General features: G+C 61.2%; 183 protein-coding genes, 1 tRNA gene and 1 riboswitch (1 of these 185 cut by a window edge). Of the genes, 101 read left to right on the forward strand and 83 right to left on the reverse strand.

Translation table 11 applies throughout. The annotated features are described in order from the left end of the window. Window positions 1–70: 70 nt before the first annotated feature. The 12 genes from hisF to AC1DX3_RS13455 all read right to left on the reverse strand — a co-directional run bounded on the left by hisF (window position 71) and on the right by AC1DX3_RS13455 (window position 10,431). Window positions 71–838 carry an imidazole glycerol phosphate synthase subunit HisF gene (gene hisF / locus AC1DX3_RS13400; RefSeq protein ID WP_476989808.1) on the reverse strand — a complete coding sequence of 256 codons (768 nt, stop codon included), beginning with the start codon at window positions 836–838 and terminating at the stop codon, window positions 71–73. Beyond that, the gene (hisA, locus tag AC1DX3_RS13405) at window positions 828–1,556 is read right to left on the reverse strand and encodes a 1-(5-phosphoribosyl)-5-[(5-phosphoribosylamino)methylideneamino]imidazole-4-carboxamide isomerase (protein WP_476989809.1); all 729 of its coding nucleotides are present in this window, start codon (window positions 1,554–1,556) and stop codon (window positions 828–830) included. The genes hisF and hisA overlap by 11 nt, the downstream gene beginning before the upstream one ends. Then, window positions 1,553–2,140, reverse strand: coding sequence for an imidazole glycerol phosphate synthase subunit HisH (hisH, locus tag AC1DX3_RS13410; protein WP_476989810.1), 588 nt, complete (start codon window positions 2,138–2,140; stop codon window positions 1,553–1,555). Before hisH ends, hisA begins: the two co-directional genes overlap by 4 nt. Then, entirely contained in the window at window positions 2,137–3,621 is a 1,485-nt protein-coding gene (hisB, locus tag AC1DX3_RS13415) for an imidazoleglycerol-phosphate dehydratase HisB (RefSeq protein WP_476989811.1), read from the reverse strand. Before hisB ends, hisH begins: the two co-directional genes overlap by 4 nt. A 3-nt stretch (window positions 3,622–3,624) precedes the next feature. Next, entirely contained in the window at window positions 3,625–4,923 is a 1,299-nt protein-coding gene (hisD, locus tag AC1DX3_RS13420) for a histidinol dehydrogenase (RefSeq protein ID WP_476989812.1), read from the reverse strand. Then, on the reverse strand, window positions 4,923–5,804 hold the full coding sequence (gene hisG / locus AC1DX3_RS13425; protein ID WP_476989813.1) for an ATP phosphoribosyltransferase: 882 nt from the start codon (window positions 5,802–5,804) through the stop codon (window positions 4,923–4,925). The genes hisD and hisG overlap by 1 nt, the downstream gene beginning before the upstream one ends. A gap of 1 nt (window position 5,805) precedes the next feature. Beyond that, window positions 5,806–6,117, reverse strand: coding sequence for a YerC/YecD family TrpR-related protein (locus AC1DX3_RS13430; RefSeq protein WP_476989814.1), 312 nt, complete (start codon window positions 6,115–6,117; stop codon window positions 5,806–5,808). 60 nt (window positions 6,118–6,177) lie between these two features. Next, on the reverse strand, window positions 6,178–6,801 hold the full coding sequence (locus AC1DX3_RS13435) for a YcxB family protein (RefSeq protein WP_476989815.1): 624 nt from the start codon (window positions 6,799–6,801) through the stop codon (window positions 6,178–6,180). A gap of 31 nt (window positions 6,802–6,832) precedes the next feature. Continuing rightward, window positions 6,833–8,071: an Hsp70 family protein gene (locus AC1DX3_RS13440; protein WP_476989816.1), complete on the reverse strand. Its 1,239-nt coding sequence runs from the start codon at window positions 8,069–8,071 to the stop codon at window positions 6,833–6,835. Window positions 8,072–8,230: 159 nt separating this feature from the next. Then, window positions 8,231–8,923 (reverse strand): TPM domain-containing protein, encoded by a 693-nt coding sequence (locus tag AC1DX3_RS13445; protein WP_476989817.1) that lies wholly within the window; start codon window positions 8,921–8,923, stop codon window positions 8,231–8,233. Continuing rightward, window positions 8,923–9,756, reverse strand: coding sequence for a TPM domain-containing protein (locus tag AC1DX3_RS13450; RefSeq protein WP_476989818.1), 834 nt, complete (start codon window positions 9,754–9,756; stop codon window positions 8,923–8,925). Before AC1DX3_RS13450 ends, AC1DX3_RS13445 begins: the two co-directional genes overlap by 1 nt. A 27-nt stretch (window positions 9,757–9,783) precedes the next feature. Further along, window positions 9,784–10,431: a LemA family protein gene (locus tag AC1DX3_RS13455; RefSeq protein ID WP_476989819.1), complete on the reverse strand. Its 648-nt coding sequence runs from the start codon at window positions 10,429–10,431 to the stop codon at window positions 9,784–9,786. Window positions 10,432–10,604: 173 nt separating this feature from the next. Between AC1DX3_RS13455 and AC1DX3_RS13460 the strand changes: the two genes are divergently transcribed. Together AC1DX3_RS13460 and AC1DX3_RS13465 are read left to right on the forward strand one after the other, a co-directional pair. Further along, window positions 10,605–11,975: a tetratricopeptide repeat protein gene (locus AC1DX3_RS13460; protein ID WP_476989820.1), complete on the forward strand. Its 1,371-nt coding sequence runs from the start codon at window positions 10,605–10,607 to the stop codon at window positions 11,973–11,975. Next, a complete protein-coding gene (locus AC1DX3_RS13465; protein WP_476989821.1) occupies window positions 11,975–14,605 on the forward strand; it encodes an SEL1-like repeat protein in 2,631 nt (876 codons plus the stop codon). The genes AC1DX3_RS13460 and AC1DX3_RS13465 overlap by 1 nt, the downstream gene beginning before the upstream one ends. Here the strand turns inward: AC1DX3_RS13465 and AC1DX3_RS13470 are convergent. Next, window positions 14,586–15,062, reverse strand: coding sequence for a MarR family winged helix-turn-helix transcriptional regulator (locus tag AC1DX3_RS13470; protein WP_476989822.1), 477 nt, complete (start codon window positions 15,060–15,062; stop codon window positions 14,586–14,588). The two genes, AC1DX3_RS13465 and AC1DX3_RS13470, sit on opposite strands and share 20 nt — an antisense overlap. A 90-nt stretch (window positions 15,063–15,152) precedes the next feature. Here AC1DX3_RS13470 and AC1DX3_RS13475 point away from each other — a divergent pair, with 90 nt between their 5' ends. Beyond that, window positions 15,153–16,133, forward strand: coding sequence for a hypothetical protein (locus AC1DX3_RS13475; protein ID WP_476989823.1), 981 nt, complete (start codon window positions 15,153–15,155; stop codon window positions 16,131–16,133). Between the two features lie 38 nt (window positions 16,134–16,171). After that, on the forward strand, window positions 16,172–16,672 hold the full coding sequence (locus AC1DX3_RS13480) for a CPBP family glutamic-type intramembrane protease (protein WP_476989824.1): 501 nt from the start codon (window positions 16,172–16,174) through the stop codon (window positions 16,670–16,672). Here AC1DX3_RS13480 and AC1DX3_RS13485 read toward each other — a convergent pair. The 5 genes from AC1DX3_RS13485 to ald all read right to left on the reverse strand — a co-directional run bounded on the left by AC1DX3_RS13485 (window position 16,669) and on the right by ald (window position 22,428). After that, window positions 16,669–17,166: a GNAT family N-acetyltransferase gene (locus tag AC1DX3_RS13485; protein WP_476989825.1), complete on the reverse strand. Its 498-nt coding sequence runs from the start codon at window positions 17,164–17,166 to the stop codon at window positions 16,669–16,671. The genes AC1DX3_RS13480 and AC1DX3_RS13485 overlap by 4 nt on opposite strands. Window positions 17,167–17,511: 345 nt before the next feature. Then, entirely contained in the window at window positions 17,512–18,660 is a 1,149-nt protein-coding gene (locus AC1DX3_RS13490; protein ID WP_476989826.1) for a tetratricopeptide repeat protein, read from the reverse strand. Between the two features lies 1 nt (window position 18,661). Next, window positions 18,662–19,159: a GNAT family N-acetyltransferase gene (locus tag AC1DX3_RS13495; protein WP_476989827.1), complete on the reverse strand. Its 498-nt coding sequence runs from the start codon at window positions 19,157–19,159 to the stop codon at window positions 18,662–18,664. Between the two features lie 120 nt (window positions 19,160–19,279). Then, the gene (locus tag AC1DX3_RS13500) at window positions 19,280–21,133 is read right to left on the reverse strand and encodes an alkaline phosphatase family protein (protein ID WP_476989828.1); all 1,854 of its coding nucleotides are present in this window, start codon (window positions 21,131–21,133) and stop codon (window positions 19,280–19,282) included. Between the two features lie 197 nt (window positions 21,134–21,330). Further along, window positions 21,331–22,428 carry an alanine dehydrogenase gene (ald, locus tag AC1DX3_RS13505; protein WP_476989829.1) on the reverse strand — a complete coding sequence of 366 codons (1,098 nt, stop codon included), beginning with the start codon at window positions 22,426–22,428 and terminating at the stop codon, window positions 21,331–21,333. Window positions 22,429–22,638: 210 nt separating this feature from the next. On the opposite strand from ald, the gene AC1DX3_RS13510 reads away from it, so the two are divergent. Continuing rightward, window positions 22,639–23,103, forward strand: coding sequence for an Lrp/AsnC family transcriptional regulator (locus AC1DX3_RS13510; protein ID WP_476989830.1), 465 nt, complete (start codon window positions 22,639–22,641; stop codon window positions 23,101–23,103). 5 nt (window positions 23,104–23,108) lie between these two features. Here AC1DX3_RS13510 and AC1DX3_RS13515 read toward each other — a convergent pair whose 3' ends face one another. From AC1DX3_RS13515 to AC1DX3_RS13530, 4 genes are all read right to left on the reverse strand, one after another. Further along, window positions 23,109–23,498: a hypothetical protein gene (locus AC1DX3_RS13515; protein WP_476989831.1), complete on the reverse strand. Its 390-nt coding sequence runs from the start codon at window positions 23,496–23,498 to the stop codon at window positions 23,109–23,111. Window positions 23,499–23,537: 39 nt separating this feature from the next. Continuing rightward, window positions 23,538–24,131, reverse strand: coding sequence for a hypothetical protein (locus AC1DX3_RS13520; protein WP_476989832.1), 594 nt, complete (start codon window positions 24,129–24,131; stop codon window positions 23,538–23,540). 29 nt (window positions 24,132–24,160) lie between these two features. After that, the gene (locus tag AC1DX3_RS13525; RefSeq protein WP_476989833.1) at window positions 24,161–24,517 is read right to left on the reverse strand and encodes a hypothetical protein; all 357 of its coding nucleotides are present in this window, start codon (window positions 24,515–24,517) and stop codon (window positions 24,161–24,163) included. 226 nt (window positions 24,518–24,743) lie between these two features. Next, window positions 24,744–24,941: a DUF465 domain-containing protein gene (locus AC1DX3_RS13530; RefSeq protein WP_476989834.1), complete on the reverse strand. Its 198-nt coding sequence runs from the start codon at window positions 24,939–24,941 to the stop codon at window positions 24,744–24,746. Window positions 24,942–25,088: 147 nt separating this feature from the next. On the opposite strand from AC1DX3_RS13530, the gene AC1DX3_RS13535 reads away from it, so the two are divergent. From AC1DX3_RS13535 to AC1DX3_RS13545, 3 genes are all read left to right on the forward strand, one after another. Next, window positions 25,089–25,679, forward strand: coding sequence for a UbiX family flavin prenyltransferase (locus AC1DX3_RS13535; protein ID WP_476989835.1), 591 nt, complete (start codon window positions 25,089–25,091; stop codon window positions 25,677–25,679). Further along, window positions 25,672–26,112 carry a TIGR02444 family protein gene (locus AC1DX3_RS13540; RefSeq protein ID WP_476989836.1) on the forward strand — a complete coding sequence of 147 codons (441 nt, stop codon included), beginning with the start codon at window positions 25,672–25,674 and terminating at the stop codon, window positions 26,110–26,112. Before AC1DX3_RS13535 ends, AC1DX3_RS13540 begins: the two co-directional genes overlap by 8 nt. 92 nt (window positions 26,113–26,204) lie before the next feature. Continuing rightward, the gene (locus tag AC1DX3_RS13545) at window positions 26,205–26,621 is read left to right on the forward strand and encodes a YdcH family protein (RefSeq protein ID WP_476989837.1); all 417 of its coding nucleotides are present in this window, start codon (window positions 26,205–26,207) and stop codon (window positions 26,619–26,621) included. 12 nt (window positions 26,622–26,633) lie between these two features. Here AC1DX3_RS13545 and nagA read toward each other — a convergent pair whose 3' ends face one another. The 6 genes from nagA to AC1DX3_RS13575 are packed head-to-tail and all read right to left on the reverse strand — an operon-like array spanning window position 26,634 to window position 32,649. Beyond that, on the reverse strand, window positions 26,634–27,779 hold the full coding sequence (gene nagA / locus AC1DX3_RS13550) for an N-acetylglucosamine-6-phosphate deacetylase (RefSeq protein ID WP_476989838.1): 1,146 nt from the start codon (window positions 27,777–27,779) through the stop codon (window positions 26,634–26,636). Beyond that, on the reverse strand, window positions 27,776–28,840 hold the full coding sequence (locus AC1DX3_RS13555; protein ID WP_476989839.1) for an SIS domain-containing protein: 1,065 nt from the start codon (window positions 28,838–28,840) through the stop codon (window positions 27,776–27,778). The genes nagA and AC1DX3_RS13555 overlap by 4 nt, the downstream gene beginning before the upstream one ends. Before the next feature lie 25 nt (window positions 28,841–28,865). Then, window positions 28,866–29,606 (reverse strand): GntR family transcriptional regulator, encoded by a 741-nt coding sequence (locus AC1DX3_RS13560; protein ID WP_476989840.1) that lies wholly within the window; start codon window positions 29,604–29,606, stop codon window positions 28,866–28,868. A 44-nt stretch (window positions 29,607–29,650) separates the two neighbouring features. Beyond that, complete coding sequence (locus tag AC1DX3_RS13565; RefSeq protein WP_476989841.1) at window positions 29,651–30,412, reverse strand: copper homeostasis protein CutC; 762 nt, start codon at window positions 30,410–30,412, stop codon at window positions 29,651–29,653. Then, window positions 30,412–31,332: a glucosamine kinase nucleotide-binding domain-containing protein gene (locus AC1DX3_RS13570; RefSeq protein ID WP_476989842.1), complete on the reverse strand. Its 921-nt coding sequence runs from the start codon at window positions 31,330–31,332 to the stop codon at window positions 30,412–30,414. Before AC1DX3_RS13570 ends, AC1DX3_RS13565 begins: the two co-directional genes overlap by 1 nt. Before the next feature lie 33 nt (window positions 31,333–31,365). After that, entirely contained in the window at window positions 31,366–32,649 is a 1,284-nt protein-coding gene (locus tag AC1DX3_RS13575; RefSeq protein WP_476989843.1) for a sugar MFS transporter, read from the reverse strand. A gap of 383 nt (window positions 32,650–33,032) precedes the next feature. Between AC1DX3_RS13575 and AC1DX3_RS13580 the strand changes: the two genes are divergently transcribed. Next, on the forward strand, window positions 33,033–35,744 hold the full coding sequence (locus AC1DX3_RS13580; RefSeq protein ID WP_476989844.1) for a TonB-dependent receptor: 2,712 nt from the start codon (window positions 33,033–33,035) through the stop codon (window positions 35,742–35,744). 260 nt (window positions 35,745–36,004) lie between these two features. Here the strand turns inward: AC1DX3_RS13580 and AC1DX3_RS13585 are convergent, their stop codons facing one another. From AC1DX3_RS13585 to hppD, 5 genes are read right to left on the reverse strand one after another with little or no spacing between them, the layout of a single operon-like run. Next, the gene (locus AC1DX3_RS13585; protein WP_476989845.1) at window positions 36,005–36,361 is read right to left on the reverse strand and encodes a Rieske (2Fe-2S) protein; all 357 of its coding nucleotides are present in this window, start codon (window positions 36,359–36,361) and stop codon (window positions 36,005–36,007) included. Further along, a complete protein-coding gene (gene maiA, locus AC1DX3_RS13590; RefSeq protein ID WP_476989846.1) occupies window positions 36,358–37,008 on the reverse strand; it encodes a maleylacetoacetate isomerase in 651 nt (216 codons plus the stop codon). Before maiA ends, AC1DX3_RS13585 begins: the two co-directional genes overlap by 4 nt. Before the next feature lie 23 nt (window positions 37,009–37,031). After that, a complete protein-coding gene (gene fahA / locus AC1DX3_RS13595) occupies window positions 37,032–38,300 on the reverse strand; it encodes a fumarylacetoacetase (RefSeq protein WP_476989847.1) in 1,269 nt (422 codons plus the stop codon). Next, a complete protein-coding gene (gene hmgA, locus AC1DX3_RS13600) occupies window positions 38,297–39,583 on the reverse strand; it encodes a homogentisate 1,2-dioxygenase (protein WP_476989848.1) in 1,287 nt (428 codons plus the stop codon). Before hmgA ends, fahA begins: the two co-directional genes overlap by 4 nt. 55 nt (window positions 39,584–39,638) lie before the next feature. Beyond that, entirely contained in the window at window positions 39,639–40,673 is a 1,035-nt protein-coding gene (gene hppD / locus AC1DX3_RS13605; RefSeq protein ID WP_476989849.1) for a 4-hydroxyphenylpyruvate dioxygenase, read from the reverse strand. A 494-nt stretch (window positions 40,674–41,167) separates the two neighbouring features. Between hppD and AC1DX3_RS13610 the strand changes: the two genes are divergently transcribed. From AC1DX3_RS13610 to AC1DX3_RS13675, 14 genes are all read left to right on the forward strand, one after another. Next, the gene (locus AC1DX3_RS13610; RefSeq protein ID WP_476989850.1) at window positions 41,168–42,193 is read left to right on the forward strand and encodes an alpha/beta hydrolase; all 1,026 of its coding nucleotides are present in this window, start codon (window positions 41,168–41,170) and stop codon (window positions 42,191–42,193) included. Then, entirely contained in the window at window positions 42,193–42,738 is a 546-nt protein-coding gene (locus AC1DX3_RS13615) for a DUF3237 domain-containing protein (RefSeq protein WP_476989851.1), read from the forward strand. Before AC1DX3_RS13610 ends, AC1DX3_RS13615 begins: the two co-directional genes overlap by 1 nt. Before the next feature lie 95 nt (window positions 42,739–42,833). Next, complete coding sequence (locus AC1DX3_RS13620; protein WP_476989852.1) at window positions 42,834–44,390, forward strand: alpha-N-arabinofuranosidase; 1,557 nt, start codon at window positions 42,834–42,836, stop codon at window positions 44,388–44,390. A gap of 35 nt (window positions 44,391–44,425) precedes the next feature. Then, entirely contained in the window at window positions 44,426–46,507 is a 2,082-nt protein-coding gene (locus tag AC1DX3_RS13625; protein ID WP_476989853.1) for an alpha-L-arabinofuranosidase C-terminal domain-containing protein, read from the forward strand. A 32-nt stretch (window positions 46,508–46,539) separates the two neighbouring features. Further along, window positions 46,540–49,200, forward strand: coding sequence for a glycoside hydrolase family 3 protein (locus AC1DX3_RS13630; protein WP_476989854.1), 2,661 nt, complete (start codon window positions 46,540–46,542; stop codon window positions 49,198–49,200). Between the two features lie 2 nt (window positions 49,201–49,202). Continuing rightward, window positions 49,203–50,093 (forward strand): alpha/beta hydrolase, encoded by an 891-nt coding sequence (locus tag AC1DX3_RS13635; RefSeq protein WP_476989855.1) that lies wholly within the window; start codon window positions 49,203–49,205, stop codon window positions 50,091–50,093. Window positions 50,094–50,851: 758 nt separating this feature from the next. Beyond that, window positions 50,852–54,091 carry a TonB-dependent receptor gene (locus AC1DX3_RS13640; RefSeq protein ID WP_476989856.1) on the forward strand — a complete coding sequence of 1,080 codons (3,240 nt, stop codon included), beginning with the start codon at window positions 50,852–50,854 and terminating at the stop codon, window positions 54,089–54,091. A 76-nt stretch (window positions 54,092–54,167) separates the two neighbouring features. After that, the gene (locus tag AC1DX3_RS13645) at window positions 54,168–54,743 is read left to right on the forward strand and encodes a CC0125/CC1285 family lipoprotein (RefSeq protein ID WP_476989857.1); all 576 of its coding nucleotides are present in this window, start codon (window positions 54,168–54,170) and stop codon (window positions 54,741–54,743) included. A 70-nt stretch (window positions 54,744–54,813) separates the two neighbouring features. Next, the gene (locus AC1DX3_RS13650) at window positions 54,814–55,512 is read left to right on the forward strand and encodes a DUF6445 family protein (RefSeq protein WP_476989858.1); all 699 of its coding nucleotides are present in this window, start codon (window positions 54,814–54,816) and stop codon (window positions 55,510–55,512) included. A 92-nt stretch (window positions 55,513–55,604) separates the two neighbouring features. Further along, the gene (locus tag AC1DX3_RS13655; protein ID WP_476989859.1) at window positions 55,605–57,146 is read left to right on the forward strand and encodes a tryptophan halogenase family protein; all 1,542 of its coding nucleotides are present in this window, start codon (window positions 55,605–55,607) and stop codon (window positions 57,144–57,146) included. A gap of 4 nt (window positions 57,147–57,150) precedes the next feature. Then, the gene (locus AC1DX3_RS13660) at window positions 57,151–58,623 is read left to right on the forward strand and encodes a tryptophan 7-halogenase (RefSeq protein WP_476989860.1); all 1,473 of its coding nucleotides are present in this window, start codon (window positions 57,151–57,153) and stop codon (window positions 58,621–58,623) included. A 3-nt stretch (window positions 58,624–58,626) separates the two neighbouring features. After that, on the forward strand, window positions 58,627–60,144 hold the full coding sequence (locus AC1DX3_RS13665; protein ID WP_476989861.1) for a tryptophan halogenase family protein: 1,518 nt from the start codon (window positions 58,627–58,629) through the stop codon (window positions 60,142–60,144). Window positions 60,145–60,238: 94 nt separating this feature from the next. Continuing rightward, window positions 60,239–62,296 (forward strand): sialate O-acetylesterase, encoded by a 2,058-nt coding sequence (locus AC1DX3_RS13670; protein ID WP_476989862.1) that lies wholly within the window; start codon window positions 60,239–60,241, stop codon window positions 62,294–62,296. A 197-nt stretch (window positions 62,297–62,493) separates the two neighbouring features. Continuing rightward, the gene (locus tag AC1DX3_RS13675; RefSeq protein ID WP_476989863.1) at window positions 62,494–62,841 is read left to right on the forward strand and encodes a hypothetical protein; all 348 of its coding nucleotides are present in this window, start codon (window positions 62,494–62,496) and stop codon (window positions 62,839–62,841) included. Window positions 62,842–62,896: 55 nt separating this feature from the next. On the opposite strand, the gene AC1DX3_RS13680 is transcribed toward AC1DX3_RS13675, so the two are convergent. Beyond that, complete coding sequence (locus tag AC1DX3_RS13680; protein WP_476989864.1) at window positions 62,897–63,268, reverse strand: hypothetical protein; 372 nt, start codon at window positions 63,266–63,268, stop codon at window positions 62,897–62,899. Between the two features lie 158 nt (window positions 63,269–63,426). On the opposite strand from AC1DX3_RS13680, the gene AC1DX3_RS13685 reads away from it, so the two are divergent. Continuing rightward, window positions 63,427–64,344 (forward strand): polysaccharide deacetylase family protein, encoded by a 918-nt coding sequence (locus AC1DX3_RS13685; protein WP_476989865.1) that lies wholly within the window; start codon window positions 63,427–63,429, stop codon window positions 64,342–64,344. A gap of 150 nt (window positions 64,345–64,494) precedes the next feature. Here AC1DX3_RS13685 and AC1DX3_RS13690 read toward each other — a convergent pair whose 3' ends face one another. After that, window positions 64,495–66,288 carry a vWA domain-containing protein gene (locus tag AC1DX3_RS13690; protein WP_476989866.1) on the reverse strand — a complete coding sequence of 598 codons (1,794 nt, stop codon included), beginning with the start codon at window positions 66,286–66,288 and terminating at the stop codon, window positions 64,495–64,497. Between the two features lie 156 nt (window positions 66,289–66,444). On the opposite strand from AC1DX3_RS13690, the gene AC1DX3_RS13695 reads away from it, so the two are divergent. After that, window positions 66,445–67,935: an alpha/beta hydrolase family protein gene (locus AC1DX3_RS13695; RefSeq protein ID WP_476989867.1), complete on the forward strand. Its 1,491-nt coding sequence runs from the start codon at window positions 66,445–66,447 to the stop codon at window positions 67,933–67,935. A gap of 8 nt (window positions 67,936–67,943) precedes the next feature. On the opposite strand, the gene AC1DX3_RS13700 is transcribed toward AC1DX3_RS13695, so the two are convergent. Then, complete coding sequence (locus AC1DX3_RS13700) at window positions 67,944–69,494, reverse strand: hypothetical protein (RefSeq protein ID WP_476989868.1); 1,551 nt, start codon at window positions 69,492–69,494, stop codon at window positions 67,944–67,946. A gap of 165 nt (window positions 69,495–69,659) precedes the next feature. On the opposite strand from AC1DX3_RS13700, the gene AC1DX3_RS13705 reads away from it, so the two are divergent. Continuing rightward, window positions 69,660–70,043: a response regulator gene (locus tag AC1DX3_RS13705; protein ID WP_476989869.1), complete on the forward strand. Its 384-nt coding sequence runs from the start codon at window positions 69,660–69,662 to the stop codon at window positions 70,041–70,043. Window positions 70,044–70,152: 109 nt separating this feature from the next. Then, the gene (locus AC1DX3_RS13710) at window positions 70,153–71,640 is read left to right on the forward strand and encodes a TolB family protein (protein WP_476989870.1); all 1,488 of its coding nucleotides are present in this window, start codon (window positions 70,153–70,155) and stop codon (window positions 71,638–71,640) included. A 2-nt stretch (window positions 71,641–71,642) separates the two neighbouring features. Here the strand turns inward: AC1DX3_RS13710 and AC1DX3_RS13715 are convergent, their stop codons facing one another. The 3 genes from AC1DX3_RS13715 to AC1DX3_RS13725 form a co-directional block, all read right to left on the reverse strand. Further along, a complete protein-coding gene (locus tag AC1DX3_RS13715; protein WP_476989871.1) occupies window positions 71,643–72,866 on the reverse strand; it encodes a DUF1501 domain-containing protein in 1,224 nt (407 codons plus the stop codon). Window position 72,867: 1 nt separating this feature from the next. Then, on the reverse strand, window positions 72,868–74,256 hold the full coding sequence (locus AC1DX3_RS13720) for a DUF1800 domain-containing protein (RefSeq protein ID WP_476989872.1): 1,389 nt from the start codon (window positions 74,254–74,256) through the stop codon (window positions 72,868–72,870). A 74-nt stretch (window positions 74,257–74,330) separates the two neighbouring features. Beyond that, window positions 74,331–75,194, reverse strand: coding sequence for an isoaspartyl peptidase/L-asparaginase family protein (locus tag AC1DX3_RS13725; RefSeq protein WP_476989873.1), 864 nt, complete (start codon window positions 75,192–75,194; stop codon window positions 74,331–74,333). Window positions 75,195–75,350: 156 nt separating this feature from the next. On the opposite strand from AC1DX3_RS13725, the gene AC1DX3_RS13730 reads away from it, so the two are divergent. From AC1DX3_RS13730 to AC1DX3_RS13765, 8 genes are all read left to right on the forward strand, one after another. After that, window positions 75,351–75,908, forward strand: coding sequence for a DUF1003 domain-containing protein (locus tag AC1DX3_RS13730; RefSeq protein WP_476989874.1), 558 nt, complete (start codon window positions 75,351–75,353; stop codon window positions 75,906–75,908). A gap of 418 nt (window positions 75,909–76,326) precedes the next feature. After that, on the forward strand, window positions 76,327–77,610 hold the full coding sequence (locus tag AC1DX3_RS13735; RefSeq protein WP_476989875.1) for a glycoside hydrolase family 18 protein: 1,284 nt from the start codon (window positions 76,327–76,329) through the stop codon (window positions 77,608–77,610). A 143-nt stretch (window positions 77,611–77,753) separates the two neighbouring features. Further along, entirely contained in the window at window positions 77,754–78,215 is a 462-nt protein-coding gene (locus AC1DX3_RS13740; RefSeq protein ID WP_476989876.1) for a hemerythrin domain-containing protein, read from the forward strand. A 56-nt stretch (window positions 78,216–78,271) separates the two neighbouring features. Further along, window positions 78,272–78,940, forward strand: a complete 669-nt coding sequence (locus AC1DX3_RS13745) for a DUF6766 family protein (RefSeq protein WP_476989877.1) — start codon at window positions 78,272–78,274, stop codon at window positions 78,938–78,940. Between the two features lie 362 nt (window positions 78,941–79,302). Continuing rightward, a complete protein-coding gene (locus AC1DX3_RS13750; protein ID WP_476989878.1) occupies window positions 79,303–79,770 on the forward strand; it encodes a hemerythrin domain-containing protein in 468 nt (155 codons plus the stop codon). A 222-nt stretch (window positions 79,771–79,992) separates the two neighbouring features. Further along, on the forward strand, window positions 79,993–82,221 hold the full coding sequence (locus AC1DX3_RS13755) for a hypothetical protein (protein WP_476989879.1): 2,229 nt from the start codon (window positions 79,993–79,995) through the stop codon (window positions 82,219–82,221). Next, a complete protein-coding gene (locus AC1DX3_RS13760; RefSeq protein WP_476989880.1) occupies window positions 82,214–82,507 on the forward strand; it encodes a hypothetical protein in 294 nt (97 codons plus the stop codon). Before AC1DX3_RS13755 ends, AC1DX3_RS13760 begins: the two co-directional genes overlap by 8 nt. A 51-nt stretch (window positions 82,508–82,558) precedes the next feature. Beyond that, on the forward strand, window positions 82,559–83,326 hold the full coding sequence (locus AC1DX3_RS13765; protein ID WP_476989881.1) for a DUF421 domain-containing protein: 768 nt from the start codon (window positions 82,559–82,561) through the stop codon (window positions 83,324–83,326). Here AC1DX3_RS13765 and AC1DX3_RS13770 read toward each other — a convergent pair. From AC1DX3_RS13770 to AC1DX3_RS13800, 7 genes are all read right to left on the reverse strand, one after another. Continuing rightward, window positions 83,323–83,562, reverse strand: a complete 240-nt coding sequence (locus AC1DX3_RS13770) for a hypothetical protein (RefSeq protein ID WP_476989882.1) — start codon at window positions 83,560–83,562, stop codon at window positions 83,323–83,325. The genes AC1DX3_RS13765 and AC1DX3_RS13770 overlap by 4 nt on opposite strands. Before the next feature lie 23 nt (window positions 83,563–83,585). Further along, a complete protein-coding gene (locus AC1DX3_RS13775; RefSeq protein ID WP_476989883.1) occupies window positions 83,586–84,746 on the reverse strand; it encodes an alpha/beta fold hydrolase in 1,161 nt (386 codons plus the stop codon). A 236-nt stretch (window positions 84,747–84,982) separates the two neighbouring features. Then, a complete protein-coding gene (locus tag AC1DX3_RS13780; protein ID WP_476988968.1) occupies window positions 84,983–85,453 on the reverse strand; it encodes a terminase small subunit-like protein in 471 nt (156 codons plus the stop codon). Window positions 85,454–85,770: 317 nt separating this feature from the next. Beyond that, window positions 85,771–86,517, reverse strand: a complete 747-nt coding sequence (locus tag AC1DX3_RS13785) for a tetratricopeptide repeat protein (protein ID WP_476989884.1) — start codon at window positions 86,515–86,517, stop codon at window positions 85,771–85,773. A 69-nt stretch (window positions 86,518–86,586) separates the two neighbouring features. Further along, a complete protein-coding gene (locus AC1DX3_RS13790) occupies window positions 86,587–88,149 on the reverse strand; it encodes a DHA2 family efflux MFS transporter permease subunit (RefSeq protein ID WP_476989885.1) in 1,563 nt (520 codons plus the stop codon). A 78-nt stretch (window positions 88,150–88,227) separates the two neighbouring features. Next, entirely contained in the window at window positions 88,228–89,430 is a 1,203-nt protein-coding gene (locus AC1DX3_RS13795; protein WP_476989886.1) for an EmrA/EmrK family multidrug efflux transporter periplasmic adaptor subunit, read from the reverse strand. A gap of 39 nt (window positions 89,431–89,469) precedes the next feature. Beyond that, window positions 89,470–90,882, reverse strand: coding sequence for an efflux transporter outer membrane subunit (locus AC1DX3_RS13800; protein WP_476989887.1), 1,413 nt, complete (start codon window positions 90,880–90,882; stop codon window positions 89,470–89,472). A 162-nt stretch (window positions 90,883–91,044) separates the two neighbouring features. Here AC1DX3_RS13800 and AC1DX3_RS13805 point away from each other — a divergent pair, with 162 nt between their 5' ends. The 3 genes from AC1DX3_RS13805 (at window position 91,045) to AC1DX3_RS13815 (ending at window position 92,685) form a co-directional block, all read left to right on the forward strand. Beyond that, window positions 91,045–91,698, forward strand: a complete 654-nt coding sequence (locus tag AC1DX3_RS13805) for a TetR/AcrR family transcriptional regulator (RefSeq protein WP_476989888.1) — start codon at window positions 91,045–91,047, stop codon at window positions 91,696–91,698. Window positions 91,699–91,765: 67 nt separating this feature from the next. Then, window positions 91,766–92,125 carry a hypothetical protein gene (locus tag AC1DX3_RS13810; RefSeq protein WP_476989889.1) on the forward strand — a complete coding sequence of 120 codons (360 nt, stop codon included), beginning with the start codon at window positions 91,766–91,768 and terminating at the stop codon, window positions 92,123–92,125. A 59-nt stretch (window positions 92,126–92,184) separates the two neighbouring features. Continuing rightward, window positions 92,185–92,685: a hypothetical protein gene (locus AC1DX3_RS13815; protein WP_476989890.1), complete on the forward strand. Its 501-nt coding sequence runs from the start codon at window positions 92,185–92,187 to the stop codon at window positions 92,683–92,685. Here the strand turns inward: AC1DX3_RS13815 and AC1DX3_RS13820 are convergent. After that, a complete protein-coding gene (locus AC1DX3_RS13820) occupies window positions 92,671–94,218 on the reverse strand; it encodes an amino acid ABC transporter ATP-binding/permease protein (protein ID WP_476989891.1) in 1,548 nt (515 codons plus the stop codon). The two genes, AC1DX3_RS13815 and AC1DX3_RS13820, sit on opposite strands and share 15 nt — an antisense overlap. After that, complete coding sequence (gene cydD, locus AC1DX3_RS13825; protein WP_476989892.1) at window positions 94,215–95,873, reverse strand: thiol reductant ABC exporter subunit CydD; 1,659 nt, start codon at window positions 95,871–95,873, stop codon at window positions 94,215–94,217. The genes AC1DX3_RS13820 and cydD overlap by 4 nt, the downstream gene beginning before the upstream one ends. Window positions 95,874–96,023: 150 nt before the next feature. On the opposite strand from cydD, the gene AC1DX3_RS13830 reads away from it, so the two are divergent. The 3 genes from AC1DX3_RS13830 to cydX are packed head-to-tail and all read left to right on the forward strand — an operon-like array spanning window position 96,024 to window position 98,926. After that, window positions 96,024–97,616, forward strand: coding sequence for a cytochrome ubiquinol oxidase subunit I (locus AC1DX3_RS13830; RefSeq protein ID WP_476989893.1), 1,593 nt, complete (start codon window positions 96,024–96,026; stop codon window positions 97,614–97,616). A gap of 13 nt (window positions 97,617–97,629) precedes the next feature. Then, window positions 97,630–98,790 carry a cytochrome d ubiquinol oxidase subunit II gene (gene cydB, locus AC1DX3_RS13835; protein ID WP_476989894.1) on the forward strand — a complete coding sequence of 387 codons (1,161 nt, stop codon included), beginning with the start codon at window positions 97,630–97,632 and terminating at the stop codon, window positions 98,788–98,790. A 10-nt stretch (window positions 98,791–98,800) separates the two neighbouring features. Next, window positions 98,801–98,926, forward strand: coding sequence for a cytochrome bd-I oxidase subunit CydX (cydX, locus tag AC1DX3_RS13840; RefSeq protein ID WP_476989895.1), 126 nt, complete (start codon window positions 98,801–98,803; stop codon window positions 98,924–98,926). Between the two features lie 5 nt (window positions 98,927–98,931). On the opposite strand, the gene AC1DX3_RS13845 is transcribed toward cydX, so the two are convergent. Together AC1DX3_RS13845 and AC1DX3_RS13850 are read right to left on the reverse strand one after the other, a co-directional pair. Beyond that, the gene (locus tag AC1DX3_RS13845) at window positions 98,932–99,990 is read right to left on the reverse strand and encodes a hypothetical protein (protein ID WP_476989896.1); all 1,059 of its coding nucleotides are present in this window, start codon (window positions 99,988–99,990) and stop codon (window positions 98,932–98,934) included. A 4-nt stretch (window positions 99,991–99,994) separates the two neighbouring features. Then, complete coding sequence (locus AC1DX3_RS13850; RefSeq protein WP_476989897.1) at window positions 99,995–101,161, reverse strand: polysaccharide biosynthesis protein; 1,167 nt, start codon at window positions 101,159–101,161, stop codon at window positions 99,995–99,997. Between the two features lie 146 nt (window positions 101,162–101,307). Here AC1DX3_RS13850 and AC1DX3_RS13855 point away from each other — a divergent pair, with 146 nt between their 5' ends. The 3 genes from AC1DX3_RS13855 to moaC are packed head-to-tail and all read left to right on the forward strand — an operon-like array spanning window position 101,308 to window position 102,465. Next, on the forward strand, window positions 101,308–101,538 hold the full coding sequence (locus AC1DX3_RS13855; RefSeq protein WP_476989898.1) for a MoaD/ThiS family protein: 231 nt from the start codon (window positions 101,308–101,310) through the stop codon (window positions 101,536–101,538). Continuing rightward, the gene (locus AC1DX3_RS13860; protein ID WP_476989899.1) at window positions 101,535–101,993 is read left to right on the forward strand and encodes a molybdenum cofactor biosynthesis protein MoaE; all 459 of its coding nucleotides are present in this window, start codon (window positions 101,535–101,537) and stop codon (window positions 101,991–101,993) included. Before AC1DX3_RS13855 ends, AC1DX3_RS13860 begins: the two co-directional genes overlap by 4 nt. Continuing rightward, window positions 101,986–102,465 (forward strand): cyclic pyranopterin monophosphate synthase MoaC, encoded by a 480-nt coding sequence (gene moaC, locus AC1DX3_RS13865; protein ID WP_476989900.1) that lies wholly within the window; start codon window positions 101,986–101,988, stop codon window positions 102,463–102,465. Before AC1DX3_RS13860 ends, moaC begins: the two co-directional genes overlap by 8 nt. A 435-nt stretch (window positions 102,466–102,900) precedes the next feature. Here moaC and AC1DX3_RS13870 read toward each other — a convergent pair whose 3' ends face one another. From AC1DX3_RS13870 to AC1DX3_RS13880, 3 genes are all read right to left on the reverse strand, one after another. Then, window positions 102,901–104,736 (reverse strand): TonB-dependent receptor plug domain-containing protein, encoded by a 1,836-nt coding sequence (locus tag AC1DX3_RS13870; protein ID WP_476989901.1) that lies wholly within the window; start codon window positions 104,734–104,736, stop codon window positions 102,901–102,903. 153 nt (window positions 104,737–104,889) lie between these two features. Next, a riboswitch (cobalamin riboswitch) is annotated at window positions 104,890–105,077 on the reverse strand. Between the two features lie 34 nt (window positions 105,078–105,111). After that, on the reverse strand, window positions 105,112–106,419 hold the full coding sequence (locus tag AC1DX3_RS13875) for a TadE/TadG family type IV pilus assembly protein (RefSeq protein ID WP_476989902.1): 1,308 nt from the start codon (window positions 106,417–106,419) through the stop codon (window positions 105,112–105,114). 127 nt (window positions 106,420–106,546) lie between these two features. Continuing rightward, window positions 106,547–106,840: a BolA family protein gene (locus AC1DX3_RS13880; protein ID WP_476989903.1), complete on the reverse strand. Its 294-nt coding sequence runs from the start codon at window positions 106,838–106,840 to the stop codon at window positions 106,547–106,549. Window positions 106,841–106,908: 68 nt separating this feature from the next. On the opposite strand from AC1DX3_RS13880, the gene AC1DX3_RS13885 reads away from it, so the two are divergent. From AC1DX3_RS13885 to AC1DX3_RS13905, 5 genes are all read left to right on the forward strand, one after another. Then, window positions 106,909–107,571, forward strand: coding sequence for a J domain-containing protein (locus tag AC1DX3_RS13885; RefSeq protein ID WP_476989904.1), 663 nt, complete (start codon window positions 106,909–106,911; stop codon window positions 107,569–107,571). 100 nt (window positions 107,572–107,671) lie between these two features. Then, window positions 107,672–108,121 (forward strand): GFA family protein, encoded by a 450-nt coding sequence (locus AC1DX3_RS13890; RefSeq protein ID WP_476989905.1) that lies wholly within the window; start codon window positions 107,672–107,674, stop codon window positions 108,119–108,121. 98 nt (window positions 108,122–108,219) lie between these two features. Then, the gene (cobS, locus tag AC1DX3_RS13895; protein ID WP_476989906.1) at window positions 108,220–109,221 is read left to right on the forward strand and encodes a cobaltochelatase subunit CobS; all 1,002 of its coding nucleotides are present in this window, start codon (window positions 108,220–108,222) and stop codon (window positions 109,219–109,221) included. Between the two features lie 15 nt (window positions 109,222–109,236). Continuing rightward, window positions 109,237–111,099 (forward strand): cobaltochelatase subunit CobT, encoded by a 1,863-nt coding sequence (gene cobT / locus AC1DX3_RS13900; protein WP_476989907.1) that lies wholly within the window; start codon window positions 109,237–109,239, stop codon window positions 111,097–111,099. 128 nt (window positions 111,100–111,227) lie between these two features. Then, window positions 111,228–112,193 carry an esterase-like activity of phytase family protein gene (locus tag AC1DX3_RS13905; RefSeq protein ID WP_476989908.1) on the forward strand — a complete coding sequence of 322 codons (966 nt, stop codon included), beginning with the start codon at window positions 111,228–111,230 and terminating at the stop codon, window positions 112,191–112,193. Window positions 112,194–112,421: 228 nt separating this feature from the next. Here the strand turns inward: AC1DX3_RS13905 and rpmB are convergent, their stop codons facing one another. The 8 genes from rpmB to AC1DX3_RS13945 form a co-directional block, all read right to left on the reverse strand. Beyond that, window positions 112,422–112,715, reverse strand: coding sequence for a 50S ribosomal protein L28 (gene rpmB, locus AC1DX3_RS13910; RefSeq protein ID WP_476989909.1), 294 nt, complete (start codon window positions 112,713–112,715; stop codon window positions 112,422–112,424). 183 nt (window positions 112,716–112,898) lie between these two features. Next, a complete protein-coding gene (locus AC1DX3_RS13915) occupies window positions 112,899–113,651 on the reverse strand; it encodes a hypothetical protein (RefSeq protein ID WP_476989910.1) in 753 nt (250 codons plus the stop codon). An 18-nt stretch (window positions 113,652–113,669) separates the two neighbouring features. After that, the gene (locus tag AC1DX3_RS13920) at window positions 113,670–115,622 is read right to left on the reverse strand and encodes a CocE/NonD family hydrolase (protein ID WP_476989911.1); all 1,953 of its coding nucleotides are present in this window, start codon (window positions 115,620–115,622) and stop codon (window positions 113,670–113,672) included. A gap of 165 nt (window positions 115,623–115,787) precedes the next feature. Next, complete coding sequence (locus AC1DX3_RS13925; protein ID WP_476989912.1) at window positions 115,788–116,306, reverse strand: CarD family transcriptional regulator; 519 nt, start codon at window positions 116,304–116,306, stop codon at window positions 115,788–115,790. 528 nt (window positions 116,307–116,834) lie between these two features. Beyond that, window positions 116,835–117,095 carry a DUF1294 domain-containing protein gene (locus AC1DX3_RS13930; protein WP_476989913.1) on the reverse strand — a complete coding sequence of 87 codons (261 nt, stop codon included), beginning with the start codon at window positions 117,093–117,095 and terminating at the stop codon, window positions 116,835–116,837. A 45-nt stretch (window positions 117,096–117,140) separates the two neighbouring features. Next, window positions 117,141–117,911: a hypothetical protein gene (locus tag AC1DX3_RS13935; protein WP_476989914.1), complete on the reverse strand. Its 771-nt coding sequence runs from the start codon at window positions 117,909–117,911 to the stop codon at window positions 117,141–117,143. A 21-nt stretch (window positions 117,912–117,932) separates the two neighbouring features. Further along, the gene (gene fdxA / locus AC1DX3_RS13940; protein ID WP_476989915.1) at window positions 117,933–118,271 is read right to left on the reverse strand and encodes a ferredoxin FdxA; all 339 of its coding nucleotides are present in this window, start codon (window positions 118,269–118,271) and stop codon (window positions 117,933–117,935) included. A 114-nt stretch (window positions 118,272–118,385) separates the two neighbouring features. Next, entirely contained in the window at window positions 118,386–118,673 is a 288-nt protein-coding gene (locus AC1DX3_RS13945) for an RNA-binding S4 domain-containing protein (RefSeq protein WP_476989916.1), read from the reverse strand. 346 nt (window positions 118,674–119,019) lie between these two features. On the opposite strand from AC1DX3_RS13945, the gene AC1DX3_RS13950 reads away from it, so the two are divergent. Further along, window positions 119,020–119,490 carry a terminase small subunit-like protein gene (locus AC1DX3_RS13950; protein ID WP_476989917.1) on the forward strand — a complete coding sequence of 157 codons (471 nt, stop codon included), beginning with the start codon at window positions 119,020–119,022 and terminating at the stop codon, window positions 119,488–119,490. A 23-nt stretch (window positions 119,491–119,513) separates the two neighbouring features. On the opposite strand, the gene AC1DX3_RS13955 is transcribed toward AC1DX3_RS13950, so the two are convergent. Further along, entirely contained in the window at window positions 119,514–120,524 is a 1,011-nt protein-coding gene (locus AC1DX3_RS13955) for an SEL1-like repeat protein (protein WP_476989918.1), read from the reverse strand. Window positions 120,525–120,687: 163 nt separating this feature from the next. Then, the gene (locus tag AC1DX3_RS13960) at window positions 120,688–122,490 is read right to left on the reverse strand and encodes a hypothetical protein (RefSeq protein ID WP_476989919.1); all 1,803 of its coding nucleotides are present in this window, start codon (window positions 122,488–122,490) and stop codon (window positions 120,688–120,690) included. Window positions 122,491–122,655: 165 nt separating this feature from the next. Here AC1DX3_RS13960 and AC1DX3_RS13965 point away from each other — a divergent pair, with 165 nt between their 5' ends. Then, the gene (locus AC1DX3_RS13965) at window positions 122,656–125,133 is read left to right on the forward strand and encodes a cellulase N-terminal Ig-like domain-containing protein (protein ID WP_476989920.1); all 2,478 of its coding nucleotides are present in this window, start codon (window positions 122,656–122,658) and stop codon (window positions 125,131–125,133) included. 102 nt (window positions 125,134–125,235) lie between these two features. Beyond that, window positions 125,236–126,042: a hypothetical protein gene (locus AC1DX3_RS13970; protein ID WP_476989921.1), complete on the forward strand. Its 807-nt coding sequence runs from the start codon at window positions 125,236–125,238 to the stop codon at window positions 126,040–126,042. Between the two features lie 87 nt (window positions 126,043–126,129). Here AC1DX3_RS13970 and AC1DX3_RS13975 read toward each other — a convergent pair whose 3' ends face one another. The 4 genes from AC1DX3_RS13975 to AC1DX3_RS13990 form a co-directional block, all read right to left on the reverse strand. After that, the gene (locus AC1DX3_RS13975) at window positions 126,130–126,435 is read right to left on the reverse strand and encodes a type II toxin-antitoxin system ParD family antitoxin (protein ID WP_476989922.1); all 306 of its coding nucleotides are present in this window, start codon (window positions 126,433–126,435) and stop codon (window positions 126,130–126,132) included. A gap of 115 nt (window positions 126,436–126,550) precedes the next feature. Then, window positions 126,551–126,760: a cold-shock protein gene (locus AC1DX3_RS13980; RefSeq protein WP_476989923.1), complete on the reverse strand. Its 210-nt coding sequence runs from the start codon at window positions 126,758–126,760 to the stop codon at window positions 126,551–126,553. 195 nt (window positions 126,761–126,955) lie between these two features. Beyond that, the gene (locus AC1DX3_RS13985; RefSeq protein ID WP_476989924.1) at window positions 126,956–129,232 is read right to left on the reverse strand and encodes a hypothetical protein; all 2,277 of its coding nucleotides are present in this window, start codon (window positions 129,230–129,232) and stop codon (window positions 126,956–126,958) included. A gap of 19 nt (window positions 129,233–129,251) precedes the next feature. Next, a complete protein-coding gene (locus tag AC1DX3_RS13990) occupies window positions 129,252–132,137 on the reverse strand; it encodes a helicase-related protein (RefSeq protein WP_476989925.1) in 2,886 nt (961 codons plus the stop codon). A 539-nt stretch (window positions 132,138–132,676) separates the two neighbouring features. Here AC1DX3_RS13990 and AC1DX3_RS13995 point away from each other — a divergent pair. From AC1DX3_RS13995 to AC1DX3_RS14040, 10 genes are all read left to right on the forward strand, one after another. Continuing rightward, window positions 132,677–132,753, forward strand: a tRNA-Arg gene (locus tag AC1DX3_RS13995). Window positions 132,754–132,846: 93 nt separating this feature from the next. Next, the gene (locus AC1DX3_RS14000) at window positions 132,847–134,415 is read left to right on the forward strand and encodes a hypothetical protein (RefSeq protein ID WP_476989926.1); all 1,569 of its coding nucleotides are present in this window, start codon (window positions 132,847–132,849) and stop codon (window positions 134,413–134,415) included. Window positions 134,416–134,615: 200 nt separating this feature from the next. Next, window positions 134,616–134,855, forward strand: a complete 240-nt coding sequence (locus AC1DX3_RS14005) for a hypothetical protein (protein ID WP_476989927.1) — start codon at window positions 134,616–134,618, stop codon at window positions 134,853–134,855. Window positions 134,856–135,117: 262 nt separating this feature from the next. Then, the gene (locus AC1DX3_RS14010) at window positions 135,118–135,993 is read left to right on the forward strand and encodes a DUF4231 domain-containing protein (protein WP_476989928.1); all 876 of its coding nucleotides are present in this window, start codon (window positions 135,118–135,120) and stop codon (window positions 135,991–135,993) included. 660 nt (window positions 135,994–136,653) lie between these two features. Further along, complete coding sequence (locus AC1DX3_RS14015; RefSeq protein ID WP_476989929.1) at window positions 136,654–138,084, forward strand: toll/interleukin-1 receptor domain-containing protein; 1,431 nt, start codon at window positions 136,654–136,656, stop codon at window positions 138,082–138,084. A 7-nt stretch (window positions 138,085–138,091) separates the two neighbouring features. Beyond that, complete coding sequence (locus AC1DX3_RS14020) at window positions 138,092–139,177, forward strand: AAA family ATPase (protein WP_476989930.1); 1,086 nt, start codon at window positions 138,092–138,094, stop codon at window positions 139,175–139,177. A 1-nt stretch (window position 139,178) separates the two neighbouring features. Then, entirely contained in the window at window positions 139,179–143,477 is a 4,299-nt protein-coding gene (locus AC1DX3_RS14025; protein ID WP_476989931.1) for a peptidoglycan D,D-transpeptidase FtsI family protein, read from the forward strand. Window positions 143,478–144,025: 548 nt separating this feature from the next. After that, a complete protein-coding gene (locus tag AC1DX3_RS14030; RefSeq protein ID WP_476989932.1) occupies window positions 144,026–144,427 on the forward strand; it encodes an SRPBCC family protein in 402 nt (133 codons plus the stop codon). A gap of 256 nt (window positions 144,428–144,683) precedes the next feature. After that, on the forward strand, window positions 144,684–146,135 hold the full coding sequence (locus AC1DX3_RS14035) for a hypothetical protein (RefSeq protein ID WP_476989933.1): 1,452 nt from the start codon (window positions 144,684–144,686) through the stop codon (window positions 146,133–146,135). 461 nt (window positions 146,136–146,596) lie between these two features. Continuing rightward, window positions 146,597–157,072, forward strand: a complete 10,476-nt coding sequence (locus AC1DX3_RS14040; protein ID WP_476989934.1) for a calcium-binding protein — start codon at window positions 146,597–146,599, stop codon at window positions 157,070–157,072. Between the two features lie 157 nt (window positions 157,073–157,229). Here the strand turns inward: AC1DX3_RS14040 and pstS are convergent, their stop codons facing one another. Then, window positions 157,230–158,297: a phosphate ABC transporter substrate-binding protein PstS gene (gene pstS, locus AC1DX3_RS14045; RefSeq protein WP_476989935.1), complete on the reverse strand. Its 1,068-nt coding sequence runs from the start codon at window positions 158,295–158,297 to the stop codon at window positions 157,230–157,232. Window positions 158,298–158,770: 473 nt separating this feature from the next. Between pstS and AC1DX3_RS14050 the strand changes: the two genes are divergently transcribed. The 4 genes from AC1DX3_RS14050 to AC1DX3_RS14065 all read left to right on the forward strand — a co-directional run bounded on the left by AC1DX3_RS14050 (window position 158,771) and on the right by AC1DX3_RS14065 (window position 162,956). Then, window positions 158,771–161,512, forward strand: a complete 2,742-nt coding sequence (locus AC1DX3_RS14050) for a TonB-dependent receptor (RefSeq protein ID WP_476989936.1) — start codon at window positions 158,771–158,773, stop codon at window positions 161,510–161,512. Between the two features lie 132 nt (window positions 161,513–161,644). Beyond that, complete coding sequence (locus AC1DX3_RS14055) at window positions 161,645–162,043, forward strand: response regulator (protein WP_476989937.1); 399 nt, start codon at window positions 161,645–161,647, stop codon at window positions 162,041–162,043. Further along, window positions 162,040–162,456, forward strand: a complete 417-nt coding sequence (locus AC1DX3_RS14060; protein ID WP_476989938.1) for a response regulator transcription factor — start codon at window positions 162,040–162,042, stop codon at window positions 162,454–162,456. Before AC1DX3_RS14055 ends, AC1DX3_RS14060 begins: the two co-directional genes overlap by 4 nt. Window positions 162,457–162,542: 86 nt before the next feature. After that, entirely contained in the window at window positions 162,543–162,956 is a 414-nt protein-coding gene (locus tag AC1DX3_RS14065) for a helix-turn-helix domain-containing protein (RefSeq protein ID WP_476989939.1), read from the forward strand. Here AC1DX3_RS14065 and AC1DX3_RS14070 read toward each other — a convergent pair whose 3' ends face one another. Beyond that, the gene (locus AC1DX3_RS14070; protein ID WP_476989940.1) at window positions 162,957–165,989 is read right to left on the reverse strand and encodes a TonB-dependent receptor; all 3,033 of its coding nucleotides are present in this window, start codon (window positions 165,987–165,989) and stop codon (window positions 162,957–162,959) included. Between the two features lie 254 nt (window positions 165,990–166,243). Here AC1DX3_RS14070 and AC1DX3_RS14075 point away from each other — a divergent pair, with 254 nt between their 5' ends. Together AC1DX3_RS14075 and AC1DX3_RS14080 are read left to right on the forward strand one after the other, a co-directional pair. Continuing rightward, window positions 166,244–166,810 (forward strand): RNA polymerase sigma factor, encoded by a 567-nt coding sequence (locus AC1DX3_RS14075; RefSeq protein ID WP_476989941.1) that lies wholly within the window; start codon window positions 166,244–166,246, stop codon window positions 166,808–166,810. Beyond that, entirely contained in the window at window positions 166,807–167,715 is a 909-nt protein-coding gene (locus tag AC1DX3_RS14080) for a FecR family protein (protein WP_476989942.1), read from the forward strand. The genes AC1DX3_RS14075 and AC1DX3_RS14080 overlap by 4 nt, the downstream gene beginning before the upstream one ends. A gap of 213 nt (window positions 167,716–167,928) precedes the next feature. Here AC1DX3_RS14080 and AC1DX3_RS14085 read toward each other — a convergent pair whose 3' ends face one another. The 6 genes from AC1DX3_RS14085 to AC1DX3_RS14110 form a co-directional block, all read right to left on the reverse strand. After that, window positions 167,929–169,206: a histidine-type phosphatase gene (locus AC1DX3_RS14085; protein ID WP_476989943.1), complete on the reverse strand. Its 1,278-nt coding sequence runs from the start codon at window positions 169,204–169,206 to the stop codon at window positions 167,929–167,931. Window positions 169,207–169,308: 102 nt separating this feature from the next. After that, on the reverse strand, window positions 169,309–172,101 hold the full coding sequence (locus AC1DX3_RS14090; RefSeq protein WP_476989944.1) for a TonB-dependent receptor: 2,793 nt from the start codon (window positions 172,099–172,101) through the stop codon (window positions 169,309–169,311). Between the two features lie 161 nt (window positions 172,102–172,262). After that, window positions 172,263–175,328, reverse strand: a complete 3,066-nt coding sequence (locus AC1DX3_RS14095; RefSeq protein WP_476989945.1) for a ligand-binding sensor domain-containing protein — start codon at window positions 175,326–175,328, stop codon at window positions 172,263–172,265. Window positions 175,329–175,482: 154 nt separating this feature from the next. After that, a complete protein-coding gene (locus tag AC1DX3_RS14100; protein ID WP_476989946.1) occupies window positions 175,483–176,184 on the reverse strand; it encodes a hypothetical protein in 702 nt (233 codons plus the stop codon). Window positions 176,185–176,359: 175 nt separating this feature from the next. Beyond that, window positions 176,360–177,235, reverse strand: coding sequence for a pirin family protein (locus tag AC1DX3_RS14105; RefSeq protein ID WP_476989947.1), 876 nt, complete (start codon window positions 177,233–177,235; stop codon window positions 176,360–176,362). Between the two features lie 76 nt (window positions 177,236–177,311). Beyond that, window positions 177,312–178,238, reverse strand: coding sequence for a LysR family transcriptional regulator (locus tag AC1DX3_RS14110; RefSeq protein ID WP_476989948.1), 927 nt, complete (start codon window positions 178,236–178,238; stop codon window positions 177,312–177,314). Between the two features lie 114 nt (window positions 178,239–178,352). On the opposite strand from AC1DX3_RS14110, the gene AC1DX3_RS14115 reads away from it, so the two are divergent. Genes AC1DX3_RS14115 through AC1DX3_RS14140 form a run of 6 tightly spaced genes read left to right on the forward strand, consistent with a single transcriptional unit; the run spans window position 178,353 to window position 187,115 of the window. Then, window positions 178,353–179,759, forward strand: a complete 1,407-nt coding sequence (locus AC1DX3_RS14115; protein ID WP_476989949.1) for an MFS transporter — start codon at window positions 178,353–178,355, stop codon at window positions 179,757–179,759. A 46-nt stretch (window positions 179,760–179,805) separates the two neighbouring features. Further along, entirely contained in the window at window positions 179,806–181,242 is a 1,437-nt protein-coding gene (locus AC1DX3_RS14120) for an SWIM zinc finger family protein (protein WP_476989950.1), read from the forward strand. Beyond that, the gene (locus AC1DX3_RS14125; protein ID WP_476989951.1) at window positions 181,239–182,636 is read left to right on the forward strand and encodes a DUF5691 domain-containing protein; all 1,398 of its coding nucleotides are present in this window, start codon (window positions 181,239–181,241) and stop codon (window positions 182,634–182,636) included. Before AC1DX3_RS14120 ends, AC1DX3_RS14125 begins: the two co-directional genes overlap by 4 nt. Continuing rightward, window positions 182,629–183,711, forward strand: coding sequence for an ATP-binding protein (locus AC1DX3_RS14130; RefSeq protein WP_476989952.1), 1,083 nt, complete (start codon window positions 182,629–182,631; stop codon window positions 183,709–183,711). Before AC1DX3_RS14125 ends, AC1DX3_RS14130 begins: the two co-directional genes overlap by 8 nt. 1 nt (window position 183,712) lies before the next feature. After that, window positions 183,713–185,968, forward strand: coding sequence for a DUF5682 family protein (locus tag AC1DX3_RS14135; RefSeq protein ID WP_476989953.1), 2,256 nt, complete (start codon window positions 183,713–183,715; stop codon window positions 185,966–185,968). Then, window positions 185,961–187,115 carry a VWA domain-containing protein gene (locus AC1DX3_RS14140; protein WP_476989954.1) on the forward strand — a complete coding sequence of 385 codons (1,155 nt, stop codon included), beginning with the start codon at window positions 185,961–185,963 and terminating at the stop codon, window positions 187,113–187,115. Before AC1DX3_RS14135 ends, AC1DX3_RS14140 begins: the two co-directional genes overlap by 8 nt. Here the strand turns inward: AC1DX3_RS14140 and AC1DX3_RS14145 are convergent. Further along, on the reverse strand, window positions 187,108–187,863 hold the full coding sequence (locus AC1DX3_RS14145) for a LytR/AlgR family response regulator transcription factor (RefSeq protein ID WP_476989955.1): 756 nt from the start codon (window positions 187,861–187,863) through the stop codon (window positions 187,108–187,110). The two genes, AC1DX3_RS14140 and AC1DX3_RS14145, sit on opposite strands and share 8 nt — an antisense overlap. Then, on the reverse strand, window positions 187,860–189,068 hold the full coding sequence (locus AC1DX3_RS14150; protein ID WP_476989956.1) for a sensor histidine kinase: 1,209 nt from the start codon (window positions 189,066–189,068) through the stop codon (window positions 187,860–187,862). Before AC1DX3_RS14150 ends, AC1DX3_RS14145 begins: the two co-directional genes overlap by 4 nt. A gap of 150 nt (window positions 189,069–189,218) precedes the next feature. Between AC1DX3_RS14150 and AC1DX3_RS14155 the strand changes: the two genes are divergently transcribed. From AC1DX3_RS14155 to AC1DX3_RS14175, 5 genes are read left to right on the forward strand one after another with little or no spacing between them, the layout of a single operon-like run. Further along, window positions 189,219–190,118: a sulfurtransferase gene (locus AC1DX3_RS14155; RefSeq protein ID WP_476989957.1), complete on the forward strand. Its 900-nt coding sequence runs from the start codon at window positions 189,219–189,221 to the stop codon at window positions 190,116–190,118. Continuing rightward, window positions 190,118–190,612 carry a YeeE/YedE thiosulfate transporter family protein gene (locus tag AC1DX3_RS14160; RefSeq protein WP_476989958.1) on the forward strand — a complete coding sequence of 165 codons (495 nt, stop codon included), beginning with the start codon at window positions 190,118–190,120 and terminating at the stop codon, window positions 190,610–190,612. Before AC1DX3_RS14155 ends, AC1DX3_RS14160 begins: the two co-directional genes overlap by 1 nt. After that, the gene (locus AC1DX3_RS14165) at window positions 190,609–191,154 is read left to right on the forward strand and encodes a YeeE/YedE thiosulfate transporter family protein (RefSeq protein WP_476989959.1); all 546 of its coding nucleotides are present in this window, start codon (window positions 190,609–190,611) and stop codon (window positions 191,152–191,154) included. Before AC1DX3_RS14160 ends, AC1DX3_RS14165 begins: the two co-directional genes overlap by 4 nt. Next, window positions 191,151–191,708: a rhodanese-like domain-containing protein gene (locus AC1DX3_RS14170; RefSeq protein WP_476989960.1), complete on the forward strand. Its 558-nt coding sequence runs from the start codon at window positions 191,151–191,153 to the stop codon at window positions 191,706–191,708. Before AC1DX3_RS14165 ends, AC1DX3_RS14170 begins: the two co-directional genes overlap by 4 nt. Continuing rightward, window positions 191,702–193,099, forward strand: a complete 1,398-nt coding sequence (locus AC1DX3_RS14175; RefSeq protein ID WP_476989961.1) for an aminotransferase class V-fold PLP-dependent enzyme — start codon at window positions 191,702–191,704, stop codon at window positions 193,097–193,099. Before AC1DX3_RS14170 ends, AC1DX3_RS14175 begins: the two co-directional genes overlap by 7 nt. Here the strand turns inward: AC1DX3_RS14175 and AC1DX3_RS14180 are convergent. Next, the gene (locus AC1DX3_RS14180) at window positions 193,071–194,171 is read right to left on the reverse strand and encodes an acyltransferase family protein (RefSeq protein WP_476989962.1); all 1,101 of its coding nucleotides are present in this window, start codon (window positions 194,169–194,171) and stop codon (window positions 193,071–193,073) included. The two genes, AC1DX3_RS14175 and AC1DX3_RS14180, sit on opposite strands and share 29 nt — an antisense overlap. Before the next feature lie 138 nt (window positions 194,172–194,309). Here AC1DX3_RS14180 and pnuC point away from each other — a divergent pair, with 138 nt between their 5' ends. From pnuC to AC1DX3_RS14195, 3 genes are read left to right on the forward strand one after another with little or no spacing between them, the layout of a single operon-like run. Next, complete coding sequence (gene pnuC / locus AC1DX3_RS14185) at window positions 194,310–194,876, forward strand: nicotinamide riboside transporter PnuC (RefSeq protein WP_476989963.1); 567 nt, start codon at window positions 194,310–194,312, stop codon at window positions 194,874–194,876. Beyond that, the gene (locus tag AC1DX3_RS14190; RefSeq protein WP_476989964.1) at window positions 194,873–195,865 is read left to right on the forward strand and encodes an AAA family ATPase; all 993 of its coding nucleotides are present in this window, start codon (window positions 194,873–194,875) and stop codon (window positions 195,863–195,865) included. The genes pnuC and AC1DX3_RS14190 overlap by 4 nt, the downstream gene beginning before the upstream one ends. Beyond that, entirely contained in the window at window positions 195,862–198,105 is a 2,244-nt protein-coding gene (locus AC1DX3_RS14195) for a TonB-dependent receptor (RefSeq protein ID WP_476989965.1), read from the forward strand. Before AC1DX3_RS14190 ends, AC1DX3_RS14195 begins: the two co-directional genes overlap by 4 nt. A 22-nt stretch (window positions 198,106–198,127) precedes the next feature. On the opposite strand, the gene AC1DX3_RS14200 is transcribed toward AC1DX3_RS14195, so the two are convergent. Next, the gene (locus AC1DX3_RS14200) at window positions 198,128–199,111 is read right to left on the reverse strand and encodes a tetratricopeptide repeat protein (protein WP_476989966.1); all 984 of its coding nucleotides are present in this window, start codon (window positions 199,109–199,111) and stop codon (window positions 198,128–198,130) included. A 275-nt stretch (window positions 199,112–199,386) separates the two neighbouring features. On the opposite strand from AC1DX3_RS14200, the gene AC1DX3_RS14205 reads away from it, so the two are divergent. Together AC1DX3_RS14205 and msrA are read left to right on the forward strand one after the other, a co-directional pair. Continuing rightward, on the forward strand, window positions 199,387–199,935 hold the full coding sequence (locus AC1DX3_RS14205; protein ID WP_476989967.1) for a porin family protein: 549 nt from the start codon (window positions 199,387–199,389) through the stop codon (window positions 199,933–199,935). A gap of 128 nt (window positions 199,936–200,063) precedes the next feature. Further along, entirely contained in the window at window positions 200,064–200,570 is a 507-nt protein-coding gene (msrA, locus tag AC1DX3_RS14210) for a peptide-methionine (S)-S-oxide reductase MsrA (protein WP_476989968.1), read from the forward strand. On the opposite strand, the gene AC1DX3_RS14215 is transcribed toward msrA, so the two are convergent. After that, on the reverse strand, window positions 200,571–204,140 hold the full coding sequence (locus AC1DX3_RS14215) for an ABC transporter permease/M1 family aminopeptidase (protein ID WP_476989969.1): 3,570 nt from the start codon (window positions 204,138–204,140) through the stop codon (window positions 200,571–200,573). Between the two features lies 1 nt (window position 204,141). Next, window positions 204,142–205,047, reverse strand: coding sequence for an ABC transporter ATP-binding protein (locus AC1DX3_RS14220; RefSeq protein WP_476989970.1), 906 nt, complete (start codon window positions 205,045–205,047; stop codon window positions 204,142–204,144). Window positions 205,048–205,255: 208 nt separating this feature from the next. On the opposite strand from AC1DX3_RS14220, the gene AC1DX3_RS14225 reads away from it, so the two are divergent. From AC1DX3_RS14225 to AC1DX3_RS14295, 15 genes are all read left to right on the forward strand, one after another. Beyond that, complete coding sequence (locus tag AC1DX3_RS14225) at window positions 205,256–206,656, forward strand: FAD-binding oxidoreductase (protein ID WP_476989971.1); 1,401 nt, start codon at window positions 205,256–205,258, stop codon at window positions 206,654–206,656. Window positions 206,657–206,777: 121 nt separating this feature from the next. Continuing rightward, on the forward strand, window positions 206,778–207,932 hold the full coding sequence (locus tag AC1DX3_RS14230) for an acetyl-CoA C-acyltransferase (protein ID WP_476989972.1): 1,155 nt from the start codon (window positions 206,778–206,780) through the stop codon (window positions 207,930–207,932). Next, window positions 207,929–208,672, forward strand: a complete 744-nt coding sequence (locus AC1DX3_RS14235) for an SDR family NAD(P)-dependent oxidoreductase (RefSeq protein WP_476989973.1) — start codon at window positions 207,929–207,931, stop codon at window positions 208,670–208,672. The genes AC1DX3_RS14230 and AC1DX3_RS14235 overlap by 4 nt, the downstream gene beginning before the upstream one ends. A gap of 75 nt (window positions 208,673–208,747) precedes the next feature. Next, the gene (prpB, locus tag AC1DX3_RS14240) at window positions 208,748–209,629 is read left to right on the forward strand and encodes a methylisocitrate lyase (RefSeq protein WP_476989974.1); all 882 of its coding nucleotides are present in this window, start codon (window positions 208,748–208,750) and stop codon (window positions 209,627–209,629) included. A 211-nt stretch (window positions 209,630–209,840) separates the two neighbouring features. After that, the gene (gene prpC, locus AC1DX3_RS14245; RefSeq protein ID WP_476989975.1) at window positions 209,841–211,001 is read left to right on the forward strand and encodes a bifunctional 2-methylcitrate synthase/citrate synthase; all 1,161 of its coding nucleotides are present in this window, start codon (window positions 209,841–209,843) and stop codon (window positions 210,999–211,001) included. 1 nt (window position 211,002) lies between these two features. Beyond that, complete coding sequence (acnD, locus tag AC1DX3_RS14250) at window positions 211,003–213,603, forward strand: Fe/S-dependent 2-methylisocitrate dehydratase AcnD (protein WP_476989976.1); 2,601 nt, start codon at window positions 211,003–211,005, stop codon at window positions 213,601–213,603. Further along, the gene (gene prpF, locus AC1DX3_RS14255; RefSeq protein ID WP_476989977.1) at window positions 213,600–214,787 is read left to right on the forward strand and encodes a 2-methylaconitate cis-trans isomerase PrpF; all 1,188 of its coding nucleotides are present in this window, start codon (window positions 213,600–213,602) and stop codon (window positions 214,785–214,787) included. The genes acnD and prpF overlap by 4 nt, the downstream gene beginning before the upstream one ends. Before the next feature lie 394 nt (window positions 214,788–215,181). Then, window positions 215,182–216,006, forward strand: a complete 825-nt coding sequence (gene ku, locus AC1DX3_RS14260) for a non-homologous end joining protein Ku (RefSeq protein ID WP_476989978.1) — start codon at window positions 215,182–215,184, stop codon at window positions 216,004–216,006. Between the two features lies 1 nt (window position 216,007). Continuing rightward, a complete protein-coding gene (gene ligD, locus AC1DX3_RS14265; protein ID WP_476989979.1) occupies window positions 216,008–218,587 on the forward strand; it encodes a DNA ligase D in 2,580 nt (859 codons plus the stop codon). A 94-nt stretch (window positions 218,588–218,681) separates the two neighbouring features. Then, the gene (locus AC1DX3_RS14270; RefSeq protein ID WP_476989980.1) at window positions 218,682–220,385 is read left to right on the forward strand and encodes a HAMP domain-containing methyl-accepting chemotaxis protein; all 1,704 of its coding nucleotides are present in this window, start codon (window positions 218,682–218,684) and stop codon (window positions 220,383–220,385) included. A 9-nt stretch (window positions 220,386–220,394) separates the two neighbouring features. Then, window positions 220,395–221,318, forward strand: coding sequence for a substrate-binding domain-containing protein (locus tag AC1DX3_RS14275; RefSeq protein WP_476989981.1), 924 nt, complete (start codon window positions 220,395–220,397; stop codon window positions 221,316–221,318). Window positions 221,319–222,325: 1,007 nt separating this feature from the next. Next, window positions 222,326–223,654 carry a TROVE domain-containing protein gene (locus AC1DX3_RS14280; RefSeq protein ID WP_476989982.1) on the forward strand — a complete coding sequence of 443 codons (1,329 nt, stop codon included), beginning with the start codon at window positions 222,326–222,328 and terminating at the stop codon, window positions 223,652–223,654. After that, window positions 223,654–223,881 carry a hypothetical protein gene (locus tag AC1DX3_RS14285; protein WP_476989983.1) on the forward strand — a complete coding sequence of 76 codons (228 nt, stop codon included), beginning with the start codon at window positions 223,654–223,656 and terminating at the stop codon, window positions 223,879–223,881. Before AC1DX3_RS14280 ends, AC1DX3_RS14285 begins: the two co-directional genes overlap by 1 nt. 29 nt (window positions 223,882–223,910) lie before the next feature. Continuing rightward, window positions 223,911–225,137, forward strand: coding sequence for an RtcB family protein (locus tag AC1DX3_RS14290; RefSeq protein ID WP_476989984.1), 1,227 nt, complete (start codon window positions 223,911–223,913; stop codon window positions 225,135–225,137). 62 nt (window positions 225,138–225,199) lie between these two features. After that, window positions 225,200–225,988, forward strand: a complete 789-nt coding sequence (locus AC1DX3_RS14295; RefSeq protein ID WP_476989985.1) for a fructosamine kinase family protein — start codon at window positions 225,200–225,202, stop codon at window positions 225,986–225,988. 1 nt (window position 225,989) lies between these two features. Here the strand turns inward: AC1DX3_RS14295 and AC1DX3_RS14300 are convergent, their stop codons facing one another. Next, a complete protein-coding gene (locus tag AC1DX3_RS14300; protein WP_476989986.1) occupies window positions 225,990–226,658 on the reverse strand; it encodes a TetR/AcrR family transcriptional regulator in 669 nt (222 codons plus the stop codon). Between the two features lie 185 nt (window positions 226,659–226,843). Here AC1DX3_RS14300 and AC1DX3_RS14305 point away from each other — a divergent pair, with 185 nt between their 5' ends. Continuing rightward, on the forward strand, window positions 226,844–227,707 hold the full coding sequence (locus AC1DX3_RS14305; RefSeq protein ID WP_476989987.1) for an alpha/beta fold hydrolase: 864 nt from the start codon (window positions 226,844–226,846) through the stop codon (window positions 227,705–227,707). Then, complete coding sequence (locus AC1DX3_RS14310; RefSeq protein ID WP_476989988.1) at window positions 227,704–228,513, forward strand: SDR family oxidoreductase; 810 nt, start codon at window positions 227,704–227,706, stop codon at window positions 228,511–228,513. The genes AC1DX3_RS14305 and AC1DX3_RS14310 overlap by 4 nt, the downstream gene beginning before the upstream one ends. A gap of 209 nt (window positions 228,514–228,722) precedes the next feature. On the opposite strand, the gene AC1DX3_RS14315 is transcribed toward AC1DX3_RS14310, so the two are convergent. Further along, window positions 228,723–230,686, reverse strand: the final stretch of a protein-coding gene (locus tag AC1DX3_RS14315) for a translocation/assembly module TamB domain-containing protein (protein WP_476989989.1). The gene runs 2,344 nt beyond the window's last position; 1,964 of the gene's 4,308 nt are visible here — the last part of the coding sequence; its start codon lies beyond the right edge, outside the window; it ends in the stop codon at window positions 228,723–228,725.

Consider the following 230,686-nt stretch of genomic DNA (forward strand, 5'->3'; position numbering starts at 1 on the left):
CTTGATCCTCCCCGCTTGCCGGGGAGGGGGACCGCGCCCGGAGGGCGTGGTGGTGGGGTCTCTTGCTYTCTTAAAGTCTGACGGCAATTCCGGCCTGGCGAAGATCACGCTTCAAGTCGGGAATGGCAATGATTTTCTTGTGAAAAACGCTGGCCGCCAAGGCACCCGATACATCGGCCTGGTCGAAAACCTCGGCGAAGTGTTCGACGGCGCCGGCCCCGCCCGAGGCCACCAAAGGGATATCGATCAGGTCGCGCACCAGACGAAGTTGCTTGATATCGTAACCCTTGCGCACGCCGTCCTGGTTCATGCAGTTGAGCACGATCTCGCCGGCGCCGCGGTCACGCGCCTCGACGACCCAATCGAGCGTCCGCCGGCCGACCGTGCGAATCTTGTCCGGGTCGCCGCTGTATTGGTGGACGAAATAGTCGCCGTCGCTTTCCCGCGAGTCGATGCCGACCACGACACATTGCGAGCCGGCCATCTCGGCCAGTTCGTTGATCAGGTCCGGGCGTTCCAAAGCCGGTGAGTTGATCGACACCTTGTCGGCGCCGGAGTTCAAACACCGCACCGCTTGTTCCGCGGTGCGGATACCGCCGGCGACGCAGAACGGAATATCGAGGGCGCGGGCGATCTGCGACACCCAGGCATAGTCGACCGTGCGGCCCTCGCTGGAGGCCGTGATGTCGTAGAGCACCAGCTCGTCGGCGCCTTCGTCGCGGTAGCGCATGGCCAGGTCGACGGCGTCGCCCAGCACTTCGTGGCCGACGAACTGCACGCCCTTGACGACCTTGCCGTCCTTGACGTCGAGGCAGGGAATGATCCGTCTAGCCAACATTCAGCGCCGCCTTCAGGTCGATGAGACCCTCATAGATGGCCTTGCCGACAATAGCGCCGTGGACGCCCAAGGCCTTCAAATCATAAAGGTCTTCGATGGAACGGACGCCGCCGGACGCCTGGATTTCGAGGTCCGGACGCTTTTGCCGCAAGGCGCGCATCAGGGCCATGTTCGGTCCCATCAACATGCCGTCGCGCGACACGTCGGTGACCAGGATACGCTGGGCGGCGCCAGCCGGATAATAGTCGAGCACGGTCCACAGCGACAGACCGGAGCCTTCGACCCAGCCATGCAGGGCGACATCCCAGTCGTCACCCGATGGCAGGACATCGAGGGCGAGCGTAATGCGGTCCTTGCCGAAATCGCGCAGCCAGCCGCGCACTTCGTCGGGCGACTTTGCCGCCGCCGAGCCGACCACCACCGAGGCGACACCGCGATCGAGCAGAGCCTGGACGTCCTCGCGCGTGCGCACGCCGCCGCCGGTCTGGATCTTGGCGCGCGACGCTTCGGCCAACCGGCCTATCAGTTCATGCTGCTGCGGAGAGCCCGCCTTGGCGCCGTCGAGATCAACGATATGCACCCATTGCGCATGTTCTTGGTTGAACAAGGCCAGGCGCTTGAACGGATCGCTGTCATATTTCGTCACCAGGTCGAAGCGGCCTTGCGACAGCCGCACGCATTCGCCGTTGATCAGATCGATGGCCGGGTAAAGGATCATAGTCGTACAAAATTCTCTAAAATCTGGGCGCCCGTCGCCGACGAGCGCTCGGGGTGGAACTGGCAGCCCCAGACATTGTCCTTGCGCACCATGGCGGCGAACGGCTCGCCATAGGTGCAGGACGCCAGGGTGAAATCGTTGACGGGACAGACAAAGCTGTGAACGAAATAGGCGTAGTCACCGTCTTTGACGCCGGCGGTCAGCGGGTCGTCGCGCCGGACGTCGAGCTGGTTCCAGCCCATATGCGGCACGACCATATCCTGGCTCGCGGTCATCTTCGTGACCTGGCCGGGGATCAGGCCGAGGCAGGCGACATCGCCTTCGTCCGAGCCGTCGAACAGCAATTGCTGGCCCAGGCACACGCCCAAAAGCGGTACTTTCAGTCCGCGAATGGTGTCGAACAGGCCCAGTTCATGGATGCGGCTCATGGCGAAGCCGGCGGCGCCGACGCCAGGCAGCACGACCTTGCTGGCCGCCGCGATCTCTTCGGGAGACGACGACAACCGCGCCTCGACGTTGAGCCGCTCCAGGGCGAACAGAACCGACGCCGTATTGGCGCAGCCGATTTCGATAACCGTAATCACGCGAGCATCCCCTTGGTCGAGGGCAGGGCGTCGCCTTCGATGCGCGTCGCCTGGCGCAGCGCCCGGCCCAGCGCCTTGTAACAGGCCTCCGTTTTGTGGTGGTCGTTGCCGCCGCTGACCTCGACATGGATCGAGGCGCCCAGCGTTTCCGACAATGAGCGGAAAGCGTGCGCCGTCATCTCGGTCTGGTAATCGCCGATATGGGTCGACTGGAACTCGCCCTTGAAGACGCAGAATGGACGTCCGCCCAGGTCGACACTGACCTTGGCCTCGGTTTCGTCCATCGGCAGGACGAAGCCGAAGCGCGCCATGCCAACGCGGTCGCCGAGCGCCTGTTTCAGGGCCTGACCGAAGGCCAGCATGCAGTCCTCGACCGTGTGGTGGCCGTCGATATGCAAGTCGCCTTCGCAGGCCAGTTGCAGCGAAAAGCCGCCGTGGGTCGCCACCTGGTCCAACATGTGATCGAAGAAGCCGATGCCGGTCGCGACCTTGACCGGCTTGGCGGCGTCGAGATTGACCAGGGCCGAGATCTTGGTTTCCTTGGTGTCGCGCAGGACTTCGCCGGTGCGCGGCGGCTTGCCGTCGTCGGCGATATCGAGCGCCCGCAAGATGCGGTTATTGGTCGCCACATCCCCCAAGGCAATCAGCAGCCCCTGCGGCGTCACCTGGACCGACAGGCCGAGCTTTTTCAACGCCGTCTGGGTCTGTAGCAGGGATTTTGGCCGCAGCAGCATGAACGGCCCATCATTGAGATCGAAGCCTTCCAGTTGCGGCGATTTGGCCAGGGCTTCTCGGACGCGGACCTGTTCGGCGCGGATCAGGTCGATACGCGCCTGGACGCTTAAGGACCGCGACGGCGACAGGGCGCTTTCGGCCGCCCGCACCGACGGCGTCGGCAAGGGATGCGGCTCACAATAGCGCAGAAGACCTTGCAGGGTCTTGGTTTGGGCGATCAGGGCGCCGACGCGGGCGCCGGACATGCCGAACAAAAACGACAGGCTCTTGATGACGACGACATTGGGTTCCGACGTCGCCAGCTCGGCCATGCCCGCGGAGTCGCAGGCGTCGAAATAGCTTTCGTCGATGACCAGAATCGACGGGAAGATGTCGACCGCCAGGGTGCGTGCGGCGACCAGGTCCAAAACCTTGCCGTCCTTCTGGCTTGGATTATGGACCAGGTAGAACCCGCCACCCTTGGCGATATGCCCGCTTTCCGGCGGCTTGCGGATGGTCAGATTATAGACCGCGCACAGGTCTTCGAGATAGTGATCGGCACCGGCCCAGACGAATTCGTGGCCATGGACGCGCAGGCGCCGCATCAGGATTTCCAGGGCGTGCGAAGCGCCGCGCGTGACAATCAGCTGATGGGTTTCGACGCCGTAATAGTCGGCCATGCGCTCGCGCAACGGCTCGAGCGACGGCGGTAGCGATTCGAGCCCGGCGCCTGAAGCGTTCAGCGATGAGAAGGGGGAGTTAAACATTATCTAGACCTCCAGCCTGAAGTCCGCCGCCAAGGCGTGCGCTTCGAGGCCTTCCAACCGCGCCAATCGTGCAGCAGCTGGGGCGATGGCGGCAGCGCCGGCCTTAGTGGCGCGCTGCACGACGAAACTGGTCAGGAACGAGCGTACGGTTATGCCGTCCCAAGCCCGGGCCGCACCGTCGGTCGGCAGGACGTGGCTGGGGCCGGCGGCATAGTCGCCAAAGGTCTCGGCGGCATAGGTGCCGGCAAAGATCGTCCCGGCGGCGGTCAGTTGCGGGATAATGGCATCGACATCGCCGACCTGAATGGCCAGGTGTTCCGGACCATAGAGGTTGGAGACCTCGGCGGCCTCTTCCAGCGACGAGACGATAAACACCCGGGCTTCTTCCAGCGACGCCTTGGCGATGGCAGCGCGCGGCAGGTTTTCGACCTGAATGGCGACCTCGGCCATGACGCGTTTAGCGATGTCGGCCGACAGGGCGACCAGTATGACCTGGGCGTCGGCATCGTGCTCGGCCTGGCTGAGCAGGTCTGCGGCGACCAGTTTGACATTGGCCGCGTCGTCGACAATGCACAGCAGTTCTGAAGGGCCTGCAGGCATATCGATTGCCGGTCCGCCGGAGATTTCCGTAGCATAGCGCTTGGCTTCGGCGACATAGGCATTGCCGGGCCCGAACAGCTTGTCGGCCTTGGGCGCGCCTTCCAGCACGCCATAGGTCAGGGCGGCGATAGCGTGCGCGCCACCGACGGCCCAGATGGCGTCGAGACCGGCCGCCGCACCCGCGGCGATCATCATCGGATGCAGCGAGCCGTCCTTGGCCGGTGGCGTGACGCAGATGCGATTGGGTACGCCGGCGACCCCAGCCGGCACGGCCGTCATGATCAGGGTCGAAAACAACGGCGCGGTACCGCCCGGGACATAGAGCCCCGCCGTGCCGATCGGGCGGAAAACGCGTTGCAGGCTGAGGCCCGCCTTGGGCGTAATGATCGGGCCGTCGGACGGCAGTTCGGCCTGCTGAAAGGCGCGGACATTGTCGACCGCCAGTTCCATCGCCGCCAGATCCTCAGCTGCCAGCTTCGCGCGCGCCGCATCGACGGTGGCCGCGTTCAGGGCGATACGCACTGGCGCATGATGGTCGAGTTTGACCGCCCAATCGGACACGGCTTGAAAACCGCGTTGCGCGATATCTTCGAAGATCACCTTGACCGTGTCGAGCACGCGACCATCGCGCCGGTTCAGCGGCCGCGCCAGGGCGGTACCGCGCTTGGCCGCCGTCAGCTCTTTCCAAACAAAACTCTTCATCACTTCATCATCTTTTCGATCGGCAGGACCAGGATCGCCGAAGCGCCGGCCGCCTTCAGCTTGTCGAGCGTTTCCCAGAAGACGTTTTCCTGGCACACGGCATGGACGGCGACGACGTCTTCGCGTCCGGCCAGTTGCATGATGGTCGGCGCGTCTGCCCCTGGTATCATCTCGATAATCTCATCCAAGTGGGCGCGCGGTGCGTTCAGCATGACATATTTGGCGCCGGTCGATTCGGTGACGCCGTCGAAGCGGCGGATGACCATGTCATAGGTGTGGGCCAATTCCGGCGCCGGGGCGTGCGGCGCCTTGATCAGCACGGCTTCCGACTTCAGCACCAGGTCGGTCGCCTTCATGCCATTGGCTTCGAGGGTGGCGCCGGTCGAAACCAGGTCGCAAATGGCGTGGGCGATCTTCATCCGCGGGGCGACTTCGACGGCGCCGCGCATCTCGACGATCTCTGCCGTGACGCCGTGTTCCTTCAGGAACTTGGCCAGAATATTGGGGTAGGAGGTGGCGATGCGCTTGCCCTCTAACCACTTCGGGCCGGTGTAGTCGATATTGTCCGGCACGGCGATCTTCAGGGTGCACGAGCCGAAACCGAGGCGCATGATGATCATCTTATCGAGATCGGCGTCGGGGAAGTGTTCGGCCAGGACATTGAAGCCGACAATACCCAGCTCGGCGACGCCATCGGCCACGAAGGTCGGTATGTCGTCGTCACGCACGCGCAGCAGGTCGATCGGCTGGTTTTCGATGCGGTACAGCAGGTCGTTGGCGCCCTTCATGACGCGCAGGCCGGCGCCGGAAATCAGTTCCAGCGAGCGGTCGGCTAATCGCCCGGACTTCTGCACGGCGATACGTAAGCGGTTCTCGGTCATCTTAGTCTTTCGAATCTTTCAGGCGATCCAGCACCAGCCGGTAACCTTGATGGGGCATTTCGCGCAGGAACCGCGCGACACGGGTGACCGTCGTCGTGCTGGCGCCGGTGCGCTCGGAGATCTCGCGATAGGACAACTGACCTTCGTCAAGCAAACGCGCCACTTTGAAGCGTTCGGCAAAGGCGCGCATCTCCGACGGCGTGCACAGGTCGTTGAGGAAGGCCTTGACCTCATCGAGGTTTTGCAGGCCGAGCAAGGCCTGGGCGAGGGCGTCGCTATCCTCGGGCTTCATCTTGTGATCCGAATTGGGCATCGGCGATCCATGTGTTAATGTGTTAGCGTGCTGATACAGCAGCGCCGGTGGCGGCGCAAGTTAAAAATGCGCTTCCGGGTGTTTGGCCGCGTCCTTGCCGCCCGTCGCTTCGGTCCAGTAATGTCGCGCCGACGCGGCGAAGGCATCCGCCATTTCCGCTGTGTCGAAGGCGCGTTTCGGAATGACCATGGCCGAGTTGCGGCTGGTAAAGATAAGGACGGTTTGGCGGGTCGCCGTGATGGAATGCACCCGCGACCATGGTGTCTCACTGACCGCATCGTCGACGGTCTTGGCGATCCGCTGCGACGACAGGGCAACGCTCTGTTTACGGCGGCGCATCGAGCCCAGAATAAAGCCTGCCAACTGAACGACATAGATCAAGGGCAGGGTCAGCAGATAGACGATGATCCCGGAAAATATCAGGCAGGAGAGGACAAACACCGCGATCAAGATGCACCAGAACAGGGCATCCATTTGGAAGGGCAGTTTTTGCGCCTTGTTCATTCCGGAAAGCAGGACAGGAATCGTTCCGAGCGTCAACAAAGACAAGGCCGCAGTCATCCCCAACCAGATATAAAGCCTTTGCCGCGTGAAGAAACCGCGCCTTAGCCAGGCGCCGAAAAAGGCGTTAAAATCGCCGAAACCGATCCGATAGTCCTGGCTGCTTAAGGTCGCGTCCGTCATGGCGTCCTTGTGCGCACCTGAACATAAAACGTCAATCGCCAAATCGTTCGCGCGCCGCCAAACCCAGCCCACTGGCGACGCTGGAAAAGCGATCGCCATAGCTAATTTTCGCTTGCGGAAAGGCCGCCTGCATCGCCGCTTCGAAACCGGGTAGGGCGGTCGAACCGCCGGTCATGAACAGGGTCTGGACATCGCCAACTTCCAAACCCGCGCCTTCCGTCACCGTGTCGACGGCCGTCGCCACGACCTTGGCGACGTCACCCGAGATCGCGTTCATCAGCACGTCACGCGTCACCGGCATGTGCCAACCCGGATGGATGGCCGTAAAGTCGACCTCGGCAATATCGTTATCCGACAAGACGATCTTGGCCTTTTCAATGCGGTTGGCGATATCGTGGCCGGCCTGTTTCTCGACCACTTCTAGCAACCGCGCCGTCTTGTCGCGATCGCCCGACAGGTAATGCAGTTGCCGTACCCCCGCCATGGCCTTTTGCGTGTACATGAAGTTGATCAGGTGCCAGGTCGACAGCTGGAAATAATATTGCGTCGGCATGTCGAGGCCACTTTTCAGCTTGCCGCGGAACCCTAAGTCCCGCATGGCCGTATCGAGGCTCAACCGCGTATCGAAATCGGTGCCGCCGATATGGATGCCCGAATTGGCCAAGATCTGGCGTTGGCCGGCGCCCAAACGCAGCACCGAAAAGTCCGACGTGCCGCCGCCGATATCGACGATCAGCACGACTTCTTCGCCCGTCAGCCGCGACCCGTGGTCGCGCGCCGCCGCCAGGGGCTCATATTCGAAAGCGACGTTTTTAAAACCGACGGCTTCGGCGACACCGCGCAGTTCGGCCTCGGCACGGGCATCGGCCTCGTCGTCGCCGTCGACGAAATGCACCGGCCGGCCCATGACGACATCTTCTATGCGTTCCCCGGTCTGGCCTTCCGCCCGGCGCTTCAGCTCGGCAATATAGAGCGCGATGATAGCGCGGAAATCCTTGCGCGACGTGCCGACCTGACTGGTTTCGCGGATCAGGCTGGAGCCCAGAATCGACTTCAAGGACCGCATCAAGCGGCCTTCATAACCGTCGAGATATTGCGCGATCGCCTCACGGCCGAAGGTCACCGCGTCGGTTTCGAAATTGAAAAAGACCGCCGATGGCATGGTCAGGGCGTCGCCTTCGATGGCCGCCAGGCTCAGGCGATCCTTCACGCCGACGCAAACCGCCGAATTGGAGGTTCCGAAATCAATGCCGCAAAAGGGACGGGACATAACAGGCCTGAAGTGGGAGGGGACGGCGTCTTTACAGCGAAATGGCCTTAAATAGAAAGGCTCTTTCGCTGTGAATTTCTGCCATACGCGCAATCTACCCGAAAAGTGGTGTCCACTTTGTCGGATTGCGCTTGAACCGCCAGCCCCGCCGTTGGCCAGCTAAATTTCGATCAAAACGTCGGGCAATTCGTTGGGATTGTCGCCGTCCGGCGGGAAGTGGGCGCTCAGGGCCTCACCGCACTTGCCGATGGCCTGTTCGAAGCCGGTGGTCAAATCGCCTGACTTGATATGCTTCAACAACACGGCGACCGTGTCGTTCCACACCGACGCGTCGACCTTGCCATAGATGCCGGAGTCGGCGATGACCTCGACGAAATGCTCTTCCAGGGCGCAGAAAATCATCACACCGGTTTGCGCCTGGGTCAGGTGCAGGCCGCGGGCATAGAACTGTTCCATGGCCTTTTCGTGGGCCTTGCGATGGCGCGTCGCCTTGGGGGTCAGCCACAGTTTCAATGGCGTGAAATTGACCAGCACGAAGACGCCGGTAAACAGCACCAGTTGCAGGGCGGCATAGGCCAGGACGATTTCCCAGGTCGCCAGCTCGCCGCTGACGCCGATGGTGTTCCAGCCGATAACCTTGCCGAGGGCCGCCGCCAGCCAGTCGTGCGGCAACAAGCCCATGCCAGCGAAACCGAGCGGCAGGATGAGCGCCACTGCCGCGGCCCAGCCGACCGGCGTGCCGCTATAATCCATGGCCTTGCCCTTGATGACGCAGGTGATTTCACCCGAGGTCGAAAGCTCCGCCTGGGCAATCGCGGCATTGATGCGGCTATGATCGATGTTCAAGCTCATTACCATCCTCCCGAGGCGCCGCCGCCACCGCCGCCACCGCCGCCGCCGCTGAATCCGCCGCCACCGCCAAAACCGCCACCGCCGCCGAAGCCGCCGCCTCCGCCCCAGTCACCGCCGCGACCGCCGCCGCCAAGGACATTGCCGAGGATCAGCCAGGGCAGCCAGCCGCGGGCGAAGATCAGGATAAAGATGATGATGAAGATGATGACGGGCAGCGGCAGGCCGCCGCGCGAGCTTTGTTGTTCGGTTTGCTGGGCCGCGGCCTGGGCCTTTTGGATGGCGACGCCGCGATCGAGCGACAATTGCTCGATGATGGCAGCAACCCCGGCTTCGGCGCCGGCGTCGTAATCACCCGACTTGAATTGCGGCAAGATCTGGCGGCGGATGATGATCGACGACATGGCGTCCGTCATCACCGGTTCCAGGCCGTAACCGACCTCGATGCGCACCTTGCGCTCATTGGGCGCGATCAGCAGGACGACGCCATTGTCCTTGTAGGTCTGGCCGTTCGAGGCCTTGATCTGGCCGCTCTGGCCAATTTTCCAGGCGCGCAGCAGGCGATTGGCATAGTCCTCGATCTCGTCGCCCTGCAGGCTGTCGACGGTCACGACGACGATCTGGTCGGTCGTGGTGTCTTCGAGGCCTTTCAGCTTGAGATCGAGGTCCTTTTCCGTCGCGTCGGACAGGACATTGGCCTGATCGACGACACGGGTGCCGTTCTGATCAGGGAATTTCAGATCGATGGCGAAGGCGCTTGTCCCCGTCACCGTTAAGACGAGCGCAAACAAGGCCACCATGAAGGGCCGCGTTAGCCGTAGAGCGACAGCAGACATCTTCAGATGACCTTGTTTTTTAAACGCTTAGTTCGAAGCCGGAGCCGGTGCGGTCGCAGGCGCTGTCGTAGCAGGCGCCGGTGTCGAAAAATCGACATTCGGATTGGACTGCTGCTCGGCGGTCGCCGTGAAATATTGCATCGGCTTGTGACCGCTCTGGAACGTGCTGGCCCAGATCATCGACGGGAAGGTGACCAGGGACAGGTTATATTCCTTGGCGGCGACATTATAATCCTGACGCGCGATGGTGACACGGTTTTGCGTGCCTTCCAGTTGCGATTGCAGGGTCAAAAAGCCTTCGTTCGACTTCAGGTTCGGATATTGCTCCTGAATCACCATCAAACGCCCCAAAGCGCCCGACAGGCCATTCTGCGCCTGCTGATATTCCTGGAACTTGGCCTGATCGGTGATCGTCGAGGCATCGACAGTGACCTTGGTGGCCGAGGCGCGCGCATTGATGACGTCGGTCAGGATACCGCGTTCATTGGCGGCAGCGCCCTTGACCGTGGCGACCAGTTGCGGAACCAGTTCGGCGCGGCGGGCATATTCATTCTGCACCTGCGCCCACTTTTCCTGAGCATTGGCTTCTTTCGTCGGAATGTTGTTGAAGCCGCAGCCCGCCAGTCCGAGGGCCAGGCCCGCGACCGTGATAAGACCTATTACGCGCTTGAACATATGTGGAGCTCCCTTGTGCCCGGATGCAGTTGGGGCGTCCATCGCCCCCTGCATCTCACCAATGTAAGCCTTCTTAAACCATTTTAAAGGGGGCAGGAAGGCCGCATTTTCCGCGACAAATGCGCGCTACTCGGCTATTTTCGTTGTCTGGATGGGGATTATCGGGGGAATCGATGAAATTACGACTTTTGACCGGCCTGTGCGCGGCGGCGCTTTTGACCATGGCGCCGGTGGGCGTGTTCGCCCAGGATAAGGCTTCGCCGGCTGATTCGCAGGCGCAACCGGCCGCGGTAACAGCTGACGACAAGGCCCTCATTGCCGACCTGACAAAAAAGGCCGAGGCCGGCGACGTCAAGGCCATGACCGACCTGGGGTATCGCTATTACAAGGGCGACGGTGTCGAGCAGGATGATGACCTCGCCGCCAAATGGTTGAAAAAAGCTGCCGATACCGGGGACGCCGATGCCGAAGCCTATTTTGGCAACACCTTTCTCGACGGCGACGATTCAGACCTCGACATGGCCATGGCCTGGTATCGAAAATCGGCCGCCCAGAACAGCGCCAATGGTCAAAACAGCGTCGGTTGGATGTACGAAAATGGCTACAGTGTCGCGCGCGATTATGCCGAGGCCGCCAAGTGGTACCGCCTGGCCGCCGACCAACACTATGTACCGGGGATCAATCACCTGGCCGACCTCTACTATGCCGGGACCGGCGTCACCAAAGACTATGCCGCCGCGCTTAAACTTTATGAGGAAGGCGCCGAACTCGGCAATGGCTATAGCTGGTCGTCGGTGGGCGATATTTACGACCATGGCTATGGTGTCGCCAAGGATCCCGTCAAGGCTCTGGCCAGCTATCGCAAGGGCGCGGAACTCGGCGATTGCACCGGCCTTTACGGCATGGGCAGCAGCTATGAAGACGGCACGAACGGTGTCGCGGCCGACAATGACCAGGCTTTTGCCTGGTACAAGAACGGGGCCGACAAGGCCTGTGTCCTCGGCCAGCTGGCCCTCGGCCGCTTTTACGGCCAGGGAGTGGGCCGCGATGTCGATGCCGGCGAAGCCTTCAAATATTACGCCCTGGCCGCCATGCAGGGCGATCGTCTGGGCCAACTAAAGCTGGGCAGCAGCTATTATTACGGCGACTTCCTGCCAGACGACGACGAGCAGGCGCTGAAATGGTACACCAAGGCCGCCGCCCAGGGCCAGATGCGCGCCCAATACTATCTCGGCTACTTCGCCATGAAGGGCATCACCATGAAGGCCGATTACGCCCAGGCCTTGTCGTGGTTCCATAAATCCGCCGCCCAAGGTGACGCCTGGGCGCAGTATCAGCTGGGCGTCATGTATGAGAACGCCATGGGCACGCCCCAGGACCGCGCCACGGCGCTGGGCTGGTATATGCTGGGGGCCGCCCAGGACGACGACGATTGCAAAAAGGCGGTCGAGCGCCTGAAAAAGACGGTGGGTTTCGGCGATGTCGGCAAGGCCCAGGCCATGGTCAAGGCCTTCAACGCCACCGAAGAACCGGACGACAAGTGATGAAGCGCGTCCTTTTGGCCGGCGCCGCCCTCTGTCTTGCCTGCGCAGGAGCGGCTTCGGCGGCCCTGCCGACCTTCGCCGAAATGCAGGCCTATCGCGCCAAACCGCTTGCCGAGTTGCAGACCCTGGCCGATGCCGGCGATCTGCTGGCCGGTGATGCCCTCGGTCTCGCCTATGCCGAGGGCAGGGGCGTAACGCGCGATTACGCCAAGGCCATAGCCTTGTTCGAAAAATCGGTTGCCGCCGGTGATGCCGAAGGCATGACCGACCTGGCCAACCTCTATCTTAACGGTCACGGCGTGCCGGCCGATCCGGCGCGATTTGTCGCCCTGAACCAGAAGGCGGCCGATCTGGGCTATGCCGATGGCTTTTCCAATCTCGGCGATGCCTACGAGTTCGGCCGCGGTGTGCCCATAGATCATGCCAGGGCAAAAGTCCTTTACGAGCAGGCTGTCGCACTCAACAATAACGCCTATGCCCTAATGGAGCTGGGTTCAATCTATTACGACGGTGATGGCGAGGCCAAAGACCTGGCCAAGGCGTTAAGCTATTACAACCAGGCCGCCGACCAACATCTGGGCCGTGCGGCTGCCTTTCTGGGCTACATGTACAACCACGGCGAAGGGGTCGCAAAGGACGCGGGCAAGGCGGTAATCTGGTATCAAAAGGCCGCCGACGACGGCGAGCCCGCAGGTCTTGTCAGCCTGGCCGTCCTGTATATATCGGGCAAGGATGTGCCGAAGGACACGGTCCGGGCGATCGACCTGTTGCACCAGGCGAGCGACCAGGGTTCACCCATTGCCGACCGTTATCTTGGCGATATTTACAGCCGCGGCGAAATTGTCACGAAAGACGTCAAGGCGGCGCAGGGCTGGTACCGCAGGGCGGCGGAAGCCGGCGACCCCCTGGCGATGAATGCGCTTGGCAACGCCCTGCTTGAGAATGGTGGAGACGCCGCTGAAGCCCAGGCCTGGTACCAGAAGGAGGCCGATGCCGGCAATCTCGACGGTTATGTCCGGCTGGGTGACATGTATTTCTCCGGTCTGGGCGTCAAGGCCGACACGGCGAAGGCGTTCGCCTTCTACAAGAAGGGCGCCGATCTTGGCGACACCCAGAGCATGGCGAATGTCGGCGCCTTGTATCTGCGCGGCGAAGGCGTTGCTCAGGACTATGCCGCTGCGCTGGATTGGTTACAAAAATCGAGCAAGGCCGGGGTCGCCGAAGGCAATATCCTGTTGGCCCGCATGTATGACGACGGCCTGGGTGTCACCGCGGATCCGGCGAAGGCGTTCGAACTCTACAGGCTCGCGGCCGAAAGCGGCAATGCCCCCAGTCAGTATCTCCTCGGAACGCGCTACGCCCTGGGGCAAGGCATTGCGGCGGACCCGGCACAGGCCGCCACGTGGTACCGCAAGGCGGCGGAGCAGGACAACGCCTATGCGCGATTTGCCTTGGGCCGCGCCTTGATGGAGGGCGCTGGCGTCGGCAAGGATAGCGGTTCAGGTCTGGCATGGATACGCAAGTCCGCCGATTCCGGCTATGTCGCCGCGCAAAACGCCTTGGGCGATATCTATAGAACCGGGGAGGGCGCTCCGGCCGATCCGGCCCAGGCCATGAGCTGGTATCGCAAGGCCGCCGACCAGGGCGACGCCGCCGGCGCACGCAATGTGGGCTATCTCTATCTGTTCGGCGAGGGACCGGCGCAAGACTACGCTCAGGCGCGCACCTGGCTGGAAAAAGCGTCCCAGGGCGGTGACAGCGTTGCCCGCTACTATCTCGGCCTGATGGCCTATGAAGGCGATGGCGAAGCCGTCGACAATGCCAAGGCCCTGGCCCTGTTTCTGCCCGGCGCCGAAGGCGGTGGCGTGTGGTCGCAATATTATGCCGGCCAGATCTACCTGAATGGCAAGGGCGTTCCGGAAGACGACAAGGCGGCCTTCGTGTGGACGCAAAAGTCGGCCGCCCAGGGCAATAGCGACGCCCGCAACCAACTGGGTTACATGTACGAACACGGTCTTGGCACGGACAAGGACGCCGCCAAGGCAATCGAAACCTATACGCTTGCGGCGAAGGATGGACATGTCTCGGCCGAGATGAACCTCGGCTACATGTACTATATCGGCGACGGCGTCGATCAGGACGACAAGGCGGCCTTCACCTGGTACAACAAGGCTGCCGATCAGGGCGATCCCGACGCCGCCGTCACCGTCGCCTTGTTTTACCTGGACGGCCAGGGTGTCGGCGCCGATGCCGCCGAAGGCGTCAGGCGCCTGCAAAAATGCGTCGACGCCGGCGACGCGACGGCGGCCTACCAATTGGGCAAGGTCTATCTCAACGGCCGCGGTGTCGCTATCGACTATGACCGCGCACTTATCTGGTTTGCCAAGGCGGCGAAGGCGGGCGATCCCACCTCGCAGTACCAGTCTGGCGTCATGAGCGAAAACGGCCTGGGGACGCGTGAAGACCCGGTGGCGGCCTTGACCTGGTATCTGATCGCGGCTCCGGCCAATGACGACGCCAAAACGGCGGGAGACAGGTTAAGCCGTCAACTCTCGCCCGCCGACGCCCGCAAGGCGCAGGACGCCGCCAAGGCGTTCAAGCCGACGAAAACTACTTCGCCTTCAGCTTGACCGTTTCCGCCTTGAGCACCGCGATCGTGTCGGTCAGGTAACGCGCGACGACATCCAGCTCTTCGGGCGTATAGTGGCCGGCCATGGCCGTCATGGCAGCGCTCAAGGATCCGAAGATCGGGCCCAGCAACTTGCCCAGCTTTTCCTGCTGCAGTGGCCGGATCAGCAAGCTGCGCCGGTCGTTCGGATTGGGCTCGCGCCGGGCATAGCCGGCCTTTTCCAGACGATCGACAATGCCGGTGATGGCGCCGGTCGTCAGTCCAGTCGCCTGGGCCAGTTGCCCCGGCGTCGCTAATCCCAACTCAGCAAGGACGTCCAATGTCTTGCGCTCGGCCGCACTCATGCCCAGCTGACGCGCCACCACCTCGTGAAAGGTGATGACGGCAGTCGCCAGATCGCGCCCCAGCCGGCCATTGGCCTGGGCGGCAATTTCCTCACTTGTATATATCTTAGACATAAGATATTTATATGTGAGGTTCTTAGAAAAAGAAAGAGCAAAGTCATGTCCGTGGACGAAAAAGTTCAAAAAAGATCGTGGTTTGGCGCCATGTTGCCGGCTCTCACACTCATGATCATGGCGCCGGCCGTCGCCGAACTGATGCCGGGCGCCACCCGCCTGAGCTCGGTTTTCGTCTTCCCCATCGAAATGTTGATCTGGGGGACGGGCGCCGTCTTCGCCCGCTATTTCGTTCGCACATATCGGCTGGGCTGGTTCAATCTGGTCCTGCTGGCCCTGGCGCTTTCCATGGCCGAGGAATTCCTCATCCAGCAGACCTCGTTCGCGTCACTCGTCGTGATGATCCAGCATCAGGAATATGGCCGCTGGGCGGGCTTCAACTATGTCTATTTCGTCTGGGCAGCCCTTTACGAGGCCATATTGGTCGTCTGCGTCCCGGTGGCCCTATGCGAAATGATCTATCCGACGCGCAAGGATAACGGCTGGCTCAATATCTGGGGCATGATCCCGTTGATCATCCTGTTCGTGCCGGCCAGTTTCGCCGCCTGGTATGGCTGGAATGAGATCGCGCGCGTCCAAGTCTTCCATCTGCCGGCCTACGTCCTGCCGCAAAAACTGATGATCATCGGTATCGTCGCCGTCCTGTCCGCCCTTGTCCTGGCCCTGGGGCCCACCCGCCGTCTACTCGCTGGCGCCGCCAGGCCGATGACGCCGCCGCATCCCGTCGTCCTGTTCGTCTTCGGCCTTTTGGCGGCAGCCGCTATTTTCGGGCTCGAAATCCTGGCCTTCGGTGCCGCCCCTCAGCTGCCGACCGTGGTGCCCGTTGGCGGCGGTCTGTTGCTGGCTCTGTTGATGCTGTGGCTGGTACCGTCCTGGATGGCCTCGCCCCAGTGGACCACCTGGCATGCCATCGCCATGACCTTCGGCGTGACCTGGGGGATGTGGGGCGTCATGTTTTATGGCTTCGGCGGCGGTATCGACCTGTACGGCAAGATCGGCCTCGACATCTTCGGCGCACTGGTCATGATCTGGATCGCGGCTTTCGCGTTGCGCAAACGGCCAATCGATTAGGACTTTTGCCCTGACGTCCGGCAGGGTAACCTGCCGTCATGCTGAAACGCCTGATATCTTCGCTTGCAACATGGCCCAGCCCCAAAGGCTGGGCCAATTGCGTATCGGTGGCGGCGCCGGCGGTTCTGGCTATTGTCGCCATGGCCTGGGGCGGGGGCTTTCTCCATTGGCAGCCGGATGTGGCCAAGGCTCTGCGCCTGCCGCTCATTCTGCTGATCCCGGCTTTCAGCGAAGAGGTCCTCTTTCGTGGGCCGATCCCCCGACAAGGAGAGACGCAGCATCCGCTTCTATGGCTCGCCGCCACAACAGCCATATTCACCCTTTGGCACGTGGTCGAAGCCCTGAGCTTCCTGCCGGGGGCGCGGCTATTCCTTCAGCCGGCCTTCCTGGCTTGCGCGGCGACGCTCGGCCTGGCGTGCGGCATCATGCGTTACCGCACAGGTTCGCTATGGCCCGCCGTGGCGCTGCATGGACTGATGGTGTGGCTATGGCAAAGCCTGTTCAGCGGTCCGGGGGTATCGGAGCTCTTGCGGTCCTAGTTCCGCAAATCCTTGTGCATCACATAGTCGGTGAAGCCGTAGGTGCCGAAGTTGAACGGAATCTCGCGATCGATCTCGAAACCCGAGCGCAGGCAGAAATCGACGGCCTTTTCGTGCTCCTTATGGACGCATACACTGAGGTGCTGCGCGGGCGCGAAATAGTCCTGGGCGGTGCGGATCAGCGCCTTGCCCAGTCCGAAGCCGCGATAATCGGACAGGACATAGAGCTTGGTGATCCACACGCGGCTCCCTTCCTGATGCGCGGAGATGAAACCGACATCGCGATGACCGACATGGACGACCCAGTACATATGGCCGCGTTCGGTCATATCGTCTTCCAGGGTGTCGAGATCGAACAAGGCGCTGACCATCGAGTCGATATGGTCGGGTGAAACGATGCTGCGATAGCATTTGGGCCAGATCTGCAAGGCGAGATCGCGGACGATCTCAAGCTCGGCCAGGCTGATCGGACGGACGTGTGGCGAGTAGGGCATAATAAACTCCGCTGTACGCGTTCGGGGTCGGATTTTAGTTTGGTCGTAGGACAAACAGAGGTGGGACGTTACTTCGAATGCGACACTGATTTATTTCAGGCATTGCTTCTGCTGGCTGCCCGATCCCATATTGCTGTTAACGCAATTTAACGAGACCTTAATTTTGTAACATGGAAAAACGTCAGTAAAAAGTCGTCCGTGTTGCGATAACGTAATTGTTTACTGACGACATATTCACGTGACATGCGCGCGTGTTAACTATTTATTGGTAATTTCGACTAAAATGGAGAGTGTAGTAAATAAAATATAAAATTTAATACTCAAAAAATAAAGACATCGTAAAAATTACGGCTTGGAATCGTTTACATCAACATCCATGCCAACTTCCGCCGCCACGGATTGAGTAAGGGCGGGAATTCCGGCCTTTTGGGCAGCCGTCATCTGATCGCTTAAAGTTTTCAGTTCATCGGGCCACGGCGTCACGTCGCGGTCGCGAAAAAGTATCCCCAGTCGCTTCCACACAAAGGCGCGCGGTACGTCTTTCGCCACGCATTGACCGGTCGTGTACAGATCGCCCATGGCGAAAAAGGCTTCCGGTGTCGCCGGGGTTGCTGCGGCGTGCAACGCTTTCAGCCCGCTCTCGGGATCCTTCGCCACGCCATGGCCGTTGCACAACATGACGCCGATCCGCGTCAGCGCCCGGCCGCCATGGGCCTCCTGATAGGCTGCGCCATAGGAGATGAAGGCCGCATTGTAATCCTGCTTCGTACCGCGGCCGTTTTCTTCCATCAGGCCGGTATAATAGTTGCCGTCGGCCGAGCCGTGCTTGGCCGCCAGGGCCGCCCATTTGTAAGCCTCGGTGTAGTCGGCCGTGACGCCGTCGCCGTCATAATAGATGCCGGCGAGCGTCGCCTCGGCCTCGGCATCGTTCTGGGCCGCGCTCTTGCGCAACCATGCCACGGCCGCGGCGGGATCGCTTTCGGTGCCGATGCCGTAGAGCGTCGCCTGGCCCAGCATGCGTTCGGACTTCGCGTCGCCGAGCGCCGCGCCTTTTTTGTACCAGGCCAGCATCTGGTCGAGATCGGTTTCGACGCCGGCGCCGGTGGCATAGGCGACGCCCATGGCGGCATTGGCCGGCGCGACATCGCCCTTGGCGGCCTGGCGAAAATAGACGACGGCCCTGGCCTGATCGGCATCGCCGCCGTCGCCATTGCTGTACATCAGGCCGGCGGCATAGGCGGCCTTGGCGTGGCCCTGGGCAGCGGCCTTTTCGAACCATGACCGCGCCTGGGTCATGTCCGGATGGGTCTTATCGTGGTAGAGGTTGTAACCCAGCTGGTATTGCGCCTCGGCGTCGCCGGCATTGGCCTTGACGCTGAGCTGCGCCCCTGGCAACTGGCTATAGTCCGCCGCCCAGAGGGGGGACGTCATGGCGGGTGACACCATAAGGGCCGCAGCCAGGATCGCTGCCGTGATCGGCCCTTTGAATGTCACCTTAGATCGCCTTTTGCATAACGTAATCGGTAAAGCCGTAAGGCCCCATCTGGACCGGAACCTCGGCCTCGACACTGAAGCCCGAGCGCAGATAGTAGTCGATCGCGGGCGTATTGTCCTTATTGACGAATAGCGCCATTTCCTGCGGCGTGTCATGGGTAAAGTGTTCCAGCGCCGTTTGAATGAGCGCCTTGCCCAGGCCCAGCCCGCGGTGATCGTCGCGAACATAGAGCTTTTTCAGCCACAAACGCTCGCCGTCCTTGTAGGCCGACGCGTAACCGACATCGAGATCGCCATAGCGCACGATCCAGAAGACATGCCCATGTTCCAGCATTTCCGCTTCCAGGGAATCGTTGGAATAGAGCACGGCCAACATGGCATCGACACGATCGGGTCCGATGATGTTGCGATAACATTTCGGCCAGATGACGAGCGCCAGTTCGCGCACGATTTCCAGTTCGTCGACGCCAATTCTGCGTATCCGGGGCTGCCGGGCCATGTTCCCACCTGTCTTTTGCGCCTGTGTTCTGCGCCTGCCATGACTATGTTGCACAATTGTTGAATTTCCAAGTGCAAATTTGTCGCGGTGAAGTGAAACGGAAGCCGCGGACAAGCCCCCTTACTTCTTCGACTTCAACCCGACCACCCGGCCCGGCATGCCGGCGGCATCGAGATAGACCTCATCGCCGACGCTTTGGCTTTCCAGCACGGTGACAAAGCCATTGTCGGCGGGCTGCGACCGTGTGACGTGTGAAGCCGATGTCGTCGCCACCGGACCGCCGTGCAGGGCCTCTGCCAGCACACGGCCGGTCAGCACACCCTTGGATGGCAGGGCGAGACCCAGGATATGGGCCAGGGTCGGCGCGATATCGGCATTGGAAATCGGCGTCGTATCGGCAAAGCCCGCCTTGAAGTCGGGGCCGATGGCCGCCATGAAGTTCCGCGTATTGGCGCGTGTAAAGCCGCCGTGGCTGCCTTGGCCCTGTTTAAGCGTACCATCGGCCACCATGATCGAACACAGCTCCGGGTTCTTCCATTTCGCCACGCACGACGGCAGGGCGAAATCCGTCAGGCTGACATAGATGGCCGGCTGCGGCGTCAGGGCCGAGCCCTGCAAGCCGACGTGGCTCATGGCCAGGGTCCCGGGAATGTCACCCAGGCTATCGGCGACGAAAATGCCGGCGACATAGTCTTCCCGTGTCAGGGCATGGACGATCTTGCGCGCCAGGTCGTGCGCCTTGGCCGGGTCGAGATAGATGAGGTAGACACCGCCACCGCCCTGCACCAGAGCATCCCAGTGCGTCGGATCTGCGCCCAGCAGCGATGTGCCGCCGGGATGCTGGCCCTGGGCGGCGTCGACCGGCTTGCCGCCATCGTCGCTCAGCTCCAGCCCGAGGGCGCGGCTGAGGTCGATCGCCATGAAGGACGGCGGCAACTGCCCGGTCGTGGTGTCGTCATAGCGGAACCTGGCGGCGTAAGAGGTCTTCGACTGGCGGCTGATCGTGGAAAAGCCGTGATCGGCGGTGACGAAGATGTCGGTATTGTCCCACACGCCCTGGGCCTTCAAGGCGGCGATGAGCTGCCCCAACTGATCCGAGGCGTCGCGCACACCGGCCAGGGAGGTCGGCCCGTTGATGCCGGGCGAAAATTTGTTGATCCCGTCGCCGGTATTGTGCTGGGTGCCGTCGGGGTCGCGCGACCAGTAGACGAGGGCGAACGGCTTACCGGCAGCGATAAAACGCGGCAATATGACCTTGGTCGTGACGTCGGTGAACCAGGTTTGCTGCAAGACATTGGACACTTTCAGGCCGGTCTTGAGGTCGGAATACATCGAGCCATTCGATTTATGGTCGTCGGGATTGAGGCTGAGCCCGGCATCGCTGATCGCCTGCAGGACGGCCGGATCGACCGCCACCATGCGGCCGGGCTTGGTCGAGCCGGTCGAGTCGTCGATGAAGATGGTGCTGTTGCCGTCCATAGCCGAGATATCCTGGATCAGGACCGGCCCCTCCTTGCCGATGGCGGCGGTCTGATAGCCATTGTCGCGTGCCAGATGCAGCAGGCTCATCTCGTTGAGATAATTGCCGCCGAGACGCTCATTGGCGTCCTTCAGGGCGGCATTGTTCTCCAATCCGGGTGTCGGCCGGCCATTGGCAGAGGGCAGGGGCTCGCCACCGAAATAGACGGCGTTCGACCACTCGCCAGTATCGCCGATGCCGTGACCGGTGGCAATGGCCGAGCCATTGACCGTGGTGACGGTCGGGAAGAGCGAATGGGAGTTCTGGAAATCTACGCCGTTTTGCTGCAAGTCGTATAACGCCGGCGCTGTGTCTTTGCTGACGATGCCGTAACGCAGGCCGTCGGCGACAAAGATAATGACATTGCGTGGCTTGGGGCGCGGCTTCAGCGTTTCGGCCTGGGCGGCGCCGGCCAACCACAGGCCGGCGATCACAACGGACAACAGCTTCTTCATGGCGCACCTTATGTCGTGAACGGAGGATTTAGGTGCCATGCCGGCTGGCCCATGTCCATGTCCCTGGGCGCAAAAAAAGACGCTTGAGGCCGGGGGGAGCCTCAAGCGTCACACGGCGCCAACATAGGGGAATGGCGCCGATATTTAATGTCTACGCGGCCGACCTATCCGTGGATCACCGGCGCTAAAAATAATATTTACGCGGCGTAGGGCAGTTCCAGCGCCTCGGCCACGGCCTTGTAGGTGATCTTGCCGCCGGCGACGTTCAGCCCAGCGCGCAGGTGCGAATCGGCAGCCAAGGCAGCCGACACACCCATCTGGGCCATCTTGACGACGAAGGGCAGGGTGGCGTTGTTGAGCGCGAGCGTCGAGGTCCGCGCCACGGCGCCCGGCATGTTGGCGACGCAGTAATGGACGATGCCGTCGACCAGGTAGATCGGATCCTGGTGCGTCGTGGCGTGCGAGGTTTCGAAACAACCGCCTTGATCGATCGCGATGTCGACCAGCACGGCGCCGGGCTTCATCGTCTTCAACTGCGCCTTCGACACCAGCTTCGGAGCAGCCGCGCCCGGGATCAGTACGGCGCCAATGACCAGATCGGCTTCCTTGATCGCTTCGGCCAACGCGGCTTTCGACGAATAGGCGGTCTTGACGCGGCCGTGGAACAGTTGGTCGATCTCGATCAGCTTGTGCGGGTTGATATCGAACAGGGTGACATCGGCCGACAGACCGACCGCCATCTGCGCCGCATTGACGCCCGAGACGCCGCCGCCGATGATGACGACCTTGGCAGGCGCCACGCCCGGCACGCCGCCCAACAGGACGCCGCGGCCGCCGAAGGCCTTGTGCAGATAGGTGGCGCCGACATGGACCGAGATGCGGCCGGCAACTTCCGACATGGGACGCAGCAGCGGCAGGCCGCCTTGCGGTTCGGTGACGGTTTCATAGGCGATACAGGTGGCGCCCGACTTCATCAGGGCCTCGGCCTGGGGCTTGTCGGCGGCGAGGTGGAGATAGGTGAATAGGGTTTGCGTCGGCTTCAGACGGGCGCATTCCGGCAATTGCGGTTCCTTGACCTTGACGATCATGTCGGCGACGTCGAAAGCCTCTTCGGCCGTCGCGACGATTTTCGCGCCGGCGGCGATATAGTCGTCGTCGGAAAAGCCGATGGCGGCGCCGGCCTGGGTCTCGACAAAGACCTCATGACCGAGGTGGGTCAGTTCGGCGACGGAGTGGGGCACCAGTCCGACGCGATACTCGTGGTTCTTGATTTCCTTGGGTACGCTGATCTTCATGGTCATCTCCGCTGGCTGCACACTTTTGATCTCCCCGAAAGCCGGAGAGGGGAAACCGCGCCCGAACGACGGACGAGGTGGTGGGTTTTTACTTTGATTTCGGCCACCGGACGCGTGGCGCAATGCCAAGCATTATGATCTCGTTTCACATGTAATTTCTCGAAAAATTGTCAGTTGATCTGGCAAGTAGAAGGATATATTCTCAAAACCATGGCAAACAGCGATAAATTTTCCGATCTTGATTCTTTCGACCGCGAATTGATCAAGGTCCTGCGGGTCAATGCCCGCGCCACTTCGGCCGATCTGGGCGAGGCTGTCGGGCTGTCGCCATCGGCCGCCCACCGCCGCGTCAAGATCCTCGAACAGAAGGGCGTGATTACCGGCTACCGCGCCGTTATCGCCGAAAACGTCCAGGGCAAACAGGGCACGGTCTTCGTCCATGTCACCCTGACCGACCAGCGCCGCGAAACCTTCGAGAAGTTCGAAAAGGCCGCCATCGCCTGCGCCGCCATCGAGGAATGCCACCTGATGTCGGGCGAGGCGGACTATCTCCTCAAGATCGTCCTGCGTGAAAGCCTCTCCTATGAAGACGTCCACCGCGATGTCTTGAGCACCATGCCCGGCGTGTCGAAACTGGCCTCGTCCTTCTCCATTCGCACCGTCAAGATGGGCTGACTCCGTTACGGCAAACAGCCGGCCGCCTTGTCCAGCAGGGCGTCATGATCCATGGCGGCAAAGATAGCCGCCGCCGCCGCATCATATTTGGCATCCGGATATTGATCATCCAGCTCTGTCGAGGCCGCGTCGGCCCACGCCGTGAGATCGCGCAGATGCTCGACTTCAGTGTCCTGCGCCGGGGTGCGATCCTTGCGCATGATCAGGTCGATCATGGCCTTGTTGTCGTTGTCGGAGTTGTGATAAAGCGCCGACCCCAGCGACGCGGCATTGGCGGCGCACCAGGCCGGTGTCGTCGCATCCGCGGCCGTGACCTGCGCCTGAGCGCTGCCCGCTGACCCGGCCAGGGCCGTGATCGCGAACAAGATTATAACCGGAATTGCCATCGTTGTCATTTTAAGGCTTTCGAATACAAGGCATCATTCCAACCGCGGTTAATAGGCCGCTTCTTCCATGAACAGGCTGTTTTCCAGAAGGCTGTGACACATCTGCGGCGTCCCGTCGGTCGTACAAACCATGACCAGCTTGCCTTTGCGGGTCAGCACGACAGCAAAGACGGCATGGACGCCCTTGGCCTCCAGTGCAGCTGCGTTGACGTCCCAGACCGCAGCGGTCACGGCGCGTTTACCCACGCCGCTGCCGGCCATCTTGACCAGGCTGCGCTGGACGATCGGGACGCCGATATCGGCTTCAGCGGCTGAGCCTGGGACGATCATGTCGGCGGTGGCCGCGTCGAGCTGTTCGGCGCTGAAGCCGGCATAGTCTTCCATGGGAAAGCGTTTAAGGCGCAGGCTTTTCGACGTCATGACACCATCAAGGGTGAATTCGAGGCCATTGTCTTCGCCATCCTTGACCTCTCCGGACCGTGACAACAGGTGGTACCAGCCATTTTCGTCGAGATAGTCGTAGCCATACGCCGCCGCATTATCCTGGATCGGCCTCATCTTGCCGCGGGCGGCTGCCGGACTGTTGTCCAGCGCGAAAGCCGCCTTAGGTTCGGTTGCCGAAGCCGCGGTGACCAAGACCATTCCGCTAATTACGATTGTTAAAAAGCGTATCATTGTTGTGCCAGGGTAACGCAGTCATTGGCCTCATTGCCGAGTGTCGGGCTATCCTCTTCGGCCGATTTTTTGGCGACCGCGTCCGGGTCGACGGCTTGGCCGACGTCGAACATCGGAATGAAATCGTCATGAAGGTGCTGGATGACGTCCCGCTTTTGCTGGATATCCTCCACGCTGAACTGCCCCTTCTGTTCGTCGCTGACCATATAGTTGAGGTTATCGATCGTATGGGCTTCCAGGGCCTTGCCGACCAGCAGGCACTGGTCGCGCTGTTGATCGGTCATGGCGGCGTGGGCACCGCTTGCGGTCATCACGGCCATAACGGCGAAGGCAGACATCAGGAAGGTTTTCATGCGGCGGCTCCGGGATCGCGGCGATCCATGAAGCCGGTCTTATCATGCCGCCTTTCGCAGCCTTAGTTACAAAGCGTGTAATACCACTTTCCTAAAACCCCGGTCGGAGCCTTCACCCTAAAACATAAAAAAACCTCCGGGAGCATCCCGCTCCCGGAGGGTCTTCGTTTCGTGCACCGCTCGAACCTGGTGCACTTACAATGCTTCTGTCAGATCACCCCCTCGCTCACTGCAAGGTTGCCTCACTGTCCTGTCGCATGAGTGTCCTGAAATGTTCGATTTCTTCCTTAAGCTTAAGCTTCTTTCTCTTCAGCTCCTTAAGGTATAGAGAGTCCACCGAGGGGCTCCGTTCTTCGCGGGCAATGATGGTTTTGAGGGATTGATGACGTTGGTCGAGTTCGCGAACTCTCGCTTCAATAGTCATATGGGAGTATCCTTCGTCTCTAAGCCGGACCCCGTGCCCGGCCCCCTAGGGAACACCCCTAAAAGGCGATTGTATAGTCACGTTACATTACAAACGTTCACGGAAACGAGAGAATTAAGGTTAAGGTAGTTCGGCGTCAAATTGCACATGGAAAAAGATAAAAACAAAACCAATCAACGTCTTATTGTGGCCATAAGCGGGGCGTCCGGAGCAATTTACGGCATCAGGATGTTGCAGGCGCTCAAGCACGCAAAAGTCGAGTCCCATCTGATCGTATCGAAAGCGGCGGCCTTGTCGCTCGGCGCCGAGACCGATATGACCTTGAACGACGTCCAGGCCCTGGCCGATATCGTTTATAAACCTGCCGATATCGGCGCCACTATTGCCTCGGGATCCTTTAAAACCATGGGTATGGCGATTGCCCCGTGTTCGATCAAGTCACTCAGTGAGATCGCCACCGGCGTCACCACCTCCTTGATCAGCCGCGCCGCCGATGTCTGCCTCAAGGAGCGCCGGCGCCTCGTGTTGATGGTACGCGAAAGCCCGCTGCACCTCGGTCACTTGCGCACTATGGCGGCGGTCACCGAAATGGGCGCGATCGTCGCTCCGCCGATGCCTGCCTTCTATACCCGGCCGGCGACCATCGACGACATCGTCAACCAAAGCGTCGCCCGCGTCCTCGACATGTTCGATATCGAGGCGGACATGAAGCGGTGGAGCGGCCTGAAAGATGGCTGAGTCCCTGTGGGACTGGTCGTTACGCGTCTATCGCGGCGACGTGCCCGGTATCCTCATCGACCTGCAGGACAGTCATGGCCAGAACGTGCCGCTGCTATTGTGGGCGGTGTGGTGCACCGGTGAAGGTATCCATCCTGACGTGCTTCAGGCTATTGCCGTCGCCCGGGCGTGGGACGATGTCATAACGCCCCTGCGCACGGCCCGCCGGCAATTAAAGACAATGGGTCACGAAACCTTGCGCACAGCCGTAAAGGCGGCCGAACTCCAGGCGGAAAAGGCCCTGATGGAGGTCCTTGAGAGGACGGTAAGAGCTAGCCCCGTTCCGGCCTTCTTGACCGCCGCTGACGCCGTGATGGCCGTGGCGAACGCCTGGGCGCCCGGCTGTCCGCCTGAAAAGCTGGCAAGGTTAACTGAAGCCCTTTCGGAGGGCTGATTTTTGCGCTATAATGCCCGCCACACGGTGGTTTTGATGACCGCCTTTTGTCCTTAAGCTTCAAACCTTTAGCCAGGAAGGAGTCGCGCTCCATGCACGACGACAGCAACATCCGGACGCTACGCGGAAACGACAATCTGCATTTGGTCAAGACGGATGGCGACAAGGGCAGGGGCGATTCGGACAAGGATATCGAGCGGCGCATCAATCAGCGTCTCGAAGGCGATCACACCTATATCGGCCTGGTGCGCGATGAAGTGGTGATCCAGCCCGACGATCTGGAACCGACCGTGCGCGAACTGCCTCTCGATGGCCGTGTCGTCATCCTGCGCAACGAACTCGCCCTGTTGAAACAGGAACACAAGGACCTCGACGAATCGATCAACGCCCTGCAAATGGCGCGTCTGCCCGATCAGATTCTGCTGGCGCGCCTGAAACGCAAGAAGCTGCACCTGCGCGACCGCATCGCGACGATCGAAGACAAGATCCGCCCGGATATCATCGCTTAAGCTGACAGTAGCCTATTCCGCCGCGACCGCATGTTCCGCCTGTGCGCCGATAAAGGTGCCGCGGATGTTCAAATCCTTGTCCAACCAGACGATATCGGCCCGCTGACCGACGCTCAATGACCCGCGCGCCGCTCCCAAACCCAGGAACCTTGCCGGCGCCGTCGCCGCCATTATCGCCGCATCCGAAATACTGACGCCGATATGTTGCACGCTGTTGCGCACGGCCGTGGCCATATCGAGGTCCGAGCCCGCCAGCGTACCGTCATCGCCGACACAGACGCCGTTTTCGACGTGAATGCGTTGACCATTGAGAATAAAGGTCTTCTGCAAGGATCCGACCGTCGGCATGGCGTCGGTGACCAGCATGAAATGATCGATCGCCTTGGCGCGCAAGGCGATGCGCAGAACGGTCCAATCGACATGGCGGCCATCGGCGATCAGGCCGCTGTAATTGGTGGCATCGTCCAGGGCGGCGCCGACCACGCCGGGCGCGCGATGGGTCATCGGCGACATGGCGTTGAACAGGTGGGTAAAGCCGGTGACGCCGGCGCGCAGGGCGGCGACCGTCGTGGCATAGTCGGCATTGGTGTGGCCGGCCGCGACGATGACGCCGGCCGCGGCCAACTCGCTTATATCTTCCGGCGTACAATTTTCCGGCGCCAGGGTCACCAGGGTCTTGCCGCGCTTCAGGCTCTTCAGCAGCGCCTTCGACTCGTCATCGAGCGTGCGGAACATGTCGGGATTGTGGATGCCCTTGCGCTGCTTGCTGATAAACGGGCCTTCGATATGGATACCCAATACGCCCGGCACGCCGGCGGTAATCGCGGCCTCGGTCGCCCGCATGGCGGCGTCGATGACCTCCAACTCGTCGCTGATCAGGGTCGGCAGGAAACCGGTGGTGCCATAGGCGCGGTGGGCGGCGCCGATGGCGGCGATACCGGCGACCGTGGTTTCGTCATTGAACAAAACACCGCCACCGCCATTGACCTGGGTGTCGATAAAGCCGGGCAGCAGGTAGCCGCCTTGAACGTCGATCTGACGTGCGGAGCCGTCGCCGTCGCCGATATCGGTGATGGTTTCGCCTTTGCAGCTCAGGCTGCCCTGAACCACGCCGCCCGGAGTTACGATCTGCGCGTTTGTGAAAGTCAGGCTACTCATACTGTCTTCGTAACCTTGTTCAGATGGGGAGGGCTGTCGGGATCGAGACCGCGCGCCACGGACAGGCTGTTGGCCAGGCGGTAGAAGCTCTGGATCTGCAGGATGGGCTCCAGCGCCGCCTCCGCCGCCAGGGCAGGCAGGTGCACCGTGCCTGCAACGCCACCCCCGGGATTGGCCAGCAGGACATGAGCACCGCGCGCCGCGAACTCACTCGCGACATCGCGCACGCCGTCACCGGCGCTGTCCGACGTCGCGAAACCGAGGATCGGAAAGCCGTCATTGACGATGGCCATGGGGCCGTGCTTGACCTCGGCCGACGAGAAGGCTTCGGCGTGCAGGGCGCAGGTTTCCTTGAGCTTCAGCGCCGCTTCCTGGGCGACCGCAAAGCCGTAGCCGCGACCGATGACGAACAGGTTGCGCGCCTCCGTCAGGGCCGGCAGGGCGGCGGACCAATCTAGCGCGAAAGCCGCACGCAACTGCTCCGGCAGCAGGTGCAGCCCGTCGGACAGGGCGCGATCGTCCGACCACGCAGCGGCAATGGCGGCCAGACCGGCCAGCGAGGCGATATAGGACTTGGTCGCCGCCACGGACTTTTCCGGGCCGGCTTTCAACGGCAACAGTTCGTCGGCCAGGGCCGCCAGGGGCGACTGCTCGTCATTGACCAGGGCGACGACATAGGCGCCGGCCTTGCGATGGGCTTCGACGGTGGCCAGCAGATCGGGCGAACGGCCGGATTGCGAAATGGCGATGCACAGGGATTCGTCGGCGACGACCTGCGCGGCGTAGATGGACGATACCGACATGGCGGCGGTCGAGGTCGGCACGCCCGTCAGGGTCTCGATGAGATATTTGCCGAAGGTCGCGGCGTGGTCGGACGAACCGCGCGCCACGGTGGTCACGGAGCGCGGCGGCTGGGCCTGCAGACGTGCCGCCAGGCGGGCAATGGCGGTGCGGTTATGGGCGAGGAAGCGATCGACCGCGGCGCCGCCTTCGCCGGCCTCGGCGAACATCAGGGTCTTGTCGGCGGTTAAAACGGGGGTCGCGAGCGTGGGGGAGGGCATAGTCGGTCCTTGAAAGGGAAAACAGTCAGCTGATATCGTTCAGTTCGGCGACGACGTCATAGGCGTCGCCGCGGTAATAGGATTGGGTGAATTCGGCGGCGCGGCCGTCCTGAAGGAAGCCGCGGCGTTCGATGAACAGGCCGGGATCGCCCGGCTTGACGCCCAGCCGTTCGGCCTGTTCCGCGCCGAACGCCACGGCGCGGAGGCGTTGCAGGGCGCGCACGGGCCGATGGCCGGTCTTTTCCAGCGCCTCATAGAGCGACGCCGATACGGCTTCGGTCGAGGGCAGGCAATAGGCCGGAATGGTCGAATATTCCAACGCCATGGTCATGCCGTCGGCATAGCGGATGCGGTGGAAGCGGTAGACCAGGGCGCCGGGCGACAGGCCCAGCGACAACGATTCCTCGGGTGTCACCGCGCCGGCGGCCTTGCTGACCCATTCCGAATGCGGCTTGCGGCCGCGCGAAATCATGTCTTCGGAAAAGGACGACAGCTTGGAGAAGCTCTTCTCGACCCGGCTGGCGACAAAGGTGCCGGCGCCGCGGCGGCGCGTCAGTAGGCCCTCGCTGACCAGGCCGTCGATCGCCTTGCGCACGGTGATGCGCGAGACGTCGAAATCCTCGGCCAGGTCGCGTTCCGGCGGAATGGCGTCCTCCTGGTGCAGTTGACGATTCTGGATGGCGTCGCGCAGCACGCGTTGCAATTGCAGGTACAACGGCGCGGGATCATCCTTGCTGAGACGGCCGATGGTTTCGGCGAAAGACATAGCGGCGGCCTTTGAGATAGGGGTACGGGACTTAAGATGGAGATTCATGGGCGCAACTCCAAGAGGTACGGATTTATAGCGGCCCGCAGAGCGGCGACCAGACGCGCATCCGTATGCTTTTCGCTGACATAGCCGAGCGTGGCGGCGCGATCGTTGCGAACCAGGGTTGCACGGCTGCACGAGGCATGAACCGAGGTCACGCCGGAGGCCAGTATGGCGGGAGCGTTGTCGGCCGTGACGCCGCCGCCGGCCAGGATCTCGATGCGTCCGGCAGCCGCCTTGACCAGGGCGGTCAGGCCGGCAATGCCGCCGGCTGCCGTCGTGCCGCCGCCCGAGGTCAGGATGGTGTCGATGCGCCGGGCGACGCAGATTTCCAATGCCTTCAACGGATCGGGCGCCAGCTCGAAGCCGCGGTGCATGGCGACACGCAGGCCGTGGGCCTTGGCATGGGCCACCAGCCCGGCCAGCGCCGTTTCATCGATAGCGCCATCGGCCGTGTTGACGCCCAGCACGACGCCTTCCAGCCCGCAACGCGCCGCCGTATAGATATCGTCGTGCATGATGGCCAGTTCGTCGGCGTCATAGCAGAAATCGCCGCCGCGCGGCCGGATCATGGCGCGCACCGGGCAGCTCATTTCGGCCGCCAGTTTCATCAATCCGGTGCTCGGCGTCAGGCCGCCGATGCTGAGGCCCTCGCACAATTCTATGCGATCGGCGCCGTTTTCAGCGGCGATGCGCAGGCCGGCCGCCGTATCGACGACGACTTCGAGCAAAACGCTGGCGGGGGTGGCATGCTGTCCGTCCATCATGCCCCCACGGCTTGGGTGGCGACATGGGGGCGCAGGCCGTTAGCGGTGCCGTGCGCCAGCATGATCGCACCTTCCAGGGCATCGTGTTCCGGCTCGGCCAGGACCGAGCGCGCCCACGAGCTCAGCCACGGCATGAAGACCGGCGCCATGCCGCCGACCAGGCAGACCTTGCGCGCACCGATTTCGTGCAGGCGGGCGATATAACGGCCCAAATCGTGAGCCGATTTCTCGACCAGGCTTACGGCGACAATGTCACCCTTGCCGGCATGGCTCATGATCATCGGCGCCAGGGCGCCGAAGTCGCGCGGCTTGGCCGTCGTCACCCAATGGACGATGTCCGCCGGTTGACCGAAACGTGCGATGAGGGCGCGCGTAAATTCGGTTTCGGGCGCGAGTCCGTCATAGCCCATCAGGGCCTCGCGAATCGCCGAACGACCGAGGTCCGCCGCCGATCCGTTGTCGCAAACCTCGAAGCCCCAGCCGCCGATCTGATAGGACTGGCCGCCAACCCAGGCATGGGCCGCACTGCCGGTGCCGGAGATCAGGATGCCGCCGTCGCGGCCGGAAAAGGCGCCGAGACAGGCCGTGTGGGCGTCGGAAGCCGCGTCGCAACGGGCGAATTTCGGGCCGGCGGCGATGGTGGCTTCGGCGTCGTCGGCGCGGGAGATGCCGGCCAGGCCCAGGCCCAGGCTGATCCGGCCATAGGCCGAACGGTCAAGCCCTGCCTGAGCCAGAACGTCATCCAGGGCAGCGATAATATTGCCCCAAACCAGGTCGAGCCCCAGCCGGACATTGCCGGAGCCGCCCTCGGCTTCGCCGAGCAGGGTGCCGCCGGCATCGCGCAAACGGACGCGGCATTTGGTGCCGCCGCCGTCGACGCCGGCGAAGAGTTGTAGGTGAGAGTCTGGGGAGGACATATGGATCATCGTCTTACAGTGTGTACGCCGGTTCTAGATATCGGCAGGGACCGGCGCGGCTGCAACGCCCTTGCGCCCGGCAACCAGGCCGAACAGCAGGATGTAGGCGTAACAGGGCACCATCAGGCACAGGAAGACGAGTTGGAAGTTATAGCTCTCCTTGAAGTGAGCGAAGAGCTGGGGAACGACCGCACCGCCGATAATACCCATGACCAGGAAAGCGGCGCCGAACTCGGTCAGCTTGCCGAGACCCCGGATGCCGAGCGGGAAGATGGCCGGCCACATCATGGCGTTGGCGAAGCCCAGGCACCACACGAAGGCAACCGAGGTGTAGCCCTTGGTAAAGAAGGCGCCGATGCTGAGGAGGATGCCGAGTACGGCCGACAGGGTCAGGTAACGTTCCTGGCTGGCGAAACGCGGAATGGCGATCAGGCCGGCGATATAGCCGACCAGCATGGTGACCATGGTAAAGCTGGTGAAGAACTTGGTCTGATCCAGCGGCAGGTCGAAGCCGCGGCCATAGGTGCCGACGGCGTCGCCGGCCATGACTTCAGCGCCGACATAGAAGAAGATGGCCAGGAAGCCGAACAGCATTTGCGGCAGGGCGGCGGTGAAGCTCTTGCCGGTGCCGGGATTGGCGTCGTCGCTGAGATTGGGCAGGGGTGATTTGTAGACGACGAAGGCAATGACGGCCAGGAAGGCGCCCATGATCATATAGGGCAGATGGATGCGTTCGGCAAAACCGTTGAGCAGTAGTTCCCGCGCCGCCGGCGTTGCCGCCGCGCTGACCTGGTCCTGCATTTCACCGATGCCGTTGAGGATCAAGGTGCCGATAACGACAGGGGCGCAGGCCCCGGCCAGTTTGTTGAAGATGCCCAGGACGGCGATGCGCTGGGCACCCGATTCGATGGGCCCCAGGATCGAAATGTATGGGTTGGACGCCGTCTGCAGCAGGGACAGGCCCGCGCCGATAAAGAACAGCGACATCAGGGTCGGCGGGAACATGCGCATCGAGGCGAATTGACCGAAGGCGGCGGCCCCGATGGCCATGGCCAGCAGACCAAGCGCCATACCAGTCTTCATACCGGTCTTACGGAGGATGAAGGCGGACGGCAAGGCCAGGAAGAAATAGGACAGGTAAAAGACCGACGGCACCAGGAAAGCTTCGAAGTCGCTCAGGGAGAAGGCCAGCTTGGAAAAGGTGATCAAGGGGCCGTTCAGCCAGGTAACAAAACCGAAGATGGCGAACAGCAGGCAGAACATCAGGACGGAGCCCCAGGGTGTCTTGGTGGGCGCAGCGGTCTCGGTGGCGGACATCGATTATTTCCCCATATAGTACCAATTTGTCTAACTGGTATGGCTGAACTGAATCCAAATTGCAATCCATGTTCACAAAAATCTACGGTCTTGCGCAAAAATCATGCAAATCCAGCGTTTCAACGCCATTGTATGACAATTTGCGCGATATTATTGTCACAAATCCTTCGCAAGTGCGTTCGAAATGAGCCCTTTGTAAAATTTGGTTGACATAGAAACAGAACCAAAGATAGCAATGGTACGGCTTCAGGTACTAGGTTGGTACTATTTTCATTTATGTGTTGTCCCAACCGGACTTGTCCAAAGCTTACATCTAAGCGGTCGTAATCAAGATTCGGGGCTTGCCTGGACCGCGGGCAGCATAAAATAGGGAAAAGACTACAATGAAGTTCAAACGCCATATCCTGATGACAAGCGCCGTGGCCACCGTGGCCATGGTTATGTCTCTGGGTGTCAGTGTCTCTGCCGTCCACGCGCAGGATGCTGCCGCCACCGATGACGCAACTACGGTCGTTGTCACCGGCATCCGCAAGTCGCTGCAGTCGGCGCTCAAGCAAAAGCGCAATTCCGACCGCGTCGAAGAAGTCATCACTGCCGAAGATATCGGCAAGTTCCCCGACAAGAACGTCGCCGACTCGCTGTCGCGCGCCACGGGCGTCAATGTCGTCACCGGTTCCGCCGGCGCCGGCGGTTTCGGTGAAAACGAACGTATCTCGATCCGCGGCACCTCGCCGGAACTGAACCTGACGCTGATGGACGGCCATAACATGGCGACCGGCGACTGGTTCGTCCTCGACCAGACCTCGGGCGGCCGCTCGTTCAACTATACCATGCTGCCGTCCGAAGTCGTCGGCACCATCGAAGTCATCAAGTCGTCCTCAGCGGATCTGCCCGAAGGCGGTATCGGCGGTACGGTCGACGTTCATGTGCGCAAGCCGCTCGACCTGCCCAAGAACACCTTCGCCGCCTCGGCCCAGGCCATGTATGCGACGCTTCCGGGCAAGACCGAACCCAATCTTTCCGGTATGTATTCGTGGAAGAGCGACGACCATACGGTCGGCTTCCTCGTCGGCGCCTTCTATGAAAAGCGTTCGTTCCGTCGCGACGGTCAGGAAATCCTCGGCTATAGCGACATCGCTAACTTCGCCAATTCCGGCAAGACGGTCAGCGTACCGTCGCTGATCGGCGCGGCCTTCTTCCAGCAGGAGCGGATCCGTGAAGGCGGTAACTTCATGCTGCAATTCAAGAAGGACGACACGTTTGAACTCGATATTTCCGGCCTCTACACCTACCTGAAGGCGGACAATTCGAACCACAACTTCATGATGTGGGGTTCGCGTCTCGGCGCCCACATGCCGCACGCTGGCTACACAACCGAAGAGTCGCCTACCGATGGCAAGACCTACCTGACTTCAGCCACGTGGGACGCTTCCGTCGCCACCGACGGCGCTCTGGTCCAGGACGACATCTTCCGTCAGGCGCACTCCAACTCCTACGACCTGAACATCGACGCGATGTGGCATCCCAATGAGAAGCTGACGATCAAGAGCCAGTTGGGCTATACCCACGGCGAAGGCGTCACCGACGACTCGGCCGCCTGGGAAACCTACTGGAACAATGTCGGCGCCAGCTTCGATCTCGGCAAGGTCACCGCGGTCTCCTATCCCGGTCTGCCCGCCGATCCGACCGTCGCCGGCTATCTCAACAACAATTACAGCTGGTCGTGGGGTGGCAAGGTATCGTCGCCCGACAAGGAACTGTACGCCAAGGTCGACGTCGACTATCAACTGGGTGAAGGCTTCTTCAAGGACGTCCTCTTCGGCGCCCGCATGACCGATCACCGCCGCGACCTGATCAACACGGCCTATGGCTGGGCCGGCAACGGCGCCAACAGCGGCACCAGCAATATCGACCTCGGTACCGTCTTTACCGGCGACGTTACCCCGTCGGATTACAGCGACGGCCTCCCGGGCAGCCTGCCGGGTTACAGCTACGCCAACGGCGAAGCCGTCTACAAGTATCTCGACACCCACAATGGCGGTCGCCAGTTCGGCTTCTATGGTCAGGGCAGCTTCGGCGTTAAGGAAAAGACCGACGCCTACTACCTGATGACCAAGATCGGCGGCGATCAATGGCGCGGTAATGTCGGCGTTCGCGCCGTCCATACCGAAAGCACGGCGATCCAGTACTCCACCACCATCGCCGATCGTCCGATCGCTTCGCTCTTCGCGCCGCCGACCTTCGACGCCAACGGGGTCCAGACCGACCCGGGCGGATACGGCGCTTATGAAACCAAGCACAGCTATTGGGATATCCTTCCCAGCCTGAACATCGTCTATAAGCCGGCAAACGACTGGGTTATCCGCGCCTCGGCCGCCAAGGTCATGACGCGTCCGGGTTACGCCCAACTGGCGGGTTACTTCTACCTCGTCGACAGCAACTACACCGGCGGCGCCGGCGGTAATCCGAACCTGGAGCCCTTCCGCGCTACCCAATATAATCTGGGCGCCGAATGGTACTATGCACCCCAGGCCCTGTTGTCGTTCGGTATCTTCGACATGAAGATCGAAAACTACATCAAGACCGCCAGCTTCCACGGCTTCTATACCGATCAGCAGAATCCGCAGGGTCACGACTTCCTGCTCAGCGGTCCGGTTAACGGCGGTGGCGGTACCGACAAGGGCTTCGAAGCCAACCTGCAACAGCCGATCGGCGATACCGGTTTCGGATTTATCGCCAACTATACCTATTCGGACGGCAAGGATGACGCCGGAGCGCCGATCGACGGCAATTCGAAGAACACCTTCAACCTGACGGGCTACTTCGAAAACGACAAGCTGTCGACGCGCCTGGCCTATAACTTCCGCTCGAAGTTCAAGTCCGGCGACGATCGCGGTACGCCGATGTGGCAGGACGACTACGGCACGCTCGACGGGTCGTTCAGCTATAACCTGACCGAACATATCGCCCTGACGCTCGATGCGCAGAACCTGCTGCACGAAAAGCTGACCTACTTCGTCGGCACCCCCTCCGTGCCGCGCGCCATCTACGACAACGGTCAGTCCTGGTACGTCGGCGCTCGCGTAAAGTATTAGTCCTGAGTGCCTAATGCGGGGCGGCTGTTTAAGCGTCGGCCGTCCCGCCACCTGTCACCCTTATTTTCCAGGTCGGACAGCGATATCCGGTGGTCAGTCCTTGTTTGTGTGTCTGGACGGCGCGTGCCCGTCACAAGCCCGACGCGTAATGCCGGTCTCCTCCATCGCTGTCGTCGTGACGTGACAGGTTTCCTGAGAGCAGGTTCGGTCTTCTCCCGAGCCTGCTCTTCTTTTTTGCCGGCGGCCGCCTTGGCCCCGCCCTACTTCGTCACGATAAAACCGTCGGCCACACCCACCGGCCACGGCGTCAAGCTGGCGCCGGCGCACGGTCCGCCGACGCAGCGGCCTGACGCGATCCGGAACAGCGCCCCGTGCCACGAACAGCTGATCAGATCGCCCTGCGGCGTCAGATAGTCGTCCAGTTCCTGGGCCAGCGGTAACCCGGCATGCGGGCAGCGATCGACATAGCCATAATAGTCGTCGTCCTTGCGCACCACAAAGCCATGGAAAAAAGCCTCGCCGATCTGCAGCACGAAGTTGCGCGCCCTGTCCGGCGCGATGAGGTCGGCGGGGCCCAGCTTGACGCCCGCCGGCGTTTCATAAATTCTTGGATTCAAGCGGCGTCCACTGTATCGGCATCCGGTTGATGACGCGGATGGGCGCGCGCGAACACCGGCAGGTCGTCACAACGTTCATTGACGGCGCGGATCAGCGGATAGGGATCGAGACTAACATTATAGCGCTGGGCCGAGAACACCTGCGGGATCAGGTAACAATCGGCAAGCGTCGGCGTGCTGCCGAAACAAAAACCGTTGCCGTGCTTGCCGATCAGGGTTTCCAGCGTGGTAAAGCCTTCGGCGATCCAGCCCGTAATCCAGCGCTTGCACTGCTGTTCGTCGGCGTGGAGCTCGTGTTTCAGTTCCCGCAGCACCCGCAGATTGTTGAGCGGATGGATATCGCAGGCGACCACCTCGGCCATGCTGCGCACCACGGCGCGATCGATGGCCGATTTGGGCAGCAATGGCGGTGTCGGGTAGCGCTCTTCGAGATATTCGATGATGGCCAGGCTTTGTGTCAGGACATGCCCGTCGATTTCCAATGCGGGCACCAGGCCTTGCGGATTCAGGGCCTTGTAACGCGGCTCATGGTGTTCGTTGCGCCGCAGGTCGTGGCTGACGGCCTGGTACTCAAGTCCCTTGAGATTAAGAGCGATACGGGTGCGATAGGCGGCACTGGAGCGCCAGTAATCGTGGAGTTTGAGCATAGTCTCATTCCTCGTTCTTTTGGCTAGTTGGCGGGCAATATGCGCCCGCGGCATTCACCGAAGCCGATGGTGACGAAACCATCCTTTTCGGCGCGTGCGGATAGAATAAGCTCATCTCCATCATCAAGAAAGGCGCGAGTTTCATCTGAGCCCACAGTCACGGGGTTTTTACCGCCCACGGACAATTCGAGCAGGCTGCCGGCGCCGTCGGGCGTCGGTCCGGAAATGGTGCCGGTGCCCAACAGGTCGCCCGGTTGCAGGTTGCAGCCGTTGGAGGCGTGGTGGGTCAGCAATTGCGCCGCTGTCCAGTACATATGCCGGGCTGCGCTGTGGCTGAGCTGTTGCGGCGACACATGGGCCGCCCGCATCTTCGCCGTTTGCAGGAAGACTTCCAGCTTGAGGTCGAGCGCGCCCTCCGCCTGATCGGCCTCGTCCCACAGATAGGGCATGGGCCGCGGATCGCCTTCGGGCCGCGGGCCTTGCGCCATACGGAACGGCGCCAGAGCCTCCGGCGTAATGATCCACGCCGATATCGTCGTCAGGAAGTTCTTGGCCAGGAAGGGCCCGAGCGGCTGATATTCCCACGCCTGGAAATCGCGCGCCGACCAGTCGTTGAGCAGGCAGAAGCCGGCAATATGTTGCGCGGCCTTGTCGATCGGGATGGCTTGGCCGAGGTCGTTGCCGGGACCGACCCAGATACCGAGTTCGAGCTCGAAATCGAGCCGCTTGCTGGGACCGAAGCTGGGCAGCTCGGCGTCCGGCGCCTTGGTCTGACCGCTGGGGCGCTTGACCGGCGTGCCCGACGGCCGGATCGACGAGGCGCGGCCGTGATAACCGATCGGCACGTGCTTGTAATTGGGCAGCAAGGGGTTGTCGGGGCGGAACAGGGCGCCGACATTTTGCGCATGATAAATGCCGGCATAGAAGTCGGTATAGTCGCCGATACTGACCGGCACGTGCATCGTGCAGTCGACCGCGGCGTGGATATAGGGCTCGGCGGCCTGACGGTATCTGATTTCAGACAGCAAACGCGACATTTGCTGCCGCAGCGATTTGCGCAGAGCCGGTGTCGCCAGGACCTGGCCCAAGTCGGCCGGGGCGGACTGGATGATGCCGGCGGCCTTCAAGGCTTCCAGTTCGATAATCGAGTCACCGATCGCCATGCCCGGCCGCGGCGCTTCATTGGGCGGGCTGAACGTGCCGAACGGCAGGTTCTGGATCGGGAAATCGCGATGACCCTGGGCGCTGGCGACCCATGAGGTCAGTTTCGGGTCGTGGGTGGCGTCGATCATGGACGGTCCTTCGGCAGTTGCGCCTTGGCGAAGGCATCCCAGACGTGGTCGTAGTCGTTTTGTAGCAACGGGCTGTTCAGGGCGGCCGGCGTCGTCTTCAGTATATGCCGGCTCTCGAACATGAAGGCCATGGTGTCGGCGATCCGGTGCGGCTTCAACTCGGCCTTGACCGCATTTTCATAGCTTGTCTTGTCGGGGCCGTGGGCGTTCATACAGTTGTGCAATGAGGCGCCGCCGGGGGCAAAGCCTTCGGCCTTGGCGTCATAGGCGCCCGTGATCAGGCCCATAAATTCGCTCATGATATTGCGATGGAACCACGGCGGCCGGAACGTATGTTCAGCCACCATCCAGCGTGGCGGGAAGATGACGAAGTCGCAGTTGGCGGTGCCGGCGTGGTCCGAAGGCGATGTTAGAACGGTAAAGATCGACGGATCGGGATGATCGAAACTGACTGTATTCAAGGTGTTGAAGCGCGTCAGGTCGTAGCGACAGGGCGCCAGATTGCCATGCCAGGCGACGACATCGAACGGCGAATGGTCGAGCTCTGTCGCCCATAGACGGCCGGCAAACTTCTGTACTAACGTCGTCTCCGCATCGCTGTCTTCGAATGCGGCCTCTGGCGCCTCGAAGTCGCGCGGGTTGGCCAAACCATTGCTGCCGATCGGCCCGAGATCGGGCAATCGAAACGGCGCACCATAGTTTTCGCAGACATAGCCGCGGCTGGGTTCATTGATCTCGACGCGAAAACGGACACCGCGCGGGATGACGGCGATGGACAGGGGTGCGACCTCAAGCACACCCATCTCGGTGACGATGCGCAATGCGCCTTGCTGGGGCACGATCAGCATCTCACCGTCGGCATTGAAAAAGGCCCGCCGCATCGAAACATTGGCGGCATAGAGATGGACGGCGATCCCCGTTTGCGCCTCGGCGTCGCCATTGCCGCAATAGGTGATCAGGCCGTCGAGAAAGTCGGTTTCAGCCTCGGGCAGGGCGGCCGGCGACCAGCGCAGGCGGTTGGGCGTCGCCGGCCCGCTGAATGGCGCGGAGGCGAAAGTCGCATGAGCGAGCGGCACGAAAGGCGCGTGATTGGCGGCGGGTCGCAAACGATACAGCCACGTCCGGCGATTGTCATCGCGTGGCGCCGTAAAGGCCGACCCCGACACCTGTTCGGCATAGAGGCCGAACGGGACGTTTTGCGGTGAATTCTGTCCGACGGGCAAGGCGCCCGGCACGGCTTCGCTGGCGAAGGAATTGCCGAAGCCGGTCATATAGTTGGACATGGGTGGGCTCGCTCTGCGGCTCGGACGGGTATCTTACTTAAAGCTTGCTTTAAAACTACGCGACCTTGATCACGCCGCGGCGTATCTGATCCAGTTCGATCGATTCGAACAAGGCCTGGAAGTTGCCGTTGCCGAAACCTTGATTGCCCTTGCGCTGGATGATCTCGAAAAAGATCGGCCCAAACGTGTTCTCGGTGAAAATCTGCAGCAAGATGCCTTCGTTTTCAACATCGCCGTCGATCAGGATGCGATTGGCCTTCAGCCGTTCCAGGTCCTCGCCGTGGCCCGGCACGCGTTTATCGACCAGGTCGTAATAGGTCAGGATGGTGTCCTGCAGCTTGACGCCGCGCGCGCGCAGCTTCTCGACCGTGCCATAGATGTCCTCGGTCGTCAGGGCGATATGCTGGATGCCTTCGCCGTTATATTGGCGCAGGAACTCCTCGATCTGGCTGGTATCGTCCTGGCTTTCATTGAGCGGAATGCGGATGGCGCCGTCGGGCGCGATCATGGCCTGACTGAACAGACCGGTCGCCTGGCCCTTGATATCGAAATATTTCTGCTCTTCGAAGCCGAAGATCCGGCGATAGAATTCCGACCAGGTACGCATCTGGCCGCGCGCCACATTATGCGTCAGGTGATCGAGAATTTCGAAACCGACGCTGTTGGCGGCCTCCGCTTCGGCGGCGCCGGCAATGACATCCCAATCGGCATAGATGTCGCGATCGACAAGATAGAGCAGCGAACCGCCGATGCCTTGCAGGACATAATCGCCGACGATCCCGCCGCCGGCCGCCAGGGCGCCGCTGTTCAGCGCCAGCTCATAGGCCTTGGCCGCGTCGGCGACCCGGAAAGCCATGCCGTTGGCCGACGGACCGTGGTCGGCGGCAAAGACGGCTGCCTGCGGCGTGCCGGCCGTATTGATCAGGAAGTTGATATGGCCCTGTCTGTAGCGGACGATATCCAGGGACGGGTGACGCGACGCGGCGACAAAGCCCATCAATTCCAATTGCTGGGCCATGGCCGCTGTATCCGGGCCGGTGAACTCGACGAACTCAAAACCGTTGAGACCTAAGGGATTGTCGTGTGACATGGCCGGTTCCTTATCGCTGCCGTTATAGTATCTATTGAAACTATTACGATTGGTAGCGATTAGCAACGGGATTTTGCAATTTCGTCTGCTTCGGGCCACACTATCTTGTGAAGCGCACCTGAGCCGTGCAGACGAGACGGACAGCTCATTCAGGAGCTAAAGAACGACGACTACCCCCTGTCGCTCGGAAGGGAATGTGACTGGGCCCAAAATGATAGCGCTCACACAGCCTCTTATATCAGACAATTGCGGTTAACTTTTTCATCGCCGTTTCGAGCGCTCAAATTCACCAATTTCTTCAAAAAAAGTAATCCTATGGATTGGAAAAACGTTTAATGTATTGATATTGTAATGTAAATTAAATATATTTCAGTTTTCATTAATTTCGCTAATGAAATTCCCCTCTATCTTTATTAACTTTCCATAGAATTCTTGCTTGATTTTTTGGCCGTATTGTCCGAGGAATAACGAATAATAATTATAGGGGAGACTTAATGCGTAGAGTGCTTTTCGGCCTCTGTGCCGTTCTTGCCATTAGTGCTGCAAACTCCACAGCGGCACAGACCGTTCGCACGGAGCAAATCACGGTCCACAGCCCGGCGCTGGAGGGCAATCTCGAAGGTAACACGCCCGACCGTAAGGTCACGGTGTATTTGCCGCCGGACTACGATTCTGATGCGCAGAAACGTTATCCCGTCGTGTACGCGCTGCACGGCTATTCGATCAATAACGAGATATGGTCGACGGAGATCAAAACACCGCAGACGATCGACGCTGCCTATTCGGCCGGTGTCAAGGGCATGATCATCGTGCTGCCCAATTCCCAGACTGTTCATAATGGTTCCATGTATTCCAGTTCCGCGACAACCGGCGACTGGGACACCTTTATCTCGAAGGATCTGGTTGCCTATATCGACAGCCACTACCGAACCTTGGCGCGACGCGAAAGCCGGGGACTGGCTGGCCATTCGATGGGCGGCTATGGCACGGTTCGCATCGGCATGAAGCATCCGGAAGTCTTCAGCGCTCTCTATGCCATGAGTCCATGTTGTCTGTCCGCGCGCGGGGCGCCTACGGCCGAAGAGGGACTGAAGCTGGAAGCCCTGAAGACCGTGGAAGAAGCGCAATCCCTGGGCTTTTTTGTTCGCGCGACCCTGGCGGTCGCGTCGGCCTGGTCGCCCAATCCCGACAAACCGCCGTTCTACCTCGACTTACCGACCAAAGGCGGCGTGGCGCAGCCCGATGTTCTGGCGCGATGGGCGGCCAATGCCCCGCTGTCGATGGTGCACCAATATATTCCGAATATGCGCCAATATTCGGCGATCGCCTTCGATGTCGGCAATCGTGACGGACTGAGGACCGACACCGAAGCGCTCAGCGCAACGCTGAAAGCCTATCACATCGATAACAGCTTCGAACTCTACGACGGCGATCACGTAAGCGGTGTCGCCGACCGGTTTCAGAACCACGTCCTGCCGTACTTCGCCGAACACCTGTCGTTCGAGCCCGAGGCACCGTGATGAAACCTGTAATCCCGGTGTTGAACCGCCTGTTGGGTGTGATTTTGATGGCCGCGGCGATGTGGTCGGCGCCGGTATTGGCGCTTGAGCCCGACCCGCTTGCTCCGCACCTGGAGTTTGCGTTCGAAGAAGTCGTTCTTCTCGGCGAGGGCGTCAACCCCGGTGCGACGCCGATGGGCGAGCGCTATATTATTCCCATTACCGGCGGGAGGTTCGATGGGCCGGGTGATGGGGCAGGGTTCAAGGGTGTCGTCAGATCCGGCGGATGGGACTGGCAATTGAAACGGGCGGATGGCTGCGTTTGGGCGCTCGCCGACTACATGCTGCAAACCGACGATGGCGCAGTGATCAATGTGCGCAATCAGGGCCCGATGTGCCCGTCGATGGGAACAACGACGTCGGCGCCCATTCTGCTGACGCCTGTCTTTGAGGCGCCGCTCGGACGGTATCAGTGGCTCAATCAATCGGCATTTGTGGCGCGGCTGGATATCATCACGGATGACAACAAGCCTGCTGTTCGTATCCGGTTTTATCGTGTGAAATAGGCGTGCGCGGCAATCTGCCCGCGCCGCCATCCGGCTGAAAAAGCCGATAATCAAGACGTCTCGCGTCGCCGGGGCTGGAGAAATTGGGAGCTATCATGAAGTCCATTATTTTAGGTGCTGTCCTGTCATTGGCGGCTGTATCCGTTTCGGTTCAGGCACAAGACCGTGTCTCGGTGACCATGGACGCCGGCAAGCCGAGCGCAACGATCGACCGTCACATATTCGGCCAGTTCGCCGAACACCTGGGTAGCGGAATTTACGGCGGCATCTGGGTCGGTAAGGACTCTTCCATTCCCAATACGCGCGGAATACGCAATGACGTGGTTGCGGCCCTGAAGGCCATCAAGGTGCCTGTGGTTCGCTGGCCCGGCGGCTGCTTTGCCGATGAATATCACTGGCGGCGCGGTATTGGGCCGAATCGCGAGGCCATGATGAACGCCAATTGGGGCGGGGTGGTCGAACCCAACACCTTCGGAACGGACGAGTTCATGGACTTCGCCGGTCAGTTGGGTGCCGATCCCTACATATCGGTCAATGTCGGTTCCGGAACGGTAGGCGAGAGCGCCGAATGGCTGGAATATATGACCGCCAGTCCGGCAGATGCCCGCGGCGCCGAACGTGCCAAGAATGGTCATGCGGCGCCCTACAAGGTGCCTTTCGTCGGTCTCGGCAATGAAAGCTGGGACTGCGGTGGCGGCATGAGTCCCGACTTCTATGTCAGCTTAATGAAGATGCACGCTCGCTTCGTGCGTAATTACAATCCCGCCCAGCCCATGCAGCGTATCGCCGTCGGTCCCAATGGCGGTGACACGGCCTACACCGAAGCGGTGATGAAGGCCTATCAGGGCCACAGCTGGGCATGGAGCATCGAAGGTTTGTCCCTGCATTCCTATACGACCGGCGGAGGCTTTCCGGTCTCTCAGAAGGCGGTCGGTTTCGGCGAAAAGGAATATGCCGTCATTTTGAAAGACACCCTGGGTATGGAAGATCTCATAACCCGGCATTCGGCGATCATGGACAAGTACGACCCGGAAAAGAAGGTTGCCCTTGTCGTCGATGAATGGGGCGCATGGTACGCCGCTACACCCGGCACCGATCCCGGTTTCCTGATGCAGCAGAATTCGCAGCGCGACGCCGTCCTCGCCGCCCTCAATATCAACATCTTCGCGCGCCACGCCGACCGGGTCCGCATGGCCAACATCGCCCAGATGATCAATGTCCTCCAGGCCATGATCCTGACGGACAAGGAGAAGATGGTCCTGACGCCAACCTATCATGTCTTCAAGATGTACCTGCCGTTCCAGGACGCCACCTTTATTCCGGTGGCCTTTGACGCCGGCGCCTACACCTTTGGCGACATAAGCCTGCCGCGGGTCGACGCTGTCGCCGCAAAGGGCACGGACGGAAAATACTATCTGTCGCTCACCAATGTCGATCCCAACAGAACCGTGGACGTCGACACCGCTTCTTTGGGCTTCAAGATCAAGGCGGTATCGGGCGACACCCTCGCTGCGCCCAGGTTCGACTCGGTCAACACGTTCGACGCCCCCAACACGGTTACGCCCAAGCCGATCTCCGTAAAACTGAGCGACGGCAAGGCCGTGGTTCACCTGGCGCCGGCCTCCGTCACGGTACTGACGATTACGCCCTAAACCGCGTCTATTTAACATCCTGCCGTGAGGTTACCATGTTCAACGAAATCAAATTATCCCGTCGTCAGGCCCTCTTGACCGCGACCATGGCCGGCGCGTTTGCCAGTGTTCCGGCGGTGGCCCAGACACAGGCACCGATCGCCTCGACCCTTCAGGTCGGCCGCGAGGGTGCGCCGCTCAATCCATTCATCTATGGCGGCTTCCTGGAGCATATCGGCGACCTGATCAATCACAGCCTGTGGAGCGAGGTTCTGGACGACCGCAAATTCTTTCACGCGGTGGATTCGACGCCCGCACCCAAAGCCGAAGGCGCGGTGTCGCGGATGCGCGCCGTCAATAAATGGGTTCCGGTCGGGCCCGACGCGGCCGTGACCATGGATCGCAAGACACCCTGGATCGGTGAGCAGTCGCCGGTGGTGACACTCGCTGGCGCCGCGCCGCGCGGCATCGCCCAGTCCGGTCTGGTCCTGACCGGCAAGAAGGATTATGTCGGCCGCGTGGTCATCGCCGCCGACGGCGCTGCCGATATGTCCGCCACTCTGATTTGGGGTGCCGGAGCCACGGACCGGCAAACGGTCAGGCTGGCCGCCGGCAAAGACTGGAGCACGGCGCCGCTGCGTTTTTCGCCCCGGGCCGATACGGCCGAGGCCCGCCTCGAAATCACCGGAACCGGTGCGGGGACTTTCCGCGTCGGCGCGGTGTCGCTCATGCCGGCAGACAATGTCAAGGGCTTCCGCGCCGACACCCTGGCCCTGATGAAAGAGATCGACTGCAAGATACTGCGTATTCCGGGTGGCAACTTCATTTCCAGCTATGATTGGAAAAATACCATCGGCGATCTGGACAAGCGCCCGCCGATTCTGGATCCGGTGTGGAATTTCGCCCAACCGAACGATGTCGGGGTGGATGAACTGCTGCAGATGTGCCGGCTGATCAATGCCGAACCGAGCTGGTCGGTCAGCACCGGCTTTGACAGCCCGCGATCGGGGGCGGAGCAGGTGGAATATATCAATGGCGCGGCCGATACCGAATGGGGTGCGAAACGTGCCGCCAACGGTCATCCGGAACCCTATCGCGTTAAATACTGGAATGTCGGCAACGAGATGTACGGCCACTGGCAGATGGGCCACATCCCGATGAACCAGTATGCCGTCAAGCACAGTCTGTTCGTCGACGCCATGCGCAAGGTCGATCCGTCGATCTATATCATCGCGCCTGGCGGTTTCGCCGACGAGATGACGACGGGGCAGGGCATCTTTATCGAAGGCCAGCCCCAGGTCGAATTCGGCTCGGATCGCGACTGGGCCTATGGCATGTTCTCCAAGGCCTGGGGCAAGTTCGATGCCCTGGCCACCCACGCCTACCCGCCGGAAAACAAGAAGTTCGACATCAAGACCGGCAAGCTGTTCGATGTCCAACGGCCCCTGGTCGAATGGGCGCGCCAGCCCGCCAACCGCGTCCTGACCATGGTGGAATGCTGGGAAGAGTATAAGCGCCGCTTCCCGGCGTTGAACGACGGCAAGGTTAAGGTATTCTTCGACGAATATGCCTACAGTTTCCGGCAGACGCTGAAGACCTGCCTCGCCATGGGCATGTGCCTGCATGAGTTTTTCCGCCACTCCGACTTTATCGACATGGCAGGCTACACCATGGCGACCGGCTGGATGGACTTTGACCGAACCCGTTCGGTGATCAGCGCCACGGGACGCATGTATCAGATGTACAACCAGCATTTCGGCACTATCCCGATCGCCGTGACCGGCAACTCACCGGTACCGGCGCCGGAATATCCGGCGGGCGGCGACCAACCGCGCGTTAATGCCGGCAGTCCGACCTATCCGCTGGACATCTCGGCAGCTCTCACCGCGGACCGCAAAGCCTTGGTGGTGGCGGTCGTCAATGCCACCGAGCGCGCTCAGACTCTGCAACTGGGTTTGGACGGATTCACGGCGCAAAAAACCGGCCGTAGCTGGAAACTGACGGGCTCAAGCCTGGACGCGCAGAACCAGGTCGGCAAACCGCCCGAAGTGGTGGTTGCCGAAGGCACATTCGCTACCTCAACCGCGCTGAAAATCGCGCCGACCAGCGTCGAGCTTTACGAATTCGCCCGCGCCTGAGGGGCCGGGCAGAAAATAAAGAGGAAACGACCATGAAACGACACACGCGAAACCATGCGCTCTGGGCGGTTTCGGCACTTGCGCTCCTGACCGCGCTCGCCGCCGCACCCGGCGCTTCCGCGCAAAATCCGCTCGACCGTGCGCCCTACCAGGACGTGACGCGGACGCCCGAGCAACGCGCCGCCGACCTGGTGTCGCGCATGACGCTCGAAGAAAAGACCTCGCAATTGATCAATGATGCGCCCGCCATTCCGCGACTGGGGGTGCGTGAATACAACTGGTGGAACGAAGGCCTGCATGGTGTCGCGGCAGCAGGTCATGCCACCGTCTTCCCCCAGGCCGTCGGTTTGGCGGCGACATGGGACGAACCGCTGGTTCATCAGGTCGCCGACACCGTCAGCGTCGAATTCCGCGCCAAATATGTCGAAAGCCGGCATCGTTTCGGCGGCTCGGACTGGTTTCGTGGCCTGACCGTGTGGTCGCCGAATATCAACATCTTCCGCGACCCGCGCTGGGGCAGGGGCCAGGAGACCTATGGCGAAGATCCGTACCTCACGTCCCGTATGGGCGTCGCCTACGTCGAGGGCCTGCAGGGGAACGATCCCGTCTATTACCGCGTCGTGGCCACGCCCAAACACTTCGCGGTCCACAGTGGCCCCGAAGCCGGGCGTCACCGCGACAATGTCGATCCGTCGCGCCGCGATCTGGAAGACACCTACCTGCCGGCCTTCCGGGCGACGATTACCGAGGGCAAGGCGGAATCGATCATGTGCGCCTATAATGCCATTGACGGGCAACCGGCCTGTGCCAACGAGGATTTGCTCGTCACCCATCTGCGCAAGGACTGGGGCTTCAAAGGTTATGTGGTGTCGGACTGCGACGCCGTGGGCGACATCTATTACAAGACCTCGCACCATTACAAGGCGACGCCAGAGGAGGGCGTCACCGCCGCCTACCAGATGGGCACGGACCTGATTTGCGGCAACGCCAACGAGGCCGACCACCTGACCGGCGCAGTCCGCCAGGGCCTGTTGCCGCAAAGCGTCATCGATACAGCCTTGGTCCGGCTGTTCACCGCGCGGTTCAAGCTGGGCCAGTTCGATCCGCCGGCCAAGGTTTTCCCGGACATCACCGCCACGGATTACGACACCCAGGCCAATCGCGACCTGTCGCAGCACGTGGCGGAATCCGCCATGGTCCTGCTAAAAAACGAAGGCAATCTGCTGCCGCTGAAGGCCGAACCCCATACCATTGCGGTGATCGGCCCCAATGCCGACTCGCCCGACTCCCTGGTCGGCAACTATAATGGCGACCCGTCGCATCCGGTGACCATCCTTAACGGTCTGCGCGCCCGCTTCCCCAATGCCGAAATCCGCTATGCCCCAGGCTCTGGCCTGATCGATCCTGTCCTGACAGCCGTACCGGACGAGGACTTGTGCCGCGACAAGGATTGCCATGAGAAAGGGGTGACGGTCAGTCAATTCACCGCCGCCGATCTGTCGGGCGCCGCTCAGTCGGTTGCCGCAACCACCAATGCCAAACAGGCCTGGAGCGGTGAGCAGCGCAGCGGTTCCGTGCGCTTCGAGGGCTATCTGACCGCGCCGGAAACGGGCGAGTACCGCTTCCGTTACGACGCCAATGGCGGTTATCGCATTTGGGTCAATGACAAATTGGCCGTCGATGCCTGGTTTGTCGACTGGCGTCCGTCCATTGCGACCGGAACGGTTCAGCTTGAGGCTGGCAGCCGTAACACCATTCGTGTCGAATCCTTCCAGCGCCAGGACGCGGGCGACGAAAAACTGCTGTGGAGCCTGCCGTCGGATACCGGCGCCAAGGACGCCGTCGCTGCTGCGAACGCCTCCGATCTTGTCGTGTTCGTCGCCGGTTTGTCGCAACGCGTCGAGGGCGAGGAGATGCGGGTCGAAACGCCGGGCTTCTCGGGCGGCGACCGCACCAGTCTTGACCTGCCGCCTGTCCAGCAAAAGGTACTGGAACAGGTAAGCGCGACCGGCAAGCCCGTCGTTCTGGTCCTGGTCAATGGCAGCGCGCTGGGCATCAATTGGGCCGACAAAAACGTTCCGGCGATCGTCGAGGCCTGGTACCCCGGCGGCCAGGGCGGCGCAGCGGTCGCCAGGCTGATCGCGGGTGACTTCAGCCCGGCGGGCCGACTGCCGATGACCTTCTATCGCTCGGTGGACCAGTTGCCGGCGTTCAACGACTACAGCATGAAGGGCCGAACCTACCGCTACTTCAAGGGCGAGGCGCTTTATCCCTTCGGCTACGGCCTGTCCTATACCCGTTTCACCTACGCTCCGGCGAAAGTGTCGGCCGCAAACGTGAAGGGTGACGAGCCGGTGACGGTCTCGGTCGACGTCACCAACAGCGGCGGCAGGGATGGCGACGAAGTCGTGCAACTCTATCTCAGCCATCCCGGCGAAAAAGACGCGCCGATACGCGCCCTGGCACGGTTCGAACGCGTTCATCTGAAGTCCGGTGAAACAAGGACGGTCACCTTCACCCTCGACAGCCGTGCGCTCAGTACGGTGAACGCGGATGGCTCGCGTTCTGTCAAACGCGGTAAAGTCAGTGTCTGGCTGGGCGGTGGACAACCCGACGGCCGGCCGGGGCTGGCCAAGGCCTCCGGCGCCGCGGCGTCCTTTACCGTGACCTCCACCCTGACCCTGGAGCCCTGATCATGGTCGCTATGAGGCGCGCACTTGGATGTATTCTGGGACTGGTCCTGACCGGAATGGCCGGCGGCGTTCTGGCGGAAACCGGCTCGGGGCCGTACCCCGCTGTCTTCGAGGAAGACGCCACCCTGCCGGACCACGTGGTCTACAGGCCGGAAAAGATGGCGGATGTAAAGGCTGGGAGCCTGGGCGTCTATGTGTTCGGCAACGGCGGATGCAGCCGTGACGGCACCAGTTCGCGCAATCACCTGTTGGAAATCGCCTCCCAGGGCTATCTGGTCATAGCTCCGGGCATGATTCCGTCGGCGCACCCGCAGGTAAACGACGCGCCGCCGGCAGGCGGGCAGTTGAAGGCGCCGACGGCGCCCGAGGCGCTGACCGAAGCGATAGACTGGGCCGTCCGCGAGAACGGCCGCGTCGGCAGTCCCTACTACCAGCGACTGGCGCCCGGCAAGATTGCGGTTTCCGGATGGAGCTGCGGCGGGCTGCAGGCGATCGCCGTCGCCAGCGACCCCCGTATTTCCACCGTCGTCATCATGAACAGCGGTGTGTTCAACGAAGGCAATCCTATTGCCGGCCTGAAGGTTGACAAGAGTATGCTGGCCAACCTGCACGGTTCCGTCATCTACGTCATGGGTGGCCCCAGCGATATCGCCTATGCCAACGGCCGCGACGACTATGCGCGAATATCGCAGATACCCGCCGCCTATATTGATATTCCGGTCGGTCATGGCGGAACCTATATGGAGCCTCACGGCGGAGTCGGCGCGGAAGTCGTGACGGCGTGGCTGAACTGGCGGCTGAAGGGCGACCTGGCAGCCGCTGCAAAATTCCAGGGCGACGACTGCGCCTATTGCGCGGACACGCGCCTTGCCTACGAACACAAAAACTTTTGACGACCCTGACCACCCTGGCGACCCTGGCGACGTCGTAAGGCCCGCTGATGGTCAGGAGCCTTCGCTCGTGAGACGTCTTTGGGTCACCATGCCGTCTTTTTTACGAGCATCCCGGTGGCTGTTTCCGTCGGGGATGACAGCGCTGTCCCGAGGATCGGAAGCCCCGAGCGTGGTGGAATAGTGGGCGCCGCACCATCGCAATAAGCCGGCCGTATGCACATACGTCGAGGAAATCTGCGCAAAATTCAGCCAAAAATCCCCCATAAACTCAGACAAATGAGCGAGGCTACGAAAGTTGCACCAAAGAAAATAGATATTATAAACACTAAAAAAACAGCGGCTTCCATTTCACGCATGAAATATTATGCCGCTTATTTTCCAGATTTCGCATTATATTAAATAAAAACAATATAATAAATTCACGGGCGGTGCGTCTATCGTGTCCGGCACGTCATGTTGCACTGCCATATATGAAAATGACTTTTCCTAATGTCACGGCGTAGTGTTTTATTTGCGCCACGTCCGCATTTTTTCCGGTTATTGTCGGACTTTAAACTTGAAAAAATGTGACCGCTATCATAACCTCGTTCCGTCACAGTGCGCGGGGCGTCGCGGACATGCTGCTGTTCAAAGAACACGGCGTCCGGCCTGGGACCAATGCCAATAAAATACCTAGTCAGATCGCTCGCGCCTTCGCGAGAGACACAAAATTTCCCCGGGGCCAACGAAGCCAAAAACGGGACAGGGAGAAGACAAACATGAGAACTTCACGAGATAGCTATGTCCAAAATCAGGGTACGGCGCGACACCGCGCCAGCTTAGGCAGGGTGCTGCTCGGCTCCTCGGCCCTGGCGGCCGCGATGCTTTGGACGCCGGCTCTGGCGCAAGACGCGGCGCCGGCGACGTCCACCGATGCCGCAGCCGCGCAAAACGGTGAAGAGACGGTCGTTGTCGTCACCGGCATCCGCAAATCGCTGGAAACGGCTTCGCAGATCAAGCGCAGGGCCGGCACCTTCGTTGATTCCATCACGGCGTCCGACGTCTCGGCGCTACCGGATGCCAGCGTGGCGGAAGCCCTGGGGCGTATTCCCGGCGTGTCCGTGTCCCGCTATTCGACCCTGCCGCAGTACAACACCGGCGGCGCCGGCGGCGCCAGCGGCGATTTCCCCTCGGCTGAAGGTTCGGGCAACCTGATTCGCGGTCTCTCCTTCGTGCGTTCCGAATTCAACGGTCGCGATCAGTTCACCGCCAACGGTGGGCGCGCGCTCGATTGGTCCTCCATTCCGCCCGAACTCGTCGGCGGTGTCGATGTGTATAAGAACTCCTCGGCGGAGCTGATCGAAGGCGGCGCTGCCGGTACCATCAACCTGCGCACGCTGGCTCCGTTCGACCGCAAGGGTGCGGTCTTTTCTGTCAGCGTGGATGGCACCTATGCCGACCTGCGCAAGAAATGGGCGCCCACCTATAGCGTCATCGCGAGCAACCGCTGGCAAACGGGTTCGGGCGAATTCGGCCTTTTGGGGGCCTATTCTCATTCCGAGCTCAAGTCGAACATCAACGATTGGCAAGTCGGCGCTCCGGTGCCCAAGGTCAATGTTGGCGCGGTAGAAGATCAGGGGCCGGACAAGTTTGTCGGCGTGCCTGTCAGCAACGTCATTGGTACCCAGACGGTCTTCCAACTGCGTCACAACGAGCAGGACCGCGAGCGGACCAGCTATTACCTGGCCGGGCAGTGGAAGAACGACGACACCAGCGTCTTGATCAAGTATATCAACGTCGAGAACGGCACCGACACGGTTGAACATACCGTTGAACACCTGCCGGATTCCGGTACGCCCAACAACACCGTGCTTAGCAACATTACCACCCGTCCGTACAGCGGCACTGTCGCGCTCTGCAATATCGGCTTTTCAGGCCCGGGTGGCTGCAGCCAGCCGATCGCCATCGGTCAGTTGATGACTGCCGGTACGATTAACGCTGCCGGAAGCGACGGCGGTGCCTATGGTTATGGTATCAATACCTTGGGCCGCGGCGTCATCGACCGGTCGAAGACCGAGGACTTGAGCCTCAATCTGAAGCACAATTTCAGCAGCCAATTGCACCTAAACTTCGACGTGCAATACACCAAGGCAACGGCCGCGCAAACCGAACTCTGGGCCGGCGGCCAAACCCATTTCATGGTCGACGAAGTCGCCGATCTCGACCATGGTTCCGTCAGGTTCCATATGGATCCGCGTGGCAACCAGATCACGGCCGTCAAGCCGGGCATGACAGCGACCGTAGCCTCGGACAATACGGCCGATCCAAGCGTCTATTGGTGGCTCTACAACGCCGATAACGAGCAAAAAGGTAGTGGCGATCTCATGGCAGTCCGCGGCGACCTCGCCTACGATTTCGCGGACAATTCTTGGTTCAAGGACGTCAAGTTCGGCGCCCGCTATTCCGAACGTAACCAGACCAATGACACCGCGAACCAGAACTGGGCGGGCGTGGCGCCGCCGTGGGCTGGCGGCGGTGCAACACCGCTCAGCACCTTGCCGGCAGGCATGACCGAGGTCGACGATTACAAGGACTTCTTCCGCGGCGGCCTCGTCCAGGGCAACAACACCGGGTTTGTCTACATCAGCCGGGATTATCTGCTGAACTACGGCAAGATGGCCAAGTTCTTCGCGGACAACTCAGGGGCGGACGGCGTGGTCCGTGGCGCGCCATGGGCGCCGCGTGTGCCGATGTTCCCGGCGGATAACCGTTCCGAGATCACAGAAAAGACGAGCAACCTCTATGTTCAGTTCGACTTCGAGCATGATCTCGCCAACGGCCAGTCGATCGAAGGTAATTTCGGCGTTCGCTATTCGAAGACCGACCTGACATCAGCGGGCAATCTTGTCCGCGTCCTTGCCGCGGAATCGGCCTGTACGCCTGGCACGGACACCAACGGCGTGGTCACCACGACCTATGCCTGCTCCCACAACAGCCCGCAGGACTTCCTGCCGGAGACGGCCGCCTACCTGTCTCAAGCTGCGCAGGCGATCAACTACTCAACCAGCGACGATCACTTCCTGCCGTCGTTTAACATCAAGTGGAACCTGAACGACGACATGTTGATCCGTTTTGGCGCCAGCCAAAACCTGACGCGAGCAAATATTGCGGATCTGCGGGCCTACACGACCTACAACGCCAATACGACGACGGTAACTTGGCCGGCTGGCCATTGCGTATCCATCGGTCTGCCGGAAAACTGTAATGACGGGTTCCAGAACGTCACCCTGAATGCGATCAGCGCGGGCGGCGGTAACCCCCGTCTGAAGCCGACGACTTCGGACAACTTCGACCTCTCCTACGAATGGTATTTCCCAAGCGGGAACGTCACCGCCGGAGCGTTTGTCAAGAAGCTGCATGACGTCATCCAAGGCGGCTCCGAAACTATCGGCAGTGTCACGCTGGATGGCAAAAACGTACCGATCACCTATAGCGGCCAGGTCAATTCCAAAACCGTGGACGTGAACGGTATCGAACTCGCCTATCAGCAGTTCTACGACTTCCTGCCGGGCATATTCTCGCACCTCGGCGCACAGGCCAACTTCACCTATATCGACGCCAGCACGACTCCGGATTTGTCGTGTACGAATAACGGTGAAGCCTGCCGCTATAACATCACCGACTTGTTCGGTCAGTCCAAGTACCTCGCCAACCTGGTCGGTATCTATCAGGATGGCCAGTTCGAGGCCCGCCTGGCCTATTCGTGGCGCAGCCGGTACCTGATCGTCAAGGGCGACTACATGACGGGTAACCCGACCTACAATCAGGCGGGCGGCTTCCTGGATGCGTCGTTTAAGTACAACATGAACGAGCACCTCCAGTTCCATACCTCGGTTGAAAACCTGCTTGATACGACCACGAAAGCGGTCATGCAGGTCGATGCGGCGGGACACACCCTGCCCCGCTTCGCCATCAAGAATGACCGCCGGATTGTGGTAGGCATTCGTTACCTGTACTAAACCGGTCTGAGTGAGGGGCGGAAGACGTTTTTTCCGCCCCTTTTTACCCGCGCGTTTTTCGTCCGTGAGGTTATCCATGAAAAAGCTTTTATGTGTCGCAGCGGCCTTTATGGCCGTCATAGCCGTCTCGAGTGCCGAGGCAAAACCCTATAAGGTCGCCGATAAGCCGGGAGACGCCGGCTATTTCAACGTGCTTGAAGACGGCGGTTTCTGGACAGTCGGCTACACGGGCGAGCCCGGGCAGTCCAGCCGTGAGATCGCCGAATATGCCCTGAAGCGCGCCGCCGATCTGACCGCCGAACAACATCAGGCCTGGTTCGCCGTGCTCACGACTACCAATCGCATGGTGCAGCTTGGCGTCGCTGACGACCTGCAGGCTCGCGCCGGCAATTTTATGGGTTCGGGCGCAGGCTCGACGACCTCGGCGCCCATCGCCGGTGCGCCGGGCACGAATTCCCAAAATAACACCGGCACGTTCGGTGGTTCCTCCGTGCCCAACGACGTTCTGGAAACGTGGCAGCCGCGCAAGGTGCGTCAGACGATCCTAGTGATCGAATTGGGCTCAGGCGATAATGCATCCTTTCCGGGACTGGATCACACGCCGGAAATTTTCCCGGCGACTTCCTCTGCACCCGCGGCACCCGAAAAATAAACGGCCGGCCGAACCAGCAGGCTATGGGTTTGGCTTAGGGCGGATGAGTAGAGTAGAGTAGGGTGGGACTATGGAAGTCGAGGTACATGAAGTCGGGCGTTCGAAAGCAAAGCTTATCGTTATTGACGACTTTCTGAGCCATGCACAGGACGCCGTGGATGCGGCTGCCGCACTGCCCGCCTTTCCATCAGAAGACAAGACGGCCTATCCGGGCAGGCGTCACCAGATCAGCCCTGGCGACAAGGCTTCATCCTGCGTCATGGACATATTGAAAACCGCGGGTCCTGTCATTCAAAGCCATTATGATGCGGACAATTTCAGAGTTCTGGAGGCCAGTTTTTCCCTGGCCACGACTCCGCCTGAGCAAATGAATCCCCGACAACGCGTTCCCCATTACGACCGTGACGACCCAAACCATCTGGCCATCCTGCTTCATCTGCATCACGTCCCCGACACCGGCACAGCCTTCTACCGCCATGTCGCAAGCAATCTCGAACAGGTAGGCCACGATACGGCCCCTGAGCTTCGCAGGCTGGTCCAGGCGGAACTTGCGGAAAATGATCCGACTCCGGCAATCTCCGCAGGGGGCTCGAACGCGCACTACGAAAAGATATTCCACGTCGAAGCGCGTTTTAACCGACTTGTCATCTACCAGGGATGTCTGCTTCACTCAGGCTACTTTTCGCCTGACTTCAATTTCAGTGGCGATCCTCGGACGGGACGGCTGACGGCCAACGTCTTTATCCAGAAGGGCAAGGAGAGCGGCTGACGGGCCGATGAAGAATGTGTTGCCGGGCATGATCGGCGAAATCGGTCTACAAGGCTTTCAGTTTGTTTGGGCAGCTAGTTTGGGATTTTGGGATGTCGCAGCCTGCGAACCATATAGAAAAAATCTGCATTTTGGGCGGCGGCACGGCGGGTTGGATGACCGCGGCAGCCCTCTCTCACAAGCTGCGAGGGCTGCCGATCCGGATCGAGCTGGTCGAATCCGATGAAATCGGCACGATCGGCGTCGGCGAAGCCACGCTGCCGCATATCCGGAAATTCAATGAAACCCTGAACATCGACGAAGCGACCTTCATGAAGGCGACCGAAGCGACCTTCAAGCTGGGTATCGAGTTCTGTGACTGGGGCCGGCCCGGCGACCGGTATATCCATCCGTTCGGCGACTACGGGAAGCCCATCAACGGCATCCCGTTCTACCAGGCATGGCTGAGATTGCGGGCCTTGGGCGAAACCGCCCGGCTGGACGAATGGTCGTACGCCATCCTGGCGGCGGAAAAGGGCCGCTTCCAGTATCCGGCAAAGGACTCACGCGCGGCCGAGTCGGGCTTCGGCTGGGCGTACCAGTTCGATTCGTCGCGATACGCCCAGTTCCTGCGGCGCTATGCCGAAGCCAACGGTGTCGTCCGCACCGAAGGCAAGGTCCGTCATACATCCTGCCATCCGGAAACGGGTTTTGTCGAACATCTGGACCTGAACGGAGACCGCAGGGTCGCGGCCGAGCTTTTTGTCGACTGCTCCGGCTTTCGCGGCGTGCTGATCGAACAGGCGCTCGAAACCGGTTACGACGACTGGAGTTGCTGGCTGCCCTGTAACCGGGCGATTGCGGTTCCCTGTGAATCCCGCGGCCCCCTGACGCCCTTCACACGCGCCACGGCGCGTCAGGCCGGCTGGCAGTGGCGTATCCCGTTGCAGCATCGTGTCGGGAACGGCCATGTCTATTGCAGCAGCTTCATCTCGGACGATGAGGCTGCCGCCCAGTTGCTTGGCAATCTTGAAGGGCCCACCCTGGCGGAACCGAGACAGCTCTATTTTACCACGGGCCGGCGCCGCAAATTCTGGAACCGGAATGTTGTCGCCATCGGCCTGGCCGCCGGCTTTCTCGAGCCCCTGGAGTCGACGTCGATACACCTGATCCAGGAGGGGATTACCGAACTGCTGCAATTGTTCCCGGATCGCGAATTTCATGTCTCGGATGCCGACGAATATAATGATCGCATGGGCCTCGCTTTCGAGCGCGTACGGGATTTCCTGCTCCTGCATTACGTCGCCAACCAGCGCGACGAGGGCGAATTGTGGCTGCATTTTCAAAACCTGGTCCTGCCCGACAGCCTCAAGGAGAAAATCGACGCCTGGATGACACGCGGCCATATTATCAAGTACGAGTTCGGCACCTTTCTGCCGCCCAGCTGGCTGGCCGTGCTGCTGGGGCAAAACCTGATACCTCGCGGCTACGACCCGCGCGTCCTGACCATCCCCGACGCGACGCTGGTCGCCGATAGTCGCCGCCTCCGTGAGGCCGTGCTGGCGGCTGTGCAGAGCACGCCGCTTCACGCCGATTTCATCAACCAGGTCGGTGCGCAATCGGACCGCGCGCCCCTGATCGCAAGCGTGCAGTAGCCCCGTGTCGACACCTCTTGACCCAACCCCGATCGTTCATATTGCCGTCTGCGGCGGCGGACTTGCCGGTTACATGACGGCCACGGCGCTGTCGCATCAGCTTCCGGCAACGCACCGCATCACCTTTATCGCCATCGAAGACACGCCATCGGCGGACATCTTTTACGGCAGCGTAACCTCGCCGTCGGCCTACGACTTCAATCTGTCGGCCGGCGTCACCGAACCCGCCCTGGTCAGGCAGAGCGGCACGGCCTTCTCGCTCGGCACGCGCTACGAAACATGGGGAGGTGAGGGGAAAACGTGGTTTCAGGGCTTTCAACTGCCCTTGCCCATTCTCAATGGCGTGCCGTTTCACCAGTACCTGACACGCCAGGGCCAGTACGACCTTGAACCCTATCTGGTGTCAGCGGCGGCGGCCAAGCGTGGCGCCTTCGCGCATCCGCCGGAAGCGCCCGCCCATCCCCTGAGCCGGGCCGAATATGGTTATAACCTCGATGTCACCGCCTATCGCAGTGTGTTTTCTTCGGCCATGGACGCGGCCCAGGTGCATGTCGTTCGTGCCGGCGTCGCCGACATTGAGCTGAGCGCCGGCGGCATAGGCGGGTTGCGCCTGTCTGACGGCCAGCGTGTTGCGGCGGATCTGTTCATCGACTGTACGGGCCCCGAGGCCACGCTGCTGAGCCGACTCGGCGCCCGGCAGGTGGGGCAGAGGCGGCTGGCCGCCGTCATGAGCAGGATACCTGGCGACACGCTGGGGCCGGCCATGCGCACCCTGACGGGCCGCCCCTTCGGCTGGCAATCCGTTACGCCGCTGCAGGGCGCGACGGCGAAGTTGACGGTGTTCACGGACGACGACGAGGACCTGGCCCTTGCGGCCCATGGCGCTACGCCCGATGTCGCCGCTTGCGCCGTGCCGGGGCGCCAGGCCCAGGCGTGGATCGGCAATTGCGTCGCCATCGGCCAGGCTGCGGCGCTTGTCGAGCCCCTAACACCCGCGCCCATCATGCGACTTCAGCGCGATATCGAGCGACTGCTTTCGCTTATCCCCCTGTCAGGCGACATGGCGATGGAACGTCAGGAGTTTAATCGCCAATTCGACAACGACCACGAACATGCGGAGCTCTTTCACCGCGCCATGTTCGCCACCACGCCGGTGGCGGGATCGTCATATTGGGAAGCGGCGCCGACCCAGCCCACCGCCAGGCTGGATCGCAAAATCACGCAGTTCCTGAGCCGTGGCGTCCTGGTGTCCTATGATCTGGAGCCCTTTACGCCCGAGGATTGGATCGTCCTGCACTATGGCATGGGCCGCCGCCCCGGGCGCAGCGATCGCCTGGCGGACCAGATACCGGAGACCGAGGTGAAGCGATACCTGGCGGACATGCAGGGCGGTATCGCCGCCATGGCGCGGACCATGCCCGGCCACCACGCCTATATGAGCGGATTGAAAAACTTCCTGGCGCGGGAAGGTGCCTGATCCATGGTCACGCCCATAAAAGAGATCGTAATTGTCGGTGGCGGATCCGCGGGGTGGATGACGGCGGCTGCGCTATCCAGTCTTCTGGCGCCCAAGGATGCGTCGATCACCTTGATCGAGTCCGACGACATCGGCATCATCGGTGTCGGTGAAGCCACAATTCCGGACATCATCAATTTCAATCGCTTGCTCGGCATCGATGAGGCCGATTTTATCCGCGAAACCAACGCGACCTTCAAACTGGGCATCGAATTTATCGACTGGGGACGCAAGGGCGACCGCTATATCCATCCGTTCAGCGGCCATGGCGTCGACATGAACGGCTTCGACTTTCATCAATACTGGCTGCATAGCCGCGCCTCAGGCAACACGCATCCCATCGATGACTACAGTCTGTGCGCCGTAGCGGCGCGGCACGGGAAATTCGTCCATCCCGATCCCAACCCGCGCTCCATAAACTCGCATATCCGCTACGCCTATCATTTCGACGCCAGCCTCTACGCCAAATACCTGCGCGCCTATGCCGAAAAGCGTGGCGTCCGCCGTATCGAAGGCAAGATCCAGACGGTAGTTCAGGCGCCCGAGACCGGCCATATCGCCGAGCTCAAGCTGGAAAACGGCCTGGCGGTAACGGGCGAGTTCTTTTTCGACTGCTCCGGTTTCAGGTCACTGCTGCTGGGCCAGACATTGGACATCCCATTTACCGACTGGAGTCACTGGCTGCCGTGCAACTCCGCCCAGGCGGTGCCCTCGCAACATGCCGGACCGCTGCTGCCTTATACCCGGGCCACGGCGAAATCGTCAGGCTGGCAATGGCGCATACCCACCCAGACCAGGACCGGCAACGGCCACATCTACTGCCGCGATTTCATCTCCGACGATGAGGCGACCTCCGTCCTGCTTGCCGGTGTGGATGGCGAATTGCTGGCATCGCCCCGGACCATCCGATTCACCGCCGGCCATCGCCAGACCTTCTGGTCGAAGAACTGTATCGCCATAGGTCTGGCGGCCGGCTTCCTCGAACCGCTGGAATCGACATCGATCTACTTGATCCAGGAGGGCATCAGCCGCTTCATTTCCCTCTTTCCGGATGCCTCCCTGCCGAACGTCTTCCGCGAGGAATACAATCGTCATATGCGGGTCGAGTTCGAACAGGTCCGCGATTTCATCATCCTGCACTATTCGGCCACCGAACGGACCGACAGCCCCTTCTGGGACTACTGCCGGACCATGTCCATTCCCGATAGCCTGAGGCACAAGATCGCCCTGTTCCGCGAAGGCGGCCGCGCCTTTCGCCACGACGACGAACTGTTCTCGCGCCCCAGTTGGGTGGCGGTCTTCCTGGGGCAGAACATCGTCCCCAGGGCCGTCGATCCCATCGTCGCTCATCTCCCGCCAGCCGAGGTTACGCAAAGCGTCGAGTCGATGCGCGTCGCCATGATCAAGGCAGCGCAAACCATGCCGACGCATGAGCAATATCTGACAAAATATCGCAAAGCCGGTTTACCTGCCCACCCGTAACCAAGATTTTATCCGCAAGCCGACAAAGTTATGATAGCGGTAACACAACAATGCGTGTCCACCGGCGCGTCTCATAAAAAACAGGGATTAATCTATGGCGTTACCTGACCAGGACGGCGTTTTTTCGCTGAAGGGACTTGTCCGAAATTTTGGCCCCATGCTGACCGCGCTGGTGCTCGCCTCGGCGGCACTCTCCATGACAGGGGGCGAGGCGCAGGCGCAAAGCACCCCGGACGCGACGACCGGGGCGGCCGCCCAGGTGCCGGCCCTGCCGTTTGTTAGCCCCATCTTCGGCGACAACATGGTCTTGCAGCGAGACAAGGCCAATGCGATCTGGGGCTGGTCCCAGCCCGGCGACACGGTCCGGGTCGATATCGGCGGACATTCCGCCCAGGCAGAGGCTGACAAGGACGGGCGATGGCAGGTGAAGCTGCGGCCGCCGACCGCAGCCGGCCCCTGGGTGATGCACATTTCCGGCCGATCGCAGACAATCGACATCAAAAATATCCTGGTCGGCGACGTCTGGATCGGCGGCGGGCAGTCCAACATGGCTCTGCCGCTGAAGTTCGCCAGGGATGGAGACGCCGAGGTCAAGACCGCCAACGAACCGGAAATCCGCTACTTCACCGTATCCGGTCACGCCGCCTATCATCATACCGATATCATTCAGGGTTCGTGGAAAGTCGTGTCCCCCGAGACCGCCGATGAGATATCCGCGGTTGGATATTACTTCGCCCGCAAGCTGCACGGCGAACTGCATGTGCCGATGGGTCTGGTCATCGACGCCGTCGGCGGTACCCCGGCCGAAAGCTGGACGAGCGCGCCATCCTTGGCGCCGCTTAAGGATTTCGATGTCGAGCTGGCCGAATTGAAGCGCCTGACCGATAGCGGCGCACCCGAATACGGCAATTTCGTCATGCACTGGTATGATCGCTACGATATCGGCCTTAAAGGGAACTGGAAGGAAGCCGACTTTAACGACACGGGCTGGAAACCGGTGACCATCCCCGGCGGCTTCGCCGAGTTGGGCGTGCCGGACGCGCCCGCCCTGGTTTGGTTCCGCCGGGAGATCACGCTGCCCGATCCGGTTCCCGCCGGACCTTCGGTGATCGCCCTGGGCTCGATCGAACGCATGGACACGGTCTATATTAACGGCGCAGACGTGGGCAGCAGTGCCTGGGTGGAAAACCCACGCCGGTATGTCATTCCGCCGGCGGTTCTGAAGCCCGGCCGCAACGTCATCGCCGTCCGGGTGCTCAAGACCAAGCCCGCCGGCGGATTTCTCAGCAAGCCGGAAGACCTGTATCTCAAGCTGGGTGACGGATCCCAAATCGCCCTTGCCGGCGCGTGGAAAGGCCAGCTCAGCATCGATGCCCGGCCGCCGCAGCCCCTGCCTTTAGCCTACGAGAACTGGCCCGTCATGCCGGGCGTGCTTTATGAAGGTATGCTGGCGCCGATCGCACCGCTCGCGGTGCGCGGCGTCATCTGGTATCAGGGCGAGCAGAACTCCGAGCGCGGCTATCAGTACCGCAAAATTCTGCCGGTCATGATCGAGGACTGGCGCAAACTGTTCCGCCAGCCGGACCTGCCGTTTTACGTGGCGGGCCTGCCGGCTTTTCAGGCGCGGCAAGCCGACCCGACGGATGACGGCTGGGCGGACCTGCGCGAATCCCAGTCCCTGACCGTGGCGGCGGTCCACGATACCTGCCTTGCCGTGACGATCGACACGGGCGAAGCCGACAATATCCATCCGAAGGACAAGCAGCCGGTCGGCGATCGCCTGGCGGCCTGCGCTCTGGCGGGTACTTACGGACGGCCGGTTGTGTCGTCCGGTCCCACCCTGGCGTCGGTTGACCGGCTTCCGGGCGCCCTGCGCCTGCATTTCGGGCATACGGATGGCGGTCTTGTGGTCAAAGGCGATACGCTGGGCGAGTTTGCGGTGGCTGGCGAGGACGGCCGGTGGGCCTGGGCCGAGGCGAAGATTGACGGCGATACGGTCGTTGTATCGTCGCCCAAGGTGGCGCATCCGCTGGTCGCGCGCTACGCCTGGCAGTCCAATCCGCTGGCGACCCTGTTCAATGGCGCCGGTTTGCCGGCCGCGCCGTTTCGTACGGACAGCTATCCTCTGGTCACCCAAAAGGCGGGCGAGTGAGTCGCGTCGCACGATAAGCCCGTAAGCCACTGTAATGTCGACGCGCTGGCCGTTGTCCGCGCCCTGTTCGAATCGCGTCCGGCGGCGGCCGGCGATCCTCGAATACGCAACAGCGGTTATTTGGTGGGGCGCTAAGAACAATTTCTTGAGATTTTGGTTATATCCTCCTGCAAAACCTTGTGACAGGGCGATGAGAAATGGCTGACGTCTATCCGCTTTATATAACCCTACGCGATCTGATGGTGCGTGCGGCGCCAAAAATGAAAATTGCCAAGGACGCGTTGGGGGAACTGACTCTCAATGTGACCGTCGATATCATGAAGGCAAAGGACGCGCCCTGGTTCGGATCGGTGAGGCTCACCGGGTCGAACGTCTCCTATTATTTGCCGCCTTTAGCCGCAAAAGAAGGGCGCGATTTACCGGTATCCGACGCGTTGAAACGCCATGCCCAAAGCAAAACCTGCTTCACGTTCAACGACATCGAACCGGAACTTTTTGCTGAGCTGGAAGCGCTGACCAAGGCTGCGGCAGCCGCGATGCCGTAAAGCGTTAGCGTTTCGCCGAATTGGAAATCACCACCAGGGCGGCCGCCCAGGCGTTTTAAGCCGGCTTTTTGGTCCCCAGGAAGACCATGACGGCAAAATAGACCATGGCCACCAGGGTCAGCACCGAGCCGATGCCGACCACAGGGACGGACCACGGCATCTTGGCGATCGAGCCGTAGATGCCGGCGGGCAGCAGGATCGTCCCCAGAAGCGCGATACCGTAGTGCACGCCGGCGGCGCGCGACGACAGATTGGGCCGGCTGTTATAAAACAGGCCCGCCAGGAACATGAGAACGCCGCCGGCCAGGTTGAGGTGCGCATGGGCCGGCGCATAGGTGAAGTCTTCGTGCATGCCCATATAAATGCCGAAGACCATGCCGATGATCAGCACGATGACGCTGGTACGCAAAAACAGATTGCCGGTCATGATAACCCCCTGTGGCAGTGTGTTGTTCGGTCAACCTACAGACGGAAACGGCGTTACGCAAGACGGCCGCTTTCCCCGGCTTGCGGCGAGGCGAAATCCGGAGCATGTTAGCGTTAACGCCCTCCAGAGGCTGGCCCGAAATTATGAGGACAACGCTTATGAAATTACCCGTGATCATGGCCCTGGCGGCCGCCCTTTTGGCGGGCGCGGCTTGCGCGCAAACACCGGGCTTCGATGTCGCCATTACCGCCGACGACCTGCCGGCCCACGGCGCGGTGCCGCCCGGCGTAACGCGCGAACAGGTGGCGGCCGACTATTTGGCGGCGCTGAAATCGCACAATGTCCCGGAGGCTTACGGCTTCATAAACGGCTTCCATGTCGCCAAAGACCCCTCGACCTATAAGGCGCTTCAAATGTGGCGCGATGCCGGCTATCCCCTGGGCAATCATGGCTTCACCCACATGAACATCAATGACGGCGGGCTCGCGGCCTTCGAAGGCGATGTCGCCGGCAATGAAGAGATGCTGGCCAAGCTCATGCCCGGCGAAAACTGGCACTATCTGCGCTTTCCCTTCCTGGCCGCCGGCACCGATCCGGCCCTGCACGCCGGTATCATGGCCTATCTGAAGGACCATGGTTACAGAATAGCCGACGTCTCGATCAGCTTCAACGACTGGGCCTATACCGACACCTATGCCCGCTGCATGGCCAAGGGCGACCAGGCGACGATCGAGCAGATGAAGGCGCAATATATGGCGGGCGTGAAGGCCTCGATCGCCGTGGCGCGCTACGGCTCGCAAAAGGTCTATGGCCGCGAGATTTCGCACGTTCTGCTGATCCACGAAGGCGCCTTCACCGCCCTGATGCTGCCCCAGGTCCTGAGCGAGTTCGAGGCCGAGGGCGCGCGCTTCGTCACACTCGACCAGGCCGAGAGCGACCCGGCCTATGCCGAAACCGACGAACATGCCGGCGACGGTATCGTCATCGAACGCACGGCCAGGGAAAAGGGCATCGACATCTGGAACGGCGCGCCTGCCCAGGTCGATATCTCGAACCTGAGCAAGCTGTGCTTGTAACGACTTCTCTATAACCCTTCTCCTCCCTTGTGAGCCCGCAGGGCGAAACGGGGGTATAGCGAGCGAAAGTATAGCTTTCGCCAGCGTTGGGCACGGCGCTTGCCCGTCTTTAGGACAAAGTCCGTGACGGAGGGGGTTGCTGTCGCAAGCCTACCGTCCGGCCTTCGCCGTTTCGGCCAGATGTGTCAACTCCAGGAATTCCTGGCGGCGGTAATCGTTCTGCGATCCGGCGAGAGCACGCGCATCGGCCAGCGAATAGGCGCCCATATATTTATCACCGCGCAGTATCTCGCCATAGGCCGCCACGGCCGCGGCAAAGGCCAGGTCACCGGTCGCCGTTTTCCGGTCGTTCATCCACGAGGCCGGCACCGCCTGTTCGATCAGGCGCGAGTTGTCCTGATCCGGCAATTTATAGCGCAATTTCAGCCACACCATCTCATTGCCATGGTCTCCGCTCGCCGCGACGTCGGCGCTCTTGTTGGCGTCGAAATGGCGGTCGGGCAGCCAGCCCTCGACACCGGCCGGGATGATTTCATACAGCGCCGTAACCTGGTGGCCGGCGCCCATATCGCCGGCATCGACGGCGTCGTTGTTGAAATCTTCCTCGGCCAGGGCGCGGTTTTCATAACCGATCAGGCGGTATTGCGAGACATATTTCGGATTGAACTCGACCTGGATCTTGACGTCCTTGGCGACCGTGAACAGGGTCGCCGACAACTCGTCGTCCAGAACCTTGCGGGCCTCGGAGGCGTTGTCGATATAGGCGTAATTGCCGTTACCGATATCGGCCAGGTGCTCCATGGTCGGTTCCTGGTAATTGCCCTCGCCGAACCCGAGCGTCGTCAGGGTGATACCGTCCTTGATATTGTCCTTGATCAGCTTTTCCAGGTCCTTGCGATCGGTGATGCCGACATTGAAGTCGCCATCGGTGCACATGATGACGCGATTGATGCCGCCCCGAACCATGTGGCTGCGCGCCATATCATAGGCGAGCGCAATACCGGCGCCGCCCGCCGTCGAGCCGCCGGCATTGAGACATTCCAGCGCCTGGTGGACATATTTGCCGTCGGAAGTCGGTTCCAGCACCACACCGGCGGCGCCGGCATAGACGACGATCGACACCTTGTCGTCCGGACGCAACTGATCGGCCAGCATGCCGAGCGCATTCTTGACCAGGGGCAGTTTGTCGGGGTCATTCATCGAGCCGGACACATCGACCAGGAAGACGAGATTGGCCGCCGGACGATCGGCGCGCGGCACGTCATAGGCGCGCAAGCCCACCCGCAGGATGCGCGAATTGGCGTTCCACGGCGTCTGGGCCATGTCGGTGGTGATCGAGAACGGCTTGGTCCTGTCCTCGGGCAAGGGATAGTTATAGCGGAAATAGTTGAGCATTTCCTCGGTGCGCACGGCGTCGGCAGGCGGGGCTTCGCCGCGGTTCAGCATGCGCCGTACATTGGTATAGGCGCCGGTGTCGACATCGACCGAAAAGGTTGAAACCGGTGCGGACGCGACGCTCATGACACCGGACACCTTGTTCTCGTCATAGGTCTCGGTATTGGGCTCGGGCGCCCGCCGTGACAGACCTAGATAACCTGCGTAGGCAGGCGGCGCTGCGGCGTTCATTTGCACCGGCGGCGCGGCATACTCGACGTGTTTTTGCTGCGGAACCGGTGGCATTGGGATGGGGGGCGGAGCGGCCATATCCGTCGGGGGTGACACGCGGGGCTTGACGAGGGGTGGGGGCGGGGGCGCGATAGGTGAAACCACGGCAGGCGCATAAACTACGCCACCGCTCACCCTGCCATTGTTGCCATCGCCACCGTCGACGCAGCGTACCGGCGACGGCTTGGGCACGGGCGTCGTGGCAACCGCCGCGAACGGCAAAGGCGCCGATGAAACGAACACCATGGCGGCCGCGCCGCTCAACAAGATTCCGCGCATAAAACCCTCCCTGTTCCCCGTGCATGTGCCGGGCATAACGGCGATACTCAACCCCGATTACGTAAAAAATATGTCACGGAACAAGGCCTTCACGTGGCAGGTTTTCCGTGTCAGATTGACGACAAATAATTCCAAAAAACGACCAGGGACGATACCATGAAACGCCTCACCTTATGCCTCTCCGTGTTAGCGCTAACCGCCTTGCCGGCCATGGCTGAGACGCCCGCGCCCATGACCGCTGAACAGGACCATCGGAACATGATGGACCAACTGCATATCACCACTTTGCGGCCCGGCCCCAGCGGTGACGAGAATGCCCCCGATCACGCCAATTACGACGAATCCAAGGCCAATCCCTATCCCGATTGGCCCGACGTTCTGACCTTGAAAAACGGGCGAAAAGTCACGACCGCGGAGCAATGGTGGCAGCAGCGCCGTCCGGAGATCGCCGCCGACTTCGAAAGCCAGGTCTATGGCCGCATCCCCGAGCATGTACCGGGCGTCACTTGGACCGTGGTCGCCAGCGAAACCGAATATATCAATTTCCGTCCGGTAGTGGCGACGCGCCTGGTCGGCCATGTCGATAATACCGCGGATCCATCGATCAATGTCGACATCCAGATGATGCTGATCCTGCCGGCCGGCGCCGCGGCCAAGCCGGTACCGGTGCTGGAAATGTTCACCTGGGGCGCGCTGAAATTTCCGGCGCCGATGCAGCCATCTCCCGACGACGTGGCCAAGATCGACGCGGCTTTGAAAGCCGAGGCGGTGGCGCGCGATCCGTCCTTGGCCGCCGTTTTCGCCTCACATCCGGCCTATGACCTGGTGACGCCGGCGCCATTTCCGCCGCCGCCCGGCAGTGGCCCGGAAGAGCGTATCCAGCAATTGCTCAGCGACGGCTGGGGCGTCGCCCTGATCAACCCCGTCAGCATCCAGGACGACAACGGCGCTGGCCTGACGCGCGGCATTATCGGCCTGGTCAATAAGGGCCAGCCGCGCAAGCCCGACGACTGGGGCGCGCTCAGGGCCTGGGGCTGGGGCGCCAGCCGCGCGCTCGACTATCTCGAAACCCAGCCCGGCGTCGACGCCAAACATGTCGGCATCGAAGGCGTGTCGCGCTATGGCAAGGCGGCCCTGGTTACCATGGCCTTCGACCCACGTTTCTACATGGTCCTGGTCGGTTCGTCGGGCGAGGGCGGGGCCAAGCCGCACCGGCGCAATTTCGGCGAAGCGGTCGAAAGCCTGACCGGCAGCGGCGAATATCACTGGATGGCCGGTAATTTCCTGGCCTATGGCGGCCCGAAGACCGCGAACGATTTGCCGGTCGACGCCCATGAACTGATTGCGCTCTGCGCCCCGCGGCTGGTCTTTATCAGCTACGGCGCCCCCGCAGCCGGCGACGCCAAGTGGCTGGACCAGCAGGGCAGCTATATGGCCACCGTCGCCGCCGGACCGGTATGGAAACTGCTGGGCGCCAAGGATCTCGGCGTGGGCGATGATTACAAAACCGCCCAAATGCCGCCGATCCTGACCGGTTTGCTGGATGGCCAACTCGCCTGGCGCCAGCACGACGGCGGCCACACCGACGCCCCCAACATGGCCAGCTTCATTCAATGGGCCGACACGAATATGGGGCGCAAACCCTGATCAAATAGTCATTCGACCTGCTTGTACATCGGATAAAATTCGACATTGCCGTATTTGGCGACGGCGGCTTGCACCTCCGGACGACTGCACGCCGTTTTCGCCACCTGTTCTTCCTGCTTGTAGAATTCGGTCGAGGGCTCTGACAGATAGCCTTGCATCCAGGTCAGGGTTTCATTGCGCGTAACCGGATTGTCGAGGCGTTCGATGAGGTTTGCCGCCATGCCGTCGGCATCGCCCGTGCACAGCAGGGCGCTGCGATAGGGACTGTAACCATCCTCCGAATGGGCCTTCATATAGGCCATGGTCTCGGCCAGCTTCGCCGTATCCCCCAACTGTTTATAGGCGCACGCGCGCACCTCGTTGGCCGCCATCTGGCCGTAGGCGCTGACATGGTTGTCGACATTCTTGACCGCGTCCAGCGCGTCCTGCGGGCGGCCGGAAGCGTAATATTCGTCGCCGAGATTGATCGCCTGGCTGACGTCGTCGCGACTGCCGGCGGCGCTGTCCCGGGCGACTTCCTGGGTCTTGACCTGATCCTCGGTACGGCCAAGCCGCTGCATGACGGTCGCTCTCGTCATGTGAATCCATTGCAACTGCTCGGCCTGATCATCATAGACCGGCTTGTCCTTGGGCGCTGCCGCTATCTTGGCCAGCGCGTCGTCGGCCAACTTCAAGGATTCGTCCAGTTGCCCGGCATCGGCCAGCCGCACGGCCAGAGCGCTGACACCTTCCAGATCACGCGGATGGGCGAGCATGAGCGCACGGGCCTCGGCAAGCGAAGCCTCCAGGCTGGCCTTGAAATCTCCGGCTTTCGGATAGGTCACCAGAAACGGCGCATACCGTTTGTCGGCTCGCAAGCGGATCACTGTAGTTGGCTCGCGAAACGCCGTCATGACCTCATGCGCCTTGTCGGTCTCGCCATCGGCGACATATATTTCGAACAGGTCGAACCAGGCTCGTTCAGGCGTCAGGTACATATTGGGTCCGCGATAGTGGGCGGTCCACAGGGCTTCCAGCAGCGCTTTGCGGGTGGCGCCCTTGTCGTCGCGAGCACGGGCTTCGCGCTCCACCTGGACGACAAAGCCGACTTCGAAATATTGCGCGCTGGTCGGAGCGACGCGAACCAGGCCGAGAAACGCATCGGTGGCAACGTCCTTGTGGCCGGTCGCGGCGGCGGCGCCCATCATCGTGCCGTAATACATCTGATCGGTGGCGTCGCCTGTCGCAGGCCCGGCAGCGACCAGGTGATCATAGGCGGCGGCCTGGTCTCCGGCCATGGATTCGGTCATGGCCAGCGTAGACAGAATGCCGTGGCGAACGCTCGCGGGCAGGTCGGCAAAGGCCGGGTCCGCGACGACGTCGTTCAAGAGCAGCCGCGCACCCGGATAATCCTGGGCCGTCAGCTTGTCGCTGATCGATTGAAGGCGTGCGGCCAGCGGCGACACGGTCACCTTCCGGTGCACGTCCTCGTTCGCTTCCTTGACAGTTGTCGAAGCGTGTACGCTCGTCGACGCCAAGGCTATGGCGACCGTTATAGCCAACGTGCTTATGATCTTCATGGTTCATCCCCCGATTGCGAAAGGACCCTAACGCGCCGCCCGCCAACTGTCACCTCATGGCAAAAAATAAAGAGATGATGTGGATTGCGGCGCGCACAACCTTTGCGTCTTTCCAGACTTGGCGACCTCATGTAGCTTTCGCCACCCTACATGACCGGAGGCGCCATGACCGATACCCCGTCCGAGCCAGCGACGATCCTGGTTGTTGACGACGATCCGTCGGTCCGGCAATTCAGCGCCGACGCCTTGACCCATCTCGGTTACCACGTCGAAATGGCCGACGGCGCCGTTTCGGCCCTTCGGACCATCGACAGTCACCCTGAAATCGCCCTCCTGTTCACCGACGTGGTCATGCCCCAGACCAACGGCCGCGCCCTGGCTCAGGCGGCGCAAATCCTCCGGCCGAAGTTGCGGGTTCTGTTCACCAGCGGCTATAGCGGCGACGTCCTGGTGCAAAACGGCGTCGGGGAACCCGGCATCGACCTGCTGGCCAAGCCGTTCACCATCGACCAGCTGGATAGCCGCGTTCGTCGTGCCCTGACCCGCTGAATCGCCAGAGGCGCCTGTTAACTTTCCGGCTTCTCCGCCGCCACCGATCTGCTAGGATCAATCCGGCAGCCCCGGCCAGTGAGATCGCGGCGCCTTCGGAGAAGACGTCATGAAATCAGCTATCCTTATCGCCGCGGCCCTTATGCTGGCCGGACCGGCCACCGCCGGCACGATCGGTCAATTCACCCAGCAGGACGACATCGGCGCCGTCAAACAGCCCGGCTCGGCCACCTTCGACGCCAAGACCGGCGTCTACCGCGTCACCGGCAATGGCGCCGACATCTGGGCCCATACGGACGACTTTCATTTCGTTAGCAAAAAAGCCTCCGGCAACCAGGCCATCGCCGCCACCCTATCCTGGGTCAGTACAGGCGGCGACCCCCACCGCAAGGCCGGCGTCATGATGCGCCAGAGCCTCGATGCCGACAGCGCCTATGCCGACCTGGTCGTCCACGGCAACGGCCATGTCGCCCTGCAATATCGCGAGGTCAAGGGCGGCGACACCCACGAGATCGAGGCGCAACTGCCCGGACCCGGCCGCTTCGCCCTCGAACGCGAAGGTGACTATGTCTTTATGTCGGTCGCCGGCCCCGATGGCGTCTTGCACCACGCCGGCGGTGGTTATCCGGTCAAGCTGGAAGGCGACTACTATCTCGGCCTGGCCGTCTGCGCCCACAGCGACACCGAAACCAAGACGATGGACTTTTCCGACGTCGCCCTGTCGGTGCCGCCACCGGTCGCCACGCCGGTCAGCAAGGTCGAAAGCACGCTGGAATGGATCGACGTCACCACCACCTATCGCGTCGTCGTCTACAACACCACCGACCATATCGAAGCGCCTAACTGGTCGCGCGACGGCACGACCCTGCTGTATAACAGCGAAGGCCATCTCTTCACCCTGCCCGTTGCGGGCGGGACGCCGGCCATGCTGGATACCGGCAGCCGGCACACGCTCAATAACGACCACGGCTATTCGCCCGACGGCACCCAGCTGGCCATCAGCGACCAGACCAGCGACGATGACGTCTCGCGCGTCTACGTCCTGCCGGCGACAGGCGGCGAACCCAGGCAGATCACGGCCCAGGGCCCGTCCTACTGGCACGGCTGGTCGCCCGACGGCAAGACCCTGGCGGTGATCGCCCGGCGTAACAACGAATTCGACGTCTACGCCATTCCCGCCGCCGGCGGCGCCGAGACGCGCCTGACCACGACGCCGGGTCTCGACGACGGCGCTGACTATTCGCCCGACGGCCAGTGGATATATTTCAACAGCGTCCGCAGCGGCAATATGAAGATCTGGCGCATGCACCCGGACGGCAGCGCCGCCGAACAACTGACCTTTGCCGACGATACCCGCGACTGGTTCCCGCATCCGTCGCCCGACGGCAAATGGATCGCCTATGTCTCCTTCGGCACCGAGGTGGCTGTCGGCGACCATCCGGCCAATCACGATGTCCGCCTGATGATCATGCCGGCGGCTGGCGGTGAAGCCCAGGTCCTGACGCGCGTCTTCGGCGGTCAGGGCACGATGAACGTGCCGTCCTGGTCGCCCGACAGCACGCGCATAGCCTTTGTCAGCTATCGCCCGATCCCATAATGTTAAACAATTAAGCCCTGCATCGGGGCGACGCCGGCTGAATCCGGGAAGACCTTATTGGCCAATACGTCCGGCGAGACATCGAACAAACCGGTCATGACGCCCTTCGCGACCGCACGCAGGTCGGTGGTCGGCGCCAGATCCCGCGCCTGATACAATTGCGTCGGCTTCAGGCCCGGCCAGTCGGCGATGATCCGGCCGCCCTTGACCGCGCCGCCTGTCAGGAAAGCCGCGGCCGCCGTGCCGTGGTCGGTGCCCATGGTGCCGTTGACGGCGGCGGTGCGGCCGAACTCGGTGATCACCAAAATGGCCGTGTCATTCCATATCGGCCCCAGCGTCGTCTCGAACGCCGCCAGCGCGCCGTCCAGCCCACCAAGCTGCCGGTCCAGCCGCGCCGGCTCGGTCGTGTGCGTGTCCCAGCCTTCGAAGGCGAGGGCGGCGATGCGCGGACCGTCGTCTTCAGCCAGCAAATGCGCCATGCCGGTCGCCATGGTGACCATCATCTGCGGGTCGCCGGGACCGTTGCCGCCGACTTTCAGGTCGATCCCGGAGGCGATCCTGTTGCTGATCAGGGCGTCATTGAAGACCTGCGCCAGGGCGGGATCGCCATCCTGGTACATGGCCAACACGCGCGCCGGCAGATCCGGGTCGTCGAGCCCGAGATTGGTCGGCGCCCAGCCGAGCACATTGGCCGGCCCGCGAATGACCAGCGGCGTCGCCGTACCGACCGACAGGCCTCGGCGCGGATCGACGCCCTGACCGGTCGGCAGGGTCTGCAAAAAGCGGTTCAGCCAGCCGGAATCGACCTTGCCCGCACTGGCATAGCCGGACTCCAGCACGTCCTGGCCGTCGAAATGCGAGCGGTCGCGATAGGGCGACGCCGCGGCATGGACGATCAGGGCGTTACCCGCCTTGTATTGGCGTGCGAAATTGGGCAGGGACGGGTGCAGGGCGAAAAACCCGCCCAGCGGCAAGGGCGCCGGATCGGCCGCGCTCAACCGGCCGCGCAGGTTCTGGAAGTCGGGATCGCCGACCGGCGGCACGGCGCTCAGCCCGTCTAGCGCCCCGCGCAGGATGATGGTGACGAAGCGCGGATCGCGTGCTCCGGCGGCCCGGGCGCGCGCGGGGATGATGGCGCTGAAGGCCCCAAGACCCGCGGCGCCTCCAAGCCACTGCAGAAAGTGGCGGCGTCCCAGCGGTGTTTGGAAAGGTGTCGAGCTGTTCATGTCAGCGCCTCAAAAATTCGGGTGACAGGAAGACCAGGCTGACGCCCTGCGGTCCCGACTCGGCATGGGCGATAGCGGCGCGCGTGCTGTCGCTGAGCCGCGGGCCCAGTAGGCGTTCGGCAAAGTCGCGCGGGTCGGTGTCTTCGGGCGCTTCGGCGGCGATATCGGAGGCGACGTTCATGCGCGCGGTCAGGCCTTCGGGTGTCGCCCAGGCGGCGAATTGGTCGGAAAAGCCGTTGGGACCGGACGGGTTCCACAGCGGCTGGCCCATCATGCTGAGCGTCTTGGACACGCGGCTCGGGGACGGGGTGAGGCCGGTGCCGCGCAAGGTGGCGATCAGCCATTCCTGCGGCGAGCGTATCTTGACCGCCTCGGGCGTCCAGGCTTCGTCGGATTCGATCAGGACGTGCGACACTTCGGCCAGGTCCCCGCCGGTGGCCCGAAAGGTGTCGGCCAGGCGGTCGACCAGGCTGGGGGGCGGCGTGTCGGCGACGAAATGGGTCGCCAGCTTGGTGGCGATAAAGTGGGCCGCGGCCGGGCGCTGGCACAGGTCGGTCAGGATGTCGGCGGCCTGGAAGAAACCGGCATTGTGGTAAGCCTTGCCCAGAATGACCTGATTGCCCGGCTGGTGGTTGCCGGGCGCGAACATGAAGTCACCATAGGGAATGTCGGGGTCGTTCTGGCGGTGATTGACGGTCCAGCCGGTCAGGGCCTTGGCGAAATTGGTGACGTCGGCCTGGCTGTAGCCGGAATTGACCCCGAGGATGTGCAATTCCATGATCTCGCGCGCCAGATTTTCGTTCAGGCCGCGGCCGCTTTTCAAGGCGGCCCGCGACTCAGGTCCGATCGAGGTGGCGTTGTCGAGGAAGTTCAACATGCACGGATGGGTCTCGACGGCGAGAACCAGGTCGGTGAAGCGGCCGAAAATATTGGGACGGATGGCCTCGCGTTCATAGGCGCCCGAGGTGATGCGCACGGCACGCGACTTCGACGTCGCAATGGCGAAGTGGTTGGTCCAGAACATGACCATGCGTTCGTTGAAGCCCACCGTCGCGTCGGCATAATTGCCGTTATAGCGGGCGTCGATTTCGGCGTTGAAGTGCTCGGACGTCGGATTCGGATTGCGCGTCTCCGCGGCCTCGGCGCCGGCGGCGGGTGGTGGAGCCTTCCTCTGCCGGCGTTCCAGCTTGACGAGGTCGAGCAGCTCTGCGAGCAGTTCGGGCGTGGAGGGCAGGGGCTCTTCACCGGTAACCGGCGGCGCGCCGCGGCGGATTTCATCGTGCAGCCGGCCGCGAATATCGCCGGTGACGGCTTGGGTGCCGGCAGCCCTGGCCCCCAGTCCGAAACGGGACAGGGCGAGCGCCGACTCAAATTCTGCTGACTGGACCATGACTGAACTTTACCGCAAAAAAGTTTTTTGCAGGTGCGAAAATACGCGGCGTTCAGGGCTGAAATATGGTTGAATTAGAACGCTTCCGAGGTGATTTCAGACTCCCCGGAAAACCACGCCCGCTTCATGCCTTGCGAACGGAACGGCACACTGACATGGCCGTGGGCGTTGACGGAAATCAGCCCGCCCTCGCCGGACATGGCGACGATCTGCTCCAGCACCTGCTGCGCCGCTTCATCGAGCGGTTGCCCGGCCATGTGGCGGAAGGCCAATTGTGACGCGGCGTTGACACGGATGAAATATTCGCCTTGTCCGGTGCACGACACCGCGGTCTGCGCGTCGGCCCACGTACCGGCGCCGATGAGCGGCGTATCGCCGACGCGGCCGGCCAGCTTGCCGAACACGCCGGCAGTCGAGGTGGCGGCGGCCAGGTTGCCGTGGCTGTCGAGGCAGACGCAGCCAACCGTGCCGTGGCTGAGCGTTCCGGGCGGATGGTTGGACTCAAAGCGGCCCGCGCGTTGAAAATAAGCGTCCTCGTCGGCGATACCGGCAAAGCCCTGCTCGTTGGCGAAAAGGGCCGCCCCTTCGCCGGCCARCATGACGTGAGGCGTGCGGTCCATCACCGCGCGCGCCACCTGGACCGGGTTCTTGAAGCCCTGCAGGGCGGCGATGGCACCGCATGCCTGGTCGGTGCCGTTCATTACACTGGCGTCGAGCTCGTACCAACCGGCGGCATTGGGCGAAGCGCCGCGTCCGGCGACATAGAGCCCGGAGTCTTCCAGCGCGGTCACCACATCGGTCACGACATCCAAAGCCGTGGCGCCGCCCTGCAACGCGGCGCGGGCGGTTTCGCACACCTGGCGCATATTGGCGATCTCGGCGGAATAGTCGCGGCCTTGCTTGGCGCCGGCGCCGCCGTGGAGGGCTAAAGCGATCATGAGTCTCTTTCCTTGTTCGCGGCGGTCTTAGACTGAAATGCTTTCAGGTGAAATCGTTTTTCCGCGCCAGGTCGAGCGCCATTTTTCTGACCGGCATTATAATATAATGTAACACTCTTCAGCGCACATTATCCGTCCAACCTCAGGAGCAACAAGATGAACGCCCAGACGAACCCGGTTCCAGACGCCAACACCAAAAAGTCGCCCGAAATCTGTGATGTCCTGCGCTTCCACCGCGCCCACGCCCACCTCCACTCCGTGTTCGGCGACGACTGGTTTGCCCTGAAGGCGGAAGCCTTTGCCCGCTTTTTCGGTACGCCGACCTTCCTGATCGGCCAAACCTGCGTCGTCACGGCCTGGATCGTCGCCAACGCCACGGGCCTGGTCAAATTCGACATCTATCCCTTTATCCTGTTGAACCTGGCCTTCAGCCTCCAGGCCGCCTATGCCGCGCCGCTCATCTTGCTGGCTCAAACACGCCAGGCCGACCGCGACAAATGCACGGCGGAGGCCGATGCCCACCATCGTGAAGACCTCGCCCACGCCAGTGACGAGCGCCAGGCGATTGCCGCCAGTCAGACAGCCATGCTGCTTGAGATGGTCGAGCAAAACACGAAGCTCACCGAGACGGTTAAGGCTTTGACAGAAAAAGTCGCCACCTTGACAACCGAGGTTCACAAGCAGCTCATGCCGCAGGGCAAGACGTCGTCGTAGAAGACATACTTAGATACGCAGACGACGATAAACTTGATCCTCCCCGCTTTGGCTGCCGCCGAGGCCCGGGGCGGAGCGTCGCGAACGTAMAGCGTTCGCAGAGACGGGACCGACGCGCCCTTGCGCGTTGGTGGTGGGGCTCCTTCTAAGACGCGCAGACGACGATAAACTTGATCCTCCCCGCTTTGGCTGCCGCCGAGGCCCGGGGCGGAGCGTCGCGAACGTACAGCGTTCGCAGAGACGGGACCGACGCGCCCTTGCGCGTTGGTGGTGGGGCCCCTTTTTTCGAACGAATCCACAGATTGAGCGTGAAATTTCCATTCTGCTCAGTGATTGCCTATGGGATAAATTGGCATTGTCCTGGCCGGATATTGGATATATCCATTGGCGAGACACAACGCATTTGAGGACACATGACATGACCGCGCGCACCGCTTTTTTGTCCGCCTTTTGTTTCGCCCTTGCCGGGCTGGGACTTCCGGCCGCCGCAATGGCCAAGCCCGTGGTCGCCGCCTACTATTTCCCTGCCGGCGAGGTCGTGGAGGCGTTGCAACGCCCCTCGACCGCCAAGCTCACCCATCTCGTCTATGCCTTCGTCACCCTATGCGGCGACAACCCGGCTTTCGATACCGAGCAGAAAAAAGCGCGGCAGGCGATCTGCGCCGGCACGGCCGACTATGGCATTACCCTGCCGGACACCGACACGACGCATGCGCAACTCGCGGCGATCGCCGAACTGAAGCAACACAATCCGGACCTGAAAGTCATCGCCTCCGTCGGCGGCTGGGGCATGCCGATGTTCCCCGACGTCGTCGCCGACCCAGCCCACCGCCAGGTCTTCACCGAGTCCGCCACGGCCTTCCTGAAGCGCTACCCGGTGTTCGACGGCCTCGACATCGACTGGGAATATCCCGGCGGCGGCGACAATGCCCGGGCGCTGCTTTCGGATGCGGCAAGACAAACCGAGGCGGCCGACCATCGCGCCCTTATCGAGGGCCTGCGCCATGCGCTCGACACGATGAAGGCTGGGGACGGTCGCGACCGGCTCCTGACCACCGCCGTTGCCGGCTATCCCCGCTCGGTGGCCGGCATCGACTGGAAAGGCGTCGCCGACGACTTCAACCTCGTCTTCGTCATGACCTACGACTTCACGCCGGAAAAGGCCTTCCAGCGCATCGGCGACTATTCCGGCGGCGGCGGCTGGCCCGGCCACCACACCAACCTGGTCGCCACCCCGTTAACCGACGGCTATGGCGCCGACGCCATGATCCGCAACCTGGAAGCCGCCGGCGTGCCCCAGGACAAGATGGTGCTGGGCGCCGGCTTCTATGCCCGCGAATGGACCAAGGCCAGCTTCGACGCCGGCCGCTTCCCGGCCAGCGCCTCGGCCGGCACGTTTGTCGGCGCCTCGTCTTGGCGGGAGGTCCAGGCCCGCGACCTGCCTGCCAAGGGCTGGACGGCCGGCTATGACGAAGCCGCCCAGGCAGCCTATATGTACGACCCGAAGACCGGCGGCTTCCTGTCGCTCGACACGCCCCGCAGCATCGCCGCCAAGGGCGCCTATGCCCGCCACGAAGGCCTGGCCGGCCTGTTCGCCTGGGAACTGAGCGAGGACGACGGCACCCTGGTCGACGCCATGGCCGCCGCCGCGAGCGGTGAGAATGGGCAGGATTTGGCGCCTGAGGGGTCTCCGGGGCATTAAGAATAGCGGTTCAGTTGATGGCGGAGGGCGGTCGCAAGAGTTGTCACGAACGTTCACCTTACATACGCTTTACGAACCGGCAACATCTTCGCATGGCGTTGTTAGGGGCATCGGAAGATCATGGCAGCCATAGGAGACTAGCCATGGACATTTACACCTATCTTATTGCCGATCACCGCAAGGTCGCGGGCCTCATCGACGACCTTCTCGCGATTAACCTGCAGCACGTTCAGCAAACCCTGTTCGAACAGATCAAGGCAGAGCTTTCGGCGCACGCCACAGCCGAAGAACAGACCTTCTACAAAGCGATCTCCGATGCATCGCATGACGTCCACGTCGAAAAGGATGTCGACCATGCCGAACACGAGCATGACGATATCCGCAATCTCCTGGATAGGCTATCTGAGGAAGCCATGGCGTCCCCCAAATGGATGTTGTTGTTTGGCGAATTGAAGCACGCCGTTGAGCATCACGTCGAGGAAGAGGAAACCGAAGTTTTCTCGGAAGCGAAAAGGGTGCTGAGTGCTGAAAAAGCTGAACAGCTCGCAGTTGAAATGGCCGCACTGAAAGAGCAGCTTTTGCCAACCGTTGCGCCGGTGGCTTAGAGCGAATTCAGCGATCGAGGGCTTGCCCGAACGAAAGAATGCGAACGGAGGATACAATGGCACGGGCCAAAAAGAGATTCGGGTTCATCCATCGCAATGGCCTGTCGATTTTTGCAATCGGCTTCTTTCTGCTGTTCTGGGCCCTTCAAGCCTGGACGGGCTGGCTAGAAAACAACGAGGAACTCAAGGAGAAGGGGGCGCATGCCCTGTCGCTTGGCGCCTATCTTCTCAGTGGCAGTTTCGCCGAGGTCACCTTCGAGAACTGGGAGAGCGAGTTTCTCCAAATGTTCCTCTATGTGATCGCCACTGTGAAGCTGCGACAAATGGGTTCGTCCGAGTCCAAGGCGATGGATCGCGCTGAAGATGTCGACGCCGAGCCAAAACCGAGCGCAAAGGCGCCGTGGCCCGTCCGCAAAGGCGGATGGGTCCTTGCCCTGTACAAGAATTCGCTGAGCATCGCGTTCCTGATACTCTTTCTTGTCAGCTTTGGCCTCCACGCTGCCGGCAGTTACCGTGACTATGTTACGGAAGAACAGTTGAAGAGCCAGCTGCCGGATGGATTTATTGGCTTCCTCGGCCAGCCGCGTTTCTGGTTCGAGTCCTTCCAGAATTGGCAAAGCGAATTCCTGGCCATTGCCTCGATTGTCATCTTGTCTATCTGGCTCCGGCAACACGGATCGCCCGAGTCAAAACCCGTCGACATGCCCCATGACGAAACCCCGTAAGCCCGCGACACTGTTGGAAGGGGTTTAACCGGCACCCGGTTTTCGAAACCTGACTGTCTGACCGGCTTACCGGCCGGAAACTTATCCATTCCTATCCATTTATTTGGCGAAGTTCTGGTCCGGGAGAGGGGGCGGGTATAGACGCATGTGGCGGGATTGCCTACCGGTCCCGGACAAGCTGGCGGTGAATTAATGCAATTCATAAGGCGACCCGAAAATCTGAAGATGGTCCCCGGCGCGATTGATCGTCGTGCTCTCGCTACCATCTTCTTATAAAATCCCCGCCTCTTGCGGCATATAGAACTTATGTCCACCGTGACCATACTCCCTGACCGGCATTCAATTGAAACAAAGGTCAGGCCATGGATATCTACAATTACCTCAAAAAGGATCACCGCAAGGTCGCGGACCTGATGGATCAGGTCGTCGCCAGCCAGAACCCGGCGGAACGTCAAGCCCTGTTCGGCCAGATCAAGACCGAACTGACGCTCCACGCCGACACGGAGGAAGCCACCTTCTACAAGGCCATCGAGGACGCCACGCGCGCCAAGGCGGTCGAGGAGCAAATGGAGCACGCCCATCACGAACACGATGAAATCCGTGAATATCTCGAAAAGCTGTCGACCACCCCGGTCGAGCAGGAAGCCTGGATCGAGACCTTCGGCGAGTTCAAGCACTCGGTCGCTCACCACGTCGAGGAAGAAGAGCAGGACGTCTTCGAAAAGGCCAAAAAATATCTCAGCAGCGAAGAGGCCACGCAACTGGCCAAGGATATGGACGCGCTGAAGAAGCAGCAGAAGGCGCAAGCGCCCGCGGAAGCCGTCGGGTAGTTCGCGCCTCCCGCACAGGCGGGTTACGACATCCAGCGCGGCAAGCTGAACCTTGCCGCGTTTCATTTGCCCGGCACTGCGTTTATTGCGATTTTATCCCGTAGTCGCTTAGCGGAATATGCCTCGTATCGGCGACCGGACCCAGACGCCCAACACTGCCGTGAAGAGGCCGCCCCACATATCAGGCACCTTTAGCCGCCCATCTTGCTTTAGGAGACCGAAATGGCAAAAGACATGAACCCCCACCCGGACAATCCGGGATTTACTTCGGAAACCGTCGCGGTCCACAGGGACTTCAGTGAAAAACTACCCGTCATCGAAACCTTCCATCTTGGCGCCTTGACGATCGAGGCCTGTCCCGGCCGCGATACCTTGTGGATCGTCGTCCGGCGTCCGGGACAGGGTGCCATCGCGCTCAGGACCAGTCCCTGGCCGGGGCCCTATAAGCTGAAACTGCTGCGCCGGAACGAAATCAGCGCGCTATGGGAAAACGAGGCCAGCGTAGGGAAATGGACTATCGAACTGGAGCTTCTGGAGGACGCCGTCCTGCGCCTGAAAGTCACCCTGGTGCCGGCCTACGATCTGCTCCTGACCTTCTGGCCGCGAGACCTTTTCGTACTCGACAACAAAGATAGTCCCCTGGGGGCGCACGGCCAGGTCGAAGCAGCGCAGCGCGGTGTCAACGGCGGTATCTGTTATTTTTGTTTTAGCGAGCCGAATTTCGGCAATGTCCTTTATGCGCAAAATTTCAGCGTGCTCAATGACTTCTTCCGGCAGACGGGGACCAAGCCGGACGGTGTCGTCGGTGGCGAGTGGCCGGAACTCGGTTACCAGCCGCCGACCGGCCCCATGGCCAACAACCCGCCCATCAAGCCGCTAAAACAAGGCCGTGAGGTCGTGGTTTCGGACGCTTTGCTAACCTTCAGCAAGGATTGCACGCAGAACGAAATCAACAGTGCCCGCAAATTTATCGAGATGGTGGCCACCATCTATCCATATCTGAACCGCCATCAGCCGCACTATCACGACTGGCTGGATCGCGCCAAACGCACGATGAAGGACCTCCGGGCCGGCGGCGACGTCACCATCGAACACTATGGCCACACCTATCTCCACCCCTATGTCGGTGCGGAGTATCCCGACAGCATGGTCCAGATGACCGTCTTGGCCAGTCTTGTCGAATACGAGAGGCAGTGGGGCATGGACAACACGCTGTCCAAGGAACTGGCCGCCGGTATTGGCCGGTTTTACGATAAGAAATTGAAATCCATCCGCCGCTACCTGCCTAATGTCGGCGATGACAAGAACGCCAATGCAGTCGACTCGTGGTACCTCTATCACCCGCTCATGAACCTGGCGCGGCTGGCTAAGGCGGGTAATTCACAGGCGGAAAAGATATTTCGCGACTCGCTCGATTTCGCCATCAGGGCCGCCCGCCATTTCAACTATGTCTGGCCCATCCAATATGATATTACCGACTTTTCGGTCATCACCGAAGCGCGCAGTCCGGACGGTCTGGGGCAAACCGACGTCGGCGGCATCTATGCCTATGTCATGGTTCAGGCGTGGGAAATGACGGGCGACCGGCAATATCTCGACGAAGCCAAGCAAGCCCTGAAGACGCTCGAAGACGAACGCTTCGAACTGGCCTATCAGACCAACCTGACCGCCTGGGGGGCGGTCGCCTGCCTGAAACTGTGGTTGCTCGACAAGACGTCCCACTATCTCGACCAGAGCCTGACCTTTATCGCCAGCTTCGTGCACAATTGCGAACTGTGGGACTCGAAAGTCGGCTTTGCCGGTAAATACACCAACTTTTTCGGCGTCACCTGCCTGCAGGACGCACCCTATATGGCGGCGTACGAATGTTTCGAAGCCTTCGCCGCCTTCGACGAATATCTCCGCCTGGGTGGCGAGGAATTGCTGCCGGCGGCGCGCCTTCTGGTCAGCGAATTCCGGCGCTACGCCCTCGATGTCACCTGGTTCTTCTACCCAGACGCCCTGCCGGAAGAGGTCGTCGCCAAGGAAAATATTCGCAACGGCCACATCGACCGCAACCTGTCCTTTCCGCTGGAAGACCTCTATGGCGACGGGCAGCCGGCCGGTCAGGTCGGCCAGGAGATCTACGGCTGCGGCGGCGCCTTCATCTTTGCCTGCCGCGCTTTCGAAGCCTGCGGTGAGGCGCCGTTCCGCCTGTTCGGCGACTATCCGCTCGAAGTGACCGCGATCGATGCCACCTCGGCCGAAGTCCGCGTCCTCGGGCCCACACCCTTCCGCGGGCGGCTGCGCGCCATCCGCAGCGACCGCCGCGACATGCCGCGGGTCCATCTGGTCGACAAGGATTCGGAAAAGACCGTCACGGCGCGCGAACGGGGCGACGATTTCCGGGATTACGATGTCGCCGCCGGCAGCCGCTATGTCATCCGTTGGGGCGGAGGCGGGGATGACTGATGTCAAGATGGACGTAAGGACCGTGTTCCACCGCCTGGCGGACGAAAGTCTTATGCGTCTGCGACAGGGCATGCTGGATCAGGCCCAGGCGGCCAGCACGCTCAGCAAGATTGTTACGGCGGCCGGACCCGAGAACCTGTTCGATGGTCCGGCCGCAGCCGCCTTGACCGCCAGGCTCAGCCAGCTCGTTTTGCAGTACCAGGACGATGCCATACGGGATCCGGCGACGCGCGCCATTTTCGACCTGCTTAACGCCGCGCTCGAAGGCCGAAAACCGGCAGGATGATCTCCATCCACGGTCCGTGACGACTTTATCCAATGTGCTGGGGAGAACGAAATGGAGCACCTGTTTTTCAACGACTGGCAACACCTCGTTCGCATCGCTATTGTCGGTGTTGTATCCTATGCTGCACTTATCCTGTGTCTGCGAGCCGCCGGTAAGCGGACGCTCTCCAGGATGAATGCCTACGACATGGTCGTGACCATGGCCCTTGGCTCAGTGCTCACCAAGGCGATGCTGACCCAGGACCAGACCATCTCCGAGAGCGTAACCGCCATTTGCCTCCTCGTGGCTTTCCAATACCTGTTGTCGGTGGCGAGTTGTCATTGGACGTGGTTCCGCAAATGGGTCGTCGCCGAACCGGCCGTCCTTTATGCCGAGGGCATGTTCCTCGGAAAGGCGATGAAGAAGGAGCGGGTGACCCACACGGAAATCGAAGCCGCCCTCCATGAAAAAGGTTTCAGTAACCTGTCCGACGTGGCGGCCGTTATTCTCGGATCGAATGGTGAACTGAACGTCCTGTCGAATGACAGGGCGTCAGGACTTCACCTTTCGCCGTGTGACGATCTGCCGTTTCGCCTGACATGCGAATATCCGGCCGACGTCGTATGCAGCGAGGGGACGGCCCAGGTGACGATGAATGGACCGGCCGGCTATGACGCCCGCCTGCGCGTCATGATCAAGGATCGCACATATCCTGCCAGTGTTGCCTTGTTGCGCGCCGAGGACGGCGATATCTTGCCACCGGCCCATCCGACCGGTGACGAATTGGTCTATCGCGTACCCGCTGACGGTCGCTTCGAGATACGGTGGCAGGCGCTCTAAGCGCCGGTTACCGGGATATCGCTGATCGGATGCTGCTTTTCTTCGTCCAGCAGCGCGTCATCGCTGTCGTTGATGGCCACGACGCCATCCTCAGGCATATCGCCGGCGTCGATATCGAATGCCGCGCCGGGCTTCAGATGAGGGTCGATCTCATGGCGTGTGGGAATATGCACGGTCACGCCGGCGCGGGTGATGTCGTGCGGCAGACCTGTTTGGGGATTATCGGATTCAGTCATGAAAGCGCTCCAAGTTTTAAGGGTCACGAAGCCTTGGCGGTCTCGCGGCGTTGAGCCGCGAACGCATCCGTGGCGAACGCGGCAATGGCTTTGTTGTAGACGTCGGCGCACTCGGCAAAGCCCATGTGGTTGGCATCGTCGACAATAACGACGCCGGCATGGCGGGCCGAAGCGGCGATGTCCTGGCTGGCCTCGGGCTTGGTCACGATATCGACCTTGCCGCCCAGTACCAGAATGGGCACGTCCAGCTTGGCGACGGCGCCGGTTGAGTTCCAGTGGAACATGGCCAGGTTGCCCTTGGCCTGGGCGCCCTGCGGATTGCGGACACTGAGCAGGGTCGTGTGTTCCAGCTGTGCATGGGTCACGCGTGGGCCAAAGCCGAGACGGTTGGCGATATGCGCCGTGCCGTCGAGATAGCTTTTCCACGCGCCGAGCCACGCGAATGGCGCCAGCCACATGGTGAGATGCATCATCGGTTCGACGATCGGTAAACGCATGGCCATGACCAGTGGGCTCAGGATCATGGTTTGCAGCGGATTGACATAGGTGGTGTTGACCAGGACGATTCCGGCGACATGGCGGCGAACGATATCGCCGTGATCGCGCGCCAGGGTCTGGGTTGTCATGCCGCCGATGCTGTGACCGACCAGAACGACCTTCTCAGCGTCTGCATAGGCCATGACGGCCGCCAGGTTATCGGCAAAGCTTTCCAGGCCGACGGCGGCATTGGGCGCTTTGGACTTGCCCATGCCCGGCAGGTCCCAGCTGATAACGCGGAAATCCCGCGACAGATCGCGCTTGGCCGCAGCCCAGATGGTACTGTCGAGGCCCCACCCGTGCGTCAGGATCACTGTCGGGGCGTCGGCCCGGCCAGTGGTTTCGACATATAACGATGCCCCGTTGACGCCGGCAATGATCTCGCCATCGCCGCGCTTGAAATGCTCCGGTGACGGACGGCTGCGGGCGAGGAAAGGCTTGATCAGGATACCGCCGCCGCCGAACGACCACAGGATAAGCCCGAGCGCCGTCCATAACTGCCAGTCATGGCGAACAAGATGGGCCACGCCGTAGACATCGCGGATATAGTCGCCTTGGTACCACGTCCACAGCAGCCACCCGGCAGCGGCGAGAATCGCCAGACCCAAAAGGGACAGCAGGGCTCTGACAATCATGATGAACGGCATGGAGGCGCTTTCTGGATATGGATCGACGGTTCGTGATCCCGATATGTGGACGTGACATGACGGCTATGAGCCATATGAAGGCCGGCACTATGCCCCTGACCCGGCCGCGAAACCGATGCGGATAGACGGCCAAAACATAAAAAATCGGGCGGGGGTTTCCGGTGGTATAGCTTCTGCGTCCGACCTTTCGACGCATAAGGACTTGGTCGCCGTTCGAATCCGGCCGCCGCTGCGCCTTAACAGATCAGGTCGTCGAGGGTCTTGTACATAAACGGCTTGCTCTTGCGCTTGGGCGGCTTGCTGACAATTTCGCTCGCTTTCTTCGGCGACAGCCACGCAATCATCCGGCACTGCACATCGATCACCAATTTGGCGGCCTCATTCAGCGCCTTGGTCTTGGCCGCCAGCTGCGGATCGCTCGCATCGACCAGGACCTTGACATCCTTTTGGTAGTCTTCGGCGATCACCTGACACGCCGCCCATCGCGCCTCGGCCTGGGCTTCCCGCGCCGCATGATACTTGTCGTGGAAGTCGGGATAGAGCTGGACCCACAGATAGATGGTGCTTTCGCTGGGCAGCGTCATGTCGGCGGCCACCATGCGCTTCAGCCCGATCGTACTGACCGCAATCAGCTGGCAAACCCGTTCGGCCAGTTTTTCCGAATAGGTGCTGCGCGGACGGCGCTCTGTCTTTGTCTCTGTGGTCATGGAAGGCCCTCCTCAGGCATAAAAAAGCCCCACCGGTCAAAGACCGTGGGGTTGATTTCGTTCGCAACACTGGATGCTGAGAAAAACCTACCAAGCTTGCCCTGCCATGTCAACGGATAAAATACGAAACATGATAATAAATTTCACGCATCGTAAATATACGGCAACATAATACCATTCAAAAATCGCCATATTGAGATTCGGAGCGTCGGTTTTCCGCCAATCCGGACACAGCCACTCCGAATCTCGCCGGCTTACCCTGCCTTGAGCGCACACCCGCGCCGCGCCGCCCAAAAAGCAGTCGCCAGCTAACTTCTTTATTGCAGATCCGGGTCGCCAGCGTGGGATACCAGCCAGGTCGCGGCATCCTTGTCGCCCTTGGCCGCGGCCTTGTCGTACCAGGTCTTGGCGGCTTTTTTGTCCACTGTCACGCCCTTGCCGGATTCGTAAAGCTTGGCCAAATTGACCATGGCGTCGACATCGTCCTGATCGGCAGCTTTCTGGAACCAGGCCGCCGCCTGAGCATAGTCCTGAGCGACGCCTTCGCCGCCGTAATACAAGGCGGCCAACAGGTTTTCACTCGACGGATCGCCGGTGCCCGCAGCCTTCTTTACCCAGGCGGCGCCGGCCGCGCTGTCCTTGGTGACGCCGTCGCCATCGAGCAGGATTTCCCCGGCATTGCGCATGGCCGGCACGCTGCCGGCGTCCGCCGCCTTGACCAGAAGATCCAGGGCATGCGGCTTGTCCTGGGTCACGCCCCGGCCGTTGTAATAGACCATGGCCAGCGCGTTCATGGCTTCGGGATCGCCGCTGTCGGCGCCGCGCTGATAGTGGCCGATCGCCTGTGCATCATTCTGCTCGACGCCCTTGCCCTCGGCATAGAGACGCCCCAACCAGTAGTCGCCCGATGGATCGCCCGACGCCGACATGACCGCGAAATTGGCCAAAGCCGTCTTGTAATCGCCGGCCTCATAGGCGGCCACGCCCGACTCGACGCTTTGGGCGAAGGCGGGCGCGGACATCAAGGCAAGGGCGGCGACGGTGGCGAAAATGAGCTGGCGCATGGCGGTGTCCTTGTTCGCCGCTACTGTGCCGCCGCCACGGCCGGAGTCAAGGTTTAGTCGCCGCCCAAGTCAGTCACCACCGTGCTGGACCGGACCGGTGATCATGGTCTTGCGGCACAACCACACGAACGGCACCAGAACCAGGATGACGATCGACGAGATGCGGAACAGGTCGACGGTCGCCAGCAGGAAGGCCTGGCTCATGACCTGGCGGACGATTAGGCTGCCGCCCTGGGCCGCGCTCAGGCCGAAATCCTGGGCCTGCTGCATGGCGTGCTGAAAGGCCGGATCGGTAACCCCCATGATTTCGGCCAGCCGCGTCTGGTGCTGGATTTCGCTGCGTTCCCACATGGTGGTCACCAGGGACGCGGCGAACGAACCGGCGACGATCCGCGCGAAGTTGCTGAGGCCCGAGGCGGCCGGCACGCGCTCGCCCGGAATGCCGTTCAGGCTGATACTGACGAAGGCAATGAAGAAGAAGCTCATGGCCGCACCCATGACCAGCATCGGCACCATCAGGACGAAGAAGCTGGCTTCGGTGGTGAACAGCGACCGCATATAGAAGGACAGGGCGAACAACAGCAGCGACAGAGTGCCGAGGATGCGCGCATCGTAGCGGTTGAGCAGGCGGGCGGCGAACGGCGTCATGATAACGGCGATCACACCCGACGGCGCCGCGACCAGGCCGGCCCAGGTGGCGATATAGCCCATATTGGTCTGCAGCCACAGCGGCATCAACAGGTTGGCGCCGAAGAAGATGGCATAGGCGACGCACAGGACCGCGGTCCCGAAGGCGAAGTTGCGCGTCTTGAAGAAGGACAGGTCGACGATCGGGTTCTTGTCGTTGAGCTCCCAGATCACCCAGGCGATAAAGCCGACAATGGCGACCAGCATTTCGACGACGATGGCCGGCGAATTGAACCAGTCGGCTTCCTTGCCGGTGTCGAGCATGATCTGCAGGGCGCCGACCCAGACGACCAGCAGGGCGAAGCCGGTGCGGTCGATCGGGCGTTGGAAGGTCGGGGTTTCACGGCCCTGCATGCCGCGCCAGCACAGGAAGGCGACGGCGGCGCCGATCGGCAGATTGATAAAGAAGATCCACGGCCAGGTGAAATTGTCTGAAATATAGCCGCCGAGGATCGGGCCGAAGATCGGCGCCACCAGGGTGGTCATCGACCAGATGGCGAGCGCCGTGCCGCGTTTGTTGGGCGGGAAGATCATCATCAGCAGGGCCTGCGAGCCCGGGATCATCGGGCCCGACACCGCGCCTTGCAGGACACGGAAGAAGATCAGGGCGTCGATGTTCCAGGCTATGCCGCACAGGAAGGAAGCGATGGTGAACAGGGCGACCGACGCGACGAACACCTTGACGACGCCGTAACGTCCCATCAGCCAGCCGGTCAGCGGCACGGAAATGCCGTTCGACACGGCGAACGAGGTAATGACCCAGGTGCCTTGGGAGGTCGACACGCCGAGATCGCCGGCGATGGTCGGCACGGAGACATTGGCGATGGTGCCGTCCAGCACCTGCATGAAGGTACCGAGCGCGAGCGCCAGCGCCGTGATCGCCAGGGCAGCGCCAGTCAAGGGAGGAAGCGGGGCGCTTTGGGCAGCCGGGGACGCGGAGGACATGGTTGCCTCTTCTTATTTCGAAAGAAAAAAGCGGCCCCGCGCCAGGGGTAAGGGGGAGGGACGCGGGGCCAGGGGGAGTTAGTTGGTCTTTGAGATATCGATCTTGGCGTCCATCGACAGGCCGACGCGCAGCGGGTGTGCCGCCACTTCCTTCGGATCGAGATCGATGCGGACGGGCAGGCGCTGGACCACCTTGATCCAGTTGCCAGAAGCGTTCTGGGCCGGGATCAACGAGAAGGCCGAGCCGGTGCCGCCGGAAATGCCGCGGACGGTGCCGTGGAACTTGACGCTCTTGCCGTAGAGATCCGAGGTCAGTTCGACCTTTTGGCCCGGCACGACCTTGGTCAGTTGGCCTTCCTTGAAGTTGGCGTCGACATAAGCTTTGGAGGTCGGGACGACCGTCATCAGCGACGTACCGACGGCGACCTGTTGGCCGACCTGGACGGCCTTGCGGGCGACGATGCCGTCGGTGGGTGCGCGGACGACGGTGCGGCTGAGCGCCAGGTTGGCGGCGTCGAGCCTGGCCTGGGCAGCCAGGACTTCCGGGTTCTGCGCCGCGCTGACGCCCGAGAAGTTGACGGCATTGCCCTGACGCTCGCCACCGGCGGCCTGGACACCGGCCAAGGCTTCGGCGCGGCCGGCCAGGGCCGTGTTATAGGCGGCCTGGGCCTGGCTATAGGCGTTCTGGGCGGAGGTCAGTTCTTCCTGCGACACGGCGCCCGAGGTCGCCAGGTTCTGGCGGCGCGTCAGCTCGGTTTTCGCATTATCGAGTGCCGATTGCGCCGACGCGATCTGAGCCGTGGCACGGGCGACCTCGGCCTGACGGGCGCCGACCTGGCCGGCCAGGGCCGCATCGTTGGCGTAATAGCCCTGGACGTGGCGTTGCGCCAGGGCGAGGGCGGCCTGGGCCTGTTCGACGGCGATGCGGGCGTCCGAGTCGTCGATGGTCAGAAGGACGTCGCCGGCCTTGACATATTGGGTTTCGGCGACGGCGATGGTGGCGACCGGACCGGAAACCAGGGCGTTGACCTGTGCGGTATCGGTGCCGACATAGGCATTGTCGGTCGAGACATAGTGCGAGGCGACCAGGCCGTAATAGGCGCCGTAAGCGATGGCCGCGGCGGCGACGCCGATGCCGACATAGGTCAGCAACTGGCGGCGTTTGGCATTGCCGGCAGCGTTGGCGGGCGCCTTGGGCGGCGCGGCGACGGGGGTTACGGGCGGAGCATAGGCTTCTTTAGCGTTTTCAGCGCGCGGGGCGGGGTGAGCGGTGTCGGCCATGATGAAATCTTTCTCTGATTTCTGGAGTTTATGTTCGGATTACGAGATGTATTGGCCGCCGAGCGCCTTGATCAGGGCGATATCGAGGGTCATGGAGCGTGACTTGAGATCGGTAACGACGCGGCGCTGATTGATCAGGCTCTGTTCGGCCAACAGCAACGACGTGTAGTTGGACAGGCCGCCGTCATAGCGCAGCTTGCTCAACTTGTAGGCCTGCTCATACGAGTCGAGCGCCTTTTGCGAATTGTCAAGGCGCGCCTGCAAGGCGGTTTGGCTGCTCAAGGTGTCGGCCACTTCCTGCATGGCGACCAGGACATCCTGGTTGTAGCTGGCGATGGCTAACGCGTGCTCGGCCTCGGCCGACTTCAGGTTGGCCTTCAGCGCGCCGCCGTCGAACAGGGGCAGGCTGAGCGCGGGACCGAACTGGCCGGCGTCGGAGCCGTCCTTGAACAGATTGCCCAGGCCCAGGGCTTCGAAACCGAGGAAGCCGCGCAGATTGATATTGGGGTAGAAGGCGGCGTGGGCCTGCTTGATGTGAGCGGAGGCCGCTTCGGCACGCCAGCGGGCGGCGATGATGTCCGGACGGCGGCCGATCAGGTCGAGATTGACCGTTTGCGGCGCCGGACCGAAGGCCTTGGCGTCGGCATCGATGGTCGGACGGGCCAGGGCGGCGGCGCGATCGGGCGAAGCGCCGACCAGCATGGCGATCTGGTGCTTGTTGAGGTCGATCTGTTCGTCCAAGGCGGCGAGATCGGCCTGGGCGGCATAGACGCCGGCCTGGGCCTGTTCGGCCTCGGCCTGGTTGGAGACGCCGTTATTGAGCTTTTGTTGGACCAGATTGGCGCTGTCGCTGCGAATTTCGACGGCACGCTGTGCCAAGTCGCGTTCCTGATAGAGGCGATCGAGGTCGATATAGGCGCCGGTAATGGCGGTGGCCAGGATCAGGCGCGCCTGGGCGGCGTCGGCCTCGGCGGCCTGGGCCTGGGTCGAAGCGGCGGCGATGGCGGCGCGGTTACGCCCCCAGAAGTCGAGCTCCCAGCCGAAATTCAGCGTCATCGTGCCCTGGTCGTTATAACCCTGGGGCAGGAATTCTTTCGGGAAGCCGTTATTATAGCTCTGCTTGACCTCGTGCGCATCCGTATTGAAGGTCAGATTCGGCGCTGCGGCGGCGTGATATTGCGAGGCGACGGCCTGGGCCTGGTTGAGGCGGGCTTCGGCCATGGCCAGGGTCGGCGAATTGTCGAAGGCCTCGGTCATCAGGCTTTGCAGCTGCGTGTCACCAAAACCTTGCCACCAGGCCTGATCGGTGGCAGCTTCGATCGGATTGACCTTCTTGGCCTGGCTGGGCTCGGAGGCGAACGGCGCGCTTTGCGGCAGGGTGGTGCAGGCGGTGAGCGCTGTGGTCGCCAACAAGACAGCGGCCAGGAGGGATGTGGAGGTCTTGATCATCATCTATCTCTTCATTAGGTCGGGGAGGACCTTGAAATAACCGTACGGTATGGTCATTTATGCTGGACATATAGGCCGGTCTGATGTACCTGTCAATATGACCGTACTGTACGGTTGTGAATTATTTTTGCATTGCGAGAGGATATTTTGGAACAGGACGTAAAAGTGTCAGGAGAGGGCATTTCGGGGGCGGAGTCGTGTATTGAGCCCTTCAAGGGCCGCGGCGACCGGCGCGAGCACATATTGGATGTGGCGGCCGAGATCTTCCTGACGGAAGGCTATGCCAGTGCGTCCATGTCCACCATCGCCGCGCGGTTAGGCGGCTCGAAAGGCACGCTTTACAATTACTTCAAGAGCAAGGAAGATTTGTTCGGCGCCTATGTCATGCGCCACTGCGAATTCCATCGTGGTCAGGTTGGCGAATTGCTGACCGATGAAGGCGACGCACGTACGGTCCTGACCCGGTTTGCCCGGCGCTATGTCAAGACCTTCACTTCTGACAAGTCCCTGCAGAACTGGCGTGTCATTTCGGCCGAGAGCAGCAAGTCGCCGGAAATCGGCCGCGCCTTCTACGAAAGCGGACCCAAGCGGGGCGCTGAAATCCTTGCCGATTATCTGCGCAAGGTCGTGGCGCGCGGTGAAATGAAGATTGACGACCCGTTGACGGCGTCCTTTCAATTGACGTCGCTGATCCATGGACGCCTTATCAAGGCGCGACTGCTCAACTACATTCCGGAGCCCGGCGACGATGAAATTAATCGCGAAGTCGAATCCGCCATGCGAGTTTTCTTCGCGGCCTACGGCGTTAATAACGGTTAAGTGCTTCCGTCAATTGTCGTGAAACCGTGAGCATGGTAAACTCCCACGGAGTATGGAGGAGGCAATCATGCGTTTAGCCTATGTCTTTGCGGCGGCAGGATTTTTGGCGTTCGCGGCCTTCGGCGGTCGCGCTCCGGCGGCGACGCCCGCAGCCGCTCCGGCCGTCAAGGCGCCGACCTGCGCCGAACAATGGCAAGCCATCTCCTCCCAGGCCCAGCCGAAACAGGCTGACGTCAAGGCCTATTCCGCCAAGTGCATGACCAGGGTCATGGTGCGCTCTGCGCCAGGCATGACCAAGGAACAGCAGGACCGCATCAGTGCGTGCGACGCGCGCTGGAAGCAGATGGAAGCGGCCAATGCCACGGGCGGCATGCATTATGACGCTTTCGCCGCCCAGTGCACGACCAAACGCCCGCCGATGAATTAGGCCGCATCAGCGACCTTTTGTCCTGCCGCACAATCCCCGCATCCATGCCATAAGGGCTGATGTCCCTTGCCCAGCCTTTGCCGGACCATGCTCTCCTGACGCGCTATCGCGACGCGAAAGCCTATACCGATTGTTTCGCCATCGACGTTCCGGGTCAGGTCTCTCATGCGGACTATATCCATGCCTTCTATACTTCGCCCTTGTTCAAGCTGGAGCGGCTGATCTTGGCGCTGCTGGTCGCCAAACCCTCGAGCGATGCCGAGGCGCGTCGGCTGGCCGATGGCGAGATCACCCGCTTTGCCGCCTGGAGCCAGCAGGCGCGAACCGACAACCAGATCCTGATGCTGGACTACATGAAAAAGACCTGCTCGTGGCTGATGACGACACCCTTGGCCGGCGGCGGCACGCGGTTGTGGTTCGGCACGGCGGTGGTCCCGCACCGCGTTGCCGCCGATGGCCGTGTTTCGCTCGGCACGGGCTTTGACCAGTTGATGGGTTTCCACAAGCTCTATTCGGTCACCTTGTTGCGCGCCGCCGCCAGGCGTTTAAGGCGCAACTAGGTAAACCTCGGTCGCCAGCCGCCGCGGCGCCTCGCGATGACTGACCAGGATCAGGCCCTGACCGGTGCGAGCCAGCCGTTGCTCCAGCCGTTCGATGACCGTGGCTTCCGTCGCCAGGTCCAGCCCTTCGCTCGGTTCGTCGAGGATCAGGACCGGGGCGTTGCGCAGATAGGCGCGCGCCAGGGCCAGCCGCTTACACTCTCCGCCGGACAGCGCAACACCGCCGTCGCCGACCCAGGTGTCGAGTCCTTTCGGCAAGGCCTTGACCCGCGCCGACAGGACCGAGTCGTCCAGCGCTTCGTGCATCCGCATCTCGATGTCGGCCTTCGGCGTCGTTGCCAGGGTGGCGTCGTCGAACGCCATCAGGAGATTGTCGCGTATCGTCCCCGTCAGGATAGTGGCGTCCTGCGGGCAGAGGGCGCACCCGACCATGCCCACGGTTGCCGGTCCCTCGCGTAAGCCAATCAAGGTTTCGATCAAACGCGTCTTGCCGCTGCCCGATGCACCGTCGATACGCAGGCGCAGGTGCGAATCAAGCTGGTAAATGCCCAGTAGTTTGTTTTGCGCCACCACGGGTGTGGCCGGCGCCGAATCGTAGAGGCCCGCGACGCGCTCTTGCGCGGCGACGATGCCTGAGCGCTGGCCAATATACCGCACCAGATTGCCGATACTCTCGAACCCCATGGTCGCGGCCAGCAGCGCCAGGGCCAGCCCGGCGAGCGAGCTGTGGACGCTGACCGCGGCCATCAAGCTGAGGCACAGCCCCATCAGGACGGTGACCAGGCTCGATGCCAGGGCGTCGCGCGACAGGGTGGCGGTCTTCGCGGCGCGCAGCCGGTCTTCCAGCACTGTCAACTCGGCGAGATAATTGTCGCGCAGATCGCAGGTCCGTATATCCGGCAACAGATTGAGAAGCTCATGGAAGCGCGCCTTAAGGGCGCCCATCGCCGCGGTTTCGGATTCGGGCGCGGCCGCCGGACGGTGCAGCCACCATCCCCCCAGCAGGGCCAGCCCCATGGACGTCACCAAGATGAAGGCCGCCTGCCAGCCGCCAAACACGGCGAAACCAAGCGCTGTCACCATGCCGGTAGCCGCTGCGACGGGCACGCTTTGCAGGACCAGACCATTTTCCAGCGTCGCGATATCCTGGATGAAACGGCTCGACGCCTCGCCGCGCGACAGGGCGAGCGTGGTTTGCGGCGAGGCCTCAACCAGACGCCCGAACAGGGCCGGCCGCAGCCGCGCCATCACGCGCAACGCCGCGCTATGCCCCAGATAACGCTCGCCATAGCGAAACACGGTCCGCGTAATGGCGAACAGGCGGATAAGCGCGCTGGGCAGCAGGTAGTTGAAGGTCTGGATGGCGATCGGACCGCCGGCGCCGGCTATAGCTGCGGCGGTCAGGAACCAGCCCGACAGGCCGAGCAAGGCGACGGCCGAAACCGATACCCCGGCGGCGAAGAGCGCGGTCAATAACAGGCGGGCGCCGAACGGCTTTTTCAAGGCTCTGAAATCGCAGTCGAAATCGCTCATGCCAAGGTCACAATCTGGTCGGCGAGGGCACACAGGCGCGGTGAATGGCTGCTGAAAATGACCGTTCGTGCCTTGAACAGGGCGGGCATGCGGGCGATCAGGTCGGCTTCCGACTCGGCGTCGAGATCGGCGGTCGGTTCGTCGAGCAGCAGAATGGCGGCCGGTTTGAGTAAGGCGCGCGCCAGGGCGATGCGGCGGCGCTCACCGCCCGACAGGCCTGAACCGCGCTCATTCAGCATCACATCCAGCCCATTTTCCCGACGCATGACGAGGGAGCGCAGACCGACGCGGTCGACCATGGCCTCTATGTCCGCATCGCCGGCGTCGCGATAAGCAAGTCGGAGATTGTCGCGCAAGGTGGCGGCCAGGATCGGTGAGTTCTGCGACACCCAGGCGATATCGCCGGTCAGATCGGTGTGAACCGTGGCCTCGGCGCCGTCGATAAAAATCCCGCCGATTTGCGGATCGATGAGCCGGCGCAGCAAACTCGTCTTGCCTGCCCCCGTTGGGCCGATGAGCGCCGTCACCGAACCCGGCGCGGCCTCGAAACTGACCGGGCCGATACGAAAATCCGGATCGTCGGCGTGGGTGATCGTGACATCGCGAAAGGCGATCGCCGGCGCGTTGGTCAACCGCGGGGCGGGTATTGCCGGTTCCGCGACCTCGAACGCCATCAGCCTTTGCGCCGCCGCGATGGCAGCCTGACGATCGTGGTAGGCGGCCGCCAATCGGCGCATCGGCGCATAGACCTCGGGCGCCAGGGCAAGAACGAAAAAGGCCGTGGCCAGGGTCAGGTGCTCCGGCACCTGGAACGGCAACAGGCCGAGCAAGTAAAATCCGCAATAGACGGCGATCATGGCGACGGAAAGCGCGCTGAAGAATTCGAGTACGGCTGAGGTCAGGAAGGCGATTTTCAGCACGCGCAGGGTACGCTCGGCCACGGCGTCGGCGGCATAGGCCACGCTGGCGGTCTGACGCCCGCCATTCTGAAACGCCAGGATCAGCGGCAGGGCGCGGAGGCGATCGAGCAGCAGGTTCGACAGTTTGCCTAAGGCATCGAGCTGCCGGCGGGATTCGTCGCCGCTGCCCATGCCGAGTATGGCCATGAGTGCGACAAACGGCAGCAGGGTCAGGGCCAACAGGCCGCCGCTGACCGGGCTTTGCGTCGCGATCACGCCAATCAGGACCAGGGGAATGATGCGCGCCTGGAGCTCGGCCTGGCGGAAGCGGGCATAATAGGCTTCGAGGGCTTCGCTATCCTCGAACAGGGTATTGAGGCGTTGCGTATTGGCGCCGGCGGCGAGGCGGCCCGCCAGGGCCTTGGCCATGATATCGAGCCGTACGCCCTGCAAGATACGCCGCGCCGCCGCCTGGTCGAGCCTTTGCGTGACAAGGGAAAGTCCGGCACGCAAGCTCAGTGCGGCGACAGTCGCCAAAATCGGCACGATCAGATCCGCCAGGTGCGGCGCGTGGCCGAACAGGGCGGTGACGAGATGGCTCAAGCCCCAGGCAAATCCCGCGATGTAAAGCAAATCCACCAACCCCAGGGGCAAGGTCTTGCCGCCACGGCGCGCCCATTGATTGAGCTGCGCCTGCGCGGCCTGATGCGTTGGTGCGACCTGCGGGTGCGACAATTGGTGTGTTGATTCCGCCAATAGCAGGCCCTACGATTTTTACCGGATTAGCTTTCGCAAGCGGTCTTAGCGCATTCATGGCCCTGTAACCTACAGGCTTTTTGCCGCAGGCTTGCACGCGCCGGATTTGAGGCGTTTACTCGCCCTATTCGCGAATGAGGAGAGTCGTTTATGGATCTCGGTGTCGTCGAACTGTCGCGGCTGCAATTTGCGCTGACGGCCATGTATCACTTTCTCTTCGTGCCGCTGACCCTTGGCCTCAGCTTCATGCTGGTCATCATGGAAAGCGTCTACGTGCTGACGGGCCGGGAAATTTGGCGGACCATCACCCGTTTCTGGGGCGTCTGTTTCGGTATCAATTTCGCCTTAGGCGTCGCCACCGGCCTGACCATGGAGTTCGAGTTCGGCATGAACTGGGCTTACTACTCCCATTATGTCGGCGACATCTTCGGTGCGCCCCTGGCCATCGAGGGCTTGATGGCCTTCTTCCTCGAAGCCACCTTTGTCGGCCTGATGTTCTTCGGCTGGGAAAAACTGTCCAAGCCGGCCCATCTGATGGTCACCTTCCTGGTGGCGCTCGGCACCAACCTGTCGGCCCTGTGGATCCTGATCGCCAATGGTTGGATGCAGCACCCGACCGGCGCCGAATTCAACCCCGCCACCATGCGCATGGAAGTGACCAACTTTATGGAGGTCCTGTTCAATCCGGTCGCCCAGGCCAAGTTCGTCCACACCGTCAGCGCCGGCTATGTTCTGGCCTCGGTTTTTGTCCTCGGTATTTCGGCGATATGGCTGTTGCAGGGCAAATGGGTCAGCGTCGCCAAACGCTCCATGGCGGTGGCGGCAGCTTTCGGCCTGGCCTCGGCCCTGTCGGTCGTCGTCCTCGGCGATGAGTCGGGCTATACCCTGACCGATAACCAGAAGATGAAACTGGCCGCCCTGGAATCGATGTGGCACACCGAAAAAGCGCCCGCCGGCATTGCCGTCTTCGGTATCCCGAACGTCAAGGCACAGCGTACCGACGCCGAAATCAAGATCCCCTATGTCCTGGGTCTGATCGCGACACGCAGTCTCGACAAGCCGGTCATCGGCATACTCGACCTGGTCGACAAGGCCGAGGGCCGCATCCGTTCCGGCATGGTCGCCTATGACGGCGTCGAAAAGCTGAAAGCCAACCCGAACGACCTGGCGGCGCGCGCCGAGTTCGAGGAACACAAGGCCGATCTCGGCTATGGCTACCTGTTGAAGCGCTATGTCGCCGATCCGCGCACAGCCGACGATGCGACCATTACCAAGGCCGCCGCCGATACCATCCCCAACGTCTTTGTCATGTTCTACGTCTTCCGCATCATGGCCGGTCTGGGTTTTGCCTTTATCGGTCTGTTTATCCTGGCCTTCTACATGGTCACCGTCGATAAGGTGCGAGCGAAGTGGTTCTTGTGGGCCTGTGTCCTGGCCATTCCCTTACCGTGGGTCGCCATCGAAGGCGGCTGGGTGCTGGCCGAGGTCGGCAGGCAACCCTGGGCGGTCGACGGTGTCCTGCCGACCTTTATGGGGGCGTCCAGCCTGACTGTGCCGCAGATCTGGCTGACCATAATCGGCTTTACCCTGATGTACGGCATCATGGCGGTGATCGAAATTACCCTGATGGTGAAGACGGTGCGCAAGGGGCCGTATCAGTCGAAGATCGGCCGCATGCACGAGGACCCCGAAGTCAGTCCGACGGACGATCCGGCCCTGCCGGTCATTGGCCCGGCAGAATAAGGAGCAAAAACCCATGGAGCCTATTATCGATTACGCCACCTTGCGGGTCATCTGGTGGGCACTGGTCGGCGGCCTGCTGATCGGCTTCGCCATCATGGACGGCTTCGACATGGGCGTGGCGGCCTTACTGCCTTTCGTGGCCAAAAGCGACGGCGAGCGCCGTGCCGTCATCAATACGGTCGGCGCTACCTGGGAAGGCAACCAGGTGTGGTTCGTCGTTGGTGGCGCCTCCCTCTTTGCCGCGTGGCCGTTCGTTTATGGCGCCAGCTTTTCCGGTTTTTACCTAGCCATGTTCCTCGTCCTGATGGCGTTGATCCTGCGCCCGGTCGGTTTCAAATATCGCTCGAAGCGCCCCGGTGAAGCGTGGCGACGCAACTGGGACTGGGCATTGTTCATCGGCGGCGCGGTACCGGCCCTGGTCTTCGGTGTCGCCATGGGTAATGTCCTGCAAGGTGCGTCATTCAGCTACGACAGCGATCTGCGCCTGACCCTTCATGATCATTTTTTCGGCGGCCTGTTGGGGTTGTTCTCACCGTTTACCGTCCTGTGCGGGTTGACCTCGGTCGCCATGCTGGTCCTGCAAGGCTCGGCCTGGCTGTCGATCAAGCTCGAAAAAGGTGACCTGCGCGACAAGGCGATGCGTTACGGGCTGTTCGCCGGCGCCGCGGTGGTGGTCTTGTTCGCCATCGGTTTTGTCTTCGTCCGTTTTGGTGGCCTTGGTTTCAGCGTCGTGGGTGACGTGGCGGCCGACGGACCGTCCAACCCGACGCGGGCGACCGTCGTGCCTCAGGCTGGGGCCTGGCTGCTCAACTACGGCAAGTATCCGTGGATGTGGGCGGCGCCTGTTTTGGGGTTCGTCGGACCCGTTGCCGCCATGCTGGGCCTGCGCCTGAAGAACGAGTGGCTGGCCTTCGGTGGTTCATCCCTGGGCGTCGTCGGGATCATTTCCACGGTCGGCTGCTCTATGTTCCCCATCATCCTCCCCAGCACGGTCGACGCCCATTCCAGCCTGCTGGTATGGACAGCGTCGAGCTCGCATATGACCCTGGGCATCATGCTGCTGGTCACCGGTGTGCTGCTGCCGGTGGTACTGTTCTACACCGCCTGGGTTTACAAGGTCCTGTTCGGCCGCGTCGGCGTATCGCATCTCAAAACCAATCCCGACCTCTATTAAGGAGAACACTGTGTGGTATTTTTCATGGATATTGGGTGTCGGCCTGGCCGTCGCGGTCGGTGTCCTCAACGGCATCTGGTACGAGTTCCAGGCCACTGACGACCCCGACGCCGAAGATCCGTATTCCAAATCGTAAATGGTTTATATCAACGTCATGTTGGGACGGTTAAACGCCGGCCAGTCCAGTTCGGTAGAACGGGTGGCGCTGCGCAAGATCAAGCCGGCGATTTCAAGTTCAGGTCTGGCGTGATGGATGTGCCGGGCATAGTGATCGTTGGATTCGATACTGTCATCATTGCGGTCGGCTTCGCAAGTCAACAACACACCCCCGTCGGCGGTTTGGAGAGGGGTCATTAACTGCCAGACCACGGCTCTGAGCCCGGCCTTGACATCATAATTTGGGTGAGCCAGCCGTTTTATCATGCGAGTACGGCCTTCCAGGCGCAGATTGGCATTGGTGCGTGACATGTTCAGCGCAATGCCGACGACAGACGCGTCGCCGTCAACAGAAACGGTCATGCTTTCCCCCGGCACCATGCGGACCAGGCTGCAGCGGATCAGGGCGGTCGCGCGATCGATAACGCTCAGTCCATCGGCGAAAGGCGGCGCCGGCGCAAAGGTGAAGTCCGGACTGGATACCCTGTTCGTAGGCCCCTTCGACAGGTCAATGGTTTTCAGCGCCTCTCCGAGGTAGCAACCGACGTTTTCGGCCACCTCAGGGATCAAGTGGTGAAAGTCTGAAAAGACGTCGTGCCACGTTTTTTCTAATCGGGCGGCTTCGGACCTGACCAGTGGCGAGGGATCGACATAGAAAACGCCATACCGCTCGCACAGGGCCATATACTCGGCCATAACGGTATAGCCGTCTTCGTGCAAACGCATGGGCATGAACAGGAAGACCGGGACAACGCTGTGGCGCTGACACTTTGCCAAAAGGTAGAAGAACATCTCGCGCATGGTGTCGAGATTGTACATCTGCCGGTTCAGGGCGCGCTGTTCGTTGACCGTAAAGTCGAAAATGACGAAATCGGCCTCGTCGAGGACTTCGTCCCGGATCGCCATGGGCGCCAGGATCGAGTGGCTGGAACCGATGGACATGTTGGCGATAATGTCGATGCCGTCCGTGCGGGCCAGGCCGCTGACATAGCCGATACGCAAAACAGAATTGGACGTGCCGACAATGGCAAGCTTGACCGGCACGGCCTTATCCTTGCGGAGCGCGCAACGATTTGACCAGGTTGAACACCATGGTCTTGGCCTGTTCGTCGTGGCCTTCCTGGGCCAATCCGTAGAGGGTCTGCATCACCGCGTCGGGGATCGGTTCGACATTGGCCTGGTTGGCGACTTCGAAAATCCCGGGCAGCAGGGCCTGGCGCACCTCATTGTCGTCGACCAGGGCTTCGGTGATCTTCTCGCCTTCGCGTAAGCCCGTAAAGGTGATCTCGATATCCTTTTCGCGCAGGCCGTACAGTTCCAGCATGCGCTTGGCCAGGTCGTAGATCTTGATCGGCGTGCCCATTTCCAGGATGTAGAGGCCGGACTTGTGGTCGGGCGTCTGGGCGTTGTTCATGGCCGAGGTCAGGACCAACTGCACCGCCTCGAAAATGGTCATGAAATAACGTTCGGCTTCGCGGTCGGTCAGGGTAATCGGTCCGCCGCGCTCGATTTGCGACTTGAACAAAGGCACGACCGAACCGGTCGAGCCCAGGACATTGCCGAAACGGACGACGCAGGCCTGGTGGGTGCCGGAAATCTGCGTGCGGATCAGATGCTCGGCCAACCGCTTGGTGGCGCCCATCAGCGACGACGGCGCCACGGCCTTGTCGGATGAGATCAGAACCAGTTGCTCGACCCCCGCGGCCTTCGCGGCGTCGATGACATATTGGGTACCCAACACATTGGTCAGCACGCTTTCCGACGGGTTCATTTCGACCATCGGCACGTGTTTCAACGCGGCGGCGTGGAAGATGACGTCCGGCTTTTGCTCGGCGACGACGGCGGCGAAACGCTCCTTGCGCCGGATGGAACACAGAATCGGCCGGGCGCAGACACCGGGGAAGTCCTGGCGGATGGCGCGGTCGATCTCATAGAGCGCCAGTTCCGAGTGATCGATCAGCGAGACGTGGGCGGCGCCCAAAGACAAGGCCTGCTTGGCGATTTCCGAACCGATCGAACCGCCCGCGCCGGTAACCATAATGCGCTTGCCGGCATAGAAACTCTTGAGCGCCTGGGTGTCGAGATAGACTTGCGGCCGGTGCAGCAGGGCCTTGAATGACGTCGGATCACTGGGATCGGGCAGGGGCAGACTATGGGGAGTTTTGCCTGAAAGCCGTGAGAGCAAGCGCAAAAGTCGGTAATTGGGCAGGCTCATGAATAATCCGGCGTTGTATCTAATCCACGCTATTGAAACGGTTATGACTCTTTTATCAAGCGCTTAAGCTCTGATAAGTGTAGAATTTTGCAATTATGGCGGGGAAGTTTCCGTCGAGGTCATGGGCAAGGTCATGGATAACAGTCATGGTTGAGGTTTTGTTCTTCGGACGCATGGCGGATGTCGCCGGCCGCCGGCGGATGACGGTGGATCGGCCAGCCGAAGGGCTGAGCCTGATCGCCTTGCGCGACAGTTTGTTCGACGAAGCGACGCGCGCAACGGTGCGTATGAGCGTCAATCAGTTCCAGGCAACAGCCGACCAAACCTTGAGCGACGGCGATGAGGTCGCCTTTTTCTCGCTGTTTTCGGGAGGATGAGCGCGATGCTGGATGTGCGTTTGCTCGAAGGCGATCTCGATGCCGTGGAGGCTCAAGCGGCGTTCATGGCGGTCCACGGGGCGGCCGGAGCGGTGGTCAGTTTTACCGGCGTGGTGCGTGGCGATGCCGGAACCCTGGCCCTCTATCTCGACTGGTATCCCGGCATGAGCGAACGTTCGCTGCAAGAGATTGCCGCGGCGGCGATAGCGCGTTTCGATGTCACGGCTTTGACGGTCCTGCATCGCTGCGCCGAGGTCAAGGTGGGGGAGGCGATCGTCTTCGTTGCGGCGGCGTCAAAACACCGGCGGGCGGCGTTCGAGGCGGTCGACTACGCCATGGACCGGTTGAAAAGCGAGGCGGCATTATGGAAGCGGGAAATAACCGCGGACGGTTCGCGCTGGATCGAGCCGCGCGCCGTGGACACGGAAGACTTGCAAAGGTGGAAGCATGACTGATCTGTCGCATGTCGATGAGGCCGGCCGTGCCCGCATGGTCGATGTCTCGGCCAAGCCCGTCACAGCGAGGACAGCCGTGGCGGTCGGCCACCTGACCTGTGCCATGGTTACGCTCGACCTGGTGCGCCAGGGCAAGACACCCAAGGGCGCGGTCATCTCGACGGCGGAACTGGCCGGCGTCATGGCGGCCAAGCGGACCTCGGACCTGATTCCGCTGTGTCATCCGCTCAGCCTGACCAAGGTCATGGTCGAGATCGCCATGGACGATGCCCTGCCGGGGTTTTCGGTTCGCGCCGAGGTTCGCACCTCGGGCCAGACCGGGGTCGAGATGGAGGCCCTGACGGCCGTCGCCGTTGCCGGCCTGACCCTCTACGACATGCTGAAGGCGGTCGATAAGACCATGGTCATCGGCGGTATCGAGGTCGTGGCCAAGTCGGGCGGCAAGGCGGATTTCAACGCCGAGAGCCAATAGAGACAGACGAAAGCATGGATTTGCTTTAGCGGGCCCCTGGCCGGTCGAAATACCTGGCGGCGAGATTCGGAGTAGCCGTTGCCATAATTCAGGAAAATCGGCGCTCCGAATCTCCGATGTCCGGCCATGATGGTCCTTGCACGGCCTAATCGGTGGCCGGCAATGTCATGTGGCGATGTGCAGTTTAGCAGTATTATAATACCGCATCAATCTGGCCGGCCGGGGATTCGGAGTGCGGGTTATGCCTGTATCGGGCACGGGCTACTCCGAATCTCGTCGGCAGGGCGATACCGCTATCGGCGCTTTCATCGCGGCAAAAAAAGCCGCAGGAGAGTTGGAGCTCCTGCGGCTGGTCTGATATGAAATCGTTCTGAAAGAACGCTGTCACCTTACTCAGACAATTTCCTGACCGCACCCCCCATTTAGGGGATAGGTCTAAAATAAACGTACCTGGATACCCAACCACAGGCGCCGGCCGGTCTGGCCGTAATCGGCGGCCGTCTCATACCGCGTGTCGCCGGCGTTTTCGACACGGCCATAAAGACTGAACCGGTCATTCAACGCATAATTGGCGCGAAGATCGGCCAGGGTATAGGCGTCCAGCTGCCGGCCGTTATAGACGTCGTCGAAGGCCTCGCCGGCATGACGGACGCCCAGGCCGAGGGTTAGCCGATCCGTCGCGTCCCAACTCAGGTCGGCACTGCCCAGCTGTTCCGGCGTCCGCGGCAGACGGTTGCCGGCAAAGCCCGTCGATTGGTTGCGCGTGCCCAAGAAGGTATAGTTCGCCTTCAAATGCAGGCTGGCGGTCAGGTCCTGGGTCAGACCCAGTTCCAGCCCGATGGCGCGGGTGCGGTCGATATTGGCGTAACAGCCGAAGATCTGCGACGCCGTGCAATGACTGGCGTCCGGCGACACGAAATCGATCTGGTCGCGGACATGACGCTCGAACACGGTCGCCGTCACGACGCCGTTGCCGAAGGTGTAATCGACGCCGGCATCGATGCTGACGGCCTTCTCGACCTTCAGGCTGTCCGTGCCGTAGAAGCTGTAAAGCTGATACAGGCTGGGCGCCTTGACGCCGGTACCGGCGCTGGCATGCAGACGCCAATGCTCAGCGACGGGTGCGCTCAGGGACACTTGGGCGATATCGAGTCCACCGAAGCTGGAGGCATCGTCGTGACGGGCGCTTAAGCTGGCCGCCACCGGACCGAAGTCGCGGGTCACCTGGCCATAGATGCTGGCCAGGGTGGCCGAGGCTCGGCTGTCGCCCGACATGCTGTCGCGTTCATAGGCCAAGCCGCCCAGCAGGCGCGTGGCGCCGAAGCTATACGAGGCATGGTAATCGGCCGATTGGATATGGCCGCGGGCGCTGAAGCTCGGTGTGCCGCCTTCGTAGAAATCGTCGCGTTGGGTATCGGTTTCAGCCAGGGACAGGCTTTGTTCGCCTGCACTGTAGCGGTTGGTCAAACCAACGGCCGCGATGGTCGTGTCGGTCTTGCCGAAGTCGCCGGTGTCGCCGAAATTATAGAAAGGCGGGACGTAGCCGTCATAGTCGTTGCGGCTGTGGGTCTTGCTGGCGAAGGCGTGCAGGGTGGTGGCGCCCAGGTCGTAGGCCAGGCGGCCGCGGAGGGAGGTTTGGGCAAAGCCGTCCTTTTCCGTGCCGCCGGCGAAGGCCGAAACGCCGTCGTCATTATAGGCGCTGCCGGCCAGGCCCCAGGTCAGGCCGCCGCGCTTGCCGCCAATATCGGCACGTGCCGAGCCGTAGCGATCGAAGCCTTCGAGGGCAAAGCCGCCTTCCAGCGGCCGGCTGGGCGTATGGCTGGTGATGCTGATCACGCCGCCCAGGGCGCCCGAACCCCAAAGGGTCGACAGCGGTCCGCGCAGGACTTCGATGCGATCGGCGTCGCCCGTGGTCAAAAGGCCGAGATTGGTGCCGCCGCCGACCTGGGACGGGTCGTTGAGGCGGATGCCGTCGAGCAGATAAAGGGTATGGTCGGCGCCGGCGCCGCGGATCGAGGCAGCAGCGGCTTCACCCGGTCCGCCATTGTGCGCCACGGTCAGGTCGGTCGTATGCGTGAGCAGGTCGGCGATGAACAGGGATTGATAGGATTTGATGTCGGCGGCGGTCAGGACATCGACCGGCTGGCCGAGTTTTGACACCGGTAGGCTCTCGCGGGTGACGGTGACGACGACTTCGGTGGTCTGTTCGGCGTGGAGGCAGGCGGGAAAGGCCAGCAGGGAGGCGGTGAGGAGGAGGGCGGGTTTCAACACGGAAACGGCCTTTCGGTCAGGGACGAAAGCCGGGCGGACACGAAGGTTCGCAGCCGCCAGGCTGACAAAACATCGTCTCTCGAGTTGATTGACGCCGCACCCAATCCTGGCATCCGGCTTCATTCCCCGCTCGCGCTGCACTTCCCGGCTACGCAAAGGACGACAGCCAAGGCAGGTTTCCTGACTCGCGTCTCGAACGCTTGAACTGCAGTCTTCCCCGCTTGCACGAGTGACATAGGGCAGCAAAGCTCGGCGCTTACAGTTGCGGGGACAGTCCGGGAGTTACACCCGGTTCCCTATTATCTTCCCGTAAGGGAAGCACCATTGGCACAGGTCGGTGACTAATGGCAGACGCCTATGCCGTCAAGCCATCCGTTACGAATTGATCCGAACGACCGAGATAACCTTGGTGAACAGGGCGTTCATGGCATCGGAAATGCCTTGGCTGGGGCTGACCTCGAAATAGAATCCGGGCGAGGCGCAGGCTTCCATTTGGGCGGCGATTTGATCGGTACCCGATTTGGGCGGTACATAGCCGGCAACATGCTGGTCATAGAACTTGTCTTTGCCCGCAAGCGACAGGTACGTCGTATATAGCACGGCAATTTTGACACCGCGCGCCTTCATGGCTTTACACTGCGTCGTATCCAGGGGCGTAATGCTGCGGCAAGGATTGCCGTCGTTACGTGAACAATCATAGCCGTCATTGACACCATCCGAGACAAAAAACAGGACCTGCTGTGGTTTGCCGGACGAGGTGCCATCCCCGGACGCAGGAATAATAATGTTCATTCCCGTCAACATCGACTTGAAATTGGTTTGCCGGTCGTTGTTATAATTTTGATAGGGCACGGTCATCAGATCGATGGTCGCCGCTTTGGTTGCTGATCCGTCAAGGTCGCTGGTCAGCGCACTTACCAGATAGGGCACAGGGTTTTGCTGGTCGATCGTCTCCGCGGACAGCCCGAAATCATAGATCGCCATCCGGTACTGTCCGGCCAGGCTTTCGGTTTTCTTCGCCGTCGTCATCAGGTTTTGTGTCGCCTGGCGCACAACGTCGATTCGCAACGTGACGCCCAAGGTTTTGGCCAAGGTATAGCGTTCCGGGGTAGTCGCAGGATGGGCGCCGCTGAACGGCCCGGTTTCATGGCAAGCGAAGGCACAACTTTTTTCCTTGCCCGGGGAATTGGCTGTAGCGGCTACCAATTTATCGATATCGGCATAGGTTGCCCCAAGACCCATGGAGGGGCTGTTGTCGAGCAACAGATAAAAATCGATATAGGGCGGGACGGTCGCCGACGAGGTCGACTTCACATTGACCGGCAATGTACTCAGGCCGATCAGGCCCAGCATATAGGTCTTGTAGGTGCCGGTGACCGTGACGACCGAGGTCATGGTAGTGTCGACCTTGGTGACCTTGGCCGTTACCTTGATGTTCGACACGTCGGCCATCTTTTGCTGGTTGGCGGCGAAAATGGTCTGAGCCTTGGTGGCGCCGATCGGGATATCGCCACTGGTCATCGACAGGCCGGCCTTGAAGGCGGGGGAATTGACGGCGATCGAGCCGACGCTGGCGACATCGGCCGCGTCCTGGAGCTCGGCTCGGGCCTGGGTGACACGGCTGAAATCGATGGCGCCGCCGACGGCAATAAAGATCGCCGGGATGGCCAGGGCGAACATCATGACGGTGTTACCCGCGCGGTTTCGCCAAAATCTCTTCAAGTTTTGCAGCACCTGGTCGCCCCAACCTTATGTCAAGGCCGACAGGATCGCACAAATTACTTAAGGAGTTTTGAGCGCCGACAAGGTTTTATTCCGCGCCCGATTCGGCTTTCGATTCGGCAGGCGTCAGGGTTTTCAGGCTAAGCGCATGCACCGGACCGGCCAATTCTTCCGCCAAAGTGACGTTGACCAGTCTCTGTCGCGCCACACGACCCAGGCCTTCGAAGGCTTCGGATACGATTAACACGGAAAAATGGCTCTCCCCCCCTTCACGCGCACCCGAATGCCCACTATGTTTGGCGCTGTCGTCGGTTATCTCAAGAACCCGGGGACGGAGGGCCTGGTCAAGTTTCGATCTCAAGCGATCGGCGATGGCGCCCATAATTCGGCCCTCTTCATCCGTTAAGTTTCTCGACCCTCTGTTAAGATTTTAGGATCATAGTTCATCATATGAGCGAAGGATTTAAGTACAAGCCCAAATTCATGGATATGCGTATCCGTCCGCCCAAGGAAGGCGAGGAACATACGCGCCGTCCGGAGGACGATGTCCTGCATTTGAAACCTGGGCAGATCCAGTGCGAATGGCCTGAGTGCCATAAGGCATCGACGGCGCGCGCCCCGAAATCGCGCGACATGATGAACGAGTACTACAATTTCTGTACCGGCCACGCCGCCGAGTACAACAAGAACTGGAACTTCTTCGCCGGCATGAGCGAAGGCGAAGCGAGACGGCACCGCGAATCGACCGCGACCGGCGACCGCCCGACCTGGGCCTTCCGTGCCTCGCGCCTGAGCCGCGAAGCCGCCAATGCCGCCGTTAAGGGCACCAACTCAAAGACCTTCTTCGATCCGCACAGCGTCTTCGGCGCGGGCGCAGCACCCTTGCGCGACAAGGCTGCCCCGGCCGCCCGCCAATTCGGCAAGATCGAACGCCAGGCCTTTGCCGATCTCGACCTTGAAGTCGGGTCTACGGCTGAACAGATTCGCGTGCGCTATACTGAGATGCTGAAGCGCTGCCACCCGGACAACAACGGTGGCGACCGGTCGGCCGAAGACAAGCTGCAGCGCGTGATAAAAGCGTACAAAGTCTTGAAGAAAATGAGTCTGGCTTAAGAATCTCCTCCCTTGTGAGCCCATGGGGCGAAACGGGGGAGGTGGCAGCGCAAGGCCGCAGGCCGCGTCGCTGACGGAGGGGGCCTACGGACGGAAACCCATGACGCAAATCGTTAAGGGCGGTTGCCAATGCGGTGCGGTGCGTTTTGAAGTCACCGGGCCTTTGACGCACGCTTCGATCTGTCATTGCCGCATGTGCCAAAAGGCGTTCGGCAGCTTCTTCGCGCCGCTGGTCTCCGTCCGCGGCACGGATTTCCGCTGGACGAAAGCCGAACCCAAGCGTTTCCAGAGCTCCAACCTGGTGCAGCGCGGCTTCTGTGCGGAATGCGGCACACCCCTCACCTACGAAGCGCCCGACGGCATGGCGGTCGCCATCGGCGCCTTCGATCATCCGGACCAGCTCGAACCCATCATCCAGTATGGCGTCGAATCGCGTATCGCCTATCTCGACCACCTCAATGCCTGGCCGGTGCGCACGACCATGGACGATCTTGAAGCCGCGCCCTTCCTCGACCAACTGATCAGCTACCAGGCCCCTGACGAGCCTTAGGAAAAAACTTCACGGTTGGGCAAGTTTTGAGTTGTCTCAGGGACCTTAAGGTCTTAGCTGAAACCCGTAACGTTCCGCACCCGAAAGCCTGATCGATCATGCCTGCCGAGCTCGAAATACCCGACCCTTTGCTGAACCACGTCCCCGACAAGAAAGTCAGCATACGTGACGTCTTCGGCGTCGATTCCGACATGATGGTGCCGGCCTTTTCGAAGCGCGACAGCCACGTGCCCGACATCGACGATGCCTACCGCTTCGATCCGGCGACGACCTTGGCCATCTGCGCCGGTTTCGCCTATGACCGCCGGGTGATGGTCCAGGGCTTCCACGGCACCGGCAAGTCGACCCACATCGAACAGGTCGCCGCCAAGCTCAACTGGCCCATGGTCCGCGTCAATCTCGACAGCCACGTCTCGCGGATCGACCTGATCGGCAAGGACGCCATCGTGCTGAAGGACGGCCAGCAGGTCACCGAATTCCGCGAAGGCATCCTGCCGTGGGCCATCCAGCGCCCGGTCGCGCTGGTGTTCGACGAATACGACGCCGGCCGCCCCGACGTCATGTTCGTCATCCAGCGCGTGCTCGAAGCGCAAGGCCGCCTGACCCTGCTCGACCAGAACAAGGTCATCAAGCCGAACCCCTATTTCCGCCTGTTCTCGACGACCAACACGATCGGTCTCGGCGACACGACCGGGCTTTATCACGGCACCCAGCAGATCAACCAGGGCCAGATGGACCGTTGGTCTTTGGTCACTACGCTCAACTACCTGTCGCACGAAGCCGAGGTCGGTATTGTCCTGGCCAAGGTGCCGGAATTCGATACAGCCGCCCGCAGGCCGATGATCGAAGCCATGGTGCGCGTCGCCGACATGTCGCGCTCGGCGTTCGCCAATGGCGACATCTCAACCGTCATGTCGCCGCGGACCGTTATCACCTGGGCGCAGAACACCCTGATCTTCAACAACGATCCGGAACTGGCCTTCCGCCTGTCCTTCCTCAACAAGAGCGACGAGCTGGAACGCCATACCCTGGCCGAGTTCTACCAACGCGCCTTCGGCACCGACGTCAAGGAATCGGCCTTGAAGGTCAAGGTGATCTAAGGACTTCTGCCACCCATGGCGACCAAGCCGACCATCCTCAGCGAGCCGTTCAAAAAGGCACTGGTGCATTCCACCCGCGCCCTGGCGGAAGACTCTGAGCTCGAGGTCGTCTTCGGCTCAGACGGCCCGCGGCTGGATGGCAACAAGCTGATCCTGCCGCACCCGCCGCGCGATCTTAATCCCAAACAGGCGGAGCAGATTCGCGGTGTCGCAGACCGCATGGCGCTGCGTATCGCTCATCACGACGATATCGTTCACGCCCGTGCCCGTCCACGCGACGAAGCCAGTGCCGAGGCCTTCGATGCCTTGGAAGATGCTCGGCTTGAAGCCATTGGCGCCAAGGCCATGGAGGGCGTCCGGCTAAATTTGAACGCGGCCAATGTCGGGGCTTTGGAGCGTAGCGGAATCGCACGCCGTGAAACCAAGGATGAGGTCGGCCTTGCCTCAATGTTGGGGCAAATCACCCGCGAAATTTTGACGGGCGACGCCGTTCCGGGCCTTATCCAGCGCATTATTAATTTTTTTCGCAGCGACATCGAGAAGAAGACCGGCGAACGCCTGCGTCAGTTGATGCCCTATATCCACGATCAGGCTGAGTTTGCCCGCATGGCGCGGCGGGTCATCACCGATTTGGATATGGAAGACGACGGCCAGGACGCCGAGGACGAAAGGAAGGACGAGGGCGAGGAGGGCGAGTCCGAAGGCGACAGCCCCAAGGACGACGCCGAGGACCAGGAAAAGCCCGACGACGGCGAACAAAAGCCCGACCAGGCCGAGGAACAACAAGGCCAGGACCAACCCGAAGAGGGCGAAGAAGATTACACCCAGATGCAGGGCGACCCGCAGATGGCGTCGGAATCTTCGACGGACGAAATCCCCGACGGCGAGGCCGGCGAGGCCGAACGCCGCGATGACGACACGCCGCTGGAAAAGGTACGCAAGGATTACGACGTCTATACCCGCGACTTCGACGAGGTGGTGACGGCCGAGGAATTGTGCGACCCCGAGGAACTGGAACGCCTGCGCGGCTTCCTCAATGCCCAGCTGGCCAATATGGCTTCGGTCGTGTCGCGCCTGGCCAACCGCCTGCAACGCAAGCTGTTGGCGCAACAGAACCGTTCGTGGTCGTTCGACCTCGAAGAGGGCGTGCTTGACGCCTCGAAACTGACGCGCGTCATCGTCGATCCGTCGGCGCCCTTGTCGTTCAAACAGGAAAAAGACACCGAGTTCCGCGACACGGTGGTGACGCTTTTGCTCGACAATTCCGGCTCGATGCGCGGCCGCCCGATCATGGTCGCCGCCATCTGTGCAGACGTCCTGGCGCGTACGCTCGAACGCTGCGGCGTCAAGGTCGAGATCCTCGGCTTCACCACCAAGGCGTGGAAGGGCGGACAGTCGCGCGAAAAGTGGGTGCGCGACGGCAAGCCGGCCAGTCCCGGCCGTCTCAACGATCTGCGCCACATCATCTACAAGGCCGCTGACAATCCGTGGCGCCGAACGCACAAGAATCTCGGCCTGATGATGCGCGAAGGCCTGCTCAAGGAAAACATCGACGGCGAAGCCCTGCAATGGGCCCATTCGCGCCTGATCAACCGCCCGGAACAGCGCAAGATCCTGATGGTGATTTCCGACGGCGCGCCGGTCGACGACTCGACCCTCAGCGTCAACAGCGGCCATTATCTCGAAAACCATTTGCGTCGCGTCATCGACGATATCCAGTCCGCGCCCAAGACCTCGCACCGCCATGTCGAGCTGGTCGCCATCGGCATCGGCCACGACGTCACGCGCTACTACAAGCGTGCCCTGACCCTGATCGACGTTGAACACCTCGCCGGTGGCCTGATGGAAAAACTTACCGAGCTCTTTTCAGAACCGTAGAGACTCCATCTTTTGGCGATTGGCGTCGCAGTCGTCGCTAGCGGGTATCAATATACCCGCGTCGCTAGCCGGCTAGCCACTCATCCAAAATCTGGGCCTCTACCGGCCTGGAGATAGAAGGAAGTTAAATGCGTTTCGTGTGTCTTGCAGCTTTTGCCTTGCTTGCCTCAGCAGCCACCGCCGAACCGGTGCCTTATGGCGGCGAAACGGTCAGCTTCCGTGCCTTGCCGGCGATCGTCGACAAGGGCGCCCTGAACCCGCAAGTCCGTTATGTCGGGGGCTATGAGGTCACGGCCCACGGCACCTCACAGGTCGATGGCCTGTCCGACCTGCAACTCACTGTGGACGGTGATGGCCTGAAAGTCGAAGCCATCAGCGACCTTGGCGCCGGCATCACCTTCACCATGGCACCCGACGGCAAGGGCGGCCTGCTCGACAGCCCGGTCAAGATCGAGCTGCTGCGCGACAAGGAAGGCAAGACCGCGATCAACCGCGACTTCAACGACGCCGAAGATATCGCGCTCAATCCGGCCACCGGCGAACGTTTCGTTTCTTTCGAACGCTTTCAACGCATCATGGCCTATGCGCCGGGCACAGCCTGGGGCGGCACACCACGGCAATTGCCGCTCGCCGGCCTGCCGGTCTTCCCCAATAACGAAGGCATGGAAGGCCTGAGTTACTTTCACGAAGCCACCGGCGACGGGCTGCTGATCGGCGTCGAAGCCGGCGGCTTCTGGCGCTGCCCCATGAGCACTTTTGTCTGTACATCGGTCGATGGCCCGTCCGTGCCGGGCTTTCTCTACATGCTGTCGTCCCTGGCGCCTCTACCGGACGACGACCATGCGATTCTCGCCCTCTATCGCTATTATGACCCCTTCAACGGCCCGCGCAATGTCGTCCGCCTGCTGCGTCTGGAAGGCAATCGCCTGGTCAAGGTCGCCGACCTGGCGCGCGTTGCGCCGCCCTTGCCCTATGACAATTATGAAGGTGTGGCGGCTGTCAAAACCGGCACAGGCTACCGCCTCTATCTTATCTGTGACGGCCTGCATGACGGCGACAAACCAAAGATCCTGATGTTCGATTGGGTTAAGTAAGGCGCCCCACCACCACGCCCTGCGGGCGCGGTCCCCCTCCCCGGCAAGCGGGGAGGATCAAGAATAATGTGTTCCTCTCCGCTTGCCGGGGAGGGACCATGTAGCGAAGCTGACGGGGACGCCCGTGCGATGGTGGTGGAGCCACTTTGCCGACATACGTCCGTTAACCCAAAGAAAAAGCCCCGCAGGCGGACCTGCGGGGCTTAAATATCTACAAAGACCTTAAGCTTACGCCTGAGCGGCAGCCAGCTTGTCCTTGATCTGCTTCTTGAGGCGGCGGGCGCGGATCGACAGATCGGCATCGTCAGCCTTGACCAGGAAAGCGTCCAGACCACCGCGGAAGTCCAGCGTGCGCAGGGCGGCGTTGGTGATCTTCAGGCGGAAGGATTGACCCAGGGCGTCCGAGGCCAGAGCAGTTTGACGCAAGGAGGGCAGGAAGCGGCGCTTGGTCTTGATGTTAGAGTGGCTCACGCTGTGGCCGACCATCGGGCCGACACCGGTGAGTTCGCAACGACGCGACATGGGATGCACCTTGGCTAGAATAAAATGGGCACGCGAGCGGAGTTCTCCGTCGCGAGAGAGGTGCGTCTATAGGCAAACCTAACCGTCCGGTCAAGAGGAAATCAGGGATTTCTTAAGCTCAAACGCTCTGTTGGCGAAAGAACGAGGTTTTCGAGTTATGGCGAGTGGGATCAGGCCATCGCGTCAGGGATTAGATGACGCGCCGATGAAATCCCCTTCGTTCTCGAAATCGTAGTCATCGTCTTTTCGATTAAAGTCGATATCGAATATATGCGTGCCGTCCGAGCGACTACATTCTTTATAAACGAGAATGCCGCCAAACGTTCGAGTCACATCATCCAGTAGATTCTCAAGTGTCTCGTATTTGGCGGATGGGTTCAGGTGTGGACGATTCTTGGAGGGCAGCTCACCTAAGCCACCACCCGTCGTGAGGATATGCCTGACGCGCAAAGCCTGCAGCGAAGCGCGGCTGGCGCTAATCCCGGCCCATATAGCGTAAGTGGGATTGTAGCGATCGGTCTCAGTAAGCTCTAGGTCAACGAGCTTCGCTTGAAGGATTGGCGGCCCTGCAACATCACTTTTGATGCCAACAAGTCCGGGACGAACTTGGCTAACCGAAACGCCCTCGTCGCCTCGGACCATGTCCTGAATCGCAGACAAAGCGTCGCCTTTGCCATTTTTAGTATCGCTATTTATGCCAAGGTCGAGAGGTATGTCCTCTAAAACATCCGAGGCGCACGAAGTATGATATTCGATCCAAACGGATACTCCATTTGCCTTTACAACAGACAAAAGTGGAGCGAGCTTCCGGATGTCGCTCACAGTATCTATGGGCTTGCCAGTCCCGCGTTGCTCTTTAGCTTTGCAAGCTGATATTGGCGTGCATGCGACGCACATAATAACCAATAATGCCGCCCTGTTGCTTATGATGCTCATAAGATTCGCCACCATCCACTATTGGCCGCCGGCTGCTACCACCGGCAGGTCGATAAAGCTCGCCTGATCCGTCGCGTGGAAGACCTTGATCGTCGCCGCCTTGTAATCTTCCGGCTTGGCGAAGAAGATATTGTCGACGAAGGTCTGGGGGTTGCGGTCATAGAGCGGGAACCAGCTCGACTGGATCTGCACCATGATGCGGTGGCCCTTGGCGAAGACGTGATTGACCGCCGGCAGGTTGAAGCGATAGGCCAGCGGCGTATCGGCCTTGATCGGCGTGGCGTGATCCAAACCCTCGCGATAGCGGCCGCGGAAGATATCCATGGCGATCGGCAACTGATACCCGCCCATCTCGGGCTGGCTCGGGACCTCGTCGGGATAGACGTCGATCAGCTTGACGACGAAATCGCCGTCGGTCCCGCTGGTCGAGGCGATGATATTGGCGATCGGCGTCCCGGACAAGGTGACGGCTGCATCGAGCACCGGTGTCTCATAGGTCAGGACATCCGGCCGGCCGGAGGCCTCGCGCTGGTCGTCGACCAGCCATTGCGTCCAGGTGAAGGCGCCGCCATAGCCGACCGGCTGGATCGGCCGCGCCCGGAACGGCACGGGTTTGGTCGGATCGGAAACATAGGCGTCGGCGCCGTCTCCGGCGGGCGCAGCAAAGCCCAACCCACGATCGGCTTCGAGATAGAGCTTCCGGTCGGCCGTGGCGCAGTCCGTCGCGCACGGGGCCGGCCACGAATCGCGTTTTTGCCAGACATTGGCGCCGGTCTGGAAGGCATTGACGGGTGCTACATCCATCGCCGGCGCGTCGTCCTTCAGATAGTGATCGAGGAACGGCAGCAGGACCTGCCAACGGAACTGCTTGGCGGTATCGGCGTCGAACTTGACGGCGCCCAAGTGATCGCCGGTGTCGATCTGCTGGCCATGGTACCACGGTCCAAGCGTCAGGAAGACCTTGTCGTTGCCGGTGTCCTTGGCTTCCAAAGCGCGATAGACGGCCAGGGCGCCGTAGATGTCCTCCTGGTCCCACAGCCCGCCGACCACCATGACCGGCACCTTCAGCGGCTGGGCGCCGACGATCTTGTCCATCGCCTGGTCCTGCCAGAAGCTGTCATAGGCGGCATGCGTCGTGATTTTTTGCCAGAAAGGCAATTGGTCCATACCGTATTGCCGGGCCAGCTCGCCGGCGGTTCCGGCCTGCATATAAAGGTTATAGTCGTCATGATAGGCCGACAGCCACTTGGCCGAATTGTCGCGCGTACCGGTCTGCTCGAACATGTAGGGCATGTTCTGCTCGCGGAAGGCGCCGTTGTGGAACCAGTCGTCGCCGCGCCAGCCGTCGACCATCGGGTTCATCGGCACGGCGACCTTCAAGGCCGGGTGCGGATTGACCAGGGCCATCAGCGGCGTGAAACCGTCGTAGGAAATACCGATGATCCCGACCTTGCCGTTGGATTCGCTGACATTTTTGACCAGCCAGTCGATCGTGTCATAGGTGTCGGTGGCATGGTCTACGTTCGTTGGGTTCAGCGTCCCGCCGGCCAGCGGCCGGTTCATGACATAGGTGCCTTCGGAGCCATATTTGCCGCGCACGTCCTGGACGACGCGGATAAAGCCGCCGGCGACGATAATATCGGCGGCATTGTCATAGCCCTGCAGAACCGATTCCAGATGCGTGCTGGGGTTATGCGTCGTCAATCCGTTGGCGTCGTAGGGCGTCCGCGTCAGCAGCATGGGCGCGTGGCTGGCGCCCTTGGGGATGAGGATGACGGTGTGCAGCTTGGCGCCGTCGCGCATCGGAATCATCACTTCGCGCCGGGTGTAATCGGCCTGGTCGGGATTGACGGCGAAATGCGCCGGCGTCTCGCCATAGGCCGGCGGCGGCGCCTTGGCCGTTGCGGCCAAGGGCATCAGAGTCAGTACCGCGGCCATCGCCGCGCTGGATAGGCTATAGGCACGTGTCATGGTTCACCCCTGTTGCGATCAGTCCCGGCAGCAAGGGGTAGGCCGACTTGTTACATTGTCAACCGTCAATCAAATTTGTTCGGTGACTCAGTGGTCGTAGCCAGGCATAAAAAAAGCCTTCCGGCGCAAACCGGAAGGCTCATTCTTATCCCTTAACCCGATCGCTTACGCGGCCTTGGTCAGGTTCTTGTTGAGGATAGCCACGGCCTGGTCGCGATCGATCTTTTCGATGGCGGCGACTTCGCGGGCCATGCGGTCGAGCGCCGACTCATAGAGCTGGCGTTCCGAGTAGGACTGCTCGGGCTGGCTGTCGGAGCGGTAGAGGTCGCGAACGACTTCGGCCAGCGACACCAGGCAGCCGGAGTTGATCTTGGCTTCATATTCCTGAGCGCGGCGCGACCACATGGTGCGCTTGATGCGGGCGCGGCCCTTCAGGGTGACCAGGGCTTGCGACATGACGGCGTCGGCCGCCAGGTGACGCAGGCCGGCCGTCTTGGCCTTCTTGGTCGGTACGCGCAGGGTCATTTTTTCATGGTCGAAGGTGACGACAAAAACTTCAAGCGAGTAACCGGCAACTTCCTGGGTCTCGACGGCCGCGACCTGGCCCACGCCGTGGGCGGGGTAGACGACCTTGTCGCCTACGGCGAAGTCATGACGGGAGAGGGTGAGGGTGTCTGCGGACATTGGGTATCCCTTTCGCTTTAAAGCTAGGGCAGAGAGGATGCGATCCGTCTTTGGGCGTCAGAAAGGCTCAGGCCCGGTATTGAGGAGAACACCGTGGCATACAACAAAGCGCACAAAAAACACGACCTGGAGGGATTTCCCAAGAGGACCTATGAATTGCGCGCCATTTCCTGACTAAGACAAGATTGTCATCCGACCTGCGTCGATGGTGCATTACAGGCTGCCGCTAAGGCGCCAGTCCGAACGCATAAAAACAAACGAAGATTTGCGCGTGTCATGAGGTCTGGGAATATCCTTTCAGCAAGGACAGAAGAAGGCCGAACGACTCTTGCAATACCGAGACTTATATCACAATTTTACGACAAAATAAAGTGTCGATGGCCTCTATGTCAGCGCTGTCGTAACCGCAGGATAAACTGTTACACCATAAAGGTTTGCGCTGCAAAAAATCGCGGTTACGCCAATCGTGACACGATTTGCCACAATTCTTTTTCGACTCATCCCGCGGTCAGCGGGCGAACATAATGATCATTGCGCAAAGCACAATGACCTGAGCGGCGACGGTAAGCCATACTTGTGAATAAACGCCGTCTTGCTGGTTTTGTGGCGAAAAGCGTGGGCGCCGGCGATAGCGCCCGGCCAGCCGCCCATGGCGCAGAGCTGTAGCAGGCGCTTTTCGGGCACCCGCCGCATACCGTTGACGGCGTAATGCTTATCGGCGCCCCACACCGCGAAGGTCAGGCCATTGATAACGATAAGATAGGTGATGACGACGAGCCACAGGTTCATGGCGGCATTTAATCAAATGAGGTTTAAGACTTGCTTGTCGTCGCGTTATTCGAAAATCTTCGCAATGGCGCCGCTCACAGGTTCCCCCTTATCGGCGCGCAACACGACATAGGTCGCCGCGTTCAATAACGGAATGAACAGGGAGGTGAAGATAAATATCACGAATGTGAAGCTGAGTATCATGAGGCTCGCACCATCAGAAACCTCACCGGTTTCTTTATCTCCAGGAAACATCGCCGAACCAGCAATAGCGACCACCCCAAGGCTGATGAAGCTGATCAGCGACAGCGATATATTGGTGAGAAGATTCAAACCGAAAAGACCCCAGCGATGGCCTTTGGTCAGCGTCCGTGAACGTGCGAATGCGCCCAATATGCCGGGCTTTTCGTAAATGTAGGCCGGTACCGTCGCCTGGAAAACGACGATGAAGAGCAGGGCGGGGATGACAAGGAAGGCTGTGCCGACAAGGACGGCTATCGTCCAGATCGCACCGATGAGCAGGACGGGCGGGATATTGCCAAAGCCGTTACGCAACAGCGTTCCAATGCGCACCGGTTTGTCGGCTGCGTGTAACAGGGCAATGTCCGTCACCGTGCTCCACAGGGCGGCTATCGGCAGAAATAGATTGAGCGCCGGAGCGAAAGCCATCAGCGGTGCATTCGTCCCTTCGAATATGGCCGCCACGAACACAATGAGAAAAAGGCTTATGAAATAGAAGCCGATGTATACGATGCCGGTCATGGCCAGGAGCGGAACGATGCGCCTACCCATGACGGAAAAGGTCAGGCCGAAAACGGTCCCTAAAGTAAATTTCAAGACCGCCCCCCGCAAGACACCTTACTTGCCGTCGCCGGGCTTCTCGGAGAAATATTTCTCGAACTTGCCGGTTTCGCGCTCGAAATCCTCGCGGTCGGCCGGCGGCGTGCCCTTTTCCGAGATGTTCGGCCAGATAGCGGCGTATTTGGTATTGATCTCCAGCCACTTGGTGCCTTCGTCCTCGGTGTCCGGCTTGATGGCGTCGACCGGGCATTCGGGCTCGCAGACGCCGCAGTCGATGCATTCGTCTGGATTGATGGCGAGGAAGTTTTCGCCTTCGTAGAAGCAGTCCACCGGACACACCTCGACACAGTCCATGAACTTGCATTTGATGCAGGGATCCATAACGATGTAGGTCATGAGTGTAGCCGCCTTCGATAGGTAGAGATACGCAATATGGGTGCATGCGTCATGCTTTCAAGGCGGCGCAGTGTCAAGGCCTGAGCGCGTTTCGCCCGGCCATTTATTCTGATGTCACGATTGAGTCTGAGTTGTGTAGAGGGTTTGGGCCTCCGGCGCCGGGCCGCGGCGTTCCCCTGTATCGTTGAGAACGACGTCGATCAGGCGGGTGCCGATGGCGAAAATCAGCCGGTCGCCGGGCTTGACCGCCTGCGACGATTTGTCGACGCGGCTGATCTGGCCGTTGCGCTCCAGGCGGATATGGCCGGACTCGCAGGCCCGGGCCGACAGCGAGCGCGTCTTGAAGAAGCGGGCACGCCATAGCCAGACATCGAGACGAACGGAAGGGAGGGTATCACTCATAACCGGAATTTGGGAAATGCCCAGAGAGATGTCAACCGGGGCAAGGGCTATGCTCTTGCCGTGACGAAAACGTCAGCACAGCCGCACAGGATGCCGGCGAGATTCGGAGTGGTTGTGGCCGGATTGGCGGAAAACCGACGCTCCGAATCTCGATATGGAAATTTGTTGCCGGTATTATATTGCCGTATAATTACGATGTGTAAAATTTATTATCATATTTCGTATTTTATCCATTGACATGGCAGGGCAAGCTTGGTAGGTTTTCCTCAGCATCCAGTGTTGCGAACGAAATCAACCCCACGGTCTTTGACCGGTGGGGCTTTTTTATGCCTGAGGAGGGCCTTCCATGACCACAGAGACCAAGACAGAGCGGCGTCCGCGCAGCACCTATTCGGAAAAACTGGCCGAGCGGGTTTGCCAGCTGATTGCGGTGAGCACGGTCGGGTTGAAGCGGATGGTCGCCGCCGACATGACGCTGCCGAGCGAAAGCACCATCTATCTGTGGGTCCAGCTCTATCCCGACTTCCACGACAAATATCATGCGGCGCGGGAAGCCCAGGCCGAGGCGCGATGGGCGGCCTGTCAGGTGATCGCCGAAGACTACCAAAAGGATGTCAAGGTCCTGGTCGATGCGAGCGATCCGCAGTTGGCGGCGAAGACCAAGGCGCTGAATGAGGCCGCCAAATTGGTGATCGATGTGCAGTGCCGGATGATTGCGTGGCTGTCGCCGAAGAAAGCGAGCGACATTGTCAGCAAGCCGCCCAAGCGCAAGAGCAAGCCCTTTATGTACAAGACCCTGGATGATCTGATTTGCTAAGGCGCAGCGGGGCCTGGGCTATTCTATTGCCGTGACGAAAACGTCAGGACGGCCGCATATGATGCCGGCTGAACGACGGGCTTCCAGGCCTTGATCTGTTTGTCGGCATTGGCGCGTTGGGCAGCGGTGATGCGTTCGGACGTCGCAAGTGTGTTATTCTTTGCCTTGGCTCGTACCGTATCGTCCGTTGTCGTTTTTTCCGCCAGGCTGAACCAGATATAGGCCTGGGGCATATCCAGGCTAAGGCCGGTTCCTCGGGTGTACATGAGGGCAAGACTGTACATGGCTTCGTAGTCACCCTGGTCGGCAGCTTTGCGGTACCAGGTTGCAGCTTCCGCCGGATCCTTGACAATGATTTGCCCTTCCAGCGACAGGGTGCCCATGAGATATTGTCCCATATCATATTCCGCGTTGACTTCGCCTTGCTCGGCCGCTTTACGGTACCAAACGGCGGCAGCCTCGTAATCAGGAGCGACGCCGAGGCCCCCGGCAAAAATATCGCCAAGGTTGGTTTGCGCTGGCGCAAAGCCCTGGTCGGCAGCCTTCTGGAGCCAGAGTCTCGCCTGGCCATAGTCCTGCGCGACGCCGCGCCCAGACGCGTACAGAACGCCCAGGTTAAATTGTGCTTCGACAATCCCCTGTTCGGCGGCCTTTTCAAACCATTTGGTCGCAGTGGCGTCATCCTGAGACACGCCCTGGCCGGCTATATATAACTGAGCCAAATTGAATTGCGCCTTGGCGACGCCTTGATCGGCCGCCTTTTGGTACCATTGCGCCGCTGTCGCCAGATCTTGAGGCGTGCCCAGGCCGCGGTCATAAAGTGTAGCGAGATAGTATTCAGCCTGTGCATTGCCGGCATTGGCCAAGGGGAGCCAGGCTCGCATCGCCCCGGCGTAATCATCGGCGTTGTAAGCGGTCATGTCGAGACCACTGTCCGGTGTGCTGGCCACCGGTGGTGGCGTCTGCGCCCCAGCAACCGTGCCCGTCAAGGCCAGGGCGATGGCCGACAAAGCCAGAATGAATGTGATGCGCATATGAAGTCCCCCTGCAAATCGACGCGGTCTAGCGCCGGATCATCTCCCGATACAGGCACCATAGAGAGGCAGGTTGCGTTTGGCTAGACCAGGTCCGCCCTCCCTTCTAGGGGGAGCCATTCAGGCTTTGAAAAGTCGCCGCTCAAAATCCGCGGACAAACCCTTACGCCACTGCCGGGTTCAAGGCCCTGCCGATCACCCCGCTGAGCGCGGCATTCTGTTCGCGCAAGCTTGCCGCCTCGTTCTCCAGGGCCTCGACCTTTAAAGCGTGGTAATCGAGCCCGATCTGGTGCGTCGCCCAGTTCAGCACCTCGATCTCGTCCGGACGATAGCTGGCGCCGTCGGGCCGGGCACTCAAGGCCGCGAAGCCGAACAATACCCCACGGTGGCTCATCGGCAAGGCCAAGGCTGCCGGTAGCGATGAGGGCAGGGTCGTCGGATCGACGGCGTTATGCCGCGCGCGCAAGGCCACCACCGCCGCGTCATTGTCATCGATCGTTTCGCCGTCCTGGGCCACGAAATTATCGCCACCGCGTAGATACAGCGTGCAGGTCGCCCCAAGCGTAAACCGCGTCAGCTCACCGGCAAAGGCCGTCAGGAGGGCCTCGGGCGCGTTGACAAAGTCCGCCTCGCGCACGAAGCGCCGCAGGGCCTCTTCATTGGCGTGCCATTTGTGGAAGAACAGCTTTTCGATAAAGTGTTCGACCGTGTCACGGACGCGGTGAAAGACAAGATAGATGCCGAGCGCGATCGCCGCATCGATCAGGGCGCTCTTTTCGCGGCTTTCGATCGGGATGAAATGCTCGATCGCCCATTCGGTAATCCCGAACGCCACCAGCAGGATGGCGCTGATGATGCCATAAACCACCGCGCGGTTGACGACAAAACCCAAATCGATGACCTTGTCGCGCAGCACGGCATAGGCGAACAGGAGGTGCCCGGCGGCCGAAAGCCATTCCGCGGTGATGTACCACGCCCGGTAACTTGCGCTGCCGAAACCCCCATACAGCAGGTTCTGCACGGCGAACATGATGTCGCAGGCGATGACCATGGCGATGGCCACCGTCATGATGGCATAGCGTTTTTGTAGTTCCTGGCGGCTCTTGCGCCAGCCTATGATCAGGCCGATCAGGGCCACGGCAAAGCCGAACTCTGTGAGCACCAAGGTATAGGTTGTGGCGTGCTCCAGCAAGGGCGGCGCATAGTTCAACATGGTCACCGGCACATAGCCGGCCGTGGCGACGGCAAATAGGGCGGCATAGACCACAAGGCCGATCCATACGGCTTTCGGCACCGGTCCGTTGTTTTCGCGGTAAAACAGGATGGCGAACGACACGAAGGCGATAGCGACGAAAAACGACTGCACGATCGTCCAACTCAGTGTGTACCAGAAGAAGGCTTCCGGCGCCTGGTTTTGTGGAATAAGCGTCGAAAACAGGGCGAAGGCTATAAAGCTCAGGCCCAGCGTGATCAGGGCGTTGGAGCGCTTGGCCCGTATCAGGATCAGGCTGCCGATGAACAGACTGAAGAGCGACGTGCAATTGTCGAGAATGATCAGACTTTGAAAGCTTTGAAAATTCTTGTCGCGAACCTGTTCGGCGGCGCTGACCACGACGTGCCGCGCCGGCGGTCCGAGAATGGTCACGCCAACGGTCTCGTGCACCGCCATCCACCGCTGTAACTGGCCGTCGTCGACCGCGTGGTCGAACAATAGCGCGTCACCTTTGTGGATACCCTGAGCGGCGAGGGGAGAGTCGGGTTCGATTGAGGTAACCACGACGTGGCGCTGTCCCGACTCCGAGGTCCGTGTGAAGGTCGCGCCCAGGGTGCCGCTGCCGGGTTCGCCCTGGACGAAGAAGAGGATGGTCAGGAGCGAGCCCACGGCCCCCAAGGCCGCCATGGCGATGCCGATACTACGGGCCGCATTGCGCAGGCGATCCGGCCAGGGATTGGGTGAATTGCTCATGCTTGCCCCACATATTGAGTCGTCAGGATCGACAGCGCTCAACACCCTGTCAAGGAACCTTTTTGATCAAGGGACGCGGAATTTGCTCTTGTGATAGCGCTGTCATCGGCTATGATTGTAATCGATAACAATGGCCCGCAAAGGGCCCCTCCTGGGAAGAGACCTATGAAGACGTCACACAAGATCATGGGCGCGGTATCGTGTCTGGCCCTTATGCTCGGCACCGCCGCCAGCGCCGAACCGCTGCTCAAACTGAACGACAAGGGCTATTTCGAAGCGCCCGGGCTCAATGTCACCGTCTTCGCCGACATCTATCCCGATGGCCACCAGACGGGGGTCACCGTCATCCAGCACGGCGTCCGCGTGGCGGCCAATGGCGATCTGCGCCTGGAAGCCTCGCCCGGGCAATGGTCGCCCATGCCGGCCGGCGACGGCAAGCCCGTCGTCGACGCCGCCACCAATTCCGTCACCCAGACCCTGCACTATCCGGACGACAGCAAGAACCGCAAGGGCTTCAACCCGATCGACTATCCGGATCTGAACTTCAGCTACCACGTTCGCGTCACGCCGATGGATGGTGACGCCTTCCAGGTTTCGGTCGATCTCGACAAGCCGCTGCCGGCCGATTGGGACGGCAAGGTCGGCTTCAATTTCGAACTCTTCCCCGGCGATTTGTTCGGCAAGGCTTGGCTGATGGACCAGTCGTCCGGCATCTTCACACGCCAGGCCGACGGTCCCATGGCCGACGACCATGGTCAGGAAATCACCGCGCCTCTGGCCAGCGGCAAGACCCTGATCGTGGCGCCCGACAGCGACCTGCAGCGCATGAAGATCGAGAGCCGGACCGGCCAGTTGGAGTTGATCGACGGCCGCGGCAATTTCAACAACGGCTGGTACATCGTCCGCGAAACCACCAGGCCCGGCGCCACGAAGGACGCCATTACCTGGGTCATCACACCCCATATCGATCCCAATTGGCGCTACAAGCCGGTGATCCAGGTGTCGCAGCTCGGCTACCGCCCGGATCAGGCCAAGACCGTCATCATCGAACAGGACTTGCGCGACCGTCAGGCCGACGCCATCGTGCTCTATAAACTGAGCGAAACCGGCAAGCAGGAGGTGTCGCGCCAGACGCCGAAACCGTGGGGCCAGTTCCTGCGTTACAATTACCTGACCGCCGACCTGAGCGCGGTCAAGGATCCGGGCATGTATGTCATCGGTTACCGCGACGAGCTTAGCCAGCCCTTCCGCGTCGGCGACGACGTCTTTGACCGCCATGCCTGGCAACCGACCCTGGAATATTTCCTGCCGGTCCAGATGTGCCATATGCTGGTCAGGGAAAAGTACCGCACCTGGCACGGACTCGACCATGAGGACGACGTTCGCATGGCTCAGGTCGGCGACCATTTCGACGGTTACGATCAGGGGGCGGATCTGCTGACGACGTACAAGTCGGGCGACCATATTGCCGGTCTTAATTCCGGTGGCTGGCACGACGCCGGCGATTACGACCTGCGCGTCGAAAGCCAGATGGGCACCGTGTGGCTGCTCAGCAAAATGGTCGAGGAGTTCGGCCTGAACTACGACGCCACGACCATCGACGAGACCAAAAAAGAGGCCGACATCCACCAGCCGGACGGCCAGAACGACGCCATCCAGCAGATCGAACACGGCCTGCTGAGCGTGCTCGGCGGCTACCATGCCCTCGGCCGCAGCTATCGCGGCATTATCGAGCCGCACCTGTCGCAATATACCCTGCTGGGCGACATCTCGACCCAGACGGACGGCCTCGACTACGACCCGGCGCTCAAACCGGGCGAAAAGACCGCCACGACATCGAGCCTCGATGACGACCGCTGGGTGTTTACCGAAGACAATCCTGATCGCGAACTGGTCACGGCCGCGCAGCTCATGACCGCCTCGCGCGTGTTGAAAAGCGCCAATCCGGCCATGTCGGCAGATGCTCTGGCCGCCGGCAGCGACATCTATGGCAAGGCTTTCGACCGCGCGAAAAACTTGAAATCGAAAGTCTTCGCCTTGTCGGAACTGATCCAGACCACGGGCGACGCCACCGCCATGCGCCGGCTGATCGCGTTGAAACCCGACATCATCGCCCATATCGATGAGACTGGGGCGGTTCTTGCTTCGGCCATGCCGCTGATCAAGGATAAGGCGTTCCAGCGCGACGTCGCCGCCGCCGTCAAAACCTATCAGGCCTCATTGACGCAAAAGGCCACCGAAACGCCGTACGGGGTGCCCTATGTCCCCTATATCTGGGGCGCCGGTTGGGACATCCAGGACTTTGGGGTCCAGCAATACTTCTTCCGCAAGGCGTGGCCGCAATATACGTCCGACGCCCTGCAGATGGAGGCGCTCAACTTCGTACTGGGCGTCCATCCGGGTGAAAATACCGAGTCCTTCGCGTCGGGTGTCGGTTCGAAGTCGGCGACCACGGCCTATGGCGGCAACCGCGCCGACTGGTCCTATATTCCGGGCGGGGTCATCTCCGGGACGGCGCTGATCCGTCCGGACCTGCCCGAGCTCAAGGTCTGGCCGTTTTTCTGGCAGCAGACCGAATATGTCATGGGCGGTGGCGAGACCAATTACATGTTCCTGGTTATGGCGGCGGGGCAGAAGAAGTAGTCGCGACCGCCCCAGGCGCCATCTCCTCGCTCCGCAATATTCCGCTCGACATGTCGCCCGCTGGCAGTCCATTCTTGAATATCGCTAGGGCAGGGGGATGGCATGTTTGGTTTCGGCAAAAACACCATAAAGGTGGAGTTTTTCAAGTCCGGCGAGGCCGCGCCCTTCGCCGTTTCCGACGTGCCGGTAGCCCAATTGCCCGATACCTTTGCGGTCAACACTACCTTGCATATCGGTGGTGAGGACTGGACAGTCGTGAACGCCAGCCCCATGGACAAGCCGGCATTCCGCAAGACCGGCAAGTTGCAGCTTGTCCTGACCAAGCCGTCCAAGGTTATGCTCGACCCGGGCACCATTCTTTTCAGTCTCCCGACCATAACGAACGATATCCCGGCCACGATCCCGGCAACGTCCCTGACCGGTGTGGCTATTTTCCATGAAGATGACTGGCGGCAGACGGAATTCATCACCGCAGCACAGCAAGCTCTGATTGATGACGAGATAACGGCCATAGCGGACATCTATGCGAATGAACGCCAAGGCCCAGGCTTCCGCAACCTGCACCTGCGCCAAAGGATTGCCCAGCCGCTCGCGGGCCAGTTCATGACTGTCGGCGATCTGGAAGGCCACTTTGGTGTCCGATCTGCCTTCAAGGGTGTCGGCTTTAATAGCGCCACGGCACTTATTCAGCACGGCTTTGCGTTCGTTACCGATGGCGGCGGCACGTTATGGGGGCAGACTGCTGAAGACGGAACCATAGCTTTTCTGAACCTGCGCTCGGCAACACCCGCAGGTGACCGCGCCGACACCGGACTGGATGAATTCCTGAGCGAGAACCGACTCTACTTGGTCGATTGGCCAGCCATGACGGTACGGACCGGCGATAGCCAGAAGCGCGTCCAGCATTGAGGGCACAGCTTTTGCGGTGTAGCGAGTGTTGGTCTTAACGGCTTTCAGGCTAGGTCGGACTCGGATTGGGTCTGGGCCTTGGCGATCTCAAGTATTTTCCGCCATCGAACGCCCACGGATGCCGCTGGCCAGACTGTCAGTAGCGACCGCCTGCATCGCGGCAATCTTCTCCGCGCGCGCCATAGCGAACATGTCACTCACCGAATGGGGGCTGACGCCACTGGCCATGCCTTCGTCAATCTTGGTTTGCATGGCGGCTATCTTCTCAGACCGTTGGTCGCGGCGGATCAGGTCGCGGACATAGTCGCTGGTATTGCTGTATTTGCCGCCCTCGGCCTGGGCTTCCGCCCACGCCTTCATCTGGTCGGGCAGGGAAATGATCATCGTCGCCATGGCCAATCTCCTCGAAAGAAAAAGATAGGCATTTGGGCAGGCATTGTCAAAACGGGCATTAAAAAAGGCCGGACCAGAAGGTCCGACCTTTTCAATGCTTTATCAGCAAAAACGCTTATGCGCTTTCGAGTTGCTCGGCCGACATCTTGCCGGACTTCGCGTCACGAGCCAGCTCGTAGGAGACCTTTTGGCCTTCATTGAGGTTGCTCATGCCAGCGCGTTCAACGGCGCTGATGTGAACGAAAACGTCCTGGCCGCCATCGGTAGGCTCGATGAAACCGAAGCCCTTTTGCGGATTGAACCACTTGACTGTACCTGTGCTCATAATAAACCCTTTCAAGGTATTAGTGTTATACGCACGCAGATAATATATCCGCGTACCTCTCGCTTAAATTTTGAATGGGGGTTCGCTTGGGGCGTCGTAAAACGCAGAAACAAATCAGCAGACAAGTCTAAATCGATGGCTGGTCTCTACACGCTTTGGCGCCGATAAGCAAATTTATTCTGTTTCAGGCTTATTCTATTCGACAATCACGTAGAGGCAATCCTTCGGCAGATCGACGATCAGGCCGTCTTTCGTCCGGCGAACGGCTACCTTCGCCACGGCCATGAAGTTGCCGTCGAGGGCCGTTGCGCGGGTCAGGTCAGGATTGGTGATCGTCACCTGGGCCTGGGTATCGGCGACCAGCCACGGCGCATGGCCGTGCTCGACGATCGTCCGGCCGGTGGCCGTCGCCCCGTCCGCCGAGGTCCAAGTGGCGGCTGCGTCCTGCCAGCCGGTCGGGCGCGCCTGGGTGCCGACCTGGATCAGGACGCGATGACTGGTGCTGAGCGGGTGACCGTCGAGACTGACCACCGTCACCGTGGCATAGGCATTGGACGAAGCGATCGTGATGTCGGACAGCCGATACGACCCGCTGCCATCCTGCAGAAAGCCCGACACGCCCTGGGCTTGCGGGCTATCGATCGTGACGACGCCCTTGCCATAGTTCCAGTGCATTTGCCCTGTCAGGCTGGTCACGGTTGCCGTCTTGGCGTCGATATTGGGCGCCAGATCCGCGACGTGATTGTCGCCGGCTTTAAAATCCATCTTTACCGGGCCGACCAGGTAGTTCAACGCCGAAACATTCGTCGCATCATGGCCTTCGCGCACCGTATCGCGATTGGGATCGAAGCCGCCTTCTTCTTCGATCAGCGGTTTCGCACGGTTCCACAAATCCTCAGGCGTGCGGTGTTCGAACACGGCCGGGGCAGGGGCCTCGGCCATGTCACCTTGGCGATACATCAGGGCCGCGGCCGGGAATTGCCCCAGCAACATCGGCGTACCGGTGGTGAACTTGCCGATCGACGGCAAATAGCCGTTGGCGCTCTTCGGCTGATCCCAGCCCGGCCCGTCGCCCAGGCTGAACCAGTAGAACCCGTCAACTCCGGTCAGGGATTGCATGGCCGAGACCAGGAACGGCCCCTCGCTTTCATAGCCGTTGGGCGCTACCCAGTCGGATTCCGTCACCAGCATGGGGTGGCCGTCGACCTGTTTGAGATTGAGCGGAAACTGCGCCACGTCCTTGATGGTCGAGACATTGGTGAAACGCTCGCCCTTGGCCACTGCCCAGCCGGCCGTATCGCTGCCTTCGTGGACGCCGGTGACATAGCGATTGACCGCCAGTATGTCGGTGGCCGTATAGCTGTAGCGTTCGGCATCGAAGAGATAGGTCGAGCTGGCCGTCCGCCAATTGCCGGCATTGATCAGCTGTTGGGCGCCGAGATCGTCCTTCACGAAATGCACGATGCCGGCGTTGAAATCGTACATGGTCCGGGTCAGGAACTCGGTCGAGTCGCGATAGCGGCGTCCCAAACCGCTGTCCGAATCCATCGCCTTGCCGAGCTCTGCGAGATTGGGCAGGGCCATCATGCCGGCTTCGGGGCGGTCCTGGCTGGGGGCCGCCACGGCCTGGGCATGGTCCCAGGCGTCTTGCGCCGCCGCCAGGGAGCCGTAACGGGCCGTCAGCCAGTCGCCGAACTGATGTTCCAACAGGTCGCGATCGGCGCCTTGCAGGCCGTTGAACGTCCAGAACAGCAACGAATCCTCGTTCTGGATCTGGAAGATGGCGACGGCCGGATCGTCCTTCAAAGCCTGGCCAGTATAGGGATTGACGCGCGTCATCATGGCGCGGATCCAGCCTTTATAGGCGTCCTGCATGACGGGATCGTAGAACAGCAGGCCCATGGTCGTCGCGTTTTTGGGATCGCGCGGCTCGGTCCAGTTGGGAAATAGCCGCTTGCCCGCGTCGTCGAAGACGTGATCGGTCAGGGCGTAATAAGGGGATACGGTGACATAGATGCCCTGTTTCTTCATCGCGGCGACGAAGTAGAACAACTGGTCTAACGCCTCTTCATTGACGTCGGTCAGCAGCGAATCCGGGCGGTTGATGGGGGCCAAGTGCCCGTGCCAGCGCACCATATTGACGCCGCGTTTGGCGAGGAAGCGGGCATGGGCGTCGATGTCGGCGTGGGAGGCTTCGGCGGTCACCGTGCCGCCCCAGAAGCGGATCGGCTGGCCGTCGCCGCGGACAAAGCTGTTGCCGTCAGGGCTTAAGTGCACAAAGCCATGCTGGCCGGCGACACCTTCATTGAGGCTGCGCAGGTCCAGTTTGGCGTCGGGGCTGAAGGTGTCCTGAGGCGGGTCGAACGCCCACCAACCCTTGCCGGCTTGGGGTTGGAACACCGGTTCGGCGCTGGCCTGCGCCATCCCCAGAACGGCCATCGCGGCCAAGGCCCAAAATGCACGCTTCAACATGGCAGGGCCCTTTGAAGGATCAGGTGATCTTGCCCAGGAGCACGGCAAACGGCGAGTAAGGATTGACGTAAGGCTCGGCCGGCTTGCGCTCAGGCCGGGGACCGCGGTTGTGCTCGGGCTTGCCACCGGGTTTTTGGCCCGGTTTGCGGTCGCCGCGTTCGTGTCCGCGTTCGTGGCGGGGCTTGCCCTTGTGCGGTGCTTCGCCTTCGGCCTGAACGGGTTTGAACTTGGAACGGTCGGTGCGTTCGGGACGCTTCGGACGAGGCGGACGCGGTTCCAGCGACTTCTGCCGCCAGCCCACGCGTTCCTCCATCACCGGCTCGGCGGTTGCCGCAACCGGGGTTTCCATGACCGTTTCCGTTGAAGCGACGTCAACGGCGGCCTCCATAACGGGCTCGGTAACCGGCTCGGCAGGCGAGGAGGCCTCAGCCTCAACAACAGGCGTTGCAACGGCTTCGGCTTCAACGGCTTCGGCTTCAACGGCCTCAGCCGTTTCGCCCTCAACCACTTCGGTTTCTTTCACGGCTACCGGCGTTTCGGCAACCGCCGGCTTGGCGGTCACAGGGAAGGCCACCGGCGGGGTTTTCACCAAACCCAGGGCCTGCAACAGCTTCTCGCGCTGCTTTTCGTTCAGGCCAAGCGGTGCGAAATCGGCCTCGCGGACATAGGTCGAGCCCTTTTGATAGATGCCGTTGCCGATGATCCGGTCGAGCAGGGCAAGGGTTTTCGTGCTCACCGGGCCATAATCGGCCAGGTCGAGATTGCCCTTCAGGGTCTGGGCATATTGACCTTCGCCGGCGCCGAAGCCGCGCATATAGTGGCGCACCTTCGGCTTGTTGATGTCCGGCATGAACCAGGTGTAGCGGTTGCCGTGAACGCCCAGCGCCTTAAGCGCCGCCTTGTCCTCGGACGACAGTTTTTGGGTATCGTCGCGGCGCAAAACCCCGCCGTTTTCAAACAGTTGGAAGGCGATCGCGCGCACCGGCGCGGTATTGGTTTCGAGATCGGCGGCCTGTTTCAGCTTCCACAGCCACTTCAATTGGCCGGTATTCAGCACCCGCACATAATCGCTCAGCCGCTTCTTGGCGCGTTCGGCCATGGCCGGGTGATCGATCTCGGAGATCAGCTTGATGCGCGGGGCGAACAGCTCGCCGGGCTCGATCCGCGCCACGGTCTCGTTGTTCCAGGTGATCTCGTTGCCCTTGACGCGCAAGGTTTTCGACGCGGCGTTGCCCAAGTCGCGCAGGCGGTCGCGCAGGATCGGCAGGACCGCCCGGTTGGCCGCCTGGCGAAGGGTCTTGCCCTCGATCAGGCTGTCGGTCTGGGCCGTCTTGAACATCAGGCCCTTCAGCTCGCCGACGATATGGCCTTCGATAATGACCTGGCCCTCTGGCGTGACCTCCGGCCGCGGCGCTTCATCGGCATCCAGGGCCTTTAACAGGGCGCTCGTCCGGGTATCGATAAAGCGCTGCATCAGGGCTTCGTGGAGCTTGTCCGACAGGCGTTCTTCGAGGTCGCGGGTGAGCTCGCGCCAATGGTCGTTGCGCGCCAGCCAACCGCCGCGATTGGCGATATAGCTCAAGGTCCGGACGCCGGACAGCCGCGACGACAGCGTGTCGATATCGCCGTCCATCTTGTCGAGATCGTTGATCTGGGTCTGGAACCATTCTTCCGGCACGAAGTGGTCGGCGCTGATCCGGGCCCAGAACAGGAAGCTCACCAGTTTCAGGTGTTCGTCGATGCCGGTATGGCGGAAGTCGGGCAATTGGCAGGCGTCCCACAGGGTGCGCAAACTGACCGGATTTTTGATCTTGGCGACGATCTCCTCGTCCTGGCCGAGCAGGCGCAAAGCCTTTTCGTCCAGGGCTTCCTTGGCCAGGTGCAGGCCAATGGTGTGCGACGGCTGGGTCAGGCTTTTCAGCAGGGCGTCCAGGGTCCCGAACTCGAGTTTATGGTTGCGCCATTGGGCGGCTTCGAGGGGCGCGAAGTCATGGTTTTCCACGGCATGGACCAGGTCTTCGTCCAGGTCGTGGCACTCGCCGGTGACGCCGAACGTGCCGTCATTCATATGGCGGCCGGCGCGGCCGGCGATCTGGCCGATTTCCTGGGCCGTGAGGTGCCGGGTGGTCTTGCCGTCGAACTTGCTCAAACCGGAAAAGGCGACATGGGCTATGTCCATGTTCAGACCCATGCCGATGGCGTCGGTCGCCACCAAAAAGTCGACCTCGCCCTTTTGGAACAGCTCGACCTGGGCGTTGCGCGTCTTGGGGCTGAGGCTGCCCATGACCACGGCGGCGCCGCCGCGTTGGCGGCGGATCAGCTCAGCGATAGCATAGACTTTTTCGGTCGAAAAGGCGACGATGGCGGTGCGTTTCGGCAGGCGGGTCAGCTTCTTCGGGCCGTTATAACTGAGGCTGGACAAGCGTTCCCGCAGCATGACCTCGGCATAGGGGAAGAGGCGGTGGAACAAGGGTGCGAACGTCTTGGCGCCCAGGAAAAGCGTCTCGAAACGCCCGCGGGCATGGAGCAGGCGGTCGGTAAAGACGTGACCGCGTTCGGCATCGCCGCACAGCTGGATTTCGTCGACGGCGAGGAAATCCACCTGTCTTTCCAAGGGCATGGCCTCGACCGTGCAGATGAAATAGGACGGCAGGCGGGGGATGATCTTTTCCTCGCCGGTGATCAAAGCGACGGCATTGACGCCCTTCATGGCGACCACGCGTTCGTAGATTTCGCGCGCCAGCAAGCGCAGCGGCAGGCCCATCATGCCGGTGGCATAGCCGCACATGCGCTCGATGGCATAGTGGGTCTTGCCCGTATTGGTGGGGCCCAGGACGGCCATCAGCTTGGCGTCGCTGGATTCGCGGATGAGCGGGCGGGTAAGGGGGGGATGGCTTTCGGTCACGCTCCTACATAGGGGCGCGGGAGGCATTTGAAAAGGGGATTCACGCGGCAATTGCCGTTGCTGACCTGTTTCTTGCCAGCTCTGTATGCCCCGGTAAACGAGGTGTTACCAGGGTGCGAAACACGGCGGGAACGGAGCGTGACCGAATCACTGACATCACGATCTTCCGCTTCCGTTCACGGCTATATGTGGTAGGCGAGGTAGGGATTAACCATAGGGCGCGCGCCGGGCCAATTGAACGTGAAAACGGCGCGCATACGGGGCGTTAAATGGCTGTTCGTGGGCCTTCTCGCGGGGGTTTGGGCCGGTTTGAGGGGCCTGGAGGTGGCTTAGGCGGCGGTTGGCGCAGGGCGATTTCGGCCGCACTCCGGATAAAAGCGCCCGCGCAGGGGCACTCTCAGGCCAAAGTTTATCCAATTCTGTCCAATTAGCGCCCACCATATCCGGGCAGCTGGCCGCCGCGAAAAAGCTTATGCACGAAAAACTTGACGCGAATTGCTTCTCATTTCGGGCGGGCTTGTGTAAACACGCCTTCGCGTGGCCCCGTAGCTCAGCCGGATAGAGCAAGGCTTTCCTAAAGCAGAGGTCGGGGGTTCGAGTCCCTCCGGGGTCGCCAGCTATCGTTTACGCTGCAAAAAACGGTTGCATAACAAAGCGGGATCGCCTTAATTTGCCGCCCGGGTACACTTATTCGCTGGGGGGCAATGCGATGCGTAAGTCATTACGGGCCAATATCCTATCTTCCGTTATCGTTTCCCTTATCCTGTCGTCGACGGCGACCTTGGCAGACGAACCGGTGGCGCCGCCGCCGGCGAAGATCGAGGTCCGCCCCGTCCCGGACAAGGCGTCGAACTTCGTCCATTGCGACGGCCAACCGAACAAGGAATCGTCCCTGTCGACCGCCGCCCGTATCGTGGCCCTGTCACTGGTGGTCGGGCTGCTTATTCCCATGCCGGAAACGGCCGACGTTTCCAAGCGCATGAAGGGCCAGGACGGCATCAAGGCCTGTGACGCCGCGCTGAACGGCGACGAGAAGGCCCACGACGGCGGCCGCCGCCTGGAACTCATCCTGGGCCGTTCCATCCACCGGATGGAGATCGCTGACTGGCAAGGCGCCATCGACGATCTGCACACCCTGCCGGCCGACCAGCCCGAGCTGACCGGGACCCGCGCCTATCGCCAGAGCCTGGGCCAAACCGCCGCCTATCTGGAAGGCATTGCCCTGGTGGCCAAGGGCGACACCGACGGCGCTGTCGCCATGGGCTACCGGATCGCCGACGACGCGCCCTACGACGCCTATTCGATCCAGCTCGCCTACCGCCTGCTCCTGCTTCAGGACGGCTACACCCCGGAAAAGAAGCAGATCCTGGATCAAATGGTCCGCATCAACCCGAAACAGGCCACCGCCCGGGCGTCGGCGCGCGCTTTTGCCGGTGATTTTGCCGGCGCCGCCGACGACTATGCCGCCTATAACGACCTGCTGGCGACCCTTCCGGAAACGCAGGTCTATGTCATGCAGGCCCTGGGGGCGACCAGCTACCGCCTGGCCGGCAATGCGGCGAAGGCCGAGGAACTGATGACGGCGGCCAAACTCAAGGCCGACAGCGACGCCACCGACGGCAAACGTGGCGACCTGGTCGACAGTTTCCACGAAATCAGTGACTTTTACGATATCGTCGCCGCCCTTGATGCCGGCCAATCGGTGCGCGCCCGCAACATGTTTTCGGCCCACAGCCATTGGCGCAATATCGGTTACGCCTATGTCGCCGAGCTGGCCAGGCGCCTGCAAACCGTCGGCACGCCGGAAGAACAGGCCATGAGCCCGATCCAGACGCCCGACCAGGTGGTCTCCGAATTCAAGAAAACGATCGTGGCGGCTATCACCTCGAAGGGCGACAAGGACAATCAGTATTGGAGCTACTTCATCCCGGCCAATGGCGATGCGGCCTATGCGAGACTGTCGACCGCGGTATGGAACACCAAGCGTTCGCCCTATATCGTCAAGACGAAGGTCGCCGCCATGGACAGCCAATATGTCTCGACCTCGGGGGCGGGCGTCAGCATCCCGTGCGGCTATGCGATGTACATGCACCTGGCCGTGACCGCCAAGGCCCAGGGCAAGACCGGCTTTATGATGATGCCGGGACAAAAGAACCTGTGCGAAGGCTTTTTCCGCATCGGCAATGCGGACGATAAAGGCATGGTCGCGCCGTTTATGATGAATGCCGACCAGGTGATCGCCGATCTTGGGACGTATTTTCCGAAGCCGGTAGAGTAGGCGGCGGGCAGGGGGCAGAAAGTCATATCCCGAGACATCGCCGAGGGGGCAGGGTGCGTTGACCGTCGCGGCCATTGCCGCCGGACACGGCCCGCCTATCCGGATCGCCTTAAAATACGGGTGGCAATTTCATTGGCGCGCCTATGAACAAACGCAAAAGAGTTTGGTTTAAGCCACTGGGGCTGCCGTCGCAGGGGGCCATGCTGCGCTCTCTGCTAAGCCAAAAGCCCGTTGAACGCTCGGAAGACTTTCTGGCGCCGTGCACATGGCAAGGGTGGCTGATCACCGCCGTCGCCGGCGCGCTGGCTTTCGGCACGGCAAAACTGGCTTTGTACCTCTATCCCATCAAGCCGGACTATGGCCTTATGGCATGGGCAGGCTTCGCGGTGATTATTTTGCTCTTCATGCATGTCGCCAATACGTTTTCCAACCACCCGTGATGGGGATGGGCCGCAGGTCATCAATTTTTGAGGTCCCCACCCATTGTTTATTTCAAACGAACGCAGCCGATTAGTTCGACAATTGGCATGGCATCACCGAAATCTGAAGGGACGATTTGAGAGTTTGAGTGTGCGACTGCGTTGACGCAGGTAAATGGATACGTATCGCATCCAAACTCGCGTCTGAAGGCGATTGCCGAAAGCGGTGATGTGCACTATCAAAGTAAGCGGCGTGTTGTCATCATCATAGAGGGGCGGCTTCGTGAAAGATACTGATTATCCCGTTCTTTTTCGCACAGCGGACAATGCGTCCAATTTAGCTCAACGGCATTTTTTCCGGGGCGTGCTTGGGCAGTTTGCCCTACTGTTCCTTTCAGGTGTCGTGGCATTGGGGCCCGGCACGTCTGCTCTTGTCTTGTCTACCTACGCTGGATTGATCTTAACCTCCACCCTTCTGCTCGCGTTCGTGTCGATTACTAAGCCGGAGAAGGATTGGTACGGATGCCGAGCGTTGGCGGAATCATTCAAAACGCTGACTTGGCGCTTCATGATGAATGCCGAGCCATTTTCGTTCGACCTGCCAATAAAAGAGGTGCGCCAAGCTTTCGGCGTAAGGTGCAGAGCGGTTTTGGACGACAACGCTCATGTTCGCCAAGCTATAAGCCGACATTCAATGGAGGGAGAGCAGATCACTAAGGCGATGCTGGATGCCAGGAATCTCAACCTCAAGGACCGGTTGGGCTACTACCTCACCCATCGGATCGAAGAGCAAAAGAAATGGTACCTAGCTAAGGCGAAGGCCAACCGCAGTAAATTCAACGGTCATGTGTGGCTCATCATCGTCATTCAATTAGCGGCTGTCGCAATGGCATTGTTTCGGATCAACTTTAGTAGCTATCTGACCATTTGGCCGACGGAGCCTGCCCTCGTCGTTGCGTCGGCGTTGATAGGCTGGGTTCAAATAAAGAAGTTCAATGAGTTGTCGTCCGCCTATTCGTTGACCGCCCACGAGATCGGTCTGATTCAGACGCGCTCAGATGCCATCCAGACCGAAAAGGACTTTTCGGATTTCGTTAACGATGCTGAGTTGGCTTTTTCCCGCGAGCATACGCAGTGGGTTGCCAGGCAAAGCAGCTGAAGAGGCCTTTGGAAGGTTACCGCGGAAATGAATATTCCGGAAGTTTTTCTCTGATCTTACGTTTGTAGTTGAGGAGGAAAAGGTAATCATTGGAGGTGGACTTTTTCTTGAACTCTTTGAAGTGCTCCCATGGCAGATCTATTATGGCTCGGATGGCGCGTCGTCCGTGCCCTTAGCCAAGTTATCGCCTTTCTACCCATGCTGCCGGTGGGTGTCGGCGACATTCGAAAATCTCGAACGGGCTGGTATTGACGTCACTGTGCATCCTTGAATTCAAGCGATAGCTGCGGAGGCAGGCGAACGGTCAAGGGGGCATGCGGTTTACGTGCTACGGGGCCGGGGAAGTCGGATTTCGCCATCGACCAGATCGCGGCGGTCTCACCCGTCAAGCCTGAAGTGGCGCGCTCACCGCCGGAATACAGGTCCATACTATATAGGTAGTGGGGTGAGAGGACGTTTGTGGCATTACGGAAATCGGGCAAACAAATCTCTGAGAAATTCGGCCGGACCTGATTGCCGTTCTGGACCAATCGTAATCTGGTTGACGGAAGCAAGACCGTTAGTTATTTTTAGACCTGGCGTTTATATTGCATTTATCGGTTGTAAAAATGTAAAAAAAAGATACCAGTAAGCGGCAAACAGGGGATTCCAGCAAGTCGAATGCGTAAAAAATTCAACAGACCGTTTGTCTTTATTTCGCATGCTTCGGCGGACAATGCACGTATACGGCCGGTTTTAATAGCGCTGTTGGACGCGGGATTGCCGATATGGTTCGACAAGCCGTACCTTTCTTCAATAAATTTGGATAAGACACTATTTGAAGGAATAATTGGGCATGGGGATAGATTTGGGGACAAAATTAATGAGGCGATTTCATCAGCCTGCGCGTTCATTGTGTTCCCTTCAGCTCACGCGCGTAAATCATTGTATGTTGCAAAGGAATGCGGTTTCGCACAATCACAGAAAGGGCAGCGTGGAGACGATTTTCTTCTTTATTCGGCGATTTTAAATAGCCGAGATATTGTTCATGAGCAGCAATTTACAAACGGTATAAGTGCATTTTCTGTAACGGTTTCGGCTGCTGACAAAGGACGCTATCAACTTACTTCCCAAGGCGTCGAAAATGTAGAACTCCTCATCACTGCACTTAAATCTCACATCGAGAAGTTTTCAGTCAAAGCCGCTGTCCGCGTACCTCAGGGAACTTCGGATGGTGATTATGATACTCCGTATCTGGCGGATCGCGCCGTACAACGTGACGCTGCTTTGGCGGCATTTAGCAATGTGTCTCGCCCGCCGGTATTTGTTATCTACGGGCCTGCAAACGAGGCAGTTCAGCGTTTCACGACTGTCAACTTTCCGCGCCGAATTGTCGCCTCCCAACCCATATTTCGCCACAGTGGCACCACTGCAAGCGTGATATTTCTGCGATGGCCGATGATTGCAAACAAAGAGAAGGTGCAATTCCAACTATGCATGGCTCATAATATACTGGAGCACTTGCAATCAGCCCGCCAAATTGACAGCGTGGAAGATTGGAATTCACTGCCTATATTAAAAAATAACATTTTACAGTCTTTGAAAGCTGACGATACTACGCGTTTGATAGTGTCAAGAATTAATTCTGAAGACTATAGTGTAACCGGAATATTCGATGCGATAGATTCTTGGGCCAATTTCTGGAACGACACCGAATTCGACACAATAAATTCACCGCGACATTTTTTATTAATTCCAGTACTACTTGTTAAGTATCCAAGTTCAAGTAAATCGAAAGGTGGGTGGGTGTCCAGATTTATTAGGAGCGCAATGCATGTGCCAGTTGACTTGTCGCCGGGTAAATTCCGGAAAAATTACTTAAATATAGACTTACATTTTCTGCCGCGACTAAGGCCAATTACGCGTCAATGCGTTTCAGAATGGATTGCAGACGACGATTTATTCAAAACTAAAAGCGAAGGATGGCGTGAAGAGATATCGGAAAAGCTAATGCTTTTGTTTTCCTTGTCCGACAACGGGCGCAATGGGCTGCCCATGCAGGAGTGGGTAAAACTTTCTAGGCCGATACTGCAATCGGCAGGCATTGAATAGAGAATTAATGACACAGAATCTATTTTTTGATTTTTTTCGTGGTAATGGCCAAAAACGAAAAGAACGAGTAGTAATCAAGAATCACGTCATGTCGGATCAGGTGTTGCTTGCGCAAACGGCGCCTGAAGGTTACCGTTTGGGGGGGCTTTCGGGCGGATCAACCATTGCCGCAGTTAATGTCGCACTTGTTTTACGAAGCGCAATCCTTGTTTCGGGGGAGCCGGGTTCTGGAAAGACGCAACTGGCATTTGCTATTGCGCATGAGCTTGGTCGAGACCAACCGCTCAAATTTGTTTGTAAATCTACAAGCAGAGCTCAAGATTTACTTTACACATATGACGCGGTTCAACATTTCAGAGCCAGCCAGGCGAAAGCAGCTGCCGATGTCAGAGAATATATACAATACTCTCCTTTGGGGCTTGCGATACTTTTGGCGCTGCCGCTTAAAGACCGTGTACAATTTCTACCAACCTCAGTTTTCGATACTTCTAAGGATAAGGGGTTGTCAGACAATCGTATTTCAACACTCAAAAGGCTTCGGGCTAAAGAGGCCCAGCAAACGGTAGTCTTAATAGACGAAATTGATAAAGCCCCGCGAGATTTTCCGAATGATTTGCTAGACGAAATTGAAAATCTGACCTTCAAAATACTTGAGTTGGGAGGAATTGAAACGCCGCGTCCAGTATCGGCTTTGCGCCCGATCGTGATAATAACGACAAATTCGGAGAGGCCCCTGCCAGATGCTTTTTTAAGACGCTGCGTATTTACGCATTTGACCTATCCCGCTGGTCCAGAGTTGGAAGAAATATTATCGTCACGCCTAAATGGAGTCTTAGCGGCCGGCTCGCCCCTACTGCGCGATATTAGCGCTTTTTACGAGGCCACTCGGGCTGCGAAAGTACTCGACAAAGATCCGGGTGTCTCAGAATTAATCCAATTTATACAAATTGTTGCTTGCATGGGGGCGGATCCGAATGTCGTCATATCGGGCCAACGCGAGATCATACTACGTGGTATAGGCGTGTTAGCTAAATCCCAAAATGACGTGGACCGCGTATCAAGCTTGATAATGGGATGGTCGGGAAGACCATAGCATGCATAGGGCTGGGGCGAAGGTAATATTTGATAAATTGGAGAATGAAGGGTTTTTCTTCGGACTCGACATTCGCTTGAGATGCTTGACACTTCTAAGTGAATTGGCGGCGTGTGGGGCGGATATCTCGAATCCAAATATTCTTTCAAGTTATTTGCCTCCGATTTTGGCAACGAACCCGGAGGATTATTTACTAGTCCAGAATATCTTGGGGCGTCTCTCAAGGGCGCAGTTCGAAACCGCGATCGATACCGACGCTGCAATGAAGGAATCTTTGTGGCATCAAATAATGAACGTCTCGCGAGATGTTCCTGCAAATTTTTTCAAAATTTTATCCGTATTTGTGATTGCTACAGCGATAGTAACATTCATCAGTGTAATATTATCGGGATTGAATTTGTATATAGAGAATATAAAGGAAACCCTCTATGAGGAGAACTCAGACCAGATTACGCATGCTCTTAGTTTTTATAGGGTTGGTGACGGTCCTGTTGCTAGCGTAGCTAAAGTCAAATCAGCACTACTAATGACAATTAAATCCTATGGCGACGCGCCAACAGTGCGCGAACTATGGGAAAACCGAGTTTTTGATCAAAAGCCTGAAAATGTCGCTAATCATTTGAATCTAGCTCCGGACAGTCCGATAGATTTGTCGAATGGGGGCCTCGATAAACAACTTCTACAAATCATTTCTACGGGCAATTCTACAGATATTGATTCAGCTGCGATGGAAGTTGCTGACTACGCGACTCATTCTCATGATGCTGCAAGTGAAGGTCTGATATTAGCAGCACTCAGCAAAAAGTCGCCTTCAGGAATATCCCCGTTATTGTGGCTATTGTCAGATACAAAGGAGCATTCTTGGTCGCCAGCGCAAGTGACGCATTGGGTACGCACTCTTGCTCCAAAAGCACAAGAGTTTACGGACCGGCAAATTATTCGATTGTTGCAGGCACAGGCACTTTCTCAAAATAGACAATTGAATATTCAATATCTTGCGCCGTCACAAACGGGTTTTGACGGTCGCCACGGACCTTGGGCATTTCTTCGGCGCGCCGTTCCCGCACTGGGAGCATTCTCCGCAATTTTGGCCGGCATTGCAATGTGGTTGCGTGCGAGCTTAGATTTGAGAGGTTTTTTGGAGCGACGTCGAGCACAACAAAACTCCTCTCTAGTAGATCTTTATTTGCCTTCAAGGAATAGCAGTAATATAAAAAATAAAGCTATTCGTTCGGCAGCACAAGCACTTTTGCAACCTATACATGGGTTTGAAGGGGTTAATATTCAAGATACAGTTAGGGCAACGGCGCGCGCATGTGGACTATTCACACCCATATTACAAAAAGAAAGTAGATATCCATCATATTTATTCTTGATAGATTGCCAGTCAAAATCGGATCATCTCGTCAGGGAACTTCAATCACTTCTGTCTAAACTTAAAAATGAGCAAGTTGACATTATTTCAATGCTTTTCGAAAATTGGCCGGACCGTGTGCGGCCAGATATCGGAATACCTTTGGAGCCATTGTCCGGTGTGGCAGGAAGTGAAAATGAACGTCGATTGGTAGTTATTGGTGACGCTCGAGAGATAATTACCTCCAGCGGTAAAAATAGATTCGTCTGGAAAAATTTAATTCGGCAATGGCAGCGGGCGTCCTTTATTCCATCTATTACTCGCGATCAATGGGGATCGGATGAAGTCGCACTTGCTGGACAAATGGGTCTACCCTTGTCGGATCTTAGTTTGGCGGGAATCGCGGATCTTCCGAACCTGTACGTCTACGAAGATGCAAAACCTCCACAAGCATCCGTAGACAGACTACCAATATGGCGGCGTACAGGCGCTACAGTCTGGTTTGATGTCGATGCTCCTGATGTAGAAGTCCTTTCCACGCTCGACCGCGATCTCTATAGATATCTTGGTTACCATGGCCTTCGATGGTTCAGGGCGTGCGCAATATATCCATCGATACAATGGGATGTAACCCATGCGCTCGGAAGCAGCTTGTTAGATGAAGCGGGGCTTCCAATTAATACCGATTCTCGCTCTGTCATGCTTTCCTCGCTGCCTTGGATGAGGGCGGGAGAGATGCCAGAATGGCTTCGTGAACGTCTGATCAAGAAAATTGACGCCCAAGACGCAACGGTACTTCGAATTCGACTGGCAGATATGCTCGATCAGGTGTCTGACAGCGAAATTGATGGCGGGATGAATGTCAGACTTACCTTTGGACTTGACGGTCGCCATAATGCTTACGCAGATCGTCAATTTGTTCGCTTCGTGACAAGATCTTCGCGCTGGTTCGATGTAACAGCTTTAAAAGCGAGCAAAAAGCTGCAGAATTTACTGGGCGTTTCTATCTGGAAGCGTTTATCGCGACCGAAGCAAGCGCTATGGTTGGTCGGCGGATTGGTGCTGGCGATCGCGACTGCAAATGCACTTCAAGCTTTGGATGGGATGTCACTTTCCCCTGCCTTATTACTCACCTTAGCAATTTGGGCCACAATTGGTGCCTGTAGCCTTGCGCTTTGTAGCCTTGTATTGGGCAAGGCCATCGCAGGTGCCCTTTTTGACTGGGGCCAAGTCGGGTTTCAATTCCTTGCCGACGGCATATGGAACGTTGAACACGCTTTTGTACGTGCCAATGCAGCCAGGGCTAAGAGCGAGGGGGCACGCATGCGGCTGTTCGCTGTTCTGGTGGGCCTGAGTTGTGCTTTTATCATAGTGGCGGTGTTCGCGGGGCGCGCCTCGCTGTCCGGATCATCGGCCCAGATCGCCGCTATGATCGGTGATCCCAACGCTCGTGCGAAAATTGTCGACCGCCATGGTCAACTTTTGGCGGCCGATGTCAACGTGTACAACCTTTTCGTAGATCCCAGCGATATGACGGCGGCCGACAGGCCGTTCGTCCAAATGGCACTAAGTCGAATATTTCCCAATCTGACAGGCGAACAGATCGACAAGGCGTTTAAACCTGGGGTACGAATGTTATTAACCGGCAATCTTACGGCCGCCATGCGCGACCGCATTCTCAACTATGGCCTTCCGGGCGTTAGCTTCGAGCCTCTGCACGTTCGCGACTACCCACTGGGCGTCACTGGCGCTTCGTATATCGGCATGACAAAGCGGTTCGGCGAAGGCATGTCGGGCGCAGAACTCGCTTTGCAGAACCAAATCGTCAGCGGCGCCATCCATGACGAACCCGTGCAGGTAGCCATGGACCTGCGCGTCCAGGGAGTTCTCGAGAACGAATTGCGAGTTGTTGCGCAAGAAAAACATGCGCAGGCTGCCGTCGGTATCATCACCAATGTCCGCACTGGCGAGGTTCTGGCCATGGCATCGTGGCCCGATTTCGATCTGAACCACCCCGGTGCCTACAGCGATGCCATCAAACGCAACCATGCCGCGGTCGACCGCTATGAAGTCGGTTCTATCTTCAAGGTCATCTCGATCGCCAGCGGCCTCGACACCGGCACAGCCTCGCTGAACTCGAACTACGACGTCAGCGAGCCTCTACAGATCGGCAATCGCCAGGTCCGTGACATGCATTCCAAGCACCCAGTCATGACCTTGGAAGACGTTTTCATCCAATCCTCAAATATCGGCACCTCGCGCGTCGCGCTGAATGCCGGTATCGGGCCGATGACTGGATATTACAAAGCCCTGGGCCTATTCCGCTCTGCTGACATCGAACTGGCCGAGTCGGCCTCACCTCTGCTGCCCAGGCAGTGGACCGACGAGGCCGTGGCAAGCAGCGCCTTCGGCCAAGGCATGGCGATCACGCCATTGTCCTACGCCGAAGCGGCCGGCGCAGTCCTGAACGGTGGTTGCCTGCGGCGGCTAACAATCAAGAAGTACGACAGCCGCACACCCCTAGCTTGTGACCGTGTTTTCTCAGTGGTAACGTCGCGGGAAATGCTGGACTTGATGCGCAGCAACGTCTTGAAAGGCACCGGCGGTCGTGCCAACGTTCCGGGTCTACGTGTCGGCGGCAAGACCGGCTCAGCGCAAAAGCCGTCAGCCAATGGTGGTTATGATCCGACAGCCCTGATCTCCTCCTTCGCCGCCGTCTTCCCTACGGACGGACCTATGGACGGTGATCGTTATCTTGTACAGATAATGTTCGACTCGCCGAAAGGCAATAACCTAAATGGTGGCCAATGCTTGGGTGGAGTCGTTGCCGCGCCGGTGGCTGGTCGCGTCATTCATCGAATTGCACCCTTTCTTGGGGTAGAGCGCAAAGAAGACAAAGTTGGTACTGAAGTAACGGATCAAAGTCCCGAATCCGACGGATGCTAGTATAGATTGTAAGGTCTTCGTTAGCAGAATATCAATTGTATGGTCCACGCAACGGTCCTACGCTGCATCTTGTAGATAACCGGTATTCAACTCGCCCACTCATACTTCTTAAACGCCTTCCGCGAGCCGTCGGCGTGATACCGCACAGAAGCGGTCGCTGTATTCACCGCAATAACGCAGCCGGCCGAGTTCATTGTTCACAAGCGCGCCGGCACAATCACCCAGCCCTTGTCCGGCGCCTCGGCATCGATCGCGAAGTCCTATCGCAAACACTTGACGGTATTGTATTCGCTGTCGGTGTGTTGCACCACGCGCTGCAGCACCTTTTCGACATTTGCAGTTTCCTCGATCGATCGGGTTATCGCGAGACAGCGGAGGAGGCGCGCATCTTTTCGGATATCAATCGCGCGCTCAACACGCCGGGCAGTTATTATGCCAGCGGGCAAGGTGGCAGCCGGATCATACTGGCGCCGGCGCAAAGGCGGGCCTATTTTGTTAATCATGGCTAGGGGATCAGGCTGAGCGGGTGAAGCGAAGGAGATTTTGCCATGGCCACGATCTGCAAGACCATCGACACGGCTGCCACGGTTGAGCAGGCGTGGGACGCCGTGCGGGACATGGGCGCTTTGCACACGCGCCTGGTGCCGGGGTTCGTTGTCGACACGAAGCTGGAGCCTGGGGCACGGGTGGTTACCTTCGCCAACGGCATGGTGGCGCGGGAGCCGATCGTTACCCTGGACGATGAGGCCAGGCGGTTGGTGTGGTCTTCGGAGGGCGGGCGGACGACGCACTATAATGCTTCGGCCCAGGTGGTGGCGCATGAAGGCGGGGCGCGGGTGGTGTGGATCGCCGACTTTCTGCCGGATGAGGTCGCGCCGGCTATCGAAGCGGCTATGAGCGCCGGGGCGGAGACTATGAAAAAGGCCCTGGACGGTGTGGCCAGGGGGTGAATGTGGGGGATGACGATGTGGGCGTCGGGTTGAAGAAAGAACCCCACACTCGGCAGCGCCTCGACGTGTCGGGGGGCTTGAGTTGGCGGCGATTGCCGCAAACGGGAAAGTCGGCTTGGTGCCAGTTTTAGTTGACAATGGTCTGTGTGTCGTGCAATTTTGGCGGGCATTCCTGAGTGTGCGTAGTTTGGCGTTTGTTGCATGCGTTTTCACATAGGCTGAGCGGCGCCAATGGGGCCGCCAAACGGGGGCCATCATGACATTTATCCGACTGGCCGCGGCCGGCCTGGCTGCGCTCACCTTGACCGGTTGCGGCAATCTTTTGTCGGTTTATCGCGACGACAGCTTGATCACGCCTTCCGGTCATATCGTCACCATGGACGCCAAGCAGCGCGCCATCTTGTCCAGCCGAACGCGCAAGACCGACAATTTCGGGCGCAAGACCCAGGTTTATCGCCGCTACTGCTCGGAACCGGCGCCCGACGCGTTCGCCGCGCTCAGCATGGGCAGCAGCGGGGATCTGGGGCTGGCCGGATTGAAGAGCCAGGATCCGGAACTTCGCGCGCGCGCCGCCCTGGCGATGAGCGAGACGGCTTCGAGTTTCGAGCGGACTCAGACGGTCAATGTGTTGCGCGAGGCGATGTTCAATACTTGCGAACGCTATCTCAACGGATCGATCGATGAAACGGAATTGATGATCCAGGCGGCGCGCGATCAGCGCATGATCGTGTCCGTCCTGGCCATCGAGCAACTGACCCGTACCGTGCGGCCGCAGCCTGTGGCCTTGATCTCTGGCGGCGCCAGTGCGGTTTACAACGATCCCGAGGCGGTGCAGCGGTGGTATGAGGCGGCACAGGGCGCTGCCGCCAGGGCGGAGGAAGCGAGCCATACGGAGGACACGGCGTATAAGGCTTTGGTAGCGGCCGATCCGAATAAATGCGAAGAAAGCTACTATACGGCGACGGGGCGCACGACGGACGAAAAAGCGGCATGGCTGAAATGCACGACGGCCAAAACGAAAATGACCGATGCCGCCGATGCCCTGCAGAAGGCCAATGCCGAGGTCGTAAAGCTCACCAGTTTGCGGGAAAAATCCGCGCTCGGCATGACGGCGACATCGGGCGCCGGCGGCAACGCGATCGCGGGTAAGTCCGAGCAGATGGCCGATCCGGCGTCGTTGGCCGCTGTCGCCGGCAGCGTCGAACACATTGTCGATGAAACCTTCAATTTCGATGAGTTCGAGATGACGTGTGTGGTACGCCTGCGCCAGGTGAAGCCGACCCTGGTGCCGGCCGATGCGAACACCCATAACTATATCAGGGCTGAAGGTATTGCTAGGATCCTCAATACAGACACCAAGGCTATGGATGCCGCTCAGGCCGACGTCGATGCCTCCCAGAAGCTTGATCAGAAATGCCTGGATTATATCGATATGGTGCACAAGGTTGACGCTTCCAATGCGCAACTCGCGAAATTGCACGCGGACGAAGCGGTGCGGAAAATACAGCTGGAAGTCGTCGGAAACTATCTGGTCGCGGATTTAGCCGGCAGGTGGCCGAAATTGCGCGCGGCCATGGGGAAGGACGGGGAAGCCTGGCCGGCCACCGAGTCCACGATGGCTGAGGCCATCAGCGTTCTCAGCAATGCCACCTCACCTGTGCGCGGAAAGGCCTATGAGTTCGTGTGGTACGGCCCGTCGAGCAGCTGACCTGTAACGAACGGCACCGCACGGGCGGGCGCGGCGGGTGGTCGAAGGCGGTCCGATCGACCGCCGGGGCGCCTCAACCTGTCGTAAAAAATTATTCTGTAGAGTTGAATTTTGCGGTAGCCGGGAGCGCGTTTCTTTGCTTTACTGCACCCCTAGCTTGAATCATCTGGGGGAGAGGCGCGGGTCACCGTACTCGCAATTCGCATCCGCACATCCTGAAATACCAAAAACGTGACGGCTTATGCGGCCGCCGGCGTGCCTGTAGTTTTACGCCTTTGCGGACCCGTATGGCTCGCGAGGACGGTGAAGATGGGTGTTGCCGGGCAACTGCGTCAAGGCGGCGCGGTTTAGCCGTTTGTCAGTAGTTGGGTAGGCGGTCTCCTCCAAGGTGAATTTTGCACTCCAATCCAGCGAAGCCAGGGCGCTTCATCTGCAATATTCTGATCTTATAGAGGGTGACTATGACTGACGTATCGGATGACGCGCTGTTTCTGTCCATACTGTCCATGGACGTTTACAATCGAACCATGAACCAGGGCGTCTTTGCCGACGGGGACGACACCATCGGAACCCAGGTCGGTGACGCGACCATCATTTATGTTTCCGACATGGTTGATGAACAGCAGCACTCATTTCACGCGATTGCTTATCGGCTGACGGACGGGCGGGTCGTCATCGACTATCGCGGGACCGACAACCTCAACTTCTCGAACCCCGAAACGATCAAAACCAATGATATTTTCAATGGCTGGCTGATCGGCGGTGGCGTCATCGCCAATAACCAAACCAGCCTGGCGATCAAGTTTTATGAGGACGTCCTCAACCACCTGGCGCATGACAGCTCGCTGACCGCGGAAGAGCGGGCGACATATGCCGGTATCGACGCCTTCGATCAGGCGCCGTCCAATATCGTGTTCACAGGGCATTCCCTGGGCGGCGGGCTGGCGGGCATCGTGGCCGCGATCAGCCACGGGAACGCCATCGTCACCGACAATATGCCGTATCAGCTCGCCGTCGCGGTGACCTACATTGACGAAATCGTCAATCGTATCAGTCAGACCGAGTCGGCACGCCTCGCCCTTGGCGTAACGGATACCGCTCCCGAGGCGGCCCTGGCCGCAGTCCTGGCGGCGATACCGGGGGCAACCCCGGCGGCGCTTGGGGCGGCGGTCGCCGAGTTGATCTTTTCGGGAAATATGCCTCAGCTGCCCGATTGGGGCGGGGTGCAGGCCTTCCATACCGACGGCGAAGTCCTGCAATTTTTGCGCACGGGCTTGTTGCCGGAATTGGGCGCCGTCGCGGGCTGGTTGACGGCCAGCGTGGGGGTGGGCGTTGCCCCGCTCCTGGCGCCCATTCTGGTTCCCGTTGGCGCGGCCTTGATGGTCGTCGGTACGGCCTATGCCGGCTTGTTCGCGTTCACGAACCTGTTGGTGAAGGACCAGGAGCTCTCGGACTTCGGGTGGGAAAATATGAACCCGATCGACCGCCACAGCGCGGCCGTTGCGGTGTTTCTCGAATATTCGCAGCGTCATGACCATACCGACTGGCATTCGAGCCATGCGTCGGTGAACGCGGTGTTGAACGCCTTGTTCAATAACGAGGTGGGCAAGGCTGTCGGATTGACGGTGCAGGATAAAAACGCCGACGGCACCGCCCCCGCCGCGCAGCCCGGCACCTATACGGGTTTCGTGCCCGAAGGCGACCAGCTTCTGCGGATGATATCGTCTTCGGCCATTGAAAGCGCCGATTCGAGCAAGTTGCCGTACGGCAATACCGCCATAAAGGCGCTGCTCAACGACGCGGATGAATTGGGCGTCGTCCTGAAGGATCAGGGGCTGTTCGACCATAATCAAACGCTTAAAGACGTTGCCCCATCGCTCGGCCAGATGATCGCGCAATTCGCCGGTCAGCTGGCCTGGGGCGATATTATGGTCACCGAGGGCAGCGATGTCCTGGAAGGCGTCCTGACATTCGATCCGGACGCGCATCTGCTTACGGTGGATCTTTCGGACGCCAAGTGGAGCAACAAAAAGGCGGGCTCGAATCCGGACAACCATATATATGGCCGCGAAACCCTTATAAACTCAGCCTTTACCTATTATGGGACGGATGGTGCGGAGATAGTCGCCGCCACGTTTGCCTGGCTTTACGGAACTACCTCGACAAATATCGTCAAGCACGTCGATATCAGCACAGCCCGGGACGCCGTTACGGCCGTCCTCCCAGAGAGCGAAGGCGAGGGCAATGATCTGATCGTATCGATCTTCACCGACAACGACGACATCATCAGTGGGTCCGCCAGCAATGATTTTGTTATGGGGGGCAGAGGCGACGACGCTATATCCGGCGGTGACGGGAACAATATACTGGCCGGCGGCGACGGTAACGACATGTTCATCGGCGGCGCCGGCAAGGACGTGTTCACCGGGGGAGCGGGCACGGACGAGGTCATCTACCTGACCTCGGTCGCCAGCGGACTGAGCGGCTTTATTACCGCGCAGTATAATATGTTCAACCAGGACGGCACGGGAAACAATGACCGGTTATACGGAGTCGAACGGGTCACATTAAGCCGCCATGACGACAACGTCACGGTGTTCACCCTGGATGCGAGCGGCGAGGGATTGACGCTCAACGGCGGGGATCAGGACAGCGAGGCCGGTGACGTCCTCGATTTTTCATACATGACGGACGCGGTCGACTTTCGCTCGGGTGGCGCGGTCTACGGGCGCGATGTGCGTTTTGGCGACTCGTTCCATTTCAACCATTTCGAAACGGTCGTCGGCACGAAATACGGCGATATCTATCAGGATAGGTCGTCGAAGAACCTCGAGGTGTTTCTCGGCGATGGGGACGATGTCGTCTATGCGGTCGGCGCGGGTACGACCATCGAAGTGGGGAAGGGAGCGGATGTCATATATTTCAATGCTCACACCGCCATCAAGGATTTGTCGGACGAGGACAGGGTTACAGTCGCTGGCGGTCAGTTCTTCGGCGCCGCCCGGAATATGATGTCGGACAGCGTCTATGCCTTGTCTCGCGGCGGCATGTTGAAAGTTGCCCTATCCGATCACGGCGATCTGGTCATTTCCGTGGTCGGACTGTCGGCCGGCCCCTCCGGCCAGGACAATCAGATGTTCGTCCTGGGCTGGGGCGGTTCTTATGACGCGGAAACCTATACCGGGGCAGGCGGTATTACCCTGTTTGAATTCAAGATGACGGCCACTCGGCTGCTCGATATTGTTCCCGGCATGGGGACGTTGGTGGGAACCCTGCAGGTTGGGCTGAAGCTGTACAAGACCCAGACCGGAAAGTGTCTGGGGCAAGATCCGCTTGTGCTTGACCTTGACGGCGACGGCTTCGATCTCAATCAGTTGTCGATTGCGGCCACAAGTTTTGACGTCGACACGGATCTTTACAAGGAGCACTCCGGCTGGGTCGGCCGCGATGACGGCATGTTGGTGCGCGATATCGGCAAGGATGGAAAAATCGGCGACGCCCGGGAATTGTTCGGCGGCACAGTCAGCGGTTTTTCCGTTCTGGCGACGCTGGACGCTAATCACGACGGCGTCGTCAACGCGTCGGATAATGGCCTGGCCGATTTTAACGGTGACGGCACGATCGATGCGACGGACAGCTTCGCCGACCTGCAAATATGGCAGGACTTGAACCAGGACGGGGTGAGCCAGGCTGGAGAATTGAAGTCGCTGTCGGACTACGAAATCGTCGGCTTGAATGTCACCGCGACCGCAACAAGCCAGATGGTTTCAGGGAACCTGATTACCGGGACCTCCAGCTTTGTGCGGAGTGATGGAACGACCGGCTCCCTGGGCGAGGCCGTACTGCGGCTCGACAACTACAATTCGACCTACCAGGGCCCGGCCATCGCTATCTCAGCGGCTGCGGCGGAAAGACCTGAATTGAAGGGTTTTGGCACGCTGGTCAGCCTGCGCCAGGCCATGAGCTATGAGCCCGGCAGTATTGCCGGGGTCGACCAGACGCTGGCGGCGCTCGATTTTGACTTGCGCGACATGGCGCATTTGCGGGACGCCGTCCGGCCGCTGTTGCAGGCCTGGGCTGAAGGCTCGCCGCTCCGCGACGCCAGTGGCGCCGTCGTTCACGGGACCGTCCTTACTACGCCCGCTTACAGCGACCTGACGATTCTGCGGCGCGGGAGTGATGTCGTCGACTATTCGTGGGATGTGAATACGATCGAAACCCCCGATGGGAATGGGCATACCCACCGCGTCATCACGGCCGCCATGGCGTCGGGATCGCTGTTCACCCTGACGACGGACAATGACCTGATCGGCGATTTCAACGGTCTCTTTCCGACTTTGGGGGACCCGGTATCGATCGATCATGTCACATACCATCACCAATACTCCGCCGATACCTACGGGACGATCTACACCTATAGTGACGGCACAATTCTCTCATCCGTCAGCCGTGACTACGCGTCCGAGTCTTTGTCCGCCCTGAAGGCGCTGGCGACCGGTGACGATGAAACCTTCCAATACGGCCTCGATCTGTTGACGGCCGGCGATCTGGCCTTCCTGTCGCGCTTCAATGGAGAGGATCTGGGGATACGCCCGGACGACATGCCGGAAAACTTTGACGACGCGCTGGAGGTCCTGAGCGATATGGCGACGTCATTGCAGGCGCAGATGAACCTGCTGGCGGCGCGCATCGCCGTTCAATCGGATACTTTCTCCTCCGTGTTTACCGACCTGGTCTATGACGTCGCCGACAACAAGTTCCATGCAACGGGCGATCGTCAGTTAATACCGACATTCACCCATCTGATCGCCATGGCGGATAGTGAAGCCAATCCGTTGATGTGGCTGCGTTCGTGGAATCCGCTGCTCGATGCGGTCGTAGCGGATTACGACCGGGGCAATGGCGCGATCAATTCGAACGGCTTCCTGGCGCAAAATATTACAGCGGCTTTTGAAGCGGCGGCACCGGGTTTCGATTACCTGACGGCTGTCGAGGGGCTGGGGCTTGATCCCGACATTTTCGTCACGGGCACCGGTACGATGACCGGTTCGGCTGACCATGACATCTTCTACCTGAATGGCGGTGATCAAACAGCGCTGGGCGGCGAGGGGCTCGACAACTATATCGTCGGCCATAACTTTGGTCATGACGTCATCAATGACTACGAGGGCGCACTTCGCCCGAGCGAGGAGGACGTTGTACGGTTCACGGAGTTGACGCCTGACGATATTACCGTCGTCCGTGAGGGAACCGATCTCGTCATCACGACCATAGCGGGCGACAATGTCCTGCGCATCCAGGGCCAGTTCTCCGGCGAATGGGCCGGACCCATGGGGGCCGGTTATTGGCCCGATGTCGGCATTGCGACGATCGTCTTTGCCGACGGTACGGTGTGGGACGAGATCGATATGGCGCGGGCGGCGTCGCATCCAGACGCCGGATCGACGACCGTTACCGGCACCATGGATAACGACTTCATGGATGGCGGCGCCGGCAATGATCTCCTTCAGGGCTATGGCGACGGCGACATCTATGTCTTCGGCCATGGCTACGGCCACGATACCGTCGACGATCTTGAGGATAATCCTTTCCGTCCCGCCTTCGATATCCTGACCTTCAGGTCGGGCGTCAGCATGGACGAACTGACCTATTCCCGCGACGGTGCTTCGGATGATGTCACCCTGCACCTCGCCGACGGCGGCGACGTAACGATCCTGGGCCAGTTCGCCGCGACCTATACTTTGGTCTTCGGCACCATCTATTCTGACCAGATCGAGTTCTTCACCTTCGAGGACGGCGGCAACCTGACCGCCGATGATATCTGCGAGGCGTTGATCGCCACGTATGAGACAGACGGTAGTGACGGCCTCTATGGCTTCGACCGCGAGGATGTCCTCGCGGGCGGACTGGGCAACGACTTCGTTTCCGGCGGCAATGAGAACGACGTCTATATTTTCAACCGCGGCGACGGCAGTGACACGATCCTGGAGTCTGCCGACAATATTCTCGGCGGAATGACCGATACCCTGCAATTCGGCAACGGCATTACGGCGGCGGATGTCACCTTCTCGCGCGATGGCGCGGACCTGATCGCCACGCTCAACAATGGCGGCGGATCCATACGTATCCAGGATCAGTACGAATTTACCGAGACCGGTGTCTTCGGCGTGGTCAACTTCAACCTCGTTGAAAATTTCAGCTTTACCGACGGCACGACCCTGCACTGGCGCGACATCATGCGGACCGTCATCGCCGAGGCTCAGACCTCAGGCAATGATCATATTCTCGGAACCCATTTCGACGATGAGTTCGACGCCGGCGCCGGGGACGACCTGCTGGAAGGCGATACCGGCTCCGACACCTATCGCTTCGGGATCGGCGACGGCCACGATACGGTCATTGACTACCTGGCTAACGTCCTGGCGGAAAACGAAGATACGATCGCCTTCAAGGCTGGGGTCACTCAGGCCGATATCCATCTCACCCGCGCGAGTGGGGATCTGGAAGATCTGGTGATCACCGTCGGAACGGGCGGTGACAGCCTGACCATCAAGGGGCAGTTCGACTACACGACGATTAATGTCCGCCTCAACGAGATCGAGCATTTCACCTTTGCCGATGGCACGAGCCTGACGACCGGCGGATTGCGTCAACTCTATATTGCCCAGCACGAGACGTCCGGTAACGACACGATCGATGGCTTTTATACCAATGACACGATCGAGGGCGGCGCCGGCAACGACCTTATGCGCGGTGGTGACGGGTCGGATACCTATGTCTTCAATGCCGGTTTCGGCCAGGACACGATCGCTGAATCGGTTTTGTACGTCACCTATGACGACAATGACGTCGTGACGTTCGGGGCCGGCCTGCTGGCGTCCAACACGGTCCTGACACGCAATGGCGATGATCTCACGATCGGCTTTGCCGGGGCGAGCGACCAGGTGACCTTGACGGGCGAATTCGGTCACGCCGCCTGGTTCAACGGATGGAACGACGTCGAAACGATCCAGTTCGCCGACGGGACGACCTGGGACATGACCTATCTGCGGACGCGCGTGCTGGCGGAATCCGAGACGGCCGGCAACGACACGGTCATCGGCTTCTATGGCGCCGACACGATCGACGGCGGCGCGGGCAATGACCTCTTGAAGGGACTGGGCGGTGGCGACACCTACCTGTTCGGGCGGGGCTCGGGTCAGGACAGGATTATGGAAAGTGTCGACACGGTCTATGAAGACTATGCCGACACGATCAGCTTCAAGTCCGGGGTTGCGGTCGCCGATATTCTCTTTGTCAAGGTCGGCAACGATCTGCTGATTTCCATCAATGGCGCCTCCGACACCTTGACCATCAAGGACCAGTTCGGCTCGACCTACGCCAAGGTCGAAAACTTTACATTCGCGGATGGGACGACCCTGACGAGTCTGGAAGTCGCCGATTTGGCCGTCGGCAACCAGGCGACAACCGGCGATGACACGATCACGGGCACCAACCATGCCGACCTATTGGATGGCGATCTGGGCAATGACCGGCTTCTCGGTGGCGACGGTTCCGACGTCTACCACTTCTCGGTCGGTTTTGGTCAAGACGTCATCGAGGAGTCCGTCGGCAATGTGGGTACGCCTGATGATGACTCCATCGTCTTCGGTGAAGGCATCAGCGCCGCGAATGCGATCTTGTCGCGCAGTGGCGACGACCTGATCATCGGGTTTAGCGGCACGACCGACCAGGTCCGCGTCAAGGATCAGTTCAGTCATGCGGTTTGGTTCCCAAGCTGGACCGATGTCGAGCATGTCTATTTTGCCGACGGCACCGCCTGGACCGATGCGTCGATACGGACCACGCTCATCGCGCAGAGCCAAACATCGGGCAATGACACCGTGCGGGGATATTTCACCGCGGACAGCTTCGATGCCGGCGCGGGCAATGACACCATCTATGGCTATGGTGGCGCCGACACCTATCATTTCGGCCGCGGTGACGGCGCCGACACCATCTACGAAGGTGTCGACACGGTCTATGAGGATCAGGCCGATACGGTCGCCTTCGACAGCGATATCTCGGCGCTCGACATCACCTTTACCAAGACGGGCAATGATCTTGTGGTCAACGTCCTGGGCACGACGGACAAGATCACGGTCAAGGACTACTTCTACATTTCCTATTCCCAGGTGGAGAATTTCACCTTCTCGACGGGCCTGACCTATGGCGTGACAGAGGTTACCGCCCTGGCCAACCGGACACAGGCGACTTCCGGCAATGACACCCTGATCGGCACGATCGCGATCGATCGCATGGAGGGAGGGCTCGGCAACGATATCCTCAAGGGCCTGTCGCAATCGGATGCCTATGTTTACAGCCTGGGTGACGGCGCCGACACGATCTATGAAGACGCGTACGTCTCCGACACCGACAAGATCATCTTCGGCGCCGGCATCACGACGGCCAACCTGCTGATCGCTCGGTCGGGCCTGACAGGCGCCGTTCTGACCGTCAGCGGCCAGTCGGGCTCAGTCACGCTCGACAGCCAGTTCAAGGCCGGCGGCTGGGGGATCGAGCAGGTCCAGTTCAGCACGGGAACGGTTTGGTCCCTTGCTGATATGCGTTCGGCCTATCTGTCGCAGGCTCAGACTGCGGGCAACGACACCATCTGGGGCTTCGACAGTGTCAATGACGGCTTCAGCGGCGGCAACGGCAACGACTCCATCTATGGCGGCACGGGTTCCGACACCTATAATTACGCTACGGGCAATGGCAGTGATACGCTTTATGAAGGCGCCAATTCCGGCGATACGGACATCCTGGTCCTCGGCAGCGGGCTCAATGCGTCCGGCCTGACCTATACACGGTCGGGCAGCAGCCTGACCTTGAACTTCACGGCTCAAAGCGCGGTGATAACGCTCGACAACCAGCTGAACGTCGCGAGCGCCGGTTATGGTTTCGAACAGGTTCAGTTCGGCAACGGCACGGTGTGGTCGGGCGCGGACCTGCTCTACAATTACGCCATGTCACGCGGCACCACGGGCAACGACACGATCAGTGGCGTCTCCAACCAGAACGACTTCCTCGGTGGCGGCCTTGGCAACGATACGATGTCCGGCAACAGCGGCAACGACTGGTACTACTATAATCTGGGCGACGGTGCCGACCGCATCACGGAAAGCGCGACCTCGACCGACGTCGATCGCCTGATCCTGGGCGCGGGACTGACGACGTCGAACATCTTCTTTTCCCGTTCCGGATCGGAAGGCGCCACGATTACCTTCACCGGTCAGAGTGGATCGATCATCCTCGACTCGCAGTTTTTCGACACGACGGGTTTTGGCATCGAACAGATTCAGTTCAATGACGGCACGCTTTGGGGTGTTTCAGACATGCGCGCGGCTTATCTGGCCGGAGCGCAGACAACCGGCAATGATACGATCCGCGGCTTCAACAATATCAACGACACACTGCAAGGCGGGCTTGGCACCGACATATTGTACGGCTACAGCGGCAGCGATACTTACATCTATAATCTCGGGGACGGCGCCGACACGATTTACGAAGATTCTTCGTCCGGTACCGACCGCCTCACCCTCGGCAGCGGCATCACGACGTCGAACCTGGTGCTCGGGAGGACGGCCTTGACCGGCCTGACCCTGAGCGTCGCCGGGCAGTCCGGCTCCGTCACGGTCAACAATCAGTTCTTCCTGACCTACACCAACGGAATCGAGGAAATCGCCTTCAACAACGGCACGGTCTGGACCGTCAGCGACATCAAGACTGCCTATCTCGCCCAGATCCAGACATCCGGTAACGATACTATTTTCGGCTTCGACAGTTTTGCCGACACGCTGCAGGGCGGTCTTGGCAACGACACGCTCAACGGCGGCAGCGGCAACGATACCTATCAATATAACCTTGGCGACGGCGTCGACACCATTATCGAGTCGTCGTCCTATGCCGATACCGACAAGCTGGTCCTGGGAGCCGGTATCACGACGGCCAACCTTCTGATCGCGCGCGCGGGCCGGACGGGAGCCGTTCTTACGGTCGCCGGCCAAAGCGGATCGGTCAGCCTGACCTACCAGTTCGACTCTTCGGGTTACGGGCTTGAGCAGTTCCAGTTCAATGACGGCACCACCTGGGGATTGTCGAACATGCGGGCGGCCTATCTCAGCCAAGCCCAGACCTCGGGGAACGACATCGTCTATGCTTTCGACGAAGTCGCCGATACGATCCAGGGCGGCCTCGGCAACGACAACCTGTACGGCTATGGCGGCAATGATACTTATATCTACAATCTGGGGGACGGCGCCGACCGGATCTATGAAGGCCCGGGTACCAGCTATTCCGACACGCTTGTCCTGGGCGCCGGTATCACGACTTCCAACCTGCTCGTCACGCGCACGACCGGGGATCACCTCACCCTGACCTTTGCCGGCCAGAGCGGTTCGATCATCCTCGACACGCAGCTCTTCGGCTCCGGCTGGGGCGTGGAAACCGTGCAGTTCAATGACGGCACGAGCTGGACCAGTACCCAGCTGGCCGCCGCGGCCTGGTTCCGTGGCACCACCGGTAATGACAGCATTACTGCGACCTCGGGGGCCGACAAGATCGACGGCGATGCCGGCAATGATACGATCAATGGCGGCTCCGGCAACGACTTTATATTGGGCGGCGCCGGCAATGACACGCTCACCGGTGGCAGCGGTGTCGATTATTTCGACTTCATGACAGGGTTCGGGAAGGACACGATCAGCGACTTCTCCCACAGCCAGGGCGATGCGATCGAGTTCAGCACCTCGGTCTTTGCCAACTATGCGGCGGTTCAGGCCGCTTCGGCTCAGGTCGGCGCGAATGTCGTCATTACGTTCGATGCGAACAATACGCTGACCCTGGCCGGCATCACCCTGGCGAACCTTCAGGCTAGCGACTTCCATTTCATATAGGTGGATCGGGCAGCGGCGCTTCTTGTGGGAGGCGCTGCTGTTCGGGACGGTCGATCAAGGCTTGATGACGACGCGGCGATGAGCGCCCGGGCGGAAGCCATGAAAAAGGCCCTGGACGGTGTCGCCAGGGCCTGAAGCAGCGGTGTAACGGGGCTTGTTAGCTGGCTGGGAGGACCGGCTGGCCGTTCGCGGTGATGCCCGACCATTGGCCGCGGACCATGGTCTTCACCGTGTCCGGCATGGCGACATAGTCGAGGCCGGAGGCGGTGGCGTCGCCTGTCTTATAGGCCCAATCGAAGAATTGCAGCACGGCCTTGCCCTTGGCGGCGTCCTTCTGGTCCTTGTGGACCAGGATGAAGGTCGCGCCGGTCAGCGGCCAGGCGCCGGCGCCCGGTTGATCGAGCAACAGCATGTAATTGCCCGGCGCCTTGTTCCAGTCGGCGCTTTCGGCGGCGGCGGCGAAGGAAGCGCCGCCCGGTTCGGGGAACTGGCCGGCCTTGTTCTTCAGCAGGGCATAGGTGCCGCCGTTCTTGCGGGCATAGGCGTATTCGACATAGCCGATGGCGCCGACGGTTTGTTTGACCACGGCCGCAACGCCGTCATTGCCCTTGCCGCCCAGGCCGGTCGGCCACTCGACGGCGTCGGAGGCGCCGACGGCGGACGACCAGGCGGGGGATTCGCCGGTCAGGTAGGTGGTGAACAGGAAGGAGGTGCCCGAGCCGTCGGAGCGGTGGACGACGGAGACCGGCAGGGCCGGCAGCTTGACGCCCGGGTTGAGCGCGGCGATCGCCGGATCGTTCCAGGTTGTCACTTTGCCGAGAAAAATGTCGGCCAGCAGCGGGCCGGAGAGCTTTATCTGGCCTGAGGTAATGCCGGGCAGGTTGACGATGGGCACGATGCCGCCCATGACCGCCGGGAATTGATACAGGCCGTTCTTGTCCAGGTCCTCGACCTTCAGCGGCTTGTCGCTGGCGCCGAAATCGACCGTGCCGGCCTCGATCTGCTTGATGCCGCCGCCGGAGCCGATGGCCTGATAGTTCAGGGTGACGCCGGTGGCCTTTTGATAGTCGCCGGCCCAGGCCGCGTAGAGCGGGGCGGGGAAGGTGGCGCCGGCGCCGGAAATGCCGCCGGACGCGGTCACCGAGGCGGATGTGCCGCCCGACGGGTGCTGGCCGCAGCCACTCAGCACGACCATCATGGCCAGAACAAAGGATCGCTTAAGCATGGGGGGCTCCTGAATCAAAGGGTTCGATATCTATCACAGCCCGTTATCATGACGGTTGCGTGAAGGCTAGATAAAGAGGTGATGTGGATAAGCGGGGGCTGGGTCATGCGGGGCCAGGTTGGAATATTTAATCGGCTTTAATTTGTCCGGGTTTTTGTGAGTAATGTGATTTAAGGTGCCGTAAGGGCAGGTTTTTACCGGTGCGTATCCGGTGCGGATGACGCGCGTCGGGCGTTGAAATCGATTTCTATTACTGTAAGTATTCAATATATTCAATAGTTTAATGCGGAATTTAGACGATTTTGCCCGGTTCCGTGGTCTGGGTTGGTTCATTTTGGTCTGTATCAAAACCAACACATATTTCACATTTAAGGCAGAAAAATTAAAACTATTTGGCAATTAAATCATATTGTCTTACAAATGGCCTCAAGATGCGTACAGCCACGTGCGCTCCATAAAAATCTGGAGGAAACATGAAGTTCAAGATTCACTTGCTGGCATCCGTGTCGATGGCGCTGATCGCCTACGGCACGGCTAACGCCCAGACGGCGGACACCACGACGAAGCCGGCCGATCCGGCAACGGCCTCGACACAGGATGCGGCCGTCGATCCTACGGTCGTCGTCGTGAGGGGGTACCGGGCGAGCCTGCGCACCGCGCAACAGATCAAACGCCGGTCCGATTCCATTGTTGACGTCGTTGTCGCCGAAGACATCGGCAAACTGCCTGACGTGAACGCGGCCGAGTCGCTGGCGCGCCTGCCGGGCATTCAGATCTCTCATGGCAGCGATGAAGGCAGTGGCGTGCTGGTGCGCGGCCTGCCGGATGTGGCGACCACCGTCAACGGCCGCGACATCTCGACCGCCGAACTGCGTCGCGTCCAGCTTCAGGATTTCCCGTCCGGCGCCCTGGCCGGCATGGAGGTCTATAAATCCGGCACGGCCGATCTGCTGGAGCCGGGCCTGGCCGGTTTGATCAATGTCCGCACCCGTCGCCCGTTCGATTTCAAGGGCTTTGAAATCGACGGCGCCATCCGCGAGACCTATAACGACCAGAACGACAAGTTCAACACCAACGGCAACGTCCTGATTACCGATCGCTGGTCGACGAACCACGGCGATATCGGCGCCCTGTTGAACCTGTCCTATACCGAGCAGGATTATCGCAATGCTGTGCGCTGGGCGGATGGCTATATCGGGACGGGCAGCTCAAACGGGCAGGACATCAGATACCCGAATTCCGTCGGTGTTTACATGGACACCGGCCACCGTTGGCGGCCGTCGGCCAATGCCACGCTGCAGTGGCGGCCGAATACTCAGGTCGAAGTCTATGCCGACCTGTTGTGGCAGGCCTATCGCGCCGAACACGCCAATGATTGGGCGCAGGCGCCGTTGTGGAACGGTACCAAGAGCGATGTCGTGCTTCGCGACGGGACCAATCAGGTCTCCAGCATGACGAATACCGGTGGCGACCCGATCCAGTTTTATCGCTCGACCGGCTATGATCGGACGGACACGCAACAGATCGCGGTCGGTGGCAGTTTCACCAGCGGCAAGCTGAAGCTCTCGACCGACCTGGCCTATACGAACAGCCTTTACGCCAACTCGGCCTGGAGCCTCGATTCGGCTATCAACAAGTCCTATCCCATTACCGTCAACTTCGATGCCGATGGCGGGGCGGCGTGGAACGCCGTGGGCCTGAACGTATCCGATGCCAGCAACTATATCTGGCGCGGCTATTACGAAAGCATCTACAAGGTCGGCGGCAACGGTATCCAGTGGCGGGGCGATGCCGTCTATGACACCGACTGGGGTATCTTCAAACAGATCAAGGCGGGCCTGCGTTACTCGGACCGCAATGCGTTCCTCGAAAGCAATGACCGCTACGCTTGGGTGCTGCCGCTGGCCACGCCGTTCGACTCGATCCCGGTGGGTGACCTGTCCCTGACGCAAGACACCTTCCGCGGTGATGCCCAGGGCTTCCGCAACTACCTGCAGCCGTCGCGCGCCGGCATCGTCGATAACCGCCCAGCCCTTCTGACGGCGACCCGAGACGCGCTGGCGCAACTGGTGGCCCGGTACCCGGCGGATCAGGGCTGGAAGAACACGCAGGCGCAATGGCAGGCCGACCTGATGGGCTACAACCCGAACCGCGGTTTCAGGGCGAAGGAAGCCACCCGGACCGGCTATATCCAGGGCAAGTACGAAACGCACTTCTTCAACTCGGATGTCGACGGCAATATCGGCGTGCGCATCGTCAACACGGTCGGCAAGTACAGCGGCGTTTCCAGCGTCACCTGGGACGGCGTGACCCAGGCCGTGCCACGCACGATCAGCCAGAACTATGTCGATGTGCTGCCGAACGTCAGCATGCGCCTGCGGCCGAACGATCACATGCAAATCCGCCTGGCGGTGACCAAGACGCGCACCCGCCCGGATTTCGGCCAGCTCAATCCGGCCCTTTCGATTTCCCAGAACGTGCAGACCGGAACCGTGGATCCCACTCTTCCGGACGCCTATGGCTCGGCGGGTAACCCGGACCTGAAGCCGCTGACCTCGACCAATTACGATATTACGTGGGAGTACTATCCGTCGGCCAATACGTCGGCGAGCGTGGCCGTGTTCTATCATGATCTTTTCGGCTTTATCAGCAACTACACGACCCGGGTCAACGATCCGGTCTATGGCCGTATCGAGGTTTCACGTCCTGAAAATGCCGGCGCCGGCAAGATCAAGGGCATAGAAATCGCCGGTCAAACCTTCCTGGACTTCCTGCCGGACGCCTGGAGCGGTTTTGGCGTCCAGGCCAATCTGACCTATATCGATGCCTATAATCAAATACCGGCCACCCTGGGCAGTGGCGGGCAGATGGTGAAGATTCCCGGAGTGTCCAACTGGAGCTACAACCTGGCTCTATTCTATGAAAAGAACAAGATATCGACGCGCCTGTCGTACAACGGCCGTTCACGCTGGATCAACGGCTACGACACCAGGAGCGGGGCCTTCCAGGGTGAAGGCACCGAGTCGGTGAACCGGCTGGACTTCTCGTTCAGCTATTCGCCGAATGACTCCTATACGATCAACTTCGACGCCTCGAACCTCCTGGCGCAACCGTTCCATAACTTCCACGAATATGCGCCGAACGCCCAGTTCCCGCGCGATATCCGCGATGAGGGCCGCTACTTCGGACTGTCCTTGCGCTTCAAGTATAATTGATCGCCGTGAATCCAGGGAAGCTCGGTCGAGTTTTCCTGGATTAAGGCTAAGTTCCATATTGGAAACTGATTTTCGCGGCGGCAAATTATCAGGCGAAATAAAAAGCCTGAATCCGCGTAATCGATGTATATAATGACCGAAGACGAACCCCGGCCTGATCTTGCCTCCCAGAAGGTTCTGGTCGTCGAGGACGAGGTGGCGTTGCGGTCTTTGTTGGCCGATGTCTTGCGGGACGCTCACCTTACCGTGCTGGAAGCGCCGAATGCCGACGCCGCGCTCGAAATCCTGCGGACGCAACGCGATATTGCCCTGGTCTTCACCGACGTACGCATGCCGGGCAGTATGAACGGTCTCGAATTGGCGGGTATCATCCAACGCGAATTCCCGGAAACCAAGATTATCGTCACCTCCGGGCGGCGCAAGACCGATGAGTGGAAGAAGGGCGTGCAGTGGGTACAAAAACCCTATCTGTACCGGACCGTCATGGACGCGATTCTGGCTGCCCTGGACCAGAAATGGGAAAATATATGACGGAAAAACCCTGTATTCTTCTGGTCGAATCCGATTTTGCCATACGTCATCCCCTGGCCGAATATCTCAGGGAATGCGGCTATCGGGTGCTTGAGGCGACGAGCAGCGACGAGGCGGTGATCTTGCTGAACGATGGGACGATGGCGATCGATATCGTGCTGTCGGATGTCAAGAACCCCGGCAAGCTCGATGCCTTCGAACTGGCCAGGTGGATCAAGGACAATGACAGCAAGGCCAGGGTCATCCTGACGGCGACGCCGGCCAAGGCGGCGGAAAAGGCCGGCCAGTTGTGCGAGAAGGGGCCGGCGCCCGACAATACGCCGCATCATGGGGGACTGCTCGATCGCATCAAGCGCCTGATGGCCACCCGCGACCGGCGCGCAGGGGTTAACGGGCTGCCTGCCAAACAGTAACTATATTACAGCTACGCGCATAATTGCTTTTTTATTTTGCGGCGCGGTATTGCCAATGTTCGACCCTTATCCGGAGACCTCCCCAAATGGCCAAGACCGAATCGAAAGCGCGTTCCAACGAGATAGACACCCATGTCGGTGTGCGCGTTCGCATGCGCCGCAAATTGCTTGGTTTGAGCCAGAGCGACCTGGGTGAAGCCTTGGGCCTGACCTTCCAGCAGATCCAGAAATACGAGCGCGGCACCAACCGCATCAGCGCCTCCAAACTCTATGAAACCGCGAGCGCCCTGAAGGTGCCGGTCGGCTTCTTTTTCGAAGGCTATGACGATGCCGATCCGGTCGCGGATTTCGTCGAATCGAAGTCGGAAAAAGCCGTGCAGGGCTTCCTGGCGACCAGCGACGGCATCGAATTGGCTGAGGCCTTTCCGCGCATCGGCAATCCGAAATTGCGCCGCAAGATGACCGACCTCGTGCGTACCCTGGCCGATCAGGACGCCTGATCAGAAGGCATACACGGCGGATAACCGGTAAGTGCGGCCGGAATCGACAATGTCAGAGATAGCCAGGCTGTGCTTGCCGACGTGTGACCAGTAGAAACTGCTCCCGAGCACATTGTCGGCGCTGGCCCGCAGGGTGATGCGCGGCGTGATTTTCCAGGCGCCCTCGAGATCGACATGGCCGGCCGGGCGAACCCATTGATCGTCCCATGTCGCCTTGAGATCGAGGACGTCGTAGGTTGTGAGATAGGCCGAGGTGTAGCGCCAGGTGATACCCGCCGACAGGGCCTGGCCGCGATAGGTGAGGCTGACACTCCCGACCAGGCCGGGGGCATTGGGCATGGGTTTGTCATGGCCAAGGTCGCTGCCGAGATCGACGTGTGTCCATTGGCGGGCGACCGCCATATTGGCCGTGACCTCGTCGCTCAAGCGCAGGCTGCCTTCCATTTCAAGGCCTGAGATGGTTCCCGCTCCGGCGTTTTGCGGGTAGACGTAACGCACATTGCCGGTCTTGGGCTGGGTCGGATTGGTTGGACCACCGCCGGCGTCATAGAGGAAATTCTTCAGCGACTTGGTGTAGGCGCCGATCATCACGCGGCGGCTTCCGGCGCTTTCCCAGGTCACGGACAGGTCGGCATTGACGGCCGTCACCGGCTTGAGATCCGGGTTGCCGCTCTCGATCGTCGTGACGCCCGCTACCGTGGTGGTTTTGGCGCTGCCGGCCAACTGCGTGAAGGCCGGACGGGCATAGGCGCGCCACAGGCCGAAGCGGACGACAGGGCCTTCTGATGTGCGCCAGGTGGCGAACAGGCTGGGCAGGCCTTCGCTGTAGCGGGTGGCGTTGTGCTGCCAAAAGCCGGTTTGCTCGATGCCGTCGGCGAGCGGCATGACCCAATAGGTGTTGCGGATCGCCGTCCATTCCTGACGCCAGCCGGGGACGATCTCGACAGGGCCGAGCGCGATATGGGCGGCGGCATAGGCGGCCGCGACGTTTTCATAGCCGGTCTGGCTGTTGCAATTATAGTTATTGGCGTAGATCGCCCCACAGGTATCGAAGCTGGCGGCCGTCTCAAAGCGATGAAAAATGTCGAGCAGGGCCTTGCCGTCGACGCGCGGCAGGCGCCAGTCGTAGAGGCCGGGCGCGGCCTGGGGATAGGTGCCGGTCGTCACGCCGAGCCGCGACCAGGTCAGGCCGGACGTCTGGGTCAGGTCGGCGAGGTAGCCGTTGCGCCAATCGCGCTCGCTGGTTTCGCGGTCGCTGGCGGTATAGCGCGCCCCAAGGTCGAGGCGGTGCAAGGCGCCGTTCCCGGCCGGCGTCCACACGGCATCGATGGCGGCGCCGTAACGCAGCAGGCCGGAGCTTTGCGCGGTTAACTGCCCGGCGCGCCGCGCCAGCAGGCGATCGCCGGCCTGATCGAGATCGGCACGGATATCCGGTGTCAGGACCGGCACCGGCCGCCCGAGGCGGTCGTAAGCGATCGCCGCCCCGCCGAGGGTGCGCATCATGTTGCCGGTATTGTAGCCGTCGTTCTGGTCGACGCGGATCGAGGCTTCGAGGTGGCGTGGCCGGGCGAAACGCGAATAGCTGGCAAAGGCCGAGGGCGACAGGGTCAGGGTTTCGCCGCGCCAGGTGAATCCGGTCTTGAAGTTGAGAAGGGAGATGGTCTCGGGATTGGTCTCGTACCAGACCCGTGTGGAAACGCGGTCGACACTCGCGCGATAAAGGCCGCTGCCGTCGGCACGCCAGGTCGTCTGGCCGGGAATGACCTCTTCCAGGGTCGAATTCTGTTCGGTGCGCGCCTGACCGGCCGCCAGGTGCAGGAAGGCGCTGACCAGGCCGGCCGGCCGCCAGTCGAGATTGACGACGGCGACGGCGCGATCGGTTGCGCCTTCGGACAGGCCGAAATTCAAGCCTGTCAGGGTCAGGTTGCTGTCGGGGCGGATGGTGGATGGATTGTCGCCTTGTGGCGAGGCGGCCAGTTGGAAAGCCCAGGTCTTGTCGTTCTGAGCCGCCATGATGCCGCCGATTTCGGAATTGGCGAAGGCGCGGTGGTCGGCAAACAGGTTGACATAGACGCCCAAGGCTTGACCCGCGCCGAAGCGGCGGGCCATTTCCAGGCTTGCGCCGCCGCCTGTGCCGTCGCCGCCGTAGTCGTGCGCCCGGCTGCCTTGGCTGCCGGAAACTTCCAGCCTGACGGCGCCGGAGGATGCGAAATCGAAGGCGGTCGGCGTCCGCCAGTCGATCGTGGCGCCCAGGACGTCGCCGGCCATGTCGGCCGAGGCGGATTTATAGACGGTGACGTTTTGCAGGCCTTGCGGCGGTAGCAGGCTCATCTGGACCGCGCGGGAATAGGGCATGCCCTGGGCGATGGCGACGCCGTCGAACAGGTTGAGCGAATATTCGGCGTCGAGGCCGCGCGAGGCCAGGTACAGGCTTTCGCCGCGCGAGGCGCCGTCGACCCCGCCGATGAAGGACCGGCCGGTGTTGAGCAGGGTCACGCCGCTGACCAGGCTGAGCGAATCGAGGGCATTGCCGGCGGGCCGCCGTAACAGAGTCTCGCGGTCGAGGCGCGACAAGGTGACAAAGGACTCCCCGGCCGGGGGGTCGTCGCCATAGGCGGCGCGGGTGAGGGAAGGGCGGCGGCCGAGGACGACGACCTCGATCGGCCGTATGGTGTCGCGTATGGCGACCGGAACCGTAGCCACGACCGGCGGCTCGGGCGCTGCCGGCAGGACGACAAAGGTATTGGGGGCGACCCGTCTGACGGTCAGGCCGGTTTGCCGCAGCGCCTGTTCGAAGGCCATAGGGGGCGCCAGCCGGCCATGGACGTTGTGGCTGAAGCGGCCGTCGACCTGATCGGACGAGAACAGCAATTGGGTGTGGCTTTGTTCGGCGAGCGTCCTGAGGGCGACGGACAGGTCTTGCCGCGGCACGTCGAACCACATGTCCGGGGCCCGGTCCTGGTCCTGGGCCTGGCACAGGTGCGGCACGGCCAGGCCGGCGACCAGGGCCAGCCCGGCCCCAAACCTGGACAAGGCTCGCCCTGGAAAGGGTTTCGTCCTTATTGCCATGCACGGGAAGTGCCGGCCAGATCGCCCCGATAGTGTCATAGAGGCCGCCAACCCTGTCCGCCGCAAAGGACGTGGTCAAAGCATGGAAATGTGACGTCTCTATATTTCCACGACTTTTTTTCTTCTATTTGCCTGTTTTTGCGGCGCAAATACCACGCGATTGCGTCATAGACTCTGGTGGGTAACGAAAGCGCGATGGATCGGTGAAGGATGGGCAGGTGAGACCTGGTGGCGACATGAAGTCCGGTGAGACGGCGGATAGGCCGTATACCGACGACGTGTGTCTGGTCGAAGCCGTCGTCGCCCGCTTCGATACCCGCCTGCGCCGCTACCTGGCCCGGATGATGAAGCCGGAGGACATCGAAGACGGCTTGCAGGAAATCTATGCCCGCCTGTCGCGCCTGGCGCGGATCATCCCGCCGCCCGACTTTAATGCGACCTATGTTTTCAAGACCGCCGACAGTGTCATGCGCGACCTGTACCGGCGGCAGAGGGTGCGGGGCGGCGGCGCTCATGCGGAGATCACCGAGGATCTTGCGGCGGAGCAGCCGTCCCCGTTCGACCACCTGCGATGGCGGCAGAACATGGACAAGTTGCGCGCGGCCATGGCGCAACTTCCCGCCGCCGAACGCCGGGTGTTGTTGCAGAACCGCGTCGAGGGCCTGGCGCTGGCGGAGATCGCCCGCAAGAACGGCACGCCCATGCGCACAGTACAAAGGCAATTGAGCCAGGCCCTGCTCACATGCCGGGAAACGCTTAAGGAATACGGATGGTTCGAGATATGACCCAGCGCCCCCCAAAACATGCAGATGCGACCCCAGACGGGGACGATAGCTTTGTCGCCGGCCTGAACGGCGACAGCAAGGTCATGAGCGCGGCCGAGGCCGAGATGGCCGAGGTGTGGGACGCCATCGGCCTGCTGAGCCTGGATGAGCAGCCCGCTGTTGTCGCCCGGCCGGTCCTGGCCGACAAGCGGCTGTGGCTGGCCATGGCCGCCTGTCTGGTGCTGGCTGTCACCGGGGGCTTGGTGTGGTCGCAACGGCCCGCGACCTACAGCACGCCGGTCGGCGGCCATGTGACGGTCGCGCTGGCCGACGGCAGCCATGTGACGCTCAATACGGCTTCGAAGATCCAGGTGTGGATGAATGGCCGCCGGCGCGAGGTGCGCCTGCAATCCGGCGAAGCCTATTTCGAGGTCGCTCATCGCGGCGATCGCGAGCCGTTTTTCGTCGCCGCCGGTCCCACCCGTATCCGCGTCACCGGTACGCGCTTCGCCGTCAATCTTCACCCGGATCGCCAGGTCGATATCGACCTGTTGGAAGGCCATGTCCGCGCCGGCACATCGGGCGACGCCAAGGTCGATGGCCGTGAAGCGGTCGACCTGACGGCCGGGAACGGCTTGCACATGGACGCTTCCGGCCACGTCACGGCACGAACGGCGGCGGCGCAATATGTCGAAGCCTGGTTGCAGCAGCGCGCCTATTTCGACAATACGCCTTTGTCCGACGCGGTTGCCGAAATGAACAGATACCGGGCCGATCCCCTGGTCATCGCCGATCCGGCCAAGGCCGGCGCGCGGGTGACGGGCGTCTTCGACACCGCTAATGCCGACGGTTTCGCCGAGGCCGTCAAGGCGTTGTACGGGGTGCAGGTGACCGGCGACGACGGGACGGGTCAGCAAAGTCACTGAGCGACCGTTCGTACACATAGCTTCAGGCCTCTACCCGGACGACGCCGCGCGCGATCGGACCTTGAGCCTCGCCTCCGTTTTGCATTGTGTCATGCCACCCGCGGTCAGCCATTTTCGGCGGCTGAACAGTTTCGCCGGCACCTGTCTCGACGATCGGGAAGCCGGTTTTTTTCTGTCAATAACCATATTCTATATTTGTGTATTTTGCAATTTTCATTTCAATTTTGCATCGACAGGCGACGCATCCTGAAGGGCAAGCCGGTCCTGCAAGAATGCGGCAAATTGATCGAAGGGACAGAGGGCCTGTCCCTTGTAATTGCAGGCCTTCATCCTGAGGACCTGGACGACCGGCGGCGCCTGCAAGGTCAAGGGCGTCAGGTTGCGGAGCTGGTCGAGAGTCTGGGCCTGATAAAAGACGCGAACGTACCTCTGCCCCGACCGCGTGTCGCGCAGGACCTCAAACCCCAGGGCGCCGCCGATGGGCGGATCGTCATAGCCATAGGTGTCGATGCGGAAGTGGACGCCCAGGAGGGAAGCGACCGCGGCGATACCGTCGTCGTGGCCGACCAGAAGGGTCAGGGCCGGGGCGTCGGGCGCCGTCACGGCGTCGAGGATACGATGGCCGATGGGGCCGCCGCTGCGTGGCGCCATATAGGGCGATCGCGTATGGACGTCGAAGAGCAGGGCATGCAGGCGTGAAACCTCGGTGAGGCGTTTGCGGGTGGCGCGGCCCCAGCCGACCTGGTCGAGCGGCAGGCCTTCGACATATTCCAGGATAAAGACCTCGGCCGTTCCGGAGGTTACAGGAACCCTGCCCTGGAGGTCTATGCCGGAGCCGTCCGCGTTGACCGTGACCGTGCCTGGCAAAGAGACCAGGTCGCAGGGGGCGGTCGCTCCGGCGTGGCGGCAGCCCAATATGTCTTCCAGGGTATGGATGGCCTTGCCGTAGGGCGCGACCAGGCGGGCCGTGCTGCCGTAGGTCGCGGTGAAAGACGCCACGGCCGCCGCCGGGTCATAGGGAACGGCCCTGGCCTGAAGCGGATCGAACAAAGGGTCGGACTGCCCGGGTGGCAAATGACCGACTGTCAGCGAGCAACCGGGCGCCAGGCCTTGCGCCAGGGCCTCACCGCTCTTGATGGTGCGTTCTTCCTTGTTGGTCCAGATATCGACCTGGCCGGGCGCCGGGCATGCCGTTGCGGGCAGCAGGCCGGCACCGGTGAGCCACAGGCGGTCATAGGCGCCGAGTAACGCCATGCCTGCCGATCCGTGGGTGGTCAGGTAGCTGGCGGGCGTCGACCAGACCGGCCAGGGTCGGTCGGCGAGATATTCGGCGGCTTCGCCGTCCAGCGGGGCGCGAATGCCGTGGCGATAGAACATAACCACGCGTTCCAGATGAAGGTGGTCTTTGGCCGGAATTTTGGCGAGGCATGCGCCGCCGGTGAGGGATATCCCGATCAGCAGGATGAAGCCAAGGTAACGCATAATCGTCATGGCGGGCGCCTTCCAAATGGAAAGAAGAGACCCGTGGCGAACCACGGATCTCCAGTTTAGGGTAGATTTCAGCTAGCGATCTACCGAGGGCATAGGCAGGCGTCAGAAATCGTATTTCAGGGTCACCAGGGTGGTGCGTCCCGTATCGACGATATCGCTGATGGCATAGGTCTCCTTGCCGACATGGGACCAGTAGGAATAGTCCTTCAGCAGGTTGGCGACCGACAGGTCGAGCTTGACGTGATCGTTGAATTTGTAGCCGGCGTGCAGGTCGACGCGGCGCGCGCCCTTGACCCAGACATCCTCACCGCCGATCAGGGCGTAGGTCGACAGGTAGCGGCCGGCATAGTTGACGTTTAGGTCGAGGCTGAGGCCGTATTTTTCGTAGAAGACCGAGGCATTGGCCATCCATTCCGGCGCATTCTGCATCGGCTTGGTCTGACCGCTGCCGTAATCGTGGCCCAGATCGACCCTGGTCCATTGCCGCGTGGCGTTCATGCTGGTGCCGAAACCGGACATCCACGACGGCAGGTCGCGGAACTTCTGCCGCAACTGCAGCTGGATGCCGTCGACCGTACCCTTGCCGCCATTGACCGGCATGGTCGTATAGACCTTGCCTTCGACCAGTTGGGCGCCGTTGAGGTAGTTGCTGCCATTGTCGAAAATATAGTTGGCCAGGTCCTTGTGGTAGGCGGCGATCATGGCGTGGCCGCCGGCCGAGGACGTCCATTCCGCCGAGGCGTCGACATTGACGGCGTCGATGGCCTTCAGGTTCGGATTGCCCAGGGTGATCACGGTGGTGCCGTCGGCCGAGACGGACTTGCGCGAGCCGCCCGCCAATTGCACGAACGGCGGCCGGGTATAGGAGGTCCAGACCGAGGCGCGGTAGATGGCGTTGCTGTCGGGACGATAGTTCAGGAACAGGCTGGGCAGGACCTTGCTGTAGGTCGTGCTGTTCTTGTCGAAATAGCCGACCTGTTCGGCGCCGTTTTCCTTCGGGATAACCCAATAGGTATTGTCGATCTTGGTGCCTTCGTAACGGATGCCGGGCAGGACTTCGAGCGCGCCGAACTTGTAGTCGGCTTCGACATAGGCAGCCGACACCGTTTCATTGCCTTTTTGCGTGTTGCAGTTCCAGTTATTGTCATAAAGGCTGGCGCAGGTGTCGAAGCTGGCATCGGTCTTGTATTTGTAGAACAGCGAGGTCAGGATGCCTTCGTTGACCTTGGGCAAGCGCCAGTTATAGACGCCCGGGAAGACCGAGTCGTAATAGTCCGTCGCCAGGCCGAGGGACGCCCAGGTGGCGCCGCCGACGCCCATCGAGTTGGCGATATAGCCGTTGGTCCAGTCGCGATTGGTGACCCGGCGGTGGCTGGTTGTATATTTGAAGCCGGTCTTGATATATTGCAGGGCGCCGCCGTTGTCGGCGTCGTATTGGGCGTCAAGTTTCACGCCGCCCTTTTCCTGGCCGGAATAGCCTTCGGTGCGCTGGCCAGAACGGCGGGCGAGGACCGCGGTATTGGCGTTGTTCAGGTCGTCGAAAATGACCGAGGTCATCTGCGGGATCGGGAAGCCGTCATGGTCGTAACCCATGGACAGGCCGCCCAGAGGCCGGGTCGAGCCGTGGTTATAATTGTCGCTTTGATTGATGCGCGCCGAGGCTTCGATATGGTTGGGCCGGTCGTTATTGCCGACGCTGTAATAGATACTGGGCGAGAAGGTCCAGGCGCCGGCCGTCTTGGCGCCGCCGAAGGTCAGGGTCGCCAGATCGGCCTTTTCCGGATTGGTTTCGTACCAGACGCGCGTCGAAATCTGATCGACGCTGAGGGCGTAACGGTCGGTGCCGGCGATCTGGTTGTGGCTTTTGCCGGAGCTGACATATTCCGACAGTGTGGAGTTCTGCGTCGTGTCGGCCTTGGCGTAGGAGGCGCGCAGATAGAGGCTTAAAGACTCGTCGACATTCCAGTCGAGCGAGACATTGCCGCCCCAGCGCTCGGTCGAGCCGGTCGAGGCGCCGACATCGATGCCGGTTTGGGTCATGTTGGCCAGTTTGTCGACGCCGGGATAGCTGGCGCCTGAGCTGTTGGTGACGAGATAGTCCCAGCCGCCGTCATTCTGGGCTGCCGTGACGCCCTGCATGGCCGAATTGGCGTAGTTGCGGACGTCGTAGAAGGCGCTGACATAGACGCCGAATTGTCCGTCCGTGCCGAATTTGCGGGCATATTCGCCGGCGATGCCGCCGCCCTGGCCATCGAGGCCATAGTCGCGGGCACGGCTTTCGAGGCGACCGGAAAGCGAGATGCTGGCGTGGGAGGCGCCGGTGAAATTGAAGGCTGTCGGCGTGCGGAAGTCGACCGTGCCGCCGATGGCGTCGCCGTCCATATCGGCCGTGGAGGTCAGGTTGACGACGATGGTTTGCAGGCCCGACGGCGGCAGCAGGTGGAGCTGGACGCCGCGTGAATAGGGCATGCCCTGGGCGACGGTGACGCCGTTGATCATGTTGACATTGTATTCGCTGTTCATGCCGCGCAGGGACACGAACATGCCTTCGCCGCGCGACGCGCCGTCGGCGCCACCGAAATAGGAGGAGCCAGTCTGCATGACATTGACGCCGGGCAGGGTGCCCAGGGCTTCGGCGACATTGTGGACGGCGGTGTGGTCGAGATCTTCCTTGGACAGGGCGGTGATCGTATTGGTCGCCTTCATCTGGGCGGTGATCGCCTTGTCGCGGTTGGCGTAGATGACGACCACGGTCGACTTGTCGCCGCCTTCGTTGACTTCGGAGCTTGGGGCGGTGTCTTGTGCGGTGTCTTGGGCTTGGGCGTGAACGGCCATGCCGTAGCCGCCGATCAGCATCGCCGAGCCCAGAAGGGCCAGTTTGAATCTTGATGTCATAGTGCGTGTATTCCCCTTTTATATGGCCAAATGTGTTTTTTGACTGCGGGACACCCGATGAGGGTCCCATGAGTCAAAGACGCAAGGGCGGCGGGAACGCGCCAAGATTCATAAATAATTCATACTGGCCGGTCGGTGGATACCGGGTGGATCAAGGCCGGTTAAGGCTTAGCGGGTCCGTAGCGGCGCCAGGTGTTGCGGCCAGCCTGTTTCGCCGCATAGAGCGCCAGGTCGGCCGATTTGTAGAGGCTGTCCTGAGTATCGCCGTCCTCAGGGAAGATGGCGACGCCAATGCTCGGGCTGGTCTTGATTTCGTCCGACTTGAATTTGACGGCGGGCACGAAGCTGGCGACGATGCGTTCGCAGACGATATCGATGCTGGCCGGGTCGTGGGCCTCGACGAGGAGGATGGCGAATTCGTCGCCGCCCAGCCTGGCCACGGAGTCGCTGTCGCGCAGCACACTGCGCAGCAGATTGGCCGTCTCGATCAGCAGGGCGTCGCCGGCATCGTGGCCGAGCGTATCGTTGATCTGCTTGAAGCGGTCGAGATCGATCAGGAGCAGGGCGAAGCCGCGCTTTTCGCGCCGCGCCAGGGCCAGCAGTTTGCGGAAATCGTCGGTGAACATGCGGCGATTGGGCAGGCCGGTCAGGACGTCGAAATAGGCCATTTGTTCGAGCTGAAGCTGGCTCCGGACCAGTTCGGAGGTCCTTTGTTCGATCAGGGATTCGAGTTCGTGCTGGCGTCGGCGCAACAGGACGGTGCGGCCCTGGACGATGGCGAAGACGATGCCGAGGCCGGCGAGGGCGAGGAGCACTTTGAACCAGATCGTTTCGTGCCATACCGGCAGCACGCGGACGGCGAGGCTGAGTTCGTGCGAACTCCAGACGCCGTTGCGGTTGGAGCCACGCAGGTGCAGGACGTAGTCGCCGGCCGGCAGGTTGGTATAGGTGGCGGCCCGGTGGGCGGGATCGGCCTTGACCCAGTCCTTGTCGAAACCGTCGAGACGGTAGCTGTAGAGATTGCGTTCGGGCGCCGAATAGTCGAGGGCCGAAAATTCGACCGACAGGCTGTCGCCGGGCGGTACGGTCAGGGGCTCTCCGCCTTGGCTGCCGTTGAAGCGATTGGCCGGGATCGTCGCGCCGCCGACGCGAATATCCGTAATCACCACCGGCGGGTCATAGGTCCATTTGGTCAACTGGTTCGGCCGAACCACGGTCAGGCCACCGGAGCCGCCGAAGAGGATCTCCCCCTGGGGCGTCAGGGCGCCCGAGCCGACCCAAAAGTTATTGATCGCCAGGCCTTCGGCGCGGCCAACGGTTTGAATGGCGAAGGTGCCGGGATCGATCACGGCCAGGCCGTTGTCGGTGCTGGCCCAGATGCGGCCGGCGGGATCGGCGACCAGCTTGTCGACATTCATGTTCGGCAGGCCTTCATCGAGACCGAGACGGTGAAACTGCGGCCGGCCCTTGGCGTCCCGCCCGGTGAGGATATTGACCCCGCCGCCTGAACTGCCGACCCATAGCCGCCCGCGGCCGTCGATGAGGAGCGAGGCGATATAGCCGCCGGCCAGGCCGGTTGGATTTTCCGGTTCCGGCAGGATGGTCTCGGTCTTGCCGGAGACGGTATCCAGGCGGTTCAGGCCGTTTTCCGTGCCGATCCACAGGTATTTGTCGGGCGCCAGAGCCAATGTCCTGACGCGTTTGTCAGTCAGGGGAGCGATCGGAGCGGTGGATGGGGCGAGGGTGTAGGGATTAAAAGACCAAAGGCCGTCCTTGCCGCCCACCCACAACCGGTCTCCGTCGAGGAGCAGGGTCACGAGATGGCTGTCCGGGTCGTGGCCGAGGACATGGAGCCTGGTAAGACTGCCGCCGGCCCGGTCGGAACGGTACAGGCCCTGAGCGGTGGCGATGAAGACATTGCCATGAGAGTCTGGTGCAAAATCCCAGATATATTTCTGCGGCAGGGCGGTTTCGGGCCGCGCCGGGTCGGGGCGCAAATGGCCCGTGCGTACGCCCTGCGGATCGATGATGTCGAGGCCGGTGCGGGTGAGGCCAAGCCACACCGGGCCGTCCGGCATGGAATGAACCCCGAGAATACCGTCTTCAGACAGGCCATCCGGGCGGCTGGATTCCTCGAAAAGCGTCGACAGGGCCGATTGTTCGGGGGCATAGCGGCTGAGGCCGCGCCCGCTGCCGATCCACAGGATCCCCGAACGGTCGCGCAGGAGTGCCCAGACATCCTCATCCGGAAGGCTGCCCGGCAAGGTGGCGTCGTGCAGAATGCGATGGGTATGCAAGCTTGCGGTATCGATGACCACAATGCCCTGGCTGTAGGTGCCCAGCCAGATTTCGCCCGGGTGAACTTCGGCGATGGTATTGATGCCTTCGGTTTGCAGGATGCGGTTGTCCGCACGAGTTTCCTTGATGGGCTGGATAGCCCCGGTCCTCGGGTCGATCAGATAGGCGCCGTGGCGGATGGTGGCGACCCAGATTCTGCCGCTGCTGTCTTCGAACAGGGAGCGGATGGACGGGACGTCGCCATGAAGAGTCGGCAATGTTATCGCTTTGAAATCGCCGCTCGCGGCATTGCGACGGACCAGACCCTTGGCGGTGCCGACCCAGAGATTGCCCGACCGGTCGCGCATGACGGCGCCGATCTGGTTGTCGGGCAAGGCCGCGCCACCGGGGAGTTCGCGGCGGAGCTGGGTGATTTTTCCGCTTTTGCCGTCCAGGTGATCGAGCCCGTCTTCCGTGCCGATCCACAGGCCGCCGGCGCCATCGTCGGCCAGGCCGGCCACGGTCACATGGCTCAGGCCTCCCGGCCCGGCGGCATAGGTGACGAAGCGATCCTGGTCGGCATCGTAGCGCGCCAAGCCGCCAGTGCCTGTGCCGATCCACAGCGTGCCGGCCTTGTCGGTGAACAGGATGTGGATATCGTTGTCGGGCAAGCTGCCCGGGCGTTTCGCATCCGGTTTGTAGACGCGGAAGCGGTAGCCGTCCCAACGGGCTATGCCGTCCTGGGAACCTATCCAGATAAAGCCTTTGCCGTCCTGGGCGATCGTGGTCGGGGCGGAACTGTTGGGCAGGTCGTTGTCGCGCGCCACATGTTGAAAGGCGACGTCGGCGAGGCGGCTCCACCGATCGGCGTCATCCGCCCGTGCGGCCGTCGTGGAAAGGCAAATGAAGAGGCTGAGAAGGGCCGCGCGCACAATTTGGCCAGGGGGCAAGCGCAGGGTCTTCGAAGGTAAGTTTGGCCTCATTCAATGAACCCGGAAACACGTTCTACGCTTACAAAATCACGACCAGGTTACAACCAAGTCGCTAATATTTTGCACGTAATCAGTGTTAAGACGGGTTTACCCTGTTAAGGGCAGGGGGCGTTCAGGGCAGTTCGTCGTTATCGCAGCTGGCGTCGCCATGAAGCTGGCTGACCCAGACAGGCTGGATATAGCGGCCGCCGTTGTAAAAGCCGGGCGCGCAGCCTTCGGGGACGTCGGCGGTGCTGCCGTCGCCGCTGGTGGCGAAGGACAGGCCGACCGAAGTCGAGGTGCCGCCGCGCCGGCCATAGCCACCGTAATCGCCATAGCCGTAACCATGGTGGCCGTAGCCATAATGACCATAGCCGCCATAACCGCCGTAAAAGCGATTATTGCCGTAGTCGGTCTGACTGACGGCCACGCCCACGGTGGCATTGTCGCCGACGGGAATCAGGGCGGTGGCATAGACGCTGCTATAGCCGCCGGTGCCGATACTGGCGCCCATCGAGCCGTGAATCTTGCGCTTGCCGTTAGCGTCGTCGCCGGGCTGCATGGCGTAGTCGGAGCTTGGGTCCGAGTCACTGTGGCCGACGGACGGTGTGCCGGCCAGCCAGGCGAGGACCTGGGCCTGGGTGTTGACGGGTTTGGCGGCATCGGCCCGGGCCTTGGCGTCCGCCTTGGCCTTGGCCAGTTCCGCTTCCGTCGGCAGGCGTGTCGCGGCGGAATTGCTGACCACGACTTCATCGCCGTCCGCCGCATACGCCATGGGCGCCGCCACGGCTAGCGAGCCGGCCATCAAGGCGAGAAAAATACGAGACATAACCATGGGCACACCCTCCGACCGCGTCACATTGGACCCGGTCTGTAGCCGAATTATGGCCTGATTATAGCGCCGGTGCAAGGTCGCGACTCCGGCCTTGGCGCGGCCTGTTTCCATCGCCTGCCGCAAAGGTCCGGCACGGCAGCAAAACCGGCGGTTCGACCCGACAGAGCCATTCAGCTTACCCTTTAAAGACGGGCACGCTGCCGGGCGCGTTGGGGTCACTGGTGAGGCGGCTGCGCAGTTCGGCGATCCTGGCCTCGCCCTCGATGAGGGCTTCGGTGCTGGTGTGTACCGAATAGTAGCCGGTGACCAGGTCATGCGGATGGGGTACAGCCGAGGCGAGGACGAAAATCGTGTCTTCGCCCGGTGCGCCTTCCAGCTCGATGGTCCCGGTGCCGCGTTCGAAAATCGCCATTTCACCTGCCTCTACAGGATGAGCGCCGACGAGCCCGCCGTGGCTGACGGCCAGCCAGCCGACCTCATGGCCTTCGGGCGGAACATAGGACCAGCGTTGGCCGGCTTTCAGTGTCACCAGCAGATAGTTGACGCCGTCCGGGGCGCGGACCGGGCTGTGAACACCGTCATAGGCGCCGACGATCAGCCGAGCGGGGCCAACGGTCGGCATGTCCGCGGCCTCGATATACTGGCTGTCAACGGGGCCGTTTTCGAGCGCGGCCGGCAGGGCGATCCACAATTGGAAGCCTTTTACGTGCGATGATGTACCGGCCGACAGCTCCTTGCCGTGCCAGACACCGCCGCCGGCGCGCATCCATTCGACGCCGCCATAGCCGAGATAGCCCTGGCCCGACTGGGGATCATCGAAGCGGAAATTTCCTTCGGTGATGACCGTGATGGTAGCGATGCCGGAATGCGGATGCAGCGGCATGCTGCCGGCGAATTCGGCTGGTGCCGAGAACAGGTCGAGGAAGACGAAGGGCTTGAGCAGCTTGCCGAGGTCGCCGGGACTCATCAGGCGGACGATCCCGCCATGGCCGCGTCCGAAGGATTTGTGGACGATCTGGCGAGGTGCGACGATAGGGGTTTGAGCATTCATGATAACCTCCTGGGTTCCTCAGCAATATAGGGAGGAAGCGCCGGCCTGACAGTCCGTAAAAGGTTGAAGTCCGTCTTCAGGAAATTAGAAAAGCCGCATGGTCAGCAGCTGGGCCGGCGGCGCAAACCTCGCGGACACAGGCGCGCAGCCAGCGGTGGGCCGGGTCGGCGTCCATGCGCGGGTGCCAGAGCAGGGAGACGACGATCTCGGGCAAGGCGACGGGCAGGGGGAAGCTGTGCAGGCCGGTGCGCAAGGCGGTGGTATGGCGTTCAGGGACGCTGGCGATCAGGTCGGAGGCGCGGGCGAGCGCCACGGCGGTGGCGAAGCCGCTGACGATGGTGGCGATGTCTCTGTGCAGGCCGAGCGGCGCCAGGGCGTCGTCGATCGGGCCGTGGTCGAGCCCGCGGCGGGAGACGATGATGTGGCGGCCGGTCGCATAACGGGCGGGCGTGACATCGCCTTGGCTTAAGCTGTGGCCGGCGCGGACGACGCCGATATGGCGGTCGCGGAACAGGAACTGGGTGCGAATTTCGGGGCCGGTGGTGTCGTCGACGACGCCGGTTTCCAGGTCGACGCTGGCTTCGCGGAGGGCGGTGCTGTCCTTGTCGGGCTTCTGGACGAAGCGCAGGCGAACACTGGGGGCGTCCCGTGCGACGCGGGCCATCAGGTCGGGACCAAAGCTTTCGGCGAAGCCCTCACTGGTGCGCAGGGTGAAGGTGCGGACCAACTGGCCGAGGTCGAGTGTCTCGGCGGGGCGAAGGAGGGCTTGCGCCGCCTGGACCAGCGGGCCGGTTTGTTGGCGCAGTTCGATGGCGCGGGGTGTGGGCACAAGTCCGCGGCCGGCGCGGACCAGGAGAGGATCGCCGGTGGCCTCACGCAAACGGGCCAGGGTGCGGCTCATGGCTGACGGACTGAGGTGCAGGCGTTTGGCGGCGCGCGCCACGCTGCCTTCGGCCAGCAGGACGTCCAGGGTGACTAGCAGGTTGAGGTCGGGCGGTGGCATGCGCCCTCTTAGCACAGATGAGGCGTTTGGTGCAGGTAATTTGTGCAATCCGTGCGTCTTCCGCCATATCGGCCAAAGGGTTAGGGTTGGTGTGAGACGTGATAAGGAGATCCGATGACCGATGCTGTAAAACCGATAGCGGCGCGATGGGCGCTGGCGGGCCTGTCGCTTTCCATACTGATGCCGTCGCTCGACACCAGTATCGCCAATGCCGGCTTGCCCGCTCTGGCGGAGGCGTTCGGCGCTACGTTTCAGGCGGTGCAGTGGATCGTGCTGGCCTATCTCCTCGCCATCACAGCCCTGATCGTCAGTGTCGGGAGGCTGGGCGACATCGTGGGGCGGAGACGGCTGCTCCTGGGCGGCATCGCTGTGTTCAACCTGGCCTCGCTGGTGTGCGGTGCAGCGCCGGCCCTGTGGCTGTTGATCGCGGCGCGGGCGGCGCAGGGGCTGGGGGCGGCCGTCATGATGGCGCTCACCATGGCCGTGGTCGGCGAGATCGTGCCGAAAGGCAAGACCGGCAGCGCCATGGGCCTGCTGGGGACGATGTCGGCCATCGGCACGACGCTCGGGCCGTCCCTGGGCGGTTTGTTGATCGCCGGATCGGGTTGGCGGATGATCTTCCTGGTCAATGTGCCGATCGGGATTTTGAACCTGTACCTGGCGTGGCGCTATCTGCCGGCCGACCGCAAGTCAACGGATCGCGCGGGGTTCGATGGGATGGGTACGCTGTTGCTGGCCCTGACCCTGGCGGCCTATGCCCTGGCCATGACGATGGGGCGCGGTCATTTCGGCGCGCTCAATGGCGCCCTGATGGTGATGGCCGTTATCGGCGCCGGCCTGTTCGTGCGTGTTCAGGTGACGGCCGTGTCGCCCCTGGTCCAATGGACGATGTTTCGCACGCCGGGCTTGGGTGCCGGTTTGGCCATGAGCACGGTGGTGGCGACGGTCATCATGGCGACCCTGGTGGTCGGGCCCTTCTATCTGTCGCAGGCGCTTGGGCTGCCGGCGATCGTGGTCGGGTTCGTCCTGTCGGTGGGGCCTCTGGTCGCCGCCCTGACCGGTTGGCCGGCCGGGCGACTTGTCGACCGTTTCGGCGCGGGGCGTATGACTGTGATCGGGCTCGGCGGTATGGCGACGGGCGCGGTTGTGCTGGCCGTGATGCCGGCGGCGTTCGGTATGGCGGGCTATGTCGCACCGATTGCCGTCATGACCGCCGGTTACGCCTTGTTCCAGGCGGCCAATAATACGGCCATGATGACGAGTATCGGTCCGGATCATCGCGGGGTCATGTCGGGGATACTCAGCCTGTCGCGCAATCTCGGGCTCATCACCGGAGCGTCGTTTATGGGGGCGGTGTTCGCCATGGCCTCGGCGGCGAGCGATGTCGCGACGGCGCGACCCGAGGCCGTCACCGCGGGCATGCACGCGACCTTTGCCGTTGCCGCGGTCTTGATCGCCGGCGCGCTGGCGGTGGCGACTGGGCGGCAGGCCATGTCGGCAAAACCAATATGTGAAAACTGACCCATTGCCCGATACGACGCCTTGACGAGCGGAGGTGAGTCGCCTCATGTTCGGTGGCGAAATACCGAAGTCGGGACGGATGGGGATGGCGCTGGGCCTGGACAAGATTGAGGCTTTGGCGCCGGACCAGTCGTCGTTGGATGCGGCGAAGAAACTGCTCAAGGCCAATGGCTGGCCGACCCTCGCCGAAGATCAGGCTGGGCTGATCTGGGGCGAATGCCAGGGCTCGGGCGCCACGCCTTACCGAGTAGTGGTGGCCGAGGCCGATGCCGGTTACAAATGCTCGTGCCCCAGCCGCAAATTTCCCTGCAAGCATGCTCTGGCCCTGATGTGGATGCGCGCCGACGGCAAGGCGACATTTACCCCGGCGCCCGCGCCCGACTGGGTCAATGACTGGCTGAGCCGTCGGCGCGGTCCAGGTGTTGCCGCGCCGGTCGATGCCGCCAAACCGAAGGCGTCGCTAGCGGCCGTCAGCGACGAAGCCGAGGCGGCGCCGGATCCGAAGGCCGAGGCGCGGGCAGCGGCGGCCCGCGAACGCAACCGCTCAGACCGCGAAGCCGCGATTGCCGCCGGTTTGGACGACCTCGACACCTGGCTGTCCGACCAGGTCGACAAGGGGCTGGCCAGCTTCGCCAATAGCGCCGGGACCGCATGCCGGTTGATGGCCCAGCGGTTGGTCGACGCCAAGGCTTCGGGCCTGGCGACGCGGGTCGATGCGTTGCCGTCGCGGTTGTTCGCCTTGCCCGACATGGCGCGGCCGCAGGCGGCGGTCGAGGAATTGGGTGTGCTGCATCTGCTAGCGGAAGCCTATCGCCGCCAGGATAGTCTCACGGCGGACCTGCGCAGCGATGTGCGCCAGATGGTCGGCTGGTCGCTGACGCGGGAAGGGCTGCTGGCAGATGAGGCCGTGGAGCGTGTGACCGGAAGCTGGCGCGTGATAGCGACGGTGAGCGAAGTCCAGCCCGACCGGCTGCGCCGGCTCGAAACCTGGCTGTTCGGGGCTGGACAGTTAGGGTCTGGGCAGTTCGCCGTCTTGATCGACTATGTGCCGGTGGCGACGGGCGCGGCGTCGAGCGGCTATAGCGTTGGCGACCGCTTCGAGGCGGAACTGGCGTTTTATCCGTCGCCGTCGCCATTGCGAGCGCTGATCGTGCGGCAATTGAGCGGCGCGGTGGCCGATGGCGCTGTGTTGGATGTGGCGGCCGGGGACCTGAGCACGGCCTATGGCGTTTATGAACGGGCTTTGGCGGCACGGCCGTGGCTGGGCGTGTGGCCGCTGAGTTTTTCTGCGGCGCGCGTACGACGGCACGGCGAGACGCTTTACCTGTGCGACGGCGACCTGGCCCTGCCTCTGGTGGCGGAGCTGGCGACCGTGGCCCTGCCGTTGCTGCAGGTTGCGCCGTTCGGCGGTGTCGGGCTGTGGGACGGACGGGCGTTGAACCTGTGCTGGGCGGACACGGTCCTGGGGCGGTGGGCAGCATGATGCACGATCTGAAAAGCCGCGTTCTGCCGGCGCTGTTGTCGGGTACCGCGCGGCATCCGCTGGCCGGTGACGCCTTGGCGAGCTTGAGTCTGACCGGCCAGGCTCTGCGTTTCGAACGCCCGGTGGCGCCGCCGGCCTTTGCCGTCGAGCCGGTGATCAGAGATGAGCGCGTCATCGTGCCGGACCGTTTGCGGCGGCCATTGCAGCGTTTGTTGGCCGCCAAGCCGGGTATGGTCACGGGCCTGTTTCCCGCCGCGATCGCGCGGGCGATGCATGCCGGCCGGTGGCGGCCGCATCCGTTCGATCTGCCGAAACTGGACAGCCTGATCCGCAGTCATGGCGCATGGCTGGGTGCCGAGGCGATGGCGTTTGCGCAAAGGGATGCCGCGCCGGACCAGCAGGCCGGCTATTTCGAGCCCGACGCCATCGATGAAGCCAACTGGAGCCGGGCGCTGCCCGCCCAGCGGCAGGGCTTTATCGAGGCCGTTCGCCGCCGCGACGCAGCCGCCGGCAGGGCGTTGGTCGAAGCGGTATGGAGCGGAGAGAACGCCGATGTTCGCGTGCGCCTTTTGACGGCTTTGCGCGAAGGGTTGAGCGGGGAAGATACGGTGTTTTTGCAAGGCCTGGCCAAGGATCGCGCGCCGCGCGTGCGCGAACTGGCGCAAAGGCTGCTGGCGCGGCTGCCGGGTGCCGGGGGCGACGATCCGGCTCTGCACGCGGTGATGGAGCGCATCAAGAAGGGGCAGACGGGGCTGTTGAAAAAGCGGGCCACCCTGGCACTGGAATTGCCGGCGACGGTCGCTGCCCATGGCGCGCCGGTGTGGGTCAATGAGGCGTTCGGCGATATCGGTCTGGATGAATTGGCGGCGGCACTGGGTCTGACGATCGCGGACATGATCCGGGCGGCGGAAAAGGACGACAATCTGCTGCTGGCCTTCGTCATCATGGCCAGCCATGACAAGCGTTTCGATATGCTCGATATCGTGGTCGGACTATACTTGCCCGACGCCTGGGAGGTGCTGGCGCGGTCGAATTTCAGCGACGTCGGCACCCTGACGGCGGACGAGCGCGCCCGGTGGGCACAGATTCTGGTGCGGCCGCAAACCTGGGTCAAGGACGTGCCGCTGTGGGGCTTGGTTAAGCTCTATCAGTTACTGGACGGGCCGGCGCCGGCGGCCCTGATGCGCGATATCCTCAATTGCCGGCCGTGGCGGGCGCTTCTGACCGATCCGGACAAGCTGACCGGCGATATGGTCGACGTGCTGGCGGTCCTGTGCTCGACGGAGGCACGCGGGATCTTGCGCGCCCAACTGGCGGCGCTGGACGCGCCCAAGACGGCCAATGCCCTGTTATTTCTCGATATTGTCGATGCCTTGGAGGTCCCAAATGTCTAACTCGCAAATTCGCCACAGCGCCGAGGCGCTCTTTGCCGGTGAGCTGGCGGCCCTCAGCAAGGACGACGGCCTGGCGCGGCCGCACAATTGGCGCATGTCGCCCCAGGCGGTGGTGACCTACATATTGGGCGGCAAGGCCAAGGACGGCACGTCGATTTCGGCCAAATATGTCGGCAATCGCCGGCTGATCGAAACGGCGGTGGCGACGCTGGCGACCGACCGCGCCCTGTTGCTGCTGGGCCTGCCCGGCACGGCCAAGTCGTGGGTGTCCGAGCACCTGGCCGCCGCCATTTCCGGCTCGTCGCAGCGGCTGATCCAATGCACCGCCGGCACCGATGAAAACCAGGTCCGCTATGGCTGGAATTACGCCCTGCTCCTGGCCAAGGGGCCGTCGCGCGAGGCCCTGGTCAAGACGCCGCTGGTCCGCGCCATGGAGGAGGGGACCCTCCTGCGGCTGGAAGAACTCACGCGCATGGGATCGGACGTGCAGGATACGCTGATCACCGTGCTGTCGGAAAAGACCCTGCCGGTGCCGGAACTGGACATGGCGATCGAGGCGCAACGCGGTTTCAATATCATCGCCACGGCCAATAATCGCGACAAGGGTGTCAACGACCTGTCGTCGGCCCTGAAGCGCCGCTTCAATGTCGTCGTCCTGCCGTCGCCGGCGACGCTGGAGGAAGAAACCGGCATCGTCGTCAAGCGCGTCCAGGAAATCGGCGGCAACCTCAGCCTGCCGCCGATCAAGCCGGCCGACAAGGAACTGGCGCGCATCGTTACCCTGTTCCGCGAACTGCGCGACGGCAAGACACTGAACGGCAAGATCAAGCTGAAGACGTCGAGCGGGTCTTTGTCGACCGCCGAGGCGATTTCGGTCGGAGTCAGTGCCTGGGCCGAGGCGGCGCATTTCGGCAACGGCACGATCGACGCCCACAGCCTGGCGACCAATATCGTCGGCGCCGTCGTCAAGGACCCGGTCCAGGATACGGTGGCTTTGCAGGAATATCTCGAAAACGTCGTGCGCACGCGCGATGGCTGGAGCGATCTTTACAGCGCCATCCGCGAGGTCATCTAAGGTGGAGGCACGGGTCCATCTCTTCGGCATCCGCCACCACGGACCGGGATCGGCGGCGCTCCTCAGGGACGCGCTCGATGCCCTGGGTCCGGCATGCGTGCTGATCGAGGGACCGCCCGAGGCCGACGATCTGATCGCCTATGCCGGTTTGAGCGGCATGAAACCACCAGTCGCCCTGTTGTGCTATGCGCCTGACAATGCCCACGACGCTTTCTTCTCGCCGTTCGCCGAGTTCTCGCCGGAATGGCAGGCGATCCAGTGGGCTCTGGGCCGTCAACGTCCGGTGCGTTTTATCGACTGGCCGGCGGCGGTGTCCCTGGCCGACCGGTTCGCGCCGGCTGAGGGCGAAGACGCGGCGCCTGTCCAGCGCGCCGATCCGCTCGAACTGCTGGCCGAGGCCGCCGGTTTCGGCGATGGCGAGGCGTTCTGGAACACCCTGGTCGAACATCACGGCGGCACCCAGTCGGCATTGCAGGTATTTGCCGCCATCGAGCACGCCATGACCGAGGCACGGGCCGTGCAATACGACATGGAGGGCATGAGCGAGGGCGAAAAACTGCGCGAGGCGCGGCGCGAAGCCTTTATGCGCCTTGCCATCCGCCAGGCCTTGAAGGAGACCGAAGGTGATATCGCCGTCGTGGTCGGGGCGTGGCACGTCAGCGCGCTAAGTGTCAAGGTCAGCGCAGCAGACGACAAGGCCGTGGTCAAGGATCTGCCGCGGATGAAGGTCGAGACGACCTGGGTGCCATGGACCGACAGCCGGCTGAGCCGCGCATCGGGGTATGGGGCCGGCGTCATTTCGCCGGGCTGGTACCGCCACCTGTGGTCGTTGTATTCGGAAGGGGGCGAGCGGAATGTTGAGACCTTCGCCGCCATGTGGCAGGCGAAGACGGCCGCGATCCTGCGCGCCGAAGGCTTCGGCGTTTCAACTGCCTCGGCTATCGAAGGCGCACGGCTGGCCCTGGGTCTGAGCGCTCTGCGCGGTTTGAGTGTGCCGGGCCTCAGCGAGATGCGCGACGCCTCGCTGTCGGCCTTGTGTTACGGCAATGAGGTGGCGCTGGGCCTGATCGAGAGCAAGCTGTTTATCGGCGAGCGCGTCGGCGAGATCGATGAGACGGTGCCGCAAATGCCGTTGGCGCGCGATCTGGTGCTGTGGCAGAAAAAGACTCGTCTCAAGCCCGAGGACATCCAGACCGAGGTCCGCCTCGATCTGCGCAGCGAGGCCGGGTTGCTGAAGTCGACCCTGCTGCATCGCCTGATCCTGATCGGCGTGCCGTGGGGACGGCTGATCGATGCCGAGGCCGGGCGCGGCACTTTCCGCGAAATCTGGCTGCTGCACTGGACGCCCGGCCTGTCGGTGTCCTTGGCCGAGGCCTTGGTTTACGGTGTCACGATCGAACAGGCCGCAGCCAACATGGCCGTCGATCATGCCGGCAAGACGACGTCAATTTCCGAACTGGCCGGCCTGATCCGCCAGACCCTGGTTGCCGACCTGGAAGAGGCCGCCACCTTGTGCATCGCGCGTTTGCAGGCGGCGGCGGTGCAGACCAGCGATATCACCGACCTGATGCAGGCGGTGACGCCTTTGGTACAGATACTGCGTTACGGCACGGCGCGCAAATTGCCGGAAGAGGCATTGCGCGCCCTGGTTACCGCCCTGTGCGTCGAGATCAATGCCGGTGTCCGTACCGGCTCGCATCAGTTGGATGACGAGGCCACGGCGGCGCGGCTGAATGCCACGCGTGCCTATGACGAGGCGGTTGGGCTTGTCGGCGGTGGCGAGCTGGTGGAGGAATGGCGCCGGCAACTGGCCCTGATGGTCGACGACGATCAGGTGGTGCAGGCGATTGCCGGTCTGTCCTTGCGGCGCTTGCACGATGCCCGTTCATGGCAGGCGGACGCCGTGGCGGCGGCGTTTTCGCGCCATATCGCGGGCCAGCCGCCGGCCAGGGCGGGAGCTTTTCTCGAGGCCTTTTTGGGCGGCGCTTCCGAGGTTATCCTGCAGGACAGGCCTTTGCTGGACCTGATCGATGCCTGGCTGAGCGAGCTGTCGGAAGACGATTTTATCGACAGCTTGCCGATCCTGCGGCGGAGTTTTTCCGGTTTCGACTCCACATCGAAGCGGCGGTTGCTGAGCCTGATCATCCAGGGGCGCCAGGCCACGGGCACGGCGGCGCCTGTGTTGGGTGGCGACAATCCGGCGTTTGAGCGCGCCTTGCCATTGTTGCGGCAGATTTTGGGGATGGCCGATGGATGAGGATGTGGAACGCCGCCGGCGCTGGAAGCTGGCGCTCGGTGACGACGATCAGGGCGAACTCAGCGCTCGCGACCAGCGGCTCGACCGGGCATTGACGGCGCTTTACGGCGAGCAGCCCAAGGGACGCGGCGGTTTGGGGGCTTCGTCGCCCAAGGTGTCGCGGTGGCTCGGCGATATTCGCGAATTCTTTCCGGCGCCGGTGGTTCAGGTGATCCAGAAGGACGCCTTCGAGCGTCTCAATCTGAAAGCGCTGATGCTGGAACCGGAGTTCCTGGCGACGCTCGAGGCCGATGTCCACCTGGTTGCCGACCTGATGAGCCTGCGCGGCGCCATTCCGGAAAAGAGCAAGGAAACCGCGCGCATGGTGGTGCGCAAGGTCGTCGACGAGTTGCTGAAACGGTTGGAGCACAAGACGGTGGAGACCCTGCGCGGGGCGCTCAACCGCTCGCAACGGACACGGCGGCCGCGCCACAGCGATATCGACTGGGCGCGGACGATCGGCGCCAATCTGCGCCATTACCAGGCCGAGTTCAAAACCATCGTGCCGGAAACCCTGATCGGCTATGCGCGCAAGAGCAAGACGCGCGCCGATCTCGACCATGTCATGCTGTGCGTCGATCAGTCGGGCTCGATGGCGTCGTCGGTGGTCTACGCTTCGATCTTCGGCGCGGTGATGGCGTCGCTGCCCGTACTGTCGACGCAACTGATTTGTTTCGATACGGCGGTCATTGACCTCACCGAACAACTGGCCGATCCCGTCGAGGTCCTGTTCGGCATACAGTTGGGCGGCGGCACCGATATCAATTCGGCGCTAGCCTATTGTGAGGGCAGGATCGAATATCCCGCCAAGACGCACCTGCTGCTGATCAGCGACCTGTACGAAGGCGGCAACGCCAAATCCATGCTGGCGCGCGTAGCGGCGATCAAGCAGTCGGGCGTCAATGTCATCGTATTGCTGGCCCTGTCGGATGACGGCAGGCCGGGTTACGATTCCAACCATGCCGGACTGATCGCCGCCATGGACTGCCCGGTGTTCGCCTGCACGCCGGACCAGTTCCCCGACCTGATGGCGACGGCCTTGACCCGGCAGGATATCCAGCAATGGGCAGCCGCCAACGATATCGCCACCATCCGTGGTGTTACATAGGTTTGAAGCGGTCCTGGAAGGCGGCGCTGATCGGAACGGTTTCAGCCGTGCCGTGCAGCAGAATTTTCAGGCGGCCGTCTTCGTCGCGCTTGATCGAGCGGATAGCCGAGACGCGGACGATGGCGCTTCGGTGGACCTGCCAGAAGAGTTCGGGATCGAGCTGGCCAATGAGGTCCTTGAGCGGGGTGCGGATGTGGGCCGAGCCGGAGGCCGTCAGGACGCAGGTATATTTGTCCTCGGAACGGAAGGACAGGACGTCGTCGACCGCGATCATGCGGATCGAGTCGCCGGCGCTCGCCGAGATCCAGCTCATGCGGCGTTGGTCGGGCGTGGTCAGGCGGGCTTGCAGGGCCGTTAAAAGCGCGGAGGCGTCGGCGGGGTGGCCCTGGGTCAGGCGTTTGCGCAGGCGTGCCAGGGTGGTTTCCAGGCGGTCGCGGCGCACCGGCTTGAGCAGATAGTCGACGGCGCCGTTTTCAAAGGCCAACAGGGCGAATTCTTCATAGGCGGTGATCAGCACGACATGGGCGCCGGCGGCGGCGCGGGCGACTTCCAGGCCGCTGACACCCGGCATGCGGATGTCGAGAAAGGCGATATCGGGGTGCAGGTCGTGGATGGCTTCCATGGCAGCGAGGCCGTCGGCGCATTCGGCAACGATGTCGAGTTCCGGCCACAGGATGGCCAGCAGGCCACGCAGTTCCTGGCGCTGGACGGTTTCGTCTTCGGCGATGAGGGCGCGGGGGCGGGTCATGCCGCGGCCATGACGATGACGGCGCGGGTGCCGCCTTCGGCGCGGCTGGTTATGTCGAGGGCGGCCGTGTCGCCGAAACGGTTGCGCAACTGGGCGCGGACATTGGCGAGGCCGAGGCCATGGCTTGGCCCTGGCGACAGGCCAGCGCCATCGTCTTCGACAGCGACTTCCAGGCGGTTGTTGTCATCCAGGCGGGCGCGGATGGCGATGGTGCCGGGGCCGGGCTTGGGCTCGATGCCGTGCTTGACGGCGTTTTCGACCAGCGAAATCAGGATGAGCGGCGGAAAGGCGTGGGCGCGGACGGCATCGTCGGCGTCGATGACAACGCTTAGGCGTCCGTCCATGCGGATATTCATCAGGTCAAGATAGCGGGCGCAGATATCGATCTGTTTGCCGAGCGTTGCGTCTTCAAGCGTCGAGTCGCGCATGGCGGGCAGGGTGGAGCGCAGATAGTCGGCCATGGCGTCGATGGTGGCGGCCGCGCGCGCGGGATCGGTCGGGATGAGCGAGCGGACCGAGGCCAGGGTGTTGAACAGGAAGTGGGGCTCGACCTGGGCCTGGAGGACGGCCAGGCGCATGTCGGCAGCGTCGCGGGCGGTGCGCAGGGTCTCCAACTCGCGGCGCGCGGCATGGGCGGCAAGGCGGCGGCGCTCGGTGAAATAGTGCACGGCCGAAAAGCCGCCGGCGACGAAGATGATAACGAGCGTGCCGCCGTCGAGGCTGAGGCGCATCAGGTTGGAGATGGCGAGGAACAGCCACGGCACGGGCGGATGCATGGCTTGGTCGTTGAAGCGCATCATCAGCGCCGAATGATAGCGACCGACCCAGTCGTCTGCGGCCAGGGCGACGGCGATACCCACCACGATGGCCACGACCACCAGGATGCGCTCAGTGATGACGGGCAGGCCGAGATAGCGCACGCCCGTCGCCAGCAATGGGCCGGTGCTGACCATGACGAGGCCGGCCAGGCTGCCGCGCAAGGTGAGGGGGAGCCAGTCTCCCCAGGCATTCATGCCGGCGGCGTGCCAGGTGCCGTACATCATGCCGTAGATCAGCCCGATTGGCCAGAAGACGCGACCGCGGCGCAACCACCACGACCAGCTGAAGGTGGGGAAGGCGTCGTGGCCGGGCCAGTGGCCCCCGCCGGCGATCGCGGCGTCCTGCGGCAAGGGCTGATCGAGTGTGCGTCGGTCGGTCTGAGTCATAGGTCATCATAGCCGTTTAATGGCGGCATTTCACCCCCGTCCATCGGCGCGAAAGCTGGCTTCATCCGCGAAAGGGCGGGTTTCGTCGCATGGCGTCTTTGGGGTCCAAAGTCCGGCCTATGATTGGGTCATCACATCAAGGAGGCCGAGATGAAAAAACGACTGATAACGGGCTTTGCAGCCGCGCTGATCATGGGCGCCATGACGTGCGATGCCCGGGCGGCGCAGGCCGACATGCTGGTGACGCCGCAATGGTTGTCGGCGCATTTGGGCGATCCGGATCTTGTGGTCCTGCATGTCGGCGACAAGGGCGATTACGGCGCCCACCATATCCCCGGCGCGCGCTATGTCGATCTGATGGATATCGCGGTAGAGCGCGATGGATTGAGCATGCAATTGCCGACGGCGGCCGAGTTAAAGCAGCAATTGCAGGCCCTGGGCATTTCCGACCGGTCGCGTATCGTCGTCTATTACGGCAAGGATTGGATATCGCCGGCGACGCGCGTCGTCTTCACGCTTTATGCTGCCGGCCTGGGCGACAGGGTGTCGCTGCTCGACGGCGGCATGAGCCGGTGGCAGCACCATGGCGGCGCCATCAGCGATAAAAAAGTGCCCGCTGCGACCGGTGTTCTGTCGGACCTGCATCTGCAGCCGGTCATCGTCGACGCCAATTTCGTCAAGGGGCATATGAACGCGCCCGGCTATGACATTATCGACGCCCGCGCCCAGGTTTATTATGATGGCGTGCAAGCCGGCGGCGCCATGTGGCATCAGCGCAAGGGCCATATCCCGGGCGCCAAGAGCATCCCCTTTACCAGCTTCACGCGCGATGATTTGACGCAAAAGACGGCGGACGAGACCCGGGCGATCTTTGCCGCGGCGGGCGTCAAGCCGGGCGATCATCTGATCGTCTATTGCCATGTCGGCCAGCAGGCGACCGCGGTGCTGTTCGCGGCGCGCGAGGTCGGTATCGATGCCGTGCTTTACGACGGCTCGTTCGAGGACTGGTCGTTGCATGACGGGGCAGTGTCATCGGGGGAGGGGCGGTGATGCGGCCCTATCTCAACCCCTATGTCGCCGGTGTCGGCCTGGGTTTGGTCCTGCTGGTTTGTTTTGTTGTGACGGGCCAGGGACTGGGCGCTTCCGGCGCCTTTGGCGAGGCGGCCAGCGCCACGATCTCAGCCGTCGCGCCGAAGCAGGCCACCGCCAATGCCTATGTCCAGAGCTACGTCCAGGGCGGAGCGCCATGGATCGTTTTCGAGGTCCTGGGGATTGTCGTGGGGGGCGCCCTATCGGCGGTCCTGGCCGGCCGCTTCAAGGTCGAAATCGTCCGCGGGCCGGCAACGGGCGTGACGCCACGATTGCTGGCTGCGGTGGCCGGCGGGGTGTTGATGGGCGTGGGCGCCGTGCTGGCGCGCGGTTGCACCAGCGGCCAGGCGCTCAGCGGCGGGGCGATGCTCAGCGCGGGAAGCTGGGCCTTTATGCTGGCTGTGTTTGTGGCCGGTTACGGCGTGGCGCCCCTGTTTAAAAGGCTATGGTCATGATGGCTTCTTCTCTAATAGTCGCTGCAGCGATCGGCGTCGCCTTCGGGGCCTGTCTCGAACAGGCCGGGCTCGGCGATGCACGCAAGCTGGCCGGCCAGTTCTATCTGCGCGACTTTACGGTTGTGAAGGTGATGTTCAGCGCCATTGTCATCGCCATGCTGGGGACCTTCTGGCTGGGGCGGCTGGGTTTTATCGACCTGGCGGCGATCTATGTGCCGGAGACGTTTTTGGCGCCTCAGATCGTGGGCGGGCTTCTCTTCGGGCTTGGCTTTGTCCTGAGCGGATTGTGTCCGGGCACGTCGTGCGTTGCCGCCGCCAGCGGCCGCGTTGATGGTTTGGCGACCGTGACGGGACTGTTCACTGGTGTGCTACTGACAGGGCTGGCCTTTCCGCTGATCGGCGGTTTTTATGGCAGCACGGCTTTGGGCGTGCTCACCCTGCCGCGGCTGACGGGCCTGCCCTATGGCGTCGTCGTGACCGGCATCGTGGTCGTCGGCGTGGCGGCTTTTTACGGCATCGAACGTTTCGAGAGGCGGTCATGAGTGTTACACGTCGCCTGGGCGCCGGCGCCCTCGTGCTCGGCATGGCCGCCGGTTTCGCCGGCAGCCCCTATCGCGCTGCGCGCGGCCGTATCGACATCGAGCAGACCGTGCGGACAATTCTGGACGGTGGCGATCATGTCAGCGCGCTGCAAATGGCCGGCTGGATCAAGGACCGCAAGCCCGGTTTGCGTGTCATCGATGTCCGCTCGCCGGCCGAGTTCGCGCAATATGCCATTCCGACGGCGGAAAACCTGCCGCTCGAGGCCCTGATGCACGCCAGTTTCGCGCCGCATGAGACCGTCGTCCTCTATTCCGAAGGCGGGGCGCATGCCGGCCAGGCGTGGATGTTGCTGCGGGCCATCGGTGTCAGCAATGCCTGGTTTATCGCGGGTGGCCTGGCCGACTGGGATGATGAAGTCATGGCGCCGGTGGTTGTGCCGGGCACGCAGGCGGAGGCGACTTCGGAGATCAGTCGCTATTTCGGCGGCGCGCCTTCGGTTGGCGATAGTGCGTCGTCTTCGGGCGCTCCGCTTGTGCGGAGGCGCGGATGTTAGACGGAGCCCTACGACGGCCGGTGGTCGATTTTGATGCCTTGCGGGCAGTGGAGTTTTCGCGCCTCGACGAGCAAGGCCTGGCCTATCTCGATTTTGCCGCCAGTGCGCTTTATGGCGCGTCACAGGTCGCGGATTATGCCCGGCGCTTGACGCGCGGCGTCTACGGCAATCCGCATTCCGAGCACGCGCCGTCACAAGCCAGTGCGCGGGAGTTGGAGCGGGCGAGGGCGGCGGCGCTGGCTTTTTTCGACGCCGACCCTGCCGTCTATGAGCTGTGTTTTACCGCCAATACCAGCGCGGCCTTGAAACTGGTGGCGGAAAGCTATCGCTTCAGTCCGGGGCGGGGCCTGGTTCTGGCGGCCGACAATCATAACTCGGTCAACGGCATGCGTGAATACGCCAGGGTCGCGGCCGCGCCAGTCCATATCCTGCCGCTGAACGACGAGATGCGGCTGGATAGCGCGGATGAGCGTATGAGCCAAAGTGCCGTACGCATGGGCGGCGGGCTGCTGGCCTTTCCGGTGCAGTCGAATTTCTCAGGTGTCCGGCACGATCTCGGCTCGGTTCGGACGGCGCAGGATCTGGGTTTCGATGTGCTGCTGGATGCCGCCGCGGTCGGAGCGGCCGGCGGGGTCAGCCTGCGCGAACATCCGGCGGACTTCCTCGCCTTTTCGTTTTACAAGCTGTTTGGCTTGCCGACCGGGATGGGGGCGTTGATCGTCAAACGTACCGCCCTGGCGCGGTTGCGACGGCCGTGGTTCGCCGGCGGGACGGTCGATTTCGTCTCGGTCGAGCACGATCGCCATCAATTGACGCGCGGGCATGCCGGTTTCGAGGACGGCACACCGAACTTTCTCAATGCCGGCGCGGTGGTCAACGGTTTCGACTTTTTGGCGGGGATCGATCGCTGGGAAATAGCGGCGCGACTCCATGGCTTGACGGCCTATTTTCTCGAGCGCGCCAGATCCTTGCACCATCGTGACGGCTCGCCGCTGGTGCGCCTGTATGGGCCGCAGGATATGGTAGATCGCGGTGGTACGGTCGCTTTCAATCTTTTAGCGCGTACCGGCGCGGCGATTCCGTTTGCGGCTGTCGAACGCCACGCCCATGGGCGAGGCGTGGCGATCCGGGGCGGGTGTTTCTGCAATCCAGGCGCGGCGGAAGCGGCGTTTGGTTTCGCAAGGCTCGGTGTCATCGCCTGCCTCGATCGCTTGCGCAATGACTTCAGCGTCCCGGCCTTTCAGGCCTGTGTGGGCGCCGAGCATGCGGTGGGCGCGTTGCGATTATCGGTCGGGTTGCCGACCCATATCCGCGACCTTGACCGCGCCCTCGCTGTGATGAAGTCATTTGCCGATAGCGACCTTAGGCCGGCAGACGCAGGCGCGCCTTGACGTCCAGTTGCGGTTTGGCGCGGAAGGTGACCTTGCGCATCAGTTCGCGGGCAGGGCGTTCGACGGCGTGGTGCATGACCATGGCGGCAGGAATAACGCCGAGATAGAGGGCCAGCCACAGCGGCAGGGGCATGGCCTCCGGGTTGATATGCAACACCTTTTGCAGGCCTTCGACGAAGACCAGTTGCCACGGAATACAGATCATATAGACGGCGAAACTGACCTCGCCAAGATAGACGAACACCTTGTGCGCCAGGAACTTCGAGCCGGAGCTCGACAGCGAGGCGAGGCCGAAGATCAGGCCACCGCAGGCAGCGACGCTGACAAAGTCGGGCAGGCCGAAGGTCGTTGCGGTCACCAGGCCGGCGACGGAGGCAGCCGTCGTCAGCCAGGGGCCCAGGCGACCGGTCATTACCCGGGCGTTCCACGCCAGCCAGACGGTGCAGCCGAGGGCAAAACACGGGACGATACGCAGGGCGCCCCACAGGATGGTGGCGCGGGTCAGCGGGAAGCCGGCGACAGCCTCGAAACCGATATAGAGTGCAACCAGCAGGCCGAGCGCCAGGCCGACGGCCAGGCGCGGACGGTTCCACAGGCGGCAGGCGATATAGGCAAAGGCGGGGAAGGTGAGATAGGCGAACCATTCGGCCGAGATCGACCACGACGGATGGTTCCAGCCGCCGCCCTGGCCGAGGCCCCAGGCTTGGGTCAGGGTGATTTGGGCGGGCAGGGACGACCAGACGATCAGCTTGTCGCCGGCATTGATGCCGATCACGGCGAGGGCGCCGATGAGCAAGGCCAGGCCGGCCAGGATGGCGATATGCAGCGGATAGATCCGCGCCAGTCGCGCCCAGATGAATTCACGATAGCTGTAGCCGCCGTCCTTGAAGCGTTCGAGATAGACGTGGCAGAGGATGAAACCCGACAGGACGAAAAACAGCTCGACCCCGAGATAGCCCTTGGCGACGAAGGCCGGCATGGGGCTGCCGAGATTTTCCCAAAAATGGAAAGCGACGACCCACATGGCGGCGAAAAAACGCATCGAGGTCAGGGATTTGAGATTTTGCGGCATGGTGTGTTTCAGTTTGATATACAAAAGGGCGAGTAAGGTTCTCTGAACAGGCGAAATGCAACATTCGCGCCGACAGTTGGCCCTTGCCAAAACGAAGCCGGACTTGTCTTGTGACGTCCCGCCAAGGAAAAGTCCTTCATGAGCCTGCTCGAAATCGTGGCCAATCTACTGACCATCGCCAGCGTGCTGCTGACGGTGCATCTGAAAAAGAGCCTCTACCCGGTCGGCATCGTCGCGACCGCCTTGTTCTTCTTCGTTTTCTGGAACGCCAAACTCTATGCCAGCGCCGGATTGCAGGTCTATTTCACCCTGGTCCAGTTCTATGGCTGGTGGTTCTGGTGGCGGGGCGATAAGGGCAAGGCGCCGGCCATAGGCAACTGGTCGTGGGGCACGGTGGGCCAGTTCAGCCTGCTGGCCGCGGCCTTTACCGCGGCGGTATCGTTCGCGCTTTATCGTTTTACCGACGCCAAAACCCCGGTCGGCGATACGGCCATACTGGCGCTCAGCGTGCTGGCGCAATTCCTGCTCGACCGCAAACAGATGAAAAACTGGATCGTTTGGGGCGCCGTCGATATCATTTCGATCTATGTCTATGCCGGCCAGAAGCTGTGGCTGACGGCCGGGCTCTATGCCATCCTGCTGCTCAATGTCTTTTATGGTTGGCACGTCTGGCGCAAGGCCAGATTAGGTGAGGCGGCGTCGTGACGCTCAAACCTGACAACGGGTTCCTGCTCGGCAAGTTTATGCCGCCGCACAATGGCCATGCCTTTCTGTGCGACTTTGCCCGCGCCTCTTGCCGGCATCTGACGATCCTGGTGTGCTCGCTGCCGGGTGATCCTATCCCTGGCGAACAGCGCTTTCACTGGATGCGCGAGATGTATCCCGATTGCCGGGTCTTGTGGTGTCATGAGGTCCTGCCGCAGGAACCTGCCGATCATCCCGATTTCTGGGCGATCTGGCGCGACGTCGTGGCGCGCTATGCCGGCCGTCCGGACGTTGTTTTCGCTTCCGAAAGTTACGGGCTGCGTTTGGCCACTGAGACCGGCGCGGTGTTCGTGCCCGTTGACGTGGCGCGGTCGGCGGTGCCGGTATCGGCGACGAAAATCCGCGCCGATCCGTTCGCCCATTGGCGCTTTATCCCGAATGAAGTGCGGCCGTATTTCGTCAAACGGGTCTGTGTCTTCGGGCCGGAATCGACCGGCAAGTCGACCCTGGCGGCGCATCTGGCCGCACGCTTCGACACGGTCTGGGTACCGGAATATGCCAGGCTGTATACGGAGATATTCGGGACCAGGGTCGCTGCTGACGATCTCCTCCGAATCGTCCAGGGCCAGATGGCGAGCGTCACGGCGGCCAAACGCCAGGCCAACCGCATCCTTATCGAAGACACGGACGCCATCCTGACCGCAGTATGGTCGGACATGTTGCTTGGCGGGCGGAGGCATGACATCGAAGAGGTCGCCGATCCCGCCGATCTCTATCTGCTGTGCGACGTCGATGTGGCGTGGGCCGACGACGGCACGCGCTATTTTCCAGGTGACGAAGATCGCCGGCGCTTTTTCGCTCTGTGCCAGGCTGAACTGACGCGCCGCGGCTTGACCTATGCGGTGATCGGTGGCGACTGGGCGCTACGGGAGCGGGCGGCTGAAGCGGCGATTCGTGAGGCCTTCCCGGGAGTTGGGGGCAAGGCATGAAACTTTCTGCAATCGTGATCAGCGCCGGGTTGGCGGCGGCAACCGGCGGAGCGATAGCCGAGCCATCGGATACACCCCCTGCGGATGCCGTCACTGTCGTGGTGACGGCGCGCAAACGTCAGGAGGCGTTGGTCCTGGTCCCGCAAAGCGTCACGGCCTTTCCCGGGCAGACCCTGCGCGAGCTCAATATCACCGACTTTACCGGTTTTGCCACCAAGACGCCCAATCTGGCCCTGGCCTACGGCAACGGCGCGACAGCCATCGGCGATGCCCGCACGATGGCCATCCGCGGCGTATCGGGCGCCGGCACGACGGCCGTCTATATCGACCAGACGCCTGTGCCGGATTCGATCGATCCTCGCGTCGTCGACGCCGATCATATCGAGGTCCTCAAAGGGCCGCAGGGGACGCTGTACGGCGAAGGCTCGATGGGCGGCAATGTCAGGATCGTCACCAACGCGCCCTCGCTGAAGTCCGGGTCGCTCGATCTCATGGCCGAGGCGGGTGTGACCTCGCATGGCAGCAGTGCGAATGGCGGGCTGTCCCTGATCGGCAATATCGTGGCCGTGCCCGACAGGATCGCCGTGCGCATGGTGGTTTTCGCTGATCACGATGCGGGCTATCTGTCGCGGATATATCCCGGCTCGTCCGGTGCCCCGGTCGTTGGCGGCGATCAGGCAGCGCAATCGAGCTATGGCGGCTCCGTCACCGGCCTGTTCCGCCTTAGCGACCGTCTTGACCTGACCTTGCGCGTGATGGGCCAGCGTCAGGACGACCTGGGTTTTCCGGCGGCGTTTGCGCCCTTGCCAGGCTTCCGGCCGCGCTACAGCCTGCCGCGCGCTTTCGACATCCAGCCTAAAGTCCGGGATCAATGGCTGCTGCCGACCATTGACCTGCGTTATCGCGGTGAGGGCTGGGAGATCGATTCGACGACCAGCTATTTTCAGCGCGAGATCCGTGAAGTCGAGTATTCGACCACCGGCACGGCGCAGTTTCTCGACTACATCGCGACACCTTTGGCGTCCCAACCCTATGTCTGGCGCGGCCGGCGCAGCCGCAGCCAGGTGTCGCACGAGACCCGCCTGTCGTTCGGCGACGATGCGCATTTACGCGGCGTGCTGGGGGCCTTTTATTCCAGGGGACGCGACGATTTCGTCATCTCGCCGATTTCGGGGACAGGCCTGCAAGCGGGCGGCTTCTGGCCCAACGACCTGTTGTGGCTGTCGGATATTCGTGAAACGCAAGCGAATGCGGCCTTGTTCGGCGAGCTCTATTATCCGGTCCTGCCGCGCCTGACCCTTACTCTCGGCGCTCGGCAATATTGGCTGCGCCAGACCTATCATATCATGGCCGATGGCTATCTCGACGGCGGGTTGACCGACAATCCGCCCGGCAGCAATCGCGAGAGCGGCATGAGTCCCAAGGCGGCTCTATCCTTTCAAGCCGACGCCGCGACCCAGGTCTATATTTCGGCCGGCAAGGGGTTTCGCGCCGGCGGTTCGGGCCAGGCGGTGATTCCGCAGTGCGACGCATCGCTGGCGGAAATTGGCCTCAGCGCCGACGCTGCGCAGCGGTACAGTCCCGACACGGTGTGGAGCTACGAGGTCGGCGCCAAGCATCAGTTGACGGCTCGTGGTCTGCTGATGACGGCCGCGCTTTATCATCTCGACTGGGACCGCATCCAGCAGAGCGTTTTTCTTCCCAGTTGCGCCTTTATCATCACCACCAATGCCGGGGCGGCGGCGGCGGACGGCGGTGAATTCGAATTGGCCGGACAGGTGACGCCGCGGCTTAATATTCGCTTTGGTCTCGGCTATGAAAATGCCCGGATCACCAAGGCGGGGGCTTCGGGCCAGGCGGTGGGATCGCGAGTCTACCAGACGCCGCGGTGGACCGTGACGACGGCGGGCTATTACCGGTGGCCATTGCGCCATGGTGCTTCGGGTTTTATCGGCGCCGACGCAAGCTATATCGGCGATAGCATTTCCAACAACAGCGGCGGAGGATTGGCCCTGGTGCGGCCGGCCTATGGGTTGATCAATGCCCGTTTTGGTGTGGACTGGGGACACAATGAAGTGTCGTTGAATATCGGCAATTTGACCGATACGAAGGCGAACCTCGGTGACCTCGGTTATCTCGGCTATGCTCAGCACGACGTCAATTCACCGGATATGCCGGTGCCGCAGGTCGCGGTGTTACGGCCTTTGTCGATGATGATTCAGGTCCGTCGCCAGTATTGACTGCATTGCGTCCTGGCGGAAGTCAGGACGCCGTCATGATTTTCAGGTTTTGGCGGGCGCTATCGCTGCTCCGATCGGCGGCCTTTTTCATCAGCTCCATGGCCTTTTGGCGGTCCTGTTTGACACCTTCGCCATTGTAATAAAGGGTGGCGAGGTTGACCAGGGCGCTTTGATTGCCCTTGTCGGCGGCCTTTTGGTAATATTCGGCGGCCTTGGCGGCGTCCTTGGGGACGCCGAAACCCTGATCGTAGATGACGCCCAGATTATAGAGAGCGGTGTCGTAGCCCTTGTCGCCGGCGAGTTGATAATAGTGCAGGGCTCTGGCGTAGTCGCGGGGGACGCCCTTGCCGTCCAGGTACAGGTTGCCAAGATTGGTTTGGGCGGCGGCTGCCTGTTCATCATTGCCGATGCCCTGGTCCAGGGCCCGGGTATAGAGTTCGGCGGCTTTTTTTGGATCGGGCACGACGCCGAAACCGAAGTCATATTGCTCCGCCAGGTGGGCGGTCCCCAGGGCGTCGTTCTGGTCGGAAGCCTTTTGGAACAGGGCGGTCGCCTTGGCGTTGTCGACCTTGACGGTTTCGCCGTTGCGATAAATCATGCCGAGATTGACCTGGGCCGTCTTGTTGCCCTTGTCCGCCGCGGCCTGATAAAGCTCGATGGCCTTGGCGATGTCTTTCGGCCGGGTCCGGCCGTCGTGATAGTCCTGCGCCAGATAGGCCATGCCGTTCGGGGTCAGGCGGTCGGCATAATAGCCTGTAAGGGTACCGGCGACGATGGCGAAACCGGCCAGCAGAAGTCTGATGGCGAGAAGCCGAGATGGCAGGCGCGAAAAGACCAGTGGATTGAACAGAATCGCCGCCGCGGCGGCGGGGAACAGCACGATCAGGATGACGGAGGTGTCGTCGTTCGGCGTGCAGCCGGCCAGGCGGATGGCCATAAAGATGGCAAGGGCGGCAGCGGGCAGGGACAGCAGCCAGCCCACGATATTACCGGTTGTCTTCCACATGGCCCCACCCCCGTTTGCGCACCCGTCTTTGTAAGCCCGGGCGGGCGGTGCTGTCCAGCCGGTATTATCGGCATGGTGTTCTGAGGTCACACAAGGCTTTCGCTGTGCGGCAGGCGGCATAAAATCATCAAAAATAACAAAGGTATACTTGCGTTCAAATGTTGCGTATATGACACAATTGGGGATTTGCGGAATAACATGACACCGAATCATTTGACCCGATGGGGCTCACCTGATTTACAGCGCCCCTCACTAACTACAACTGGGGGATCCCTATGCGTAAAATTACACTTGTCACAGCTCTGATGCTCACCGCCGCCACGTTCGCCGTGTCCGCCAACGCCCAGGACGCCGCGGCTCCGGCTGCCGGCGCTCACACCGGCGCTTACGTCCAGGTCGGCCTGTCCGACACCAAGCTGGACGACGACTACGGCGCGGTCAATTTCGGCGCTGGCTATGACATCAACAAGTATGTCGCCGTCGAAGCCGATGTCGAAGTCGGTGTCACCAACAAGACCATCACCTTCAACGGCGTCGACGTGAAGACCAAGCTGGACTATAGCGTCGGCGCTTTCGTCGTCGGCAAGCTGCCGGTGTCGGCCAATGTCGACCTGACCGGCCGCGTCGGTTACGTCAAGGCGCAGATCAAGGCTTCGGCCGGCGGTAATTCGGCGACCGGCGATGAAAACGGTGCAGCCRTCGGCGTCGGCATCCGTTACTTCCCGAACGGTGGCCTCAACGGCATCCGCGCCGATCTGACGCGCGTCAAGTTCGATGACGGCGATGCCGACATCTATCAAGTGTCATACGTCCGTCGCTTCTAGGTTTTGGATATTCCAAGACAACGAGCCCCTGGCCTTGCGGCCAGGGGCTTTTTTTGTCGTCCGCGGGTGGTCTTGCAAAGCGGGCGGGGCGACCGATATACAGGCTTGGACATCGACAGGAGATCGACATGACGCAAGAGGTTGCCATTCTGGCCGGCGGTTGTTTCTGGGGCGTGCAGGATCTGATCCGGCGCTATCCGGGCGTGATCGCGACGCGGGTCGGTTACAGCGGCGGCGAGGTCAAGAACGCCACCTACCGCAATCACGGCAACCACGCCGAGGCCATCGAGATCGTCTTCGATCCGGCGGTGATCAGCTTCCGACAATTGCTGGAGTTTTTCTTCCAGATCCACGATCCGACGACGGTGGACCGCCAGGGCAATGACCGTGGCGCCAGCTATCGTTCAGCCATCTTCTATACCAATGACGAGCAGAAGCGCGTGGCTTTGGACACGATCGCCGATGTCGATGCGTCGGGTTTGTGGCCTGGCAAGGTGGTGACCGAGGTGACGGCCGCCGGTGATTTCTGGGAGGCCGAACCGGAGCATCAGGACTATCTGGAGCGCATTCCCAACGGCTATACGTGCCACTTTATCCGGCCGGGCTGGAAATTGCCGAAGCGGGTGGAAGCGTAACTACGACCCGACAGGAGTGACATTGTCGTCGGAGTCGCGGTCGATCCATTTGTTGTAGGGATCGACCCCGACATAGGTCGGCTTTCGGGCAACGGTGACCGTGATTTTCTGGACGCCGCTTTTGATCGGCTGGCGGGCGAAGCTCAGCACGTCGCGGGCGTTGAATTTGCCGTCGCCGGGTTTCGCCGTGAAGACACCGATATCGATCGGCTCATTGAGCGGCGCTTCCGTCTCCTTGCCGGTGTCGTTGGCGTAGTATTTGTGCGCCTCGACGGTGAAGGTGACGTCCCACTGGCCGTCGGCGCGCTTTTTTACCACGGCGTCGCGGGCACGCAGGTCAACCAGGGTGATCTTTTCGAACAGGTCGGTGATCAGGGCCTGGTCGCCCGGATCGGCGACGGCGCGCAAGGCGTCGACCAGGTCGGTCGATCGCGGATAGGGCGCGCCCTTGAAGGCATATTTGTCTAGCAGGCTGCGCAGCGCCGCATTGACCTTGTCTTCGCCCAGCCGGTCCTTCAGCAGGTACATGACCAGCGAGCCCTTGTTGTAATGGATATATTGCTGGTTTTCGACGCGGTAGAGCGGCAGCTCGCCGACCTGGTCGAGTTGGCGGCTGCGCAGATAGGTGTCGAGCTCGAACTTGAGGAAACGGCGGATCTGGTCGCGGCCGTACATCTTCTCCATCACCATCAGGGCGGAATATTGCGCCAGGGTTTCCGACAGCGAGGTCGCCCCCTGTTTGTCGGCGCCGACGATTTGATGCGCCCACCATTGGTGCCCTACTTCGTGAGCGGTGACATAGGTGACGTAGTTGATCTTGTCGGGGTTACGGACGTCGGCGATGAAGCCGATACCTTCGGAGAACGGAATGGTGTTGGCAAAGGATTGGGCATAGGTGGCGTAGGTCGGGAATTCCTGGATACGCGCCTGCTTGAATTGATAGGGCGAGAAATTGGCCTGGTAGTAGTCGAGAGAGGTCGCCATGGCGTCCAGCATGCCATCGACATTGTAGGCGTGCTGCTTGTCGTAATAGACCGCCAGATCGATGCCGTTGTGATCCTTGTGCTTTTCCGAATAATGCGCCGACTGGATCGAGAAGAAGTCGAGGATCGGCACGGTGGAGACGAAGCGCGAGGTGCGCCGGCCGTTGGCGATCGTGTTGGCCACGAGGTAGCCGGGGGCGATCGGGGTCTGGTCGGCGACGGTCGAGACGGTGATGTCCGAGGTCGTCCAACTGGCGTGAATATAGTTGTGGGTGTCGCCGGCCGGATCTTCCAGCTTCTTCATGCGTACGACGGGCGGGAGGCCGTATTGCTTGCGCAGGCGCTTGTCCTGGAGCTGGACGGCGGAGCGAATGCCGATCGTAGGGCCGATCTCGTCATTGCTGAGGAATGTGCCGTTATCGACGATGCGCGTGGTGATGCCGTCATTGCCGAAGCCCTTCTGGGCCTGTTCGGCGATGAAGTGCACGGTGCGGCGTTCGCCCGGCTGCATCGGCGTATCGAAGGTTAACAGGCGTACGGCGAATTGACCCATGTTCTTGGTTTGACGGGCGCCGGCTATGGTCAGGGTCTTGTAGTCCAATTGGAACGGCGACTGGATATAGAGTTTGGTGATCGGCGCCGCCGTCTGGTTTTCCAGGGTATAGGTGCCTTCGGAGGTCAGGCGCAGGTCGTGCGGATAGAGATCGACCTTGAGCTTGACGTCAACGACATTGGGCACAGGGATGTCGACGACCTTGGTGAAGGTCTTCTCGAAATCGGCCTGGCCTTTCTCGGAATGGTGACGCGTATAATAGCTGTTGAGGATATTGGTGTTGTAGAAGTTGAAGGCGCCCATGCCGGCAAAGGCGATCAGGCTTACGGCCAGGATCGCGCCCGGCGTACCTTTCAGGCGTCTCGGGATCAGGGCCAGACGGCCCTTCAGGCTGGGGACCTTGCCGCGGCGCCATAGCAGATGGCAGATGACGAGGAGAGTGACGGCCAGGGCTGTCCAGTACAGTTTGAAGGCCAGCCAGCCCTTCCAGAACTGGCCGAGGCCATTCATGTCGGACAAGGGCATGTCGGGGGCGGCGGCATAGAGATAGAGCTTGTGGTCGAAGCCCACGACATTGGCGACGATCATCAGGACGATGTAGAGGACCATGATGCCCCAGCCGACGAAACGATTGGGCGACAGGGATTGCACGAAGATGGCGAGAACAGCCAGCAGGGCGGCATTGACCGTGCTGGGCAGGACCCACCACAGCAGGTATTTGCCGAATTCGAAGTGCGCGTAGCCTCTGATGATCTGCACTACCATGTCGCCCATGACGGCGATGACCGAGGTGGCGAACAGGACAATGATCAGGGCGATCGCCTTGGGGACGATATAGGCCCAGTTGGGGATGGCCGTGGCGTCGATGATTTCATCGACACGGCGCGTGCGTTCGCGCCAGACCAGTTCGCCGCTATAGAAGATGGCGACGATACGTCCGAACAGGACGAAACCGGAACTGACAGCGGCGACCATGACGCGTGTCACCGGATAGACGTCGGTGCCGAAAAGCTGGCTGACGCTGACGGCGATCAGGCCGGTAAAGGCCAGGGCCAGCAGCATGAGAATGATAAAAACCGGACCGCTAAAGACCTGGCCGACCTCGAAACGGGTACGCGTAATGAAAATCGCGATGGCATGGCGGGCGCCGAAGGCCGGATGGGCCAAGGGGGCGGCCAGGGCCCTGGCGGTCGCCTCGGAGGTTTTCTCCTTCTGCTTCTTGTCCGCCTTGCTGGCGGCGGTGTCGAAGCGGACCAAACGCCGTGTCAGGACGATCAGGGCGATGCCAATGGCGGCATAGATCAGGCGGTTACCGGAGATGATCAGCTCGAAGCCGGGCAATTTGTGATTGCTGTCCTCGGGCGTCCAGTAACGCGCCACCTTTCCGATGGCGCCGCTGGCGAAGGGTTCGACCCAGGCATAGATGTCGCGCATGGTATCGTTGGTGCCGGCCACGAAGCTCAAGCCAAAATAGAGAATGAACAGGCCGACGGCGCACAGATAGCTGCCCATCATCGACTTGGTCAGGGTTGCCGCCGTGCCGAACAGGGCGACCATGAACAGGATCGAGGGTAGGACAATGATGAAGTAGCCGTAAAGGTAGGCCGGCATGGATAGCGGCCCCATCGTGTCGCGATCGATCCACGGCATGACCGTGCCGATCAGCATGCCGAGCGGCACCGACAGGAAGCACAGGGCGCAGACCAGAAAGGCGCCCAGCATGCGGCCGATGACATAGTCCGACTTATTGAGGCGCGTCGCGTACAGCAGCGGGCCGAAGCCGCTTTCCGTATCGCGGACGATGACGTTGGCGCCGAAGGCCGTTGCCACGAACATGAAGAAGATGCTCATCAGGAACATGATCATGACGATGGCGATCGGTGCGTTCTTGAAGACATTGCCGCCGCCGACGATCTGTACGGCCGGCGTGGCCATGGCGCCGAAGCTGAGGAGCAGGAAGATGATGAAAGAGACCCAGAAGGTCGGGCTTTTGAGCTGATAGCGCAGCTCGAAACTGGCGATCGAGAGCCACATCCTATTTCACCATCTCGGGTGATTTGGCGGCGGAAGGGTGGGCCTTGCCGGTAAGGGTGACGAAATAGACGTCCTCGAGATTGCCGGTGACGGGGTCGAAACCGTCGCCCGGATCGAGATCGGCGACGATATGGATAACGGTATTGCCGGCGAACAGGCGCTGCGAGATGACCTTGTACCGGGTTTTATAGTCGGCCAGCTCCTCGCGGCCGATGGTCTTACGCCAGATGCGGCCCTTCAGGGAGGCGATCAGTTCCTGCGGCGCACCTTCGAGCTGGATTTGGCCGCCAGCGAGGATGGCCATGCGCGGGCACAGGTCAGAGACGTCTTCGACGATATGGGTCGACAGAATCACCACGACCTCGTCGCCGATGGCGGCCAGGAGGTTGAGGAAGCGGTTGCGCTCTTCCGGATCGAGGCCCGCGGTGGGTTCATCGACGATGATCAGGCGCGGATTGCCGAGCAGGGCCTGGGCGATGCCGAAGCGTTGCCGCATGCCGCCGGAAAACCCGGCCAGGGCCTTGTTGCGGACGTCCCACAGATTGACCTGGTTCAACAGCGGAATGACCGTATTCATACGGTCTGTGCTGTTGGAAATGCCTTTCAGCACCGCCAGGTGGTCGAGCATGGCATAGGCCGAGATGCGCGGATAGACGCCGAAATCCTGCGGCAGATAGCCCAGGTTCTGGCGCAGCTTTTCCGGCTGGCGGATGACGTCGATGTCGTTGAAGGTGATGCCGCCCGAGGTCGGGGTCTGCAAGGTGGCGATGCAGCGCATCAGGGTGGATTTACCTGCGCCGTTGGGGCCCAGCAGGCCGAACATGCCGTTGGGCACTTTCAGCGAGACATTATCGAGTGCCTTGACGCCGTTGCCGTAGATGTGGGTGAGATTCTCGATGCGTAACATGGGCAGCCCCCTCGCCATTGAAGACGGTGTTATTGCGCACAGTTTGAAGCGCTCTCGTCCTTTTGTCATCGTTAAAGTTTCGTAACGCGCAGTTGTGATCGACTTTTACGAGATGTTTATGACAGGACGCATGTCAGCGATCCTTTGCCTTGGCGGGAAGTTCCGCTAAGGTCCGGGGCGCACGCCCGCCGCCTTTCCCGGTATGTCCATGACCCTGCCCATAGTCCGACAGCCATTGCCCGAAGGTTTCCTGGCCCGGGTCGGGGCCATTTTCGGCGATCGCCTGCATAGGGGCGAAGCGATCCTCCGGCAGCATGGCACGACCGAATCGCATATCGAAACCGTACTGCCTGATGCCGTGGTGTTTCCGAGGACGAGCGAGGAAGTGGTCGAGCTGGTCCATCTGTGCCGCGACCATGGCGTGCCGATCATTCCCTTCGGCGCCGGCACGTCGCTGGAAGGCCATATCTCTCCGGTCCACGGCGGGATCACGCTGGACATGTCGGAGATGAACGCCATCCTGGAGGTCAATGCCGGAGATCTCGACTGTACCGTTCAGCCGGGCGTGCGGCGCGAGCAGTTGAACGCCCATGTGCGCGATTTGGGGCTGTTCTTCCCGGTCGATCCGGGCGCCAATGCGACCTTGGGCGGCATGGCGGCGACGCGGGCTTCGGGCACCAATGCCGTGCTTTACGGCACCATGCGTGAACAGGTCCTGGCCTTGCGCGTCGTGACCGCCGACGGCCGCGATATCCGCACAAGCCGCCGTTCGCGCAAATCGGCAGCCGGTTATGACCTGACCGCCCTGATGGTCGGATCGGAAGGTACGCTCGGCATTTTTACCGAGATTACGCTGCGGCTTTACGGCATCCCGGAGACCATATCGGCCGCGGTGTGCAGTTTCGCCAGCATTGCCGGCGCCGTGGACACCGTGGCGCAACTGATTCAGCTCGGTGTCCGGATCGCGCGCGTCGAACTGCTCGACGACGTTCAGATGAGGGCGTCCAACGCCTGGTCGAAGCTCGACTATCCCGAGCTGACGACGCTTTTCTTCGAATTTCAGGGCTCGCCTGCCCAGGTCCGCGAACAGATCGACACCGTCGCTGAATTGGCGGCGGCCAATGGCGGTGGCGACTTCACCTGGGCGGAGCAGGCCGAGGATCGCAGCCGGTTGTGGAAGGCGCGCCACCAGGCCTATTATGCCGCGCTCGGTCTGCGGCCCGGCTCCGTCGGTTGGCCGACCGATGTTTGCGTGCCGATCAGCCGGTTGGCCGAATGTATCAGTGAAACCAAGCGGGACCTCGAAAAAGCGTCCATGCCGGCGCCGATCGTCGGCCATGTCGGTGACGGCAATTTCCACGTCGTCTTCGTGCTCGACCCCGACAATCCCGCCGAGCTGGCCGAGGCGGAAGCGCTCAACCATCGCCTGGTCGAGCGTGCTCTGGCCATGGACGGGACGTGCACCGGCGAACACGGCATCGGTATCGGCAAGCAGGACTGGCTGCGTGTCGAATTGGGCGAGGCGGTCGATGTCATGGCGGCGATCAAGCGCACGCTGGACCCGGCCAATATTTTGAACCCGGGAAAGATTTTCATCGCGCAAGTTTGAAGGCGGCGGGCTTGCTCTGCGCGTGCCAAACCTGTATGACGAAACTGGTTGCATATGAAACGGCACCGGCGGTCTCCAACGCATGATGATCGCGCGCGACTGACAATAAAGAGGAACATCCATGCCATTCGACGATATCGTGATTGCGGGCGGGGCGCGGACGCCGATGGGCGGATTTCAAGGCGATTTTGCCGGTGTCTCGGCGCCGCAATTGGGTGCGGCCGCAATCAAGGCAGCCTTGAACGGTTTGGCGCCTGAGCTTGTCGATGAGACGATTATGGGCTGCGTCCTGCCGGCGGGGCTCGGTCAGGCGCCGGCGCGCCAGGCGGCCTTGGGCGCCGGTTTGCCGGTCAGCGTGCCCGCCACCACGGTCAACAAGATGTGCGGTTCGGGCATGAAGGCGGCCATGCTGGGCTTTGATGCACTGTCGTCTCGCTCGGCCGACATCGTCATGGTCGGTGGCATGGAAAGCATGAGCAACGCGCCCTACCTGCTGCCGAAGGCGCGCGCGGGCATGCGTATGGGCCATGGCGAGGTCAAGGATTCGATGTTCCTCGACGGTCTCGAAGACGCCTATGACAAGGGGCGTTTGATGGGTTCGTTCGCCGAGGAGGCCGCCACCCATTATCAGTTTACGCGCGTCATGCAGGACGACTATGCGTTGGCGTCTTTGAGCCGGGCATTGGCCGCGGATTTCTCGGCCGAAATCACACCGGTCGAGACCAAGGCCGGTGTCATTACGAAAGACGAACAGCCCGGCAAGGCGCGTCCGGAGAAGATTCCGACCCTGAAGCCCGCTTTCGCCAAGGACGGCACGGTCACCGCCGCCAATGCCAGCTCGATCTCCGACGGCGCGGCGGCGTTATTGATGACGCGGGCCTCGGTGGCGGAGACCAGGGGATTGACGCCGCTGGCCCGTATCGTCGGCCATGCCAGCCATGCCGAGGAACCGGCCTGGTTCGCCCGGGCACCCGTCGGGGCGGTCAATAGGCTGCTGGCCAAGGTGGGCTGGACGATCGACGAGGTCGACCTGTTCGAGATCAACGAGGCCTTTGCCGTCGTCGCCCTGATCGCCATGCACGACCTTGGCATTCCGCATGAGAAGCTAAATGTGCACGGCGGCGCGTGCGCCCTGGGCCACCCGATCGGCGCCAGCGGCGCGCGCATTATCGTGACCCTGATCCATGCCCTGAAACAACGCGGCTTGAAGCGCGGCGTGGCGGGGGTATGCATCGGCGGCGGGGAGGCGACAGCGGTCGCGGTGGAACTGATATGAAACTGACAGGCTTAAGCGCGATCATCACGGGCGGTGCTTCGGGATTGGGCTTCGCGACGGCGCAAGCTCTCGTGGCGAAAGGCGTCCATGTCACGGTCTTCGATCTCGACAGCGAGGCCGGGCGTGAGGCCGTGGCCGGCATCGGCGCCACCTTTGCCGCGGTCGATGTCACTGACGAGGCCCAGGTCAAGGCGGGGTTGGATGTGGCGGGAGAGGCTCGGGCCCTGGTCAACTGCGCCGGCATTGCACCGGGCGCTCGGGTCGTCGGGCGCAAGGGCGTGCATAGCCTCGACCTGTTCGAAAAGGTTATCCGCATCAATTTGGTCGGCAGCTTCAATGTGTTGCGCCTGTTCGCGGAAAAGCTCTCGGTCTTGCCGGAGATCGACGGCGAGCGCGGCGTCATCATCAATACGGCCTCGGTCGCCGCCTTCGAAGGCCAGGCCGGGCAGGCGGCCTATGCCGCGTCGAAGGCGGGGATTGCCGGCATGACCATCTGTCTGGCGCGCGATCTGGCCAGCCTGCAGATCCGCGTGATGACGATCGCGCCCGGCACCTTTCTGACGCCGATGCTGATGAATATGGGCCCCGAAGTCCATGAAAAGCTGGCGGCCGAGATTCCGCATCCCCATCGTTTGGGCGATCCCAAGGAATATGCCGCCCTGGCTGTACAAATCGTAGAAAATCCCTATCTGAATGGTGAAACCATCCGTCTCGATGGCGCCCTTCGCATGAACAAATAGAACTTTAATTCAACATGTGTTGAATTTTCTTGCGGCCTGGTTTAAGCCGTGTGAACTTTAAGAGCAGGCCTAGATATGACGACTTCCCCTGGTGCCAAATTCCGCGCAGCGCTGGCGGCTGAACATCCGCTGCAGGTGATCGGCGCCATCAATGCCAACCATGCCCTGCTAGCCAAGCGGGCGGGCTATCAGGCCATCTATCTCAGTGGTGGCGGTGTCGCGGCCGGGTCGCTGGGCCTGCCGGATCTCGGCATCAATACCTTGGACGATGTGCTGACCGATGTCCGGCGCATTACCGATGTCTGCGACGTGCCGCTGATGGTCGATATCGATACGGGCTTCGGGCCGTCGGCCTTCAATATCGAACGCACGATCAAGAGCTTGATCAAGTTTGGCGCCGCTGCGTGCCATATCGAGGACCAGGTCGGCGCCAAGCGTTGCGGCCATCGGCCTGGCAAGGAAATCGTCTCGACCGAGGAAATGGTCGATCGTGTCAAGGCGGCCGCCGACGCCAAGACCGATGCCGATTTCTTTTTGATTGCGCGGACGGACGCCATCGCCGTTCATGGCGTCGATGCCGCCATCGAGCGCGCCGTCAAATGTGTCGAAGCCGGCGCCGACGGCATTTTCGCCGAAGCGGCCTATGATCTCGAGACCTATAAGCGCTTCGTCGACGCGGTTAAGGTGCCGGTTCTGGCCAATATCACCGAGTTCGGCAAGACGCCTCTATTTACCCGCGATGAGTTGGGCTCGGTTGGCGTTGGGATGGTGTTGTACCCGCTCAGCGCCTTTCGGGCGATGAACAAGGCGGCCGAAAACGTCTATACCGCCATCCGTCGCGACGGCCATCAGAAGAACGTGCTCGACACCATGCAGACGCGTGAAGAGCTCTATGACCGGATCGGTTATTGGGATTTCGAGAACAAGCTGGATCTGTTGTTCAGCGGACAGAAGTAAGGGAATTAACCACGGAAAACACGGAAAGCACGGATATCTTTGCGTTGTGATCGACGCGCAAACGTCCTCCTGAAAGGGATCGCGGATGTGATAAGGCTGACAGCCCTTCGGGTGCAAATTGCCAAAGCCAAGACATCCGTGCTTTCCGTGTTTTCCGTGGTGCAAAACTGTCCTGGCTCCGGCCAGGGAAGTCATAAAAAGGGAAACGAACATGGCCGACACCGTCGCCGAACCTACCGGCTTCAAGCCCAAGAAATCCGTCGCCCTGTCGGGCACTGTCGCCGGCAATACCGCGCTGTGTACGGTCGGCCGCACGGGCAATGACCTGGCCTATCGCGGCTATGACATCCTCGACCTCGCCAAAACCTCGGAGTTCGAGGAAATCGCCTATCTCCTGGTCCATGGTAAGCTGCCCAATGCCACCGAATTGGCCGCCTACAAGACCAAGCTGAAATCCCTGCGCGGTCTGCCGGCCAATCTGATGGACGCTCTGGAATGCCTGCCGGCGTCGTCGCATCCGATGGATGTCATGCGCACTGGTGTGTCAGTCCTCGGCTGCGTATTGCCGGAAAAGGACGATCACAACCATCCTGGCGCTCGCGATATCGCCGACCGGCTGATGGCCAGTTTCGGTTCGATGCTGCTCTACTGGTATCACTTCTCGCATAACGGCAAGCGCATCGATGTCGAGACCGATGACGACTCGATCGGCGGCCATTTCCTCCACCTGCTCCATGGCCAGCCGGCGCCGGAATCGTGGGTGCGCGCCATGCATACCTCGCTCATCCTCTATGCAGAGCACGAGTTCAACGCCTCGACCTTTGCCGCCCGCGTCGTCGCCGGCACCGGCTCCGACTTCCATTCCTGCATCGCTGGCGCCATCGGCGCCCTGCGCGGACCGAAACATGGCGGCGCCAATGAAGCCGCCTTCGACATCCAGAAGCGCTATGACAGCCCTGACGAAGCCGAGGCCGATATCCGCGCCCGCGTCGAACGGAAAGAGGTCGTCATCGGCTTTGGCCACCCGGTCTATACCGTCTCCGATCCGCGCAATGTCTGCATCAAGGAGGTGGCGCGGTCGTTGTCGGCCGAACAGGGCAATATGAAGATGTTCGATATCGCCGAACGCCTCGAGACCGTCATGTGGGACGCCAAGAAGATGTTCCCCAATCTCGACTGGTTCTCGGCGGTTTCCTACCACATGATGGGGGTGCCAACGGCGATGTTTACGCCCCTGTTCGTCATTTCGCGCACCTCGGGCTGGTCGGCCCATGTCATCGAACAGCGCATCGACGGCAAGATCATCCGCCCCAATGCCAACTATGTCGGCCCCGAAGACCAGCCCTTCGTGGCGCTGGACGATAGGAAATAAGGTGAGCAACAGCGCATATCGAAATCGCCTGCCGGGCACCGACCTCGATTACTTCGACGCGCGCGCCGCCGTCGATGCGATCCGGCCTGGCGCCTATGACCGGCTGCCCTATACCTCGCGCGTCCACGCCGAGAACCTGGTGCGGCGGTGCGATCCGGCGACTTTGACAGCTTCGCTGACGCAATTGATCGAACGCCGGCAGGATCTCGATTTTCCGTGGTATCCGGCGCGGGTGGTGTGTCACGATATCCTGGGGCAGACGGCCCTGGTCGATCTGGCCGGTCTGCGCGACGCTATTGCCGACGCCGGCGGCGATCCGGCACAGGTCAATCCGGTGGTGCAGACCCAACTGATCGTCGACCACTCCTTGGCGGTCGAATTCGACGGCAATGATCCCGACGCCTTCGCCAAGAACCGCGCCATCGAGGACCGCCGCAACGAGGACCGCTTCCATTTCATCGAATGGACCAAGAAGGCCTTCAAGAATGTCGAGGTCATCCCGCCGGGCAACGGTATCATGCACCAGATCAATCTGGAGCGCATGTCGCCGGTGGTGCAGGTTCGAGACGGCGTCGCCTTCCCGGACACCCTGGTCGGAACGGACAGCCACACGCCGCATGTCGATGCCCTGGGCGTGATCGCCATCGGAGTCGGCGGGTTGGAAGCCGAGAATGTCATGCTGGGCCGGGCATCATGGATGCGCCTGCCCGACATCATCGGCGTCGAATTGACGGGCGAGCCACAGCCGGGCATCACCGCCACCGATATCGTGCTGGCCCTGACAGAATTTCTGCGCCAGCAAAAAGTGGTCGGCGCCTATCTCGAATTCTTCGGCGAAGGGGCGCGGGCTTTGACGCTCGGCGACCGCGCGACCATCTCCAACATGACGCCGGAATTCGGCGCCACGGCGGCGCTGTTTTCCATCGACCAGCAGACGATCGACTATCTGACCCTGACTGGCCGGGCGCCGGAGCAGGTGCGTTTGGTCGAACTGTACGCCAAGCAGACCGGCCTGTGGGCCGATGCCTTGACGACGGCCGACTATCCGCGCGTCATTCGCTTCGATCTGTCGAGCGTGGTGCGCAATATGGCCGGGCCGTCCAATCCGCATAAACGGTTGCCGACTTCGGACCTGGCGGCGCGTGGTATCGCGGCGAAATGGGAAGAGATTCCCGGCGAAATGCCCGACGGCGCGGTGATCATCGCCGCAATCACCTCGTGTACCAACACCTCCAACCCGCGCAATGTCATTGCCGCGGCGCTATTGGCGCGCAACGCCAATGCCCGCGGTCTCACTCGCAAGCCGTGGGTCAAGTCATCCCTGGCGCCGGGATCCAAGGCGGTCCAGCTCTATCTCGAGGAGGCCGATCTGTTGACCGAGCTGGAAAAGCTCGGCTTCGGCATTGTCGGTTTTGCCTGCACCACCTGCAACGGCATGAGCGGGGCGCTGGATCCGGTCATCCAGCAGGAGATCATCGACCGCGACCTCTATGCTACCGCCGTTTTGTCGGGGAACCGCAATTTCGACGGCCGCATCCACCCTTATGCCAAGCAGGCCTTTCTCGCCTCGCCGCCGCTGGTCGTCGCCTATGCCATTGCGGGCACGGTGCGTTTCGATATCGAAAAGGACGTGCTGGGCATCGACCCGCAGGGGAATGAGGTGCGGTTGAAGGATATTTGGCCGTCGGACGAAGAGATCGACGCGATTGTCGCCAGCGCCGTCAAGCCTGAGCAGTTCCACCGCGTCTACGACCCGATGTTTACCTTCACGGTCGATCACAAGCAAAAGGTCAGCCCGCTCTACGACTGGCGGCCAATGAGCACCTATATCCGCCGGCCACCCTATTGGGAGGGGGCGCTGGCGGGTGAGCGCAGCTTGAAGAACATGYGGCCCTTGGCGGTCCTGCCCGACAATATCACGACCGACCATTTGTCGCCGTCCAACGCCATCATGATGAACAGCGCCGCCGGTGAATATCTCCACAAGATGGGCGTACCGGAGGAGGACTTTAACTCCTATGCCACCCACCGTGGCGACCATTTGACGGCGCAACGGGCGACCTTTGCCAATCCGCAATTGGTCAATGAAATGGCTGTGGTCGACGGCCAGGTGAAGAAGGGCTCGCTGACCCGGATCGAGCCGGACGGAACCGTGGTGCGTATGTGGGAAGCCATTGAGACCTATATGGCGCGCAAGCAGCCTCTGATCATCGTTGCAGGCGCTGATTACGGCCAGGGTTCGAGCCGTGACTGGGCCGCCAAGGGCGTGCGCCTGGCCGGGGTCGAGGCCATCGCCGCCGAGGGTTTCGAACGCATCCACCGCACTAACCTGATCGGCATGGGCGTCCTGCCTTTGGAGTTCAAGCCAGGCACGACGCGGTTGACTCTCGGGCTGGACGGCAGCGAAGTTTACAGCGTCGAGGGTGAGTTGACACCGCGGGCGACGGTGACCCTGGTGATTGAGCGCAAGACCGGTGAGCGTATCGAGGTGCCGATGACCTGCCGGCTGGATACCGCCGAAGAAGTGTCGATCTATGAGGCCGGTGGGGTGTTGCAGCGCTTTGCCCAGGATTTCCTGGCGGAAAACCGGGTGACGTCATGACGGCGCCGCAGATCCGGATTCCCGCCACCTATATGCGCGGTGGCACCAGCAAGGGCGTGTTTTTCAGCATCGACGACCTGCCCGAAACAGCGCGCGTGCCGGGTGCGGCGCGTGACCGGTTGCTTCTGCGAGTGATCGGCAGTCCCGACCCTTACGGCAAGCAGATTGACGGCATGGGCGGGGCGACGTCCTCGACCTCGAAGACGGTGATCCTGAGCAAGAGCGCCAGGCCGGATCACGATGTCGATTACCTGTTCGGCCAGGTGGCGATCGACCAGGCCTTTGTCGATTGGAGCGGCAACTGCGGTAATCTGTCCGCGGCCGTAGGGCCGTTTGCCATCTCGAATCGTCTGATCGACCCCGCACGTGTGCCGCACAATGGTGTTTGCACCGTGCGTATCTGGCAGGCCAATATCAACAAGACCATCGTCGCCCATGTGCCGATGACCAATGGCGCGGTGCAGGAAACCGGCGACTTCGAACTCGACGGCGTGACCTTCCCGGCGGCCGAGGTGCAGATCGAGTTTCTCGATCCGGCGGCGGATGAGGATGGGGCAGGGGGCAGCATGTTCCCGACCGGTAACGTGGTCGACGATCTCGATGTGCCGGGTGTTGGCGTATTGCAGGCGACCCTGATCAATGCCGGCATTCCGACGATTTTCGTCAATGCTGACTCGATCGGTTATACCGGGACTGAACTGCAAGATGCCATTAACAGCGATCCGAAAGCCCTGGCGATGTTCGAGACGATCCGCGCCCATGGCGCCGTTCGGATGGGTTTGATTAACAATGTTGCCGATGCTACCAAACGCCAGCATACGCCGAAGGTTGCCTTTGTGGCACCGCCCGCCGGCCATGCGGCGTCAAGCGGCAAACGCGTCGAGGCGGGTGATGTCGATCTGTTGGTGCGCGCTATGTCGATGGGCAAGATGCACCACGCTATGATGGGGACGGCGGCGGTGGCTATCGGGACAGCGGCGGCGATCCCCGGGACCCTGGTCAATCTGGCAGCCGGTGGTGGGCCCCGAACGGCCGTTCGTTTCGGTCATCCGTCGGGCACTCTGCGCGTCGGCGCCGAAGCCAGCCAGGTCAACGGCGAATGGGTGGTCAAGAAGGCCATCATGAGCCGCAGCGCCAGGGTATTGATGGAAGGCTGGGTGCGGGTGCCGGGGGATTCGATCTAAGGGGTATCCGCAGATTTACGCTTCTGACTGCTGGGCTGTTGCGGTAGAAAAGGGGGACCACGGAAAGGCACGGATGCGCCACTGCGCGGCTTCGCACGGAAAGACACGGATATTCGAGGTCGCGATGACCTCTGCGCCCGAAGGGCAAATCCTCCGTGTGTTTTAACGTGGTGGGCTGTTTGGCGCTTCGCCCCCCAGCCGGAAACGCAAAGAAATCCGTGTCTTTCCGTGGGAAGCCTCGCTTTGCGAGGCGCATCCGTGCCTTTCCGTGGTCCCACTTGCTTCCTCTACCCGATCTGCCAGCGCCTCCGCCAGCCCGGCAAAAGCGTACTGAAAACTTACGCCTGTGCGGGAAAAATAGCCGCTTTCACGAGGTTTTGCGAAGGATCGGCTCATGGCTCTGCGGCCCTATTGGAGCGGCAATATCCGGCTGTCGCTGGTGTCCCTGCCGGTGAATATCTATGCGGCGCTCAATCGCAGCAAACAGATCGCCTTTCATGAGATCTACCGCCCGACCGGCGAGCGCGTCCACCACACCCTGATGGTCGGGGAGAAGGAGGTCGACCGCGACGACGTCATCAAGGGCTATGAGGTCGAGAAGGGCGAATATGTCCTGATCGAACCCGATGAGATCAAGGAGCTCAAGATCCCGTCGAGCAAGACCCTGGAGATCGTTGAATTCGTCGACGCCGACGCCATCGACGCCGTCTATTTCGAGTCGCCCTATTTCGTCGCGCCCGACGGCAAGGATGACAAGACCTTCGCCGTTATCCGCGATGCCCTGCGCAAAAGCGGCAAGATTGGGGTCGGGCAATTGGCGATCGGCGGCCGCGAACGCCTGTGTTCCCTGAAACCCTATGGCTGCGGCCTGCTGTTGGAAACCCTGCGCTACGAGGATGAGATCAGGGACGCGGACCCCTATTTCGATGACCTGGACGACGCCACGGCCAATGCCGAAGAGGTCGATCTGGCCATGGAATTGATCAAGCGCAAGGCGGCGAAGTTCGAACCGGGTAAGTTCAAGGATCATTACCGGCTGGCCGTCAAGGAACTGATCGATGCCAAGTCCGAGCACCGCAAACCACGAGAAGTGGTGGCCGAAAAGCCGATGGGCAAGGTGGTCAATCTGATGGACGCCCTGCGGCAAAGTTTGAAGGAAAAAGCGGAGCCGGAAAAAACGGAAACGCACAAGGCGGTGCGCAAGCGAAAGGCAGGCTAGGATGGCTGAGGATTCCAACGATCTGGCGCGCTATAACCAGAAGCGCGACTTCAAGGCAACGGCTGAGCCGGAAGGCAAGGTCAAGACGGGGACGGGCTTCGGCTACCTCATCCAGAAACACGACGCGACGCGGTTGCATTACGATTTCCGCCTCGAACTGAATGGCGTGTTGAAATCGTGGGCGGTGACGCGCGGACCCAGTCTCAATCCGGACGACAAGCGTTTGGCCGTCGAAGTCGAGGACCATCCGGTCAGCTATGGCACCTTCGAAGGCACCATCCCGAAAGGCCAATATGGCGGCGGCACGGTCATGCTGTGGGACCGCGGCACCTGGGAGCCGATCGGCGATCCCCACGAAGGCCTGAAGAACGGCGACCTGAAATTCAATCTGCATGGCGAGCGGCTGCATGGTTCGTGGGCTTTGGTGCGGATGAAGCCGCGACCGCAAGATCGGGGCCGCAACAACTGGCTGCTGATCAAGCACCGTGACGAAGACGCCATCGACGGCGATGGCGAGGCGTGGCTGGGCGACAACGCCACTTCGATCGTCAGCGAGCGTACCATGGACGAGATCGCCGAAGCGCCTGGCAAGGTATGGACGTCCGGTCACGCTGAAAAAGTAGACAAGGCCGGACCTAAAAAAAAAGTCGTAAATCAGCCGTCGGCTGAAGCGAGCCTGGCCTTTATCGAGCCGGAACTGGCGACCCTCGCCGACGCGATCCCCGAGGGCGAGCGCTGGGTGCATGAAGTCAAGTTCGACGGCTATCGCACCATGGCCCTGATCGAAAACGGCGCCGTGCGGTTGCTGACGCGCACCGGACTGGATTGGACGCACAAGTTCCAGTCCATCGCCGACCGGCTGAGCGATTTTCCGGCTACGACGGCCATTATCGACGGCGAGATCGTCGCCTTGAACGACAAGAATGTCTCAAGCTTCTCGACCCTGCAGAACGATCTCAGCGCCGGGCGTGACGACCACCTGCAATATTACGTTTTCGACCTGGTGCACCTCGATGGTGAGGACTGGCGGAAGAAGCCGCTGCTGGAACGAAAAGCGCGGCTGGCCGAGCTGATGGTGGGTGTCGATTTCCAGGACCGTGTCATCTATAGCGAGCACTTCACGGACGGTGCGGAAAAGTTCCTCAACTCGTTGTGCCGGCTCGACATGGAAGGCGTGATCTCCAAGCGCGCCGACGCACCGTACCGCAGCGGCCGCAAGGGCCAGTGGTTGAAGATCAAATGCCATAAGCGCCAGGAATTCGTCATCGGCGGCTTCACCGAATCCGACCATCCCGGCCGCGGCTTCCGCTCCCTGTTGCTGGGTTACTATGAGGACGAAAAGCTGGTCTATGCCGGCAAGGTCGGCACGGGTTTCGACGCCGAAACGGCTACGGACCTGCGCAAAAAACTGGATGCCCTTGTCGTCAAAACAATGGCGTTCGACAGCGTGCTGGCCGACGCGAGGCGGGGCGCCATCTATGTCGAACCGAAACTGGTGTGCGAGGTCGAATTTAGCGAATGGACCGGCGACGGCCGTTTGCGCCACCCGTCTTTCCAGGGGCTGCGCGAAGACAAGCCGGCCGTCGATGTCGGCCGCGACCGTGCCGTGCACACCGAGGCCGTCGAAGATAAGCCGGTGGTTAAGCCAAAGGAGGCCAAGCGCATGAGCAGCAAGGATCGCCGCGAGGACATTGCCGGCATTTCGGTGTCGCACCCCGACCGCATCATCTATCCCGACACCGACATCACCAAGGCCGATCTGGCGCGCTACTATACCGAGGTCGCGGACCATATGCTGCCGCATGTCGCCCGGCGGCCGCTGTCGATGATCCGCTGCCCGGAAGGCATAGGTGAGGAATGCTTCTTCCAACGCCATATCGCGCGCGAGCAATCGCCGCATCTCTACGACACAGGCATCCAGGTCAAGGGGCGGCACGAAGACTATCTGATGATCAAGGACGTCGAGGGCCTGGTCACCCTGGTGCAATGGGGCACCATCGAACTGCATCCATGGGGCTGCCTGGCCGACAAGCCGGACCTGCCCGACAAGATCATTTTCGACCTCGACCCCGATCCCGACGTCAAATGGCAGGCGGTGATCGACGGCGCTTTGGACGTCAAGCAAAGGATGGAAGAATTCGGCCTGGAAACCTTTTTGAAAACGACGGGTGGGAAGGGGTTGCATGTGGTCGTGCCGTTCAAGCGCGAGTTCAAGTGGCCGGCCATTAAGGGGCTGGCCCGGGCCGTCGCCGAATCGATGGAACACGACCATCCCGACCGCTATATTTCCAAGTCCAGCAAGGTGGCGCGCAAGGGGTTGATCTTCGTCGATTACCTGAGAAACGACCTGACATCGACGGCGGTGGCGCCCTATTCGGTGCGGGCGCGGCCGGGCGCCACGGTAGCGACACCGATCGAATGGGATGAGCTGTCGATCGATCTCAAACCGGCGGATTTTACTATCCGCACCGTGCCGGAACGGTTGAAGACACTCAAGCGCGATCCCTGGGGTGAGTTTTCCAAGGTCAAACAGGCAATCCCGAAAGCGATCCTCGACGCCCTGAAAATTGACGCGGCGTAACATTGTTACCGCCTGGGGCGGCTTGGTTAATGCAAAATTAGAATTTCAATTTGTACTCTGCGCCAAACCGGTCTTTGGGAGAGGACGCTGGCTCATGGCAGGCAAGAAGGAATCCGTCAGTTTTCTGGCGTCGATTCGCGGCAAGATCGTAACGGCCTTTGGGGTATTGATGGTGGTGTCGGTCGCGACCGGCGCCTTTTCGATCACCAAGCTGAACGAGGTGTCGCATATCGGCGGCCGCCTGGCGCAGGAGATTTCGGCTGTGTCGACGTTGGGCGATCTCGGTCGCACCAGCCAGACCCTCAGCGTCATTTCCTTCCTGCAACATCAGGCGCCAAGCGACGATGCCCGGGCGCAATATGCCGCCGAGGCCGCCGGCGCGCGCAATGATTTTTCCAAGTCGTGGTCGGATTATTCGACCATGATTGCCGGCGATGACGAAGCCAAGCTGGCCTCGAACCTGCGCAAGGCATGGCAGCACTTCCTCGCCGTTCAGGAAGAGGTTGTCGATCTCGACAATGCCGGCCTGCACGACCAGGCCAATGATGTGCTGATGAATGACCTGAGCAAGGAACGCGTCACCTTTTACGAAGCCGTTCGCCAGGTTCAGGTCTATCGCGAAGGCAAGGCCCATGAAGCGACCGCCCTGGCCGTCAAGGTCAACGAGTCGGCGCGGTTGTGGATCATCATCGCCCTTGGCTCGCTGAGCGCCTTCTGCGTCCTGGTCGGCGGGATGCTGACCGTCAGCATTTCGCGGCCGATCGGGCGCATGACCCAGGTCATGTTGCGGCTGGCCGCCCACGACACCGATGTCGCCATCCCCGACACCCATCGCCGCGACGAGATCGGTGGCATGGCGGGGGCGTTAAAGGTGTTCAAGGAAAAGCTGATCGAGGGCGAGTCGCTGCGCGATGCCCAAACGGCCCTGGAAGGCGAGATGCAGGTTCGCCGCCGCACCGAGATCAAGCAGTTGGCCGACGATTTCGAACATGCCATCGGCGCCATCGTCACGACCGTGTCGTCAGCGGCCGGCGAGCTCCAGGCCTCGGCCCAGACCCTGTCGGCCGCGGCCGAGGAAACCAGCGTCCAGTCGTCGGCCGTCGAAGCCGGTGCCAAACAAGCGGCCGACAATGTCCGTTCGGTGGCCGCGGCGATCGAGGAATTGGCGGCGTCCGCCCGTCAGGTCGGCCAGGAAGTGGCGCGTTCGTCCGGCATTACCGGCCAGGCGGTGCAGCAGGCCGTCAAGACGCGGACCAGCATGGATGCGCTGAGCGGTGATGCCTTAGAAGTCGAGCAGGTGGTCGGGCTGATCAACGATATCGCCTCGCAAACCAATCTTTTGGCGCTCAACGCCACCATCGAGGCGGCGCGGGCAGGCGAGGCGGGCAAGGGCTTCGCCGTAGTCGCCAGCGAGGTCAAGGGGCTGGCCAATCAAACGGCACGGTCGACCACGACCATCGGCGTATCCATCGCCAAGATGCAGGAATCGACCCTCCAGGCTGTCGGCGAAATCTCCGGCATCGAAAGCACGATTTCCGAGGTCAATATGATCGCCTCCAGCATTGCCGATGCCGTCAGCCAGCAGGAACAGACAACGGCCGAGATCGCGCGCAACATCCACGAGGTATCGCAGAACACTTCGGACGTCACGGTCAATATCAACAGCGTTACCCAGGCGGCGCAGGAATCGAGCGCCGGCGCCACCCAGGTTCTGTCGGCAGCCAAGGCCTTGTCGCAGCAGTCGGATATGCTCAAGGGCGAAGTGCGTAAATTCCTCGATCGCGTTCGGGCGGCATAGGAGATGACCTTGAAAACAGCAGCTTTGGTGGCTCTCGGTGTCCTGGCTTTAGCGGCGACACCCGCTTTGGCCAAACCCAAGGTCGTCGTGTCGCTTGGGCGCACCAACGATACCTTCCTCAAAATTCTGAACGACTCGATGGTTGAGGCGGCAGCGCAACATCCTGATCTCGATATCGTCATCGAGGACGCCAACAATGTCAGCCAGACCCAGAACGACCAGATCCATCAGGCAATCGTCGACAAGGCCGCTGCCATCGTCATCATGAATGTCGATGTCGACAGCGCCAAATACGCCGCCGACGAGACCGCCAAGGCCGGCATTCCACTGGTCTTCGTCAACCGCTTGCCACCCATGGACCGCTTCGACGGCAAGGTAGCGATCGTCGCCTGTAACGACCTGGTCGCGGGGCGTTTGCAAATGCGGCTGATAGGCAACCAGATCAAGGACAGCGGCAATGTCGTTATCCTGCGGGGCGAGGACGGCCACCCGGCGGCGCGCGACCGCACGGCCGGCGTCAAGGAAATCATCGCCGCCAAGCCGGGCTTGCACCTGGTCAAGGAAGCCACCGGCAATTGGAGCCGTGACGAGGGCGAGAAGCTGATCACGCAATGGCTGGCCGACGGCGTTCATATCGACGCCATTGCCGCCAACAACGACGAAATGGCCCTGGGCGCCATCGCCGCCTTGCAGAAGGCCGGCTACAAGCCGGGCCAGATCGCGGTTGGCGGAGTTGACGGCACGGCCTTCGCGCTCGATGCCATCAAATCCGGTTACATGACCATGTCGGTCTTGCAAAACGCCAAGGCCCAGGCCCAGCAGGCGCTCAACGATGCCGCCAAGTTCGCCAATAAGGACTATGCCCAGCTCTACGACTGGGTGCCCTATGAGGTCATCATTCCAGCCAATGTCGACAAGTATGCCGCGAAATAGTGGTTAATTTGTCACGTTTCGTGGCCCCGCAACAATGATTTCAATTTAGTTGTTGCGTCCTGCAACGCCTCAGCCTATCAAGCGCACATCGTTGCTTCGGTAACGATCTTTTCACGTGGCGTAGACAGCGATTTCTTCGCTTCAGGTGCCGGTAATGCGGGTTCGAATCCCGCGGCGAAGGGTAACTTTCGTCTGGTTATGGTAACCGCCGTAACAGGGCGCTGTCGTCTGTTCCCGTGAAAAGGACTAAAGTCTTTTGGTGGCGTAGAGAACGATTTCATCTTGTCACGAAGGTTGTCGCGGGTTCGAATCCCGTCGTGTACGCAAGTTCGCGTAGCTCAGTCTGGTAGAGCACCTATCGTTCTCGCCTGTTCCCCTTGAGATCTGTTCCGGTGGCGCAGATATCGCATTCATCGCATGAAACCCGACGCGATATCGATCATCCCCGGAACGTTTTTAGTTTCAGTCTTCCGTGGCGCAGGTCTCGGCTTCTTCGCTCCACCAGGGACAAGGTAGCCCGGATACCCAAGGCTTCGGCCGAAGGTAAGCCGATCTGGCCCGGACACAGCAATGTTCGGCGGAAGTACCTCCCAACCGGGACCGATTTTCCCGGGAGGCTGAAATAAGAAAGTTTCAAATATTTGTTGCATTATGCAACAAATATTGGTAGATACGAATTGTCGCCGGTCAGGCCCGAGAGGGAACCAGCCGGCAACAGGATCAAGTAGCGAAAGACGGCGTTTTCATCGTTGGGAAGAGGGGCGTAAGCCCCGCGGGTTCGAATCTCGCATCCTGAAGCTCGGTTTGTCCGGGTGGAAGGGGAACGCCGGCGTCTGTACCCTTGATCATTCCACCGGCAGCAGCCGGGCCGCATAGCCCCTCCGGCCGCCAAAACCACAGCCGCGACACACCGTCGCCCCAACCCCAAAACCCAGGCATAAAAGCCACCGGACGTTCGTTTGGTGATCGCGGATTTATGTCATAATGATGCTCGAGAAGGTGCAGCCATGCGGTTGAACATTTTTGCAAAACGCCCCGGCATCACGCATGAGGGGGCTCCCGCCGTTATTTTGACGGCCGAACAGGCTTTGCGCCGGTCGGTCCTGTCGTGTTTGCTGTGGGAAAACGAATTCTACGAGGACGGTCAGGCCATAGCCGACCGCATCCTGGCCCTGGCCGTCGATGTCGCGCCCGAAACGGTGGCGGCTTTGGCGATCGAGGCACGCGAGCAGTTCAAGCTGCGCCATGCGCCGCTGATGCTGTTGTGCGCCCTCGTTAAGCAGGGCGGGCCTTTGGTGGCCCCGACGATTGAGCGCGTTATTCAGCGCGCCGACGAATTGTCGGAGTTGGTGGCCTTGTACTTCCGCAACGGCCGCAAGCCGCTTTCGAAGCAACTGAAGCTGGGCCTGGCCCGCGCCTTCGTCCGCTTCGATGCCTATGCTTTGGCCAAGTACGACCGGGCCGGTCCCGTGCGTCTGCGCGATGTCCTGTTCCTTTGTCACGCCAAGCCGCGTGACGAGGCGCAAGGCGAGGTGTGGAAGGCCTTGATCGACGGCAAGTTGGCCGCGCCCGATACCTGGGAAGTGGCCTTGTCCGGCGGCGCCGATAAAAAGGCGACGTTCGAGCGGCTGTTGACCGAGCGCAAGCTTGGTTACCTGGCCTTGCTGCGTAACCTGCGCAACATGGACCAGGCTGGTGTCGATGAAGCTTCGGTCAAGGACGCCATCCTGGCCCGTCGTGGCGCCGAGCGCATCCTGCCCTTCCGCTATGTCGCGGCGGCGCGGGCAGCGCCCCGGTTCGAGCCCTGGCTCGATCAGGCGCTGAGCGAGACCATACTGGAAGGCCCCGTGTTCAAGGGGCGGACCTTAATCCTGGTCGACGTTTCGGGCTCGATGGACTGGAAGTTGTCGCAGAAATCCGACCTGAGCCGGTTGGATGCCGCGGCCACTTTGGCGGCCATCATCCCTGGCGATGTCCGGGTCTTCACCTTCTCTAACCAGGTGGTCGAAGTCCCGGCACGGCGCGGTATGGCCGGTGTCGATGCGGTTGTGAAGTCGCAGCCGCACGGCGGGACCGAACTCGGCAAGGCGGTGGCGAAGATGAACACGATTAAGCATGATCGCTTGATCGTTATCACCGACGAGCAGAGCCAGGACAAGGTGCCGGATCCTGTGGCCAAACAGGCCTACATGATCAACGTCGCCTCGGCCCGCAATGGCATAGGCTATGGTTCATGGACCCATATCGACGGGTTCAGCGAAGCGGTCCTGACCTATATCAGGGAAGCCGAAACCGGTTTTAGTCCCGTCGAGGCGCTCCAGCGCGGAGGCAACTGATGGACCCGGAGACACTGAGGCAGGCGGCAATCCTTCTATTCGGCGAACGTGGCTGGCAGTCACGTTTGTCCGAAGCTTTAGGGGTTGACCGTTCCTCGGTGTCTCGCTGGTTCGCCGGTTTGCCCGTTCCCGGCCCGGTCGCGGCCGCGGTGCGGGCGTGGCTGAAACTTTACGAACTGACCGGCGAAAAGCCGTTCGAAATAGACGATCTGATAGATAAAGATTAGGCGCGCCTCCGGTGTGCCGGAGGTGAGATATGCAAGTTTTCCAAGGCGCCCGGGGTGGGCTGATCAAGGCGTGGATCGATGGCGTGGCCGTCGAGGACGCCGCGCGCAAGCAACTCGACAATATCGCCGCCATGCCGTTCATCCACAAGCACGTCGCCATCATGCCCGATGTCCATTGGGGCATGGGCGCGACCATCGGCTCGGTCATCCCGACCAAGGGCGCGATCATCCCGGCCGCGGTCGGGGTCGATCTCGGCTGCGGCATGATGGCGATGCGGACCTCGCTGACCGCCGAAGACCTGCCGGATAATCTGGCGGGACTTCGAACGGCGATCGAGCAACGGATCCCGCATGGCCGGACCGATAATGGCGGCGACAACGACCGGGGTGCCTGGCATTCAGCGCCGAAGGCCCATGCCGAGGCCTTCGCGGGGTTGAACGACGAGCTGACCAAGATCGTCGACAAGCATCCGAAGATCAGCCAGGCGTCGCGTCGGGCGTCCCACCACCTGGGGACGCTCGGCACCGGCAACCACTTCGTCGAGGTCTGCCTCGATGAAGCGGGACGGGTGTGGATCATGCTGCATTCCGGTTCGCGGGGTATCGGCAACCGGATCGGCTCGTATTTTATCGAGCGGGCCAAGCATGAAATGCGGCGGTGGTTCATCAACCTCCCGGACGAAGACCTGGCCTACCTGCCGGAAGGCTCCGAGCTGTTCGGCGACTATATGGGCGCGGTATCGTGGGCGCAGCGGTTTGCCCGGACCAACCGGGAACTGATGATGACGGCGGCGTTGGAGGCCCTCTCGGTAAGCGTGCCGAAGCGGTTCACCTGCGACTGCGAGGCCGTGAACTGCCACCACAATTATGTGGCGCACGAACGGCACTTCGGTTCCGATGTGTTGGTGACCCGGAAGGGCGCGGTGCGGATTACGCCCGACGATCTGGGGATTATTCCGGGTTCGATGGGCGCAAAGTCGTTCATCGTCCGGGGTATCGCCGGTCAGGCGGCGGCGGACGCCCTGTGTTCGTGTTCGCACGGCGCCGGGCGGGCGATGTCGCGGGCCGAGGCCAAGCGGCGATTCACCGTCGAGGACCACATCGCGGCGACTGCCGGTGTCGAATGCCGGAAGGACGCCGACGTCATCGACGAAACGCCGGCGGCGTACAAGGACATCGACGCGGTCATGGCGGCCCAGGCCGACCACGTGGAGATCGTCCATACGCTGCGCCAGGTCGTGTGCGTAAAGGGCTAGGCGTCGGGGGGCGCCTGGACTAACCTCCCCGGTCAATGCGGACCGGGGAGGACGAGGTGGAGATGATCGCCGACAGGATTGAGGTTTTGCTGGGCCGAAAGGTTCGGGCAACCGAAGCCTTGTCCGGCGGCGATCTGTCGTCTGTCGTCAAAATCACCTTCCACGACGGTATCACGGCGGTTGCCAAATCCGGCGCCAAGGTGGATGTCGAGGGTCGTATGCTGCAAAGTCTGGCCCAAACCGGTGCGCCGGTTCCCGAAGTCCTGGCCATCACTGACGGCATTCTGGTCATGAGCGAAGTGCCCGGCGGTGCGTCCATAGACTGGGGGCAAGTCGGCGAAAGTCTCGCCAAACTTCACAGCCATACGGGCAATATTTACGGTTGGGCGGAGGACTATGCCTTCGGCGCCGTGCCCATCATCAATAGCTGGACGCAGACCTGGCCGGATTTCTGGGCGGAGCATCGCCTGCGCGTTTTCCTGCCCCATCTTCCGGGCACCATGGCGCACCGTCTGGCGACTTTGGCCGACGACTTGCCCAACCGGTTACCGCAAAGCCCCAAACCCAGCCTGCTGCACGGCGATCTGTGGACCGGCAATATCATGGCAGGCAAGGGTCGCGCGACGCTGATCGATCCGGCGTGTTATTACGGTCACAGCGAAGTCGATATCGCCATGCTGCATCTGTTTGGACAGCCGCCTCAGGCCTTCTACGATTCCTATTCTCTGGAACCCGATTGGCGGCAACGCCAGACCATCTATACTTTGTGGCCCGTCCTAGTTCATTTCCGATTATTCGGAAGTGGCTATCTCGGCATGGTCGAACGTCTGCTTCAGGCGGCGAAGGTATAGGTCAGGCCGCGTTGATACCGGTAAAGCCGCGGGTGAAGAAATCGACTAGATGGGCATAGGCGTCCGGTGCGTCGCCGGACAGGCAGATGCCGCCCGACAAACGGTCGATACGGCCGGTGTCGGCCATGGTCAGGGTGAGAGCCCCCGTCAGCATGTGATAGGCCCAGTACAGATCCTTGTCCTCGACGCCCGGCAGGGCCAGCCGCAGCGCGTCGATGAATTTGGCGATCAGGGCGTCGAAGTGCGAGGTCATCATGCCGGCCCACACGGCCGATGAATTGACCTCGGCTACCAGGCGGCAATAGTTGCGCCAGCCGGGATCGTGCGAGCTTTGCGCTTCCATCACGGGTGTGATGAAAGCATTGAGGACGTCCTTGACGGCGATGCGTTCACCGGCCGCTTCGGCCGCGGACAAGGCGGCGTCAAGACAGTCGCTGCGCTGGGTGTTGAGGACCTCGGCGCGGCGCAGGAAGACGGCGTCGAACAGGCCGCGCTTCGAATCGAAATAATAGTTGGGCAGGGCGACGTCGACCCCCGCCATTTCCGCTACTTGGCGCACGGTTACGCCATAGAAGCCACGCTGGGAGAACAGCTCTTCGGCGGCGTCCAGCACCAGGTCGCGACGGCCGGGAATGCCGGCCTTTTGCGGTTTCGTTTTGACGGCTTTCAAGTGTGACCTTGCCCTGTTCTGATTGTCATATCGCTGTTGCACGAGTCAAAGGGGCGGTCAACTTTTCAAAGCCTGTTGAAAGTTTCGTTTGACATTCAACAGTTGTTGAAAAATAGTGGGGTTAACATGGACGATGAACCGGCCTAGAGCAAACCATCGCCAACGTAACAGGGGAGTTCCACAGCGTGGCCGGTTATACGGATATCTATTACGACAGTGGTGACGCACGCCTGAAGCTCTATGCGAGAGACTATGGCGGCGGCGGCATGCCGGTCCTGTGCATGCACGGCCTGACGCGCAACAGCGCCGATTTTGACTGGATTGCGGCGCACCTAAGCGGCCTGGGTTATCGCGTCATCGCCGCCGACCAGCGCGGGCGCGGCAAGTCGGCCTGGGATCCGGAGCCGGTCAACTACACGCCGCTCGTCTACTGCCAGGATATGTTCAAGCTGATGGGGCAACTCGGCATGCCTAAGGCCGCCTTGATCGGGACGTCGATGGGCGGGCTGATGGCGATGATCATGGGCGCCATGGCGCCGCAGACCGTGATCGGCATGGTGATCAACGATGTCGGGCCCGAGATCGACAAGACGGGGCTCGATCGCATTGCCGGCTATACCGGCAAGGGCAAGCCGGTCGAAACCTGGGCCGACGCGGCGGAACGCGCCGAGGAAACCAATGCCATTGCCTTTCCGGAGTTCCATGACGGCGATTGGCTCGACTTTGCCCGGCGGACCTATGCTCTGAACGCCGACGGCCTGTTGGCGCCCAATTATGATCCGGCGATTTCCAATGCCTTTGCGACGCCGGAGCCGACGGTGGCGCCGCCCGACCTGTGGGGTCTGTGGGACAAGCTGGAAGGCCTGCCGATTCTCACCATCCGCGGCGGCATTTCCGATCTTTTGTCGGCCGACACGGTCAAGCAGATGGGCGAACGCCACACCGGCATGATCGCGGCGACCGTGCTCAATCGCGGCCACGCGCCGATGCTCGATGAATCCGAAGCGGTGACAGCGATCGAGGTGTTTTTGGCTGGGCTGAGCGCGTGACGACAGGCTATCTCACAGGTCGCACGGCCCTGGTGACCGGCTCGGTGTCCGGCATCGGTTTCGCCATCGCCCAGGCTTTGGCGACGGCCGGCGCCCGCGTCGGTGTGCATGGTCTGGCATCGGCTGACGAAGCCGAGCGAGTCGTCGCGGCGATGTTAGCCGCCGGCGCTCCGGAAGCGCGCTTCTTCCCCGCGGATTTGCGCGACCGGCCGGCAATCGGGCGTATGATGGATGCAGTTGAGAGCTGGGGCGGACCGGATATCCTGGTCAATTGCGCCGGCATGCAGAAGACGGTGCGCTTTTCCGAGATCAGCGACGAGATCTGGGACGATATCATGACCATCAATCTTGGCGGCGCGTTCCAGACTATGCGGCGCGCCTTGCCGGGCATGGCGGACCGCGGTTTCGGCCGGGTGATCAATATTGCTTCGGTGCATGGCCTTGTGGCGTCGGAAAACAAGGGGCCGTATGTGGCGTCGAAGTTCGGCCTGGTGGGTTTGTCCAAAGTCGCGGCGGTCGAATATGCCGCCTATGGCACGGCCCAAAGCGGCGGGGTGACGGTCAATTGCATCTGTCCCGGCTGGACCGAAACGGCGTTGATCGAGCCGCAGATCCAGGCGAAGGCAGCCTTGCATGGTGGGGACCGCGCCGCCGGTATCGCCGATCTGCTGGCGGAAAAGCAACCGAGCAAGCGCATGTCGAGTCCGCAGGAAATCGGCCTGCTGGCCTTGTGGTTATCGTCGCCGCTGGCTCACAACATAACGGGGACGGCCATACCCATCGATGGCGGCTGGACCGCCTGCTAGACCACTCTGATGGGCTGCAAATCATCATCTCTTTGCGCGCCCTTGCTCGTGTACTCATGTACACGTCGCGTCGGGTGCTCAAGAGCTAATAATTTTCGCCGCATCATAGCGGCCTAGCTTCATACCGTCCCGATGATCAGCGGGTGCTTACAACGAAATCGTGAACCGGCTTATCCAAGCGTCAGTATCGGGTTCTAGGGCCTGCGGCCCTAGTAGTCCTTTGAGTATTTTACGCTGACGGCCGTGCCGGCATTGCCGGTTTGGGACAGGATCGACAGGGCGCGCGACAGGGCTACTTCCAACTGAGTGGCGGTGAAGCCCTTGGTGTCGGTGACGATCTCGACATAGACATTGTTGGTCAGATACTTGCCGGCGGCCAGTGAGGTGCCGCGGCCGGTGGCGGTGTCGGCGCCGACTACTCTCAGCCGGTCGATGCCGGTCGCCGAGCGCAGGGCGCCCAACGGGTTGAGATAATCGGTGCCGCCGTTCAGGCCATTGACGGCCGAGGCCAGTTGCAGGGCTTCGGTGGCGGAGATGTTGGCGACGCTTTCGCCGAACAACATGCGCGACAGGACTTCATCCTGGGGCAGGGATGGGGTCGACGAGAAGGCGATGTCGGGCCGTTGCGCCGTGCCCGAGACCTTGATGATGCCGGTGACCTCATTGATATCGGCCGAGGCTTGCAGGGAGATGTCCGGATCGGTCAGCGGGCCACCGTCGAAGGTGATGGTGCCTTTGTCGAGATCGAAGGATCGGCCGGCGAAGGTGTAATTGCCGCGGATGACCTTCATCAGGCCGACGACGCGCGGCGCCGTGGTTGTGCCCTGGATGCGCAGGTCCATCGACCATTCGGAATCGAGCCCCATGCCGGAGACGAAGATCTGGTTCGGCGCGCGGGCGCGGATGTCGAGCTTCCACTGGCTGGGGATGGCGGCGTCGGTGCTCAATTGCGGTTTGGTGTCGACACCCTTGCGGCGGACGCCGTCCAGCACGTTGACCTCGGCGGCTGATTGGCGGACGACCTGGTACTTCAGCTGCGGCAGGCGCAGATCGCCGGCGATGGTGGCGCCGGTATCGTTATTGTTGGTGACGTCGAGCGTGCCGGAGACGATGGAATTGATCGAATCCGAGCGCGCCAGGCGGGCATTGTTGAGGTCGGCGTGCAGCTTCATGGGAAAGTGTTGATCGGCGGCCAGGGACAGCCAGCCCGAGCCCTTGATCGTGCCGTCGCCGGCATTGCCTGAGAAGCTGGTGACTTCGAGGCGGTCATTGGTGAAATGGCCGTCCAGCGCGATATTGCTGACGCGCGTGCCGAAGACTTCGTTGTCATAGGTCATGGCGGTCGACTTGACGACGCCGTTGAGGCGCGGGGCCGAGACCTGGCCGGAGAAGTCGGCCGCCAGGGCAACGGCGCCGGTCAGTTGCTGGCGCGCCATGCCGGTGAGCGAAAAGGGCACGGCGGCGGGGCCGTTATAGCGCACGCCGCCGGACAGGCCGGCATTCATAATACGGTTGATCCACGGACCGGCAGACGACGGCGACAGATCGGCCTGGATGCGGCCGACGACATTTCCGCCTTGACGGACGATGGCGTGGACATAATTGCTTTGCGGGCTGAGATTGGGATTGAGCTGGGCGTCGACGACCAGGCTGACCGGGGTCGAGGCGACGGCGGCGCTGGAGCGCGAGAAGTTGTCGATCTTGAGCGAGGCGTGGGCGGTCGGATAGCCGTCACCGGTTTGGCTGAAATCGACGGCGCCGTCGGCGGTACCGGCGATGCCGAGATCGTTCTTGATCAGGTTGGCGACCGACAAATCCATATTGTTGAGACGCGCCTGGACTTTGAGGTCGGCGCCGAAGCGGCCGGCGAGGTCGACCTTGCCTTGATCCATGACGACGGTGACGGGCGCCAGCACCCAGTCATTGCCCGAGCGCGTCACACGGGCGGCGTGGTCGAGATGGAGCGGGATGCCGTTGGCGTCGCCCTGGGCCTGGAAGGTATAGAGATTGGGCGCGATCGTGCCGTTGACAGCGAGATTGAACGGTACGGCGGTCTGGCCATGAGCGACGGCCTGAATGGTGCCGGTGGTGCCCGCCATGACGACCTTGGCGCGGGCGGTCGACAACGCGAAATCGGCATATTTGACGTCGGCCGCCTGGACGTCGGCATTGA

The organism is Asticcacaulis sp. P2_B1 (assembly GCF_056404915.1).

What these genes read in the sequence shown, in the direction of transcription:
- hisF (WP_476989808.1), bottom strand. Translation starts at nt 838, where the DNA reads ATGTTGGCTAGACGGATCATTCCCTGCCTCGACGTCAAGGACGGCAAG.
- hisA (WP_476989809.1), bottom strand. Translation starts at nt 1,556, where the DNA reads ATGATCCTTTACCCGGCCATCGATCTGATCAACGGCGAATGCGTGCGG.
- hisB (WP_476989811.1), bottom strand. Translation starts at nt 3,621, where the DNA reads ATGTTTAACTCCCCCTTCTCATCGCTGAACGCTTCAGGCGCCGGGCTC.
- hisD (WP_476989812.1), bottom strand. Translation starts at nt 4,923, where the DNA reads ATGAAGAGTTTTGTTTGGAAAGAGCTGACGGCGGCCAAGCGCGGTACC.
- hisG (WP_476989813.1), bottom strand. Translation starts at nt 5,804, where the DNA reads ATGACCGAGAACCGCTTACGTATCGCCGTGCAGAAGTCCGGGCGATTA.
- AC1DX3_RS13430 (WP_476989814.1), bottom strand. Translation starts at nt 6,117, where the DNA reads ATGCCCAATTCGGATCACAAGATGAAGCCCGAGGATAGCGACGCCCTC.
- AC1DX3_RS13435 (WP_476989815.1), bottom strand. Translation starts at nt 6,801, where the DNA reads ATGACGGACGCGACCTTAAGCAGCCAGGACTATCGGATCGGTTTCGGC.
- AC1DX3_RS13440 (WP_476989816.1), bottom strand. Translation starts at nt 8,071, where the DNA reads ATGTCCCGTCCCTTTTGCGGCATTGATTTCGGAACCTCCAATTCGGCG.
- AC1DX3_RS13445 (WP_476989817.1), bottom strand. Translation starts at nt 8,923, where the DNA reads ATGAGCTTGAACATCGATCATAGCCGCATCAATGCCGCGATTGCCCAG.
- AC1DX3_RS13450 (WP_476989818.1), bottom strand. Translation starts at nt 9,756, where the DNA reads ATGTCTGCTGTCGCTCTACGGCTAACGCGGCCCTTCATGGTGGCCTTG.
- AC1DX3_RS13455 (WP_476989819.1), bottom strand. Translation starts at nt 10,431, where the DNA reads ATGTTCAAGCGCGTAATAGGTCTTATCACGGTCGCGGGCCTGGCCCTC.
- AC1DX3_RS13460 (WP_476989820.1), top strand. Translation starts at nt 10,605, where the DNA reads ATGAAATTACGACTTTTGACCGGCCTGTGCGCGGCGGCGCTTTTGACC.
- AC1DX3_RS13465 (WP_476989821.1), top strand. Translation starts at nt 11,975, where the DNA reads ATGAAGCGCGTCCTTTTGGCCGGCGCCGCCCTCTGTCTTGCCTGCGCA.
- AC1DX3_RS13470 (WP_476989822.1), bottom strand. Translation starts at nt 15,062, where the DNA reads ATGTCTAAGATATATACAAGTGAGGAAATTGCCGCCCAGGCCAATGGC.
- AC1DX3_RS13475 (WP_476989823.1), top strand. Translation starts at nt 15,153, where the DNA reads ATGTTGCCGGCTCTCACACTCATGATCATGGCGCCGGCCGTCGCCGAA.
- AC1DX3_RS13480 (WP_476989824.1), top strand. Translation starts at nt 16,172, where the DNA reads ATGCTGAAACGCCTGATATCTTCGCTTGCAACATGGCCCAGCCCCAAA.
- AC1DX3_RS13485 (WP_476989825.1), bottom strand. Translation starts at nt 17,166, where the DNA reads ATGCCCTACTCGCCACACGTCCGTCCGATCAGCCTGGCCGAGCTTGAG.
- AC1DX3_RS13495 (WP_476989827.1), bottom strand. Translation starts at nt 19,159, where the DNA reads ATGGCCCGGCAGCCCCGGATACGCAGAATTGGCGTCGACGAACTGGAA.
- AC1DX3_RS13500 (WP_476989828.1), bottom strand. Translation starts at nt 21,133, where the DNA reads ATGAAGAAGCTGTTGTCCGTTGTGATCGCCGGCCTGTGGTTGGCCGGC.
- ald (WP_476989829.1), bottom strand. Translation starts at nt 22,428, where the DNA reads ATGAAGATCAGCGTACCCAAGGAAATCAAGAACCACGAGTATCGCGTC.
- AC1DX3_RS13510 (WP_476989830.1), top strand. Translation starts at nt 22,639, where the DNA reads ATGGCAAACAGCGATAAATTTTCCGATCTTGATTCTTTCGACCGCGAA.
- AC1DX3_RS13515 (WP_476989831.1), bottom strand. Translation starts at nt 23,498, where the DNA reads ATGACAACGATGGCAATTCCGGTTATAATCTTGTTCGCGATCACGGCC.
- AC1DX3_RS13520 (WP_476989832.1), bottom strand. Translation starts at nt 24,131, where the DNA reads ATGGTCTTGGTCACCGCGGCTTCGGCAACCGAACCTAAGGCGGCTTTC.
- AC1DX3_RS13525 (WP_476989833.1), bottom strand. Translation starts at nt 24,517, where the DNA reads ATGAAAACCTTCCTGATGTCTGCCTTCGCCGTTATGGCCGTGATGACC.
- AC1DX3_RS13530 (WP_476989834.1), bottom strand. Translation starts at nt 24,941, where the DNA reads ATGACTATTGAAGCGAGAGTTCGCGAACTCGACCAACGTCATCAATCC.
- AC1DX3_RS13535 (WP_476989835.1), top strand. Translation starts at nt 25,089, where the DNA reads ATGGAAAAAGATAAAAACAAAACCAATCAACGTCTTATTGTGGCCATA.
- AC1DX3_RS13540 (WP_476989836.1), top strand. Translation starts at nt 25,672, where the DNA reads ATGGCTGAGTCCCTGTGGGACTGGTCGTTACGCGTCTATCGCGGCGAC.
- AC1DX3_RS13545 (WP_476989837.1), top strand. Translation starts at nt 26,205, where the DNA reads ATGCACGACGACAGCAACATCCGGACGCTACGCGGAAACGACAATCTG.
- nagA (WP_476989838.1), bottom strand. Translation starts at nt 27,779, where the DNA reads ATGAGTAGCCTGACTTTCACAAACGCGCAGATCGTAACTCCGGGCGGC.
- AC1DX3_RS13555 (WP_476989839.1), bottom strand. Translation starts at nt 28,840, where the DNA reads ATGCCCTCCCCCACGCTCGCGACCCCCGTTTTAACCGCCGACAAGACC.
- AC1DX3_RS13560 (WP_476989840.1), bottom strand. Translation starts at nt 29,606, where the DNA reads ATGTCTTTCGCCGAAACCATCGGCCGTCTCAGCAAGGATGATCCCGCG.
- AC1DX3_RS13565 (WP_476989841.1), bottom strand. Translation starts at nt 30,412, where the DNA reads ATGGACGGACAGCATGCCACCCCCGCCAGCGTTTTGCTCGAAGTCGTC.
- AC1DX3_RS13570 (WP_476989842.1), bottom strand. Translation starts at nt 31,332, where the DNA reads ATGTCCTCCCCAGACTCTCACCTACAACTCTTCGCCGGCGTCGACGGC.
- AC1DX3_RS13575 (WP_476989843.1), bottom strand. Translation starts at nt 32,649, where the DNA reads ATGTCCGCCACCGAGACCGCTGCGCCCACCAAGACACCCTGGGGCTCC.
- AC1DX3_RS13580 (WP_476989844.1), top strand. Translation starts at nt 33,033, where the DNA reads ATGAAGTTCAAACGCCATATCCTGATGACAAGCGCCGTGGCCACCGTG.
- maiA (WP_476989846.1), bottom strand. Translation starts at nt 37,008, where the DNA reads ATGCTCAAACTCCACGATTACTGGCGCTCCAGTGCCGCCTATCGCACC.
- fahA (WP_476989847.1), bottom strand. Translation starts at nt 38,300, where the DNA reads ATGATCGACGCCACCCACGACCCGAAACTGACCTCATGGGTCGCCAGC.
- hmgA (WP_476989848.1), bottom strand. Translation starts at nt 39,583, where the DNA reads ATGTCCAACTATATGACCGGCTTCGGCAATTCCTTCGCCAGCGAAGCC.
- hppD (WP_476989849.1), bottom strand. Translation starts at nt 40,673, where the DNA reads ATGTCACACGACAATCCCTTAGGTCTCAACGGTTTTGAGTTCGTCGAG.
- AC1DX3_RS13610 (WP_476989850.1), top strand. Translation starts at nt 41,168, where the DNA reads ATGCGTAGAGTGCTTTTCGGCCTCTGTGCCGTTCTTGCCATTAGTGCT.
- AC1DX3_RS13615 (WP_476989851.1), top strand. Translation starts at nt 42,193, where the DNA reads ATGAAACCTGTAATCCCGGTGTTGAACCGCCTGTTGGGTGTGATTTTG.
- AC1DX3_RS13620 (WP_476989852.1), top strand. Translation starts at nt 42,834, where the DNA reads ATGAAGTCCATTATTTTAGGTGCTGTCCTGTCATTGGCGGCTGTATCC.
- AC1DX3_RS13625 (WP_476989853.1), top strand. Translation starts at nt 44,426, where the DNA reads ATGTTCAACGAAATCAAATTATCCCGTCGTCAGGCCCTCTTGACCGCG.
- AC1DX3_RS13630 (WP_476989854.1), top strand. Translation starts at nt 46,540, where the DNA reads ATGAAACGACACACGCGAAACCATGCGCTCTGGGCGGTTTCGGCACTT.
- AC1DX3_RS13635 (WP_476989855.1), top strand. Translation starts at nt 49,203, where the DNA reads ATGGTCGCTATGAGGCGCGCACTTGGATGTATTCTGGGACTGGTCCTG.
- AC1DX3_RS13640 (WP_476989856.1), top strand. Translation starts at nt 50,852, where the DNA reads ATGAGAACTTCACGAGATAGCTATGTCCAAAATCAGGGTACGGCGCGA.
- AC1DX3_RS13645 (WP_476989857.1), top strand. Translation starts at nt 54,168, where the DNA reads ATGAAAAAGCTTTTATGTGTCGCAGCGGCCTTTATGGCCGTCATAGCC.
- AC1DX3_RS13650 (WP_476989858.1), top strand. Translation starts at nt 54,814, where the DNA reads ATGGAAGTCGAGGTACATGAAGTCGGGCGTTCGAAAGCAAAGCTTATC.
- AC1DX3_RS13655 (WP_476989859.1), top strand. Translation starts at nt 55,605, where the DNA reads ATGTCGCAGCCTGCGAACCATATAGAAAAAATCTGCATTTTGGGCGGC.
- AC1DX3_RS13665 (WP_476989861.1), top strand. Translation starts at nt 58,627, where the DNA reads ATGGTCACGCCCATAAAAGAGATCGTAATTGTCGGTGGCGGATCCGCG.
- AC1DX3_RS13670 (WP_476989862.1), top strand. Translation starts at nt 60,239, where the DNA reads ATGGCGTTACCTGACCAGGACGGCGTTTTTTCGCTGAAGGGACTTGTC.
- AC1DX3_RS13675 (WP_476989863.1), top strand. Translation starts at nt 62,494, where the DNA reads ATGGCTGACGTCTATCCGCTTTATATAACCCTACGCGATCTGATGGTG.
- AC1DX3_RS13680 (WP_476989864.1), bottom strand. Translation starts at nt 63,268, where the DNA reads ATGACCGGCAATCTGTTTTTGCGTACCAGCGTCATCGTGCTGATCATC.
- AC1DX3_RS13685 (WP_476989865.1), top strand. Translation starts at nt 63,427, where the DNA reads ATGAAATTACCCGTGATCATGGCCCTGGCGGCCGCCCTTTTGGCGGGC.
- AC1DX3_RS13690 (WP_476989866.1), bottom strand. Translation starts at nt 66,288, where the DNA reads ATGCGCGGAATCTTGTTGAGCGGCGCGGCCGCCATGGTGTTCGTTTCA.
- AC1DX3_RS13695 (WP_476989867.1), top strand. Translation starts at nt 66,445, where the DNA reads ATGAAACGCCTCACCTTATGCCTCTCCGTGTTAGCGCTAACCGCCTTG.
- AC1DX3_RS13700 (WP_476989868.1), bottom strand. Translation starts at nt 69,494, where the DNA reads ATGAAGATCATAAGCACGTTGGCTATAACGGTCGCCATAGCCTTGGCG.
- AC1DX3_RS13705 (WP_476989869.1), top strand. Translation starts at nt 69,660, where the DNA reads ATGACCGATACCCCGTCCGAGCCAGCGACGATCCTGGTTGTTGACGAC.
- AC1DX3_RS13710 (WP_476989870.1), top strand. Translation starts at nt 70,153, where the DNA reads ATGAAATCAGCTATCCTTATCGCCGCGGCCCTTATGCTGGCCGGACCG.
- AC1DX3_RS13715 (WP_476989871.1), bottom strand. Translation starts at nt 72,866, where the DNA reads ATGAACAGCTCGACACCTTTCCAAACACCGCTGGGACGCCGCCACTTT.
- AC1DX3_RS13720 (WP_476989872.1), bottom strand. Translation starts at nt 74,256, where the DNA reads ATGGTCCAGTCAGCAGAATTTGAGTCGGCGCTCGCCCTGTCCCGTTTC.
- AC1DX3_RS13730 (WP_476989874.1), top strand. Translation starts at nt 75,351, where the DNA reads ATGAACGCCCAGACGAACCCGGTTCCAGACGCCAACACCAAAAAGTCG.
- AC1DX3_RS13735 (WP_476989875.1), top strand. Translation starts at nt 76,327, where the DNA reads ATGACCGCGCGCACCGCTTTTTTGTCCGCCTTTTGTTTCGCCCTTGCC.
- AC1DX3_RS13740 (WP_476989876.1), top strand. Translation starts at nt 77,754, where the DNA reads ATGGACATTTACACCTATCTTATTGCCGATCACCGCAAGGTCGCGGGC.
- AC1DX3_RS13745 (WP_476989877.1), top strand. Translation starts at nt 78,272, where the DNA reads ATGGCACGGGCCAAAAAGAGATTCGGGTTCATCCATCGCAATGGCCTG.
- AC1DX3_RS13750 (WP_476989878.1), top strand. Translation starts at nt 79,303, where the DNA reads ATGGATATCTACAATTACCTCAAAAAGGATCACCGCAAGGTCGCGGAC.
- AC1DX3_RS13755 (WP_476989879.1), top strand. Translation starts at nt 79,993, where the DNA reads ATGGCAAAAGACATGAACCCCCACCCGGACAATCCGGGATTTACTTCG.
- AC1DX3_RS13760 (WP_476989880.1), top strand. Translation starts at nt 82,214, where the DNA reads ATGACTGATGTCAAGATGGACGTAAGGACCGTGTTCCACCGCCTGGCG.
- AC1DX3_RS13765 (WP_476989881.1), top strand. Translation starts at nt 82,559, where the DNA reads ATGGAGCACCTGTTTTTCAACGACTGGCAACACCTCGTTCGCATCGCT.
- AC1DX3_RS13770 (WP_476989882.1), bottom strand. Translation starts at nt 83,562, where the DNA reads ATGACTGAATCCGATAATCCCCAAACAGGTCTGCCGCACGACATCACC.
- AC1DX3_RS13775 (WP_476989883.1), bottom strand. Translation starts at nt 84,746, where the DNA reads ATGCCGTTCATCATGATTGTCAGAGCCCTGCTGTCCCTTTTGGGTCTG.
- AC1DX3_RS13780 (WP_476988968.1), bottom strand. Translation starts at nt 85,453, where the DNA reads ATGACCACAGAGACAAAGACAGAGCGCCGTCCGCGCAGCACCTATTCG.
- AC1DX3_RS13785 (WP_476989884.1), bottom strand. Translation starts at nt 86,517, where the DNA reads ATGCGCCAGCTCATTTTCGCCACCGTCGCCGCCCTTGCCTTGATGTCC.
- AC1DX3_RS13790 (WP_476989885.1), bottom strand. Translation starts at nt 88,149, where the DNA reads ATGTCCTCCGCGTCCCCGGCTGCCCAAAGCGCCCCGCTTCCTCCCTTG.
- AC1DX3_RS13795 (WP_476989886.1), bottom strand. Translation starts at nt 89,430, where the DNA reads ATGGCCGACACCGCTCACCCCGCCCCGCGCGCTGAAAACGCTAAAGAA.
- AC1DX3_RS13800 (WP_476989887.1), bottom strand. Translation starts at nt 90,882, where the DNA reads ATGATGATCAAGACCTCCACATCCCTCCTGGCCGCTGTCTTGTTGGCG.
- AC1DX3_RS13810 (WP_476989889.1), top strand. Translation starts at nt 91,766, where the DNA reads ATGCGTTTAGCCTATGTCTTTGCGGCGGCAGGATTTTTGGCGTTCGCG.
- AC1DX3_RS13815 (WP_476989890.1), top strand. Translation starts at nt 92,185, where the DNA reads ATGTCCCTTGCCCAGCCTTTGCCGGACCATGCTCTCCTGACGCGCTAT.
- AC1DX3_RS13820 (WP_476989891.1), bottom strand. Translation starts at nt 94,218, where the DNA reads ATGAGCGATTTCGACTGCGATTTCAGAGCCTTGAAAAAGCCGTTCGGC.
- AC1DX3_RS13830 (WP_476989893.1), top strand. Translation starts at nt 96,024, where the DNA reads ATGGATCTCGGTGTCGTCGAACTGTCGCGGCTGCAATTTGCGCTGACG.
- cydB (WP_476989894.1), top strand. Translation starts at nt 97,630, where the DNA reads ATGGAGCCTATTATCGATTACGCCACCTTGCGGGTCATCTGGTGGGCA.
- AC1DX3_RS13850 (WP_476989897.1), bottom strand. Translation starts at nt 101,161, where the DNA reads ATGAGCCTGCCCAATTACCGACTTTTGCGCTTGCTCTCACGGCTTTCA.
- AC1DX3_RS13855 (WP_476989898.1), top strand. Translation starts at nt 101,308, where the DNA reads ATGGTTGAGGTTTTGTTCTTCGGACGCATGGCGGATGTCGCCGGCCGC.
- AC1DX3_RS13860 (WP_476989899.1), top strand. Translation starts at nt 101,535, where the DNA reads ATGAGCGCGATGCTGGATGTGCGTTTGCTCGAAGGCGATCTCGATGCC.
- moaC (WP_476989900.1), top strand. Translation starts at nt 101,986, where the DNA reads ATGACTGATCTGTCGCATGTCGATGAGGCCGGCCGTGCCCGCATGGTC.
- AC1DX3_RS13875 (WP_476989902.1), bottom strand. Translation starts at nt 106,419, where the DNA reads ATGATGTTCGCCCTGGCCATCCCGGCGATCTTTATTGCCGTCGGCGGC.
- AC1DX3_RS13880 (WP_476989903.1), bottom strand. Translation starts at nt 106,840, where the DNA reads ATGGGCGCCATCGCCGATCGCTTGAGATCGAAACTTGACCAGGCCCTC.
- AC1DX3_RS13885 (WP_476989904.1), top strand. Translation starts at nt 106,909, where the DNA reads ATGAGCGAAGGATTTAAGTACAAGCCCAAATTCATGGATATGCGTATC.
- AC1DX3_RS13890 (WP_476989905.1), top strand. Translation starts at nt 107,672, where the DNA reads ATGACGCAAATCGTTAAGGGCGGTTGCCAATGCGGTGCGGTGCGTTTT.
- cobS (WP_476989906.1), top strand. Translation starts at nt 108,220, where the DNA reads ATGCCTGCCGAGCTCGAAATACCCGACCCTTTGCTGAACCACGTCCCC.
- cobT (WP_476989907.1), top strand. Translation starts at nt 109,237, where the DNA reads ATGGCGACCAAGCCGACCATCCTCAGCGAGCCGTTCAAAAAGGCACTG.
- AC1DX3_RS13905 (WP_476989908.1), top strand. Translation starts at nt 111,228, where the DNA reads ATGCGTTTCGTGTGTCTTGCAGCTTTTGCCTTGCTTGCCTCAGCAGCC.
- rpmB (WP_476989909.1), bottom strand. Translation starts at nt 112,715, where the DNA reads ATGTCGCGTCGTTGCGAACTCACCGGTGTCGGCCCGATGGTCGGCCAC.
- AC1DX3_RS13915 (WP_476989910.1), bottom strand. Translation starts at nt 113,651, where the DNA reads ATGAGCATCATAAGCAACAGGGCGGCATTATTGGTTATTATGTGCGTC.
- AC1DX3_RS13920 (WP_476989911.1), bottom strand. Translation starts at nt 115,622, where the DNA reads ATGACACGTGCCTATAGCCTATCCAGCGCGGCGATGGCCGCGGTACTG.
- AC1DX3_RS13925 (WP_476989912.1), bottom strand. Translation starts at nt 116,306, where the DNA reads ATGTCCGCAGACACCCTCACCCTCTCCCGTCATGACTTCGCCGTAGGC.
- AC1DX3_RS13930 (WP_476989913.1), bottom strand. Translation starts at nt 117,095, where the DNA reads ATGAACCTGTGGCTCGTCGTCATCACCTATCTTATCGTTATCAATGGC.
- fdxA (WP_476989915.1), bottom strand. Translation starts at nt 118,271, where the DNA reads ATGACCTACATCGTTATGGATCCCTGCATCAAATGCAAGTTCATGGAC.
- AC1DX3_RS13945 (WP_476989916.1), bottom strand. Translation starts at nt 118,673, where the DNA reads ATGAGTGATACCCTCCCTTCCGTTCGTCTCGATGTCTGGCTATGGCGT.
- AC1DX3_RS13950 (WP_476989917.1), top strand. Translation starts at nt 119,020, where the DNA reads ATGACCACAGAGACCAAGACAGAGCGGCGTCCGCGCAGCACCTATTCG.
- AC1DX3_RS13955 (WP_476989918.1), bottom strand. Translation starts at nt 120,524, where the DNA reads ATGCGCATCACATTCATTCTGGCTTTGTCGGCCATCGCCCTGGCCTTG.
- AC1DX3_RS13960 (WP_476989919.1), bottom strand. Translation starts at nt 122,490, where the DNA reads ATGAGCAATTCACCCAATCCCTGGCCGGATCGCCTGCGCAATGCGGCC.
- AC1DX3_RS13965 (WP_476989920.1), top strand. Translation starts at nt 122,656, where the DNA reads ATGAAGACGTCACACAAGATCATGGGCGCGGTATCGTGTCTGGCCCTT.
- AC1DX3_RS13970 (WP_476989921.1), top strand. Translation starts at nt 125,236, where the DNA reads ATGTTTGGTTTCGGCAAAAACACCATAAAGGTGGAGTTTTTCAAGTCC.
- AC1DX3_RS13975 (WP_476989922.1), bottom strand. Translation starts at nt 126,435, where the DNA reads ATGGCGACGATGATCATTTCCCTGCCCGACCAGATGAAGGCGTGGGCG.
- AC1DX3_RS13980 (WP_476989923.1), bottom strand. Translation starts at nt 126,760, where the DNA reads ATGAGCACAGGTACAGTCAAGTGGTTCAATCCGCAAAAGGGCTTCGGT.
- AC1DX3_RS13985 (WP_476989924.1), bottom strand. Translation starts at nt 129,232, where the DNA reads ATGTTGAAGCGTGCATTTTGGGCCTTGGCCGCGATGGCCGTTCTGGGG.
- AC1DX3_RS14000 (WP_476989926.1), top strand. Translation starts at nt 132,847, where the DNA reads ATGCGTAAGTCATTACGGGCCAATATCCTATCTTCCGTTATCGTTTCC.
- AC1DX3_RS14005 (WP_476989927.1), top strand. Translation starts at nt 134,616, where the DNA reads ATGCTGCGCTCTCTGCTAAGCCAAAAGCCCGTTGAACGCTCGGAAGAC.
- AC1DX3_RS14015 (WP_476989929.1), top strand. Translation starts at nt 136,654, where the DNA reads ATGCGTAAAAAATTCAACAGACCGTTTGTCTTTATTTCGCATGCTTCG.
- AC1DX3_RS14020 (WP_476989930.1), top strand. Translation starts at nt 138,092, where the DNA reads ATGACACAGAATCTATTTTTTGATTTTTTTCGTGGTAATGGCCAAAAA.
- AC1DX3_RS14025 (WP_476989931.1), top strand. Translation starts at nt 139,179, where the DNA reads ATGCATAGGGCTGGGGCGAAGGTAATATTTGATAAATTGGAGAATGAA.
- AC1DX3_RS14030 (WP_476989932.1), top strand. Translation starts at nt 144,026, where the DNA reads ATGGCCACGATCTGCAAGACCATCGACACGGCTGCCACGGTTGAGCAG.
- AC1DX3_RS14035 (WP_476989933.1), top strand. Translation starts at nt 144,684, where the DNA reads ATGACATTTATCCGACTGGCCGCGGCCGGCCTGGCTGCGCTCACCTTG.
- AC1DX3_RS14040 (WP_476989934.1), top strand. Translation starts at nt 146,597, where the DNA reads ATGACTGACGTATCGGATGACGCGCTGTTTCTGTCCATACTGTCCATG.
- pstS (WP_476989935.1), bottom strand. Translation starts at nt 158,297, where the DNA reads ATGCTTAAGCGATCCTTTGTTCTGGCCATGATGGTCGTGCTGAGTGGC.
- AC1DX3_RS14050 (WP_476989936.1), top strand. Translation starts at nt 158,771, where the DNA reads ATGAAGTTCAAGATTCACTTGCTGGCATCCGTGTCGATGGCGCTGATC.
- AC1DX3_RS14055 (WP_476989937.1), top strand. Translation starts at nt 161,645, where the DNA reads ATGACCGAAGACGAACCCCGGCCTGATCTTGCCTCCCAGAAGGTTCTG.
- AC1DX3_RS14060 (WP_476989938.1), top strand. Translation starts at nt 162,040, where the DNA reads ATGACGGAAAAACCCTGTATTCTTCTGGTCGAATCCGATTTTGCCATA.
- AC1DX3_RS14065 (WP_476989939.1), top strand. Translation starts at nt 162,543, where the DNA reads ATGGCCAAGACCGAATCGAAAGCGCGTTCCAACGAGATAGACACCCAT.
- AC1DX3_RS14080 (WP_476989942.1), top strand. Translation starts at nt 166,807, where the DNA reads ATGACCCAGCGCCCCCCAAAACATGCAGATGCGACCCCAGACGGGGAC.
- AC1DX3_RS14085 (WP_476989943.1), bottom strand. Translation starts at nt 169,206, where the DNA reads ATGACGATTATGCGTTACCTTGGCTTCATCCTGCTGATCGGGATATCC.
- AC1DX3_RS14090 (WP_476989944.1), bottom strand. Translation starts at nt 172,101, where the DNA reads ATGACATCAAGATTCAAACTGGCCCTTCTGGGCTCGGCGATGCTGATC.
- AC1DX3_RS14100 (WP_476989946.1), bottom strand. Translation starts at nt 176,184, where the DNA reads ATGGTTATGTCTCGTATTTTTCTCGCCTTGATGGCCGGCTCGCTAGCC.
- AC1DX3_RS14105 (WP_476989947.1), bottom strand. Translation starts at nt 177,235, where the DNA reads ATGAATGCTCAAACCCCTATCGTCGCACCTCGCCAGATCGTCCACAAA.
- AC1DX3_RS14110 (WP_476989948.1), bottom strand. Translation starts at nt 178,238, where the DNA reads ATGCCACCGCCCGACCTCAACCTGCTAGTCACCCTGGACGTCCTGCTG.
- AC1DX3_RS14115 (WP_476989949.1), top strand. Translation starts at nt 178,353, where the DNA reads ATGACCGATGCTGTAAAACCGATAGCGGCGCGATGGGCGCTGGCGGGC.
- AC1DX3_RS14120 (WP_476989950.1), top strand. Translation starts at nt 179,806, where the DNA reads ATGTTCGGTGGCGAAATACCGAAGTCGGGACGGATGGGGATGGCGCTG.
- AC1DX3_RS14125 (WP_476989951.1), top strand. Translation starts at nt 181,239, where the DNA reads ATGATGCACGATCTGAAAAGCCGCGTTCTGCCGGCGCTGTTGTCGGGT.
- AC1DX3_RS14130 (WP_476989952.1), top strand. Translation starts at nt 182,629, where the DNA reads ATGTCTAACTCGCAAATTCGCCACAGCGCCGAGGCGCTCTTTGCCGGT.
- AC1DX3_RS14140 (WP_476989954.1), top strand. Translation starts at nt 185,961, where the DNA reads ATGGATGAGGATGTGGAACGCCGCCGGCGCTGGAAGCTGGCGCTCGGT.
- AC1DX3_RS14145 (WP_476989955.1), bottom strand. Translation starts at nt 187,863, where the DNA reads ATGACCCGCCCCCGCGCCCTCATCGCCGAAGACGAAACCGTCCAGCGC.
- AC1DX3_RS14150 (WP_476989956.1), bottom strand. Translation starts at nt 189,068, where the DNA reads ATGACTCAGACCGACCGACGCACACTCGATCAGCCCTTGCCGCAGGAC.
- AC1DX3_RS14155 (WP_476989957.1), top strand. Translation starts at nt 189,219, where the DNA reads ATGAAAAAACGACTGATAACGGGCTTTGCAGCCGCGCTGATCATGGGC.
- AC1DX3_RS14160 (WP_476989958.1), top strand. Translation starts at nt 190,118, where the DNA reads ATGCGGCCCTATCTCAACCCCTATGTCGCCGGTGTCGGCCTGGGTTTG.
- AC1DX3_RS14165 (WP_476989959.1), top strand. Translation starts at nt 190,609, where the DNA reads ATGATGGCTTCTTCTCTAATAGTCGCTGCAGCGATCGGCGTCGCCTTC.
- AC1DX3_RS14170 (WP_476989960.1), top strand. Translation starts at nt 191,151, where the DNA reads ATGAGTGTTACACGTCGCCTGGGCGCCGGCGCCCTCGTGCTCGGCATG.
- AC1DX3_RS14175 (WP_476989961.1), top strand. Translation starts at nt 191,702, where the DNA reads ATGTTAGACGGAGCCCTACGACGGCCGGTGGTCGATTTTGATGCCTTG.
- AC1DX3_RS14180 (WP_476989962.1), bottom strand. Translation starts at nt 194,171, where the DNA reads ATGCCGCAAAATCTCAAATCCCTGACCTCGATGCGTTTTTTCGCCGCC.
- pnuC (WP_476989963.1), top strand. Translation starts at nt 194,310, where the DNA reads ATGAGCCTGCTCGAAATCGTGGCCAATCTACTGACCATCGCCAGCGTG.
- AC1DX3_RS14195 (WP_476989965.1), top strand. Translation starts at nt 195,862, where the DNA reads ATGAAACTTTCTGCAATCGTGATCAGCGCCGGGTTGGCGGCGGCAACC.
- AC1DX3_RS14200 (WP_476989966.1), bottom strand. Translation starts at nt 199,111, where the DNA reads ATGTGGAAGACAACCGGTAATATCGTGGGCTGGCTGCTGTCCCTGCCC.
- msrA (WP_476989968.1), top strand. Translation starts at nt 200,064, where the DNA reads ATGACGCAAGAGGTTGCCATTCTGGCCGGCGGTTGTTTCTGGGGCGTG.
- AC1DX3_RS14215 (WP_476989969.1), bottom strand. Translation starts at nt 204,140, where the DNA reads ATGTGGCTCTCGATCGCCAGTTTCGAGCTGCGCTATCAGCTCAAAAGC.
- AC1DX3_RS14220 (WP_476989970.1), bottom strand. Translation starts at nt 205,047, where the DNA reads ATGTTACGCATCGAGAATCTCACCCACATCTACGGCAACGGCGTCAAG.
- AC1DX3_RS14225 (WP_476989971.1), top strand. Translation starts at nt 205,256, where the DNA reads ATGACCCTGCCCATAGTCCGACAGCCATTGCCCGAAGGTTTCCTGGCC.
- AC1DX3_RS14230 (WP_476989972.1), top strand. Translation starts at nt 206,778, where the DNA reads ATGCCATTCGACGATATCGTGATTGCGGGCGGGGCGCGGACGCCGATG.
- AC1DX3_RS14235 (WP_476989973.1), top strand. Translation starts at nt 207,929, where the DNA reads ATGAAACTGACAGGCTTAAGCGCGATCATCACGGGCGGTGCTTCGGGA.
- prpB (WP_476989974.1), top strand. Translation starts at nt 208,748, where the DNA reads ATGACGACTTCCCCTGGTGCCAAATTCCGCGCAGCGCTGGCGGCTGAA.
- prpC (WP_476989975.1), top strand. Translation starts at nt 209,841, where the DNA reads ATGGCCGACACCGTCGCCGAACCTACCGGCTTCAAGCCCAAGAAATCC.
- prpF (WP_476989977.1), top strand. Translation starts at nt 213,600, where the DNA reads ATGACGGCGCCGCAGATCCGGATTCCCGCCACCTATATGCGCGGTGGC.
- ku (WP_476989978.1), top strand. Translation starts at nt 215,182, where the DNA reads ATGGCTCTGCGGCCCTATTGGAGCGGCAATATCCGGCTGTCGCTGGTG.
- ligD (WP_476989979.1), top strand. Translation starts at nt 216,008, where the DNA reads ATGGCTGAGGATTCCAACGATCTGGCGCGCTATAACCAGAAGCGCGAC.
- AC1DX3_RS14270 (WP_476989980.1), top strand. Translation starts at nt 218,682, where the DNA reads ATGGCAGGCAAGAAGGAATCCGTCAGTTTTCTGGCGTCGATTCGCGGC.
- AC1DX3_RS14280 (WP_476989982.1), top strand. Translation starts at nt 222,326, where the DNA reads ATGCGGTTGAACATTTTTGCAAAACGCCCCGGCATCACGCATGAGGGG.
- AC1DX3_RS14285 (WP_476989983.1), top strand. Translation starts at nt 223,654, where the DNA reads ATGGACCCGGAGACACTGAGGCAGGCGGCAATCCTTCTATTCGGCGAA.
- AC1DX3_RS14290 (WP_476989984.1), top strand. Translation starts at nt 223,911, where the DNA reads ATGCAAGTTTTCCAAGGCGCCCGGGGTGGGCTGATCAAGGCGTGGATC.
- AC1DX3_RS14295 (WP_476989985.1), top strand. Translation starts at nt 225,200, where the DNA reads ATGATCGCCGACAGGATTGAGGTTTTGCTGGGCCGAAAGGTTCGGGCA.